This window comes from Massilia sp. WG5, assembly GCF_001412595.2.
Classification (GTDB): Bacteria; Pseudomonadota; Gammaproteobacteria; order Burkholderiales; family Burkholderiaceae_D; genus Telluria.
The window spans coordinates 3,762,207-3,987,683 of the sequence record NZ_CP012640.2; the positions used below are offsets into that span (position 1 = coordinate 3,762,207).

Annotated in this window: 213 protein-coding genes, 2 tRNA genes and 1 riboswitch (2 of these 216 running past the window's edge); of the genes, 151 read left to right on the forward strand and 64 right to left on the reverse strand. The window is 66.0% G+C overall.

The features are described 5' to 3' along the window. Positions 1-170, reverse strand: the 5' end (the start) of a protein-coding gene (locus AM586_RS16775; protein WP_052234114.1) for an ABC transporter ATP-binding protein. Its footprint begins 544 nt before the window's first position; the window shows 170 of its 714 coding nt (coding positions 1-170); it begins with the start codon at positions 168-170; its stop codon lies beyond the left edge, outside the window. A gap of 19 nt (positions 171-189) precedes the next feature. Further along, positions 190-1,458: an efflux RND transporter periplasmic adaptor subunit gene (locus tag AM586_RS16780; protein WP_052234113.1), complete on the reverse strand. Its 1,269-nt coding sequence runs from the start codon at positions 1,456-1,458 to the stop codon at positions 190-192. 190 nt (positions 1,459-1,648) lie between these two features. Between AM586_RS16780 and AM586_RS16785 the strand changes: the two genes are divergently transcribed. After that, positions 1,649-3,280 (forward strand): hypothetical protein, encoded by a 1,632-nt coding sequence (locus tag AM586_RS16785; RefSeq protein ID WP_229411239.1) that lies wholly within the window; start codon positions 1,649-1,651, stop codon positions 3,278-3,280. Here the strand turns inward: AM586_RS16785 and AM586_RS16790 are convergent. Next, positions 3,238-5,097, reverse strand: coding sequence for a phosphoethanolamine transferase (locus tag AM586_RS16790; protein ID WP_052234370.1), 1,860 nt, complete (start codon positions 5,095-5,097; stop codon positions 3,238-3,240). The genes AM586_RS16785 and AM586_RS16790 overlap by 43 nt on opposite strands. Positions 5,098-5,452: 355 nt before the next feature. Here AM586_RS16790 and rpsL point away from each other — a divergent pair, with 355 nt between their 5' ends. The 8 genes from rpsL to AM586_RS16825 all read left to right on the forward strand — a co-directional run bounded on the left by rpsL (position 5,453) and on the right by AM586_RS16825 (position 13,072). After that, positions 5,453-5,839 carry a 30S ribosomal protein S12 gene (rpsL, locus tag AM586_RS16795; RefSeq protein WP_027867278.1) on the forward strand — a complete coding sequence of 129 codons (387 nt, stop codon included), beginning with the start codon at positions 5,453-5,455 and terminating at the stop codon, positions 5,837-5,839. A 135-nt stretch (positions 5,840-5,974) separates the two neighbouring features. Then, positions 5,975-6,445: a 30S ribosomal protein S7 gene (gene rpsG, locus AM586_RS16800; RefSeq protein WP_047826132.1), complete on the forward strand. Its 471-nt coding sequence runs from the start codon at positions 5,975-5,977 to the stop codon at positions 6,443-6,445. Between the two features lie 117 nt (positions 6,446-6,562). Next, a complete protein-coding gene (fusA, locus tag AM586_RS16805; protein WP_060566618.1) occupies positions 6,563-8,668 on the forward strand; it encodes an elongation factor G in 2,106 nt (701 codons plus the stop codon). Positions 8,669-8,748: 80 nt separating this feature from the next. Then, positions 8,749-9,939, forward strand: a complete 1,191-nt coding sequence (gene tuf / locus AM586_RS16810; protein ID WP_047826130.1) for an elongation factor Tu — start codon at positions 8,749-8,751, stop codon at positions 9,937-9,939. A gap of 188 nt (positions 9,940-10,127) precedes the next feature. Then, entirely contained in the window at positions 10,128-10,439 is a 312-nt protein-coding gene (rpsJ, locus tag AM586_RS16815; protein ID WP_047826129.1) for a 30S ribosomal protein S10, read from the forward strand. Positions 10,440-10,628: 189 nt separating this feature from the next. Continuing rightward, complete coding sequence (locus AM586_RS28170) at positions 10,629-10,826, forward strand: hypothetical protein (protein WP_156328251.1); 198 nt, start codon at positions 10,629-10,631, stop codon at positions 10,824-10,826. Positions 10,827-10,837: 11 nt separating this feature from the next. After that, on the forward strand, positions 10,838-11,611 hold the full coding sequence (locus AM586_RS16820) for a hypothetical protein (RefSeq protein WP_052234111.1): 774 nt from the start codon (positions 10,838-10,840) through the stop codon (positions 11,609-11,611). Positions 11,612-12,070: 459 nt separating this feature from the next. Continuing rightward, positions 12,071-13,072, forward strand: a complete 1,002-nt coding sequence (locus AM586_RS16825; protein ID WP_047826128.1) for a LacI family DNA-binding transcriptional regulator — start codon at positions 12,071-12,073, stop codon at positions 13,070-13,072. A gap of 15 nt (positions 13,073-13,087) precedes the next feature. Here AM586_RS16825 and AM586_RS16830 read toward each other — a convergent pair whose 3' ends face one another. Together AM586_RS16830 and ggpS are read right to left on the reverse strand one after the other, a co-directional pair. Further along, positions 13,088-14,203, reverse strand: a complete 1,116-nt coding sequence (locus tag AM586_RS16830; protein ID WP_047826137.1) for a mechanosensitive ion channel family protein — start codon at positions 14,201-14,203, stop codon at positions 13,088-13,090. A 34-nt stretch (positions 14,204-14,237) separates the two neighbouring features. Next, positions 14,238-16,544, reverse strand: coding sequence for a glucosylglycerol-phosphate synthase (ggpS, locus tag AM586_RS16835; protein ID WP_047826127.1), 2,307 nt, complete (start codon positions 16,542-16,544; stop codon positions 14,238-14,240). 335 nt (positions 16,545-16,879) lie between these two features. Between ggpS and AM586_RS16840 the strand changes: the two genes are divergently transcribed. The 30 genes from AM586_RS16840 (at position 16,880) to dsbD (ending at position 33,453) form a co-directional block, all read left to right on the forward strand. After that, a tRNA-Val gene (locus AM586_RS16840) sits at positions 16,880-16,956 on the forward strand. A 267-nt stretch (positions 16,957-17,223) separates the two neighbouring features. Next, positions 17,224-17,880, forward strand: coding sequence for a 50S ribosomal protein L3 (gene rplC / locus AM586_RS16845; protein WP_047826126.1), 657 nt, complete (start codon positions 17,224-17,226; stop codon positions 17,878-17,880). 3 nt (positions 17,881-17,883) lie between these two features. After that, positions 17,884-18,504, forward strand: coding sequence for a 50S ribosomal protein L4 (gene rplD / locus AM586_RS16850; RefSeq protein WP_047826125.1), 621 nt, complete (start codon positions 17,884-17,886; stop codon positions 18,502-18,504). Beyond that, positions 18,501-18,818, forward strand: a complete 318-nt coding sequence (gene rplW / locus AM586_RS16855) for a 50S ribosomal protein L23 (protein WP_047826124.1) — start codon at positions 18,501-18,503, stop codon at positions 18,816-18,818. The genes rplD and rplW overlap by 4 nt, the downstream gene beginning before the upstream one ends. After that, positions 18,818-19,648 (forward strand): 50S ribosomal protein L2, encoded by an 831-nt coding sequence (rplB, locus tag AM586_RS16860; RefSeq protein ID WP_047826123.1) that lies wholly within the window; start codon positions 18,818-18,820, stop codon positions 19,646-19,648. Before rplW ends, rplB begins: the two co-directional genes overlap by 1 nt. Positions 19,649-19,658: 10 nt before the next feature. Further along, the gene (rpsS, locus tag AM586_RS16865; protein WP_047826122.1) at positions 19,659-19,934 is read left to right on the forward strand and encodes a 30S ribosomal protein S19; all 276 of its coding nucleotides are present in this window, start codon (positions 19,659-19,661) and stop codon (positions 19,932-19,934) included. Continuing rightward, positions 19,931-20,263, forward strand: coding sequence for a 50S ribosomal protein L22 (gene rplV / locus AM586_RS16870; protein WP_170976705.1), 333 nt, complete (start codon positions 19,931-19,933; stop codon positions 20,261-20,263). The genes rpsS and rplV overlap by 4 nt, the downstream gene beginning before the upstream one ends. Positions 20,264-20,273: 10 nt before the next feature. Further along, positions 20,274-21,068: a 30S ribosomal protein S3 gene (gene rpsC / locus AM586_RS16875; RefSeq protein ID WP_036240339.1), complete on the forward strand. Its 795-nt coding sequence runs from the start codon at positions 20,274-20,276 to the stop codon at positions 21,066-21,068. Positions 21,069-21,070: 2 nt separating this feature from the next. Next, on the forward strand, positions 21,071-21,490 hold the full coding sequence (gene rplP / locus AM586_RS16880) for a 50S ribosomal protein L16 (protein ID WP_005663456.1): 420 nt from the start codon (positions 21,071-21,073) through the stop codon (positions 21,488-21,490). A gap of 12 nt (positions 21,491-21,502) precedes the next feature. Further along, complete coding sequence (rpmC, locus tag AM586_RS16885; protein WP_047826120.1) at positions 21,503-21,694, forward strand: 50S ribosomal protein L29; 192 nt, start codon at positions 21,503-21,505, stop codon at positions 21,692-21,694. Beyond that, a complete protein-coding gene (gene rpsQ, locus AM586_RS16890; RefSeq protein WP_047826119.1) occupies positions 21,691-21,963 on the forward strand; it encodes a 30S ribosomal protein S17 in 273 nt (90 codons plus the stop codon). The genes rpmC and rpsQ overlap by 4 nt, the downstream gene beginning before the upstream one ends. 233 nt (positions 21,964-22,196) lie before the next feature. Beyond that, positions 22,197-22,565 carry a 50S ribosomal protein L14 gene (rplN, locus tag AM586_RS16895; RefSeq protein ID WP_036172202.1) on the forward strand — a complete coding sequence of 123 codons (369 nt, stop codon included), beginning with the start codon at positions 22,197-22,199 and terminating at the stop codon, positions 22,563-22,565. 10 nt (positions 22,566-22,575) lie between these two features. Then, a complete protein-coding gene (gene rplX, locus AM586_RS16900; RefSeq protein WP_047826118.1) occupies positions 22,576-22,890 on the forward strand; it encodes a 50S ribosomal protein L24 in 315 nt (104 codons plus the stop codon). A gap of 6 nt (positions 22,891-22,896) precedes the next feature. Continuing rightward, a complete protein-coding gene (gene rplE / locus AM586_RS16905; protein WP_047826117.1) occupies positions 22,897-23,436 on the forward strand; it encodes a 50S ribosomal protein L5 in 540 nt (179 codons plus the stop codon). Positions 23,437-23,440: 4 nt separating this feature from the next. Further along, positions 23,441-23,746 carry a 30S ribosomal protein S14 gene (gene rpsN / locus AM586_RS16910; RefSeq protein ID WP_047826116.1) on the forward strand — a complete coding sequence of 102 codons (306 nt, stop codon included), beginning with the start codon at positions 23,441-23,443 and terminating at the stop codon, positions 23,744-23,746. A gap of 14 nt (positions 23,747-23,760) precedes the next feature. Next, positions 23,761-24,156 (forward strand): 30S ribosomal protein S8, encoded by a 396-nt coding sequence (gene rpsH, locus AM586_RS16915; RefSeq protein ID WP_047826115.1) that lies wholly within the window; start codon positions 23,761-23,763, stop codon positions 24,154-24,156. A 10-nt stretch (positions 24,157-24,166) separates the two neighbouring features. Beyond that, the gene (gene rplF / locus AM586_RS16920) at positions 24,167-24,700 is read left to right on the forward strand and encodes a 50S ribosomal protein L6 (RefSeq protein ID WP_047826114.1); all 534 of its coding nucleotides are present in this window, start codon (positions 24,167-24,169) and stop codon (positions 24,698-24,700) included. 12 nt (positions 24,701-24,712) lie between these two features. Next, positions 24,713-25,075 (forward strand): 50S ribosomal protein L18, encoded by a 363-nt coding sequence (gene rplR, locus AM586_RS16925; RefSeq protein WP_047826113.1) that lies wholly within the window; start codon positions 24,713-24,715, stop codon positions 25,073-25,075. 12 nt (positions 25,076-25,087) lie between these two features. Then, complete coding sequence (gene rpsE, locus AM586_RS16930; protein ID WP_047826112.1) at positions 25,088-25,606, forward strand: 30S ribosomal protein S5; 519 nt, start codon at positions 25,088-25,090, stop codon at positions 25,604-25,606. A gap of 11 nt (positions 25,607-25,617) precedes the next feature. After that, complete coding sequence (gene rpmD / locus AM586_RS16935) at positions 25,618-25,797, forward strand: 50S ribosomal protein L30 (protein ID WP_036240361.1); 180 nt, start codon at positions 25,618-25,620, stop codon at positions 25,795-25,797. A gap of 27 nt (positions 25,798-25,824) precedes the next feature. Next, positions 25,825-26,256 carry a 50S ribosomal protein L15 gene (gene rplO / locus AM586_RS16940; RefSeq protein ID WP_047826111.1) on the forward strand — a complete coding sequence of 144 codons (432 nt, stop codon included), beginning with the start codon at positions 25,825-25,827 and terminating at the stop codon, positions 26,254-26,256. Between the two features lie 29 nt (positions 26,257-26,285). Then, positions 26,286-27,620 carry a preprotein translocase subunit SecY gene (gene secY / locus AM586_RS16945; protein ID WP_047826110.1) on the forward strand — a complete coding sequence of 445 codons (1,335 nt, stop codon included), beginning with the start codon at positions 26,286-26,288 and terminating at the stop codon, positions 27,618-27,620. A gap of 34 nt (positions 27,621-27,654) precedes the next feature. Next, positions 27,655-27,873, forward strand: a complete 219-nt coding sequence (gene infA, locus AM586_RS16950; protein ID WP_005663428.1) for a translation initiation factor IF-1 — start codon at positions 27,655-27,657, stop codon at positions 27,871-27,873. A 35-nt stretch (positions 27,874-27,908) separates the two neighbouring features. Beyond that, the gene (rpmJ, locus tag AM586_RS16955) at positions 27,909-28,022 is read left to right on the forward strand and encodes a 50S ribosomal protein L36 (RefSeq protein ID WP_005663407.1); all 114 of its coding nucleotides are present in this window, start codon (positions 27,909-27,911) and stop codon (positions 28,020-28,022) included. Positions 28,023-28,037: 15 nt separating this feature from the next. Beyond that, the gene (gene rpsM, locus AM586_RS16960) at positions 28,038-28,403 is read left to right on the forward strand and encodes a 30S ribosomal protein S13 (RefSeq protein ID WP_047826109.1); all 366 of its coding nucleotides are present in this window, start codon (positions 28,038-28,040) and stop codon (positions 28,401-28,403) included. Between the two features lie 15 nt (positions 28,404-28,418). Then, on the forward strand, positions 28,419-28,823 hold the full coding sequence (gene rpsK, locus AM586_RS16965; protein ID WP_036172227.1) for a 30S ribosomal protein S11: 405 nt from the start codon (positions 28,419-28,421) through the stop codon (positions 28,821-28,823). Positions 28,824-29,081: 258 nt separating this feature from the next. Continuing rightward, positions 29,082-29,705 carry a 30S ribosomal protein S4 gene (gene rpsD / locus AM586_RS16970; RefSeq protein WP_047826108.1) on the forward strand — a complete coding sequence of 208 codons (624 nt, stop codon included), beginning with the start codon at positions 29,082-29,084 and terminating at the stop codon, positions 29,703-29,705. Positions 29,706-29,859: 154 nt separating this feature from the next. Beyond that, entirely contained in the window at positions 29,860-30,837 is a 978-nt protein-coding gene (locus AM586_RS16975; RefSeq protein WP_036240374.1) for a DNA-directed RNA polymerase subunit alpha, read from the forward strand. Between the two features lie 268 nt (positions 30,838-31,105). Beyond that, positions 31,106-31,501: a 50S ribosomal protein L17 gene (rplQ, locus tag AM586_RS16980; protein WP_047826107.1), complete on the forward strand. Its 396-nt coding sequence runs from the start codon at positions 31,106-31,108 to the stop codon at positions 31,499-31,501. 119 nt (positions 31,502-31,620) lie between these two features. Next, on the forward strand, positions 31,621-33,453 hold the full coding sequence (gene dsbD, locus AM586_RS16985; RefSeq protein WP_047826106.1) for a protein-disulfide reductase DsbD: 1,833 nt from the start codon (positions 31,621-31,623) through the stop codon (positions 33,451-33,453). Between the two features lie 47 nt (positions 33,454-33,500). On the opposite strand, the gene AM586_RS16990 is transcribed toward dsbD, so the two are convergent. Beyond that, on the reverse strand, positions 33,501-34,061 hold the full coding sequence (locus AM586_RS16990) for a Spy/CpxP family protein refolding chaperone (RefSeq protein ID WP_047826105.1): 561 nt from the start codon (positions 34,059-34,061) through the stop codon (positions 33,501-33,503). 225 nt (positions 34,062-34,286) lie between these two features. Here AM586_RS16990 and AM586_RS16995 point away from each other — a divergent pair, with 225 nt between their 5' ends. The 5 genes from AM586_RS16995 to AM586_RS17015 all read left to right on the forward strand — a co-directional run bounded on the left by AM586_RS16995 (position 34,287) and on the right by AM586_RS17015 (position 41,911). Further along, positions 34,287-35,015, forward strand: a complete 729-nt coding sequence (locus tag AM586_RS16995; protein ID WP_047826104.1) for a response regulator — start codon at positions 34,287-34,289, stop codon at positions 35,013-35,015. Further along, positions 35,012-36,394 (forward strand): ATP-binding protein, encoded by a 1,383-nt coding sequence (locus AM586_RS17000; protein ID WP_047826103.1) that lies wholly within the window; start codon positions 35,012-35,014, stop codon positions 36,392-36,394. Before AM586_RS16995 ends, AM586_RS17000 begins: the two co-directional genes overlap by 4 nt. Positions 36,395-36,500: 106 nt before the next feature. Continuing rightward, complete coding sequence (locus AM586_RS17005) at positions 36,501-37,697, forward strand: efflux RND transporter periplasmic adaptor subunit (protein WP_047826102.1); 1,197 nt, start codon at positions 36,501-36,503, stop codon at positions 37,695-37,697. Further along, complete coding sequence (locus tag AM586_RS17010; RefSeq protein ID WP_047826101.1) at positions 37,694-40,819, forward strand: efflux RND transporter permease subunit; 3,126 nt, start codon at positions 37,694-37,696, stop codon at positions 40,817-40,819. Before AM586_RS17005 ends, AM586_RS17010 begins: the two co-directional genes overlap by 4 nt. Positions 40,820-41,074: 255 nt before the next feature. Beyond that, a complete protein-coding gene (locus AM586_RS17015) occupies positions 41,075-41,911 on the forward strand; it encodes a hypothetical protein (RefSeq protein ID WP_229411238.1) in 837 nt (278 codons plus the stop codon). 63 nt (positions 41,912-41,974) lie between these two features. Here the strand turns inward: AM586_RS17015 and hemB are convergent, their stop codons facing one another. Both hemB and yihA read right to left on the reverse strand, forming a co-directional pair. Further along, positions 41,975-42,988 carry a porphobilinogen synthase gene (gene hemB, locus AM586_RS17020; protein ID WP_047826100.1) on the reverse strand — a complete coding sequence of 338 codons (1,014 nt, stop codon included), beginning with the start codon at positions 42,986-42,988 and terminating at the stop codon, positions 41,975-41,977. Between the two features lie 33 nt (positions 42,989-43,021). Further along, entirely contained in the window at positions 43,022-43,723 is a 702-nt protein-coding gene (gene yihA, locus AM586_RS17025) for a ribosome biogenesis GTP-binding protein YihA/YsxC (protein WP_047826099.1), read from the reverse strand. 185 nt (positions 43,724-43,908) lie between these two features. On the opposite strand from yihA, the gene AM586_RS17030 reads away from it, so the two are divergent. The 7 genes from AM586_RS17030 to AM586_RS17060 all read left to right on the forward strand — a co-directional run bounded on the left by AM586_RS17030 (position 43,909) and on the right by AM586_RS17060 (position 50,428). Next, on the forward strand, positions 43,909-44,589 hold the full coding sequence (locus tag AM586_RS17030) for a cytochrome c (protein WP_047826098.1): 681 nt from the start codon (positions 43,909-43,911) through the stop codon (positions 44,587-44,589). A 29-nt stretch (positions 44,590-44,618) separates the two neighbouring features. Then, positions 44,619-46,757, forward strand: a complete 2,139-nt coding sequence (locus AM586_RS17035; protein ID WP_047826097.1) for a cytochrome c biogenesis protein ResB — start codon at positions 44,619-44,621, stop codon at positions 46,755-46,757. A gap of 23 nt (positions 46,758-46,780) precedes the next feature. Then, positions 46,781-47,965 carry a c-type cytochrome biogenesis protein CcsB gene (gene ccsB, locus AM586_RS17040; protein WP_047826096.1) on the forward strand — a complete coding sequence of 395 codons (1,185 nt, stop codon included), beginning with the start codon at positions 46,781-46,783 and terminating at the stop codon, positions 47,963-47,965. 121 nt (positions 47,966-48,086) lie between these two features. Further along, positions 48,087-49,067: a protein-methionine-sulfoxide reductase catalytic subunit MsrP gene (gene msrP, locus AM586_RS17045; RefSeq protein WP_047826095.1), complete on the forward strand. Its 981-nt coding sequence runs from the start codon at positions 48,087-48,089 to the stop codon at positions 49,065-49,067. A 9-nt stretch (positions 49,068-49,076) separates the two neighbouring features. After that, on the forward strand, positions 49,077-49,736 hold the full coding sequence (locus AM586_RS17050; RefSeq protein WP_047826094.1) for a sulfite oxidase heme-binding subunit YedZ: 660 nt from the start codon (positions 49,077-49,079) through the stop codon (positions 49,734-49,736). 4 nt (positions 49,737-49,740) lie between these two features. Continuing rightward, positions 49,741-49,926: a hypothetical protein gene (locus tag AM586_RS17055; RefSeq protein ID WP_047826093.1), complete on the forward strand. Its 186-nt coding sequence runs from the start codon at positions 49,741-49,743 to the stop codon at positions 49,924-49,926. 67 nt (positions 49,927-49,993) lie between these two features. Then, positions 49,994-50,428, forward strand: coding sequence for a hypothetical protein (locus AM586_RS17060; protein WP_047826092.1), 435 nt, complete (start codon positions 49,994-49,996; stop codon positions 50,426-50,428). 54 nt (positions 50,429-50,482) lie between these two features. On the opposite strand, the gene AM586_RS17065 is transcribed toward AM586_RS17060, so the two are convergent. Beyond that, positions 50,483-51,106, reverse strand: coding sequence for a LysE family translocator (locus tag AM586_RS17065; protein ID WP_229411236.1), 624 nt, complete (start codon positions 51,104-51,106; stop codon positions 50,483-50,485). A 57-nt stretch (positions 51,107-51,163) separates the two neighbouring features. Here AM586_RS17065 and AM586_RS17070 point away from each other — a divergent pair, with 57 nt between their 5' ends. Both AM586_RS17070 and AM586_RS17075 read left to right on the forward strand, forming a co-directional pair. Beyond that, entirely contained in the window at positions 51,164-52,129 is a 966-nt protein-coding gene (locus AM586_RS17070) for a YafY family protein (RefSeq protein WP_047826090.1), read from the forward strand. 90 nt (positions 52,130-52,219) lie between these two features. Further along, the gene (locus AM586_RS17075; protein WP_047826089.1) at positions 52,220-52,501 is read left to right on the forward strand and encodes a hypothetical protein; all 282 of its coding nucleotides are present in this window, start codon (positions 52,220-52,222) and stop codon (positions 52,499-52,501) included. A 24-nt stretch (positions 52,502-52,525) separates the two neighbouring features. Here AM586_RS17075 and lysA read toward each other — a convergent pair whose 3' ends face one another. Both lysA and AM586_RS29285 read right to left on the reverse strand, forming a co-directional pair. Beyond that, positions 52,526-53,800, reverse strand: coding sequence for a diaminopimelate decarboxylase (lysA, locus tag AM586_RS17080; RefSeq protein WP_047826088.1), 1,275 nt, complete (start codon positions 53,798-53,800; stop codon positions 52,526-52,528). A 2-nt stretch (positions 53,801-53,802) separates the two neighbouring features. Next, entirely contained in the window at positions 53,803-54,090 is a 288-nt protein-coding gene (locus tag AM586_RS29285) for a lipoprotein (protein WP_373995236.1), read from the reverse strand. Between the two features lie 29 nt (positions 54,091-54,119). Between AM586_RS29285 and cyaY the strand changes: the two genes are divergently transcribed. After that, complete coding sequence (gene cyaY / locus AM586_RS17090) at positions 54,120-54,449, forward strand: iron donor protein CyaY (RefSeq protein WP_047826087.1); 330 nt, start codon at positions 54,120-54,122, stop codon at positions 54,447-54,449. Here cyaY and AM586_RS17095 read toward each other — a convergent pair. Genes AM586_RS17095 through AM586_RS17105 form a run of 3 tightly spaced genes read right to left on the reverse strand, consistent with a single transcriptional unit; the run spans position 54,436 to position 59,856 of the window. Further along, the gene (locus AM586_RS17095) at positions 54,436-55,950 is read right to left on the reverse strand and encodes an ATP-binding protein (RefSeq protein WP_047826086.1); all 1,515 of its coding nucleotides are present in this window, start codon (positions 55,948-55,950) and stop codon (positions 54,436-54,438) included. The two genes, cyaY and AM586_RS17095, sit on opposite strands and share 14 nt — an antisense overlap. Then, positions 55,950-57,452: an ATPase domain-containing protein gene (locus AM586_RS17100; protein ID WP_060566620.1), complete on the reverse strand. Its 1,503-nt coding sequence runs from the start codon at positions 57,450-57,452 to the stop codon at positions 55,950-55,952. The genes AM586_RS17095 and AM586_RS17100 overlap by 1 nt, the downstream gene beginning before the upstream one ends. Positions 57,453-57,483: 31 nt before the next feature. Further along, positions 57,484-59,856 carry a penicillin-binding protein 1A gene (locus AM586_RS17105; RefSeq protein WP_047826135.1) on the reverse strand — a complete coding sequence of 791 codons (2,373 nt, stop codon included), beginning with the start codon at positions 59,854-59,856 and terminating at the stop codon, positions 57,484-57,486. Between the two features lie 338 nt (positions 59,857-60,194). Between AM586_RS17105 and AM586_RS17110 the strand changes: the two genes are divergently transcribed. From AM586_RS17110 to AM586_RS17145, 8 genes are all read left to right on the forward strand, one after another. After that, positions 60,195-61,280, forward strand: coding sequence for a pilus assembly protein PilM (locus tag AM586_RS17110; protein ID WP_060566622.1), 1,086 nt, complete (start codon positions 60,195-60,197; stop codon positions 61,278-61,280). Further along, the gene (locus tag AM586_RS17115) at positions 61,280-61,876 is read left to right on the forward strand and encodes a PilN domain-containing protein (RefSeq protein ID WP_047826083.1); all 597 of its coding nucleotides are present in this window, start codon (positions 61,280-61,282) and stop codon (positions 61,874-61,876) included. The genes AM586_RS17110 and AM586_RS17115 overlap by 1 nt, the downstream gene beginning before the upstream one ends. Continuing rightward, positions 61,873-62,538 carry a type 4a pilus biogenesis protein PilO gene (locus AM586_RS17120; protein WP_047826082.1) on the forward strand — a complete coding sequence of 222 codons (666 nt, stop codon included), beginning with the start codon at positions 61,873-61,875 and terminating at the stop codon, positions 62,536-62,538. Before AM586_RS17115 ends, AM586_RS17120 begins: the two co-directional genes overlap by 4 nt. Next, complete coding sequence (locus tag AM586_RS17125) at positions 62,535-63,080, forward strand: pilus assembly protein PilP (RefSeq protein WP_307164947.1); 546 nt, start codon at positions 62,535-62,537, stop codon at positions 63,078-63,080. The genes AM586_RS17120 and AM586_RS17125 overlap by 4 nt, the downstream gene beginning before the upstream one ends. Next, complete coding sequence (gene pilQ, locus AM586_RS17130) at positions 63,077-65,206, forward strand: type IV pilus secretin PilQ (RefSeq protein WP_047826081.1); 2,130 nt, start codon at positions 63,077-63,079, stop codon at positions 65,204-65,206. Before AM586_RS17125 ends, pilQ begins: the two co-directional genes overlap by 4 nt. Before the next feature lie 34 nt (positions 65,207-65,240). Continuing rightward, positions 65,241-67,199 (forward strand): Ig-like domain-containing protein, encoded by a 1,959-nt coding sequence (locus AM586_RS17135; protein WP_047826080.1) that lies wholly within the window; start codon positions 65,241-65,243, stop codon positions 67,197-67,199. A 66-nt stretch (positions 67,200-67,265) separates the two neighbouring features. Further along, positions 67,266-68,948, forward strand: coding sequence for a bifunctional shikimate kinase/3-dehydroquinate synthase AroKB (gene aroKB, locus AM586_RS17140; RefSeq protein ID WP_257791521.1), 1,683 nt, complete (start codon positions 67,266-67,268; stop codon positions 68,946-68,948). After that, the gene (locus AM586_RS17145) at positions 68,945-70,084 is read left to right on the forward strand and encodes a deoxyguanosinetriphosphate triphosphohydrolase (protein ID WP_047826079.1); all 1,140 of its coding nucleotides are present in this window, start codon (positions 68,945-68,947) and stop codon (positions 70,082-70,084) included. The genes aroKB and AM586_RS17145 overlap by 4 nt, the downstream gene beginning before the upstream one ends. Positions 70,085-70,168: 84 nt before the next feature. Here AM586_RS17145 and mutY read toward each other — a convergent pair whose 3' ends face one another. The 3 genes from mutY to mutM are packed head-to-tail and all read right to left on the reverse strand — an operon-like array spanning position 70,169 to position 74,091. Further along, entirely contained in the window at positions 70,169-71,284 is a 1,116-nt protein-coding gene (gene mutY / locus AM586_RS17150) for an A/G-specific adenine glycosylase (RefSeq protein WP_047826078.1), read from the reverse strand. Further along, positions 71,281-73,236 (reverse strand): dynamin family protein, encoded by a 1,956-nt coding sequence (locus AM586_RS17155; protein WP_047826077.1) that lies wholly within the window; start codon positions 73,234-73,236, stop codon positions 71,281-71,283. Before AM586_RS17155 ends, mutY begins: the two co-directional genes overlap by 4 nt. A gap of 21 nt (positions 73,237-73,257) precedes the next feature. Beyond that, the gene (mutM, locus tag AM586_RS17160; RefSeq protein WP_047826076.1) at positions 73,258-74,091 is read right to left on the reverse strand and encodes a bifunctional DNA-formamidopyrimidine glycosylase/DNA-(apurinic or apyrimidinic site) lyase; all 834 of its coding nucleotides are present in this window, start codon (positions 74,089-74,091) and stop codon (positions 73,258-73,260) included. A 174-nt stretch (positions 74,092-74,265) separates the two neighbouring features. On the opposite strand from mutM, the gene AM586_RS17165 reads away from it, so the two are divergent. The 7 genes from AM586_RS17165 (at position 74,266) to pth (ending at position 80,380) form a co-directional block, all read left to right on the forward strand. Beyond that, the gene (locus tag AM586_RS17165) at positions 74,266-76,032 is read left to right on the forward strand and encodes a tetratricopeptide repeat protein (RefSeq protein WP_229411235.1); all 1,767 of its coding nucleotides are present in this window, start codon (positions 74,266-74,268) and stop codon (positions 76,030-76,032) included. A gap of 93 nt (positions 76,033-76,125) precedes the next feature. Beyond that, positions 76,126-76,740, forward strand: a complete 615-nt coding sequence (locus AM586_RS17170) for an outer membrane lipoprotein LolB (RefSeq protein ID WP_047826074.1) — start codon at positions 76,126-76,128, stop codon at positions 76,738-76,740. A gap of 1 nt (position 76,741) precedes the next feature. Continuing rightward, complete coding sequence (ispE, locus tag AM586_RS17175) at positions 76,742-77,617, forward strand: 4-(cytidine 5'-diphospho)-2-C-methyl-D-erythritol kinase (protein ID WP_060566624.1); 876 nt, start codon at positions 76,742-76,744, stop codon at positions 77,615-77,617. Between the two features lie 77 nt (positions 77,618-77,694). After that, a tRNA-Gln gene (locus tag AM586_RS17180) sits at positions 77,695-77,771 on the forward strand. 155 nt (positions 77,772-77,926) lie between these two features. Then, complete coding sequence (locus tag AM586_RS17185) at positions 77,927-78,877, forward strand: ribose-phosphate pyrophosphokinase (RefSeq protein ID WP_047826072.1); 951 nt, start codon at positions 77,927-77,929, stop codon at positions 78,875-78,877. 195 nt (positions 78,878-79,072) lie between these two features. Further along, entirely contained in the window at positions 79,073-79,660 is a 588-nt protein-coding gene (locus AM586_RS17190) for a 50S ribosomal protein L25/general stress protein Ctc (protein ID WP_047826071.1), read from the forward strand. 135 nt (positions 79,661-79,795) lie between these two features. Continuing rightward, positions 79,796-80,380 carry an aminoacyl-tRNA hydrolase gene (gene pth / locus AM586_RS17195; protein ID WP_047826070.1) on the forward strand — a complete coding sequence of 195 codons (585 nt, stop codon included), beginning with the start codon at positions 79,796-79,798 and terminating at the stop codon, positions 80,378-80,380. Between the two features lie 75 nt (positions 80,381-80,455). On the opposite strand, the gene AM586_RS17200 is transcribed toward pth, so the two are convergent. Next, on the reverse strand, positions 80,456-81,901 hold the full coding sequence (locus AM586_RS17200; RefSeq protein ID WP_229412934.1) for an HD domain-containing phosphohydrolase: 1,446 nt from the start codon (positions 81,899-81,901) through the stop codon (positions 80,456-80,458). Positions 81,902-81,945: 44 nt separating this feature from the next. Here AM586_RS17200 and AM586_RS17205 point away from each other — a divergent pair, with 44 nt between their 5' ends. Further along, positions 81,946-82,428: a GNAT family N-acetyltransferase gene (locus AM586_RS17205; protein ID WP_060566628.1), complete on the forward strand. Its 483-nt coding sequence runs from the start codon at positions 81,946-81,948 to the stop codon at positions 82,426-82,428. On the opposite strand, the gene AM586_RS17210 is transcribed toward AM586_RS17205, so the two are convergent. Continuing rightward, complete coding sequence (locus AM586_RS17210) at positions 82,425-84,290, reverse strand: DUF3857 domain-containing transglutaminase family protein (protein WP_060567149.1); 1,866 nt, start codon at positions 84,288-84,290, stop codon at positions 82,425-82,427. The two genes, AM586_RS17205 and AM586_RS17210, sit on opposite strands and share 4 nt — an antisense overlap. Positions 84,291-84,397: 107 nt before the next feature. Here AM586_RS17210 and AM586_RS17215 point away from each other — a divergent pair, with 107 nt between their 5' ends. The 3 genes from AM586_RS17215 (at position 84,398) to AM586_RS28175 (ending at position 87,012) form a co-directional block, all read left to right on the forward strand. Continuing rightward, a complete protein-coding gene (locus tag AM586_RS17215) occupies positions 84,398-85,498 on the forward strand; it encodes a hypothetical protein (protein ID WP_060566630.1) in 1,101 nt (366 codons plus the stop codon). A gap of 71 nt (positions 85,499-85,569) precedes the next feature. Further along, entirely contained in the window at positions 85,570-86,661 is a 1,092-nt protein-coding gene (ychF, locus tag AM586_RS17220; RefSeq protein ID WP_060566631.1) for a redox-regulated ATPase YchF, read from the forward strand. A 186-nt stretch (positions 86,662-86,847) separates the two neighbouring features. After that, on the forward strand, positions 86,848-87,012 hold the full coding sequence (locus tag AM586_RS28175; RefSeq protein ID WP_162600556.1) for a hypothetical protein: 165 nt from the start codon (positions 86,848-86,850) through the stop codon (positions 87,010-87,012). A 12-nt stretch (positions 87,013-87,024) separates the two neighbouring features. On the opposite strand, the gene AM586_RS17225 is transcribed toward AM586_RS28175, so the two are convergent. Beyond that, on the reverse strand, positions 87,025-87,927 hold the full coding sequence (locus AM586_RS17225; protein WP_060566633.1) for a LysR family transcriptional regulator: 903 nt from the start codon (positions 87,925-87,927) through the stop codon (positions 87,025-87,027). A gap of 127 nt (positions 87,928-88,054) precedes the next feature. On the opposite strand from AM586_RS17225, the gene AM586_RS17230 reads away from it, so the two are divergent. From AM586_RS17230 to AM586_RS17260, 7 genes are read left to right on the forward strand one after another with little or no spacing between them, the layout of a single operon-like run. Then, positions 88,055-89,431 carry an MFS transporter gene (locus AM586_RS17230; protein WP_052234511.1) on the forward strand — a complete coding sequence of 459 codons (1,377 nt, stop codon included), beginning with the start codon at positions 88,055-88,057 and terminating at the stop codon, positions 89,429-89,431. Positions 89,432-89,448: 17 nt separating this feature from the next. Next, positions 89,449-89,895, forward strand: coding sequence for a heme-binding protein (locus AM586_RS17235; protein WP_052234510.1), 447 nt, complete (start codon positions 89,449-89,451; stop codon positions 89,893-89,895). Continuing rightward, positions 89,892-90,944: an amidohydrolase family protein gene (locus AM586_RS17240; RefSeq protein WP_052234509.1), complete on the forward strand. Its 1,053-nt coding sequence runs from the start codon at positions 89,892-89,894 to the stop codon at positions 90,942-90,944. The genes AM586_RS17235 and AM586_RS17240 overlap by 4 nt, the downstream gene beginning before the upstream one ends. Before the next feature lie 9 nt (positions 90,945-90,953). Next, positions 90,954-91,847 carry a VOC family protein gene (locus AM586_RS17245; RefSeq protein ID WP_052234508.1) on the forward strand — a complete coding sequence of 298 codons (894 nt, stop codon included), beginning with the start codon at positions 90,954-90,956 and terminating at the stop codon, positions 91,845-91,847. 19 nt (positions 91,848-91,866) lie between these two features. Continuing rightward, positions 91,867-92,736: a fumarylacetoacetate hydrolase family protein gene (locus AM586_RS17250; protein ID WP_052234507.1), complete on the forward strand. Its 870-nt coding sequence runs from the start codon at positions 91,867-91,869 to the stop codon at positions 92,734-92,736. Beyond that, positions 92,733-94,328, forward strand: coding sequence for a bifunctional 3-(3-hydroxy-phenyl)propionate/3-hydroxycinnamic acid hydroxylase (locus AM586_RS17255; protein ID WP_052234506.1), 1,596 nt, complete (start codon positions 92,733-92,735; stop codon positions 94,326-94,328). The genes AM586_RS17250 and AM586_RS17255 overlap by 4 nt, the downstream gene beginning before the upstream one ends. A gap of 28 nt (positions 94,329-94,356) precedes the next feature. Beyond that, complete coding sequence (locus tag AM586_RS17260; RefSeq protein WP_052234505.1) at positions 94,357-95,442, forward strand: porin; 1,086 nt, start codon at positions 94,357-94,359, stop codon at positions 95,440-95,442. 18 nt (positions 95,443-95,460) lie between these two features. Here AM586_RS17260 and galK read toward each other — a convergent pair whose 3' ends face one another. The 6 genes from galK to AM586_RS17290 form a co-directional block, all read right to left on the reverse strand. Next, positions 95,461-96,624, reverse strand: coding sequence for a galactokinase (gene galK, locus AM586_RS17265; protein WP_052234504.1), 1,164 nt, complete (start codon positions 96,622-96,624; stop codon positions 95,461-95,463). A gap of 7 nt (positions 96,625-96,631) precedes the next feature. Then, positions 96,632-97,678 (reverse strand): UDP-glucose--hexose-1-phosphate uridylyltransferase, encoded by a 1,047-nt coding sequence (locus tag AM586_RS17270; RefSeq protein ID WP_060566635.1) that lies wholly within the window; start codon positions 97,676-97,678, stop codon positions 96,632-96,634. Positions 97,679-97,702: 24 nt separating this feature from the next. Further along, entirely contained in the window at positions 97,703-99,376 is a 1,674-nt protein-coding gene (locus AM586_RS17275; RefSeq protein ID WP_047826978.1) for a sodium/solute symporter, read from the reverse strand. A 6-nt stretch (positions 99,377-99,382) separates the two neighbouring features. Continuing rightward, entirely contained in the window at positions 99,383-100,366 is a 984-nt protein-coding gene (locus tag AM586_RS17280) for a nucleoside hydrolase (protein ID WP_052234503.1), read from the reverse strand. 1 nt (position 100,367) lies between these two features. After that, a complete protein-coding gene (locus tag AM586_RS17285) occupies positions 100,368-103,739 on the reverse strand; it encodes a glycosyl hydrolase (protein WP_047826977.1) in 3,372 nt (1,123 codons plus the stop codon). Between the two features lie 84 nt (positions 103,740-103,823). Further along, entirely contained in the window at positions 103,824-106,133 is a 2,310-nt protein-coding gene (locus AM586_RS17290) for a TonB-dependent receptor (protein ID WP_060566637.1), read from the reverse strand. Positions 106,134-106,385: 252 nt separating this feature from the next. On the opposite strand from AM586_RS17290, the gene AM586_RS17295 reads away from it, so the two are divergent. The 7 genes from AM586_RS17295 to AM586_RS17325 all read left to right on the forward strand — a co-directional run bounded on the left by AM586_RS17295 (position 106,386) and on the right by AM586_RS17325 (position 116,591). Beyond that, on the forward strand, positions 106,386-107,555 hold the full coding sequence (locus tag AM586_RS17295) for an MFS transporter (protein ID WP_047826975.1): 1,170 nt from the start codon (positions 106,386-106,388) through the stop codon (positions 107,553-107,555). 28 nt (positions 107,556-107,583) lie between these two features. Beyond that, positions 107,584-108,942, forward strand: a complete 1,359-nt coding sequence (locus tag AM586_RS17300) for a glycoside hydrolase family 1 protein (RefSeq protein ID WP_082439381.1) — start codon at positions 107,584-107,586, stop codon at positions 108,940-108,942. A 101-nt stretch (positions 108,943-109,043) separates the two neighbouring features. After that, on the forward strand, positions 109,044-110,297 hold the full coding sequence (locus AM586_RS17305) for an amidohydrolase family protein (RefSeq protein ID WP_197416523.1): 1,254 nt from the start codon (positions 109,044-109,046) through the stop codon (positions 110,295-110,297). Further along, a complete protein-coding gene (locus AM586_RS17310) occupies positions 110,294-111,190 on the forward strand; it encodes an alpha/beta hydrolase (protein ID WP_047826973.1) in 897 nt (298 codons plus the stop codon). The genes AM586_RS17305 and AM586_RS17310 overlap by 4 nt, the downstream gene beginning before the upstream one ends. A 135-nt stretch (positions 111,191-111,325) precedes the next feature. After that, positions 111,326-112,315 (forward strand): LysR family transcriptional regulator, encoded by a 990-nt coding sequence (locus AM586_RS17315; protein WP_047826972.1) that lies wholly within the window; start codon positions 111,326-111,328, stop codon positions 112,313-112,315. Between the two features lie 881 nt (positions 112,316-113,196). After that, on the forward strand, positions 113,197-115,911 hold the full coding sequence (locus tag AM586_RS17320) for a glycoside hydrolase family 2 (protein WP_047826971.1): 2,715 nt from the start codon (positions 113,197-113,199) through the stop codon (positions 115,909-115,911). 149 nt (positions 115,912-116,060) lie between these two features. Beyond that, on the forward strand, positions 116,061-116,591 hold the full coding sequence (locus AM586_RS17325) for an MFS transporter (RefSeq protein ID WP_052234501.1): 531 nt from the start codon (positions 116,061-116,063) through the stop codon (positions 116,589-116,591). Here AM586_RS17325 and AM586_RS17330 read toward each other — a convergent pair. From AM586_RS17330 to AM586_RS17355, 6 genes are read right to left on the reverse strand one after another with little or no spacing between them, the layout of a single operon-like run. Further along, positions 116,588-117,955, reverse strand: coding sequence for an FGGY-family carbohydrate kinase (locus AM586_RS17330; protein WP_047826970.1), 1,368 nt, complete (start codon positions 117,953-117,955; stop codon positions 116,588-116,590). The two genes, AM586_RS17325 and AM586_RS17330, sit on opposite strands and share 4 nt — an antisense overlap. Before the next feature lie 13 nt (positions 117,956-117,968). After that, the gene (locus tag AM586_RS17335; RefSeq protein WP_047826969.1) at positions 117,969-118,985 is read right to left on the reverse strand and encodes an ABC transporter permease; all 1,017 of its coding nucleotides are present in this window, start codon (positions 118,983-118,985) and stop codon (positions 117,969-117,971) included. Continuing rightward, on the reverse strand, positions 118,982-119,971 hold the full coding sequence (locus tag AM586_RS17340; protein WP_047826968.1) for an ABC transporter permease: 990 nt from the start codon (positions 119,969-119,971) through the stop codon (positions 118,982-118,984). The genes AM586_RS17335 and AM586_RS17340 overlap by 4 nt, the downstream gene beginning before the upstream one ends. A gap of 11 nt (positions 119,972-119,982) precedes the next feature. After that, positions 119,983-121,530 carry a sugar ABC transporter ATP-binding protein gene (locus AM586_RS17345; RefSeq protein ID WP_047826967.1) on the reverse strand — a complete coding sequence of 516 codons (1,548 nt, stop codon included), beginning with the start codon at positions 121,528-121,530 and terminating at the stop codon, positions 119,983-119,985. Positions 121,531-121,564: 34 nt separating this feature from the next. Beyond that, positions 121,565-122,569 (reverse strand): rhamnose ABC transporter substrate-binding protein, encoded by a 1,005-nt coding sequence (rhaS, locus tag AM586_RS17350; RefSeq protein ID WP_229411299.1) that lies wholly within the window; start codon positions 122,567-122,569, stop codon positions 121,565-121,567. After that, a complete protein-coding gene (locus AM586_RS17355) occupies positions 122,566-123,432 on the reverse strand; it encodes a DeoR/GlpR family DNA-binding transcription regulator (protein WP_047826966.1) in 867 nt (288 codons plus the stop codon). Before AM586_RS17355 ends, rhaS begins: the two co-directional genes overlap by 4 nt. 292 nt (positions 123,433-123,724) lie before the next feature. Between AM586_RS17355 and AM586_RS17360 the strand changes: the two genes are divergently transcribed. The 12 genes from AM586_RS17360 (at position 123,725) to AM586_RS17410 (ending at position 136,416) form a co-directional block, all read left to right on the forward strand. Beyond that, positions 123,725-125,833 (forward strand): bifunctional rhamnulose-1-phosphate aldolase/short-chain dehydrogenase, encoded by a 2,109-nt coding sequence (locus AM586_RS17360; RefSeq protein ID WP_047826965.1) that lies wholly within the window; start codon positions 123,725-123,727, stop codon positions 125,831-125,833. 31 nt (positions 125,834-125,864) lie between these two features. Beyond that, a complete protein-coding gene (rhaI, locus tag AM586_RS17365; RefSeq protein WP_047826964.1) occupies positions 125,865-127,160 on the forward strand; it encodes an L-rhamnose catabolism isomerase in 1,296 nt (431 codons plus the stop codon). A 184-nt stretch (positions 127,161-127,344) separates the two neighbouring features. Continuing rightward, entirely contained in the window at positions 127,345-128,439 is a 1,095-nt protein-coding gene (locus tag AM586_RS17370; RefSeq protein WP_047826963.1) for an LLM class flavin-dependent oxidoreductase, read from the forward strand. Between the two features lie 28 nt (positions 128,440-128,467). After that, positions 128,468-130,873: a glycoside hydrolase family 3 C-terminal domain-containing protein gene (locus AM586_RS17375; RefSeq protein WP_229411298.1), complete on the forward strand. Its 2,406-nt coding sequence runs from the start codon at positions 128,468-128,470 to the stop codon at positions 130,871-130,873. 25 nt (positions 130,874-130,898) lie between these two features. Next, on the forward strand, positions 130,899-131,528 hold the full coding sequence (locus AM586_RS17380) for an NADPH-dependent FMN reductase (protein ID WP_047826962.1): 630 nt from the start codon (positions 130,899-130,901) through the stop codon (positions 131,526-131,528). A 20-nt stretch (positions 131,529-131,548) separates the two neighbouring features. After that, complete coding sequence (locus AM586_RS17385) at positions 131,549-132,214, forward strand: TetR/AcrR family transcriptional regulator (RefSeq protein WP_052234500.1); 666 nt, start codon at positions 131,549-131,551, stop codon at positions 132,212-132,214. 178 nt (positions 132,215-132,392) lie between these two features. Further along, on the forward strand, positions 132,393-133,601 hold the full coding sequence (locus AM586_RS17390; RefSeq protein WP_047826961.1) for an MFS transporter: 1,209 nt from the start codon (positions 132,393-132,395) through the stop codon (positions 133,599-133,601). A 17-nt stretch (positions 133,602-133,618) separates the two neighbouring features. Then, positions 133,619-133,783 carry a hypothetical protein gene (locus AM586_RS28180; protein WP_156328282.1) on the forward strand — a complete coding sequence of 55 codons (165 nt, stop codon included), beginning with the start codon at positions 133,619-133,621 and terminating at the stop codon, positions 133,781-133,783. Positions 133,784-133,801: 18 nt separating this feature from the next. After that, positions 133,802-134,281: a nuclear transport factor 2 family protein gene (locus tag AM586_RS17395; protein WP_052234499.1), complete on the forward strand. Its 480-nt coding sequence runs from the start codon at positions 133,802-133,804 to the stop codon at positions 134,279-134,281. 87 nt (positions 134,282-134,368) lie between these two features. Then, positions 134,369-135,124: a ThuA domain-containing protein gene (locus tag AM586_RS17400; RefSeq protein ID WP_229411297.1), complete on the forward strand. Its 756-nt coding sequence runs from the start codon at positions 134,369-134,371 to the stop codon at positions 135,122-135,124. 81 nt (positions 135,125-135,205) lie between these two features. After that, positions 135,206-135,397: a hypothetical protein gene (locus tag AM586_RS17405; RefSeq protein ID WP_047826959.1), complete on the forward strand. Its 192-nt coding sequence runs from the start codon at positions 135,206-135,208 to the stop codon at positions 135,395-135,397. A gap of 11 nt (positions 135,398-135,408) precedes the next feature. Beyond that, positions 135,409-136,416 (forward strand): LysR family transcriptional regulator, encoded by a 1,008-nt coding sequence (locus AM586_RS17410; RefSeq protein ID WP_197416521.1) that lies wholly within the window; start codon positions 135,409-135,411, stop codon positions 136,414-136,416. On the opposite strand, the gene AM586_RS17415 is transcribed toward AM586_RS17410, so the two are convergent. Next, positions 136,317-139,661, reverse strand: coding sequence for a glycosyl hydrolase (locus tag AM586_RS17415; protein WP_047826957.1), 3,345 nt, complete (start codon positions 139,659-139,661; stop codon positions 136,317-136,319). The two genes, AM586_RS17410 and AM586_RS17415, sit on opposite strands and share 100 nt — an antisense overlap. A 403-nt stretch (positions 139,662-140,064) precedes the next feature. On the opposite strand from AM586_RS17415, the gene AM586_RS17420 reads away from it, so the two are divergent. Genes AM586_RS17420 through AM586_RS17430 form a run of 3 tightly spaced genes read left to right on the forward strand, consistent with a single transcriptional unit; the run spans position 140,065 to position 145,234 of the window. Then, positions 140,065-142,287, forward strand: a complete 2,223-nt coding sequence (locus tag AM586_RS17420) for a TonB-dependent receptor (protein ID WP_047826956.1) — start codon at positions 140,065-140,067, stop codon at positions 142,285-142,287. Continuing rightward, a complete protein-coding gene (locus AM586_RS17425) occupies positions 142,287-143,615 on the forward strand; it encodes a glycoside hydrolase family 1 protein (protein WP_047826955.1) in 1,329 nt (442 codons plus the stop codon). The genes AM586_RS17420 and AM586_RS17425 overlap by 1 nt, the downstream gene beginning before the upstream one ends. Before the next feature lie 20 nt (positions 143,616-143,635). After that, on the forward strand, positions 143,636-145,234 hold the full coding sequence (locus tag AM586_RS17430) for a glycoside hydrolase family 43 protein (protein ID WP_082439815.1): 1,599 nt from the start codon (positions 143,636-143,638) through the stop codon (positions 145,232-145,234). On the opposite strand, the gene AM586_RS17435 is transcribed toward AM586_RS17430, so the two are convergent. After that, complete coding sequence (locus AM586_RS17435; RefSeq protein WP_047826954.1) at positions 145,224-146,270, reverse strand: aromatic ring-hydroxylating dioxygenase subunit alpha; 1,047 nt, start codon at positions 146,268-146,270, stop codon at positions 145,224-145,226. The two genes, AM586_RS17430 and AM586_RS17435, sit on opposite strands and share 11 nt — an antisense overlap. Positions 146,271-146,555: 285 nt before the next feature. Between AM586_RS17435 and AM586_RS17440 the strand changes: the two genes are divergently transcribed. Genes AM586_RS17440 through AM586_RS17460 form a run of 5 tightly spaced genes read left to right on the forward strand, consistent with a single transcriptional unit; the run spans position 146,556 to position 150,924 of the window. After that, the gene (locus tag AM586_RS17440; protein WP_047826953.1) at positions 146,556-146,960 is read left to right on the forward strand and encodes a DUF6379 domain-containing protein; all 405 of its coding nucleotides are present in this window, start codon (positions 146,556-146,558) and stop codon (positions 146,958-146,960) included. Then, positions 146,957-147,850 (forward strand): sugar phosphate isomerase/epimerase, encoded by an 894-nt coding sequence (locus AM586_RS17445; RefSeq protein ID WP_047826952.1) that lies wholly within the window; start codon positions 146,957-146,959, stop codon positions 147,848-147,850. Before AM586_RS17440 ends, AM586_RS17445 begins: the two co-directional genes overlap by 4 nt. A gap of 14 nt (positions 147,851-147,864) precedes the next feature. Beyond that, on the forward strand, positions 147,865-149,064 hold the full coding sequence (locus tag AM586_RS17450; RefSeq protein ID WP_047826951.1) for an NAD(P)/FAD-dependent oxidoreductase: 1,200 nt from the start codon (positions 147,865-147,867) through the stop codon (positions 149,062-149,064). Next, positions 149,061-150,239: an MFS transporter gene (locus tag AM586_RS17455; protein ID WP_047826950.1), complete on the forward strand. Its 1,179-nt coding sequence runs from the start codon at positions 149,061-149,063 to the stop codon at positions 150,237-150,239. Before AM586_RS17450 ends, AM586_RS17455 begins: the two co-directional genes overlap by 4 nt. 28 nt (positions 150,240-150,267) lie before the next feature. Continuing rightward, a complete protein-coding gene (locus AM586_RS17460) occupies positions 150,268-150,924 on the forward strand; it encodes a TetR/AcrR family transcriptional regulator (protein WP_052234498.1) in 657 nt (218 codons plus the stop codon). Here the strand turns inward: AM586_RS17460 and AM586_RS17465 are convergent. Genes AM586_RS17465 through AM586_RS17485 form a run of 5 tightly spaced genes read right to left on the reverse strand, consistent with a single transcriptional unit; the run spans position 150,891 to position 157,373 of the window. Next, positions 150,891-151,883, reverse strand: coding sequence for a nucleoside hydrolase (locus AM586_RS17465; protein ID WP_047826949.1), 993 nt, complete (start codon positions 151,881-151,883; stop codon positions 150,891-150,893). The genes AM586_RS17460 and AM586_RS17465 overlap by 34 nt on opposite strands. Positions 151,884-151,902: 19 nt before the next feature. Beyond that, positions 151,903-153,381, reverse strand: coding sequence for an MFS transporter (locus tag AM586_RS17470; RefSeq protein WP_047826948.1), 1,479 nt, complete (start codon positions 153,379-153,381; stop codon positions 151,903-151,905). Between the two features lie 20 nt (positions 153,382-153,401). After that, the gene (locus AM586_RS17475; protein ID WP_082439383.1) at positions 153,402-155,405 is read right to left on the reverse strand and encodes a glycoside hydrolase family 3 protein; all 2,004 of its coding nucleotides are present in this window, start codon (positions 155,403-155,405) and stop codon (positions 153,402-153,404) included. Between the two features lie 16 nt (positions 155,406-155,421). Continuing rightward, positions 155,422-156,330 (reverse strand): LysR family transcriptional regulator, encoded by a 909-nt coding sequence (locus tag AM586_RS17480; protein ID WP_047826947.1) that lies wholly within the window; start codon positions 156,328-156,330, stop codon positions 155,422-155,424. 14 nt (positions 156,331-156,344) lie between these two features. Continuing rightward, positions 156,345-157,373 (reverse strand): LacI family DNA-binding transcriptional regulator, encoded by a 1,029-nt coding sequence (locus tag AM586_RS17485; RefSeq protein WP_047826946.1) that lies wholly within the window; start codon positions 157,371-157,373, stop codon positions 156,345-156,347. 234 nt (positions 157,374-157,607) lie between these two features. Here AM586_RS17485 and AM586_RS17490 point away from each other — a divergent pair, with 234 nt between their 5' ends. From AM586_RS17490 to AM586_RS17560, 15 genes are all read left to right on the forward strand, one after another. After that, positions 157,608-158,807 (forward strand): MFS transporter, encoded by a 1,200-nt coding sequence (locus AM586_RS17490; protein ID WP_047826945.1) that lies wholly within the window; start codon positions 157,608-157,610, stop codon positions 158,805-158,807. 36 nt (positions 158,808-158,843) lie between these two features. After that, positions 158,844-159,833, forward strand: a complete 990-nt coding sequence (locus tag AM586_RS17495) for a sugar phosphate isomerase/epimerase (protein WP_047826944.1) — start codon at positions 158,844-158,846, stop codon at positions 159,831-159,833. Between the two features lie 12 nt (positions 159,834-159,845). Beyond that, a complete protein-coding gene (locus tag AM586_RS17500) occupies positions 159,846-160,229 on the forward strand; it encodes a DUF6379 domain-containing protein (RefSeq protein ID WP_047826943.1) in 384 nt (127 codons plus the stop codon). Between the two features lie 15 nt (positions 160,230-160,244). Further along, positions 160,245-161,306 carry a sugar phosphate isomerase/epimerase gene (locus AM586_RS17505; protein WP_047826942.1) on the forward strand — a complete coding sequence of 354 codons (1,062 nt, stop codon included), beginning with the start codon at positions 160,245-160,247 and terminating at the stop codon, positions 161,304-161,306. An 18-nt stretch (positions 161,307-161,324) separates the two neighbouring features. After that, positions 161,325-161,927, forward strand: a complete 603-nt coding sequence (locus tag AM586_RS17510; RefSeq protein WP_047826941.1) for a gluconate 2-dehydrogenase subunit 3 family protein — start codon at positions 161,325-161,327, stop codon at positions 161,925-161,927. Continuing rightward, complete coding sequence (locus AM586_RS17515; protein WP_047826940.1) at positions 161,924-163,615, forward strand: FAD-dependent oxidoreductase; 1,692 nt, start codon at positions 161,924-161,926, stop codon at positions 163,613-163,615. The genes AM586_RS17510 and AM586_RS17515 overlap by 4 nt, the downstream gene beginning before the upstream one ends. An 8-nt stretch (positions 163,616-163,623) precedes the next feature. Beyond that, positions 163,624-164,784 (forward strand): Gfo/Idh/MocA family protein, encoded by a 1,161-nt coding sequence (locus AM586_RS17520; protein ID WP_082439385.1) that lies wholly within the window; start codon positions 163,624-163,626, stop codon positions 164,782-164,784. 186 nt (positions 164,785-164,970) lie between these two features. Then, complete coding sequence (locus AM586_RS17525; protein ID WP_060566641.1) at positions 164,971-166,131, forward strand: S9 family peptidase; 1,161 nt, start codon at positions 164,971-164,973, stop codon at positions 166,129-166,131. Positions 166,132-166,159: 28 nt separating this feature from the next. Further along, positions 166,160-167,119, forward strand: coding sequence for a VOC family protein (locus AM586_RS17530; RefSeq protein ID WP_047826937.1), 960 nt, complete (start codon positions 166,160-166,162; stop codon positions 167,117-167,119). Between the two features lie 2 nt (positions 167,120-167,121). Beyond that, positions 167,122-167,502, forward strand: coding sequence for a Rieske (2Fe-2S) protein (locus tag AM586_RS17535; protein ID WP_047826936.1), 381 nt, complete (start codon positions 167,122-167,124; stop codon positions 167,500-167,502). Then, a complete protein-coding gene (locus tag AM586_RS17540) occupies positions 167,490-168,620 on the forward strand; it encodes an FAD-dependent oxidoreductase (protein WP_047826935.1) in 1,131 nt (376 codons plus the stop codon). The genes AM586_RS17535 and AM586_RS17540 overlap by 13 nt, the downstream gene beginning before the upstream one ends. Before the next feature lie 9 nt (positions 168,621-168,629). Further along, the gene (locus tag AM586_RS17545) at positions 168,630-169,454 is read left to right on the forward strand and encodes a cyclase family protein (RefSeq protein WP_047826934.1); all 825 of its coding nucleotides are present in this window, start codon (positions 168,630-168,632) and stop codon (positions 169,452-169,454) included. After that, positions 169,451-170,443, forward strand: coding sequence for a fumarylacetoacetate hydrolase family protein (locus AM586_RS17550; protein ID WP_047826933.1), 993 nt, complete (start codon positions 169,451-169,453; stop codon positions 170,441-170,443). Before AM586_RS17545 ends, AM586_RS17550 begins: the two co-directional genes overlap by 4 nt. A 169-nt stretch (positions 170,444-170,612) precedes the next feature. After that, the gene (locus tag AM586_RS17555) at positions 170,613-171,923 is read left to right on the forward strand and encodes a hypothetical protein (protein WP_047826932.1); all 1,311 of its coding nucleotides are present in this window, start codon (positions 170,613-170,615) and stop codon (positions 171,921-171,923) included. A gap of 12 nt (positions 171,924-171,935) precedes the next feature. Continuing rightward, the gene (locus AM586_RS17560) at positions 171,936-172,223 is read left to right on the forward strand and encodes a high-potential iron-sulfur protein (protein ID WP_060566642.1); all 288 of its coding nucleotides are present in this window, start codon (positions 171,936-171,938) and stop codon (positions 172,221-172,223) included. A gap of 1 nt (position 172,224) precedes the next feature. On the opposite strand, the gene AM586_RS17565 is transcribed toward AM586_RS17560, so the two are convergent. The 10 genes from AM586_RS17565 to dctP are packed head-to-tail and all read right to left on the reverse strand — an operon-like array spanning position 172,225 to position 181,202. Continuing rightward, positions 172,225-173,157, reverse strand: coding sequence for an ACP S-malonyltransferase (locus AM586_RS17565; protein WP_047826931.1), 933 nt, complete (start codon positions 173,155-173,157; stop codon positions 172,225-172,227). Continuing rightward, a complete protein-coding gene (gene mdcB / locus AM586_RS17570) occupies positions 173,154-174,026 on the reverse strand; it encodes a triphosphoribosyl-dephospho-CoA synthase MdcB (protein ID WP_047826930.1) in 873 nt (290 codons plus the stop codon). The genes AM586_RS17565 and mdcB overlap by 4 nt, the downstream gene beginning before the upstream one ends. Further along, positions 174,019-174,696 (reverse strand): malonate decarboxylase holo-[acyl-carrier-protein] synthase, encoded by a 678-nt coding sequence (gene mdcG / locus AM586_RS17575; RefSeq protein WP_047826929.1) that lies wholly within the window; start codon positions 174,694-174,696, stop codon positions 174,019-174,021. The genes mdcB and mdcG overlap by 8 nt, the downstream gene beginning before the upstream one ends. Beyond that, positions 174,680-175,396 (reverse strand): biotin-independent malonate decarboxylase subunit gamma, encoded by a 717-nt coding sequence (gene mdcE / locus AM586_RS17580; protein ID WP_047826928.1) that lies wholly within the window; start codon positions 175,394-175,396, stop codon positions 174,680-174,682. Before mdcE ends, mdcG begins: the two co-directional genes overlap by 17 nt. Then, entirely contained in the window at positions 175,393-176,292 is a 900-nt protein-coding gene (locus AM586_RS17585) for a biotin-independent malonate decarboxylase subunit beta (protein ID WP_047826927.1), read from the reverse strand. Before AM586_RS17585 ends, mdcE begins: the two co-directional genes overlap by 4 nt. Further along, complete coding sequence (gene mdcC, locus AM586_RS17590; protein ID WP_047826926.1) at positions 176,289-176,612, reverse strand: malonate decarboxylase acyl carrier protein; 324 nt, start codon at positions 176,610-176,612, stop codon at positions 176,289-176,291. The genes AM586_RS17585 and mdcC overlap by 4 nt, the downstream gene beginning before the upstream one ends. Positions 176,613-176,614: 2 nt before the next feature. Further along, positions 176,615-178,282, reverse strand: coding sequence for a malonate decarboxylase subunit alpha (mdcA, locus tag AM586_RS17595; RefSeq protein WP_047826925.1), 1,668 nt, complete (start codon positions 178,280-178,282; stop codon positions 176,615-176,617). Further along, a complete protein-coding gene (locus AM586_RS17600) occupies positions 178,283-179,632 on the reverse strand; it encodes a TRAP transporter large permease (RefSeq protein ID WP_047826924.1) in 1,350 nt (449 codons plus the stop codon). Continuing rightward, complete coding sequence (locus tag AM586_RS17605) at positions 179,629-180,183, reverse strand: TRAP transporter small permease (protein ID WP_047826923.1); 555 nt, start codon at positions 180,181-180,183, stop codon at positions 179,629-179,631. Before AM586_RS17605 ends, AM586_RS17600 begins: the two co-directional genes overlap by 4 nt. Then, positions 180,183-181,202 carry a TRAP transporter substrate-binding protein DctP gene (dctP, locus tag AM586_RS17610; RefSeq protein ID WP_047826922.1) on the reverse strand — a complete coding sequence of 340 codons (1,020 nt, stop codon included), beginning with the start codon at positions 181,200-181,202 and terminating at the stop codon, positions 180,183-180,185. Before dctP ends, AM586_RS17605 begins: the two co-directional genes overlap by 1 nt. A gap of 135 nt (positions 181,203-181,337) precedes the next feature. On the opposite strand from dctP, the gene AM586_RS17615 reads away from it, so the two are divergent. Next, the gene (locus AM586_RS17615; RefSeq protein ID WP_047826921.1) at positions 181,338-182,000 is read left to right on the forward strand and encodes a GntR family transcriptional regulator; all 663 of its coding nucleotides are present in this window, start codon (positions 181,338-181,340) and stop codon (positions 181,998-182,000) included. A 3-nt stretch (positions 182,001-182,003) separates the two neighbouring features. On the opposite strand, the gene AM586_RS17620 is transcribed toward AM586_RS17615, so the two are convergent. Further along, positions 182,004-182,552, reverse strand: a complete 549-nt coding sequence (locus AM586_RS17620) for a porin family protein (protein ID WP_052234496.1) — start codon at positions 182,550-182,552, stop codon at positions 182,004-182,006. Between the two features lie 386 nt (positions 182,553-182,938). On the opposite strand from AM586_RS17620, the gene AM586_RS17625 reads away from it, so the two are divergent. Beyond that, a complete protein-coding gene (locus tag AM586_RS17625) occupies positions 182,939-184,930 on the forward strand; it encodes a PhoX family phosphatase (RefSeq protein WP_047826920.1) in 1,992 nt (663 codons plus the stop codon). A gap of 143 nt (positions 184,931-185,073) precedes the next feature. On the opposite strand, the gene thiE is transcribed toward AM586_RS17625, so the two are convergent. From thiE to thiC, 5 genes are read right to left on the reverse strand one after another with little or no spacing between them, the layout of a single operon-like run. After that, positions 185,074-185,682, reverse strand: coding sequence for a thiamine phosphate synthase (thiE, locus tag AM586_RS17630; RefSeq protein WP_047826987.1), 609 nt, complete (start codon positions 185,680-185,682; stop codon positions 185,074-185,076). Between the two features lie 3 nt (positions 185,683-185,685). Then, positions 185,686-186,429: a hydroxymethylpyrimidine/phosphomethylpyrimidine kinase gene (locus AM586_RS17635; RefSeq protein WP_047826986.1), complete on the reverse strand. Its 744-nt coding sequence runs from the start codon at positions 186,427-186,429 to the stop codon at positions 185,686-185,688. An 11-nt stretch (positions 186,430-186,440) separates the two neighbouring features. Further along, positions 186,441-187,259, reverse strand: coding sequence for a thiazole synthase (locus AM586_RS17640; protein WP_109370482.1), 819 nt, complete (start codon positions 187,257-187,259; stop codon positions 186,441-186,443). A gap of 16 nt (positions 187,260-187,275) precedes the next feature. Further along, positions 187,276-187,488 (reverse strand): sulfur carrier protein ThiS, encoded by a 213-nt coding sequence (gene thiS, locus AM586_RS17645; protein ID WP_047826984.1) that lies wholly within the window; start codon positions 187,486-187,488, stop codon positions 187,276-187,278. 11 nt (positions 187,489-187,499) lie between these two features. Further along, complete coding sequence (gene thiC, locus AM586_RS17650; RefSeq protein WP_047826919.1) at positions 187,500-189,392, reverse strand: phosphomethylpyrimidine synthase ThiC; 1,893 nt, start codon at positions 189,390-189,392, stop codon at positions 187,500-187,502. 72 nt (positions 189,393-189,464) lie between these two features. Further along, a riboswitch (TPP riboswitch) is annotated at positions 189,465-189,565 on the reverse strand. A 130-nt stretch (positions 189,566-189,695) separates the two neighbouring features. Here thiC and AM586_RS17655 point away from each other — a divergent pair. From AM586_RS17655 to AM586_RS17665, 3 genes are all read left to right on the forward strand, one after another. Next, positions 189,696-190,199, forward strand: coding sequence for a hypothetical protein (locus tag AM586_RS17655; protein ID WP_047826918.1), 504 nt, complete (start codon positions 189,696-189,698; stop codon positions 190,197-190,199). A 55-nt stretch (positions 190,200-190,254) separates the two neighbouring features. Then, on the forward strand, positions 190,255-191,106 hold the full coding sequence (locus AM586_RS17660; protein ID WP_060566644.1) for an MOSC domain-containing protein: 852 nt from the start codon (positions 190,255-190,257) through the stop codon (positions 191,104-191,106). A 79-nt stretch (positions 191,107-191,185) separates the two neighbouring features. Beyond that, a complete protein-coding gene (locus AM586_RS17665; protein WP_229411296.1) occupies positions 191,186-192,307 on the forward strand; it encodes a diguanylate cyclase in 1,122 nt (373 codons plus the stop codon). Here AM586_RS17665 and AM586_RS17670 read toward each other — a convergent pair. Further along, positions 192,299-194,281: a monovalent cation:proton antiporter-2 (CPA2) family protein gene (locus tag AM586_RS17670; protein ID WP_047826915.1), complete on the reverse strand. Its 1,983-nt coding sequence runs from the start codon at positions 194,279-194,281 to the stop codon at positions 192,299-192,301. The genes AM586_RS17665 and AM586_RS17670 overlap by 9 nt on opposite strands. Positions 194,282-194,471: 190 nt before the next feature. Between AM586_RS17670 and AM586_RS17675 the strand changes: the two genes are divergently transcribed. The 10 genes from AM586_RS17675 to AM586_RS17720 all read left to right on the forward strand — a co-directional run bounded on the left by AM586_RS17675 (position 194,472) and on the right by AM586_RS17720 (position 203,654). Continuing rightward, positions 194,472-195,494: an SIS domain-containing protein gene (locus tag AM586_RS17675; protein WP_047826914.1), complete on the forward strand. Its 1,023-nt coding sequence runs from the start codon at positions 194,472-194,474 to the stop codon at positions 195,492-195,494. After that, positions 195,494-196,027, forward strand: a complete 534-nt coding sequence (locus tag AM586_RS17680; protein ID WP_197416519.1) for an HAD family hydrolase — start codon at positions 195,494-195,496, stop codon at positions 196,025-196,027. The genes AM586_RS17675 and AM586_RS17680 overlap by 1 nt, the downstream gene beginning before the upstream one ends. A 13-nt stretch (positions 196,028-196,040) precedes the next feature. Next, on the forward strand, positions 196,041-196,649 hold the full coding sequence (lptC, locus tag AM586_RS17685; protein ID WP_047826913.1) for an LPS export ABC transporter periplasmic protein LptC: 609 nt from the start codon (positions 196,041-196,043) through the stop codon (positions 196,647-196,649). A gap of 28 nt (positions 196,650-196,677) precedes the next feature. After that, on the forward strand, positions 196,678-197,268 hold the full coding sequence (gene lptA / locus AM586_RS17690) for a lipopolysaccharide transport periplasmic protein LptA (protein ID WP_047826912.1): 591 nt from the start codon (positions 196,678-196,680) through the stop codon (positions 197,266-197,268). Beyond that, positions 197,265-198,044: an LPS export ABC transporter ATP-binding protein gene (gene lptB, locus AM586_RS17695; RefSeq protein WP_229411295.1), complete on the forward strand. Its 780-nt coding sequence runs from the start codon at positions 197,265-197,267 to the stop codon at positions 198,042-198,044. The genes lptA and lptB overlap by 4 nt, the downstream gene beginning before the upstream one ends. 2 nt (positions 198,045-198,046) lie before the next feature. Further along, positions 198,047-199,531, forward strand: coding sequence for an RNA polymerase factor sigma-54 (locus AM586_RS17700; protein ID WP_047826910.1), 1,485 nt, complete (start codon positions 198,047-198,049; stop codon positions 199,529-199,531). Positions 199,532-199,593: 62 nt separating this feature from the next. Continuing rightward, positions 199,594-199,971 carry a ribosome hibernation-promoting factor, HPF/YfiA family gene (gene hpf, locus AM586_RS17705; RefSeq protein ID WP_047826909.1) on the forward strand — a complete coding sequence of 126 codons (378 nt, stop codon included), beginning with the start codon at positions 199,594-199,596 and terminating at the stop codon, positions 199,969-199,971. A gap of 99 nt (positions 199,972-200,070) precedes the next feature. After that, positions 200,071-201,156 carry an enoyl-CoA hydratase/isomerase family protein gene (locus AM586_RS17710; protein WP_047826908.1) on the forward strand — a complete coding sequence of 362 codons (1,086 nt, stop codon included), beginning with the start codon at positions 200,071-200,073 and terminating at the stop codon, positions 201,154-201,156. 77 nt (positions 201,157-201,233) lie between these two features. Next, positions 201,234-202,151, forward strand: coding sequence for a 3-hydroxyacyl-CoA dehydrogenase family protein (locus AM586_RS17715; protein ID WP_047826907.1), 918 nt, complete (start codon positions 201,234-201,236; stop codon positions 202,149-202,151). Positions 202,152-202,250: 99 nt separating this feature from the next. Further along, a complete protein-coding gene (locus AM586_RS17720) occupies positions 202,251-203,654 on the forward strand; it encodes a GntP family permease (protein WP_047826906.1) in 1,404 nt (467 codons plus the stop codon). Positions 203,655-203,718: 64 nt separating this feature from the next. Here the strand turns inward: AM586_RS17720 and rapZ are convergent, their stop codons facing one another. The 5 genes from rapZ to ilvA form a co-directional block, all read right to left on the reverse strand. After that, positions 203,719-204,582 (reverse strand): RNase adapter RapZ, encoded by an 864-nt coding sequence (rapZ, locus tag AM586_RS17725; protein ID WP_047826905.1) that lies wholly within the window; start codon positions 204,580-204,582, stop codon positions 203,719-203,721. 25 nt (positions 204,583-204,607) lie between these two features. Then, entirely contained in the window at positions 204,608-205,543 is a 936-nt protein-coding gene (gene hprK / locus AM586_RS17730) for an HPr(Ser) kinase/phosphatase (protein WP_047826904.1), read from the reverse strand. A 15-nt stretch (positions 205,544-205,558) separates the two neighbouring features. Further along, positions 205,559-206,041 (reverse strand): PTS sugar transporter subunit IIA, encoded by a 483-nt coding sequence (locus tag AM586_RS17735; protein WP_047826903.1) that lies wholly within the window; start codon positions 206,039-206,041, stop codon positions 205,559-205,561. 377 nt (positions 206,042-206,418) lie between these two features. After that, complete coding sequence (gene queF, locus AM586_RS17740; RefSeq protein WP_047826902.1) at positions 206,419-207,249, reverse strand: NADPH-dependent 7-cyano-7-deazaguanine reductase QueF; 831 nt, start codon at positions 207,247-207,249, stop codon at positions 206,419-206,421. Positions 207,250-207,374: 125 nt separating this feature from the next. Next, complete coding sequence (gene ilvA, locus AM586_RS17745; protein ID WP_373887960.1) at positions 207,375-208,997, reverse strand: threonine ammonia-lyase, biosynthetic; 1,623 nt, start codon at positions 208,995-208,997, stop codon at positions 207,375-207,377. A gap of 86 nt (positions 208,998-209,083) precedes the next feature. Here ilvA and AM586_RS17750 point away from each other — a divergent pair, with 86 nt between their 5' ends. Beyond that, positions 209,084-209,587 carry a YqaA family protein gene (locus tag AM586_RS17750; protein ID WP_047826900.1) on the forward strand — a complete coding sequence of 168 codons (504 nt, stop codon included), beginning with the start codon at positions 209,084-209,086 and terminating at the stop codon, positions 209,585-209,587. Here AM586_RS17750 and AM586_RS17755 read toward each other — a convergent pair. After that, positions 209,576-209,977, reverse strand: coding sequence for a MerR family transcriptional regulator (locus AM586_RS17755; RefSeq protein WP_229411294.1), 402 nt, complete (start codon positions 209,975-209,977; stop codon positions 209,576-209,578). The genes AM586_RS17750 and AM586_RS17755 overlap by 12 nt on opposite strands. A gap of 66 nt (positions 209,978-210,043) precedes the next feature. Here AM586_RS17755 and AM586_RS17760 point away from each other — a divergent pair, with 66 nt between their 5' ends. The 4 genes from AM586_RS17760 to AM586_RS17775 all read left to right on the forward strand — a co-directional run bounded on the left by AM586_RS17760 (position 210,044) and on the right by AM586_RS17775 (position 216,472). Then, a complete protein-coding gene (locus tag AM586_RS17760) occupies positions 210,044-211,297 on the forward strand; it encodes an NADH:flavin oxidoreductase/NADH oxidase family protein (RefSeq protein WP_047826898.1) in 1,254 nt (417 codons plus the stop codon). Positions 211,298-211,490: 193 nt separating this feature from the next. Further along, positions 211,491-215,501 carry an FAD/FMN-binding oxidoreductase gene (locus AM586_RS17765; protein ID WP_047826897.1) on the forward strand — a complete coding sequence of 1,337 codons (4,011 nt, stop codon included), beginning with the start codon at positions 211,491-211,493 and terminating at the stop codon, positions 215,499-215,501. Further along, entirely contained in the window at positions 215,498-215,932 is a 435-nt protein-coding gene (locus AM586_RS17770; protein ID WP_047826896.1) for an HIT family protein, read from the forward strand. The genes AM586_RS17765 and AM586_RS17770 overlap by 4 nt, the downstream gene beginning before the upstream one ends. 120 nt (positions 215,933-216,052) lie before the next feature. Continuing rightward, positions 216,053-216,472 carry a gamma-butyrobetaine hydroxylase-like domain-containing protein gene (locus AM586_RS17775; protein WP_047826895.1) on the forward strand — a complete coding sequence of 140 codons (420 nt, stop codon included), beginning with the start codon at positions 216,053-216,055 and terminating at the stop codon, positions 216,470-216,472. Here the strand turns inward: AM586_RS17775 and AM586_RS17780 are convergent. Then, positions 216,469-217,197: a hypothetical protein gene (locus AM586_RS17780; RefSeq protein WP_047826894.1), complete on the reverse strand. Its 729-nt coding sequence runs from the start codon at positions 217,195-217,197 to the stop codon at positions 216,469-216,471. The genes AM586_RS17775 and AM586_RS17780 overlap by 4 nt on opposite strands. Before the next feature lie 130 nt (positions 217,198-217,327). Next, entirely contained in the window at positions 217,328-217,531 is a 204-nt protein-coding gene (locus AM586_RS17785; RefSeq protein WP_047826893.1) for a cold-shock protein, read from the reverse strand. 261 nt (positions 217,532-217,792) lie between these two features. On the opposite strand from AM586_RS17785, the gene ubiE reads away from it, so the two are divergent. From ubiE to aspS, 9 genes are all read left to right on the forward strand, one after another. Continuing rightward, on the forward strand, positions 217,793-218,527 hold the full coding sequence (gene ubiE, locus AM586_RS17790) for a bifunctional demethylmenaquinone methyltransferase/2-methoxy-6-polyprenyl-1,4-benzoquinol methylase UbiE (protein WP_047826892.1): 735 nt from the start codon (positions 217,793-217,795) through the stop codon (positions 218,525-218,527). Positions 218,528-218,537: 10 nt separating this feature from the next. Further along, positions 218,538-219,494, forward strand: coding sequence for a Tim44 domain-containing protein (locus AM586_RS17795; RefSeq protein WP_047826891.1), 957 nt, complete (start codon positions 218,538-218,540; stop codon positions 219,492-219,494). Positions 219,495-219,748: 254 nt separating this feature from the next. After that, positions 219,749-220,411, forward strand: a complete 663-nt coding sequence (locus AM586_RS17800) for an SCP2 domain-containing protein (protein WP_047826890.1) — start codon at positions 219,749-219,751, stop codon at positions 220,409-220,411. Then, positions 220,411-221,958, forward strand: a complete 1,548-nt coding sequence (gene ubiB, locus AM586_RS17805) for a ubiquinone biosynthesis regulatory protein kinase UbiB (RefSeq protein ID WP_047826889.1) — start codon at positions 220,411-220,413, stop codon at positions 221,956-221,958. Before AM586_RS17800 ends, ubiB begins: the two co-directional genes overlap by 1 nt. An 11-nt stretch (positions 221,959-221,969) precedes the next feature. After that, positions 221,970-222,566 carry a methyltransferase domain-containing protein gene (locus AM586_RS17810; protein WP_047826888.1) on the forward strand — a complete coding sequence of 199 codons (597 nt, stop codon included), beginning with the start codon at positions 221,970-221,972 and terminating at the stop codon, positions 222,564-222,566. A 51-nt stretch (positions 222,567-222,617) separates the two neighbouring features. Next, positions 222,618-223,361, forward strand: a complete 744-nt coding sequence (gene fabG, locus AM586_RS17815; RefSeq protein ID WP_047826887.1) for a 3-oxoacyl-ACP reductase FabG — start codon at positions 222,618-222,620, stop codon at positions 223,359-223,361. A 302-nt stretch (positions 223,362-223,663) separates the two neighbouring features. Next, entirely contained in the window at positions 223,664-223,975 is a 312-nt protein-coding gene (locus AM586_RS17820; protein ID WP_047826886.1) for an FmdB family zinc ribbon protein, read from the forward strand. 15 nt (positions 223,976-223,990) lie between these two features. Continuing rightward, entirely contained in the window at positions 223,991-224,611 is a 621-nt protein-coding gene (locus tag AM586_RS17825) for a DUF502 domain-containing protein (RefSeq protein WP_047826885.1), read from the forward strand. Positions 224,612-224,676: 65 nt separating this feature from the next. Beyond that, positions 224,677-225,477, forward strand: the 5' portion of a protein-coding gene (gene aspS, locus AM586_RS17830) for an aspartate--tRNA ligase (protein ID WP_047826884.1). It continues 1,005 nt past the right edge of the window; only the first 801 of its 1,806 coding nucleotides appear in the window; its start codon is at positions 224,677-224,679; its stop codon lies beyond the right edge, outside the window.

A 225,477-nucleotide genomic window follows, 5' to 3' on the forward strand; every position in this document is an offset into this window, starting at 1 on the left:
AATTCCTCCAGCAGGCCGGCGATGTTCAGGAAGCTGGTCTTGCCGGAGCCGGACGGGCCGGTCACGGTGACGAATTCGCCTTCCTTGACGTCGATCTCGAAGCCGCGCAGGGCGTGCGTCTCGATCATGTGGGTGCGGTACACCTTGGAGAGGTTGGTCATGCGCAGCATGGTCTTTTCCTTTGGATGATTATTGGTTGATCGAGATGCGGTTCGCGTTCGCAAACGCGTCGGTCCCTGCCACTACGACTTTGTCGCCCTGCTTCAGTCCGGAGACGATTTCGACCGCCGAGATGCTGGTCGCGCCCATCGTGATCGGGGTGCGCACGGCGATGCCGTCGTGGACCACGTAGGCATAGCGTCCGCCTTCGCTTTCGACGAAGGGACCGCGCGCCACCATCAGCACGTTCGGCTTTTCTTCGATCAGCAGGCGGGCGGTCACGCGCTGGCTCTGGCGCAGGCCTTTCGGCTGCTCGCCGTCGAAGCGCACCCGCGCCAGCACCATGTTCTTCACCACTTCCGGCGACAGCGCCGACAGCTTGCCGGTGGCCGTGCCCGAGGGCAGCTGGATCTCGGCGTTCATGCCCAGGCCGAGGTCGGCCACGTAGGTCTCCGGTACCTCGACCTCGATCTCGAGCTTGGACAGGTCGACCAGCGTCATCAGGGGCGCGTTGGCCGCCACCACCATGCGGTTCTGCACGTTCAGGGTGCCGATGAAGCCGTCCACCGGCGCGCGCACCGTCAGTTCGTCGACGCGGCGCTGCGCTTCTTCCATCGACAGCTTCGCGCGTTCCAGCTCGTTCACCTTGGTCTTCAGGGCCAGCTGGACGTCGTCGCCTTCCAGCGCGGCGGCTTGCGAAGCGTGCCTGGCGCGGATTTGCGCCGACTGCAGCGCGTCCTTGGCCTTCTGGTAGTCGATCTTGGCGATCACGCCGACCTGGGCCACGCTGTCGTAGCGCTCCAGGGTGCGCTGGGCCGACAGGCGCTCGATCTCGGCGGTGTCGGCTTCCTTCTGCGCCAGCAGCTTCTGCTTGCGGGCCAGGATGTGCTGGCGCGCCACCTCGGCCTTCAGGCCTTCGTAGGCGGAAGTCTCGCGCTTCAGCACGTCGGCCAGGTCGGGCGACTCCAGCACGGCCAGCACCTGGCCCTTCTTGACGGTGTCGCCGGCAGCGACCTTCAGGTTGACGGTGGAGGAGGCCTTGGCATACAGGGTCGGACTGACGGCGGCGACCACCCGGCCGTTGACCGAGGCATCGCGCACCAGGGTGCCGCGGGTGACTTCGGCGATGCGCAGGCGCGAGGCGCTGACCGAGGCTTCGCTGCTGCGCCAGGTCGAGAACAGGCCGACGCACAGCGCGGCGACGCCGACGGCGCCGGCGATCCAGAGGGCGCGGCGCTTGATGGCGTGTCCCGCCGGCGGGGCGATGACGGCGTCTTGGTGTGAGGTATCGCGAATCATGGTGTGGACAGTCAGGTTGTGGACAGTGCTTTATTTGCACGAAACATGCCAACCCTGCGCCATCTGCCAAGTCATTGATTCTTAAGGCGTGTCCGGCAGCGGACGCGCTGTCCGCCGTGTCCGCGCAGGCGGTGGTACGGACAGGGCCGGACAGGCTTGAGATTTTGCCAACAGTCACTATTTTCTATGCATGAGCCCGACACTCTTCCGCATGTTCTCCGCCTGGCGTCCCGCGTTGACGCAGTTCCTGGGCGGTCTCGCGCCGTCCGAGACCGAGCCGCCCGCGTATCCCTTCGCGCCGGCCGACCTCATCCAGCTGCACCGCTTCACGGCATCCGACCCGGCCGCGGCGCTCGACGAGCCGACCTGGCGCGACCTGCTGCTCGAGCGCTATGCGGACAGCCTGTCCGGGGAGCTCAGCATTGTCGGCCGCCAGGAGCTGCACCGCCGCCTGCGCGCCGGCGCCAACGACGTCGAATGCGCGCGGCGGCGCGAGCGCATCGAGTGCCTGCAGCGGGAGCCGGCGCAGCTCGACGGGCTGCACCGGACGCTCCGGTCGCTGCGCCGTTCCGAGGTCGAGGTGGCGGAAGTGCTTTTCGATCCGCAGTGGCAGGCGCCGCCGCGCCCGGGCTGGCTACGTCATGCGCTGCTGCTGCCGGCCGGCCTGGTCGCTTCGCTGGCGGCGGTGCTGCTGTGGAGCGCCTGGGCCTGGATTCCCTTCGGCGTCGTGATGTACTGGCTGATGACGCTGCAGATGCGCTACAGCGACCGGGTCGGCGCCTGGACGCGGACGACGCGGGCGCTGCAGATGCTGCTGCGGGTGGTCGCCCTGCTGGACGGCAGCGGCCAGCCGCTGTGCGAGGACTTTGCGGGACGCGGCGCGCCGGCCGGACGGCTCAGCCGCAGCCTGTCGCGCTCCATCGTGGCGGAAGCCATCCCCGACGCCGCCGGCTACGGCGACTGGTTCATGCTGGCCAACGTCCGGCATTACTTCAAGACCCTTGAAATCGTGGCGCGCGAGCGAACTTTGCTGCGCGCGTGCTACCGGCTGTGCGCCGAGCTCGAGGCCGATGTCGCCCTGGCGCGCCACCTGCGCGGCGTATCGAGCTGGTGCTGGGCGAGCCGCGGCAACGACCATGCGCTCGAACTGGAAGAGGGCGTGCATCCGCTGCTCGACGGGGCGTCCGTACTGTCGCTCGGGCTGGCGGGGAAGGGCGCTTTCGTCTCGGGCCAGAACGGGGTCGGCAAGAGCACCTTCTTGCGCATGCTGGGCCTGAACCTGGCGGCGGCGCGCGCCTTCGGCTTCTGCTATGCGCGCCGGGCGCTGCTGCCGGCGCTGCCGGTGGTCGCCAGCATGCAAAACGAGGATTCACTGCTGGAAGGGCACAGCCTGTACATCGCAGAGCTGGCGCGCGCCCGCGAACTGCTGGCGGCGAGCGAGGGCCGGCCGGTGGTCTGCCTGGTCGACGAGATCTTCCGCGGTACCAATCACGAGGAATCGGTGGCCGCCGCGGCGGCCGTGCTGGACGAGCTGGCGGAACGCGCGCTGGTGGTAGTCTCGTCGCACAATCTGGTGCTCGGCCCTCTGCTGGCGCACCGCCTCGACCCCTGGCGCATCGTGCGCACGGACGGGCAGGGCCTGCGCGTGGAGCCGGGCGTACTGGGACAGACGAATGGCGTGGCCCTGCTGGCGCAGCGCGGCTTCGGTGACCGCATCCAGCGCAAGGCGGAGCGGGTGGCTGCGTGGCTGGCGCGCCAGCGGCACGAGGAAATGCCGGATCAGCTGCGCGGCACCGGCTTGCCCTTGGCGATCACTTCGTGACAATCGCCCTGGATGGTGGCGCGGTCGTAGTCGGTCCAGCCGTAGCTGTCGACGTAGCGCCGGTGCTGCTTGAAGCCGGAATTCACGAAGCTCCATTCGAGCCGCTCGCCGGGATAGCGCACCTCGGCCATGTCGAGCAGGGTGTGGAACATGTTTTCGGTTGCTAGCTTGGCCTTGCTGTGCTTCAGCAGTTGTTCGACCTTGTCCGGATAGCGCTCGCGGTAGGCATCCGAATACCAGGCGAGAGCCGGGATATGGAATTCGTATTGGGTATTGTGGCCGTGGAAGGCCAGGCGGCAGCTGTTGTCGTACAGGGTCTGGCCGTGGTCCGCCACGTACAGCATCGAGGCCGGCAGCCCGGTGTCGCGCAGCGAGTCGATCACGTGGGCCAGGAACCAGTCGGTGTACAGGATCGAGCTGTCGTAGCTGTTGTTCAGCTGGGCCTTGATGCGCAGGTCGGTGTAGGCCGGCTTGTCGACGCCGTACAGCGAGGGCAGCCATTTGTCGAACTGCTTCGGATAGCGGTGGCTGTAGTTCCAGTGGCTGCCCAGGGTGTGCAGCACGATCAGTTTCTTGGGCGCCGGGTCGGCCATCGCATGTTTCAAGGGCCCGAACAGCACTTCGTCGTAGTTCGAATTGTTGGTATAGCCGCCCAGGTTCAGGAAATCGACCACGTCGGCCTCCTTGGCGAACACTGAGACCGGGGTATCGAACTTGCCGAACGACATCTGGTTCGACAGCCAGAAGGTCTTGAAGCCGGCTTCCTTGAAGGCGGTCAGGAAGGATTTTTCCGAGAATCCATCGTGCAGGCTCTGCATGGCGGGCTTGCGCGAAATGATCACCGGCACCGACAGCCGGGTCGCCGAGACCGAGGTGATCATGTCGGGCAGCGTCACCAGGTTGGTTTCCTGCGACAGCAGCGGATTGGTGTCGCGCGCATAGCCGTTCAGGCTCCAGCGGTCGTAGCGCGAGGATTCGCCGATCACCATCACCACCAGCTGCGGCTCGCTGCGCGGCCGGGCCGCATGGGCGCCGAAGTGGAAATGGGCGCTGCGCTCGTTCAGGTCGGCCAGGTAGACCCGCTCCTGGTAGAAGTCGAAGCCGCGCGCCAGCAGGCCGAAAGGCCAGGAGCGTGAAAAGGCGTCGAGGTCGAGCGGCAGCTTGGCCCAGTGTGCCAGCGGCGGCAGGCGGCCGGCAGGCGGCAGGCTGCCCGGGCGCGGCGCGGCGGTCTGCTCGGCGGCGCTGGCCGACGGACTGGCAACGCCGCCGGTCTTGATCGGCACGACCTTGGCCGCACTCGCCAGGGCCGGCGGCGGCGGTGCGATGCCGTAGTGGTGGCCGTAGCCGAACACCGCCACACCCAGGCCCAGCACGCCCATCACCACGGTACGCGAAACGTCGTCCCAGTCGAGGTCGCGGGTGCGCCAGGCGGCGATCCAGGTGGTGATAAACCAGACGACGACGCCGATGAAGGCGCCGGCCAGCAGCCAGACTTTGCTGCCCAGGAACTCCATCGCCTCGGCCGGACTGGTCTCCGCAATGATGCCGAGATGGTGGGTCGAGATGCCCTGGCCGTAGAACGCATATAAATAGAGCTCCATCGGCACGCCCAGGAAAGCAGGCAGCAGCAGCCAGTGGAAGCAGGCCGGGCGCTTGCAGAAGGCCCAGATGCCGATCCAGCAGATCAGTTCGACGCCCAGCAGCTGGCTCGGATGCGCGACCGGGTGGCCGAACAGCCAGGGCGCGAACGGCAGGCTCGACAGTACGAGGTAGCTCAGCAGCACGTACAGGTTACGGGGACGCAGCAGGGATCGCATCGAAGCCAGGAGTGGAAACACTTGGGAAGAAAATCCGCTCATTATCTCGCCTTTGCTACCGGGAAACCAGCGTACAATGCTTGTGTCGCAGGCGCGACATTCTTCTGGCGATTTCGCCATCAATCGCCATCCGCACGGCCCCCAGGCCGCAAGCTGGTTGACCTTGCCCTCCTTCGGGTCTATACTCGCGAGTTCTCGAATTAATCTGCACATCGTATACGCATTGAAGCCGCTCCCATTGGTGAGTGGCTTTCGTCGCCTGTACAGCGAGCAATCCGGGACTAGGTTTCAGTCCCCGGACAGCAAGACGGTCCGGGTCATCAACGTAGTAGCAAATTTTGTTGGATTAAGAACGATGCCAACCATCAATCAACTGATTCGCAAGCCGCGTGAAGCCGCGGTTGTGAAGAGCAAGTCCCCGGCACTGGAAAACTGCCCGCAGAAGCGCGGCGTTTGCACCCGTGTCTACACCACGACCCCGAAGAAGCCGAACTCGGCACTGCGTAAGGTCGCCAAGGTGCGCCTGACCAACGGTTTCGAAGTCATTTCGTACATCGGCGGTGAAGGCCACAACCTGCAAGAGCACAGCGTCGTCCTGATCCGCGGCGGCCGTGTGAAAGACTTGCCGGGTGTGCGTTACCACATGGTTCGCGGCGCACTGGATACCCAGGGCGTGAAAGACCGTAAGCAAGCTCGCTCGAAGTACGGTGCGAAGCGTGCCAAGGCCGGCGCCAAGAAGTAATTCTGCGGTCTCGTCATATCGAGGTCACATTTAAAAGTTAAGTTGAGCCGGCCGGAAGGCCGAGTAAGTGAAGGGTCATGAGGGCCTTTCGCGAGTGCGGAATAAGCACTCAACTGAAGACAGGAAGGAATTGAAATGCCACGTCGTCGTGAAGTACCCAAGCGCGAGATTCTGCCGGATCCGAAATTCGGCAATACCGATGTCGCCAAGTTCGTCAACGTTCTGATGCTGTCCGGCAAGAAGTCGGTCGCAGAAAACATCATCTACGGTGCGTTCGAATACATCCAGACCAAATCGGGCAAGGACCCGCTGGAAGTGTTCGTGGCCGCGATCAACAACGCCAAGCCGATGGTCGAGGTGAAGTCCCGCCGCGTCGGCGGTGCCAACTACCAGGTGCCAGTGGAAGTTCGTCCGGTTCGTCGTATGGCTCTGTCTATGCGTTGGTTGCGCGAAGCCGCAAACAAGCGTAGCGAGAAATCCATGCCGCAACGTCTGGGTGGTGAGCTGATGGAAGCCGCGGAAGGCCGTGGCGGCGCGATGAAGCGTCGTGACGAAGTCCACCGTATGGCTGAAGCGAACAAAGCGTTCTCGCACTTCCGCTTCTAAGCAAGTGGCCAAACCTCGAAAGGGGTGCGGCCATGCAGTATCCGTTGTTCAGGCCGGGCGCATTTTGATCACCAGAATGCTGCTCGGTTTTGTCCATTCAAAGATTTAGGAAAAATTATGGCACGCACTACCCCTATTGAGCGCTACCGTAACATCGGTATCTCCGCTCACATTGACGCCGGTAAGACGACTACCACCGAGCGCATCCTGTTCTACACCGGCGTGAACCACAAGATCGGTGAAGTGCACGACGGTGCAGCAACCATGGACTGGATGGAGCAGGAGCAAGAGCGCGGCATCACCATTACCTCGGCAGCGACGACCTGCTTCTGGAAGGGTATGGCCAACAACTTCGAGCCGCACCGCTTCAACATCATCGATACCCCGGGCCACGTCGACTTCACCATCGAAGTGGAACGTTCGATGCGCGTCCTGGACGGCGCCTGCATGGTTTACTGTGCAGTCGGCGGCGTGCAGCCGCAGTCGGAAACCGTGTGGCGTCAGGCTAACAAGTACAAAGTCCCGCGTCTGGCATTCGTCAACAAGATGGACCGTACCGGCGCGAACTTCTTCAAGGTGTACGAGCAGATGCGCGCCCGCCTGAAGGCCAACCCGATCCCGCTGCAGATCCCGATCGGCGCCGAAGACAACTTCAAGGGCGTGGTCGACCTGGTCAAGATGCAGGCGATCTACTGGGACGACGCGTCGCAGGGCATGAAGTTCGACTACCGCGAAATCCCGGCCGAACTGCTGGACACCGCCAACGAATGGCGCGAGAAGCTGGTCGAGACCGCCGCTGAAGCGAACGAAGACCTGATGAACAAGTACCTCGAAGAGGGCGACCTGTCCGAAGACGAGATCAAGAAGGCACTGCGTCAGCGTACCATCGCGTCGGAAATCGTCCCGATGATGTGCGGCACCGCCTTCAAGAACAAGGGCGTGCAGGCCATGCTGGACGCGGTCATCGAATACCTGCCGTCGCCGGTCGACATCCCGCCAGTCAAGGGTACCGACGAGGACGACCAGCCGGTCACCCGTCAGGCATCGGACGAAGAGAAGTTCGCAGCGCTGGCATTCAAGATCATGACCGACCCGTTCGTCGGCCAGCTGATCTTCTTCCGCGTGTACTCGGGCGTCATCAAGTCGGGCGACACCGTCTTCAACCCGATCAAGGGCAAGAAGGAACGCGTCGGCCGTATTCTGCAGATGCACGCGAACCAGCGTGAAGAGATCAAGGAAGTCCGCGCAGGCGACATCGCTGCTGCAGTCGGCCTGAAGGAAGCGACCACCGGCGAAACCCTGTGCGATCCGTCGGCACCGATCATCCTCGAAAAGATGGTGTTCCCGGAGCCGGTCATCCAGCAGGCCGTCGAGCCGAAGACCAAGGCCGACCAGGAAAAGATGGGCCTGGCGCTGAACCGTCTGGCGCAGGAAGACCCGTCGTTCCGCGTGCGTACCGACGAAGAATCGGGCCAGACCATCATCGGTGGTATGGGCGAGCTGCACCTGGAAATTATCGTCGACCGCATGAAGCGTGAATTCGGCGTGGAAGCGACCGTCGGCAAGCCGCAGGTGGCATACCGCGAAACCATCCGCAAGGGTGTGAGCGACGTCGAAGGCAAGTTCGTCAAGCAGTCGGGCGGCCGCGGCCAGTACGGTCACGCTGTCCTGAACGTCGAACCGCAAGAGCCGGGCAAGGGCTTCGAGTTCATCGACGCCATCAAGGGCGGCGTGATTCCTCGCGAATACATCCCGGCAGTCGAGAAGGGTGTGCGCGAGACCCTGACCACCGGCGTGCTGGCTGGCTACCCGGTCGTCGACGTCAAGGTCACCCTGGTCTTCGGTTCGTACCACGACGTGGACTCGAACGAAAACGCGTTCCGCATGGCCGGTTCGATGGCATTCAAGGACGCTTGCCGTAAAGCGAACCCGGTCATCCTCGAGCCGATGATGTCGGTGGAAGTGGAAACGCCGGAAGACTACGCCGGTACCGTGATGGGCGACCTGTCGTCCCGCCGCGGTATGGTGCAGGGCATGGACGAAATCCCGGGCGGCGGCGGCAAGATCATCAAGGCCGAAGTCCCGCTGTCGGAAATGTTCGGTTACTCGACCGTGCTGCGTTCGGCAACCCAGGGCCGTGCGACCTACACGATGGAATTCAAGCACTATGCTGAAGCTCCGAAGCACGTGATGGACGCGATCGTGACCGCGAAGTCCAAGTAATAAAAAAATGGGGGCAGGACACAATCCTGCCTCCGACCTAACAAAAATTAAGTAAATTGTTCTTTTAAAGGAAGATCAAAATGGCAAAGGAAAAATTCGAACGGACCAAGCCGCACGTGAACGTCGGCACCATCGGTCACGTTGACCACGGCAAAACCACCCTGACGGCTGCAATCGCAACCGTCCTGTCGAAGAAATTCGGCGGCGAAGCCAAGGCCTACGATCAGATCGACGCGGCTCCGGAAGAGAAGGCACGCGGCATCACCATCAACACCGCGCACGTCGAGTACGAGACCGCAAACCGTCACTACGCTCACGTTGACTGCCCGGGCCACGCCGACTACATCAAGAACATGATTACCGGTGCTGCCCAGATGGACGGCGCGATCCTGGTGTGCTCGGCCGCTGACGGCCCGATGCCGCAGACCCGCGAGCACATCCTGCTGGCGCGTCAGGTTGGCGTTCCGTACATCATCGTGTTCCTGAACAAGTGCGACCTGGTCGACGACGCAGAACTGCTGGAACTGGTCGAAATGGAAGTGCGCGAGCTGCTGTCGAAGTACGAGTTCCCGGGCGACGATCTGCCGATCATCAAGGGTTCGGCTCGTATGGCACTGGAAGGTGCTGCCGGCGAAATGGGCGAAGACTGCATCATCCGTCTGGCCGAAGCGCTGGACACCTACATCCCGACCCCGGAACGTGCCGTTGACGGCGCCTTCCTGATGCCGGTGGAAGACGTGTTCTCGATCTCGGGCCGCGGTACCGTGGTGACCGGTCGTGTCGAGCGCGGCATCATCAAGGTCGGCGAAGAGATCGAAATCATCGGTATCGTCGACACCGTGAAGACCACCTGCACCGGCGTGGAAATGTTCCGCAAGCTGCTGGACCAGGGTCAAGCTGGCGACAACGTCGGCCTGCTGCTGCGCGGCACCAAGCGTGAAGACGTCCAGCGTGGCCAGGTTCTGGCCAAGCCGGGCTCGATCAAGCCGCACACCGACTTCACCGGCGAAGTGTACGTGCTGTCGAAGGACGAAGGTGGTCGTCACACCCCGTTCTTCAACAACTACCGTCCGCAGTTCTACTTCCGCACCACCGACGTGACCGGCTCGATCGTTCTGCCGGCCGACAAAGAAATGGTGATGCCGGGCGATAACGTGTCGATCACCGTCAAGCTGATCGCCCCGATCGCGATGGAAGAAGGTCTGCGCTTCGCAATCCGCGAAGGCGGCCGTACCGTCGGCGCCGGCGTGGTTGCCAAGATCATCGCCTAATTTCGGTTAGCGATTCGCCGGCGGCCTGTGCTGCCGGCACAACGGATGGGGACAGACTTTTGGGTCTGTCCCCATCTGTTCAAGTGAGAACGGTGATATACTCCCGCCTCTTGAGCAGTACTGAATCACCTGAAGCACCTTTTACACATTGCCGGCGCAAGCCGGAACGTTCTTTTAAAGGAAATAGCATGTCCAATCAGAAAATCCGCATCCGCCTGAAAGCGTTTGACTACAAACTGATCGACCAGTCCGCTCTGGAAATCGTCGACACCGCCAAGCGCACCGGCGCTGTGGTCAAGGGCCCGGTCCCGCTGCCGACCCGCATCCAGCGTTTCGACGTGCTGCGTTCCCCGCACGTGAACAAGACCTCGCGCGACCAGTTCGAAATCCGTACGCACCAGCGTCTGATGGACATCGTGGACCCGACCGACAAGACCGTCGACGCACTGATGAAGCTGGACCTGCCGGCTGGCGTCGACGTCGAAATCAAGCTGCAGTAATTCGGTTTTAGCCTGGCGGATCACGGTCCGCCGGCGAACAAACGGGGCTGGCCTTCACTTTGTGAGCCAGCCCCGTTTCTTTTGGTGAAAGGGAACAGTGCGCATGATGACTTTGCCAATGCGCCACATCCGCACAGCGACGCCTATTCGCCCACTGCATTTGTTCGATACTTGTGGCATAGTGAAGACATGAAAGCACTGAAAAGCCAGCTGGCGACGGAACTTCTTGCCGATCCAAAAGCAAGAGACCAGCTTCGTCAATTTATGACGAGTAAGCATCCTCAGGCCCAGGCCGCACCTCAGTCCGTCGCGGGAGAGTTTCATATTCGCCGTGCCGGTGGCCAGGCAGTGCGTGCTACGATCGTGCCTAAAGCAAAAGCCGCCTAACTGACACGTCGATGAATGTAGCGCTGCCTGCACTCATCGTCTTCTTCCTGCTCCTGCCCGGCTTTATCTTCCGTACGAACCTCAAACGGGCCGAGCGAACTTCTCTCGACTTTTCACCTTTCGGACAGGTCGCTGCGGAAGCCATCTTGTGGGCTCTCGCGCTACATTCGCTCTGGCTTTACGTTTCCCATCTTGTCTTCAAACACGACTTTGAACCGGTCGTGCTGATGAAGCTTTTGTCCTCCGCCTCGACCATTCAGGCCGAGGCGACCGACATCGTAGGGCGCCAGTTCAACTGGATCGCCGCCTATTTTGCAACACTCATCAGTGTTGCGTTCGCGTTGCCCAAGCTCATACGCTATGTCATCTCCCGGTACCGGCTCGATCGCGCTGGCGCACCATTAAGCGAGATTTTTCGCTTTCATCAAGCGCCATGGTATTACCTGCTTACCGGAGCAGATTTCGAGCGCGATGAAGCACCTGACTTCATCGTCGTGTCGGCCATCGTGGAAATAGGTAAGGAGGCGGTGCTCTACGTCGGTGTATTGGATGAGTTCTATGTCGACGCTGAGGGACAGCTCGACCGGCTCGTCTTGCAGAGTGTCGTACGCCGCCCGATCAGCAAGGACAAGTCTGATGCGTCTATTGCGAGTAGCGCTGAAACGCGCTTTTATGCCGTCGATGGCGACTCCTTTGTACTTCGTTATAGCGAAGCGATCACGCTGAATATCCAATATGTGCGCCTGACTCCCGAAGACACGGAGCTTGACGCCGCAGCTTCTTGAGCGACCGTTCCTAAAGTTGCTGTTGGCAATATTCTGAGGATCGGCATGACAACTATTTCCGCTTCTCTCCCTGCGCGCAAAGCGCTTGCACCACATCCCGTGGCTGGACGTGATCGGCGCCGCCTGACTGGTCTTCGTTGGCATATGGCCGTCAGGCTCATCCTGCCGCCCGCGCTGCGCGATCGTGCTGATCGCCGCCTGCCAGCGTATCGACGAGCCCGCCGACCGCTGGCTGCGCCGCCACGGCATCGAGCGTCCCATGCCGTGCGCGCTTCTGCTCTTGATAAGCCGAACACCGTCCTGATCTTGAAGCCAGACAGCCCAGTGCGCCTGACGCGCCTGGGCGTCGAGCGGTCCGGCCTGCGTTGCGTGTTCCTGTACCTGGACCGCCCGCAAGAGCTCATTGATGTTGCAACTTTTGAAACACATCGGTGATAATCGCGCTTCAGGAGGAACGCGATGGCAACAATGAAGCAGGTGGCGCAACGTGCGGGGGTCTCGATCTCGACGGTTTCGCATGTGATCAACAATACGCGCGCCGTCAGCGATGAGGTGCGGTGCAGGGTGCTGGGCATCATCGACGAGATGCGCTACGTTCCCAGCGCCGTCGCCCGCAGCCTCAAGAACGACAAGACCAACATTATCGGCGTGCTGGTGCCGAACAGTTCGAATCCCTATTTTGCCGAACTGCTCCGCTGGATCGAGGACGCCGCTTTCGAGTCGGGCTACCACATCATCCTCTGCAACGCCCACGGCGACGCGCGCAAGCAGACCGCATACCTGCGCCTGCTGATGGAGCGGCGCATCGACGGCCTGGTCCTGGTCGCCAGCGGCGCCGACGAAGAACACGATTTGCTGCTGCGCCACGAATCCGTGCCCGTCATCCAGCTCGAGCGCGCCCTGCCGGGGTTGGACGCCGACCTGGTCCTGGCCGGCCAGGAGGAGGGCGCCTGCCAGGCCACGCGCCACCTGATCGAGCTGGGCCACCGCGCCATCGCCTGCGTGTCGGGCCCGGTCGACCTGCCGCGCAGCCGCGAACGGGTCGGCGGTTTCCTACGTGCGATGCGTGAAGCGGGGATCGAGGTGCCTGATGACAACGTGGTTCACGTGGAATTCACCAGCGCCGGCGGCTACGCGGCTTTTGCCAGGCTGCTGGCGCGGCCCCAACGCCCGAGCGCCGTGTTCGTCACCAGCGACCTGATGGCGATCGGCGGCCTGTGCGCAGCCGGCAGCGCCGGGATCCAGGTGCCCGGCGAGCTGTCGGTGGTCGGCTACGACGACATCTGCGCCGCCAGCTATGCGACGCCGCCGCTGACCACCATCGCGCCGCCGAAGCGCGAGATGGCGCGGCTGGCGATCAAGCGGCTGATCGAGCGCATCCGCGGCGTGCGTGAGCCGCTGCGCAATATCGCCTTGGCCAGCTCGCTGGTGGTGCGGGCCTCGACCGCGCCCGCACACTGATCCATTCCCTGAACGCTAGCTTGCCGCCGGCGGCAAGGGCACCGGGCCGCGCTCGACCGGCACGATGCCGTCGCGGGCCTGCGCCGCCAGGTCGCGCGCATCGCGCACATGCAGGGTCTGGGCAGGGAAGGCCAGCTCGATGTCCATCTCGGCGAAGCGGTCCAGCATCTGCAGGTAGATCTCCTGCTGGATGTCCATGAAGCGCAGGTAATCCGGTGTCTCGACCCAGTACACGACTTCGAAGTTGTACGAGGACGGGCCGATCCCGCTGAAGTGGGCGCGGTCGAAGCTGACCGTTTCCCGCGCCTTGACGAGCTCGGTCAGCAGCGGTGGAATTGCGCGCAGCTTCGAGGTCGGGGTGTCGTAGGTGACGCTGACCCCGAACACCACCCGGCGCCGGTTCATGCGCGTCATGTTCTGTAGCCGGCTCCTGAGCAGGTCGGCGTTCGAGAACACCAGCTGCTCGCCGCTCAGGCTGCGGATACGGGTGGTCTTCAGGCCGACGTACTCGATCGTGCCCAGGAACTTGTCGACGATGACGAAGTCGCCGATCACGAAGGGCTTGTCGAGCACGATGGAGAGCGAAGCGAACAGGTCTCCGAGGATATTCTGCACCGCCAGCGCCACCGCGATACCGCCGATGCCCAGCGAGGCCACCAGGGTGGTGATGTTCACGCCCAGGTTATCCAGGATCATCAGGAGGATCACGATCCACAGCACCATGCGCGCAATGAAACCGACTGCCGCGGCCGAGGTCGCGCGGGCCGGGTCGGTGTTCGTGTTGCCGTAGTACTCGGCCAGCCAGGCGCGCAGCGCGGTATTGCCCCAGATTGCCGCCTGGATCAGTCCGCTCACGATGGCGAAGCGCGTCGCGAACAGCTTCACCGACAGCGGCAGGGCCAGCACCGTGCTGCCTGCGTACAGGCCCATGATCAGGATCACCGAGGTCCTGGTGGCCAGCAGCGCGGCCACGGCGATGTCGTCGAGTTTGGTGTCCGTGCGCGCCGCGATGATGCCCAGCCGGTGCACCACCACATTCTTCACCAGGTGCAGGGCGAGCGCGACGCCGACCGCGATGCCCAGCGCGGTCAGCCAGCTCAGCACCGTGTTATTCAGGAACATCACTTCCATGCAGCATCCTTTCGAGGTCGATTGCAGGGTTTGCTCATGCGGCTTGCGCGAGGGCATCGCCTTCCAGGGCGGCGCGCTCGACCGCGTCCAGGAAGTCCGCGCCCCAGCGCGCCACGTCGTGCTCGGCCACGATGGCCGCCAGGCGCTCGGTGCGATAGACGGCCTCGTCCTGCCTCATTGTAATGGCGCGGTACAGGGTGCTCGTCATCGAATGCGTATCGTAGGGGTTGGTCAGCAATGCGCCGTGCAGTTCGACCGCGGCGCCGGCGAATTCCGACAGGATCAGCACGCCCGCCTTGCCGGCTGCCTTGCGCGCGGCAATGTATTCCTTGGCGACCAGGTTGAGGCCGTCGCGCAGCGGCGTGATCCAGGCGATGCCGCAGGCCGCGTAGTGCGCCAGCACCGCTTCGAACGGCAGCGAACGGTAGAAATAGCGCACCGGCACCCAGTCCAGCGTCGAGAAGCGGCCGTTGATCCGGCCTACCGTGCGGTCCAGTTCCTCGCGCAGGGCTTCGTAGACTTCCATGCCCGGTGCTGCCGGCGTGATGATGTTCAGCAGCGTCACCTTGCCGGCCAGCTCCGGATGCAGCTCCAGCAGGCGCTCGAAGGCCTGCAGCTTTTCCAGCGAGCCCTTGACGTAGTCGAGGCGCTCGATCGAGACGATGCCGGTGCGGCCGTCCAGGTAGGCGTCGATCTCGGCCAGGCTGCTCGCCACCGCTTCGGTGCCGAGCAGGCGCTCGATCGAGCCGACGTCGGTGCCGACCGGATGCGCGCCGAGCGCGATCCTGCGGCCGCCGGCTTCGATGGTGGTGGCGACGGTATCGACCCCGAGCGCGCAGCCGTAGGTGAGGAAGCGCGGCGCGCACTGGGCGCGTTCGAGGACCTCGAGCGGCGCGAAGGCGCGTGCGGCGTCGACGAAGTTCTCGGCGTAGCGCGGGATATGGAAGCCGATGTAGTCGCACTGCAGCAGGCTGGCCAGGATCTCGCGCCGCCATGGCAGGATGTTGAACACGTCGCTCGACGGGAAAGCCGTGTGGTGGAAGAAGGCGATCTTCAGGTCCGGGCGCAGCGGACGCAGGAAGGCCGGCACCATCCACAGGTTGTAGTCGTGGATCCAGGCGGTGGCGCCGTCCTGCGCTTCGCGCGCGGTCTGCTCGGCGAACAGGCGGTTCACCTCGAGGAAGCGCTCCCAATGGTCCTGGCGGAACTCGGCCTTGTCCGGGAAGGAGAAGATGATCGGCCAGAACGCCTCTTTCGAGAATTTTTTGTAGAACAGGTCGACGTCCTCGCCAGTGAGGGCGATGCGCGCCGCTTCCAGGTTCGGGTAGCGTTCGGCGTCGACCGCTTCGTGCGTGACGAAGCCTGCCGGCGTACGGGAGTCCTGCTGCGACCAGGCGACCCAGGAGCCGGTGCGGCCGTCGGCGAACAGGCTGAGCAGGGTCGGCATGATGCCGTTCGGGCTCTTCGGGCGGCGGCGCACGCTGACGCCGTTCTCGACCGCCTCGTCGTAGGGCAGGCGGTGGTAGACCATCACCAGTCCGGCTTTTCCGCGCGTGGGCTCGGCGGCGGCGTCCGTATCGGCAAGCGTCAGCCCGTGGTGCGCCAGCCCTTCGAGAATGCCGTCGCAACCCTCGCCGTCGGCGATATACGCGTGCTTCATGCGCCGCACCCGCGCCACCAGCGCCGGCTCGGAACCGCCGACGGCGATGCCCTTGAAGCCGGCCTCGAACAGCGAAAGGTCGTTCAGGGTATCGCCCGCCACCACCACCTGCGAGTGGTCGAAGCCGGCGGCGTCCGCCAGCCGGCGCAGCGCCGAGCCCTTGCAGACGCCGCGCGGCAGCACGTCCAGGTAGCGGCCCGCCGAGAACAGCAGGTCGCAGCCGAGGCTTTCGACGGCGGCGCGCAGCGCGGGCGTCACGCCGGCTTCGCTGGAGAGGAAGGAGCAGCGGCGCTCCTGCGGCACGCTCTGGCGCTGCAGCCCGGGAAAGCCGGCCAGGGCCTTCACGACCGCGTGGCTGCCGGGCCAGTTGGCGGCGGTCTCGTGATGCAGGGGCTCGACCGGGCGCAGGTCGCGGCCGCGGACGATCGTCGAGCCGACGTCGGCGATGATGTAATGCGGGGTCGGGATGGTCGGATCGGACAGCAGCGGCATCACCGATTCGAGGCCGCGGCCGGTCACGAATACCAGCGTCGCGCCTTCCAGTCCTCCGCTGAACAGTTCGCGCACCTGGCGCCGGGCGTCGCCGGAGCCGGCCAGCAGCGTGCCGTCGAGGTCGGTGGCGAGGACGAGCTTGCGGGGATCGAGGACGGGGGAGGGGAAGCGGGAAATGGTAGCGGACATGCGATCATCCTTTTTTCTGGGCGTGGGCGTGCAGGTACGCGGCCGTGGGCCGGTGCACGCTTGGGAAATGGCGAGGCCGTACGCGCGATGGCGGGCCTGCCGGCGAGGAGGGAAAAGACAGCGGCTGGCTTGATTTGCAGCCGTGCGCCAGCGTGAGGAGTTATAAGTATTTTAGGGGTGAGACTGCGCTTGTCCCTCGATGGAGCATTACAAGGATAACATTGTGAAACTGCATCGACAACCCGTGTCACGATAGCATCATGCCGGGCGGATAAAGAATTTCACGGATGGGTATTGCACTTTCCTGATTGCGGCCCTTATAATGCGGCCTCCCCGGGCGGTTAGTTCAGCTGGTTAGAATACTTGGTCGACATCCAAGGGGTCGCAGGTTCGAATCCTGCACCGCCCACCAGAATTCCTCCATATCGCAGGCCTCGAGCCTGCAGAGAAAAGGTAGCCGTGCTGCCTTTTCTGTGCTGATCGACAAGATCAGATTTCTTTCTTCTCCACGACTACAGCGTAAAACGCAACAGACCGCGTCAGCTTCCGCATTCTTCTGTTGCGCCTACTCGACGCGCGCGCTATACTAGCCGGCTTCGGTATGGGCTAGTCTTTTTTTGCCCATGCGTTTTTGTAGTTCAATTAGCCCCGCCCAATCGTAGGTGGGAATGGAGAAAAAATGAGCCTGGGCCTCCTCGGTCGCAAGGTTGGCATGATGCGCATCTTCACGGACGACGGCGATTCGATTCCCGTCACCGTGCTGGACGTGTCGAACAACCGTGTTGCGCAAGTCAAAACTCCTGAAACTGACGGTTACTCCGCTGTTCAGGTCGTATTCGGTCAACGTCGCGCCTCGCGCGTGAACAAGGCCAGTGCGGGTCACTACGCCAAAGCTGGTGTCGAAGCCGGTACGCTGCTGAAGGAATTCCGCATCGACGCCGCTCAAGCCGCTGGTTTCAAAGCTGGCGACGCAGTCAATGTCTCGATGTTCGAAGTGGGTCAGAAAATCGACGTGCAAGGCACCTCGATCGGTAAGGGCTACGCCGGTACCATCAAGCGTTACAACTTCTCGTCTGGCCGTGCTACCCACGGTAACTCGCGTTCGCACAACGTGCCGGGTTCCATCGGTATGGCACAGGATCCGGGTCGCGTGTTCCCTGGTAAGCGCATGACCGGTCACATGGGTGATGTCACTGTCACCACCCAGAACCTGGAAATCGCCCGTATCGACGCCGAGCGTCAACTGCTGCTGGTCAAGGGTGCCGTTCCTGGCGCCAAGAACGGCCAAGTGGTTGTCAAGCCGGCTGTCAAAGTCAAAGCAAAGAAGGGAGCTTAAACGATGGAACTGAAGCTCCTGAATGAGCAAGGCCAAGCCGGCTCGAACGTGAGCGCCACCGACGAAGTCTTCGGTCGCGATTACAACGAAGCACTGATCCACCAGATCGTGGTCGCCTACGCCGCTAACGCGCGCTCGGGTAACCGCAAGCAGAAGGATCGTGAAGAAGTCAGCCACACCACCAAGAAGCCGTGGCGTCAAAAAGGTACGGGCCGTGCTCGTGCCGGTATGTCGTCCTCGCCGCTGTGGCGTGGTGGTGGTCGTATCTTCCCGAACTCGCCTGACGAGAACTTCTCGCACAAAGTCAACAAGAAGATGTATCGCGCCGGTATGTGCTCGATCCTGTCGCAGCTGGCCCGCGAAGAGCGTCTGAACGTCGTCGAGAACCTGTCGATCGAAGCCCCGAAGACCAAGCTGCTGTCGCAGAAGCTGCAGAGCATGGGCCTGGAATCGGTCCTGGTGATCACCGACACCATCGACGAAAACCTGCTGCTGGCATCGCGCAACCTGCCGAACGTGCTGGTTGTCGAGCCGAAGCATGCTGACCCGATGTCGCTGGTGTTCTACAAGAAAGTCCTGGTCACCAAAGCTGCTCTGGCCAAGATCGAGGAGATGTACGCATGAGCGCCGCAATCAAATTCAGCGAAGAGCGCCTGATGAAGGTGCTGCTGGCTCCGGTCATTTCCGAAAAGGCGACCTTCGTCGCTGAAAAGAACGAACAGATCGTGTTCAAGGTTCTGCCGGATGCGACCAAGCCGGAAATCAAGGCTGCCGTCGAGCTGCTGTTCAAAGTCGAAGTGGAATCAGTGCAGACCGTGAACCGCGAAGGCAAGCAGAAGCGCTCGGGCCGTTTCATCGGTCGCCGCAACCACACCAAGCGTGCTTTCGTGTGCCTGAAGCCAGGCCAGGAAATCAATTTTGTCGAGGAGGCTAAATAATGGCACTCGTTAAGATGAAGCCAACCTCCCCAGGCCGCCGCGGCATGGTGAAGGTTGTGAACAGCGACCTGTACAAGGGTCGTCCGTTCGCAGCCCTGGTTGAAAAGAAATCGAAGACTGCTGGCCGTAACAACAACGGTCACATCACGACCCGTCACATCGGCGGTGGTCACAAGCACCACTACCGTGTCGTGGACTTCAAGCGCAACAGCAAGGATGGCATCCCGGCAAAGGTCGAGCGTATCGAATACGACCCGAACCGTACCGCGCACATCGCGCTGCTGTGCTACGCCGACGGCGCACGTGCTTACATCATCGCCCCGAAGGGCGTTGCTGTCGGCGACACGCTGATGAACGGTTCGGAAGCACCGATCAAGGCCGGTAACTGCCTGCCGATCCGCAACATCCCGGTTGGTACCGTGATGCACTGCGTCGAAATGCTGCCGGGTAAAGGCGCACAGATGGCCCGCACCGCCGGTGCCGCTGTCGTGCTGATGGCCCGTGAAGGCACCTACGCCCAGGTTCGCCTGCGCTCGGGTGAAGTGCGCCGCGTGCACATCGAGTGCCGCGCCACCGTGGGTGAAGTCGGCAATGCCGAGCACAGCCTGCGCAAGATCGGTAAAGCCGGTGCGATGCGTTGGCGCGGTGTCCGCCCGACCGTCCGCGGTGTCGTCATGAACCCGATCGACCACCCGCACGGTGGTGGTGAAGGTCGTACGGCAGCCGGTCGTCATCCGGTGTCGCCATGGGGCCAGCAGACCAAGGGCAAGAAGACGCGTTCGAACAAGCGCACTTCGTCGATGATCGTCTCGCGCCGCGGCAAGAAATAAGGGATAAAACATGACTCGTTCATTGAAAAAAGGGCCGTTCATCGACGCCCACCTGGTGAAGAAAGTCGAAGCCGCGCAAGCAGCCAAAGACAAGAAGCCAGTCAAAACCTGGTCGCGCCGCTCGACGATCACTCCGGACTTCATCGGTCTGACCATTGCCGTGCACAACGGTAAGGTCCACGTGCCTGTGTACGTGTCGGAGAACATGGTCGGCCACAAGCTCGGCGAATTCGCGCTGACCCGTACGTTCAAGGGCCACGCTGCTGACAAGAAGGCGAAACGATAATGGAAACTAAAGCAATCCTCAAAGGCGTTCGCCTGTCCGAGCAGAAGGGCCGCCTGGTTGCGGACCTGATCCGCGGCAAGAAGGTCGACGCCGCGCTGAACATCCTGCAGTTCAGCCCGAAAAAAGGCGCCACCATCATCAAGAAGGTGCTGGAGTCCGCAATCGCGAACGCCGAGCACAACGATGGTGCCGACATCGACGAACTGAAGGTCGTTCAGATCTATGTCGAAAAGGGTCCGATCCTGAAGCGCTTTACGGCTCGCGCCAAAGGCCGCGGTGATCGCATTTCGAAACAATCCTGTCACGTCTACGTGACTGTCGGTAACTAAGGAGCATACGATGGGTCAGAAAATCCACCCAACCGGCTTCCGCCTGGCGGTCACCCGTAACTGGGCGTCGCGCTGGTACGCGGGCAACGGCAATTTCGCCGACATGCTGAAGGAAGACCTGGAAGCACGCGCTTTCCTGAAGAAGAAGCTGAAGAACGCTTCCGTCGGCCGCATCGTGATCGAGCGTCCGGCCAAGAACGCACGCTTCACCATCTACTCGTCGCGTCCGGGCGTGGTCATCGGCAAGAAAGGCGAAGACATCGAAGTTCTGAAGTCGTCGCTGACCAAGATCATGGGCGTGCCGGTGCACGTCAATATCGAAGAGATCCGCAAGCCGGAAATCGACTCGCAGCTGATCGCCGATTCGATCGCCCAGCAGCTCGAAAAGCGCATCATGTTCCGTCGCGCCATGAAGCGCGCGATGCAGAACGCCATGCGCCTGGGCGCTGTCGGCATCAAGATCATGTCGTCGGGCCGTCTGAACGGCATCGAGATCGCACGTACCGAATGGTACCGCGAAGGCCGTGTGCCGCTGCACACCCTGCGCGCCGACATCGACTACGGCACCAGCGAAGCCTCGACCACCTACGGCATCATCGGTGTCAAGGTCTGGGTCTACAAGGGTGACCGTTCGCCGACCGGCGAAGCACCGGTGATCGACGTGCCGGCCGACGAGAAAAAGCCGCGCGGTCCGCGTCGTGACGACGGCAAACCGGCTGGCCGTGGCCGTCCGGGCGCCAAGCCAGGTACCGCACCAGCAGGCCGCCGCGCTGCCAAGCCGGCTGCTGAGAAAGCAGGAGAATAAGCATGCTGCAGCCATCCCGCAGAAAGTATCGTAAAGAGCAGAAAGGCCGTAACACCGGCATTTCGCACACCCGCGGCACCGCTGTGTCGTTCGGTGAGTTCGGCCTGAAGGCCGTTGCCCGCGGCCGTATCACGGCTCGCCAGATCGAAGCGGCACGTCGTGCCATGACCCGTCACATCAAGCGTGGCGGCCGTATCTGGATCCGTATCTTCCCGGACAAGCCGATCTCGAACAAGCCGGCTGAAGTCCGTATGGGTAACGGTAAGGGTAATCCGGAGTACTACGTCGCTGAAATCCAGCCGGGCAAGGTCCTGTATGAGATGGACGGCGTCGCAGAAGAACTGGCGCGCGAAGCATTCCGCCTGGCCGCTGCCAAACTGCCGCTGGCAACCACTTTCGTGGTGCGCCAAGTCGGCCAATAACAGGAGTTAAGAATGAAAGCAACGGAACTCCGCGGCAAGGACCAGGCAGCTCTGCAGCAAGAGCTGAATGAGCTGCTGAAGGCACAGTTCGGTCTGCGCATGCAAGTCGCAACGCAGCAGCTGACCAACACCGCTCAGCTCAAGAAGGTGCGCCGCGATATCGCACGCGTCAAAACCGTGATGACCCAGAAGGAAGCCAAATGAACGACACCACTAAAACGGCGCTGAAGCGTACGCTGGTCGGCAAGGTCGTGTCCGACAAGATGGACAAGACGGTAACCGTGCTGGTCGAGCGTCACGTCAAGCACCCGCTGTACGGCAAGATCATCGTGCGCTCGAACAAGTATCACGCGCACGACGAGACCAACCAGGCCAAGACCGGCGACACGGTCGAGATCCAGGAAGGTCGTCCGATCTCGAAGACGAAGGCTTGGACCCTGACCAAAGTTGTACAGGTCGCACAGGTTCTGTAACGCCTGAAAATTTGTCTTGCGAGGCCCGCTGGTATCTGAGATACTAGCGGGCTTCGTTCATGTGTTGCCGCAGTTGTCCCCGCGATGTCTGCGGCCTGCAATGAAGTAATTGGAAAGTCCAATCACCCAAACGTAATGCTCCAGCAGGGGCGCTACGGCGGGACCAAGACTGACCGCAGGCCCACAGATTATCTGTGGGATTTTCTACGGCTTAAGTTGGGAAAGAAAATATCATGATTCAAACCGAAAGCCGGCTCGAAGTAGCCGACAATACCGGTGCCAAAGAAGTTCTGTGCATCAAGGTATTGGGCGGCTCCAAACGCCGTTACGCCAGCATTGGCGACGTGATCAAGGTCACCGTGAAGCAGGCTGCTCCGCGCGGCCGCGTCAAGAAAGGTGAAATCTACAATGCCGTGGTTGTGCGTACCGCTAAAGGTGTGCGCCGCCAGGACGGTTCCCTGGTGAAGTTCGACGGCAATGCCGCCGTGCTGCTGAACGCCAAGCTGGAGCCGATCGGCACCCGTATCTTCGGACCGGTGACCCGCGAACTGCGCACCGAAAAGTTCATGAAGATCGTGTCCCTGGCACCTGAAGTTCTGTAAGGGAGTCGTAATGGATAAGATTCGTAAAAACGACGAAGTCATCGTTCTGGCCGGTAAAGACAAGGGCAAGCGCGGTGTCGTTCAGCAGCGAGTAGATGCTGAGCACGTCATCGTTGAAGGCGTGAACGTGGCCAAGAAGGCCGTCAAGCCGAACCCGATGACCGGCGTAACTGGTGGTATCGTCGACAAGACCATGCCGATTCACGTGTCGAATGTCGCGCTGTTCAATGCAGCGTCCGGCAAGGCTGATCGCGTTGGCTTCAAAGAAGTGGATGGCAAAAAAGTCCGCGTCTTCAAGTCGAACGGCGAAGTAGTGAAGGGGTAATAAGAAATGGCCCGTCTGCAACAACTGTATAAAGACAAAGTCGTCTCCGAACTGACCGAAAAATTCGGTTACAAGTCGGTGATGGAAGTGCCGCGCCTGACCAAGATCACCCTGAACATGGGTCTGTCGGAAGCTGTCGCCGACAAGAAGATCATCGAGCACGCCACTGGCGACCTGACCAAGATCGCCGGCCAGAAGCCGGTCGTGACCAAGGCTCGCAAGGCAATCGCAGGTTTCAAGATCCGCGAAGGCTACCCGATCGGCACGATGGTGACCCTGCGCGGCGCCCGCATGTACGAATTCCTGGACCGTTTCATCACCGTGGCCCTGCCGCGCGTGCGTGACTTCCGTGGCGTCAGCGGCAAGTCGTTCGATGGTCGCGGTAACTACAACATCGGCGTCAAAGAGCAGATCATCTTCCCGGAAATCGATTACGACAAGATCGATGCGCTGCGTGGCATGAACATCTCGATCACCACGACCGCTAAGACCGACGAAGAAGCCAAAGCGCTGCTCGCCGCCTTCAAATTCCCGTTCCGGAACTAAGAACATGGCAAAACTTGCACTGATCAACCGCGAACAGAAGCGTGCAGACCTGGTGGAGAAATTCGCCGCAAAGCGTGCCGCTCTGAAAGCAATCATCGACGACCAGTCGAAGACCGAAGAAGAGCGTTACGAAGCTCGCCTGAAACTGCAGGCCCTGCCGCGTAACTCGGCGCCGACCCGCCAGCGTAACCGCTGCGCCATCACCGGCCGTCCGCGTGGCACTTTCCGTAAATTCGGTCTGGCCCGTATTAAACTCCGCGAATTCGCCATGAAAGGCGAAATCCCGGGTATGACCAAAGCTAGCTGGTAATAGGAGAATAAGCAATGAGTATGAGCGATCCTATCGCCGATATGCTGACCCGCATCCGCAACGCACAAGGCGTGCAAAAGACCAACGTGTCGATGCCGTCGTCGAAAGTGAAAGTTGCGATCGCCAACGTCCTGAAGGACGAGGGTTACATCGAAGATTTCGCCGTGTCCACCGAAGGTGGCAAGGCTGAACTGAACATCGGTTTGAAGTATTACGTTGGCCGTCCGGTTATCGAGCGCATCGAGCGCGTATCCCGTCCTGGCCTGCGCATCTACAAGGGCAAGGACGAAATCCCTCAGGTCATGAACGGCCTGGGTGTGGCAATCGTCTCGACCCCGAAGGGTGTGATGACCGACCGCAAAGCACGCGCAACCGGTGTCGGTGGCGAAGTGCTGTGCTACGTGGCTTAAGGAGTAGACGATGTCTCGAGTAGCTAAGATGCCGATCGCCGTTCCGGCCGGCACTGACGTCCAGATCTCCGCTTCGGCGATCACGGTCAAGGGCCCGCTGGGCTCGCTGACCCAGCCGCTGAACGGTCTGGTCAAAGTAGAAAACAACAATGGCTCGCTGACCTTCGACGTCGTGAACGATTCCCGTGAATCGAACGCCATGTCGGGTACCCTGCGCGCCCTGGTCAACAACATGGTTACCGGCGTGACCAAGGGCTTCGAGCGCAAGCTGACCCTGGTCGGCGTGGGCTACAAGGCAGCTGTGCAGGGCAACGCCCTGAACCTGTCGCTGGGCTTCTCGCACCCGGTTCTGCACGCGATGCCGGAAGGTATCACTGCAGCAACCCCGACCCCGACCGAAATCCTGATCAAGGGTATCGATCGCCAAAAGGTCGGCCAGGTTGCCGCTGAAGTGCGCGCTTACCGCTCGCCTGAGCCTTACAAAGGCAAGGGTGTCCGTTATTCGGACGAAGTGGTGAAGCTTAAAGAAACCAAGAAGAAATAATCGGAGCTGACGATGGACAAGAAAGAATCGCGTCTGCGTCGTGGACGCCAAACCCGCATCAAGATCGCGCAGCTGGGCGTGAACCGCCTGTCGGTGCACCGCACCAACCTGCACATCTATGCGAACCTGATCAGCCCGGATGCGAAAGTCCTGGTTTCGGCTTCGTCGCTGGAAGCAGAAGTGCGCGCCGAGCTGGGCGGCAAGTCGGGTGCGGGCGGCAACGCCGCTGCAGCCGCACTGGTCGGCAAGCGCGTCGCAGAGAAAGCACTGAAAGCAGGGATCACCGAAGTCGCATTCGACCGTTCGGGTTTCCGTTACCACGGCCGTGTGAAGGCGCTGGCTGAGGCCGCGCGTGAAGCCGGTCTGAAGTTCTAAGGAAGAATCGTCATGGCAAAAATGCAAGCGAAAATGGCAAGCGACAAGCCGGATGATGGCATGCGCGAGAAAATGATCGCGATCAACCGCGTGACCAAAGTGGTCAAGGGTGGTCGTATCATGGGTTTTGCAGCGCTGACCGTTGTCGGTGACGGCGATGGCCGCATCGGCATGGGTAAAGGCAAGTCGAAGGAAGTTCCGGTCGGCGTGCAGAAGGCAATGGAAGAAGCCCGCCGCAACCTGATCAAGGTGCCCCTCAAGAACGGTACCCTGCAGCACACCGTTACCGGTCGTCACGGCGCCTCGCGCGTCCTGATGGCTCCGGCCAAGCCGGGTACCGGCGTGATCGCCGGCGGCGCAATGCGCGCAATCTTCGAGGTGATGGGCGTGACCGACGTGGTCGCCAAGTCGACCGGTTCGTCGAACCCGTACAACCTGGTTCGTGCGACCCTCGACGGTCTGGCGAAGATGAGCACTCCGGCTGACATCGCTGCCAAGCGCGGCAAGTCGGTCGAAGAGATCCTGGGTTAAGGGGAATTACCATGGCAAACACCATCAAAGTCAAGCTGGTCAAAGGCCTGATCGGTACCCGTCAGGATCACCGCGCCACCGTGCGCGGTCTGGGTCTGCGTCGTGTCAACTCGGTTTCCGAGCTGCAGGACACCCCGGCGATCCGCGGCATGATCAACAAGGTCAACTACCTCGTGAAAATTGTCGACTAAGCCGCGGCTTGGTTAACGGAGAAAACAATGCAACTCAATACCATTCAACCTGCTGACGGCGCCAAGCACGCTAAGCGTCGCGTCGGTCGCGGTATCGGCTCGGGCCTGGGCAAGACTGCCGGCCGCGGTCACAAAGGTCAGAAATCGCGTTCGGGCGGCTTCCACAAAGTCGGCTTCGAAGGCGGTCAGATGCCTCTGCAGCGCCGTCTGCCGAAGCGCGGCTTCAAGTCCCTGAACGCCACGTTCAAGGCTGAAGTCCGTCTGTCGGACCTGAACAACCTGGCCGTCGGCGATGTCGACATCCTGGTGCTGAAGCAAGCCGGTGTGCTGTCGGTCGTCGCTCGCGATGTGCGCGTGATCCTGTCGGGTGAAATCACCAAAGCGGTGAACCTGAAAGGCATCAAAGCCACCGCTGGCGCGAAGGCAGCGATCGAAGCAGCTGGCGGTTCGGTCGCCTAAAAGCGACCGCTGCCTGATCGGAGCAAAAATTGGCGACTAATTCACAACTTGGTAAAAGTGCCGCATCCGGTTTCCCCTGGGGCCGGTTGTGGTTCCTGCTTGGGGCATTGGTCGTGTACCGCATCGGAGCTCACATCCCGGTCCCCGGGATTGATCCGGTCGCCATGGCCCAGCTGTTCAAGCAGAACGAAGGCGGCATCCTGGGCATGTTCAACATGTTCTCGGGCGGCGCCTTGTCCCGCTTTGCCGTGTTCGCTCTCGGTATCACGCCTTATATTTCGGCTTCGATCATCATGCAGCTGGTGTCGATCGTCTCGCCGCAGATGGAGGCACTGAAGAAGGAAGGCGAGGCCGGCCGCCGCAAGATCACCCAGTACACCCGGTATTTCACGGTGGTGCTGGCTCTGTTCCAGGCGTTCGGCATCGCGGTCGCGCTGGAAGCCCAGCAAGGCCTCGTGCTCGATCCGGGCATGGCGTTCCGCTTCGTGACCGTCGTGACGCTTCTCACTGGCACCATGTTCCTCATGTGGCTGGGTGAGCAGATCACGGAACGTGGTCTTGGCAACGGTATCTCGATCATCATCTTTGCCGGTATTGCAGCCGGTCTGCCGAGCGCACTGGGTAATCTGTTCACCCTGGTGTCGCAAGGTTCGATCAGCAGCATTTCCGCAATCTTCATCGTGATTCTGGTGGCCCTGGTGACCTACGCGGTCGTGTTCGTAGAACGCGGCCAGCGCAAGATCCTGGTGAATTACGCGAAACGCCAGGTCGGTAACAAGATCTACGGTGGCCAAACCAGCCACCTGCCGCTGAAGCTGAACATGGCTGGTGTGATCCCGCCGATCTTCGCTTCGTCGATCATCCTGTTCCCGGCCACGATCGTTGACTGGTTCACGCGCGGCAAGGACGCCTCCAGCCCCTTCATCGGGTTCCTGAAGGATCTGGCAGCGTCGCTGAGCGCAGGTCAGCCGATCCATGCGTTGCTGTATGCGGTGGCGATCGTGTTCTTCTGCTTCTTCTATACGGCGCTGGTATTCAACAGCAAGGAAACGGCGGACAACTTGAAGAAGAGCGGCGCATTTGTTCCGGGCATCCGTCCGGGCGAGCAGACTGCGCGCTACATCGACAAGATCCTGATGCGCCTGACCCTCGCCGGTGCGGTCTACATCACCCTGGTGTGCCTGCTGCCGGAGTTCATGACGTCGTACTGGAAAGTTCCAGTGTATTTCGGCGGTACCTCACTGCTGATCGTAGTGGTGGTAACCATGGACTTCATGGCTCAAGTTCAGAACTACGTCATGTCGCAGCAATACGAATCACTGCTGCGCAAGGCGAATTTCAAGGGCGGTATCCCGTCGCGTTAAGCGGCGCGTGATACCCAGGAGTGGAATAGACCGAATGGCAAAAGACGACGTCATCCAAATGCAAGGGGAGATTCTCGAGAATCTCCCGAACGCGACCTTTCGCGTGAAGCTGGAAAACGGGCACGTGGTGTTGGGACATATCTCGGGTAAAATGCGGATGAATTACATTCGCATCCTTCCGGGCGACAAGGTGACGGTGGAACTGACCCCGTACGACCTGTCCCGGGCCCGCATCGTGTTCCGCACCAAGTAAAACATTTAGTAATCGAATCTGGAAGAGAGTGCAAAATGAAAGTTAACGCTTCAGTCAAGCGGATCTGCCGCAACTGCAAGATCATCAAGCGCAAGGGCGTGGTCCGTGTGATCTGCGTCGAGCCGCGTCACAAGCAGCGTCAAGGTTAATACGAGGAATAACGAATGGCACGTATTGCAGGGGTCAATGTCCCCAATCATCAGCACACCGTCATCGGCCTGACGGCGATCTACGGCATTGGCCGTACCCGTTCGCAGCAGATCTGCGCAGCGACCGGCGTTGCTACCAACAAGAAGGTCAAGGACCTGGACGACAACGAACTGGAAAAGCTGCGTGAGCAGGTTGGCAAGTTCGTGGTTGAAGGCGATCTGCGTCGCGAACTGTCCATGAACATCAAGCGTTTGATGGACCTGGGTTGCTACCGCGGCATGCGTCACCGTAAGGGCCTGCCGGTCCGCGGTCAGCGTACCCGTACCAATGCACGTACCCGCAAGGGCCCGCGCAAGGCCGCTCAATCGCTGAAGAAATAATCTAGGAACCTGATAATGGCTAAGCAACAAAGCAGCGCGGCAGCAGCACGCATCCGCAAGAAGGTCAAGAAGAACGTCGCCGAAGGCATCGCACACGTCCACGCATCGTTCAACAACACCATCATCACGATCACCGATCGTCAGGGCAACGCCCTGTCGTGGGCAACTTCCGGCGGTGCTGGTTTCAAGGGTTCGCGTAAATCGACCCCGTTCGCGGCGCAGGTCGCAGCTGAAGCAGCAGGCAAGGTCGCTCAGGAATACGGCGTGAAGAACCTGGAAGTGCGCATCAAGGGCCCGGGCCCGGGCCGTGAGTCGGCTGTGCGCGCGCTGAACAACCTGGGTATCAAGATCACCGAGATCCAGGACGTGACGCCGGTGCCGCACAACGGCTGCCGTCCGCCGAAGCGTCGTCGTATCTGATCGATGAGCGGGTTCGCCCGCTTGTTGTAAGTGCGCGACGCGCACTTACGCGACACTTTCGTCGTCAAAGAATCGCCGGTGCAGTGAACCCAGAAATGGGTTATACTGCCCGGCTATTGTCGCCTTGCGTCGTCCCGATGCAGGGTTTTTGTAAGCCACGTCCGGTCTCTCCGCAGAACCGGACTAGCGCCTGTTGCGAACCTGTTATTTACCGAGATCGCATCCGGGGCGTGATCATTCAAACAAAGGAAGTTTAACGTGGCACGTTATATCGGACCAAAAGCAAAACTGTCGCGCCGTGAAGGCACCGACCTGTTCCTGAAGAGCGCACGTCGCTCGCTCGACTCCAAGTGCAAACTGGACGTCAAGCCTGGCCAGCACGGCGTCAAGTCGGGCCAGCGTACCTCGGACTACGGCAACCAGCTGCGTGAAAAGCAGAAGGTCAAGCGCATGTACGGCATCCTCGAGCGCCAGTTCCGCCGCTACTTCGCAGAAGCGTCGCGCCGCAAGGGCAACACCGGCGAAACCCTGCTGAAGCTGCTGGAAGCCCGCCTCGACAACGTCGCTTACCGCATGGGCTTCGGCTCGACCCGCGCCGAAGCGCGCCAGCTGGTCAGCCACAAAGCGTTCACCGTGAACGGCAACGTCGTGAACATCGCTTCGTACCAGGTCAAGACCGGCGACGTCGTCGCTGTCCGTGAAAAGGCCAAGAAGCAGACCCGTATCGTCGAAGCGCTGTCGCTGGCCGAACAAGTCGGCATGCCGAGCTGGGTGTCGGTCGATTCGAAGAAAATGGAAGGCACCTTCCGCGCCTTCCCGGAGCGTAACGAGATCGCTGCCGACGTCAACGAAGCACTGATCGTCGAACTGTACTCGCGTTAATGCAGAAAACGACGGCACAGGTGCGGCTCAGCCGGCCTGTGCCGTCGTGTAATACCGAATTCGTTCTACCCGCCCGCCACCGTAGCGGGCGTTTCTACTGATGCCATCAGCCTTATCGGTGTAACGAGCCGAGGGTATTGATAAAGGACCTTTCATGCAAAATAGTCTGTTGAAGCCACGTATTATCGATGTCGAGACGCTCGGCGCCGGCCACGCAAAAGTCGTGATGGAGCCGTTCGAACGTGGTTATGGCCATACGCTGGGCAACGCGCTGCGTCGCGTGCTGCTGTCGTCGATGATCGGCTACGCGCCGACCGAAGTGACGATCGCCGGTGTCGTGCACGAGTACTCGTCGCTGGACGGCGTGCAGGAAGACGTGGTCGACCTGCTGCTGAACCTGAAGGGTGTCGTGTTCAAGGTCCACAACCGCGACTCCGTGACGCTGACCCTGAAAAAGGAAGGCGAAGGCCCCGTCCTGGCATCGGACATCGACCTGCCGCATGACGTCGAACTGATCAATCCGGAACACGTGATCGCCCACCTGACCGCCGGCGGCAAGCTGGACATGCAGATCAAGGTCGAGAAGGGCCGTGGCTATGTGCCGGGTAACGTGCGCCGCCTGTCGGAAGACACCAACAAGACCATCGGCCGCATCATCCTGGACGCTTCGTTCTCGCCGGTGCGTCGCGTGTCCTACGCCGTGGAATCGGCCCGTGTCGAACAGCGTACCGACCTGGACAAGCTGATCATCAACATCGAGACCAACGGCGTCATCACCCCGGAAGAAGCGATCCGCCAGTCGGCACGCGTGCTGGTCGACCAGCTGAACGTGTTCGCCGCCCTGGAAGGCACCGAAGCCGCCGCCGAAGCACCGTCGCGTGCTCCGCTGGTCGATCCGATCCTGCTGCGTCCGGTGGACGACCTGGAACTGACCGTCCGTTCGGCAAACTGCCTGAAGGCCGAGAACATCTACTACATCGGCGACCTGATCCAGCGTTCGGAAAACGAACTGCTGAAGACCCCGAACCTGGGCCGCAAGTCGCTGAACGAGATCAAGGAAGTCCTGGCTTCCCGTGGTCTGACCCTCGGCATGAAACTCGAGAACTGGCCGCCGGCTGGCCTCGAGAAATAAGCTCGATAAACCTACTGCGCAGGCACATTTCGAGTCTGCGATGCTCGCCGTACCGTAAGTACGGCTGCGCTTCTCGACTCGAACTGAGCCCGCTCGCTACGGTTTCTCGAGCTTACGAGAGTGTAGTGGTTCGCCAAGATACAAATCGTTGTAATTGCAGTACCGTTATCGGCATACCGCCGAAGCGTTTTAACTTTAACCGGCCCGCGCTGCGTCATGCGTAGCGATCGAAGAGCTGGATTTAAACTCAAACTCGAAAGGATTTACCATGCGTCACCGTCACGGCCTCCGTAAACTGAACCGTACTTCGTCCCACCGCCTGGCCATGCTGCGCAACATGACCGTTTCGCTGCTGCGTCACGAAGCGATCAAGACCACCGTGCCGAAAGCCAAGGAACTGCGCAAAGTCGTTGAGCCGATCATCACCCTGGGCAAGAAAGACACCCTGGCAAACAAGCGCCTGGCATTCGCCCGCCTGCGCGACCGTGAAATCGTTCAGAAGCTGTTTGCCGACATCGGCCCGCGCTTCGCGAACCGCAACGGCGGCTACACCCGCATCCTGAAGATGGGCTTCCGCGTTGGCGACAATGCACCGATGGCCTACGTCGAGCTGACCGACCGTCCGGAAGTCGGCGTCGACGAAAACGCACCGACCGCCGAGTAATCGTCAGTCCGCGTATGAAGAAACCAGGCCTCGTGCCTGGTTTTTTTTCGCCCGTGCATCGCTTGAGCGCCGGGTGTACCATTCCGCAGGCCAAACCGATACTGTTCAACTCCTTGCCCATGCTCCGATTCCTGCTCTCCCTGATCGCCTGCGCCGTCCTGCTCGCTCCCGCGCATGCGGACGACGACTTCCTGCCGCCCGACCAGGCCTTCAAGTTCTCCGCCCGCATGCTCGATCCGCACACGGCCGAGGTCAGCTATGCGATCGCCGACGGCTACTACATGTACCGCGAGCGCTTCAAGTTTGCCGCCAGCGGCGCCCGGCTCGGCGAGCCGCAGGTCCCGCCCGGCAAGGTCAAGTTCGACGAGACCTTCAACAAGGACGTCGAAACCTATCACCACGGCGTCGCGATCCGCATTCCCGTGCAGGGCGAGGGGCCGTTCACGCTGACCGCCACCGGCCAGGGCTGCGCCGACAAGGGCCTGTGCTATCCGCCGCAGGACGCCACGATCCGCCTGGTGGCCGGCGGCGGCGGGGCAGGGCAGTCGCAGCCGCAGATCAGTCTGCCCGCCGCCGAGGGCGGCTCCCCGTTCGCGCTGCCGGGACAGTCGCTGCCGCCGGCTGCGCCCGCCGCGCAGCCGGCGCCGTCGAGCGCCCCCGCCAGCGCCCCGGCAGCCGCACCTTCCGAACTCACCGGCATCGCCGCCCTGCTGCAGGGCGGCCGCCTGCTCGCCATCGTCCCCGCCTTCATCCTGCTCGGTCTCGGCCTGGCCTTCACGCCCTGCGTGCTGCCGATGGTGCCGATCCTCTCGTCCATCATCGTCGGCGAAGGCAAGCAGACCGGGCGTGGGCGCGGCTTCGTGCTGTCGCTGTCGTATTCGCTCGGCATGGCGATCGTCTACACGCTGCTGGGCGTGGCCGCCGGCCTGCTTGGCGAAGGCCTCGCCGCCGCCCTGCAGAACCCGTGGGTGCTGGGCGCGTTCGCCCTGCTGATCGCAGCGATGTCGCTGTCGATGTTCGGGGTGTTCCAGCTGCAGGTGCCGGCGGCGCTGCAGACCCGCCTGGCCGACGCCTCCGGCCGCCAGGCGTCCGGCAAGCTGGCCGGCGTATTCGTCATGGGCGCGATCTCGGCCCTGATCGTCGGTCCCTGCGTGGCGGCGCCGCTGGCCGGCGCCCTGGTCTACATCAGCCAGACCCGCAACGTGCTGGTCGGCGGCGCAGCGCTGTTCGCGATGGCGGTCGGGATGAGCATCCCGCTGCTGCTGGTGGGTATCTCGGCCGGCTCGCTGTTGCCGCGCGCCGGCCTGTGGATGGAGTCGGTCAAGCGCTTCTTTGGCGTGCTGATGCTGGCGATGGCCTTGTGGATGGTGGCGCCGGTGCTGCCCGGCTTCGTCCAGATGCTGTTGTGGGCGGCGCTGCTGCTGGGCTATGGCTTCTACCTGTTGCGCAGCACCGGCAAGCCGCGCCACTGGGCCGGCATGGCCTTCGGCGCGGCCCTGGCGGTGCTGGGCGCGACCCAGCTGCTCGGCCTGGCCAGCGGCGCACGGGATCCGCTGGCGCCGCTGGCGCGCTTCACCGGCGAGGCGCAGGCGCCGTCGCTGGCCTTCACCCGCATCAAGACCGTCGCCCAGCTCGACGCCGCGCTGGCGGCCACCAACGGCAAGACCGCCATGCTCGACTTCTATGCCGACTGGTGCGTGTCATGCAAGGAGATGGAAAAGCTGACCTTCGTCGACCCTGCAGTCAGGGCGCGCCTGGCGAACACGGTGCTGCTGCAGGTCGACGTGACCGCCAACGATGCCGACGACCGCGCGATGCTGAAGCGCTTCGGCCTGTTCGGGCCGCCGGGGATCATCCTGTTCGACCGGGGCGGGAAGGAGATCCAGGATGGGCGGGTGATCGGCTACCAGGACAGCGCGAAATTCCTGGCTTCGCTGGCCAGGCTGCAATAAAGAAAAAAGGGATGCCGAGGCATCCCTTTTTTACGCCGGCGTGCCGATCAGCCGCGTGCGGACTCGCCGCGCTGCTGGCCGCCATGCTGCTGGCCGTCATGCTGCCAGCCATGCATGCCGCCATGGCGTCCGTAGTGCGCCTGCATCTGCGCGGCCTTCTCGTCGAAGACCTTCTTCTGGTCCGGCGACAGCACCGAATAGAAGGTGTTCAGGGCGGCCAGGCGCTGTTCCATGGAGGCCACGCGCTGCTTCTGGCGCTCGATCATCTTCTCGGCGCGCTGCGGGGCGCTCAGGCCGGCCCAGGAGGCGCGGTCGTCGTGCTCCGCGCCGGCGCGCTTTGCCGGCTTCATCGAGGCCACGAAGGTGTTCCAGGCGCTTTCCTGGGCCGGCGTGATCTTCAGCTCGTCGTGCAGCTTGGCGATGCGCTGGGCGCGCATCTGCTCGCGCTTGGCCGAGAACTCGGCGTGCCTGGCCTGGCGCTCCTGCTTGCTCAGCTGCGCTTTCGGATGGGCGTCGGGCGCCTGGGTTTGCGCCTGGACGCCGATCATCGCGCCGCCCAGAGACAGCGCGGCCAGTCCGGTCAAGAGGGTTTTGCGTAAGGTGTTCATCTCTTTTTTCCTAGTCATGTTAGAGGTGGCGGCTGCCACGGCTGCGTGCATCGGGATCGAAGAACATCTCATCTTGCTGCACGGTGAGTCCATCATCGGTGAAAAGTGTAAGCGCAGCGTGTCCGCTGTCGCGCCCTTTGTATCAATTTGTTTCCTTGCACCATCCATATACAAGCCGATACAAAGTGACTGTTCAGGGCCAGCTGAAGTCGGGATAATGATGTCATGGACACTCCATCTACCATTCTGATTGTCGACGACGACCGCGACATCCGCTCGCTCCTGGCCGATTACCTCGAGGCGAACGGCTATCGCGCGCTGGCTGCCGCCGACGGCAATGCGATGTGGAAGACGCTGGACGAGGCGCGTCCCGACCTGATCGTGCTCGACCTGAACCTGCCCGGCGACGACGGCCTGACCCTGTGCCGCAAGCTGCGCGCGAGTTCGACCCTGCCGGTCATCATGCTCACCGCGCGCAATGAGCCGCTCGACCGCATCCTCGGCCTCGAAATGGGCGCCGACGACTACCTGCCAAAACCCTTCGAGCCGCGCGAACTGCTGGCGCGCATCCGCAGCGTGCTGCGCCGCAGCCACGCGATGCCGCCGAATTCCCAGACCGAGAACGTGCAGCAGATGAAGTTCTCCGGCTGGACCCTCGACCTGACCGCGCGCCACCTGGTCAATCCGCAGGGTGTGGTCATCATGCTGTCGGGCGCCGAGTTCCGCCTGCTGCGCGTATTCCTCGAGCATCCGAACCGCGTGCTGAACCGCGACCAGCTGCTGAACCTGACCCAGGGCCGCGACGCCGACCCCTTCGACCGCTCGATCGACATCCAGATCAGCCGCCTGCGCCAGAAGCTCGGGGAGGACGCGCGCATGCCCCAGATTATCAAGACGGTACGCAACGGCGGCTACGTGCTGGCCGGCCAGGTGAGCGTGGAGCCCGGCGCGTGAAGGCATTCTTCGGCTCGATGACGGGCCGCGTGTTCATCACACTGCTGCTGGGCGTCCTCCTGACCGCTGCGCTGAGCCAGCTGGTGGCGGACGCCGAGCGCGCCCGCGTGATCGACGAATACCGCGACATGCATTCGCTGGACCGCGCCGAGCAGCTGATCATGGCCACCGAAATCGTCCCCGAATCGGCGCGCAGCGCCTATCTCGAAGTCGCGAACCGCCCCGGCATGCTGCTCGAAGCGGCGGGGCCGAAGCTGCCGGCCCTGGCGCCGGCGCCCACCGAATTCACCGAACTGCTGGCGGCGCGCATGAACAAGACCCCGGGCAAGCGGCTCTACCGCCTGCAGTCGGTGGCTGCGCGCCCGGAAACCTGCGAATTCGCGCGCGAGCAGTCGGTGCTGTTCGGCCTGCTGCGCATGAAGTGGCGCGGCACCTGCGAAAGCATCCTGATCGGCCTGCGCGACGGCACGCCCCTGATCCTGTCGGTGCTGCCGCCGCGCTACGCCACCACGCCGGAGCGCACCGACTACCGCGGCACGATTTCGCTGTTCCTGGTCAGCATCGCCTTCCTGGCCTACCTGGTGGCGCGCATGACCACCCGCCCGCTCAAGCAGCTGGCCCAGGCCGCGAAAGACCTCGGCAACGACATCAACCACCCGCCGCTGGACCTGACCGGCGCCGACGAGATCCGCCAGGCCAGCGCCGCCTTCAATGCGATGCAGGCGCGGATCCGCCAGTACATCTTCCAGCGCACCCAGATGCTGGCCGCGATCACCCACGACCTGCAAACCCCGCTCACGCGGATGCGCCTGCGCCTGGAGAAGGTCAGCGACAGCGACCTGCAGCAGCGCCTGATCGGCGACCTCTCGGCAATGCAGGCGATGGTGCGCGAAGGCCTGGACCTGGCGCGCAGCATGGACACCACCGAGACCATGCAGATGCTGGACCTGGATTCGCTGCTGGATTCGGTGTGCGCCGACGCCGCCGACGCCAGCCAGCGCGTGAGCCTGAGCGGCACCGCCAACATGGCGCTGCTGGGCCGTCCGATGGACCTGCGCCGCGGCCTGGTCAACCTGATCGACAACGCGGTCAAGTACGGCCAGTCGGCCAAGGTGACGGTCGACCGCATCAACGGCGCCGCAAGGATCCGCATCCGCGACGCCGGCCCGGGCATCCCGGACGCCGAACTGGCGCGCGTGTTCGACCCGTTCTACCGCGTCGAGAGCTCGCGCTCGCGCGAGTCGGGCGGCACCGGCCTGGGACTGACGATCGCCCGCAACATCGCCGAGCAGCACGGCGGCAGCATCGCGCTGGCGAATCATCCGGAGGGCGGGCTCGAAGTAACGCTCATGCTGCCGGAGTATTACCCAGGGAAGTAATGGCAGGGCCTCGCCAATGTGCGAAAATCGCCGGCGGAGACCCACGTCTCGTCCTCATCGAATAGATAAAAACGAAGCCGCCGGCACTGGCGGCACAGGGAGTGGAATGAAAAAGCACCATCTCGGCCCTATCGTGGCCGCCGTCATCATCCTGGCCGGCGCCAGCGGCTGCAGCCAGGAAAAGGAAGCCGCCGGCGCGGGCGCCAAAGGCAAGGGCGGCCCGCCGCCTGCGGTCGTGAATGTGGTGGCGCCGCAACGCCGCGACGTTCCGGTGGTGCAGCTGGCCAACGGCACGGTGACCCCGATCCGCACCGTCGACCTGCACCCGCAAACCACCGCCACGATCCGCCAGGTCCACATCAAGGAAGGCCAGTTCGTGAAGGCCGGCGAGCTGCTGTTCTCGCTCGACGACCGCGCCGACCGCGCCAACCAGGACAAGGCCCAGGCCCAGGTCGAACGCGACCGCGCCCAGCTGGGCGACCTCGAACGCCAGTTCAAGCGCAGCCAGGACCTGTTCGCGCAGAAGTTCATCGCCCAGAGCGCGGTCGACACCCTGCGCGCCCAGGTCGACCAGGCCAAGGCGACCCTGCAGTCCGACACCGCCGCGGTGCGCGCCGCCGGCGTGAGCACCAGCTATACCGCGATCCGCGCGCCGATGTCCGGCCGCGTCGGCGGCATCGCCGTCTATCCGGGCAGCCTGGTGCAGCCGGCGACTTCGCTCACCACGATCACCCAGCTCGATCCGATCACGATCGCCTTCACGCTGCCGGAATCAAGCCTCCCAGGCCTGCTGGCGGCGCAAAAGCGCGGCAAGGTCGAGGTCGAGGCCCTGCCTTCCGCCGGCATGGCGCCGGTCACCGGCACCCTGAGCTTCATCGACAACACGGTCGACCCGACCGCCGGCACCATCAAGGTCAAGGCCGAATTCGCCAACCGCGACACCACCCTGTGGCCGGGCCAGTACGTGAACACCAAGGTCACCGTGCAGACCATCAAGGATGCCGTGGTGGTGCCGCAGAGCGCGATCATCACCAACGCCAACGGCACCTACGTCTACGTGCTGGAGAAGGATCCGCATCAAGGTTATTCAGCGCGTCAGCTGCCGGTGCAGCGCCTGTACGGGGCCGGCGTGGACGCCGCCGTCAGCGGCCTGACCGGCGACGAGCAGGTCATCACCGAGGGCAAGCAGAACGTGCGCCCGGGCGGCAAGGTGCGCCTGGCTTCGGAAATGGCCAAGGGCGGCAAGGGCGGCGCCGAAGGCGCGAAGAACGCCGGCGAAGGCAGGAAGGGCGGCGCCGCATGAGCCTCTCCGAACTGTGTATCCGCCGGCCGGTCATGGTCGTGCTGCTGTCGATCAGCCTGATCCTGGTCGGCGTGCTGGCCTACCTGCACATCCCGGTCGCGGCGCTGCCCAGCTATAACACCCCGGTCATCAACGTCAACGCCAACCTGTCGGGCGCGAGCCCGGAGATCATGGCGTCCTCGGTCGCGCTGCCGCTCGAGAAGCAGTTCTCGACCATCGCCGGCATCAACCTGATCACCTCGACCAGCACCCAGGGCAATACCTCGCTGACGCTGGAATTCGACAACTCGATCGACGTGAACCGCGCCGCGGTCGACGTCCAGGCCGCGCTGCTGGCGGCCCAGCGCCAGCTGCCGCAGGAAATGACGGACCTGCCGTCCTACCGCAAGGTCAACCCGGCCGACGCGCCGGTGCTGTTCATGACCATGACCTCGCCGTCGATGAACCTGTCGGAGCTGAACGACTACGCCGAGAACCTGATATCGCCGGCGATTTCGACCCTGCCGGGCGTGGCCCAGGTGTCGGTCAACGGCGGCAAGAAGTTCGCCGTGCGCGTGCGCGCCAAGACCGACCTGATGAACGCACGTAACCTGACGATGGACGAGCTGGCGACCTCGCTGCGCACCGCCAACTCGAACGCGGCCCTCGGTATCCTGGACGGCCCGCAGCAGACCCTGACCATCCAGGGCCCGCCGCAGATGATGAAGGCGGCCGACTTCGCCGAGCTGATCGTCGCCATCCGCGACGGCCAGCCGGTGCGCCTGAAGGACGTCGCCACCGTCGAGGACAGCTACCAGTCGACCAAGGCCTACGGCGCCTACAACGGCGAACGCTCGATCGTGCTGCTGGTGCAGCGCCAGCCGGACGCCAACACGGTCGAGGTGGTCGACCACGTGCGTGCGCTGCTGCCGCGCTTCCAGTCGCAGCTGCCGGCCTCCATCAAGATCAACCTGGTGAACGACCGCTCGGTCTCGATCCGCGAAGCGATCCACGACGTGAACTTCACGCTGGCGCTGACGGTCGGCCTGGTGGTGCTGGTGATCTTCCTGTTCCTGCACCGCGTCTCGGCGACCTTCATCCCGGCGATCACGATGCCGATCTCGCTGCTGGGCGCCCTGAGCCTGCTGTACGCGCTCGGGTATAGCCTCGACAACATCTCGCTGCTCGGCATCACGCTGGCGGTCGGCCTGGTGGTCGACGATGCGATCGTGGTGCTGGAGAACATCGTGCGCCACATGGAGATGGGCAAGAAGCCGCTGCGCGCCGCGCTCGAGGGCTCGAGCGAAATGGGCTTCACCATCATCTCGATCTCGGTCTCGCTGGTGGCGGTGTTCATCCCGATCTTCTTCATGCCGGGCGTGATCGGCCTGCTGTTCCACGAATTCGCCGTGATCGTCGGCCTGGCGATCCTGGTGTCGGCGGCGGTGTCGCTGACCCTGGTGCCGATGCTGGCCTCGCGCCTGCTGCCCGAGCATCGCCATGGCGAGGAAGAAAAGAGCTTCATCGGCCGCCACTTCGAAGCCGGCTTCGCCAAGGTGCGCGACGCCTACGCGAAGACCCTCGACCTGGCGCTGAGATTCCGCTTCGTGGTGCTGCTGATCGCCTTCGGCACCTTCGCGCTGACGGTGCTGCTGTACACGACCATCCCGAAAGGCTTCTTCCCGGAAGAGGATATCGGCCAGCTGCGCATCAGCACCGAAGCCGCGGAAGACATTTCGTCCTCGGCCATGGTCAAGCTGCAGACCCAGGTCGCGGCCCTGATCCAGGCCGATCCGGCGGTGCAGGACACGACTTCGTTCTCGGGCGGCGGCAACAACGGCCGCATGTTCGTGGTGCTCAAGCCGCGCGACCAGCGCGACAGGATGCCGCAGGTGATGGAGCGCCTGCGCACGGCGACCCGCAAGATCGCCGGCGTCAACGTCTACATGGCGCCGGTGCAGAACCTGCAGCTCGGCGGCCGCCAGTCGAAGAGCCGCTACCAGTACACGCTGCAGAGCGTGTCCGGCGCCGACATCGGCCAGTGGGCCAACGAGTACATGGAACGCATGCGCAACAACCCGCTGTTCCGCGACGTCACCAGCGACACCCAGGAAAAGGGCCTGCAGGCGACCCTCGACATCGATCGCGACAAGGCCAACCTGCTGGGCGTGCAGCTGGGCGACGTGCGCACCGCGCTGTACGCGGCCTTCGGCGAACGCCAGGTCTCGACCATCTACTCGACCGCTGCCAGCTACTACGTGATCTTGGAGACGGCCAACGAAGACCGCCAGTTCGAGGACGCGCTGTCGCGCCTGTCGGTGCGCAGCAAGACCGGCCAGCTGGTGCAGCTGTCGAGCCTGGCGAGCGTCAAGCGCACGGTCGGCCCGATCGCGGTCAACCACCAGGGCCAGCTGCAGGCGATCACGCTGTCCTTCAACCTGGCGCCGGACGCCGCACTGGGCGACGCCACCGCGGCGATCGAACAGATGGGCCGCGACATGAAGCTGCCGGCCTCGATCATCACGAAGTACGGCGGCGACGCGGCGGTGTTCCAGAGCTCGCAGTCGAGCCAGCTGATCCTGATCATCGCGGCGGTGGGCGTGATCTACGTCCTGCTGGGCGTGCTGTACGAGAGCTTCATCCACCCGATCACGATCCTGGCCGGCCTGCCGTCGGCGGCCGTCGGCGCGCTGCTGACCCTGCGGCTGTTCAACATGGACCTGACGATGATCGCCATGATCGGCATCCTGATGCTGATCGGTATCGTCAAGAAGAACGCGATCATGATGATCGACTTCGCCTTGGACGCCCAGCGCAACCAGGGAATGACGCCGGAAAAGGCGATCCGCGAAGCCTGCATCCTGCGCTTCCGTCCGATCCTGATGACGACCCTGGCCGCGCTGATGGGCGCGCTGCCGATCGCCCTCGGCCTGGGCGCCGGCGCCGAGCTGCGCCAGCCGCTCGGCCTGGCGGTGTGCGGCGGCCTGATCTTCTCGCAGGTCATCACGCTCTACATCACCCCGGTGATCTACCTCTACCTCGACCGCTACAGCGGCAAGGGTCCGATGACCGACGAGCATCTGGCCGCGCTGGAAACGCATCACCACGAGGCGCCGAAGGTCGTCCTGACCAAGGCTGCCTGATGAAGCACCCGCGTTGCTTACCTTTTGGTAATCAACGCGGTGTCGCGTCTTTGATACACTCTGTAACAACCATCAATTTCGGCAGCTTGTAAGCTGTTAGTAAAGGTCCAACAAACATGTGCGGTCTACCCAAAACAGGTTAGACTGCGGCCCTCGGACCATTCTTTGCTACTTCCCGGAAAGTTGTACAAAATCTTGCGTGACCATGCCCATATCCCTCTGGAGGACAGCGATGTCTGCGCACATTGCGGTCAGGTGCTGCCTGGGCGGAAAGTAGCAACTTACGGTAAAAGCGGGCCGAACCGTACCGGCCTGATCGTCACCGTCGCCCTGCACCTGCTGATGGTCGGGATCTGGCTGTTCCAGCCGAAGGCCGAGCACCATGCGCCGCCCAAGCGCGGCGAAGCCGTCGTCTGGCTGCCGCCGCTGAAACCGAGCAAACCGACCCCGCAGGCCGCGCAGGCGGCGCCGAAGCAGAGCGCGAGCACCCCGCCACCGATGCCGAAGTTCACGCAGCCGCGCATCGTGGTGCCGCGCCTGCCGAACACGATCACCTTGCCGAACGAAAAGCCGGTCGAGCAGCCCAAACCGCAGCCGAAGGAAGAAACCAAGCTGCAGCCGGACGAAACCGACATGGCCGCCTTCATCGAAAAGCGCCGTCAGGCGCGCGGCGCCCGCAGCGAGCAACCGGCCGAGGAAAGCGACGCCCAGCGCGGCATGCGTAACGCGATGGCCAACATCGCCGCCATCAACGGCCGCGGCGGCCAGGATCCGAACGAGACCGGCGGCGTGTTCAGCGTCACCAACAAGACCTTCAGCCATGCCGACCTGAAATTCCGCGGCTGGAACCCGAACTTCAAGCGCCGCTGGCTGACCGCCGTGACGGTCGAGCGCGGCAGCGATCCGGACATCGAAACGGCGATCGTCAAGAAGATGATCGAGCTGATCCGCAAGGAAAAGAACGGCGACTTCGAGTGGGATTCGCACCGCCTGAACAAGGTGGTGACCCTGTCGGCAAGGCCGCAGGACACGCAGGAACTGACCGCCTTCCTGTACAAGGAAATGTTCCCGGATTACAAACCACCGAAGTAATCCAGGGCAGGCAAGAAAAAACCGCGCCGAGGCGCGGTTTTTCATTGCCGAAGCAGAAGCCGATCAGGCCATCGCCTTCAGCCTGCGCGCCACGTCCAGCGCAAAATACGTCAGCACGCCATCGGCGCCGGCGCGCTTGAAGGACATCATGGTTTCCAGGACGATCTTGTCCGGATCCAGCCAGCCATTCTGGAAAGCCGCCTGCAGCATCGCATATTCGCCGCTGACCTGGTAGGCGAAGGTCGGCACCTTGAACTCGTCCTTCACGCGGCGCACCACGTCCAGGTAGGGCATGCCGGGCTTGACCATCACCATGTCGGCGCCTTCGGCGATGTCCAGCGCCACTTCGCGCAGGGCTTCGTCGCTGTTGGCGGGGTCCATCTGGTAGGTGTTCTTGTCGGCCTTGCCCAGGTTCGCGGCCGAGCCCACCGCATCGCGGAAGGGACCGTAGTAGCCCGAGGCGTACTTGGCCGAATAGGCCATGATGCGGGTGTGGATGAATTCCTTTTCTTCCAGCGCCATGCGGATCGCGCCGATGCGGCCGTCCATCATGTCCGAGGGCGCGATGATGTCGACGCCGGCTTCGGCCTGGGCCATGGCCTGGCGGGTCAGCATGGCGATCGTCTTTTCGTTGACGATGTAGCCGTTCTCGTCCGGCAGGCCGTCCTGGCCGTGGGTCGTGTAGGGGTCGAGCGCGACGTCGGTCATGATGCCCAGCTGCGGGAAGTTGCGCTTGAGTTCACGGACGGCACGCGGGATCAGGCCTTCCGGATTGGTCGCTTCCACGCCGTCGTAGGTCTTCAGCGAGGCGTCCACCATCGGGAACAGGGCCAGCACCGGAATGCCGAGGCTGACGCATTCTTCCGCGACCTTCATCAGCAGGTCGACCGAGACGCGTTCCACGCCCGGCATCGAGGCCACCTGCTGGCGCTGGTTCTGCCCGTCGAGGATGAACACGGGGTAGATCAGGTCGGAGGCGGTGACGGTGTTTTCGCGCATCAGGGCGCGCGAGAACGGGTCGCGGCGCATGCGGCGCATGCGCACGGCAGGGTACTGGCTAGGCGTAATGATCGGCATATCTTGCCCTCGGAAATAGTTAAGAACAGAGGTTCAGAGCGGAGCGTCCTGCGGGGCCTCGTCCTCTTCGTCGTCTTGCAGGCCCAGCAGTTCGATGATCTTGTCGTTCGCTTCTTCGATGCCGACGCGCTTCAGGGCCGAGAACAGCTGCACGGTGAAGGGGAAGCCATTGCCATCCTCGTCCACGTAGCTGTCGAGCACCTGACGGGCCTGGCGCAGCGCATTGGTCGATTCGTTGCGGTTCAGCTTGTCGACCTTGGTCAGGATACAGTGGATCGGCTTGCCGGTCGGGGCGAACCATTCCAGCATCTGGATGTCCAGCTCGGTGAACGGACGGCGCGAATCCATGATCAGGACCAGGGCCGCCAGCTGTTCGCGGCGCTGCACGTAGTCGCCCAGCAGGCGCTGCCAGTGCAGCTTGGCGTCGCCCGACACTTCCGCATAGCCGTAGCCGGGCAGGTCGACCAGCAGGGCCTGGATCTCGTCGACCTTGGTCGGGTCCTTGCGGTGCATGGCCACGTGGGCGCCGCCGATCGAGAAGAAGTTGATGTGCTGGGTGCGACCCGGCGTCTTGGAGGCGAAGGCGAGACCCTTCTGGTTGGTCAGGATGTTGATCGCCGTGGATTTACCCGCGTTGGAGCGTCCGGCGAAGGCGATTTCCGGCACCTGCGTGCGCGGCAGGTCGCGCAGCTGGTTGACGGTCGAGAAGAAGCGGGCTTGCCAGAGTTTGGACATGGGTGGGGGCGCTTGCTTGAAGCGAAAAAGACAACAAAAGAGGCGGTTCGGAAACAAAGCTATTGTACAATAGGGAGTTACCTGTCGTTGGCGCTAACAGCGCTCGAGGCGCTTCGATGGCAGGACACGAGCATGGCCGCTGCACTGTACGCAAGAATTATTGTTAATTTTTTCAGGGTGCTTGAATGAATCGTGTGTTTCCCCCGGCCGCCGGCGCGGCAATCGTAAAGTCCTTGCTGCTCGCGACCCTGGCATTCGCCGGTAGCGCCTCGGCAGCCGACGCGGCCCATGGCGCCGCAGTAAAAGCCGATCCTGCCAAGGGCGGTTCCCTGTACGACACCGGCGACAACGCACGCGGCATCCCGGCCTGCGCCTCCTGCCATGGCGCCAACGGCAACTCCACCATCGTCGCCAATCCCAAGCTCGCCGGCCAGGCCGAAGCCTACATCCACAAGCAACTGGTCGACTTCACGACCCCGAACCGCCAGCAGCCGGTGATGACCACCTACGCCAAGATGCTGAGCGACGAAGAGAAAACGAATATCGCCGCCTGGCTCTCGACCCAGCAGCCCAAGCAGGGCGCGGCGCGCAACAAGGACACCATCGAACTGGGCCGCAAGATCTATCGCGGCGGCATCGCCGACCGCGGCGTGGCCGCCTGCGCCAGCTGCCACGGCGCCACCGGTTCCGGCATCCCGGCCCAGTATCCGCGCCTGGCAGGCCAGCACCAGGATTACACCTTCACCCAGCTGCAGGCCTTCAAGACCGGTGCGCGCAACAACAGCCCGCAGATGGGCGCACTGGCCAAGCGCATGTCGGACGAGGAAATGAAAGCCGTTGCCGACTACATCGCCGGCCTGAAGTAAAATCGGGCCTTTGTGCCCGCCAGGAATCGATGAGCACCACCGGAATTGAACTGAAAACGCGCCGCCGCGGCCTCGCCGAGGCGGTCGAGCTGGTGTCGTCGATGCGCTTCGCCATCGCCCTGCTGGTGATGCTGGCGATCGCCGCCATCATCGGCACGGTCATGCAGCAGAACAAGGCGGCGCCGGACTACGTCAACCAGTTCGGCCCGTTCTGGTTCGAGATCTTCCGCAAGCTGGGCCTGTACACCGTCTACAGCGCCTGGTGGTTCCTGCTGATGCTGGCGATCCTGATCCTCTCCACCAGCCTGTGCATCGCGCGCAATGCGCCTAAGATGCTGCGCGACATGCGCAGCTGGAGGGAAAGCGTGCGCGAGGAATCGCTGCGCAACTTCCACCACAAGAGCGCCTGGACCACGCCGGGCAGCGCGGTGGCGCTGGCCAGCCGGACCGCCCAGCGCCTCGGCAATGCCGGCTACCGCGTCAAGCTGGTCGACAAGCCGAACGGCGTGCTGGTGGCGGCCAAGAAGGGCGCCGCCAACAAGTTCGGCTATATCTTCGCGCACTCGGCGATCGTCATCATCCTGCTGGGCGGCCTGCTCGATTCCGACCTGCCCATCCGCTTTCAGCAATGGTTCATGGGCAAGACACCGTATACGGGCGGCGGTCTGATCGCGCAGATTCCGCCCCAGCATCGCCTCGGTCTCGGCAATCCCAGCTTCCGCGGCAACACCATGATCCCGGAAGGGCAGAGCAGCGCGACTGCCATCCTGCCGCAGTCGGAGGGCGTGCTGATCCAGGAACTGCCGTTCACGATCCACCTGAACAAGTTCATCGTCGACTTCTACTCGACCGGCATGCCCAAGCTGTTCGCCAGCGAGGTCACGATCCGCGATCACGAGACCGGCAAGACCTTCCCGGCCAGTATCAAGGTGAACCAGCCGCTGATCTACCGCGGCGTGGCCATCTACCAGTCCGGCATCGAGGATGGCGGCAGCAAACTGAAGCTCACCGGCTACCCGATGACGGGCGCGTCCGACAAGGCCTTCCCGCTCGATGGCGAAGTCGGCAACGCGACCGAGCTGAAACAGGGGAGCGAGCCCTACACCGTCGAGTGGTCGGGCTTCCGCGCCTTCAACGTCGAGAACACCACCGCCAACCAGAAGGAAGGCCAGGACACGCGCGACGTCAAGAAGGGCGAGTCGCTCGAGCAGCAGTTCGCGCGAACGCTGTCCCAACATACGGGCTCGGCCGCCAAGAACGCCAACAACAAGGACCTGAAAAACGTCGGCCCCAGCGTGCAGTACAAGCTGCGCGACCGCACCGGCCAGGCGCGCGAGTTCATGAACTACATGCAGCCGGTGACGCTCGAAGGGGCCGAGGTCTACCTGGCCGGCGTGCGCGCCAATCCGAGCGACCCCTTCAGCTACCTGCGCATTCCGTCGGACGACCAGCACAGCGTGCGCGAATGGATGCGCCTGCGCGCCGCGCTGGAAGACGCTTCCCTGCGCGAAGAAGCCGCGCGCCGCTATGCCGAGCGCGCCATGCCGCAGACGAAAGACGATCCTGCGCTGGCGCGCCAGCTGCAGGAATCGGCCGCCAAGACCCTGGCGATCTTTGCCGGCGACGGCGAAGGCCGGCACGCCGGAAACAGCAATGGCGGCTACCTGGCGGTCTCGCAATTCCTGGAGCGCATTCCGGCCGCCGAGCAGGAAAAGGCCGCCAATGTGTTCATGAAGATGCTCAACGGCGCCATGTGGGAGCTGTGGCAGGCTGCCCATGCGCGCGCCGGCGAGCCGCCGGTGGCGCCGACCGAGGCCCACGGCCGCTTCCTGCAACTGGCGACGAATGCCTTGTCGGACAGTTTCTTCTACGGGGCGCCGGTCTACCTGTCGCTCGAGGATTTCACCGAAGTGAAGGCCTCGGTGCTGCAGGTGACGCGTTCGCCGGGCAAGAAAGTGGTCTACCTGGGCTGCCTGCTGCTGGTGCTGGGCATCTTCTCGATGTTCTACATCCGCGAGCGCCGCATCTGGGTCTGGGTGAAGGAGCAGGATGGCGATGCGCACGCCCTGATGGCGATGAGCACCCAGCGCAAGACGCTCGACTTCGAGCGCGAGTTCGATGATTTGAAGACCAGGTTGCCGCAAGCGCCGGAAATCGGCGTAAGCTAGGGCTGGAATCGGAGAGAGAACCCATGTCGCAAGCAACCCAACCCCGCAGCACCCCGTCGTCGCCGGCCTCGCAGGCGGCTTATACGCAACCGCCGGGCTTCTTCAAGCGCCTGGGCGCGATCGACTGGCTGTACGGCGCCGGCCTGCTGGCGGCCGCGCTGTTCGCGCTGCAGCGCTTCGGCAGCTTCATGGACGTCTACGAACAGGCGATCCTGGTGCTGGCCGCGCCCACCTTCGCCCTGCTGGGCTGGCACTGGAAGCCGGTGCGCTGGCTGATCCCCCTGATCGCCGTGCTGTCGCTGTGGGGCGTGTCGCTGTACGGCGGCGCGCTCGATGCCGCCAACCAGAAATTCTTCCTCAAGTACATGCTGTCGAGCCAGTCCGCGATCCTGTGGATGAGCGCGCTGTTCGTGTTCTCGACCGTGTTCTACTGGATCGGCCTGGCGGCCAGGTCGCCGTTCGGCGCCAGCGTCGGCTCCAAGCTGTGCTGGGCCGCCGTGGTGCTGGGCTTTACCGGCATGATGGTGCGCTGGTACGAGTCCTACCTGATCGGCAGCGACGTCGGCCACATCCCGGTGTCGAACCTGTACGAAGTCTTCATCCTGTTCTCGATGATCACGGCGCTGTTCTACCTGTACTACGAACAGCGCTACGCCACCCGCCAGCTCGGCCCCTTCGTGCTGCTGGTGATCTCGGCCGCGGTCGGCTTCCTGCTGTGGTACACGGTGGCGCGCGACGCCGCCGAGATCCAGCCGCTGGTGCCGGCCCTGCAGAGCTGGTGGATGAAGATCCACGTGCCCGCCAACTTCATCGGCTACGGCACCTTCGCGCTGGCGGCCATGGTCGGCAGCGCCTATCTGCTGAAGTCGCACGGCATCCTGGCCGACCGCCTGCCCTCGCTCGAAGTGCTGGACGACGTGATGTACAAGTCGATCTCGGTCGGCTTCGCCTTCTTCACGGTGGCGACCATCCTCGGCGCACTGTGGGCGGCCGAGGCCTGGGGTGGCTACTGGTCCTGGGACCCGAAAGAAACCTGGGCCCTGATCGTCTGGCTGAACTACGCGGCCTGGCTGCACATGCGCCTGATGTCCGGCCTGCGCGGCCGCGCCGCCGCCTGGTGGGCGCTGATCGGCCTGGTGGTGACCACCTTCGCCTTCCTGGGCGTGAACATGTTCCTGTCCGGTCTCCACTCGTACGGCAAGCTTTGACATGACAGCCCGATTACAAATTTGTCAGAAGGCTCTACGGTAACAGCCTGCCGGGAACAGATGGTGTAAGGTTGCTATGTGCGGCGCATTTCGTGGCCGCACATGCCCAGTGGAGCCAGCCATGCTGATCAAACGAAACCCGAACGGTATCGACTTGCCGTTCCCATCTGAAATTACGCCGCGCGAAGTCTATGAAGGCAGGCGCAAGTTCATCGCGCAGATTGCCGCCACCGCCGCGCTGGGCTCCTCGCTGTGGGAACTCGCCAATCGCGAAGCCTTCGCGCAAGGGAGCCCCGCGCAAAAACTGGCCGCCGCCCGCAACGCCGCCTTCTCGACCACGGAAAAGCAGACCTCCTTCGAGGACGCGACCCACTACAACAACTACTACGAATTCGGCACCGACAAGTCCGACCCGGCGCAGAACGCGCATACCCTGCGCACGCGGCCGTGGACGGTGCAGATCGATGGCGAAGTCAAAAAGCCGCTGACCCTCGACATCGACCGCCTCACCAAGCTGGCGCCGCTGGAAGAACGCATCTACCGGCTGCGCTGCGTCGAAGGCTGGTCGATGGTGATCCCCTGGGTCGGCTATTCGCTGGCGAACCTGATCAGGCAGGTCGAGCCGACCGGAAATGCCAAGTACGTCGAATTCACGACCCTGGCCGACAAGCGCCAGATGCCGGGCGTCGGCAGCCGGGTGCTGGAATGGCCCTACGTCGAAGGCCTGCGCATGGACGAAGCCATGCACCCGCTGACCCTGCTCACGGTGGGCATGTACGGCCAGGTGCTGCCGAACCAGAACGGCGCGCCGGTGCGCGTGATCGTGCCCTGGAAGTACGGCTTCAAGTCGGCCAAGTCGATCGTCCGCATCCGCTTCGTGCGCGACCAGCCGCGCACCGCCTGGAACACGGTCGCGCCCGAGGAGTACGGCTTCTATTCGAACGTGAACCCGAACGTCGACCACCCGCGCTGGTCGCAGGCCAGCGAGCGCCGCATCGGCGAGGGCGGCTTCTTTGCGCCGAAGCGCAAGACCCTGATGTTCAACGGCTATGACCAGGTGGCGTCCCTGTATAGTGGGATGGACCTGAAGAAGTACTTCTGACGAGGCCCGATGACCAAGAACGCGCCCCCACGACCCGCCGTCGGCCCAGCGCCCAAGCAGCTCGCCGCGATCAAGAGCGCGGTGTTCGTGCTGGCGCTGCTGCCGTTCGCGCGTATCGTCTGGCTGACCGTCCAGCAGGTGCCGGTCGACCCGGTCGAGTTCGTCACCCACGGCACCGGCGACTGGGCCCTGTACCTGCTGTGCGCGACCCTGGCCATCACGCCGCTGCGCCGCTTCACCGGCTGGAACTGGCTGGTCCGCCTGCGGCGCATGCTGGGCCTCTACACCTTCTTCTATGCCCTGATGCACTTCCTGACCTTCCTGTGGGCCGACCACCGCTTCGACTTCGGCGCGATGTGGAAGGACGTGCTGAAGCGCCCCTTCATCACGGTCGGCTTCATCGCCTTCGTCCTGCTGCTGCCGCTGGCCGCGACCAGCACCAATGCCATGATCAAGCGCCTCGGCCGGCGCTGGTCCCAATTGCACCGCCTGATCTACCTGATCGCGCCGCTGGCGATCCTGCATTACTGGTGGATGAAGGCCGGCAAGCACAACTTCGAGCAGCCCATCGTCTGGGGCACGGTCGTCGCCGTGCTGCTCGGCCTGCGTGCGTACTGGAGCTGGAGCCGTACGCGTCAACTCACCTCAACCGGATCCGTCCGTTCCTGACGTGATGAAGGGACCTACCGCCCTCGGCCTGCTGCTGGCACTGGTTCTCGTGCTGGTGCTGGCGGTGTCGCGCTTCCACACTGGCTCCTCGGTCGACCGCTGCCTGGTGCTGGACGGCCGCTGGAACGAGCAGGCCGTCGCCTGCGCGCGGCAGGCCTGGCCCGAAGACCGTTCGCGCGGGCGGGATTGACAGGCACACCATTGCAAACGGCTCCCCGTGGCCTAGAATCAAATGAGGATGGCACACGGGGGCTGGCATGGATACCCACGAAAAAGGAATGGCGAAACGCCTGATGCTTGCGCTGGGCGCCGCAGCCCTGTCGGGCTGCTATTACTACCCGCCGCCGCCGTATGCGATCTACCGCGCCGCGCCGGGCGACACGTCCGAGGCCACGTCGGCCACCGCGAGCAGCACGGGCAGCACGGGCAGCACGGGCACCTCCACGGCCACGCCGAGCTATTCCTACTACCCCGGCTATTACCCTTACTACTATCCGTATTACTACCCGTATTACTACCCCTATTATTACGGCTACCCGACCTATGTCGGGCCGCCGATCTCCTTCAGCTTCGGCTACTACGGCTACCACGGCGGCCATGGATGGGGCGGACACGGCTGGGGAGGACACGGCTGGGGCGGTCACGGCAGCGCTCATGGTGGAGGCCATGGCGGCGGTCATGGCGGGCATTGAGGCCTGGCGCACCCGTGAACGCGCCGTCGGCCGCCGCGCCGGAAACAAGGTGGTTCATGCCTGCCACCCTTGCAGCACGGTGACGATGCCGGTGCCGACCAGCAGCACGCCGACCGCACGCGTGGCGAGTCCGCTGGCGCCGAGCGAGCCGCCGGCCCTGTGCGCCAGCAGGGCGACGCCGCCATACACGCCGGCCTGGGTGCCGGCCGTGATCAGGCCGAGTGCGGCAGCCTGCGGCCAGATCGGTCCCTGGGCCGGCTTGAGGAATTGCGGGAAGACCGCCAGCATGAACACATAGGCTTTCGGATTCAGCAGGCAGGTCACCATCCCTTTCAGGAACACGGACGAGGCAGGCCGTCGCGGCGTATCCGTACGCAGCTCCAGCGTGGTCGCGCCGGCGCGCATCAGCTGCCAGCCGATCCAGCCGATATAGGCGGCGCCCGCGACCAGCAGCAGGTTGAACAGCGCCGGCCACAGTCGCACGATGGCGGCCACGCCGAGCGCACCCATCGCGATATGGCAGACCCCACCGGCGACGATGCCCGCCACCGCGGCCAGTCCGGCGCCGCGGCCCCCTAGCAGTGCGTTGGCCAGCACATAGGCCATGTCGAGCCCGGGCAGGGCGATGATGCCAAGCACCAGCACAAAATACAGCCACAGCGTCGTCGTCGCGTTCACGTTTGCCTCCATGCTCAAAATGGCAGCGTAAGCGCCATATAGGTCATAATCGGTCCTATGTACCGTCCGACCACACGCGTTCTCGCCCTGCTGGAGCTGCTGCAGACCCATGGCCGCATGAGCGGGGCCGAGCTGGCGCCGCGGCTCGGCGTGGACCGCCGCACCTTGCGCCGCTATGTGGGCAAGCTGGAGGACATCGGCATCCCGATTACCGCGGAACGCGGCCGCGCAGGTGGCTATGCGCTGATGCCCGGCTTCAAGCTGCCGCCGATGATGTTCACGGAGGACGAGACGCTGGCGCTGTCGCTGGGCCTGCTCGCTGCACGCGGGCTCGGCCTGGCCGAAGCGGCGCCCGCGGTGGCCAGCGCACAGGCCAAGCTGGAGCGCGTCATGCCGGACCAGCTGAAGCAACGCGTGCGCGCCGTCGACGAAACGGTGAGGCTGGAGGCGGGGAGTGCGGCGGCGGCGGGATCCAGCAACCGCGCACTGGTGGCGCTGACCGGCGCCGCCCAGGCCTGCCGGCGGGTGGTGCTGCATTACCGGAACCAGGACGGCGCGGCATCGGTGCGCCGCTTCGACCCCTTCGGCGTGGCCTTCCGCCATGGGCGCTGGTACGCGGCCGGGATGTGCCACCTGCGGCGCGAACTGCGCAGCTTCCGGCTGGACCGCGTGGCGGCGGTCGAGCCGCTCGACGAGCATTTCGAGCGCCCGGCAGGCTTCGATCCGATGGCCCACCTGGTGCAGTCGCTGGCCACCTTGCCGCGTGCCTTCACGATCGAGGTGCTGCTGAAGACCGACCTCGTCTCGGCGCGTGCGCACCTGTTCGCCGAAGCCGGGGTGCTGGTCGACACCGCCGAGGGCGTGGTGGTCCACAACCAGTCCGACGAACTGGACTGGTTCGCCCGCCAGCTGGCCGGCATGCCCTTCGATTTCGAGATCCGCCACCCTCCCGAGCTGCACGCGGCGGTGGGGGACTGCGTGCGGCGCCTGCTGCGCTGCAGTGCTGCAAGCTCATCCGGCTAGCTCGGCCGGTATGTAACGCGCATGTAACACCAGTTGTAAAGAGCGTCCTCTAGCCTAGAATCAAGTAAGACGACACATGAGGGCGTCAAGATGGAAACCCGAAAACAAGGCGCGGCGAAACGCCTGATTCTTTCGCTGGCGGCAGGCGTCGGCCTGTCGGGGTGCGTGTATGCACCGCCCTATGCAGCGCCGTATTCGGCCTACGGGTATTCGGCCTACGACACGGCGCCTGGGTATTACCAACCCTATTCCTACGGCTACCCGACCTATGTCGGTCCGCCGCTATCGCTCAGTTTCGGCTTCTACGAGCATGACTACCACGGCGGGCGTGGCTGGGGCGGCTACCGCGGCGGCTGGAGGGGCCGGCACTGAAGCAGTCCGGCCCGCGCGTGCTGCTTACCTGACGATGGTTTCCAGCGCGAACAGCTCGGCCGGGGTCTCGCGGCGGCGGATCAGGTGGACCCGGTCGCCGTCGACCAGCACCTCGGCCGCGCGGCCGCGGGTGTTGTAGTTCGAGGCCATGGTGAAGCCGTAGGCGCCGGCGGCCATCATGGCCAGCACGTCGCCCGGCTCGACCGCCAGTTCGCGGTCACGCGCCAGCCAGTCGCCCGATTCGCAGACCGGACCCACCAGGTCGTATTTCACGGCGGCGCCGTCGCGCGGGCTGACGGGCTTGACGTCCATCCAGGCCTGGTACAGTGCCGGGCGCGCCATGTCGTTCATGGCGGCGTCGATCACGCAGAAGTTCTTTTCTTCGCCCGGCTTCAGGAATTCGACCGACATCAGCAGCACGCCGGTATTGCCGACGATCGAGCGGCCCGGTTCGAAGATGACCTTGATCGGCTTGCCATCGTGCTTCTCGGCGCGCCAGGCATCCACGCGCGCGAACACGCGCGAGACGTAGTCGCCGATCGCCACCGGGGCGTTGTCGCCGGTGCCGTAGTCGATGCCCAGGCCGCCGCCCACGTCCAGGTGGTGCAGGTGGATGCCCTCGAGGGCCAGGGTGTCGATCAGTTCGATCAGCTTGTCCAGCGCTTCCAGCAGCGGCGCGTCGTCCAGCAGCTGCGAGCCGATGTGGCAGTCGATGCCGACCACTTCCAGGTGCGGCAGGGCGGCCGCGGTACGGTAGGTCTGCAGCGCATCCGAGAAGGCCACGCCGAACTTGCTGGCCTTCAGGCCGGTGGCGATGTAGGGATGGGTCTTCGGATCGACGTTCGGGTTCACGCGCAGCGACACCGGCGCGCGCTTGCCGAGGCGGCCGGCGACTTCGTTGATCCGGTCCAGTTCGGGAATCGACTCGACGTTGAAGCACAGGATGCCCTTTTCCAGCGCCAGTTCGATCTCGGCCACGGTCTTGCCCACGCCCGAGAAGATCACCTTGCCCGGATCGCCGCCGGCGGCGATCACGCGCAGCAGTTCGCCGCCCGAGACGATGTCGAAGCCGGCGCCTTCGCGCGCCAGGATGTCGAGGATGGCCAGGTTCGAATTCGCCTTCATCGCGTAGCAGACCAGGGCGTCACGTCCCTGGCTGGGCGCCGCATAACCGCGGAAGTTCTGCAGCAGCTGGGCTTTCGAATAGACGTAGGTCGGGGTGCCGAACTGCTGGGCGATTGCGGACAAGGGGGCGCTTTCGGCGTGCAGGACGCCGTCTTGGTACGAGAAGTGCGACATGATTACTGTTGGGGAACCGGTGAAGTAGGAGAGGGAGCTTGCGTATTGTTGGAATTCGATCCTGCGGGCGGCTGGCTCATGCCCGCGGCGGGTGCCGGCGGGCTGACCGTGGTGGCCGGTACCGGGGCGGTTTGCGCGGGGACGGCCGGGCTTGCCGGAGCCGTTGCGGCGCCACGCACGGGCGGCTTGGGCATGTAGAGCGGGCCGGGCTGGCCGCAGGCGGACAGCAGCAGCAGCGAGGCGGCGGCAAAAGCCGGGAGCGCAAATGGGGACTTCACGATTAGAATCACGGTTTGATTAGCAGACCTTGGAGTGTAGCATGACCGAAACCGAATTTTTGGACCTCGCCGAAGCCACCCTGAACGAGATCGAACAAGCCTTCGATCGCCTGTTCGAGCAGGACGTGGTCGACGTCGAATGCAAGCGCAGCGGCAACGTGCTGGAGATCGAATTCGTCGACAACGGTTCGAAAATCATCGTCAACAGCCAGGCCCCGCTGCAGGAGATGTGGGTCGCGGCCCGCGCCGGCGGCTTCCACTACAAGCGCGTCGGCGACGAGTGGCGCAATACGCGCGACGACAGCGAGCTGTTTGCCTCGCTGTCGGATTACGCCACGCAGCAGGGCGGGGCGCCGGTCAAGCTGCGCTGAGTACGCCCAGCAGGGCTTCCATGTCGACCGGCTTGACGAAATGCCGGTCGAAGCCCGCCGCGGCGGTCCTGGCCCGGTCCGCCTCCTGCCCGTAGCCGGTAATCGCGACCAGGGTGGCGGGCGCCATGTGCGGCAGCTGCCGCAGTTGCCGCGCCAGCTCGTTGCCGTCCATGTCCGGCAGGCCGATATCGAGCAGGCAGGCGTCGTAGGCTTGCGTGCGCGCGCTGTCCAGCGCCGCGCGCGCGCTCTGCACCACCGTCACCCGGTAGCCAGCGCTTTCCAGGTAGAGTCCGAGCATCTGGCCGGCGTCGTCGTTGTCGTCGACCACCAGCAGGCGCAGTCCATGCGATTGCGCCGGCGCCGCGCCATGTCCCGCGGGCGCGTTTTCGTGGCCGGGCGCCGCCACCCGCGGCAGGGTCACCGTGAAGCTGCTGCCTTTCCCCATGCCCTCGCTGTACGCCGATACCTGGCCGCCGTGCAGGACCACCAGGTTCTTCACCAGCGCCAGGCCGATCCCGAGCCCGCCCTGGGAACGGTCGGAGCTGCGCTCGGCTTGCGCGAACATGTCGAACACATGGTCGATCACCTGCTGCGCCATGCCGATGCCGTTGTCGCTGACGGTATAGCTCACGGTGTCGCTATCGGTATGCAGGGCCACGGCGATCTCGCCGCCCTCGGGCGTGTATTTGGCGGCGTTGTTCAGGACGTTGGCGAGGATCTGCACCAGGCGCTTCTGGTCGCCGTGCACGAAGGCGGCGCCGGGCGGCATGCCGATGCTCACGCGGTGATGGCGTGCGTCGAGCAGGGGCCGCACCTGCTCGACGGCGCTGGTGACGATCTGGCGGGCGTCGAGCAGCGTTTCGTCGAGCGAGACCAGGCCGCGCGAGACCCGCGCCAGGTCCAGCAGGTCGTCGATCAGCCCGGTCATGTGCTTGACCTGGCGTGAAATGATCTCGCTGGTCTGGCGGATCCTGTCCGGACCCAGCGACGGCAGGCGCAACAGGTCGGACGCGGCCCGGATCGGCGCCAGCGGGTTGCGCAGCTCGTGCCCCAGCATGGCCAGGAACTCGTCCTTGCGCTGGTCGACTTCACGCATCGCGTATTGCCGGCGCCGCGCGCGCAGGGCCGACTGCGCCGCGCTGACCAGGGTCACGCCCTGCGCCGGCCGCTCGATCAGCGAGACGTTGCCGAGTTCCAGGTAGCGGTGCTGCAGCCCGGAGGACATGGCCTCGCGCCGGCTCATGACCAGGACCGGCAGGTCGGACCAGCCCTGCTGGTGCTCGATGAAGTGGCCCATGGCGAGCAGGAATTCGGGCGTGATCGCCTCGTCGCCGACCAGCACCGCCCCGGCCCCGCGCCGGAGCTCCCCGACCAGCTGGCCGGAGTCGGCGCATACGCTGCAGTCGATGCCGGCGCGGCCGAACAGTTCGGCGATCAGCCTTGCGTCCTTTCCTACCGGCGCATGAATCAGGATGCGGTATTCCGGGCCGCCGTCGAGCATCACGGCGCCGGGAAGGGATTGCCCCGGGCCTGGTCGGCTTCCAGGATCGTCGGCACGCCGGTCAGGATGCCCTGGAAGTTGCTGAGCACCGGACCGACCGTGAGGCCCTTGTGCGTGATCTCGAACCGGCGGAGGGTGGTCTCGTGGAGGCTGCCGCGCTTCTTGAGCACGGAAATCGCCTTCTGCACCGCGCCCTGCGCCTCGAAATAGCGCAGGATCAGGACATTGTCCGCCAGGTAGCTGACGTCCATCCCGGTCGACATGGTGCTGCCGACGATGCCCTGCTGGACGCCGACCAGGAAGGTCAGCACGCCGCGCTGGCCCAGGTAGGTGAGGATTTCGTGCAGGTGGGTGGCCAGGAAGCCGGCTTCGGGCATCGCGTTCATGTAGCCGTTCAGGCTGTCGATGATGATGACGCGCGCGCCCTGGTCGGCCGCGCCGCACACGGCATGGCTGAATTCGCCCGGCGACATTTCCGCCGGATCGATCTGGTGCACCGTCAGCAGCCCGGCTTCATAGGGCGCGTGCAGGTCGACCCCGATGCCTTCGCTGCGGTTCAGCAGGGTATTGAAGGATTCCTCGAACAGGAACATGGCGGCGCGCTGGCCGCGGTCCGTCATCGCCTTCACGAACTGCACCGCGACGCTGGACTTGCCGGTGCCCGGCGGTCCGGAGATCAGGGTGCTGGAGCCTTCCTCGATGCCGCCGCCCAGCAGCATGTCCAGCGCCGCGAGGCCGCTGCCGACCTGGGCGCGCCGGCCCAGTTCGCGGCTTTCGGCCGCCACGATGCGCGGATAGACGACCAGGCCGCCGGTGACGATCGAGTAATCGTGCGGGCCGCGGCGGAACGCCACCCCGCGGTATTTCAGGATCCGCACCAGGCGCCGTTCGGCGCCGTACTCGGAATCCGTATGCTGGAGCGAAATCACGCAGTGGGCGACGCTGCGCACCTGCTGGTCGCCTTGCACCGACGTCTTGTCGTCGAGCAAGATGGCGGTGCAGGAGCGTTTCGCGAAATACTGCTTGAGCGCCAGCACGTGGCGCCGGTAGCGCAGCGGGCTGCCCGACAGCAGCTGCAGTTCGGACAGCGAATCGAGCACCACCCGGGACGGATTGAGTTCCTCGACCAGCCTGAGGATCATGTTGTTGGTTTCGCCCAGCTCGACCTCGGACGGATGCAGCACCGTGTACTGTTCGCCCGGATCGAGCAGGCTTTCGTCCGGGATCACTTCCTGCACCGTGACGCCGTCCAGCGTCATGCCATGCGCCTCGGCGACCGCGCGCAGTTCGACTTCGGTCTCGGCCAGGGTGATGTACAGCACGGTTTCGCCGCGCGCCGCGCCCTCGGCCAGGAACTGCAGCGCCAGCGTGGTCTTGCCGGCGCCGGGGTCGCCCTCGACCAGGTACAGCCGGTCCCTGGTGAGGCCTCCGCCGAGGACATTGTCGAGCCCGGGAATGCCTGTCGAGATGAACGCCGTGCTGGAGGTATTCTGGATGCTCATGGTACTTTTCCGCTCAATCCACTCAATTTCGTCAGAATAACTCGTTTCGGACCGCGTCGCGCGTCTTCTGCTGGTCCGCGGGCGGCGGCGCCCCGACGTCCAGCGACTGCACCCCGGTGCCCGGCGGGTTTTCGGCGTAGTAGTACTCGTCGCCGTACTGCACCAGGCCGGCCGGCACCTGGCGTTCGGCGACCGGCACGTCCTTCAGCGCCTTCTGCATGAAGCCGATCCAGATCGGCAGCGCCAGGCCGCCGCCGGTCTCGCGGTTGCCCAGGTTGCGCGGCTGGTCGTAGCCGATCCAGGCGATCCCGACCAGGTGCGGCTGGTAGCCGGCGAACCAGGCGTCGATCGAGTCGTTGGTGGTGCCGGTCTTGCCCGCCAGGTCGGGACGCTTCAGCATCTGCTGCGCCTTGGCGGCGGTGCCGGAGCGGGCCACGTCCCGCAGCATGCTGTCCATCAGCCAGGCGTTGCGCTCGTCGATCACGCGGTTGGCGTCGACCCCGGCGCGTTCCGGACGCGCTTCCGACAGCACCTTGCCGTCGGCGTCCGTCACCTTCGAGATCAGGTAAGGCATGACGCGGTAGCCGCCGTTCGCGAACACGGAATAGGCGCCGGCCATCTGCAGCGGCGTGGTCGCGCCCGCGCCCAGCGCCAGCGTCAGGTAGGGCGGGTTCTTGTCGGCGTCGAAGCCGAAGCGGGTCGCGTATTCCTGGCCGTAGCGCGCGCCGATCTTGTTCAGGATGCGGATCGAGATCATGTTCTTCGACTTCATCAGGCCGCGCCGCATGGTCATCGGCCCTTCGTACTTGCCGTCGTAGTTCTTCGGCTCCCAGGCCTGGCCGCCGGTCGAGCCGGCATCGAAGGAAATCGGGGCGTCGTTGATCAGGGTCGCCGGCGAAAAGCCGCGCTCCAGCGAGGCCGAATAGATGAAGGGCTTGAACGAGGAGCCCGGCTGGCGCCAGGCCTGGGTCACGTGGTTGAACTTGCTGCGGTTGAAGTCGAAGCCGCCGATCAGGGCCTTGATTGCGCCATCGTCCGGGCTCACCGCGACGAAGGCCGATTCCACTTCCGGCATCTGGGTGATGCTCCAGCTCGAGCCGCCGTCCTGGGTCACGCGGATCACCGCGCCGCGGCGCAGGCGGCGGGTTTCGGCCGCCTTCGGCGACAGCCATTCGCGTGCGAACGCCAGGCCCGGACCGCTGACCTTGATCTCTTCGCCGGAGGCTAGCACCGCCGTCACCTGCGAAGGCGAGGCCTGCAGCACGATGGCGGCGACGATGTCGTCCGAATCCGGATGCTCGGCCAGCTCGGCCTCGATGGCTTCGTCGGCTTCGCCCTTGGCTTGCGGGATCTCGATGTATTTTTCCGGACCGCGGTAGGTGTGGCGGCGTTCGTAGTCCATCACGCCGCGGCGCAGCGCCAGGTAGGCGGCGTCCTGGTCGGCCTTGGTGATGGTGGTGAACACGTTCAGGCCGCGCGTGTAGGTGTCTTCCTTGAACTGCTCGTAGACCAGCTGGCGCGCCATCTCGGCCACGTACTCGGCATGCACGCCGAAGGCCGTGCTGTCGGTCTTGATCTTCAGTTCCTCGTTCTTCGCGGTCTCATATTGTGCGTCGCTGATGTAGCCGAGCTGGTGCATGCGCAGCAGGATGTACTGCTGGCGCAGGCGCGCGCGCTTCGGGTTCACCACCGGGTTGTAGGCCGACGGCGCCTTCGGCAGGCCGGCCAGCATCGCCGCCTCGGCCACGCTGATGTCCTTCAGGTCCTTGCCGAAGTAGATCTGGGCCGCCGACGAGAAGCCGAACGCGCGCTGGCCCAGGTAGATCTGGTTCATGTAGACCTCGAGGATCTGGTCCTTGCTGAGGTTCTTCTCGATCTTCCAGGCCAGCAGCGCTTCATAGGCCTTGCGTTTCAGGGTCTGTTCCGAGGACAGGAAGAAGTTGCGCGCGACCTGCTGGGTAATGGTCGAGGCGCCCTGGCGCGCGCCGCCGGTGGCGTTGTGCAGCGCCGCCCGCAGGATGCCCCAGTAGTCGATGCCGCCGTGTTCGTAGAAGCGGTCGTCCTCGATCGCCAGCACCGCCTTCTTCATCACATCCGGGATGTCCTTGAAGTGCACCAGGGTGCGGCGCTCCTCGCCGAATTCGCCGATCAGGACGTTGTCCGCGGTGAAGATCCGCAGCGGCATCTTCGGCCGGTAGTCGGTCAGGGTGTCGAGGGCGGGCAGGTTGGGGTAGGCCATCGCCAGCGCGAACACCACCACCAGCACGCCGCATACGGCCAGGCCGAACAGGCTGGCAAGCAGGGTGAGGAGGATGCGTTTGGGGCTCTTGCCCGTGCTGTGCTTGTTGGAATTCGGTGCTGGCGGAGACGGCGGGGTAGGCGCCCCGTTCGAAGATGCTTTCATGCGCATGAATGGTTCGCTGTGTTGATCTGATTCATTATAAGGCAGGGTCGCTATAGAAACACGACTGGTCAAGCCGATAACAGGTGTGTAGACGGTGACAATGTTGATCTATCACAGCAGAAAACCAAGTGTCGCATTCATGCTTCGGATCAAGATGTTCCCGTGTAGAAATATCTTGTCTGTACTCATCCTTATTGCTACGATTTAACGCAGTGCCTTAAACATCTACATAAACAAGGCACTTTACACCGCTGGTTTTTCTAAATAAATAATCCCCGCCCGGGCGTTCAATTAGTCGTTCTTCAGGAACGCGCAGCAGCAAAGAGGGAGCAACGCTCGTGATCAGTCTAGGTTCCTTGTTCGGACAGTCCAACCCGCCCTTGATCGGGATCGACATCAGTACGTCCGGCGTGCGCCTGGTCGAGCTGGCCGACGCCGGCAAAGGCGAACTGCGCCTCGAGCGTTATGCCTCCGAGCCGCTGGCGCGCGGCATCGTGGTCGACGGCAACATCGAAAACATCGAAGCGGTGTCGGAAGCGCTGCTGCGGGTCTGGAAAAAGAGCGGCACCAAAATCAGGCACGTCGCGCTCGGCATGCCGCCGGCCGCCGTCATCACCAAGAAAATCATCCTGCCCGCGGGCCTGGCCGAAGACCAGCTCGAAGTGCAGGTCGAATCCGAAGCCAGCCAATATATCCCGTTCGCACTGGACGAAGTCAGCCTGGACTTCGACGTCATCGGTGCGGCGCCGAATTCGCCGGACGACATGGAAGTGGTGCTGGCGGCGGCGCGCCGCGAGAAGGTCGAGGACCGGGTCGCGATCGCCGAGGCGGCCGGCCTTACCGCCACCGTGATGGACATCGAATCGTATGCGGCGCGCAGCGCGGCGCAGCGGGTGTTCGATGAACTGGGCGCCGTATCGGGCAGCGCAGAAGGGCAGATCGTGGCCCTGTTCCAGATCGGCGCCCAGGCCACCCACATCTCGGTGCTGCAGAACGGCGAGACCATCTACGAACGCGAGCAGCCCTTCGGCGGCATCCAGCTGACCCAGGACATCGTGCGCGCCTACGGCCTGTCCTTCGAGGAGGCGGAAGCGCGCAAGAAGGCCGGCGACCTGCCGGACAACTACGGCGCCGACCTGCTCGCGCCCTTCCTGGAAAACGCCGCGCTGGAAGTCACGCGCGCGATCCAGTTCTTCTTCACCTCGACCCCGTACACCCGCATCGACCAGATCTGCCTGGCCGGCGGCTGCGCCCTGGTGCCGGGCCTGCTCGACATCATCGCCAGCCGCACCAGGATCAGCAGCAGCGTGATCTCACCGTTCAAGGGCATGCAGCTGGGCCCGTCGGTGCGCGAACAGCAGCTGCGTAACGAAGCGCCGGCCTACCTGGTCGCCTGCGGCCTGGCAATGCGGAGGTTTGGCTGATGATCCGGATTAACCTGCTCCCTCACCGGGAAGCGAAACGCAAGCAGAAGCAGGCCGCCTTCGCCGCGCTGCTGGCCTTCGGCGGCCTGTTCGGCGTGGCCCTGGTGCTGATGGTGGGCGGCTACAACGCCAGCCGCATCGCAACCCAGAACCAGCGCAACCAGGTCCTGAAGAACGCCAACGCGGAACTCGATACCAGGATCAAGAAGATCGCCAACCTGAAGGCCGAGATCGAGGCGCTGAAGGCGCGCCAGCAGGCGGTCGAAGACCTGCAGGGCGACCGCAACCAGCCGGTCTACCTGCTCGACGAACTGGTGCGCCAGACGCCGGAAGGGGTCTACCTGAAGAGCTTCAAGCAGGACGGGCAGAAGGTGCTGCTGGTCGGCGTGGCCCAGTCGCAGGAACGGGTCGCCGAACTGCTGCGCAACCTGTCGGGCAATTCGCCCTGGCTGGAGCGCCCGGACCTGACCGAGGTACGCGCCGCCACCCTGGCCCAGAGCAAGACCGGACGCAAGGTCGTCGAATTCACGCTGAACGTGCTGATCAAGCGTGCGCGTGAGAAGGAAGAAACCGCGAAGCCGGGACCGAAATCATGAACATCGATCTGAAACAGCTGGGCGCCGACATCGCGGCCCAGTTCGAAGGCCTGCAGGGCCGCCATCCCGGCCTGTGGCCGCTGGCGCCGCGCGTGTTGTGCGCGGCCGGCGTGATGGCGGCCGTGGTCGGCCTCGGCTACTTCTTCTACTGGAGCGGCCAGTTCGAGGAACAGGAAACCCTGGCCGCGCAGGAGCAGTCCCTGCGCAATGATTACAAGGCCAAGATGGCGCAGGCGATCAACCTGGAAGCGCTGGAAGCCCAGCAGCAGCAGGTCAACCGCTACGTCGAACGGCTCGAGAAGCAGTTGCCGAGCAAGGCCGAAATGGCGGCCCTGCTGTCGGACATCAACCAGGCGGGCCTCGGCCGCGGCCTGCAGTTCGAGCTGTTCAAGCCGGGCCAGGTGGTGGTCAAGGATTACTACGCCGAGCTGCCGATCGACATCAAGGTCACCGGCAACTACCACGACATCGGCGAATTCGCCGCCGACATGGCGAAGATGCCGCGCATCGTCACCCTGAACAACCTGTCGCTCAATACCGGCAAGGACGGCACGCTGTCGCTCGACGCGGTCGCCAAGACCTTCCGCTACCTCGACCAGGACGAGCTGGACGCGCAGTCGCAGGCGCGGAAGAAAAAGAAGAAGAAGGGAGCCAAGGCGTGATCAAGCAACTGAGGCAAGCGGGCGCCTGCGTGGCGGTCGCGCTGCTGCTGGCCGGCTGCGGCGACAGCGACGTCAAGGAAGTGCGCGACTGGATGGACCAGGTCAAGCACGATACCCGCCCGGCGGTCAAGCCGCTGGCCGAGCCGAAGGACTTCATCCCCTACGCCTACGGCGCCAAGGAAGCCGTGGATCCGTTCAGTTCGAGCAAGCTGCTGAACCAGCTGGCCAAGGCGGCCGAGACCACGCAGGACCCCAACAAACCCGACCTGCAGCGTCCGCGCGAGGCCCTGGAAGCCTACCCGCTCGACACCATGCGCATGGTGGGCACGCTGCAGAAGGCCGGCGCGAACTATGCGCTGCTGCAGATCGACCGTTCGGTCTACCAGGTCCGTGCCGGCCAGCGCATCGGCCAGAACTTCGGCATCGTCACCCGCGTGGGCGACGATGCCATCACAATCCGCGAAGTAGTGCAGGACGCCGCCGGCGAGTGGGTCGAGCGCATGGCGAAGCTGGAGCTGCAAAGCAAGGAGAACCGGAAATGACCCGACTTGGAAGCATCGCCCTCGGCCTGGTGCTGGCGTTCGGCGCCAGCAGCGCCTTCGCGCAGAACGCGATCGAATCGATCAGCGCCAACCAGCAAGGCAATAACGTCGTCATCAATGTGGCGATGAAGGATGCCCCGGCCAGGTTGCCGATCGGCTTTTCGATCACCAACCCGGCGCGCATCGCGCTCGACTTCGGCGCCACCCAGAACGGCACCGGCAAGAGCGCCCAGGACATCAACCTGGGCGACGTGCGCGGCGTGAACGTGGTGCAGGCCGGCGAGCGCACCCGCCTGGTGCTGAACCTGAAGCGTCCGCTGAACTACGCCGCCGCGATCGACGGCAAGTCGGTGATCCTGACCGTGGAAGGGTCGGGCGGCGCGGCCCAGGCGGTGAACGCGTCCGGCCTGCCGGTCCATGCCGCGGCGCCCGCCGGTCCGCAGACCCTGCGCGACCTCGATTTCCGCCGCGGCGCCAACGGCGAAGGCCGGATCGTGGTCGACCTGCCGAACAGCCAGGTGCCGGTCGACGTGCGCCAGGCCGGCAACCAGATCCAGGTCGAATTCCAGAAGACCGGCCTGCCGCCCACGCTGCGCCGGCGCCTGGACGTGACCGATTTCGGCACCCCGGTGACCCGCATCACCACCACGCCTTCGGGCGAGAACGTGCGCATGACCATCGACGCCCAGGGCAACTGGGAACAGAGCGTGTATCAGAGCGACACCCAGCTGGTCATCGACGTCAAGCCGGTCAAGGAAGACCCGAACCGCCTGGCCCAGGGCCCGCAGGGCTACCGCGGCGAGAAGATCTCGTTCAACTTCCAGAACGTCGAGACGCGCGCCGCGCTGCAGGCGGTGGCCGACATTTCGGGCCTGAACATCATCGCCAGCGATTCCGTCGGCGGCAACCTGACCCTGCAGCTGAAGCAGGTGCCGTGGGACCAGGCGCTCGACGTGATCCTGCAGGCCAAGGGCCTCGACATGCGCAAGAACGGCAACGTGCTGTGGATCGCGCCGAAGGAAGAACTGCTGACCAAGGAAAAGCTGGAGCTCGAACAGAAGGCCCAGATTTCCGACCTCGAGCCGCTGCGCTCCGAGATCTTCCAGCTGAACTACCAGAAGGCCGAAGCCTTCCGCACCGTGTTCGGGCTCGACGCGGGCGGCGGCAGCGGCAGCGGCAACCGCGTGCTGTCCAAGCGCGGCAGCGCCACCATCGATCCGCGCACCAACCAGGTGTTCGTGACCGACATCCCGTCGAAACTGGAGGATGTGCGCAAGCTGATCCAGAAGGTCGACATCGCGACCAAGCAGGTGCTGGTCGAGGCGCGCCTGGTCGAGGCCAACGACGGCTTCTCGCGCAACCTCGGCGCCAAGCTGGGTTTCGCCGACATGCGCACCATCCGCGGCGGCGACGCCGGCTACCAGGTCAACGGCGACCAGCGCGTGGCGATCGGCGGCAACCTGAACGGCATCGGCCAGACCACCGGCCAGCTGGCGCTGAGCAACGACTCCTACAACAACACCCAGCTGATCAACCTGCCGGCGGCGCCGATCAACGGCGTGAATGCGCCGACCATCGCCTTCTCGCTGTTCTCGTCGGCGGCGAACCGCTTCCTGAACCTGGAACTGTCGGCGCTGGAAGCGGACGGCAAGGGAAAGATCATCTCCAGCCCGCGCGTGGTCACCGAGGACAACGTGCCGGCCGTGATCGAACAGGGCGTCGAGCTGCCGTACCAGCAGGCCACCAGCAGCGGCGCGACCTCGGTCACCTTCAAGAAGGCCAACCTGCGCCTGGAAGTCACGCCGCAGGTCACGCCGGACGGCAACGTGGTGCTGGACGTCGACGTGGCCAAGGATTCGAAGGGCGAGAGCACCTCGTCCGGCTTCGCCATCAACACCCAGCACGTGAAGACCAAGGTGATGGTCGAGAACGGCGGCACCGTGGTGCTGGGCGGTATCTACCAGCAGAGCGAGAGCACCAACGACTCCAAGGTACCGCTGTTCGGCGACCTGCCGGTGGTGGGCCACCTGTTCAAGACCACGGCGCGCTCGACCTCGAAGACCGAGCTGCTGGTGTTCATCACCCCGAAGATCGTGACCGACCGCGTGCAGAACGCGGGGCAGTGATCCGACCGATACAATCAACAAGAAGAAGGCAGACATGAGCAATACCAACATCACGCGCCGCGGCGCGCCCGTGGCCACCGCGCTCCTGATGGCGCTGGTGCTGGCCGCGTGCGGCGGCGGCGGCGGCAATCCGGGCACCACCGGCGGTTCCGGCAGCGGCAGCACCGGCAGCGGCGGCAGCGGCGGGACCACCGTTACCGCGGCCCCGGCCGTCACCCTGGGCTTCGTCAACGCCAGCGGCGCCAGCACCAATGCGCTCACCGGCGCGACCCCGCTGACCGTCAAGGCGACCGTGCTCGACGCGAGCAAGAAGCCGGTGCCGAACGCGATCGTCAGCTTCGCGACCGACAATACCCTGGCGGTATTCTCGCCCTCGGCCGGCACCGCGCTGACCGACGTCAACGGCGTCGCCACCGTCACCATGCGCGTGGCCAGCCTGGCTGCCGGCGGCGCCGCCAAGGTCACCGCCACCAGCACAGTGGGCGGCACCACCGTCACCGGCGAATCGAACTACTCGGTCGGCGCCACCACGCTCGGCTTCGGCGCCCTGAGCGCTTCGCCGAACAGCATCCAGGCCTACGGCTCGACCGTGCTGTCGGTCGACGTGCTGGCCGGCTCGGGCAAATACACCGAGCAGCAGGTCAACGTCACCTTCAGCTCGGCCTGCGTGGCCGCCGGCAAGGCCACCCTGGCCACCACCGTCGCCACCAACAACGGCAGCGCGCAGACGGTCTACCGCGACAAGGGCTGCGCCAACAACGACGTGATCACCGTCTCCGCCGACGGCATCGCCAAGTCGGCCACCACCCAGCTGCAGATCGCCGCCCCGGCCGCCGCCTCGGTGCAGTTCGTGCAGGCGTCGCCGACCAACCAGTCGATCGTGATCGCGGGCCAGGGCGGCAACGGCCGCACCGAGACCGCGACCCTGACCTTCAAGGTGGTCGACATCTTCGGCAACCCGCTGGCCGGCAAGCAGGTCAACTTCTCGACCACCACCTCGAGCGTCCACGTCAACAAGAGTACCGACACCACCGACGCCAACGGCAACGTGGTCACCACGGTCAACTCGGGCACCGTGGCGACCACCTTCCGCGTGCAGGCGACCCTGCCGGGCACCGCCGCCAACGGCAACCCGGACATCTCGACCATGTCCGACTCGATCGTGGTCACCACCGGCCTGCCGGTGCAGCGCTCGTTCTCGATCAGCTCCGGCTCCTTCAACGTCGAAGGCCTGAACATCGACAGCACCCCGACGACCCCGGCCACCCACATCCAGGTGCTGCTGGCCGATACCTTCGGCAATCCGGTCCCGGACGGCACCCCGATCGTATTCCAGACCAACGTCGGCTCGGTGGGATCGTCGGACAAGGGCGGCTGCAACACCGTCAACGGCGGCTGCTCGGTCGACTTCCGTGCGCAGGAGCCGCGCACGCCGCTGCCGAACACCCCGGTCACGCCTTGCAATACCGGTCCCGGCGCCAGCCCGGACAGCACGCGCCCCGGCCTGGCGACCATTTGCGCCAGCTCGACCGACGGCACCAACACCGTGTTCGGCAAGACCGCCGTGTTCCTGAGCGGCAGCCGCGCCGACCATACCTACCTGAATGGCGCGCAAGTGTCCTTCGGCACCCCGAACGACCTGGGCTCGATCAGCTCGAGCGAGACCAAGGTCTTCCAGCTGCAGCTCAACGACATCAACGACAACCCGATGCCGGTCAACACCAAGGTCGAGCTGACCAGTGTCCTGAACGCCGTCGCGGCCGCCGTCTCGCCGGCGACCGTGCCGAACATCGCGCCGCACGGCGTCAAGGGCGACGACAACACCGGCAACACGGTCAGCGGTGCGCAGGGTTCGAGCCACACGTTCAGCATCTCCAGCACTGCCCCGACCGGCTGCAAGGGGCCGGCGCAAGCATCGTTCAACGTGGCCATCACCACGCCGGGGGGGACGGTAACCAATATTCCGTTTAAACTGTTGTTCACCTGCCCGTAAATCGGCGAATAGACCATGCGGCGGCCAGGTTATCCTGGCCGTTTGCATTTTGAGCGATCGACAATAGTGCCTCACTGCAAGAACAACAACATCTTCCTGGTCGGCCTGATGGGCGCCGGCAAGACCACCATCGGACGCCTGCTGGCGCGCCGGCTGGGCATGCACTTCGTGGATTCCGACCATGAGATCGAAGCGCGCACCGGCGCCTCGGTACCGTGGATCTTCGAGATCGAAGGCGAGCCCAGCTTCCGCCGGCGCGAGGCCGACATGATCCGCGAGCTGACGGCCGCCAGCGGCCTGGTGCTGGCCACCGGCGGCGGCGCCGTCCTCAACCCCGAAAGCCGGCGCCTGCTGGCCGAGCGCGGCACCGTGATCTACCTGCGCGCCAGCGTGAACAGCATCCTGCAGCGGACGTCGCACGACAAGAACCGCCCACTGCTGCAGACCGCCGATCCGCGCAAGAAGCTCGAAGACCTGACCGCGCAGCGCGAGCCCCTGTATCGCGAGATCGCCGACCTCGTCATCGATACCGGCCGGCCTAACGTACAATCGATGGTTCAGACAATCCTGGACCAGCTGGCCGCGATCGATGCGGCGCGCCAGCGCACCAAGCCACGCACAAACATGAACGAACAAGCCTGTATCTCTCTTAACGTCGACCTGGGCGAACGCAGCTATCCGATCCTGATCGGACGCGGCCTGCTGGACGACGGCGCGCTGCTGACCCGGCACATCGGCGCCGGCGGCGGCAAGATCGCGATCGTCACCAACACCACGGTCGCACCGCTCTACCTGGAAAAGGTGGCGGCGCCGCTGCGCGCCAGCGGGCGCGAGGTCGTCAACATCGTGCTGCCGGACGGCGAAGAACATAAAAACTGGCACAGCCTGAACCTGGTGTTCGACGCCCTGCTGGAACACAAGTGCGACCGCAAGACCACCCTGGTGGCGCTGGGTGGCGGCGTGATCGGCGACCTGACCGGCTATGCGGCCGCCAGCTACATGCGCGGCGTGCCCTTCGTGCAGATCCCGACGACCCTGCTGTCCCAGGTCGATTCCTCGGTAGGCGGCAAGACCGGCATCAACCACCCGCTCGGGAAGAACATGATCGGCGCCTTCTACCAGCCGCGCGCCGTGATCGCCGACACCGCGACCCTCGACACGCTGCCGGACCGCGAACTGTCGGCCGGCCTGGCCGAGGTGATCAAGCATGGCGCGATCCTCGACTTGTCCTTCTTCGACTGGATCGAGGAGAACATCGGCAAGCTGGTCGCGCGCGACCACGCCGCGCTGGCGCACGCGATCCTGCGCTCCTGCGAGATCAAGTCCGACGTGGTGCGGCGCGACGAACGCGAAGGCGGCCTGCGCGCGGTGCTGAACTTCGGCCACACCTTCGGCCACGCGATCGAGAATGGCCTGGGCTACGGCGAATGGCTGCACGGCGAAGCGGTCGGCTGCGGCATGGTCATGGCGGCCGACCTGTCGCATCGACTCGGCCTGCTCGACGCCGCCAGCGCGCTGCGCGTGCGCCGGCTGGTGAAGGCGGCCGGGCTGCCGGTGGTCGCGCCGGACCTCGGCGCCCAGCGCTGGATCGAGCTGATGGAAGTCGACAAGAAGAACGAGGGCGGGGCGATCAAGTTCATCCTGCTGAAACCGCTGGGCAGCCCGAGCATCACCGGTGCGCCGCAGGAGCAACTGCTGGCGACATTGGCGGCCTGTGTCGGCGCCCCCATGGAGAAAAACTCACGATGATCGATTTCGACGCCCACCTGGCACCTTATGCGGCGCACTCGTCGAAGTCCCGTGGGCGTCGTCATCCGGAACCGGCCGCGGGCTCGCGCAGCGAGTTCCAGCGCGACCGCGACCGCATCATCCACTCCACGGCCTTCCGCCGGCTCGAATACAAGACCCAGGTCTTCCTGAACCACGAGGGCGACCTGTTCCGCACGCGCCTGACGCACTCGATCGAAGTGGCCCAGATCGCGCGCACGCTGGCGCGCAGCCTGCGCCTGAACGAAGACCTGGTCGAAGCCACCGCGCTGGCGCACGACCTCGGTCACACGCCCTTCGGCCACGTCGGCCAGGACGTGCTGAACGAATCCATGAAGGACTACGGCGGCTTCGAGCATAACCTGCAGAGCCTGCGCGTGGTCGACCAGCTCGAAGAGCACTACGGCGCCTTCGACGGCCTGAACCTGACGTTCGAAACGCGCGAAGGCATCCTGAAGCACTGCTCGCTGACGAATGCGCGCCAGCTCGGCGAGCTTGGCCAGCGCTTCATCGACAAGCAGCAGCCCAGCCTGGAAGCCCAGCTGACCAACCTGGCCGACGAGATCGCGTACAACAACCACGACATCGACGACGGCCTGCGCTCCGGCCTGCTGACCATGAAGCAGATGGAGGAGGTCGAGCTGTTCGCCCGCCTGCACCATCAGGTGGTGCAGCAGTATCCGGGCCTGCCGGGCCGGCGCGAGCTGTACGAGACGATCCGCCTGATGATCACGGCCATGACGGCCGACCTGGTCGAGGAATCGTGCCGGCTGCTGAAGGAAGCGGACCCGAAGGACATCGACGCGGTGCGCACCAGCCCGCCCTTGATCCGCTTCTCGCCGAAGATGCGCGAAGAGACCACCGCCCTGAAACGCTTCCTGTACGCGAACCTGTACCGCCACTACAAGGTCAACCGCATGCGGGTGAAGGCCAGCCGCATCGTGCGCGAGCTGTTCGACGCCTTCATGACGGATCCGGTGCTGCTGCCCTTCGACTACCAGGTGGCGGGCGGCGACACTCTGAAGCAGGCGCGCAAGATCGCAGACTATATTGCGGGGATGACGGATCGGTATGCGATCCGGGAGCACAAGCGGATCTTCTCACTGGATGAACTGTAATCAAACCGGGGTCAGACTCCGATTTTTGGAAATATCCCAAGGGATTTTGCCAAAATCGGGAGTCTGACCCCGGTTTGTTTTAAGTCAAGCGAATAGCGACGGCTGCCCGAGCTGCCCCAGCAGTTTCTTGACCGGCGCCGGCAGTGCGGCGGCCTCGATGTCGGCCAGGTTCCACCATACATAGCCGGCCGGGATCTCGCCGCGCGATTCCAGCCCGATCCGGTAGGGATGGATGTGCAGCTTGTAGTGCGTGAACCCGTGCTCCAACGGCAGCAGCGCTTCCGTCTCCGCGACCGCGCCGAACTTTTCCCCGGCTTCGGCAGCGGCGCCCAGCTCGAGTTCTTCTTCGTCCAGCGCCACGTGCCCGTCCACCTCCGGCAGCGACAACAAGCCTCCCCAGATCCCGCTGCCGGGCCGCTGCTCGAGCAGCACTTGGCCCTGGTCGATCACGACCAGCATCTGCGCGCGCTTTTCCGGCGTCGCCTTCTTCGGTTTGCGCACCGGCAGCTCGGCGGTGCGGCCGGTGGCGCGGGCCACGCAGCGGTCCTGCAGCGGGCAGCGGCCACAGTCGGGTTTCGAACGCGTGCACAGGGTCGCGCCCAGGTCCATCAGGCCCTGGGTATAGGATTCGATGCCGTCGCCGCCTGCCGGCAGCAGCGCCTCGGCGCGGCGCCACAGCGCATCCTCGACCGGTTTCAGGCCCGGGTACTGGTCGATGCCGAACACGCGCGCAAACACGCGCTTGACGTTCCCATCCAGGATCGCGGCCCGGGCGCCGCTCGAAAACGCGGCGATGGCGGCCGCGGTCGAGCGGCCGATGCCGGGCAGCTCGGCCAGCAGCGCCGGATCGCTCGGGAACACGCCGCCATATTCGGCGACCACGCGCCGCGCGCAGGCGTGCAGGTTGCGCGCGCGGGTGTAGTAGCCGAGGCCTGCCCAGTACGTCATCACGTCTTCCACCGGCGCCTCGGCCAGTGCGGCCACGGTGGGGAAGCGCTCCAGGAAGCGCGCGTAATAGCCCAGCACCGCGGTGACCTGGGTCTGCTGCAGCATGATCTCCGACAGCCAGATCCGGTAGGCATCGCGCGTGTTCTGCCACGGCAGGGCGTGGCGGCCGTGCTGGCGCTGCCAGTCGATCACGGCGCGCGAGAAGCCCGGGTCGGCCAGCTCGCTCACATCAAATTCAGTCAATCTCTTCATGCTACTTCCAATGTATGGGGTGACCCCGCCTGCGCTGCCGGCGCCGCGTCCAGCGCCGCATCGAGCACCCGCGTCACCGCACCCGACAGCAGCGCCAGTTTCGCCTTGACCTGCTCGAGCTCGCGCTGGGCCAATTCGAAGGCGGCGATTTTCTGTTCCAGGCTCTCGGTGGCGTCGTGGATGCGCTGGATCGAGGACTGGCGATGGCGCAGCTGCTCGCGGTGCTGGCGGATCTGCGCTTCCAGCGGCGCCATGATCACCTTCAGCCAGGCTTCGACGTCCGCATTCGCGGCGCGGAAAGTGTGCTTGATGCGCGCGGCGATGGTGTCGACGAAGCGCTCGAGCAGGGCGCCGCGGCTGGTGATCAGGAGGGTCGCGGTGCCGGACTGCTTCTGCCAGATCGCTTCGATGGCATCGATCTCGCTGCGGTAGCGCGCCAGCGACAAGGCCATCGGCATGGCCAGCGCCAGGCCGTGCTCGGCCGAGAACCGGCGGTACATGGTGTCCATCATCGCGCCGATCTCGCCGATCTTCGCGCTCGATGCGTCGAGCCTGGCGCGCGCCTGCTCGAAGAACTCACGCACCGGCGCGCGCATGCCGGTGGCGAAGCGCACGCCTTCCATCGCCGCGCGCACGGTCTCGACCTGTTGCTGCACCAGGTCCATGCCGATGCTGCTGTACAGCTCCGTCGAGAGCGTGGCGAACACGGCGCGCGTGCCCTGCAGCTTGAACAGGCTGGCGTCGAATTCCTTCTTCTCCATCTCGACGCGGCGCATCATGTGGGCGATCACGCCCTGGTTCTTGCCGCGCAGGCTTTGCAGCTCCTGCAGCTGCTCGACCAGGTCGCGGATGCGCGTGCCCAGCAGCGCCTGCTGGCCGGCGGTGATGGCTTCCATGTCTTCGCGCAGCTGGCGGCGCAGGATGTCCTGGCGCGCCGGGATCAGTTCGTTGAACAGGGCCGATTCGAGCAGCTTGACGCGGCTCTTCTCGAACAGCGCCATGTCGCCGGTCACGCGCCCGACCAGGCCTTTCTGGGCCGAGACCGGGAACACCTGCGATTCCTCCAGGCCGAGCAGCTGGGCCGCATTCGCCTGCTGGCGCGCGATCGCGGCCTCGTTCTCCTGCGGCGTGCGCAGCTCGTCCCACAGGGCGTCGATCTTGTTGAGCACCACGATCCGGCCCGGACCGGCGCCGATGTGGGTGCGCCAGACTTCGATGTCGCTCTTCGTCACGCCGGTCTCGGCGGCCAGGATGAACAGCACCGCGTGCGCATTCGGGATCAGGTTCAGGGTCAGTTCCGGCTCGGTGCCGATCGCGTTCAGGCCCGGGGTGTCGAGGATCACCAGGCCCTGCTTCAGCAGCGGATGCGGGAAGTTGATCAGGGCATGCCGCCATTGCGGAATCTCGACCAGGCCGTCATCGCCGACCGTGCCCGCCAGGTCCGGATCTTCCGGATCGTACAGGCCGTAGCTGCGCGCCTCGCCGGCGTCGACGCGGCGTGTCAGGCTGACCTGGCGGAAGGTCTCGATCATGCGCTCGGGCGAATCGAGGTCGAGCGGCAGCGCGGTCCAGGCCGCCGGATCCTCGCGGTAGTCGCTGGTGGCCAGGCGCTGGGCGCGGGTCTCGATCGGCAGCAGGCGGATGCAGGGCGGCAGCAGCGGATCCCAGGCCAGCTCGGTCGGGCACATGGTGGTGCGGCCCGGGCTGGACGGCACGATGCGCTGGCCGTAATCGGCAAAGAAGATTGCGTTGATCAGCTCGGATTTCCCGCGCGAGAACTCGGCCACGAAGGCGACCGACAGGCGGTCGTCGCGTACGCGGGCGAGGGCGCGCGCGAGGCGCTGCTCGGCGGCCGCGTCGAGCAGCTCGGCGGCCTGGACCCAGCCGCGGTATTGTTCGAGCGTCTCGGCGACGCTGGCGCGCCAGGCGCCGTACTGTTGAATATCTTGCATGTTGTGCCGCCTTTCTTGGCCTTACCGCTGGCAGGTTGCACAGTAGAACGTGGAGCGCTGGCCCTGGGTGATCTGGCGGACCGGCGCGCCACAGTTGCGGCAAGGCACTCCTGCACGATCATAGACGAAATATGTCTGCTGGAAATATCCGGATTGACCATTTACCGCAATAAAGTCACGCAAGGTGCTGCCGCCCTGCACGATGGCGGCGGCCAGGATCTCGCGGATGGCCTCGGCCAGCTTGTCGTAGCGCGCGCGGCTGATGCGCGAAGCGGCTGTCTTCGGGTTGATGCCGGCGCGGAACAGACTCTCGCAGGCGTAGATATTGCCGACCCCGACCACGATGTCGCCGGCAAGCAGCACCTGCTTGATGGGCGCGTTGCGGCGCCTGGTTTCCCGATGCAGCAGGGCGCCCGAGAAGCCGTCCTCGAGCGGCTCGACGCCCAGGCCGCGCAGCAGCAGGTGCTGTTCGAGTTCGCCGTCGTCGTTGCCATGCCAGAGCACGGCGCCGAAGCGGCGCGGATCGTGCAGGCGCAGCACGCGCCGGCCTTCGGGGCCGCGCACCACCAGGTCGAAGTGGTCGTGTTTCTTCAGCTCGACGCCTTCCGGCAGCACCCGCAGGTGGCCGGACATGCCGAGGTGGACGATCAGCGTGCCGTGCTCGAAATGGATCAGCAAATACTTGCCGCGCCGGCTGGTCGACAGGATCTGGCGGCCGGCCAGCAGCTCGCTCAGGTTCGGCGGGAAAGGCCAGCGCAAACCCTCGCGCCGCAGCACGACCTGTTCGACGACGCGGCCTTCCAGGTGCGGCGCGACGCCGCGCCTTGTCACTTCTACTTCTGGGAGTTCAGGCATAGATCAGCTGAAATGAGCAATGAAGAACAGAGGAAAAGTATGTAAATTCGTGTTGCAACGGCGCACGCGAGGAGGGCGTTAAGCGTAGAATCGGTCAATCTTGTCAATGCGGGATCGACCTTGAAAAACACTTTCGCCATTGTAACTCTCTCGGCCTTGTTATCTGCATGCGCTGTGGCGCCCAAACAGCAGCCGCCCCAGGCCGCCGCCGACAAGGCCGACCGGCCGCTCCTCGCCGCCGAGGCCCAGCGCGGATCGGGCGCCGATCGTGCCGCCGGCGAAGCTGCCCAGGACAACGCGAAGCAGGGCGAAGAGCAACTGCCGAACGTGAAAATGACACCCCAGATGATGACCCAGCTCATGAATGCCGAGCTGGCCTTCAAGAAGGGCGACTGGCAGGGCCCCTACCTTACGCTGATGAGCCTGGCCCAGCAGACCAGGGATCCGCGCCTGGCCAAGCGCGCCGCCGAGATGGCGCTGTCGGCCAAACAGGCCGACGACGCGCTCGCCGCGGTGAAGCTGTGGCGCCAGTACGCGCCCAACTCCGACGAGGCCAACCAGTACTATCTGGGGTTGGTGGTCCTCTCTGACAACCTCACCGAAGCAGAAAGTGCGCTGAAGCAGCGCCTGGCCGATGCGACGCCGGGCGCGCGCGGCCTGGTGATGTTCCAGATACAGCAGCTGGTGATGCGCGCCAAGGACAAGGAAGCGGGCCTGGCCATGCTCGACCGCCTGGTGGCGCCCTACGGCAACATGATGGAAACCCATGTGGTGCTGGCCCAGTCCGCCCTCGCACGCGGCGCCAAGGAAGACGCCGTGCGCGAAGCCCGCGCCGCGCTGCAGATCAAGCCCGATTCCGAGATCGCCATCCTGACCCTGGCCCAGGTGACGGAAGGCGACGAGCAGTCCGCCAAGGTGCTGTCCGACTTCCTGGCCGCCCATCCGGACGCGAAGGAAGTACGCACGGCCTATGCCCGCATGCTGGTCAACGCCAAGCAGTACGACGCGGCGCGCCGCGAATTCCTGGCGCTCGATAAGGCCCAGCCGAACAACCCGGGCACCCTGTACGCGCTCGGCATCCTGTCGATGCAGACCAACGACAACAAGAGCGCCGAGCAGTATTTCACCCATTTCGTCGAGGTCATGGAAAAGGCCTCGGACGAGGAGCGCGATCCGTCCAAGGCGGTGCTGATCCTGTCCCAGCTGGCCGAGGAGCGCGGCGACATTCCCGCCGCGCTGTCCTGGCTCGACCGCCTCGACACGCCCGATCCGAAGATCCAGTTCGGCGCCGACCTGCGCCGCGCCCAGCTGACCGCCCGGCAGGGCGACCTGCCGGGGGCCCGCAAGCTGCTGGGCACGCTCAAGCCCGAGGATCCGGCCGAACAGGCCCAGGTGGTGCTGGTCGAGGCCCAGCTGCTGCGCGACGCCGGCAAGAACCAGGACGCCTACAAGCTGATGGAGCAGGGCCTGAAGCGCTTCCCGGACAACACGGACTTCCTGTACGACTTCGCGCTGATGGCCGAAAAGATGGGCAAGACCAGCGTGATGGAAAAATCGCTGCGCAAGGTGATCGCCAAGGCGCCCGACAACCAGCACGCCTATAATGCCCTCGGCTATTCGCTGGCGGACCGCAACGTGCGCCTGAAGGAAGCCTATGCGCTGATCGAGAAGGCCCAGAAGATGGCGCCGCTTGACCCCTTCATCATGGACAGTATGGGCTGGGTGCAATATCGCATGGGCAAGCTCAACGAAGCCGAAGCCCAGCTGCGCAAGGCTTACGAGATCCGCAGCGACCCGGAAATCGCCGTCCACCTGGGCGAAGTGCTGTGGAAAAAGGGCCAGCACGACGACGCCCGCAAGCTGTGGCGCGAAGCGCGGGCCAAGGATCCGAAGAACGATGCGCTGAAGAGCACGCTGACGCGGCTGCGCGCTTCGCTCTGAACCCGCTTAACCCAGGTCGCTCCCCCTTAACCAAGGTCGCCCCCGCTTAACCAACGTCGCCCCCGCGAAGGCGGGGGCCCAAGTTTCTCACCGATGCCGATTCCTCATTCCATCCGCCTGCTCGCAGCCGCCACCGTCGCCTTTGCCCTGGTCGGCTGCGCCACCCCCACCGCCAACCTGTCGACCGCCCCGGTCGGCGCCTACCGCGACACGATTGACCTGAACGGCAGCATCGCGGTGAGCTACCAGAAGGCCGATGGCCAGCCGGACAGGCTGACCGGACGCTATACCTGGACCCAGCGTCCGGGCCGCGTCGATGTGTCGCTCGCCAGCCCCTTCGGCACGACCGTGGCCGAGATCAGCGTTACGCCGGACTCGGCCACGCTGACCCAGCCCAACCGCGCGCCGCGCACGGCGCAGGATATCGACGCGCTCACCCGGCAAACGCTTGGCTGGCCGCTGCCGGTGGCCGGCCTGCGCGACTGGCTGCAGGGCTACGCGACCGATGCCCAGGGCAAGCGCTTTGCCGCTTCGCCCGCGAATAACACCGTGTTCACGCGCGACGGCTGGAACCTGCGCTTCAAGGAGTGGCAGGACAAGCCGGGGCCGGGCGGGGCGCCGATGCCGAAGGCCATCCAGGCCGGACGCGGCGCCACCGCGAACAGCGGCGAGCTGTCGATCAGCATCTCGATCCTGCCGGAAAGCTGAGATGGCCCTGACTTCGCTGCATGGCTGCCCGGCGCCGGCCAAGCTCAACCTGTTCCTGCACGTCACCGGCCGCCGTCCGGACGGCTACCACCTGCTGCAATCGGTGTTCCAGCTGATCGACCACGGCGACACCCTCGACTTCGACTTGCGCAGCGACGAACGCATCGTGCGCGTCAGCGATGTGCCCGGCGTGCCGGAAGAGCAGGACCTGATCGTGCGCGCCCTGCGTGCGCTGCAGGCCGAATACCGGCGTCGCCATGGCCGGCTGCCGCCCGGCATCGACGTGCGCATCGACAAGCGCTTGCCGATGGGCGGCGGCCTGGGGGGCGGCTCGTCCGACGCCGCCACCGCCTTGATGGCCGCGAATGCCCTTTGGCAAGCCGGTCTGAGGGATGCCGAGCTGATGGCGATCGGTCTGCCGCTGGGCGCCGACATCCCGTTCTTCCTGTTTGGCGAGACCGCCTTCGCCGAGGGCGTGGGCGAAGCGCTGCAGGCGGTGCCGGGTCCGGATTGCTGGTATGTGGTGATCGAGCCGGGCGTCACGGTGCCGACCGCTGCAATTTTCACGGCGCCCGATTTGACAAGAAACACGAAACCCATTACAGTAGCGGACTTCCTAGGGCGCCAAGCCTTAAGAAATGATTTGCAGGACGTGGCCACCCGCCTGTTCCCGCCGGTAGCAGAGGCGGTCGAATGGTTGAGCGGCCATGGAGCGGCCAGGATGACTGGCTCCGGAGCGTGTGTGTTCAGCGCGTTTTCCAGCGAGCAAGAAGCAGAGCAGGTACTGAAGAAGGTGCCGGCGAAGTGGATAGCGTGGAAAGCAAAGTCGCTAACGAAACATCCGATGAAATCGCTCTTGCAAATCAACGAGTTGTAGAATAAAATTTTGCCTGTCAGCGCAACGGCAACATAGTCGAAGCGTAGATCAGCAAGATGCAGTACAAGTTTCAGTGTAGGGGAATCGCCAAGCTGGTTAAGGCACCGGATTTTGATTCCGGCATACCAAGGTTCGAATCCTTGTTCCCCTGCCAAAGTTTTTGCCTGAGCTGCGGATGACTAGTGCTCCAGCAGGCAAGTGAAGTGGAGCCGCCTAGAGCGGCCCATTTTTTTTGTAGTCCAAGCGTTAATCTTCTTGTATTAACGGCTTTTCAGTTCTTTCAACGCTCTTACTCTTCTGGGACTCCCCATGGCTTACGAAAACCTGATGGTTTTTACCGGCAATGCCAATCCGGCGCTAGCAGAAGGGGTCGCAAAAAACCTCGGCATTCCTCTTGGCAAGGCCGTGGTCTCGAAGTTCTCCGACGGCGAAGTAATGGTCGAAATCAATGAGAACGTTCGTGGCAAGGACGTCTTCGTTCTGCAATCGACCTGCGCTCCCACCAACGACAGTCTGATGGAAATCATGCTGATGGTCGACGCTCTCAAGCGCGCATCGGCAGGCCGCATCACTGCGGCGATTCCTTACTTCGGCTATGCCCGCCAGGACCGCCGTCCGCGCTCTGCGCGTGTCGCGATCTCGGCCAAGGTCGTTGCCAACATGCTGCAGGAAGCCGGCGTGGAACGTGTGCTGATCATGGATCTGCACGCCGACCAGATCCAGGGCTTCTTCGACATTCCGGTCGACAATATCTACGCATCGCCGATCCTGCTGGGCGACCTGCAGAAGCGCAACTACGACGACCTGCTGGTCGTGTCGCCGGACGTCGGCGGCGTGGTGCGCGCCCGTGCGCTGGCCAAGCGCCTCGGCTGCGACCTCGCGATCATCGACAAGCGCCGTCCGAAGGCGAACGTGTCGGAAGTCATGAACATCATCGGTGAAGTCGAAGGCCGCAACTGCGTGATCATGGACGACATGGTCGACACCGCAGGCACCTTGACCAAGGCCGCTGAAGTCCTGAAAGAGCGTGGCGCCAAGAAAGTCGTGGCGTACTGCACGCACCCGGTCCTGTCCGGCCCGGCAATCGAGCGCATCACGAATTCGCCGCTGGACGAGCTGGTCGTTACCGACACCATCCCGCTGAGCGAAGCCGGCCGTGCCTGCGGCAAGATCCGCCAGCTGACCAGCGCACCGCTGCTGGCCGAAACCTTCAAGCGTATCGTGAAGGGCGACTCGGTCATCTCGCTGTTCGTCGACTAAGCTGCACCGTTTCAAACGCGGCGCGCCTGGCTGAAAAAGCCGGCGCGCCGTTGACACATCAGGCATCACAGAATTTCTTGAGTGCGTAGCAATGCGCTCAATCCATGGAAGCCCCTGGTCGCGGGGGCGTCCACCACCCGGGTAAGCGGGCCGGAACTGTCCGGCATTCGAACCCACTTTATTTTGGAGTTTCACATGAAAGTAGTCGCATTCAAACGCGAACAGCAAGGTACCGGAGCGAGCCGCCGCCTGCGCAACGCTGGCCAGACCCCTGGCATCATCTACGGTGGCGCCGCTGCCCCGGAACTGATCGCCGTCGACGGCAACGCGTTGTACCACGCGCTCAAGAAAGAAGCATTCCACGGCGCCGTCCTGGATCTGGAACTGGATGGTCAGCCTCAGCAAGTCCTGCTGCGTGACTTCCAGATGCACGCATACAAGCAGCTGGTCCTGCACGTCGACTTCCAACGCGTCGATGCATCGCAAAAGATCCACACCAAGGTCGCCCTGCACTTCGTCAACGCCGACGTCTCGCCGGCAGTCAAGCTGAGCGGCGCCATCGTGTCGCACGTGCTGAACGAGCTGGACGTGACCTGCCTGCCGGGCCAACTGCCGGAATTCATCACCGTCGACCTGAGCAAGCTGGAAGCCGGTCAATCGGTGCACGTGTCCGACCTGACCCTGCCGGAAGGCGTGAGCATCGTCGCCCACGGCAAGGACCAGACCGTCGCCACCTCGTCGATCCCGCGCGGTGCTGCTACTGCTGAAGCTGCTGCTGAGTAATTCGGCTGCGCTGCCGCTCTTCGCGAGTGGTTGATGAAAAACCCGCCCGACCCTGGTCCGGCGGGTTTTTTGTTTCTTGCTCAGGTATGCGCGGTTTTCCGCGATAATCGAGCTTTACGATTTGATTGACGCTTTATGCACATCCGCCTGATCGTCGGCCTCGGCAACCCCGGCCCGGAATATGAACAAACCCGCCACAACGCCGGCTTCTGGCTGGTCGACAACCTGGCCAACACCTTGCCGAGCTGCCGCCTGCAGCGCGAATCGCGCTTCAACGCGATGGTCGCCAAGACCTCGATCGCGGGCAAGGAGGTCTGGCTGCTGGAACCGCTGACCTTCATGAACCGCTCCGGCCAGTCGGTGGGCGCGCTGGCGCGCTTCTTCAAGATCGCGCCGGAAGAGATCCTGGTCGTGCACGACGAACTCGACCTGCCGCCCGGCGCGGCCAAGCTCAAGCGCGGCGGCTCCTCGGGCGGCCACAACGGCCTGAAAGACATCACCTCGGCGCTCGGCACCCAGGACTACTGGCGCCTGCGCCTCGGCATCGGCCACCCGCGCACCCTCAACCTGCAGCAGAACGTGGCCGATTTCGTCCTGCACCGCCCGCGCCGCGAGGAGCAGAGCCTGATCGAGGAAGCGATCGACAAGTCGCTGCGCATCATCCCGATGGCCTGCGAGGGCAAGATGAACCAGGCCACGATGCAGCTGCACACCGATTAATGTAGGGTGGGCACTCCCGTGCCCACGCGGAAGCCAGCGGGTTACTTGCGTCACGCGTGGGCTCGGGGAGTCCACCTACGAAATCAGGCCGCGGCTCAAGGCCTTCAAGGTTGCCGCCGGGCGCGAACCCGCATCGAGCTTCTGGAAGATATTGTCGACGTGGGTCCGTACGCTGGCCGGGCTGATCTTCATGGCGCGCGCCGCTTCGCGGCTCGTCTCTCCCAGGCTGATGTGGCGCAGCACCTCGATCTCGCGGGCCGACAGCAGGGCGTCGCGCACTTCGCGGCCCTGGCCGCGCTTCGGCGCCATCGCGCGCGCGGCCTCGAGGACGGCGGCCACCGCCTGGCGGTCGAAGCGTCCCGCGCCGGCCTGCGCGACCAGCAAGGTCCCGGCGGCCGCTTCGCCATGGGGCGGACGCCAGGGCCGCGGCGAGCACATCGCCGTGTAGGCGGCGGCCACCGCCAGCACCCGTTCCTGCATGCCGATCGCCTCGCCACGCGCCTTGCGGAAGTAACCGCTGCCGTCCAGGCGTTCGTAGACGAAGGAAGCCAGGGTCGCATCCTGGGCGATGGCGGGCACCTGGGCGCCGGCGCGCGCCGTCCAGAACGGCACCTTTCTCACCTGGTCCCAGTCGAGGACGCCCAGCTTGCCGGGCCGCTGCCAGACCGCGTTCGGCACCGCCACCCGCCCGATCCCGTGCAGCAGGGCAGCCCGCACCAGCGGCTTTTCCTCGAGCGCGATCAGGCCGGCCGGGACCGCGCTGCGCCGGGCCAGCTCCGCCACCCGGCGCGAATAGCCGGCCAGCCAGGGCAGCTTCAGCTCGATCACGTCGGCGACGATGGTGAGCGGGACGCGGCGGTCGTGCCCCGCATAGTTGGCGGCGCAGGAGGGTTCGTCGAGCGCATCGAGCCAGTCCTTGGCGTGCGGCAGGAGGCGCTGCACCAGGGTTGCCGGATACTTGACGCCGGCCCGCTCGCCGATCAGCCGCAGCGCGCCGTCCGTGCCATGGGCCGGCGCCAGCACCTCGAGGTCGCCGGCCAGGCGTACGTAGAACACGGCGCGCGGGATGTTCGGCGCGAACAGTGCATCCTGCATGTCGCCGCGGTGGTGGCTGCCGAACAGCTGGCGCAGCGCTTCCTCGACCTCGCTGGACAGGCGGAGCAGGGCGGCGATGTCGCCCGCGACCTCGCACTGCATCTGGGCCAGCGGCAGCACGTTGGGTAGAGTCAGGTTGGGATTGCCGGACAGGGTGCGCGTTACCATCGCATGGCGGCCGAGGACGTCGTCGCCCAGCAGGTTGGCAAAGCCGGCCGCGGTCGCCGTGCTGCCCGACCAGCGCAGCAAGCCGACCAGGCGGGTGCTGGTGCAGGCATCCGCGGCATCGCCGTTTTCTTCCGCCAGGCGCGCAGCCAGGCGCGCCGTCCGCACCGAATGGTCGGACGGCAGGCCCATGCTCAGGTCGCCGACCATGGCCAGCACCTGCACCGCATCTTCCACGCTGATGGTTTCGTCGAGTTGCATGGTCATAATGTAACGGCCAACAAGAGAGTCAACAAGGAGCACGCATGAAGAGAAGCATCAGGCGTTACCGCCCGGACGACCGCAAGGCGGTGCTGGCGGCCTTCCGCAGCAATGTGCCGGACCATTTTCCGGCCTCCGAAGAGGCCTGGCTGCGTTCGGCGCTGGACGAGCCGGACGGTCCGTTCTTCGTCGTGGTCGAGGGGAAGGAGGTGGTGGCCTTCGGCGGCTACGAACTGTCGGATTTCTACGACCTGGGCACGCTGGTGTTCGGCCTGGTGCGCGCCGACCGCCACGGCACGGGCATCGGCCGCATGCTGCTGGCGTACCGCCTGCTGCACATGGCGGGCCGCAAGCTGAGGCCGCGCTGGGTGACGGTCGACACGCACGCGCACACGGCCGGCTTCTTTCAGCGCTGCGGCTTCGAGATCCTGGCGCGCTGGCCCGGCGGCTACCGCTCGGGGCGGGAGCGGGTCGACTTGCGTTTCGAGCTGACCGACGAGGCGGTCGACCGGCTGCGCGCCGGCTAGCTGCCCGACACCACGATCTGGCTGCGCAGGTCGCGCACGATACGCTCGAGCGCGGGCTGCATGGCGCGGAAATCGTCCGGGGTGCAGGTGGCGCGGCCGTGGCGGAAGCTCAGGCGGCGCCTGACCACGACCTGGTTGCCGCGCCGCGTGTAGCTGGCGCGGTAGACGATGCCGCCGTCCATCAGGCTTACGGGACGCGGCAGGGCGAGGATGCGCACCTCTTTCGGGAAGCGGAATCCGGTCTCGTCATCGATGTCGATGGCGGGACAGACGAACTCCTGGCGCCGCTCGCTTTCCTGGCTCAGGTTGAGGACGGCTTCGCCGAGTCCGCCCCAGAAGTCGTAGGTGGTGGCCAGGGCGCTCGGCCCGGGCAGGTCGAGGAAGCCTTCGCTGGTGCCGGAAAAGGAGATCCGCACCTCGTCGCCATTGCCGCCGCCATCGCCTGGGACGGCATCGAACACGCCGCGGCTCTTGCGGCCCACGGCCTGCAGCATGCGCAGGGCGAACGCGTCGCGTTCGGCCTGGCGCGAGTCGCGCAGCGCGGTGCGGTAGGGCTCGGCCATCACGCCGCTGGCCGTCTTGCTGAGCCGGAAGCTGCTGCGGCCATCGCGGCGGATGTCGAACCAGGTCGTGGTGCGGTTGCGCTCCGGCTGCAGGATAGGCGTCATCGCGAAGCCGCCGGTCTTCAGCAGCAGCACCGGCTTGCCGAGCAGATTGGCGGACAGGTAACCCGCGCCCACCGTTTCCGCGGTCGGGTCGAGGTAGAGGTCGAGGCCGGGTACCCAGGTGATCATGTGGTTGAGCACGCCCAGCGTCGGCGTCTCCGGCAGGCGGTAGGCGTTGCCGCTGTTGACCAGCGCGCCCGTACTGTCGATGCCGACCGCGGCCAGCAGGGCTTCGAGCAGCACCGCGTGGTCCTTGCAGTCGCCGTAGCGGTTCTCCAGCACGGTCGATGCCGCATGCGGGACCACGCCGCCGGTGCCCATGTACAGGCCGGCATAGCGGATGTTGTGCCGGACCCAGTCCGACAGCGCCAGCGCGCGGGCGCGCGTGTCCGGCAGTCCGGCCGTGAGCTGGCGCGCCAGGGCGGTGATCGCCGGCGACGGATTCGCCTTGCCGGCGGCGCCGGTGCGGAAGGCGCGGGCGAAGGCGGCGTAGTCGGGGAAGGTCGATACCGCCAGCCGCTTGCCGTAATCGAGGTAGCTGACCGAGCCGGCTTCGAGGCGCTCGTTGTCGCCGTTCACGTAGCGCCACTGGTAGCGCCGGCGTCCGGGCGGACTCTCTCCCGGCACCGGCACGAAGCCGACCGCATCCGCATGCAGCGGCATCGAGGCCGGCATGTCGTAGATCAGCAGGAAGTTCCGGTTGAAGTAGAAGGGCGAGGTCGACAGGTCTTCGAAATGGCCGGGAAACAATGCCGCCCTGCGCCGCAGCACATAGCGCACCACCAGCTGGTCGCCCACCGCCGCCTCGGGAAACACGACGACCTTCAGGCGCGTGTCCTGGAACATTGGCGCCTCGCCGGACGCGGCGGCGGCTTCCTGCTGGTCCTGGACCTGGCCCGGCTGCACCGGCACGCGGCGCCCGTCCGGCTTCTGCGTCCAGGCCTCGAGACTCAGTACCTCGTCCAGTGTGCGGTTGTAGCTGATCGTGTACTGGCCATGGGCGCGCAGGGCGCGCGGCTGGACGATGGTCTTGGCATGGTCGACGCTGAGCTGGTAGCTGCCGTCGGGCTCGACCACGTAATGCTGGATGCTGCGGTCGACCACGACGCCCGGATCGGTGCCGGTATCGCGCGCCAGGACCTGTCCACACGTGAACAGGATCCACAGGCATAGCAAGGCGCAATATCGACGAGGCATGCGGGTCTCGGAGGCATCCAATGAAAACGCGATCGGACCATGTTACGCAGGCCTACCTTGTGATCCTTGAGCCAACACAAGCACGCTCTTCCTGCGATAATTTCGGGATGAGTGCACTCACTTTCCACGCCGGGCCGCTGGCCCTGGCGCAGATCCGCGCGCATGGCCTGCGCGCCCGGGACGTCGCCGTCGTGCCCGCCGCGGCCGGCGGTCCCAAGGGACTGGTCTTCCGTTCGCTCGACCAGTGGGTGTTCGGCGAATGGTTCCCACCCGCGCCGCGCGAGCGCACCCTGATCGGTTCCTCGATCGGCGCCTGGCGCATGGCTGCCGCCTGCCAGCGCGACCCGGTGAAAGCCTTCGCGCGCCTGGGCGAGCTGTACAGCGGCCAGCGCTACACCAGTACCAAACCGTCGCCGGAACAGATCGACGAGGTCGTGCAGGGGCTGTTGAACGAACTGGTGCGCGGCCACGAGGACGACATCGTCGGCCATCCCTGGTACCGCCTGCACCTGCTGACCGTGCGCGGCAAGCGGGCGCTGGAGGCGCCTGGGCACCGGTATGCGGAAATGAAGGGATTCGCGGCGGCGGCCCTGCACAACCTGGCCTCGCGCGACCGCCTGGCCCAGCTGATGGACCGGGTGGTGATCGGCGACGTGCGCAGCGCCGCCCCCTGGCTGCGCGAACCGTTCGACAGCTTTGCCACCCATTTCTCGCCCCTCACGCGCGACAACCTGGCGGCCGGCCTGCTGGCTTCCGGCACGCTGCCGATGCTGATGAAGCCGGTACGCGACATTCCAGGGGCGCCGCCGGGACATTACTGGGACGGCGGCATCATCGACTACAACCTGGCGCTGCCTTATGCCCGCCTGGCGGCGCAGGACGCCGGCTCGATCGTGTTCTACCCCCACTTTTCCGAACACATCGTGCCGGGCTGGCTGGACAAGGCGCTGCCCTGGCGCCGCGCCGCGCGTGGACCGAACCGCGGCTGGCTCGACAATGTGCTGATCGTGGCGCCGAGTCTTGAATTCCTTGGCAAGCTGCCGCGCGGGAAACTGATCGACCGGAGCGACTTCAAGTACTACGGGCTGAACCACGATGCGCGGATCCTGGCCTGGAAGCAGGCGATGGATGAGGGCGAACGGCTGCGCGACGAGTTTGCGGCGTTTGTGAACAAGCCGGATTTGTCGCGGATTCGTCCGCTTTCATGAGGCATTTGCGGTCTTCGAGGGCCAGCAGAGGTACAATACGAGGTTTCGTAATTCGACCCTGAAAGCTTCCCATGAGTCTCAAATGCGGCATCGTCGGCCTGCCCAACGTCGGCAAGTCCACCCTGTTCAACGCCCTGACCAAGGCCGGCATCCCGGCTGAAAACTATCCGTTCTGCACCATCGAGCCGAACGTCGGCGTGGTCGAGGTGCCGGATCCGCGCATCGACCAGCTCGCAAGCATCGTCAAGCCGGAGCGCATCGTCAAGGCCATCGTCGAGTTCGTCGACATCGCGGGCCTGGTGGCCGGCGCCTCGAAAGGCGAGGGCCTGGGCAACCAGTTCCTGTCGCACATCCGCGAAACCGACGCCATCGTCAACGTCGTGCGCTGCTTCGAAGACCCGAACGTCATCCACGTGGCCGGCAAGGTCAGCCCGATCGACGACATCGAAGTGATCCAGACCGAGCTGGCGCTGGCCGACATGGGCACCGCCGAGAAAGTCCTGCACCGCGAGCAGAAGAAGGCGCGCGCCGGCGACAAGGACGCGATCAAGCTGTGCGCGATCATCGAAAGGCTGCTGCCGCACCTGAACGAAGGCCAGCCGGTCCGCACCCTGGGACTGGACGCCGACGAGATGGAACTGATCAAGCCGCTGTGCCTGATCACCTCCAAGCCGGCCATGTTCGTCGCCAACGTCTCGGAAAGCGGCTTCAAGGACAATCCGCTGCTCGACCAGCTGACCGAGTTCGCGAACAAGCAGAACGCCCCGATCGTCGCCATCTCGGCCGCCATCGAAGCGGAAATCGCCAACCTCGACGACGAAGACAAGAAGGCCTTCCTGGACGACATGGGCATGGAAGAGCCGGGCCTGGACCGCCTGATCCGCGCCGCCTTCAAGCTGCTGGGCCTGCAGACCTACTTCACCGCCGGCGTGAAGGAAGTACGCGCCTGGACCGTGCCGATCGGCGCTACCGCCCCGCAGGCGGCCGGCGTGATCCACACCGACTTCGAACGCGGCTTCATCCGCGCCCAGACCATCTCCTTCGACGACTACGTGGCGCTGAAGGGCGAGGCGGGCGCCAAGGAAGCGGGCAAGATGCGCGCCGAAGGCAAGGAATACATCGTCAAGGATGGGGATGTGCTGAACTTCCTGTTCAACGTCTAAGCATGCTGTCGGAATCCCGCTGATTCCGATAAACAACAAACGCCCCGGTCTCCTCTGGAACCGGGGCGTTGTCTTATCCGCGATTGGCCGGCTGAGAAGCGTGATACCGGGCCCATCAATCGTGTGCCGATGGATTCTTTTTCCGTCCTGGATTAGATTAAGAAAAAATTGTGCCGAGGTGATGCCATGCTGAACCTGCTCAACGATTTCGAACCCAGGCTCGTTTTGCATGCGGGGGTACTGATATTGGGATTGGCCACCTTCGTCGGCCTGATCCTGTACACGCAGTGTCCGCGCTGCGGCTGGCTCGAGTGGATCAGCGATCGCTCGGCGTCCGACGACGCGGAATGAGGCCGGGCCCTTTCAGTCCTCGAACAGGGTCTTGACCATCTGCCGGAACCAGATGTTTGCCGGATCCGTGTGCGCCACGGTATGCCAGTGCTGCATCAGGTGGAAGGAGGGCGGCTGCAGCGGCAGGTCGAGCAGCTGCACCTTGGCCAGGCTGGCGAACACGTGGCCGATGTCGCGCGGGACGGTGGCGATCAGGTCTGAACTGGAAATGATCGTCAGCAGGCTGGCGAAGTGCGAGAGTTCGGCGCGCACGTCGAGCTTGATGTTCTTCGAATGCAGGAACTGCTCGAACAGGTGGGTCCGCCCCGCCGGACGCACGAGCGCATGCGACTCGCGCAGGAACTCGTCGCTCGTCAGGCTGCCCCGGATGCGCGGGTGGTCGGCGCGCACCATGCAGACGAATGAATTCTTGAACAGGCGCTGCTGGTAAAAGCCCGGCTTCGCCAGGTCCGGAAAGTAGCCGATCGCCAGGTCGGCCAGGCCAAGCTCCAGCGCCTCGCCCGCGCCTTCCGAGGAAATCGCCATCGAGCGGATCGCGATCCGCGGCGCATGCGTCTGGGCGTAGGCCAGGATCTTCGGGACGAACACGGTTTCCCCGATGTCCGGCGTAATCACCGTGAATGTGCGGCTGGCCGTCGCCGGATCGAAGGCCGGCTGTTGCAGCACGTCCAGGCGCACCATCTCCAGAATCCTCTTCACCGGCTCCGCCAGTTGCAGGGCGCGCGGCGTCGGCCGCATGCCATGACCGGTGCGGACGAACAGCGGGTCGCCCAGCTGGGCGCGCATCTTCGCCAGGGCCGCGCTCATGGCCGGCTGGCTCAGGTCCAGCGCATGGCCGGCGCGCGTCACGCTCTGGTGCTGCAGCATCGCATCGAACACCACCAGCACGTTCAAATCCAGGTCTGCGATATTCAAATTTTGGATTCCTAAAATCGAGAAAAGCGGCTTTTCCGATTATTGGCGCGAACGTACCATAAGTCAATCGATGCAAAAAATAGATGGGCCTGCGACACGAGCGCTGCGCCCGCAAAGGAGACTATCAATGGCAGCAAGCTTCGACGTGCGCGAAGAAATCGAAGGGGCCGAGATCAGCAGCTTTCACTGGAAGCTGGGAGCACTGATCGGCGTCATCATGTTCTTCGACGGCTATGAACTCTTCAACGCAGCCTATGCGATTCCGCTGATCCTGAAATCCTGGCGCCCGCTGCCCTCGCAGATCGGCATGATGTTGTCGAGCGGGATCGTGGGGCTGTCGATCGGCTCGGTGCTGCAAGGCCTGCTGGCCGACCGGCTGGGGCGGCGCAAGGTCATGCTGTGGGCCCTGTATGGCCTGGGCCTGGCCAGCCTGCTGCTGGCGGCCGTCGCCGGCAATCCTCTGCAATTCGCCGGCTTCCGCCTGTGCCTGGGCACGGCCCTGGGCATGATCACGCCGCTGACCATCTCCTACATCAATGAATGGGCGCCGCGCCGTACCGCCAACGTCTACACCATCTGGGTGTTCCAGCTGGGTTTCAGCCTGGGCGGCATCATGGCCGGTTTCGCCGGCGCCTTCCTGGCCACGCGCTTCGGCTGGCCGGCGATCTATTACGCCGGCGCGGCCTCGCTGCTGGTCGCCGTCGCCGCCCAGTTCCTGTTGCCGGAATCGGCCCAGTACCTGGCGACCAGGCGCGACTTCGACGGCATCGGCCGCGTCCTCGGCCGCCTGCGCCCTGAACGCAAGCAGCTGTACGAAGGCGCCGTGTTCACGACCACCGCGACCCGCCATGCGGCGCCGGTCAGGGTCCTGCTGCAGGCGCCTTACCGGACCCGCACCATCGTGGCCTGGCTGTCGGGCGCCCTCAGCCTGTTCTGCGTCCACGGCCTGACCGGCTGGCTGCCGACGCTGCTGGTGCAGCGTGGCGAAGCGCTGTCCTCGGCCGCGACCTACGGCGCCCTGATCATGAGCGCGGCCCTGTTCGGCGGGATCGGCAGCGGCTGGCTGGCCGACCGGACCCGCAGCCGGGTCACCGCCATGGTCGTGTGGTGGTTCATGGCGGCCCTGGCCATGCTGGCCCTCAGCCATGCGCACGGCACCCTGATGATGATGGTGCTGGTGGCCGCCGCGGGCTTTTTCGTGTTCGGCGGCCAGTCGGTGCAGAACAACTATATCGCGATGATCTACCCGACCGAGGTGCGCAGCACCGGGGTCGGACTCGCGGTCGGCATCAATCGCGTGGGCGGCATGCTGGGCCCCGTCGTCATCGGCCTGGTCAAGTCCTACGACCCCGATCCGACCTACACCTTCTACGTGCTGGCCGCGGCCCTGCTGCTCGCCTGTACCTCCTTCCTGCTGGTGCGGGGCGAGCGCCGCGATGGAGACGAGCCGGCCGCGCGTCCCATCGACCCGGCCGCCGCCCAGGCCTCGCTGGCAAACGACTGACTATTCGGAGATCAAGAATGAGCGAAGCTCACAACAACGCGTCAGGCCTGAGCCTGGCCGAAGCCAACGCGATCGTGGCCGCTGCGCTGGCGGCCGCACGTGCCGACGGCCTGCCGCCGATGGCCGTGGTGGTGCTGGACGCTGCCGGCCATCCGGTGGCGCTGCAGCGCGAAGACGGCGCGACGATGCTGCGCACCGATATCGCCCTCGGCAAGGCCTATGCCGCCGCCGGCATGGGCGTCGCCACCCGCGTGCTGCATCAGCGCGCCCAGGACAATCCCGTGTTCTTCAATGCGCTTGCCTCGTCCAGCCAGGGCAGGTTCATTCCACAGACCGGGGCGGTGGCGATCCGGCGCGCCGACGGCACGCTGGTCGGGGCAGTCGGCGCCAGCGGCGGCACCGGCGCCCAGGACGAGGCGATCTGCGCGGCCGGCGTACGAGCGGCCGGGCTGGAGCAGGCATGAGCACCGCGCACCAGCATACGCCCGGCTGCGGCTGCGGCATCGACGTCCATGCGCACGTGATTCCCCATGACCTGCCGCGCCATATCGGCAATGCACTGCCGGCCGGCTGGCCCTCGATGGCGCCGGCCCATGCCTGCCACCGCCACGTGATGATCGCCGGGAAGGTGTACCGCACCGTATCCGAGCGGGCCTGGAGTCCGAGCCGCCGCATCGAAGACATGGCGACCATGGACCTGGCGGTCCAGGCGATCTCGCCGATGCCCGAACTGCTGTCGTACTGGATGGAAGCGGAGGCGGCAAGCCAGCTGCTGCGCTACATGAACGAGCAGATCGCGGAGATGGCCGCGCTGTCCGGCGGACGCCTGGTCGGCATGGGCGCGGTGCCGCTGCAGGACCTCGACCTGGCGCTCGGGGAACTCGACTACGTGGTCGACAGGCTGGGCTTCAGGTCCATCGAAGTGGGCAGCAATATCAACGGCAAGGCGCCCGGTTCGCCCGAGTTCATTCCCTTTTTCGAGGCCTGCGCGGAGAAAGGCGTCGCCGTGTTCGTGCACGCGCTCAAGCCGGCCGGTACCGAGCGCCTGGTCGGACCGGAAAAACTGCTGCCGGCGCTGGCGTATCCGACCGACGTCGGCCTCGCCGCAGCTTCCGTGTTGAGCTCGAACCTGGTAGGCCGCCTGCCGGCGCTGAAGATGGCGTTCAGCCATGGCGGCGGCACCCTGGCCTCGCTGCTGCCGCGCCTGGAGCAGGCGCGCAAGGTGTTCCCGGCGCTGCTGGACGCCATGCCCGCCAGCCCGTCGGAACAGGCGCGCCGGCTGTTCTACGACACCCTGGTGTTCGACGCGCCGACCCTGCGGCACTTGATCGATCGCTTCGGCGACACCCAGCTGATGATCGGTACCGACTACCCGTTCGCTTTCCACGACGCGCGCCCCGTCGCCAGCATCGCCGAGGCGGTGAGCGACGCGCAGGTGCGCGAGCGGCTCGTGACCCATAACGCGGCGCGCTTCCTCGGCCTCGAAGCCGGCGCCGCCGTTCCCAACGCTTAAGGAGTTCCCATGACCACATCCCCAGCCGGGCAGCTGCGCAGCATCGCGATCGGCGTCACCGATCTCGAGGCGGCCGAGCGCTTCTATAACGACACCTGGCACCTCGCTACGGTGGCGAAGACCGATGACGCGGTCTACCTGCGCGGCGCCGGCAGCTTCCATCACATCCTGGCTTTGCACCGCAGCGCACGGCCCGAGGTCCGCAACGTGAGCTTCAGCGTCGCAAACCGCGCCGACCTGGATGCGATCGCAGGGCGCGCCGCGGCCGCCGGCGGGCGTGTCCTGTCCGGTCCCGCGCCGCTCGATGAACCCGGTGGCGGCACCGCCGTTACGATCGCCGATCCGCAGGGGCGCATCCTGCGCTTCGTGCACGGCGACGAGCGCCACACCGAGCAGGCCCACCGCGATGCGCCGAGCCGCATTACCCACGTCGTGTTCAACAGCGCCGACGTCACGGTGGCGCAGCGCTTCTTCGAGGAGGCGCTTGGCTTCCGCCTGTCGGACCGGACCAAGGTCATGGCCTTCATGCGCTGCAACAGCGACCACCACAGCATCGCGCTGGCCGACAGCGACGCCGACACGCTCAACCACATCGCCTTCGTGATGCCGGACCTGGACGCGGTGATGCGCGGCGCCGGCCGCATGAGCGACGCCGGCTGGCCGATCGAATGGGGCGTCGGCCGCCACGGCCCCGGCAACAACGTGTTCTCGTACTTCGTCGGCCCCGACGATTTCGTCATCGAATACACCGCCGACGTGCTGCAGGTCGACGACAGCTACCGGACCGGCGGGCCGTCGGACTGGACCTGGCCGCCGGGGCGCTTCGACCAGTGGGGCGTGTCGAAACCGCCGTCCGAGCGCATCAAGCAGGCACAGAAAAAAATCCGTTTCACCCAAAACTAGGCACCACCAAGGAACCCACATGAAATTCACCAGCTACCGCAAGGGCAACGAAGCCCGCCTGGCCGTCGTCGACGGCGACACCCTCGTCGACCTGAATCGCGTCCTGCCGGAGGTGCCATCCGATGCGCGCGCAGCGCTGCTGGCGGGCGTCGACCTGGTCGCCGCCGGCCGCCGCGCACTCGAACTGGCGGGGCCGGGCGAACGCCTGTCCCTGGCCGGCGCCGCGCTCGCGCCGGTCGTGCCGGAACCGGGCAAGACGGTCTGCCTGGGCCTGAACTACTACGACCACGCGGCCGAAAGCGGCCGCGACAAGCCGGTCTATCCGTGGTTCTTCCTGCGCTCGACAACCTCGCTGCTGGCGCATGGCGAAGCGTCGCCGCGCCCGCGCGTCTCGGAAAAATTCGACTACGAGGCCGAGCTGGCCGTCGTGATCGGCAAGCGGGCGCGCCACGTCAAGCGCGAGGATGCCCTCGACTACGTGTTCGGCTACGCCTGCTTCAACGACATCTCGGTGCGCGACTACCAGAAGCGCACCCCGCAGTGGACCATCGGTAAGAATTTCGACCGCACCGGCGCATTCGGCCCGGTCCTGGTCAGCGCCGACGAGCTGCCGCCGGGCGGCGCCGGCCTCGCCATCCAGTCGCGCCTGAACGGCGAGGTCATGCAGGACGCGAACACCAGGGACATGATCTGGGACGTGGCCGAGACGATCGCCCTGCTGACGGAATGCCTGACGCTGGAGCCGGGCGACGTGATCGCGATGGGCACGCCGGCCGGCGTCGGCCAGTCGCGCACGCCCCCCGTGTGGATGAAGCCTGGCGACACGATCGAGGTCGAGATCGAGGGCGTCGGCCTGCTGGTCAACAAGATCGAAGACGAACAGCCATGAAGCCGTTTGCCGACAATGCCGCGTATGACGTCGTCGTGATCGGCTTCGGCCCATCCGGCGCCGTCGCTGCCGCGCTGCTCGGCCAGGCCGGGCTGCGCACCCTCGTGGTGGATCGCACGCACGAGGTCTATCCGAAGCCGCGCGCCATCGCACTCGACCACGAGATCATGCGGGTGTTCCAGAACCTGGGCCTGGCCAATGCGATCGCGCCGCACTGCGAGCCGTTCACGCCCTCCGAGTACTATGGCGCCGACGGCCGCCTCATCAAGCGCCTGGCCACGGTGGCGCCGCCGTATCCGCTCGGGCACACGCCATCGATGGTGTTCACCCAGCCGCCGGTGGAGGCCGCGCTGCGCCGGCACGTCCAGGAACTGGCCTCGGTCGAGGTGGCGCTGGGCTGGCGCTTCACCGGCGTCGCGCAGGACGATGACGGTGCGACGGTCGGCCTCGAGGACGCCGAGGGCAAGGCCGCCACCGTGCGCGCCCGTTATGTCATCGGCTGCGACGGCGCATCCAGCTCGGTGCGCGAGGCCGTCGGGATCACGCTGGAAGATCTCGAGTTCGACGAACCGTGGCTGGTGGTCGATGTGCAGGTCAACGAGCAGGGCCTGGCCAAATTGCCGAAGACCAGCGTCCAGTACTGCGAGCCCGCGCGTCCGTGCACCTATGTGATCGGGCCGGGCATGCATCGCCGCTGGGAGATCTCGCTGCTGTCGGGCGAGGATCCGGCCTACATGGCAAGCGAGGAGGGCGCCTGGAGCGTGCTGAAACGCTGGATCGGGCCGGACGACGCGACACTGTGGCGCCAGGCCAGCTACCGCTTCCACGCCCTGGTGGCGCGCGAATGGCGCCGCGGACGCGTGTTCATCGCGGGCGACGCCGCCCACCAGCAGCCGCCCTTCCTGGGCCAGGGCATGTGCCAGGGCGTGCGCGACGTGGTGAACCTGAGCTGGAAGCTGCGCGCCGTGCTGGCGGGCGAGGTGGCGGGCGAAGCCGCCGAGGCCCTGCTCGACACCTACACGCTCGAGCGGCGCGAACACGTGCGCATGCTGACCACGCGCATCAAGGAAATCGGCGCCGTCATCTGCGAGCGCGACACGCAGGCCGCCAGGGCGCGCGATGCGGCCCTGATCGAGGCCGCCGGCGGCGAGATCAAGACGGTGCCGCGCCAGGAGATCATTCCGCCCCTGGTGGGCGGCCTGCTGGCGCCGGGTCATGCGCACGGCGCCGGCACGCTGTTCCCGCAACCGCGCGTAGCGGGACCGGTCGCGCCGGCCTTGCTGGACGACGTGCTCGATCCGGGCTGGTGCATCGTCACCGACCTGCCTGCCGACGCACTGCCGCCGGACCTGGCCGAACGGGCAAGGGCGCTGGGCACGCTGGTCTGCGTGGCGCCGGAAGAGCGGGCGTTCAGCGGGACGGCCGGAAGCGTCCGCACCGGGGAGCTCGACGGCGTGCTGGCGCACTGGTTCGAACGGCACACTTGCCGCGCCGCCATCGTACGCCCCGACCACTACGTCTATGGCGGCGCGCGCGACGCGGCCGGCCTGTCGGACCTGCTGGCGGCACTGGCACAGCGCCTGGCCGCTTGAGCCAATTAATAAGAAAACTAGGAGACACATGAAGACACGCAGCATGGCGGCGCTTGCCGCCGCTATCCTCTCGCCCGCGGCCATGGCACAGTCGAACGTGACCGTGTACGGCGTGCTCGACCTGGCCGTCGAGTCGGGGCGCACCGGCGGCGTCACCACGACCCGCATCGATTCCAGCGCGGTGGCCCCGGTCCGCCTGGGCTTCCAGGGCACGGAAGACCTGGGCGGCGGTACCCAGGCGATCTTCCGTCTCGAAAGCGGCTTCAATGCGGACACCGGCACGCTTGCCAATGGCGGCGCCCTGTTCGGACGCGAAGCCTGGGTCGGCATGAAGGGGGACCTCGGCCAGGTCCAGGTCGGCGTCAACTACACGCCGCTGTTCCTCAGCTACGTGACCTATTCGATGGGCGAGCTGAATACCCTGGGGTGGGGCAATGCGACGAATAACTTCGTGTTCGTGCCGGCGGCACGCACCTCGAATTCGATCCGCTATACCTCCCCGACTTATCAGGGCTTTACGCTGCGGGCCTTCCACGGCGTCGGCAACGAGAACGCCGACGGCCAGCCGCATGGCCTGGGCCGGACCAGCGGCGCGGCCCTGATCTACAGGAAGGGCAAGCTGTCGGTCGACCTCGACTACATGCAGCAGAATTACGCGGCCGGCAGTACTTTAAGTCCGCTGGTGCCGGCGCAGACCGGACGCTATTACCTGTTCGGCGCGTCCTACGACTTCGGCCTGGTCAAGCCGGCCTTCCTGTACCAGGCGCATCGCGGCAGTGCGGATATCACGGCCGCCAACAACGCGAGCTTTGCGAATCCGGACAACCATTTCTTCGAACTGGATGCGCTGGTCCGGGTGAGCACGAACGGGACGCTGCTGCTGAGTTATGGGCAGTACAGCAAAAGCCGGAACAGCGCCGGCAACGCGAAGTCCTACGCCGTGCGCCACGACTATTCGCTGTCCAGGCGCAGCGGCCTGTACGCCGGCGTGACCCGCGTCGAAAACGGCAGCGCGGCCAGCTTCACGGCCGCTCCCGCCGCCGGTCCCGGCATCCCCGTCGCCCCTGGGCATGGCATCAACAGCGCGATCGTCGGGATCATCCATCGCTTTTGACGATCCCGTTCCGCTGGTTCAGCCCCCAGCGGAACTGGCACCAGCGGCGGCGCAGGCGACGTGGATCGCCGCCTGCTGGCCCGCCGGCCCGCGGTAGGACTGCGCCACCGCTTCCCGCACGCGCCCGACCAGCCGGTGCGGCACCAGCGCCACCACGCAGCCGCCGAAGCCGCCGCCGGTCATGCGCACGCCGCCGGCCGGGCTGATGACGGCCTTGACGATGTCGACCAGATGGTCGATCGGCGGCACGGTGATCTCGAAGTCGTCACGCATCGACGCGTGCGAGACCGCCATCAGCTCGCCCATGCGCGCCAGGTCGCCTGCCGCCAGTGCATCCGCCGCCGCACGCACCCGGTCGTTTTCGGTGACCACGTGGCGCGCGCGGCGCAGGGTCAGCGGGTCGAGCTCGGCGCCGCGCGCCGCCAGCAGGCCCGGGTCGAGGTCGCGCAGGGCGCGCAGGCCGAAGTGCCGCGCCGCCGCCTCGCATTGCGCGCGGCGCGTGTTGTACTCGCTCTCGACCAGTCCGCGCCGCACCATCGAATCGACGATCACGATGGCGGCATCGTGCGGCACCGGCACCGGCCGCACCGCCAGCGAGCGGCAATCGATCAGGAGCGCATGGCCGTCGACGCCGCAGGCGGAACTGATCTGGTCCATGTTGCCGCATCGGGTGCCGACGAAGTCGTTTTCCGAGGCCTGGGCAATGAGCGCCATGTCCACCGGTTCCAGGTGCTCGAAGCCGGGCAGGGTGGCGAACAGCCTGCACACCGCAACCGACAGCGAAGCGGACGACGACAGGCCGGCGCCCTGCGGGATGTCGCCGGCAATCGCCATGTCCATCCCGCGCACGGGCAGGCCGAGCAGCACCAGCTGCCGGATCACGCCGCGCACGTAGTTGGCCCACATCGGCCTGGCCAGGCGCGTGATCGGCGCGTCGAGATCGATCCGGTCGGCCGCGTCGTCGTAGTCGGCGGCCACGAGCTTGACCTGGCGGTCGTCGCGCGGGCGCGCGACGATCACGGTGCGGTAGTCGATCGCGCAGGGCAGCACCAGGCCCTCGTTGTAGTCGGTGTGTTCGCCGATCAGGTTGACCCGGCCGGGGGCCTGGACCAGGATCGTGGCGGGCGTGCCGAAGGCGGCCTGGAAAACGGTGTAGGCGCGCTGCGCCAGGGTTGCGTTCATTGGATTTTCAGGACGGGGTTTCAGGATCGAGATAATGCACGTCGGACTGCTCGCGCAGGCGCGCGGCGGCCTGTTCCGGGGTCAGGTCGCGCTGGGCTTCGGCCAGCATCTCGAAACCGACCATGAACTTGCGTACCGAGGCCGAGCGCAGCAGGGGCGGGTAGAAGTGCGCGTGCAGTTGCCAGGCCGCGGTGTCGCCGCCGTCGTGAGGGGCGCCGTGCCAGCCCATCGAATACGGGAAGGAGGTCTGGAACAGGTTGTCGTAGCGGGTGGTCAGGCGTTTGAGTACGAGCGCCAAGTCGGCGCGCTGCTCGGCATCCAGGTCTTCCAAGCGCGCGGCCTTGAACTTGGGCAGCAGCAGGGTTTCGAAGGGCCAGGCGGCCCAGTAGGGCACGATCGCCAGCCAGTGTCCGGTCTCGACCACCACGCGCTCGGCCAGGGCGGCTTCGCGCGCGGCCGCGTCGAGCAGCATCGGCCGCCCGTGCGCGGCAAGGTAATCGCGCTGGCACTGGTCTTCCCGCGACGGCAGGTCGGGCAGGAAGCCGGTCGCCCAGACTTGTCCGTGCGGATGCGGGTTCGAGCAGCCCATGGCGGCGCCCTTGTTTTCGAAGACCTGCACCCAGCGGTAGGCCGCTCCCAGCTCTGCGGATTGCGCGCACCAGGTGTCGACCACCTGTTCGATGGCGCGCAGCGAGAGTTGGGGCAGCGACTTTGCGTGGTCGGGCGAGAAGCAGATGACCCGGCTGGTGCCGCGCGCGCTCATGGCCTGGAACAAGGGATCGTCGCCTCGCGCCGCCTTGGAGGTCGCCGGCATCAGGGCGGCGAAGTCGTTCTCGAAGACGTAGGTGCCGGCGTAGTCGGGATTGCGCTCGCCGGTGACCCGCGGGTTGCCAGGGCACAGGTAGCAGTCCGGATCGTGCGCGGGCCTGGCGCCGCGCTCGGCGGCTTCCTGCTGGCCCTGCCACGGACGCTTCGCGCGGTGCGGAGACACCAGCACCCACTCGCCGGTCAGCGGATTCAGGCGGCGATGCGGATGGTCGGATGGATCGAACATGGTTTTCCTTTCAATGCAGGTGGCTTACCACCAGGCGCCATACACCGCTGCAAGCATCACGCAGATCAGCATGGAGCCGAGCGCGAAGGCGCCGTCCACCCGGAACAGGCTGCGGCTGATGTGCATGTTCCTGGCGGCCGGGTCCCGTCCGCCCAGTTTGCTGATCAGGACCATGCCGGCGACCACCACGAGGAAGACGATCAGCATGCGGTCGATGAAGGGGATGTCATAGTCGCCGGCAGCGTTGCGCACGGCAAAGCCGATCGGCTCCAGGAAGCGCAAATCCATCATCTGCGGCAGGAACTTCAGGACGATCGACAGCACCAGACCACCGAGCGTGGCAAACATCGCCGCCGCCGTGCTGGTCTTGCGCCAGAAGAAACCCAGCAGGAACATGGCAAGGATGCCCGGCGAGACGAAGCCCGTGTACTCCTGGATGTACTGGAAGCCGCCTTTCTTGTCGATGCCCATCCGCGGCGCGATCAATACCGCGATCGCCATCGCGGCGACCACGCACAGCCGCCCGATCCATACCATCCGAAGCTCGCTCGCCGCCGGATGGAAGCGCTTCTTGTAGATGTCGAGCGTGAAGATGGTGGCGATGCTGTTGGCCTTGCCGGCCAGCGAAGCGACGACGGCGGCGGTCAGTGCGGCGAAGGCCACGCCTTTCAGTCCCGCCGGCAGCAGCGCCAGCAAGGTGGGGTAGGCGCGGTCGGGATTGAGCTCGCCGCCCTGGCGCATGGCGTCGCCCAGCGCCCCGGATTTGTCCAGTGCATAGGCGGCGATGCCTGGCAGGACAATCACCACCGGCATCAACAGCTTGAGGAAGGCGGCGAACAGCAGGCCCTTGCGGGCGGTCGGCAGGTCGGCGCCGAGCGCACGCTGCACGATGTACTGGTTGCAGCCCCAATAGTTCAGGTTGATGATCCACATGCCGCCGATCAGGGTGGACAGCCCCGGCAGGTCGATGTAATTCGGGTTGCCGCGCGTGAGCACCATGTCGAAGTGGTCGCGCGCACTGTGGAACAGCGCGTTCGCGCCCGCCAGCGCACCATGGCCGCCGCCGAGCGCCGCCACCAGGTCGAGGGCGATCCAGGTCGTGACCAGACCGCCGCCGACCAGGCACAGGACCTGGATCACGTCGGTGTAGCCGATCACCTTCATGCCGCCCAGCGTGATCATGGCGGCAAACGCGGCCAGGAATACCATGCAGGCAAACAGGTTCAGCCCGGCGATGCTCGAAATCGCCAGCGCGCCAAGGTAGAGAATGGAGGTCAGGTTGACCACCACGTACAGGCCGAGCCAGAAAACCGCCATGGTGGTGGCGACCGCCTTGCCGTAGCGCTGCTCGAGGAACTGGGGCATCGTGTAGATGTGGTTCTTCAGGTACACCGGCATGAAGAACACCGCCACGATGATCAGGGTCGCGGCCGCCATCAGTTCGTACACGCCGATCGCCATCCCGATCCGGAAGCCCGAGCCGCTCATCCCGATGAACTGCTCGGCCGAGATGTTGGAGGCGATCAGGGATGCGCCGATGGCCCACCAGGACAGCGAGCCTTCGGCCAGAAAGTAGTCGTGCGAGGCCGAGGAACCGGCCGCGCTCTTCTTTCGGCGGTAGACCCACAGGCCATAGCCGGCGACCACCACGAAGTAGACGATGAAGACCAGGGCATCCAAGGAAGAGAAAAGCTTCATGAGGTCCTAAAGTGTGTCGTGTCGTACCTTGTGTGCGCGTAGCAGCGCCACCAGGTCGCTCAGGTTGAGGCGGACGTCGAAGCCATGAACCATGCGGATGGACGACCCGTCGATCTCCGCGCCATAACGGCCGTCGTCGAGGATTTTCCTGGCGCGGCGCAGCGTATGGGGCGTGGCATCGAAGCCGAAGGCCGTCAGCGATACCATCGCGCTGTCGCCAAAGCCGATCGATCCGCCAAGTTCGACAAATGGCGGGAGATGCAGGTATTGGCTGTAAAGCCATTCGGCGACCGGAGAAATCGTGCGGAACCCGCCGGTCAGTTCGGCAACCGAAAGCTGGAAGCGCATGTATTCTTCCTGCGCTACCTGCCACACCTCCACCTTCGATTCTTCCAGCACATACCTGGCTGCGGCGATATCGGTGGCCAGGTTGTATTCCACGGGGGCGTCGGTGGCCGCCGTGCCGCCGATCCAGACCAGCTTCAGCCGCTTGGCGATCCGGGGCTCGAGACGCAGGGCCGCGGCGACGTTGGTCAAGGGGCCGCCGCAGGTGAGCACCAGGGGCAGCGGATCGTCGCGCAAGGCTTCTGCAACGATCGCGCGCGCGGCGGCATTGTCGCTGTCCTTTCCTGCGCCGAAGGCTTGTCTGCCGCCGACCAGGGCCGGCCTGTGCGCCAGGCGAAGGCGATCCATCAACTCGCTCACCAGCCGCGTGGCCGCCATCGGCGACTGGCCGGCATCAAGGCCCGCCATGCTGGCAAGGCCCGGCGCCACGGCCGAGGTCGTGACCAGTACGGTGCGCGCCTTCGGCGTCAGCAGTTGATGCGTCAGCGCGATGAGGCTGTCCGGATCGCCGGAAAAGTCGTTGTCGACGATGACCCGGCTGGAGGGCCGCTGGACGATACTGCCGATTGTCTGGCCGAACGTCTGGCCGAGCGCCGCCGAAGCCGGCAGGGCGGCGATCCCGCTCAAAAAAGTTCGCCGCTTCATGCTATCGCTCGCTTTTCGAATTGCGTTGGACCTGCAGGGTGACCGGTCCGATCAGGCCCGCTGGCCGTAGCGGCGCATCGGCCGTGTAGGTCGGCATGGTGGTAAAGCTCACCTTCGCCGCGCCCGGCTGGGCATCGCCGATGAGGCGGTTGACCCAGAGGTTGGCAACCCGGATTTCCACCGTGTTGGCGCCAGGTTTCACCAGCTGGCCGACCTCGACCCGATACGGCTTCTTCCAGGCGATGCCGGCGGGCTTGCCATTCACAAGGACCTCGGCCACGTCGCCGACCTGGCCGAGATCGAGCTGCATCGGCGCGTCCGGCCTGGCCCCGCCCGGCAAGGTGAAGCTGCTCCGGTAGGTGGTCGTACCCGAGAAGTACTTCACGCGGGGATCGGCGTTCTGGGTGAGCGAGCCCAGGGCGCCACGCGCGATCGGGTCCGGCGCGGCCAGGCCGTCGAAGCTTACAGCCCAGGCGCCGTCCAGCGTGGCGGCCGGCGACCAGCTGGGCAAGGGCACCGTCCTGGCGGCTGCCGTGGCCGGGCGCCGGAACACGACGAAGACCGACTCGTGCGCGCCCAGCGCCAGCGGCACCACGGTCCCGGCCTGGCCGCTGCGGTAGCTTGCGGCTTCGCCGCGTCCGGTGTCCGCATGCCAGAACTCGGCCGCCTTGCCACGGACGTTGAAATGCGCGGCCGTGTTCAGCGCCGCATCGCTCCGGTTGCTCACGAAATAGATGTCGCCATCGCGCAGGCGCCGGTGCACGAACAGGACCGGCGTGCCGACTTCGGTCCCGAAGTCGACATCGGGCGCCTGCCCGAGCTGCGCCAGGGCGGCCTCCACGTCGCGGCCATCGATGACGCGTCCCTTGCCGATGGCGGTGACGGGCGCGCCGCTCCACATCCGCTTGACCAGGGCGGCGAAGGCGTCCGCATCGTCGGCCAGGCCGGGTGTCGCGCTTGGCGCCGGTCCGACGATGGTCGCGCCTTGCCCTGCCAGCGCCTGCAGGCGGCGCAGCACGGCGAGCGTCATGCGCTGGCTGGAGCCGCCCAGGTACAGCACCCGGTAGCGCGCGCCGCTGGCCGCCACCACGTCGCCATCCTTGACCGCGAGCTTGTGCAGCAGCGCGTCCGCGTTCACGAAGTCGTAGGCGTAGCGGCGCGGCGCGTCGGGCGGCGGCCCCTTCTTGTACAGCGCGACCAGCGGCGCTTCCTCGCCATAGAAATAGCCGACGTCGGCGTAGAAACGGCCCTGCTGCAGGAGATAGCTGCTCCTCGCCATGTAGTCGACCCAGGGGCGGGCCATGCCGGCCCAGGTCTCGTTGCGGTTGAAGTACTGGCCGAAGATTGCCAGCGACAGGCCGGGCTTCTTGTCGTCGCCCAGCGGCTGGTGCACCGAGGTATGGATGACCGGCAGGTTGACCCCGCTGGCGAATTCCATGTCGATCATCGGACGCAGGTCGGAGGGGGCGAAGGCCCAGGGCGCCATCGCGCTGGTCATGGATTCGGCGGCGACCAGGTTCTGGCCGTACAGGTGGGCCACGGAAGCGGCGCCGCGCATGTCGGCGATGGCGGTCGGGTTGGGGCCGAATTCCGGGCGGTAGGTCCACATCGCCGCCATCGGGATATCGGTGTGGCTGCGCATTGCCATGTCGTCGCCGAGGGTGACGCGGGCGCTTTCCAGCGCCTCGCCGTACACGCGCATGCCATGCGCGCGCGCGACCTCGGCCACCGTGCCGTAATGTTCGCTGGCCATCAGCTCGGCCAGCGTGCGGCGGTAGTCGTACAGGAAGGCATCGCTGCGGGCGCGGTCCTTGACGATGACGCCGGCGAGCGCCGGCAGCCAGGGCCGGGCGTCGTAGCCGCGCAGGCGCCTGAACTGCTCCAGCAGGCGCGGGGTCCAGTTGGAGGCCCCGACCTCGATGCTGTCCGTGACCAGCGCGCGCACGCCGCGGGCGCCGACCAGCTCCTTGCCGGCCGCGTGTTCGTATTTCGACAGATAGGTCTCGAGGTAGTTGCGGACCGCCTTGCCGTCGTACTTGTCGACCTCCAGCCCGGTGGCCTCCGGGGTCGCCGGGTGGTTTTCGGTGCCGGTCAGCGACCAGCCGAGGCGCAGGATTTTCCACCTGCCGTTCGGCGGAGTCCAGTCCAGCGTGCCGTCGGGGCGCACCTTGCCGCTCAGGTCGACGATGGCGGACGGGGCGACGCCGGCCTCGCCGGCATCGACGCCGGTGTCGAGCGCATAGTAATCGTCGGCGGTGGCGAAGCCGGCCTTGGTCTCGAACTGGTTGACCTTCGGCTCGCCCGACAGGCGCAAGTGGGCGAGGCGCAGGCCTTTCGCCTGGCCGAGCGCGCCGAACGGGCCGGTGTCGGCGCCCGGCACCGGCATGAAGGCGGGGTTCGGCGCGGCGGGCTTGGCCGCGATGACGACACGGAAATGGGCCGCCGTGACCGGGGCGAAGCCGGCGCTGGCCGGCACCAGGGCCGGCGGCAGGTCGGCGACCTTGCGCCAGTGGGCGCCATCAATGCTGGCTTCGAGCATCGGCTGCACGCCGGCGCCGTCGAACAGCGTGGCCACGCCCGGGAAGAAGATGGTCGCCGAGCGTACCGTCTGCGGGGAGGCGTAATCGAGGGTGATGATGGCCGGCTTGTCGCTTGAGGGCAGGGCGATCTCGGCGACGGCGGCCTCGCCGAGCTGCGCCAGCCTGGCGGCGTCCAGGTCCTTGCCGGCCACGCGTATGGCCGGCAAGGGCAGGGGGGCGGTGTCCACGGGATAGGCATACACGGCGATGTCGGCGCCGCAGCGCGCCAGCTTGTCCGCGGCCGGGCGCTGGCCCATGATGTCGGGCTGGACGAACAGGTCCTGGAAGGGGCCGGTGGTGCGCGGTGCGGCGGGCAGCTTCAGTTCCAGCGGCTTGCCGCCTTCGACGATGGTCTCGCTCCACACCAGCTTCTTCATGCCGTCTTCGGGGCGCACCCATGGGCCGCCGGTCTCGCTCCAGCCGGCCGAGGCGGCGATGCCGAACTCCAGCTTGTGCTGCTCGGCCTGCTGGACGGCGAACCTGAAGGCGTCATCCCATTCGGGGCTCATGTAGGGCAGGCGCCTGGCGACCACCTGCGGGGTCATCATCTCGGCATCGAAGTTCTGCAGGCCGCCCAGGCCCGAGCGCGCCATCCAGTCGAGATCCCGGCGGATGCCTTCCTTCGTGACGTTCCCGTTCAGCCAGTGCCACCACACGCGGGGACGGGCGCTCTGGGGCGGATTGTCGAAACCGGCGGCGAGCGGGTCGCCGGGGGCCGCCGGTACCGGCGTAGCGAGGCAGGCGATGGCGGCCGCCAGGGCGATCTGGCGAAGAGGGGAAGCGTGTCCTGACATTGCGTTGGTTTCCTTGTGCTGTCCATCAAACGGCGGCGCGGCCGGACGTTCGAACGTCGCGGCCGCGCATGAGCTCAATGCGGATCAGAAGCGGTAGTCGACCGTCACGCCGATGCGGCGGAAGGAGTTCTCGCCCAGGCTGTAGGCGAAGCCCGAACCGGCGCCCTTGCCCGGCAGCGGGTAGATGATCGCGTTCGGCACACGCTTGTCGGCGAGGTTGCGGTCGTAGACTGCGACGCCCCACTTGTCATCCGGCGAACGCAGCGCCACGCGCAGCGAGGCCACCGAATGGCCGCCGAAGCCGCACTCCGGGTCGAGCGTGTTGCAGTAGCGGACGCGGCTCTTGTAGACCAGGTCGCCGCCGAACTTCAGCTGGTAGTCCCCCGGCAGGTCCCAGTTGTAGTCGCCGTTCAGCGTGACCTTGCTGCGCGGCGAGTACATCAGGCGCTGGCCGCCGACGTTCACGTTGTCGAAGCTGAAGCCGGCCGGATAGGCGGTGTCGAGGATGAGCGCCAGGCTCATGCCGAGCTGCAGCTGCGGCAGGGGACGGGCGCGGATGTCGGCTTCGAGACCTTTGGTGGTCACGTTCGGCACGTTCAGCGGGATGCAGGAGAGCGCGCCGACCGGGGTCAGCGTGCAGTTCTGCTCCTGGAAGTCCTTGATCTTGGTATGGAGGGCCGCCAGGTCGACGTCCAGGCGGCGCTGCAGGAAGGACAGCTTGGTGCCCAGTTCCAGGCTGGTCGGCAGCTCGGGCTTGACCGTGTAGCCGGGATAGCTGCCGGCGTCCGCGGCGACGTTGATCGGGGTGCTGGTGTCGATCTGCGGGCCCTTGTAGCCGCGGCTGAGCGTGGCGTAGACGTTGGCGGTTTTCGAGATCGTATGCTGCAGGCCCAGCTTGCCGGACAGGTTCGACTGGTCGGCGTGGCCGCTGGAGCTCTTGACGCTGGCCGGCAGCGTGAAGGGCGCGAAGGCGACCACGCTGGACTGGGTCTGGTCGGCCGAGACGCTGTCGCGGGTGTAGCGCAGGCCGCCGATCAGGCCCGTATCCTCGGTCAGGTGCCAGGTCGCCTGGCCGAATACGGCCTTGGTGCTCAGCTTGGCGTGCTGGATGGCGTCGGTCGCGATCGAGCGCGGCACCGGGGGCGAGGGCGCGAAGGGGCTGGGCAGGATGGTGGTGGTCGAATCCTTGTAGTTGGCGGAGTCCGCGTAGAACAGGCCGGCCACGTATTCCAGGGGCTGCTTGATGGGCGAAGCAATGCGCAGCTCCTGCGAGAACTGGCGCGCATCCTGGTGAGGAACATAGTTGTCGACCTTGTCGTAGGTGTTCGACATGCCGATGTTGACGCTGTCCGGACCCTGCTTGCGGGTGCGGTAGCCGGTGATCGAGGTCAGCGAGCTCCCGTTCGGCATGGTCCAGTCGACCTGGGCGGACAGGCCACGCACCTGGGTGTGCCGCAGTTCTGGACCGTCCGAGCAGACCTCGTTGTTGGTCTTGGAGACCGTCACGCCGCAGGACGCGAACTCCGCCGCCGGATGGTGATTGCCCGCCGTGTTGGTCGCATAGGCCACCGAGGGCGCGAAGAACACCGCATTTTCGCTGAAGCTGTTCGAGGCTTCGCCGATCAGGTTGACGCTCAGGTCATTGTTCGGCTTGAGCAGGTAGCGCAGGCGCGCGCCGCCATTGTCGGTGACGCTGTCCTCGCCGGTCAGCGTGTTGTGGTAGACACCCTTGTTGCGCTCGGCGATGCCGGAGATGCGCAGCGCCGAGATGTCGTTCAGCGGCACGTTGCCGGTGGCGCGCACCGCGTCGCCATGCTTGCCCTTGAATTCCAGCGACACGCTGCCGCCGGCGTCGCCGATGATCGGTTCCTGGGTCGCCATGTTCAGTACGCCGGCCGAGGCATTCTTGCCGAACAGCGTACCCTGCGGGCCGCGCAGTACCTCGACGCGCGCCAGGTCCAGCATCAGGCCGCTGGCGGTGGCGCCCTGGGGCACGCCGTCGACGACCACGCCGACCGAGCTTTCGGCCGAAACCGTGAAGACGGCCGTGCCGACGCCGCGGATCGAGGCGCTGCCGCCCGGGCCGCCGGCGGACTGGTCGCCGAATTCGAGCGAGGCGGCGGTCTTGGACAGGTCACCGATGTCCTTGACGCCGGCGCGCTCGAGCTGGGCGGCGCTGACGGCCGTGATCGCGACCGGGACTTCCTTGATGCTCTGGGCGCGCTTCTGCGCGGTGACGACGACCGTCTGGATCCCGTTGTCGGCTTTCCTGACCGCTTCCGGGCTGGCGCCGCTGCCGTCGGCCTGGGCCTGGGCCGGGCTCCAGATCGCGGCGAGGCTCATCGAAAGGACGGTCAGCGAACCGATCGCCGACGGGGTACGTGGTGCGGCCATATAAGTCTCCTTGTGCGCCGGTCCCTGCGGCCGGCTTGTTATGTAGATGAGTCGAATCGAGTATAGGCACGCATCGCATCCATCATGAAGTCGTAATTCCCGATACCTGCTATCGGCTTGCGAGGGTAATGATCAAACGCGTGAGCGATCGGAAAACCTGATAGCTCCTATCGCAACTCTGGTCTTCGGCCGCACACGCCGCGCTGCTATCGTTGCCGGGCAAGGACAACAACACCGACAACGGAGACACCCATGCACACCATTTCACCGGGCCGCGTCCCGGAACGTGGCCGCGGCCGCGCCACACTCATGCTGTGCCACTTCGCCGGCATGGTCGACCTGGTCGCGCTGCCGGTCTGGGTCGGCACGCTGGTCCAGCATTACGGCTTCGACCTGGAGCACGCGGGCATGATCGTCACCGCCTTCCTGCTCGGGGCCGTGGGCGCCAGCATGCTCGCTGCGCCGCTGTACAACCGGCTGCCGCGCGGCGCCTGCACCGCCGCCGGCTACGGCATCGCCGCGCTGGCCTTCCTCGGCGCGTCGCGGGTGAACGCATTCGCCGGGCTGGCGGCGCTGCACCTGGTGGCCGGCGTCGCCACCGGCGCCGCACTGTCGCTTGCCCACGGCACGATCGGCAGGAGCGCCAATCCGCACCGGCTGTTCGCGCTGGCCGGCACGGCGCTGGGTATCGGCGCCGTCATCTTTTACGCGGCGGTGCCGGCAGCGGTGGCGGCGCATGGCGGAGCCATGCTCTTTATGGTGTTCGCGGGCCTGATGGCGCTGGCGGCACTGGCCTGCGCGATCGGCTTTCCGCAGGTGGCGGCGCAGGTCCGGGAACGCGGCCTTGCCGGTCCGCTGCCGCGCGCGGCCTGGTTCGCGATCCTCGGCGTGGCCTGCATGGCGCTGAACCAGGCGCTGACCTTCAGCATGCTGGACCGGATCGGCGTGGCGCGCGGCTTCGGCCAGGACCGGGTGAATGGCCTGCTGGTCGTGGTCGGCCTGCTCAACCTGTTTCCGGCCGCCGTCGCCGCGCTGTTGCAGAAACGCCTGGACCCGGTGCGCGTGGCCCTGGTGGCGGCGCCGCTGCAGGCCGCGCTGGCGCTGACCGTCACGCTCTCCAGCGACTTCCTGCCCTATGCGCTGGCGGGCGCCGTGTACCCGGCGGTGCTGATCTTCACCCACACCTTCCTGTTCGGACTGATTGCGCGCCTGGACCCGAGCGGCCGCGCGCTGGCCTCGACACCCGCGATGATGATGACCGGCTCGGCGATCGGCCCGGCGCTGGCGGGTGCGGTGGCGATGCGCGCCGGCTTCGCGGGGCAGGCCGCGCTGGCCGTCGCGGTGGGCCTGAGCGCCACGCTGCTGTTCGCCATGCTGGCGCGCCGCGCCGGCGCCCGGCCGCTGGCCACCGGAATCCATTAACGATCACATAAGAACACTGGAGATAAACATGACACGACAAGATGACCGACACGATGCCCGCCGCCGCAGCCTGCTGGGCCTGGGCACCGTGCTGACCGGCGCCGCGCTGCTGCCGGCGGCGGCCCGCGCAGCCGCCGGCAGCCATGCGGGCGCCTTCCCAAAGGGATTCCTGTGGGGCGCGGCGATCGCCGGCCACCAGGCCGAGGGCGACAACGTGGCCAGCGACGCCTGGCTGCTCGAAAACATCAAGCCGACCGAGTTCAGGGAGCCGTCCGGCGCGGCGGTCGACCACTATCGCCTGTACGACCAGGACATCGCGACCCTGGCCTCGCTCGGCCTGAACACCTTCCGCTTCTCGATCGAGTGGGCGCGCGTCGAGCCGGTCGAGGGCATGTTCTCGATCGCCGCGCTGGAACACTACCGCGACGTGCTGCTGTCCTGCCGCAAGCACGGCGTCAAGGCCATGGTCAGCTTCAACCACTTCGTCACCCCGGCCTGGTTCGCGGCGCGGGGCGGCTGGGAAGACCCGGGCTCCACCCAGCTGTATGTGCGCTACTGCGACAGGGTGGCGCGCCACCTGGGCGAACTGATCGACTACGCGACCACCTTCAACGAGCCGAACCTCCCGCGCCTGCTGTTCGGCATCCCGGGCCCGCTTGCAGGCATGGCCGACAACCCGAACATGCGCGCCATGCTCGCCAGGGCGGGGCAGGTGGCCGGCACCGGCAAGTGGTCATCGTGGATCTTCGGCGACTTCGCCAGGATCGAGGCCGGCCTGCTGCGGGCCCATGCCGCCGGCTACCAGGCGATCAAGGCCGTCCATCCGAACCTGCCGGTCGGCTTCTCGATCGCGATCGCGGACGACCAGGCGGTCGACGGCGGCGAGGCGATGGTCGCGAAGAAGCGCGCGATCGCCTACGAGCCCTGGTTCCGGGCCATCGGCGAGCACGGCGACTTCATCGGCGTGCAGACCTATACGCGCGAACTGATCGGTCCGGACGGCGTGCGCCCGCCACCGAAGGACGCGAAGTTCACCTCGAGCCACATGGAGTTTTACCCACAGGCGCTGGAGGCGACCATCCGCTACACGGCGAAGAACGTCAGGGTGCCGATCTACGTCACCGAGAACGGGGTCTCGACCGACGACGACGCCATGCGCGTTGCCTACATCCGCACGGCGGTGGGCGGTGTCGCCCAATGTCTGAGGGACGGCATCGACGTCAAGGGCTACATCCATTGGTCGCTGCTGGACAACTTCGAATGGATCTTCGGCTTCGGCCCGCACTTCGGCCTGATCGCGGTCGACCGCACGACCATGAAGCGCAGCGTCAGGCCGAGCGCGCGCCTGCTTGGGCAGATCGCAAGGAACAACGGCGTCGCCGCATGAGCGTCCGCCGGCGATAGCAGGTATCGCCAAAATAGGCTTCGGTCAGGCCGGCCGGATCGATAAGCTGAGCAAATTCGATGTGAATAACAGGGAGACTCAACGTGGGCGGTATTATTTTTGAAAACGTACGCATTTTCGACGGCGCCCAGATGCGCCAGGGGATCGGTGCGGTACGCGTGGAGGGCAATCGCATCGCCGAGGTGGCTGACGGCGAGCGCCGCATCGCACGCCAGGACGGCGACCGGGTCATCGACGGCGAGGGCGCGACCCTGATGCCGGGCCTGATCGAGGCGCATGCCCATCTATCCTGGCCCAGTTCGGTCGAGCGTTTCGTACCGGGCATGGCCCTGCCGCCGGAAGACCTGGTCCTGACGACGGCGCGCAATGCCCGTATCCTGCTCGACCACGGGTTTACCGGCGCCTACTCGGCCGGCTCGCTGAGCAAGTCGGTCGAGGTCGTGCTGAACACCTTCATTACCAGCGGCGGCATGCCGGGCCCGCGCCTGGTCGCCTCGTCGATCGAGCGCGAGCCGCCGACCGTCGAGGAACTCGACCCGGGCAAGGTGGCCGAGCATGGCCGCGGCCCGGAGGCGGTGCGCGCGTTCGTGAAAGAGTGTGCGTCGATCGGCGCCAAGTCGGTCAAGTTCCTGCTGTCGGGCGAGGACGCCCTGAAGCCGGGGGCGTCGCAGCAGCTGATGTACACGCAGGAGGAAGCCGACGCCGCCGGCGCGCAGGCGCGCGAGTCGGGCGTGTGGCTGGCCTGCCACGCCCAGGCCTCCGATGCCGTCAAGATGGGGCTGCGGGCGGGCTTCCGGGTGCTGTACCACTGCACCTATGCAGACGAGGAAGCGCTCGACATGCTGGAAGCCAAGCGCGACGAGGTGTTCATCGCGCCGGCGATCGGCATCATCCAGGCCACGCTGGACGCGGCCCCGCCGCCGCACTTCGACATGAGCCACATGAAGAGGAGCGCCGCCGAGGTGCTGGAACTGCAGAAGAAACTGGTGCCGGAACTGCGCCGGCGCGGCCTGCGCGTGCTGCCGGGCGGCGACTACGGTTTTCCGTTCAATCCGAACGGCCGCAATGCACGCGACCTGGAACTGTTCGTCGACCTCCTCGGCTTCACGCCGGAGGAAGCGCTGTCGGCCGCGACGCTGCTCGGCGGCGAGCTGATGGGCATGGGCGACGAGCTGGGCCAGGTCAAGCCCGGCTTCCTGGCCGATCTGCTGCTGGTCGATGGCGACCCGACCGCCGACGTGCGGATCCTGCAGGACCGCAAGCGCCTGCGCGGCATCATGAAGGACGGCCGCTTCCACAAGGATCCGGCGCTGGCGGCCTTCCAGGAGGGACGATGACGAGCAAGCCGTCCTTGCGCGAACTCGAGCAGATCATACGCGCGGCCGGCCCGGTGATCGACCCGCCGGCCGCCAAGGCCTTGTACGCGCCGCTGCTGGCCGACATGCCGCTGGGCGGCGAGGTCCTGCGTGACATCGTCTACGGGCAGGACGAACGGCAGCGCCTGGACGTCTATCTGCCGCTGGGCGAAGAGAAAGCGGCGCCGGTCGTCGTGTTCTTGCACGGCGGCGGCTTCATCCGCGGCGACAAGGCCGACCGCGCGGCCGTCGGCCACTATTTCTCGCGCCATGGCGTGCTGGCGATCCTGCCGAACTACCGCCTGGGACCGCGCCACCGCTGGCCGGCCGGGGCGCAGGACGCGTCGGCGGTACTGGAGTGGGCCCGCGCGAATGTGGCGCAGCATGGCGGCAACCCCGATCACATCGTGCTGGCCGGCGAATCCGCGGGGGCGGCGCACGTGGCGGCGGCGACGCTGATCAAGCGCTTTCACCCCGACGAAGGCCTGAAGATCGCCGGAGCGTTCCTGGCCTCCGGCGTGTACAACGCCGAGCTGGAACTGCTGGCGCGCGAGCAGTTGGGGATCGCCACGCCGGACCCGCGCAACGAGGCCTACTTCGGTACCGACTTCGCCCGCTATCGGGCCATGTCGACGGTGGAGCTGGTGAATGCCGATCCCTTCCCGCTGGCGATCACGTATGCGGAACTGGACCCGATCCAGATGCAGGCGCAGGCAGGAGAGCTGTTTTCCCGGCTGGTCACCCGGCACGGCTTCGCGCCGCGCGTCGCCGTGATCCGTAATCACAATCACCTGAGCCAGGTGTACTCGATCAACAGCGGCGACGAGGCGCTGGCCGGCCCGCTGCTGGCTTTCGTGCGTGATCCGACAGCCTGAGTCCCTTGCACGGCCGGCGGCCCCTTCCGCGCTGCGCGTGGCGCGGGCCGCTTTTTTTAATGACAGGCAGGCCAAAAATAAATACAGTGAGGGTAGAACTGCGACCCGGTCGCGAGGATAACAAGGAGACAAGCAATGCGTTTCAACCGCCTCGATCTGAACCTGCTGCTGGCGCTCGATGCGCTGCTGGAGGAGCAGAACATCACCCGCGCGGCGGCACGCGTGAACGTCAGCCAGTCCGCCATGAGCGGCATGCTGGCGCGCCTGCGCGAGTTTTTCGAGGACGACCTGCTGGCCGCCGTGGGCCGCAACATGGAATTGACGGTGCTGGGACGCCAGCTGGTGGGACCGGTGCGCGACCTGATCCTGCACGTGCACGCCACGGTCGGCATCCGCGTCAGTTTCGATCCCGCACGCGAGACGCGCACGATGAAGATCATGGTGTCGGACTACGCGACCGAGGTCTTCCTGAACCGGGTGATCGCGCGCGTGCTGCGCGACGCCCCCAACATGACGCTGGACCTGGTGCCGCTGGCGGATGACGCCAACGAAAAACTGCGCCGTGGCGAGAACGATTTCCTCATCATCCCGCGCAACTTCCTGGATCCCGAACACCCGCAGCGCCTGCTGTTCGAAGACCATTATTGCGTGGTGATCTGGGAGGGCAATACCCAGGTCGGCGACCAGCTCGACGCCGCCACCTACGAGCGCCTCTCGCATATCGCGCCCATGCTGGGCCGCCCGCGCTCGCCGACGATGGAAGAGCGGATGCTGCAGGCCCTCGACGTCAGACGGCGCATCCGTGTCACCACCTCCGATTTTTCCAGCATGGCCACCGCACTGGTCGGCACCGACCTGGTCGCCACCATGCACACGCGCCTTGCGCTCGGGTGCGCACGCCGCCTGCCGATCCGCGTGCTGCCGCTGCCTTACCAACTGCCGGTGCTGGCCGAATGCCTGCAATGGCACCGCTTCCAGGAAAACGATCCGTGCCATATCTGGCTGCGCGGCGTCATGCTGGACGTCGCGCGCGGCATGACCTCGAACCGCGACCTGCCGATGGCGCCGCTCTCCGCCAACGCCATCGAGACGGGACGCGGAATGGCAAGTTTGATGACGGCGTGATCGAAGTACGTATGCAACAGGCGGCAAGCCTGGCGCTATGACTGCCCATCCGAGTGGCCATTCGGCGGCCTCTGGCAGCGTTGTGGCGGCGTAGAGCGTGACGTCGCGTGGGGAATGTCACCAGGAACGATGAAGGCCGGTGATGCCGAACGGGGGCTTGCTCGCTTGCCGGACTAGCCGAGCAGCTTCGTTTTGTCCCAAGGCCGGCTCACCGCCGATAGCAGGTATCGGGAATCGCGTCTTTCAAGATGGTCAGCGCCGGCCCTATACTCGTTGCGCCAACCTGGAGCAGGCTGGCGTGGCAGAGTCCGATCCGGACCGACGGACGCACTTTCGCTTACGCCCGGATACAGCCAATGTGCAACAGTTCCTCAATTCGTTGACGGACAGTTCCCGTCCGCAGCGCCTTGCCCTGCGCAGCAGTCCATCGCGTCACTGCGTAAACCCTGGGCGACAATTCCTGCATGTGCTGGCTGACGACGTCAACTTTCCTTTAGTGGTGCATCACTATCCAGCCCGACGCGACCCCCTGGTCGCCGCATTTTTTGGAACAGTCAGTTCCAGCTAGGTCGCCTCTCGCACCCCGCAGCCGGGCCGGCAGCTGACTCGTTTCGGATGCCAGATTTTCGATAGCAGGTATCGGAAATATCGACTTTAAGGTCGGAGAGCAACGGTCCTATACTCGGAACACCTCCCGACTGCGTGCGTTCCCGCATCGGCTGCCAAGGAGCTGCAAACAAAAGGCCGGCCAAACGGACCGGCGCAAACGGAGACGGCATGCCTGTAGTACACCCCTCGTCAGCGATCGTTTCGCTGGCCGACCCTTCCACGAGCCTGGCGACGGGTCCTGGTGTCAAAACCGATGCAGCAATGAGGCGCCCATGACACGAGCTTTTACTCTGCGCGGTCTGAGACTCGCCGCCCTGCTGGCGTGCTCCAGCATTTCATTCACCAGCAGCGCAGCAACGGGCGACACCGTGCGCCGGGAAACGCCTTTGCTTGAACACTGGCGTTTTGTACAGAACGATACGCTGGCGGATTCTGCTGCCCTCGCGTCGAGCGGCACCGACTGGCAAGCCGTCAGCGTGCCGCACACCTGGAACATGACTGACGCCGCCAGCACCGCGCAGACCAGCCCGGACAGCAAACCATACAAACGTGGACGCGGCTGGTACCGGCTCGAGTTCGACCATGGCGCGCTACCGGCCAACGCCTGGTTACAGTTCGATGGCGCCAGCATCGTCGCCGACGTCTGGCTGAATGGCAAATACCTGGGCCGGCATCGTGGCGCGTTCACCGCCTTTCGCTTCGACGTCACCGACAAGCTCGCGGCTGGCAAGAACGTCCTGCTGGTCAAGGTCGACAACAGTGCGCCTGTCCACGGCGACGATCTGACCGCCATCGCGCCCTTGGGCGGCGATTTCAACATGTCGGGTGGCTTGTATCGCAGTGTGTCGCTGATCGAGACGCCGGCGCGTGCACACCTTGCACTGGGCGATTACGGCAGCAGCGGTGTATACGCCGATACTGTCTCCGTCGACCGTGACCGCGCCAACGTGCGTGTGCGCGCGCTGGTCGAGAACGAAAAGGCGACTGACGCCGGCCTGACGCTGCGCACGCACCTGATCGATGCCACGGGAAAAACGGTGTCGTCCAGCGTACGGAGGCTGCGGGTCGGCGCCGGCGCAAAGGCGCAGGGCGAACTGGTCCTGTCCGTCCCCCGTCCACACCTGTGGCAAGGCGTAGCCAATCCCTACCTGTACCGCCTGCAGGTCGAACTGGCCGACGGGGCCGGCCGCGTGATCGACCGTGTCGAGCAGCCATTCGGTATCCGCCAATTCCGCTTTGATCCCCAGGCCGGCCTGTTCCTGAACGGCCAGCACCTGCGCCTGCACGGCGTGAACCTGCACCAGGACTGGCAGGACAAGGCCTGGGCCATCGGACCGCGCGAGATCGACGCCTCGCTGGCAATGGTGCGCGAGATGGGCGCCAACGCGGTGCGGCTGGCGCACTATCCACATGCGGCCCACACCTACCAGCAGGCCGGCCGGCTCGGCCTGGTCGTGTGGGCCGAACTGCCCTTCGTCGAGCGCAGCCTGACACCGGCCGACTGCAAGGCCGGCGCGGCGATCCCGCCGGCCTTCCTCGACAACCTGGACGATCAACTGCGCGAGATGATCCGGCAGCACTACAATGATCCCGGCATCGCCATGTGGTCGGTCGCCAACGAGGTGGCGATGGGCGGAACCTGCCACGGCGTTGACACTGTCACGCCAGCCGTGCGGCGACTGCATGCGCTGGCAAAGCAGGAAGACCCCACACGTCCGACCACGCTTGCCGATTTCAATGAGGATTACCCGATCGTCGGACCGATGTTCCCCGTGCTGCCGACCGGTGGCATCACCGACATCTGGGCGGTCAACCGTTACCACCTCTGGTACTACCCAGGCGGTGGCGATGCCTTCGGTGCGGCCCTCGACCGCTTTCACGCCAAGTATCCGACGCACCCGCTCGGCGTGTCCGAGTACGGGGCCGGCGCTGCGCTATCCCAGCAGACCGACAACCCGCTCGGCGGCCTGGTCGGCGCCATGGACATGCACGGCCGCAGCCGCGTCGTGTATCAGCCCGAAGGCTACGCGAACTACGTGCACGAGCAAATCTATGCGGCACTGGCCCGGCGGGATTACCTGTGGGGCAGCTTCATCTGGTCGATGTTCGATTTCGGCTCCGGCACGCGTCATGAAGGAGACATCGGCGGGACTAACACAAAAGGCCTGGTTACCTTCGACCGTGCCACGCGCAAGGATCCGTTCTACTTCTACAAGGCGAACTGGAGCGAGGCGCCGGTCACGTGGATCACCGGTCGGCGCTACCGCGATCGCGCCTATCGGGTGACGGACGTGCGCGTGTATTCAAATGCGGACATGGTGACGCTGTCTCTCAACGGCCGCGAAATCGGTGTGCGCAAGGCCGACGAGTGCCCGCTGCGCACCTGCGTATTCGAGCATGTGCGTCTGGACGAAGGCAGCAACCAGCTGCAAGCGCAAGGCATGCATGGAACCGCAAGGACGAGCGATGCGGTGGCATGGACCCTGGCGCCCGACAACGCGCGCAATGTCTACCTGGCCGCTGGGCAGATCGCAACCGGCCAGGTCTCGAGCGACGGTCACCGCTACGGCTCCGACAACTTCTTCGTCGGCGGCCAGGGCACGCCGCTAGAACTGGACTCACCCTACGGTAGCCGTTTCGGCACCCATGTCCGCAACGTCACCGACGTGCGTGACGCCGCACTGTGGGCAGCCGTGCGCCATGGGAGCTTCGGTTACCGCATCGCGCTCGAGAATGGACGCTACCGCGTGCGCCTGGGTTTCCTGGATCCTGTCAAGGATGCGCAACCGGGCACGCGCCGTTTCAGCGTGACCGCCAACGGCGGCGTGGTGCTTCCCAGCCTGGATATCGTGGCCGTCGCGGGCGCGCCAGCCACGGCCATCACGCGTAATTTCGACGTCGAGGTTCGTGATGGCATCCTGCGGCTGGACTTGGTGCCGGAGGTCGGGGAAGCGGTGCTATCGAACCTCGTCGTCGAACGCCTGTAAGCGGATGTGCTTGGTGGCGGTCGCAAGGCATTGTCCCGAAGCGGCTGCGCGCCGGGCCCGCATTGGTCAGGCATCGCATCGCGGCGGCCTCGTCATCACGTCCAAACAACCGATCTTAATTCGTCCTGGCGACGAGAAAGACCTCGACCATGCACCCGAGCGCTATCGGCAATTACAGGTGGGCCATTTGTGGTCTGCTGTTCTTTGCAACCACGATTAATTACCTCGACCGCCAAGTCCTGAGCCTGCTTGCCCCCTCTTTGTCCAAGCAATTCGGGTGGTCGAACAACGATTACGCGAATATCGCCGCTGCGTTCCAGTTCGTGTACGCGGTGGCACTGCTGTTCGCAGGCCGCATCGTCGACCGTCTCGGCACCAAACGTGCCTATCAGCTCGCGATCCTGGTTTGGTCGATCGGGGCGATTGTCCACGCGTTCTCGCTCTCCTTAGGTTACGCAATCAACAGCGTGCTCACAATGCTGGGCTTTGCAGCAGTGCCGGCGTCGATCGCTGGCTTCATCGTTGCGCGCGCAATCCTGGCGCTTGGCGAAGCGGGCAACTTCCCGGCTGCGATCCTGGCCCCGTTGACGGTGCCAATCATTGCCGAAATCTGGGGCTGGGAGACTGCCTTCATCTGGATCGGAAATGATCACCGGACAGTGAAAGAAGGGGCTGCTTAAGCTGAATTCAGTGCATCCAGCCAGCGCGCGCGATAGGCTTCAAGTCCGGCCAGGGACAGCGGCGCCACCGCCGCGCCCGCGCCGGGCGGCGTGCCGTCGCGGTAGCGCAGCAGCCAGGCGCCGCAGGTCGTGCCGCTGCCGTCGTCCGAATAGCTCACCGCCTGCTGCGGACGCAGGGCCGCCAGCAGCCGGCCGAACCAGGGGTTGGCGGTAAAGCTGCCCTCCACCGACAGCGGGCCGGCGGCGCCGAGCATCTCCAGGCAGTAATCCGTCATCAGCACCACGTACAGCGTGGCCAGCGCATAGCGTTCCGCAGCGTCTTGCGGCGCGGGGCCGGCGATGCGTCCGGCACGGCCCGCGAACGGTCCGCCGGTGGCCGCAAAGCAGGGGAGGGCGCACGTGCCTTGTCCGATCATGCGCGCCAGGTCGGCCGGCGAACAGGCTTGCCCATGTTCCTGGACGCCGGCCAGTTCGCCGAACTCCCGGCCGCCCATGAAGCGCATGCACGCTACCGGCTGGCCGAGCGCACTGGTATTGGCCAGCATGTCGGCGTCCTCGCGCAGGCCGGCCAGGTCGGCGCCAAAGGCCGCGGCGATCAGCCAGGTGCCGGTGGAGAGCACCGTGCGCGGGGTGGCCTTGCCCGACTTGTCCAGGTAGCGCAGCAGCGACGCATTGCTGTCGTGGATGCCGCTCAGGACCTCGCAGGCGGGCGGCAGTCCGGTAGCCGCCGCCACCTTCGGGCGCAGCGTGCCGAGGACGGCCGAGGCAGGCCGCAGCGGCGGCATCAGGGCCTGCCAGCCCATGCGTTCGACCAGGCTGGAATACTGCTGGCGCAGCGGATCCCAGAGGTCGGTATGGCATCCCAGCGAGGTCGCTTCGCCGGCAGCCACCCCGCACAGGCGCCAGGCCCAATATTGCGGGTACATCAGGATGCGATGCGCGCGCCCGAACCCGGCGGGGTAGCGCTGCTGCAGCCAGGCCAGCTGGCGGCCCAGGTTCAGGCCGGCCGGCAGGCCGGGCGAACGGGTCTCGGCATAGGGCGGGCGTACGGTGTCGTAGTCGACGCCGGGCAGTTCCGCCTCGTAGTCGAGCACGGGCAGTACCAGGCCGTCGCTGTCAACGAGGGCGGCGGTGGCGCCGTGGGTCACCGGGACGATGGCCGCGACCTCGGCCTGCGCGGCGAAGGCGCGGCAGGTGGCCAGCAGCCATTCCCAGATGCCGTCGGTGTCGTGGTGCGGGTAGGGCCCGTCCGCCAGCACCGTATTCGGCCGGCGCTGCTCGGCGAGCGTCCGGCCGCCGGCGTCGATCAGGGTCAGCTTGGCGTTGGTCTTGCCGATGTCGAGGACGATCAGTGCGCCGCTCATGGATGCGCCGCCCTCATTGCCGCGTCGGGCGCCCGCGCAGCAGGCGCGGCATGGCAATGGTCACCAGCAGCAGCACCCCGATCGTGATGGTCATGTAGATGCCGGGGATGTTGGCCAGCGACAGGCCATAGGTCAGCGTGCCGATCGTGAGCACGGCCAGCAGCACGCCGCCGATGCTGCCGACGCCGCCGGCGATGCTCACGCCGCCCAGGATCACCATGGTGATGATCTCGAGTTCCCAGCCGGTGGCGATGTTGGGACGGGTGCTGCCGATCCGTCCGGTCAGCAGGAAGGCGGCCAGGCCGGCCATGGCGCCGGTCAGCACGAACAGGGCCAGGCGGTAGCGGTCGACCGCGATGCCGGAGAAGCGCGCGGCGTCGGGATTGCTGCCGATCGCATAGATGCGGCGGCCCCAGGCCGTGGCGTGCAGCAGCACCGCGAACAGCACCGCGAAGGCCAGCAGCACCACGAACTCGCGCGGCACGATGTCGAAGAAGTAGCCCTGGCCCCAGTCGGCCATCAGCTGCGGGTAGCCGGTGTAGGCCTTGTCGCCCAGTACGACGCTGGCGAGGCCGCGGTACAGCGAGACGGTGCCGATGGTGACCACGATCGACGGCAGGGCGAAGCGTGTGACCAGCAAGCCGTTCAGGAACCCGCAGGCGCCGCCGGTGGCCAGCGCGACCGGGAGCAGTGATGCGGGCGGCAGCCCGGCGGCCTTGGCGAGACCCATCGCCACCGAGGATAGCGCCAGCGTGCCGGCCACCGAGATGTCGATCTCGCGGCAGATGATCAGCAGGGCCATCGGCAGGGCGATCAAGGCCTTCTCGCTGAAGTTGGAAGTGCCGTCCAGAAGGTTTTCGAGGTCCAGGAAGTGTGGCAGGGCGATGCTGTCGGCGACGAACACCGCCACCAGCAGCACGGCCAGCAGGCTCTCCCAGCGGCCCAGGACGGTTTTCAGCCGCGGGGCCTCGCGGTCGAGGATGGCGTAGCGCGAGGTTTTCTCGTGCGGCGTCAGGAGGATCGGATTCATGCCGCGCTCTTCATGTCGGATGTATGGAGGGGAAGGATCTGGCGGCTGCGATGCCGGTTGCCGCGGGCGTTGATCAGCACGGCCGCAAGGATCACCAGGCCGGTGAGGGCGCTCTGCCAGAAGGGCGAGACCTGCAGCACCGGCAGCGCGTTGCCGATCACGGACAGGAACAGCGCGCCCAGCACCGCGCCCGCGACCGAGCCGATGCCGCCGGCGATGCTGACGCCCCCGATCACGCAGGCGGCGATCACGGTGAATTCGAAGCCGTAGGCGATCTCGGTATACGCCACCGCATAGCGCGCCACCCACAGGTAGCCGCACAGGCCGGCGACCAGGCCGGACAGGCCGTAGGTCCACAGCAGGCGGCGCGCGCTCGGGATGCCGATGTAGGCGGCGCACTGGGGCGCGTTGCCGATCGCGTACAGGTCGCGGCCGAAGCGGGTGTAGCGCGCCAGCCAGGCCGTCAGCGCCAGCGTCGCCGCGGCGATCCATACCAGGTGCGGCAGGCCGAGCAGGCGCGTCAGCGGGAAGGCGATGAAATCCTGGGGCATCTGGTGCGCCGACACCCAGGCGCCGCCCGAGAGCACGAACACCAGGCCGCGGTAGACGCTCATGGTGCCCAGCGTGATGACGATCGGCGGCAGTTGCAGGTAGCCGATCAGCCAGCCGTTGACCAGGCCGAGGGCCAGGCCGACCAGCACCGCCGCCAGCATCGCCAGCACCAGCGGCAGGCCGGGGTTGCGCGAGGCCAGCATCGCCGCCACCATGCCCGACAGCGCCAGGTTGGACGCCACCGAGAGGTCGACGCCGCGGGTGACGATCACCAGCATCTGGGTGAGCGCGAGCATCACCAGCAGGGTGCTGTCGGTGACCAGGTTGGCCAGCGAGGCCGGGGCCAGGAAGACCGGCGCGCGCAGGCCGACCAGGCCGACCAGCGCGACGATCATGAGGGCGAGCAGGGGCTCGCGTTGCTTCAGCAGCTTCATCGGTCCTCCGCTCATTGCTCGGTTGCCTCTTCGACCAGTTCGATACCGGACGCCGCCGCCACCACCCGCTCCGGGCTGGCCTCGTCGCGTTCGAACACGCGCTGTACACGGCCGTGGTGCATGACCACGATCCGGTCGGCCATGCCGAGCACCTCGGGCAGCTCCGAGGACACCAGGATCACCGACAGCCCGCGGGTGACCAGCTGGCCGATGAAGCGGTGCACGGCGGCCTTGGAGCCGATGTCGATGCCTTTGGTCGGTTCGTCGAGGATGATCACTTTCGGCTCGGTGGCAAGCCATTTGCCGAGCACGACCTTCTGCTGGTTGCCGCCCGAGAGTTCGGCCACCTGCTGGGTCAGGTGGCTGGCCTTCAGCTCGAGCTGTTCGGAAAAATGACGGGCGATCGCGGCCTCGCTTGCCTGCCTGCCGCCACGCAGGAAGAAGCCGATGCGCGACAGGATGGGCAGCGTGATGTTGTGCATGATCGGCATCGACAGGTGCGCGCCGTGGTGCTGGCGGTCTTCCGGCACGTAGGCGATGCCCTGGGCGATCGCGTCCGCGGGGCTGGCGATCCGCATCTCCCGGCCTTCCAGGCGCACTTTGCCGCGCACGTCGGCGGTCATGCCGAACAGGGCCTGCATCACTTCGGAGCGCCCGGCGCCGACCAGGCCATAGAAGCCCAGGATCTCGCCGCGGCGCAGGGTGAAACCGACGCCGTCGAACTCGGTCGGGTGGCACAGGTTCTCGACTTCCAGCAGCGGGCCGCCGATCTCGGCCGCCTCCTTCGGATAGGCCTGGTGCACGGCGCGGCCGACCATCAGGGCGACCAGTTCGGACTCGGTGATCTCGCCGAGCAGCCCCTCGGCCACGAAGTTCCCGTCGCGCAGTACCGTATAGCGGTCGGCGACCTCGAAGATCTCGTCGAACTTGTGCGAGATGAAGATGACCGCCGTCCCCCTGGCCTTGAGCTGTCCGATGATGCGGTACAGTTCGCGGATCTCGCGCTGCGACAGGGCGGCGGTCGGCTCGTCCATGATGACTACCCGTGCGTCCTGCGACAGGGCGCGCGCGATCTCCACGAAGTGGCGCTGGGCCACCGACAGGTCTTTCACGCGGGCGCGCACCGGCAAGTCGACTTCCAGGCGCGCGAACAGGGCCTCGGCCTCGGCTTCCATGCGCTGCCAGTCGACCCGCTGCGCCATTCCCCGGATGAAGGGGCTGCACGGCTGGCGTCCCACGTAGATGTTCTCGGCGACCGACAGCTCGTCGAACATCACGGTCTCCTGGTGCACGGCGGTGATCCCGGCGGCCATCGCCTCTTGCGGGCTGGCGAAGGAGACCGGTGCGCCGTCCAGCGCGATGATGCCGGCGTCCGGCTGGTGGATGCCCGTCAGCGTCTTGACCAGGGTCGATTTGCCGGCCCCGTTCTCGCCGATCAGGGCCATGACTTCGCCGGCGCGGACGTTGAGGTTCATGCCGTTCAGGGCATGGATGCCGTTGAAGCGCTTGCTGATCCCTGTGAGCTGCAGCACCGGCGTTTGACTGTGTTTGACTTGCATACGATTGGCTGGACCGATTGTGAGGATGCTGTCGTCAGAACAGCTTCGCGAACTTCTCGACGTTTTCCGCGTTGTAGGTGAACGGCGGCGCGAGCGCCGCTTCGCCCTTGCCGTCGAGCGTGAGCTTGCCCAGGCGCCCGACCGGGACGCTGGCGCCTGGCTTGGCCTCGGCCTGGCCCTTGACGAATTCCGCGGCCGCATAGGTGGCGGCATAGCCCAGGTCGATCGGGTTCCAGATCGCGAACTCCTTCACCGCGCCGCTCCTGACGTGGCCCGCCATCTCGGACGGCAGGCCCAGCCCGGTCACGTAGACCTTGCCGACCATCTTCTCGTCGACCACGGCCTTGGCCGCGGCGACGATGCCGACGGTGGTCGGGGCGATGATCGCCTTCAGCCGCGGATGGCTGCGCAGCAGGCCGATCGCCTCGCGGTAGCTCTTGTCGGACTGGTCGTCGCCGTACACCGTGGCCACCAGCTTGAGCCTGTCGTATTCGGGACGTGCGAGCACCTGCTTCATCACGCCGATCCAGAGGTTCTGGTTGGTGGCCTGGGCCGATGCCGACAGGATGGCAATCTCGCCTTCGCCGCCCGCCTGCCCGGCGGCCATCTGGATCAGCTTCTCGCCGATCAACTCGGCGTTGGAAGGGTTCAGCTGCATCAGGCGGCCTTCGGGCGCCAGGCCGCTGTCGAAGGACAGCACCTTGATCCCGCGCCGCATCGCCTTTTTCGCGATCGGCACCAGGGCGTTCGGATCGTTCGCGGAGATCACGATGGCGTCGACCTTCTGGCTGATCAGGGAATTGACGATCTCGATCTGGCCTTCGGCGCTCGGCGTGGTCGGGCCGGTGTAGATCACTTCCACGCCGCCGATCTGCCTGGCCGCCTCGTCGGCGCCCGTGTGGGCGGCGTCGAAGAAACCGTTGCCAAGGCTTTTTACCACCATGGCGATGCGGGTCTTCTCGGGCTTTTTCTCGCAAGCGGCAAGGCTGGACAGGACGCCGAAGGCTGCCATCGCGAGCAGGATGCGTGTGATCTTCAAAGTAAGGCCTCGCTGTCGAAAAACTCAGTGGATGCGCGTTCGTATTCCCGGTCCAGCGATTGGCCTTCGCCGTCCGCCGCCATCTGGTCCGGCGCTACCGTGACGACCTTGACGCCCACCTGTTCGAGCATCTGCACCGCCTTGTCGGGCGCGCCGGTGTCGGTGATGACGCACGAGACCTTGTCCAGGCCGCACAGGATCAGGCCGGCGGTGCGCTTGAACTTGGAGCTGTCGGCCAGGACCACCAGCTCTTCGGTCTGGCTGATGAGGCGTTTTTCGGCCTGGATCAGCACCGGATCCGCTTCCATCAGGCCAAGCAGGGACAGTCCATGCACGCTCATGAACATCTTGCTGGCGTAGTGATGCTGGGTGATGTCGTTGTCGAAGGGGGAGAGGATGACGTTCTGTTCGCGATAGATCGTACCGCCGGGCACGATGATTTCGTTCTGGCTCGACACCAGCAGGCGCTCGGCCATCATGAAGGAATTGGTCAGGATCTTGAGGCGCTTTTCGGCGAGGAACTCGGCCATCATGAAGGTGGTGGTGCCGCCATTGATGATGATCGTTTCCCCGTCCTCGCACATCGCGGCCGCATGCCGCGCGATGGCGCGCTTGTCGGCGGTGCGGCAGAGTATGTTGTGCTGAAATGTCTCGCTCGACAGCGGATACGCTTCCGTCTTCGGCGTCACGTGCTGCGCGCCGCCCCGCGTGCGCGCCAGCAGCTTGCGGTCCGCCAGCCAGTTGATGTCCCGCCGCACGGTTGCCGGCGAGGCGCCGAGCCAGCCGACGAACTGGGCGACCGTGACGGACTGGTGCTCAGCAAGCAACTTCAGCAAACGCTTGCGGCGGTTGTGATTCACCATCGTGTCTCCTCCGAATGCCGCTTTTCTTTTTGCACGGCCTGTATTTCCTGAAGAGATTAGTGACACATTCGCTCAGGGTCAATCGCCAAACGAATCATTCAGATGATTATTTCGCGCCCTCGGCCTGCACATCCCGTCGAACCAATCATTTGGATGATTATTTCCTGATTGCCGACGTTTTGACCGCTCGAGCCGTTGACACGGTTTGCCCCGCTGCTTTCTACTATTTTTAGGCAGCACTTCGGTATCAACCTTGCTATAGAGCGATAGCAGACAACACGTGGAGACTTTGATGGGCGCAATGAGCGAAACGAAGCAGAAGGAACCGATCACGTCGCGCTGGGACGATCAGCTTGCGTCAACCTTGAGCGAACCGGAACTCCTGCTGTACCGTTCCAACCTGCTGGGCGCCGATCTGCGCATTACCAACTTCGGTGGCGGCAATACCTCCGCCAAGGTCATGATGGCCGATCCGCTGAGCGGCGAGCAGGTCGAGGTCCTGTGGGTCAAGGGCTCGGGCGGGGACCTGGGCAGCATCAAGCTGGACGGCTTCTCGACCCTGTACATGGACAAGCTGAATGCGCTGAAAGGCAAATACCACGGTCTCGAGCGCGAAGACGAGATGGTCGCCTACCTGCCGCACTGCACCTTCAACCTGAACCCGCGCGCCGCCAGCATCGATACGCCGCTGCACGCCTACATCGCCAGGAAGCATGTCGACCACATGCACCCGGATTCGGTGATCGCGATTGCCGCCTGCAAGAACAGCCGCGCGCTGACCGAGCAGATCTTCGAAGGGGAGCTCGGCTGGCTGCCGTGGCAGCGCCCGGGCTACGACCTGGGCCTGAAGCTGGAAAAGCTGTCGAGCGAACAGCCGCAGCTGAAGGGCATCATCCTGGAAGGCCACGGCCTGTTCACCTGGGGCGACTCTGCCCGCGCATGCTACGAAACGACGCTGGCGATCATCAAGCGCGCCGAAGACTGGCTGAGCGCGAATATCAAGGGCGAGCATTTCGGCGGCGCCAGGCACCAGGCCCTGCCGGCCGAGCAGCGCCAGGCCATCGCCGCCGCGTTGATGCCTCTGCTGCGCGGGAAGATCTCGAAGGACGAGCTGAAGCTCGGCCACTTCGACGATTCCGACACCGTACTGGAGTTCGTCAATTCGCAGCAGCTCGCGCCGCTGGCCGCGCTGGGCACCTCCTGCCCCGACCACTTCCTGCGCACCAAGATCCGTCCGCTGGTCGTCGATTTCGATCCGGCCAAGCCGGACCTGGACGCGACCATCGCCGGCCTGGACGCCGCCCTGGAGGCTTATCGCGCCGACTACACCGCGTACTACGAGCGCTGCAAGCGTGCCACCAGCCCGGCCGTCCGTGACGCCAACCCGGTCATTTACCTGATCCCGGGCGTGGGCATGCTGTCCTTCGCAAAGGACAAGGCCACCGCACGCATCGCCGGCGAGTTCTACGTCAACGCCATCAACGTCATGCGCGGCGCCAACGGCGTCGATACCTACGTCGGGCTGCCGGAACAGGAAGCCTTCGACATCGAATACTGGCTGCTCGAGGAAGCCAAGCTGCAGCGCATGCCCAAGCCGAAGAGCCTGGCCGGCAAGATCGCCCTGGTGACCGGCGGCGCCGGCGGCATCGGCCAGGCTTGCGCGCGCCAGCTGCTGCAGGAAGGCGCCTGCGTGATGCTGACCGATATCGATGCCGAAGCGCTCGAGCAGGCCAGGGAAAACCTGGCCAAGGCCGGCGGCAAGGATGCCGTCGCTGCCGTGCAGGCCAACATCACCAGCGAAGAGCAGGTGGCCGGAATCCTGGCGGCGACCGCGCTGCGCTTCGGCGGCATCGACCTGCTGGTGTCGAACGCCGGCATCGCCTCGGCTGCGCCGCTGGACGAGACTTCGCTGGACGTCTGGAAGCGCAACCAGGACATCCTGGTGACGGGTTACTTCCTGGTCAGCCGCGACAGCTTCCGGATCATGAAGCAGCAGAAGCTGGGCGGCAGCATCGTCTTCGTGGGCTCGAAGAACGGCCTGGTGGCGTCCGCCGGCGCCTCGGCCTATTGCACCGCCAAGGCCGCGGAACTGCACCTGGCCCGCTGCATCGCGCTGGAAGGCGCCGAACACGGCATCCGCGTCAATACGGTCAACCCGGACGCCGTGATCCGCGGGTCGCGCATCTGGGACGGCAAATGGAAGGAAGAGCGCGCCGCTTCCAACAAGATCGACGCCGACGACGTCGAGGAGTTCTACCGCAAGCGCAGCATGCTGAAGCTGGGCGTCCTGCCGGAAGATATCGCCGAAGCCGTGTACTTCTTCGCCAGCAGCAAGTCGGCCAAGAGCACCGGCAATGTGCTGAATGTCGATGCGGGCAACGCGGCCGCCTTCACCCGCTGACAGCAGCGCGAACAAGAACAAGGAGACATGAATGACGACCCTCATCGACACCGGCCTGGTGGCCGACCACAACGCCAGGCTGCAATCGCAACTGCAAGCCGACTACGATGCCCTGGGCGGCATGTTGGCGCGCCGCGGCACGGATATCGAGACATTGACGGCGCAGGCGCAGCGCTTCGCCGTGGCCGTGCCCAGCTGGGGCGTGGGCACCGGCGGCACCCGCTTCGCGCGCTTCCCGGGCCGTGGCGAGCCGCGCAACGTGTTCGAGAAGATGGACGACTGCGGCGTGATCCACCAGCTGACCGCCGCCACCCCGGCCGTGTCGCTGCACTTCCCCTGGGACCGGCCGACCGACGCCGCCGAGCTGCGCCAGGCCGCCGGGGCGTTGGGCCTGGGCTTCGACGCCGTCAACTCGAACACCTTCCAGGACCAGCCCGGGCAGGAGCAGAGCTACAAGTTCGGCAGCCTGACCAACGGCAGCGCCGCCGTCCGCGCCCAGGCCGTGGCCCACAACATCGAATGCATCGAACTGGGCAAGGCCCTGGGCTCGACCTCGCTGACGGTCTGGGTCGGCGATGGCGCCAATTTCCCGGGCCAGCACAACCTGCGCGGCGCGCTCGAGCGCTACCTGGACAGCATGCGCCAGATCTACGCCGCGCTGCCGGAAGACTGGACCGTGATGATCGAGCACAAGCTGTTCGAACCGGCCTTCTATGCCACCACCATCGCCGACTGGGGCACCAGCTTCGCCTGCGCCACTGCGCTGGGGCCGAAAGCCAAATGCCTGGTCGACCTCGGCCACCATGCGCCGAACACCAACATCGAGATGATCGTCGCGCGCCTGGCCCAGTTCGGCAAGCTGGGCGGCTTCCACTTCAACGACAGCAAGTACGGCGACGACGACCTCGACTCCGGCTCGATCAACCCCTTCCAGCTGTTCCTGGTCTTTAACGAATTGGCCGATGCGGCCCGCCGCGAGGGCGCCGCCTTCAAGCCGAGCTACATGCTGGACCAGTCGCACAATGTGACGGACCCGATCGAAAGCCTCATGAGCAGCGCGGTCGAAGTGCAGCGCGCCTACGTGCAGGCAGCCCTGGTCGACCGCGTCGCCCTGGCCGGCTTCCAGGAAGCCAATGACGCCTTGCAGGCGGCCCAGACCCTGAAGCAGGCCTTCCGCACCGACGTCGGCCCGATCCTGGCGATGGCGCGCGTGCGCGCCGGCGCCGCGACCGATCCGGTGGCCTGCTACCGCGCGAGCGGCTACCGTGGCCGCGTCGCCGAGGCGCGTCCGGCCAGGGCAGGGGCGAGCAGCAGCGGTATCGTCTGATCCGGCCCTGAAAGAAAACGCGCCCATCGGCCCGCTGTCTCTTTGAGGCAGCGGGTTTTTTGTTGCCGCTAAAAAGAGTTGACCGACCCAAAAAGCAGCACTAATATAATCGTAATTATGATTATGATTTGACCCGCCGGCCTGCATTTACCGGTCTTTCCAGAACTTTCCTGAAGGAACTAGCATGCGCTTCTCCGTATTCCTCAATGCCCGCACCATGACGCCGGACGCCGACCGCCAGCTGATCGTCGACCTCGAGCAGCACGCGCTGCTGGCGGGCAAGCTCGGCTTCGATGCGATCTTCCTGCCGGACCACCATTTCAACGGCTACATGCCGGTCGCCAGCGACAGCTTCATGTTCGCGTCCTATCTGGCGGCCAAGCTGCCGGACATGCACTTCGGCTTTTCCGTCACCACCGTGCCGCTGCACCACCCGATCCGCTTCGTCGAGCGCATCAACATCCTCGACCACCTGACCAAGGGCAAGCTGCTGGTGGGCGTCGGCTCGGGTACGACGCCGGAAGAGATGATCGGCTTCGGCGTCAACTACAAGGATGCGGGCCGCATCGCCGAGGAAAACCTGGCGGCGGCGGAAGCGCTGTGGAACAAGCGCATGGAAGACGATGCGATCGAGCTGGACGGCTTCCACAAGGGCCGCGTGCTGCAGCGCATCGCGCCCAGCCCCTATGGCCAGAAGCATGCACGCCTGATGCCGGTGGCGATGAAGGAGGCGAGCGCCACCCGCGCCGCCGTGAACGGCTGGCCGGCCTTCATTCCGGCCTTCACCCCGCCGCAGATCGGCGGCCTGGAACCGCTCACGCACGTGAAGAAGTATTTCTCGAAGTACCACGAGCAACTGCTGGCCGCCGGCCATTCCGACGAGACCGTGGCCGATGCGCTGTCCTGGACCACCCACAGCTACCAGTGCGTGCACCTGGCCGAAACCGACGAGCAGGCGCGCGCGGAAGTGCTGGAGATCCTCACCTCCTACCAGGAAGCGGTGGACCGCGAAGCCGCCTTCAACGCCAAGGCCGAAGCCGACGAGGCGAACAAGAAGACCGACCGCACCAACAGCGCGCTGACCGAGGAGTGGATGGCCACCTGGTGCCTGTACGGCAGCCCGGACACCGTGATCGACAAGCTGCGCGCCTACCAGCAGCTCGGCATCGGCAACATCCTGTGCGGCACCGTCACCGGACCCTTGACCGAACAGCGCCTGGCCTATGCCAACCAGACCCTGCGACTGCTTGCCGAGCGCGTGATGCCGGCCTTCAAATAAGCATGAAGAGCCACGGAGGAGACGCGCAGTGACGATTGAATTGAACGCGAACGAGATGGCGACGCTGACGGCGGGCGCCTCGATGTGGTCGACGGCGGCGATGCCGGACGCCGGCATTCCCGCGCTGGCGATGGCGGATGGGCCGATGGGCGTGGCCGGACCGCGCATCGACGAGCGCGATATCTCGCTGCTGACGCCGGCCCCCGTTGCGCTGGGCGCGAGCTGGGACAAGGCGCTGCTGCAAAGGGTAGGGCGCCTGGTCGGTGGCGAAGCGATCCGCCGCAAGGTGGACCTGATGCTGGCGCCGAACCTGAACCTCGCGCGCAGCCCGCTGGCCGGACGCGCGTTCGAGTACTTTTCCGAAGATCCGCTGCTGTGCGGCGTCCTCGGCGCAGCCTGGATCCAGGGCTGCCAGTCGGTTGGCACGGGCGCCGTGGCCAAGCACCTGGTCTGCAACGACAGCGAGACGGCGCGCGACCGGATGAATGCGGTGGTGGATGCGCGCACCCTGCGCGAAGTCTACCTGCAGCCCTTCGAGATGGCGGCGCAGGCCGGCTGCGCCGGCATGCTGACCGCCTATAACAAGGTCAATGGGGCGTGGTGCGCCGAAGCCGGCAAGATCATCCAGGACGTCGCCAAGGCCGAGTGGAAGTTCCAGGGCGTGTTCATGAGCGACTGGTTCGGCACCCACTCGACGCTCGGTTCGCTGAATGGCGGCCTGGACCTCGAAATGCCGGGCCCCGCGCGCTACCTGGGCGCGCACAGCGCCGCCGCGGTCGCCGAAGGGCAAGTGGACATCGCGCGCCTGCACGATGCGGCCGGCCGCGTCGCCGCGACCGCGCGCCGCTTCGGCGTGGACAAGGGCGAGCCGCTGCCTGCCGCCGAGGCCAGCGCGCTGCTGGTCGAAGCCGCCGCCGCCGGGTTCACGCTGGTGCGCAACGAAGATGCGCTCCTGCCGCTGGACCCGCTGCGCTTCGGGCGCATCGCCGTCATCGGTCCGAACGCCAGCGCACCCTGTTTCCAGGGCGGGACCTTCGCCAAGATCGCCGTGCGTCCCGACGCCGTCCTGCCGATCGACGCGCTGCGCGAACGCTTCGGCGACACCATCGTCGCCTACGAGCCGGGCGTCGATCCGCAGCCGAAACTGCCGCGCATGGCTGCGCGTCCCGCACGCGCGCTGGACGATGGCTGCACCCGCGGCATGACGCTCGACTATTTCGACAACCCGGCCTGCGCGGGCGCACCGCTGCTGAGCGAAACCCGCGATACGAATTCTCTGACCTGGTTCCACGGCGTGCATCCGGCCGGCGCCCTCCAGAAGGATGCGGCGACGCGCGCCAGCGGCGTCTACACCGCGCAAGCCAGCGGCCCGCATCGCTTCTATGTCGGCGGCACCGGCGCGCTGCGCCTGCTGGTGGGCGGCGCTGAAGTGTTCCGGCGCGACGAGCAGCTCGCGCCCGGCGACGTCATGGGCCGTTTGAAGAGCGGCGACGCCGACAGCGTGCTGGTGGCGCTGCGCGCCGGCCAGGAAGTCGAGGTCGTGGTCGAGCTGCGCTACACGGCCGCGCGCTGCCAGGGCCTGTGGTACGGCGTGCGCGGCCCGGACAGCAATGAAGCGATGCTGGAGCGCGCCGTCGCTGCCGCGCGCGCGGCCGACGCCGTCGTGCTGGTGGTCGGCGAGACCTCGGACGCCAGCGTCGAGAGCAAGGACCGGATCGATACCCGCCTGCCGGAAGAGCAGCTCGCACTGATCGAACAGGTGTGCGCGGCGAATCCGAATACCGTCATCGTGACCAACGTCGGCCATGCCTTCGACACGCGCTGGGACAGCCTGGCCCGGGCCGTCCTGCATTGCTGGTATCCGGGCGAGGAGTTCGGCCCCGCGCTGGCCCAGGTGCTGGCCGGCGACCGCGAGCCGGGCGGACGGATGCCGGTCACGATCGCGCGCGAGGATGCCGACTACCCGGCGCTTTCGCTGCAGCCCGACGCCAACGGCGACCTGCGCTATGCCGAGGGCACCCGGGTCGGCTACCGCGGCCTGGCGGTGAACGGTGTCGCCCCGCGCCAGGCTTTCGGCAGCGGCTTCGGCTACACCGGCTTCGCGCTGGAAGCTGCGACGGTCGAACCGGATGGCGCGGACGGCTGGACCGTCACGGTCCTGGTCCGCAATACCGGCCGCAGGCCCGGCGCCGAGGTCGTGCAGGTCTATCGCGCCGAACCCGAGCTGACGCTGGTCGGCTTCGACAAGGCCTGGCTGGCGCCCGGCGAGCAGCGCGCGCTCCGCATTCCCGTCGCGCGCCGGCGCCTGCAGGTGTGGGACGGCGGCTGGACCGATCCGGCAGGCAGCGTCAGCCTGCTGATCGGCCGCGCCAGCGACGACCTGCCGCTCGCCGTACACCTGATTCCCGGCGGCCCCGCAGCCGCTTCCAACTGATACGAGCTTTCGAATGGAGAACCTCATGAACGCCATGGACACCAACTTCGCCGCCGACCGTGCGCGCCCCTTCATCGTCGGCATCGGCGGGACCACCCGCCCCGGATCGAGCACCGAAAGCGCGCTGCGCACGGCGCTGCGCTTCGCCGAGGAGATGGGCGCCCGCACCCAGCTGTTCGGCGGCGAAGCCCTCAGCACCCTCGACGTGTATTCGCCCGAGCAGCGCGAGCGCAGCCCGGCCCAGCAGGCCATCGTCGAGGCCGTGCGCCAGGCCGATGCCGTGATCTTCGCGTCGCCCGGCTACCACGGCGGCGTGTCGGGTCTCGTGAAAAACGCGATCGACCTGCTGGAAGACACCCGCGGCGACGAGCGCGTCTACCTGGACGGCATGCCGGTCGGCTGCATCGTGACGGCGGCCGGCTGGCAGGGCTGCAATACGACGCTGGGCGCGCTGCGCTCGATCGTGCACGCGCTGCGCGGCTGGCCGACGCCACTGGGCGTGACCCTAAACACGGCCGGCGTGAAGCTGTTCGATGCGCAGGGCGCCTGCCTGGATGCCCAGGTCGAGGCCAGCCTCAGGCTGCTGGCCGAGCAGGTGGTGAAGCCGGCGGCGGCCTTCGCGCGCAGCCATAAGCAATCGGAAGTTTCCGTATAATCGGCGCTTTCGATCACTTCATGTCCCTGACGACCTTCATGCAGAGCGCTACTGCCCATGTCCGGGCGCCCAAACAGGGACGCAGCCGGCAATCGTTCGAACGCATCATCGAGGCGACCATCGAGTTGTGCCGCGAACGTCCTTATGACCAGATCACGCTGGCGGAAATCTGCAACCGCGCCGGCGTCTCCACGGGCGCGCTGTACGGCCGCGTGACCGGCAAGGACGAGTTGCTGCGCGCCGTGCAGGTACAGTTCCTGGAACGCCTGGGCGAGCAGTTCGCCGACGAGGCGCAGCGCATCGCCGAACGGGCGCATGGACTGGCCGAGGTCGTTCCCGCCGTGGTGGCAGGGCTCGGCCGGCTGCTCATGGAAAACGCCAGCGTGCTGCGTTCCTTCATGCTGCGCAGTTCGGCCGACGAGGCGATCGCCGCCGCCGGACGCAAGTCGGCGCAGGAGAACCATGCCAAGTTCAGCCGCCTGGTCGAGGCCTGCCGCAGCGAGATCCTGCATCCGAACCCGGAGCGGGCGATCTCGGCGAGCATGCAGCTCATCTATGCTTCCCAGGCCCGCTTCCTTGGCCTGGACAGTGTCGGCGGCATGGGCGAAGCCAGCAGCTGGACCGACCTGCTGGAAGACCTGGGCGACATGATGCTGGCCTATCTCCGCTTCGTACCCGCGCGCTGAGCCCGGAACGCCACGACCGCCTATTCATCCGGTGGATGGCAGCTATCCACCGAATCAGCCACAAGGCATGATTTTTCGCTTTGGAAAACCGCAAGACGACATTATCATAATTCTGGTTCTAGTTCCTGCGTAAGACAGGATGCGGCGCCACGCCGCGGCCACGACAAGGAGACATGCAATGCGCAGCACCCCCGAACAACGCAAGGCGGACTGGCGCCAGGGCTGGATCCTGGTGATTTCCGGCTTCCTGCCGGTGATGGCGATCATTGCCCTCGCGCCGACCCTGCCGACCCTGCTGGGCCACTTCCGCGACGTACCGAATCCGGCCTTGATGGTGCCGCTCCTGATCACCGCCCCCAGCGCCTGCATCGCCTTGCTGGCGCCGAGCGCCGGAGCGATCGCGGACCGTTTCGGGCGCCGTCCCTTGCTGTTGTGGGCCATGGCCTTCTACGGCGCCGGTGGCCTGGTCCCCTTTGCCATCGATAACTTCTGGGCGGTGGTGGCGGGACGCGTCGTGATCGGCATCGGCGAGGCCGGCGTGCTGACCGTGGTGAACACGCTGCTGGCCGACTACTTCGAAGAAAAGGAACGCCACCGCTGGCTGATGCTGCAGGGCGTGGTCGGCTCGGTGCTGGGCACCCTGACCATGGCCAGTTCCGGCTTCCTGGCCGCGCAGGGCTGGCAGTGGCCCTTCCTCGTGTACGCCGTCGCGATCCCGATCCTGCTGGCCAGCCTGGCCTTCCTGTTCGAGCCGGCGCCGCGCCAGAAGGGCAGCCTCGCGAGCCAGGCGGCCGCGGCGACGCCGTTTCCCTATACGATCGCCTTCATGGTGGCCGGCGTGACCGTGCTGCTGTCGACGATCTACTATGTCCAGGTCATCAATTTCTCGGTGCTGCTGAAGGAACTCGGGGTGAGCGATCCGGAAAAGATCGGCCTGTCGATGGCCCTGCCGAGCATCGGCGTGCCGCTGGGCGCGATCCTGTTCAAGCTGACCACGCGCTTCGGCGCCGGCGCCCAGATCTTCCTGGTCTTCCTCGGCTACGCGATCGGCCTGTCCGGCATCGGCCTGGCGCCCGACTACAAGGTGGCGCTCGGCTTCGCCTTCGTCCAGCAGCTGGCCAACGGGATCATCGTGCCGGCCCTGATCGCCTGGGCCCAGAGCAAATTCTCGTTCGAGCACCGCGGCCGCGGCATGGGCTGGTGGGCGAGCTCCTTCTTCGTGGCCCAGTTCCTGTCGCCGGCGGTGGTCAACCTGATGCGCAGCTCGGTCGGCAACCTGCAGGGCGCCTTCCTGGCCTTCGGCCTGATCTCGGCCGCCTGCGCGGTCGGGGCCTGCCTGCTGCACGTCCGCGCCGGGCGCATGGCGCGTCCGCAACCGGGGGTATGACAGCCATGCCGGCGCTCATGACCATCGTTGGCTCGACCACGGCGCTTCAAATCACTGTCTTGCTCGGCGGCGTCGCCACCTTCTGCGGCGTCGTGCTGTCCCGCGCCAATCCGCTGTGCACCTGGCTCGAGTGGGCCGGCGTCTGTTGCGACGACGGCGAGGACACGCAGCGCCATTCCTGAACACGAAGGGGAACAAGCATGCCATACCAAAACAAGCTCGCGGGCCTGCTGCCCGGCGCCGCACTGCTGGCTGCACTGCTGGCCGCACCGACGGCTGCCGGCGCCGCCCATGCCGCCGATCCGGACGACACCAACCGCGCCGCCATGCGCGCCTTCGTCGATACGGCCTACGGACAGAAACAGGTGCGCAAGGCCTACGAGGCCTACGCTGCTGCGGACCTGGTCCAGCACAATCCGAACATCGCCGACGGCAGGGAGGCGGCGATCGCCGAAATCGAAGGCCTGCTGAAGAACCCCGCGGCGCACTTCGAGGTCAAGCACATCCTCGTCGACGGCGACATGGCGGCGGTCCATTTCCGCGGCAGCCTGGGCCCGGGCATGGGCGCCGCCGTGGTCGAAGTGTTCCGCCTGAAGGATGGCAAGATCGTCGAGCACTGGGATGCCTTCCAGGTGATGGATCCGAAGGTGAACGCGCGCAATCCGCATCCGTATTTCTGAGGCCGGCCGGGACCGGCGCCGGGCGAATCGATCGAGCACTATTTCGCACACCTGAAGACCGGCCCGCGCTCTCCATCGAAGAAGCAGGTGCTGGTGCTCGGCGGCGCCAGGAAGTTCCAGCACGATTCGATTTCGACGGCCATGGCCAGCGTCTTCGCCTGGGGTGAAGGCACCGGCCTGTGGGATGCCGAACTGCGCACCGACTTCGCGCTGGTGCGCGACCGCGGCGGCGAGCCGATGAATGCAGGTTTCCAGCCGAAAGGATTGCGCGACTTCGACGCCATCGTGATCGCCAGCGCGGATGGGGAATGGGAACTGGCGCCCGACCAGAAGCGCGCCTTGCTCGACTTCGTCCGTTCGGGCAAAGGGCTGGTCGTCATGCATGCGGGGATCGATGCGAATCACGGCTGGCGCGACTATATCGACATGATCGGCGCGGAACAGGTCGGGCATCCGTACAACACGGTGGAGCAGCCGATTCACCCCTTCACTCTGCTGAACGAACAGCGCGGGTTTCCGGCAACGGCCTTCCTGCCGGGCCGTTTCGTCAAGCAGGACGAACTGTACACGCTGCGTAACTGGTCGCGGTCGGATATCGATGTCCTGCTGCGCATCGACGAAACGACGGTGCAGGATGTCGGCGACGAAGCGCCGCCGGACCGCGATCTCCCGGTCGCATGGATCAAATCCTATGGAAAGGGGCGGGTATTCGCCTCGACCCTGGGCCACACCCGCGAAGCGTTCAGGGATCCGGATATCGCGCGCATGTACACGCAGGCCATCGAATGGTCGCTCGGTCTGGTCGATGGTCCGCCGCCGCGGCCGCATTCGAACGGTGAATAGCAGGTATCGATAAAATCATGAGCCGGCGGGCGCGGTCGGCGGCTATGCTTGTCCATACAAAACCGACAAAGCGGAGACAACATGAAATCCCGACTGGCCCCAGCGAGCCTGGCGCACCACTTTCATCGTCCTTTCAGCCTTGGCAGCGCCTTTCGCGGCTATGAACCGCTCCTGCGCATTGGCCAGTTGATCCTGCTGTTCTGGCTTGCGATGGCCGGCGCGAAGGTGCTGGCCCAGGCCCTGGTGCATGGCGCCGGGATGCTGTTGTCCTGAGCGTCGACGGCATGAACGTCCAAAGCATGCGGTTCAACCGCCTCGACCTGAATCTGCTGATCGGCTTGGACGTGCTGCTGGCCGAATGCAGCATCACCCGCGCGGCGCGGCGCCTGTGCCTGAGCCAGTCGGCCGCGAGCGGGATCCTGGCGCGGCTGCGCGAGTATTTCGGCGACGAGCTGCTGGTGCAGTCCGGCCGCCAGATGGTGCCGACGCCGCTGGCGCTGTCGCTGATGGAGCCGGTGCGCGACATTCTCCTGCGGATCAAGCAGACCGTGGAAACGGCGGTGGAATTCCAGCCCGAGGCAAGCGGCCGGCATTTCCGCATCGTCGCCTCGGACTTCGTCAGCTCGGTGGTGTTGACCCAGCTGGCGGCGCAGGTGAGCCAGGCGGCGCCCTTCGTGACGCTGGAATTCCTGCAGCCGAACGAGCGCTCCCTGGCCCAGATGGAGCGTGGCGAGATCGACATCCTGCTGATGCCGGAGCGTTACCTGTCGCGCAGCTACCCGTCCGAAGTGCTGTTCTCGGACGACTTCAGCTGCATCGTCTGGGACCGCAACACCGAAGTCGGTGCAACGCTGAGCCAGGATGACTACCTGCGTCTCGGCCACGTCGCCACGTCCTTCGGTTCGCACCAGCAGCTCGCCGCCGAAGAAGTGTTCTTCAAGAGCATAGGCCTGAACCGGCGCATCGAAGTCGTGTGCGCCACCTTCAACCTGCTGCCCCAGTTCGTGATCGGCACCCGGCGCGTCGCCACGCTGCAGCACCAGCTGGCGCTGCAGCTGGCGCGCTACTATCCGGTGCGCCTGCTCGATGCGCCGGTGGCCATCCCGAGGATCGTCGAGTGCATGCAGTGGCACCCGTCCAACCAGCACGATCCGGCCCATGTCTGGTTGCGCTCGATGCTGCGCCACGCCGTCTACCGCGCGATACCCTCCACGCAGCCCGACGCCGGCGCGGACAGCAGCTGGACCGGGCCCAGCATCCCTGAATCGCGCAAGGGCGCATTCGCGGCGTAGATCCCGCCGGCCCCGCTCACCTTCACGGCGCCCGGCTGGGCGTCGCCGACCAGGCGGTTGACCCACAGGTTGGTGACCTCGACCTCGAGCCGGTTTTCGCCTGGCCGCAGCAGGCCGGGCAGGGCGCCCAGGTCGAACCGGTAGGGTGGCTTCCAGGCGATGCCGAGTTCCCGGCCATTCAACCGGACCCGGGCCAGGTCACGCACCTCGCCCAGGTCGAGGATCGCCCGCGCCGGCAAGGCGCCGTCCACGCTGAAGGTCTTGCGGTAGGTCGCCGTGCCCGAAAAATAGCGCACGCCCGGGATCTCGCTCTGGTTCCAAGGGGTGAGCCGTTCCATGGCCAGCGCCTGTTCCGGCGCGCCGCGGCCCGCTTCGAAGGCCAGCTGCCAGGCGCCGTCCAGCGGCTTCCAGGGCTGCGCTGGCGCGGTGCCGCTTTGCAGGCCCGGCGTGGCGCCGCCGCGCGGGAAGACCACGAACAGCGATTCGTCGGGCGCCAGGCGCAAGGGCACGCGAACGCCGTCGCGCCCGCGCGTGTGGACGGCGCTGGCGGCGCAGGCGCTGTCCGGATGCCAGATCTCGGGCGCGCCGCGCGCGTCGCGGAACAGCGCGGCGAGCTCGCGCGTTTCCTTGCCGGTGTTGGCGACGAAGTACAGCTCGTGGGTCGGCGTGTGGCGCTGGATCGCCATCACCCCGTCGGCAGGGCCGTCCAGGCGCAGCGCCGGCCGTACCTGCATGCGCGCCAGCGCGGCGGCGAGATCGCCCATGCCGTCCACGCTGCCGAGACCGACGCGGCGCAGGCCCGGCGTACCGCCTGCCGGGCCCCACAACTGGTCGGCAAGGCGCGTGAATTCGGCGGGCGCATCGGCCAGGCTGGGCGAGCCGGCCGGCCGCCGGCCGACCACGGCCGCGCCGGCCCGCGCCAGCTCGGCGATGCGGCGCAGGCTCGCCAGCGTCATGCGGCTGCTCGACCCGCCCAGGTAGAGCACGCGGTAGCGCGCGCCGCTGCGGCTGGCGAGCTGGCCGCCGGCCACCGAGAACTGGCGCAGCAGCGCCTCGGGGTTGACGTAGTCGAAGCCGTAGCCGGCCGGGACGTCGCCGTTCGGCCTGGTGCCGAACAGGCCGGTGATCGGAGCGTCCTCGCCGTAGAAGTAGGCGACGTCGGCCACGCCGCGGCCCTGCTGCAGCATGAAGGAGGTGCGCGCCAGGTAGTCGATCCAGGGCCTGGCCTGGCCGGCCCAGGTCTCGTGGCGCGAGAAATACTGGCCGAGGAAGGGGGCCAGCGACATGCCCGGCGTGATGCCGTCGAGCGGCTGGTGCGCCGAGGTGTGGATGACGATCCGGTTGACGCCCAGGGCGAATTCGATGTCGGCCGTCTTCTTCAGGTCGCGCGGAGCGTAGGCCCAGGGCTGGCCGAAGGCCGTCATCGATTCCGCCGCCACCAGGTTCTGTCCCCAGACGTGGGCCACCGAGGCGGCGCCCTGGAGGTCGGCGACGAAAGTCGGACGCGGCTGCCCGGACGGCGGCACGGTCCACATCGCGCCCATCGGGATGTCGGCGTGGCGCCGCATGTCCATGTCGTCGCCCAGCTGCGGGCGATTGTCCTCGAGCGCTTCGCCGTAGACCGTGAGCCCGGCCGCGTGGCTGCGCCGCGCCACGGTCGCATAATGGCCGTCCGCATACAGCTCGGCGATCGTGCGGCGCAGGTCCCACAGGAAGCGGTCGCTGGCCGCGGCGTCGTCGACGATCCGGCCGGTCACCGCCGGCAGCCAGCGCAGCGGCGAGTAGCCGCGCCGCTCGGCGAAGGCCGCCTGCATGCCGTCGGTCCAGTTCTGGAAGCCGGACTCGATGCTGTCGTTCAGCAGCGCGCGCACGCCATGCCGTCCCAGCAGCCCGGGGCCGACCGCCTCGCGCAGCTTGCCCAGATAGGTGTCCATGTAACGCGCCACGTGGCCGGCGTTCAGCTTGTCCACTTCGAGACCGGTGCCCTCGACGGGCGCAGGGCCGTTTTCCTTGCCGGTCAGGCTGTAGCCGAAGCGCAGCACGGTCCAGCGCCCGGGCGGTGCGATCCAGTCCAGGCTGCCGTCGGGACGCAGGCGCGCGCTCAGGTCGACGATGTCGCGAACGGGCACGCCGGGCGCGCCCGGCGCCGTGTCGAGCGCGTAGTAATCGCCGCTTGCCGCGAAGCCGGCCTTTTCCTCGACCCGGTGCACGCGCGCCTGCGTGTGCAGCGCGACTTCCGACAGCGGAAAGGCGCGCGCCGGCTGGCCGAAGGGCGGCAGCAGCACGCCCGGCGCCGCCGGCGGCGCGCCGCCTTCCGGGCCGGTCTTGAGCAGCACGCGCCACCAGCGTGCCGTGTGCGGCGCGAAGCCGACCGTCTGTTGCGGGGCAGTGGACAGCGGGATGGGGGCGACATCGGTGTAGTGCTCGCCGTCCGCGCTGGCCTGCAGCATCACCTCGGGCAAGGGCGGGGCGCCGAAGCCGTGCGGCGCCGGCAGCGCCAGGGTGAGGGCGCGGAAGCTTTCGGCCTGCCCGACATCGAGGTCGATCCAGGTCGCGCCGTCGGCGCCGAGGGCCAGCTGCACCGGGTCGGCGAGCCGGCCGTCGGAGAGGGATTGAGTGACATCCTCGCCCCCGCGCGTGCGGATGCTGCGCGCGCGCGGCGCCGGCGCCTCGGCCGGCAGGGCCAGCACGGCGATGTCGCGGTACCAGCCCGGCGCCGGATGCGGACCGGCCGCGGGCGCGGCGGCCAGGTCCTGGAACGGGCCGGCCACCGCGGGCGGCGCCGGCAGCCTGGGCGTCGCGCCGCCTTCGACCGTGGTCTCGCTCCAGACGAGCTTTTTCATCGCCTGTTCCGGCCGCACCCAGGGGCCGCCGGTCAGGCTCCAGCCGGGCGAACTGGCGATGGCGAATTCCAGTCCCAGGCGCTCGGCCTCGCTTGCGGCCAGGCGCAGGTCGGCCTGCCAGGCCGGGCTGCCGTACACCACGCGTTCCGGAACGATCCGCGGCGTCTGCAGGCTGGCGTCGATCTGCTGCACGCCACCCAGCCCGATGCGCTTCATCCATGCGAGGTCGCTGCGGATGCCGGTTGCGCTCACGTTCCCGTCCATCCAGTGCCACCAGGTGCGAGGGCGGGCGCTGTCCGGCGGATTGGCGAAACCGGCATACAGGGGCGTGGCATGGGCGGGGAGGGCGGATAGCGGCGCGAACAGGGAAGCGAGCAACAGGCCAATGGCGTTCAGGCGCATGTGAGGAGAGGCGAGTGTTGTAGGAATTCCATTATAGGCAGGCGGCCAGGCCATTACTCAACGCGTATTCCCGATACCTACCCATTCGCCCAACCGATAGCTCGCTCCATCCGGCAAACGAATAGGTATGCATCGAAAACGGTCGCTTACTGACCGTGCGGTACTGGCGTAGTCGCTGGCGTGCGCCAGCTTCGCTGCGAACGGGGGGCTTCGATGCGTGTCGATCCATTCACAGCATGGATAGCAACTATCGATAAAATCACGAGCCAAGGGACTTGCCCACGGATATGCTTATCCATACAAATTTTTCGCCGCCGGATTCCAATCAGCCCGGGCGCAAGGCTGACGAACCGGTGACAAACAACGAGAGACACCGTCCCGCTGGGACGACATTGGAGATGACATGCAATACAAACGAATCCTGGAGTGCCTGCTGACCAGCGGCGCCTTGCTGCTGTCCGCCCAAACCGCCTTCGCCCAGCTGGCGCCGCAGCCGGCCGATGGCGCTGCCGCCGATGGCCAGAAAGCCGCCGCCAAGCAGGATCCCAACGTGGTGGTGGTGACGGCTAACCGTGTGCGTTCCAACGCCCAGACCACGGCCGTGGCGCTGAACGTCTATAACGGCGCAGCGCTGGCCGATGCCGGCGTCAGCAACGTACAGGCGCTGCAGGCCATCGACCCCAGTGTCAACGTCACCAGCTCGAACGGTGCGGCCTACGTCGCCGTGCGCGGCATTGCCTCGACCGATACCACCGAAACCGGCGATCCGGCGGTGCCGATCGCGCGTGACGGCTTCTTCACCAACCGCTCGTTCGGCATCGCCTCGTCGATGTACGACATCGAGCGCGTCGAAGTGCTGAAAGGCCCGCAGGGCACGCTGTTCGGACGAAACTCGACCGGTGGCCTGATCAACGTCATCACCGCCAAGCCGCGCGACGAATTCGGCGGCTACCTGAGCGCCGACTTCGGCAACTACAGCACCGTCAACCTGGAAGGCGCGGTCAACGTGCCGATCAACGACAAGGTGCAGATGCGCTTCTCGGCCGTGGAGCGCCATCACACCGGCTATCGCGAGCTCACCGGCATCAACATGCGCGGCGACGACGAGGGCAGCAAATCGGGCCGCCTGCAGGTGGCCTTCCAGCCGATTCCCGGCTTCCAGGGCCTGCTGTCCTACCAGAAGGACAAGATCGACGACATCGGCGACGTCGCTTTCATCGGCAAGCTGGGCGTCGTGAACGACATCGGCGACGGCAAGTCCTTCCCCGGCTACGCCCCGACCATGACGAAGCTCGATGGCCACCGTACGCGCTGGGAGTTCAGCTACGACCGCCTGCCCTGGGGCCTGACCCTGACCTATGCCGGCGGCATCGATTCGCAGGAATACCACCACAAGACCGACGCCACGGGCCCGGCCTACCCGGCCACGCGCCAGTTCATCCAGAGCGAGCAGCCCGACACGCGCAACCACGAGGTCCGCATCTCCACGCCGCTGAAGGCCGCCGTGACCGCGCAGGCCGGCTACTTCTACTACACCGAACGTAACGTCGTCGACAGCGGCGTGTACAACCTGGCGATGAATGCCGGTATCCCGATCGACTTCTCGAACACCTACGGCATCAAGTTCGACTACGTCCTCCGGACCAAGACCCAGGGCCTGTTCTCGCAGGTCGGCTGGAGCCTGACCGATGCCCTGAAGCTGACCGTCGGCGCGCGCTATTCGCGCGACGAAAAAGAGCGCGAGGGACAGGCGCGCCTGCTGCTGGGGGCCCTGGTCAGCCCGTTCATCCCGGTGCCGGCTTTCACCACGCCGGGCGACGGTCACGTGAAGGAATCGAAGCCGACCTGGCAGGTGGGCCTGGACTACACGCTCACGCCGCAGAACTTCCTGTACACGAAGTACGCCACCGGCTACAAGTCGGGCGGTTTCAACTCGAACGGCAGCGCGGCCTCGGTGCCGTATGCAGCGGAGACGGTGAAGTCGTTTGAACTCGGCAGCAAGAACATGCTCTGGAACCGCCAGCTCAAGCTGAACGCGTCCCTGTTCTACATGGACTACCAGAACTACCAGGCCTCGCAATCCTCCGATTCGCTGAGCAGCGGCACCGGTGTGTTCAACGTCGGCAAGGCGACCATCAAGGGCCTCGAAACGGAACTGATCGCGACCGTGCCGGACGTCGCGCGCTTCGACCTCAACGCCACCCTGCTGAATACCCGCTTCGGCGACGGCATCGTCGTCAACGACGGCGCCAGCCCGTCGGTTGCGCACGACATTGGCGGCCACCAGCTCCCGAACGCGCCGAAATTCGTGATGACGGCCGGCGTGCAACGCGCCTTCGGTGTCGCCGGCGGCGAGCTGACGGCGCGCCTGTCGGCCAAGTATTCGGCCGAATATTACTACTCGGTGTTCAATAACGTGGATGAGCGCTCGCCGTCGTACACCACCCTGAACGCGCTGCTGAAATACCGTCGCGAAGGCGGCAACTGGGAATTCCAGGCCTACGCCAACAACCTGACCGACAGGGTCGTGCTGGCGAACGCCCAGCACAATTACACGGGCCAGATCAACACGATCCAGTTCCAGCCGCCGCGTACCTTCGGCGTGCGTGCGCGCTACGACTTCTGATGACGACGCGCCGTACTTTCCTGGGGGCGGCCGTGGCCGCCGCCGGCGCAGCCGCGCTGCCCGGCGCGGCGCGCGCCGCCAGCGTCTTCAACCCCGCCTTCCCGAAAGGCTTCCTGTGGGGCGCCGCGACCGCCGCCTACCAGGTCGAGGGCAACAACGTCAACAGCGACGTCTGGGCGATGGAGCATGCGCACCCGACGGTCTACATGGAGCCCTCGGGGGACGCGGCCAACAGCTTCGCGCTGTGGCCCACGGACCTCGACCTGGTGAAAAGCCTGGGCCTGAACAGCTACCGCTTCAGCCTGGAATGGGGGCGCATCGAACCGGCCAAGGGCCAGTTCTCGATCGCGATGCTGGATCACTACAAGGCGATGATCGAAGGCTGCCGTGCGCGCGGCCTGGCGCCGGTGGTGACCTTCAACCACTTCACTACGCCGGTCTGGTTCGCCGCGCAGGGCGGCTGGTCGAACCCGGAAGCGCCGGCGCTGTTCGCGCGCTACTGCGAGCGCGCCGCGCGCCACCTGGCCGCCGGGATCGCCTACGCGACCACGCTCAACGAGCCGAACCTGAGCGGCGTGCTCGACCTCGTACTGCCCGGCGACATCGGCAAGCGCCTTCTTGGCGATGACAGGGCGATGCAGGAGGCGGCCGCGCGCGAGCACGGCGTCGCGCGTTTCCTGCCGGGCAATCCGCTGTATGTCGCCGATCCGCAGGCGGTGCAGGCACACCTGCTCGCCGGCCACAAGGCGGGGCGCGATGCGATCAAGTCGGTGCGGCCAAGCTTGCCGGTCGGCGTCAGCCTCGCCATCATCGACGACCAGGCCGCGGGCCAGCACAGCCTGCGCGACGCGATGCGCGACAAGCTGTATCGTCCATGGCTGGAAGCGGCGCGCGGCGACGACTTCGTCGGCGTGCAGAACTACGAGCGCACGGTCTGGGACGACAAGGGACGCCTGCCGCCACCGAAGGGCGCCGAGACCAACGACGCCGGCGCCGAGGTGTATCCGGCCTCGCTGGCCGGCGCGGTCCGCTATGCGCATGCCGTCAGCGGCGTGCCGGTCATGGTCACCGAACACGGCATCAACGCGGCCGACGACGCCAAGCGTGCGCGCCTGATCCCGGCGGCCCTGAAGGAACTCAAGCGCGCCATCGACGACGGCGTGCCGGTGCTGGGCTATATGCACTGGTCGCTGATCGACAACTACGAGTGGGTGTTCGGTTACGGTCCGCAGTTCGGCCTGTGCACGCTCGACCGCCAGACCTTCAAGCGCACGCCCAAACCGAGCGCCGCCCTGCTGGGATCGATTGCGAGCAAGAATACGCTGTGAGCTATAAAGGCCATTTGACCGTGAAATCCTTCGTTGCATATTTCGCCGCCTTCGCTTCCCTGTGTGCGGCCAGCGCGGCCGGCGCACAGGTGAGCTACCAGAACCCCGTGCTGCCCGGTTTCTATTCCGACCCCAGCGTCTGCCGGGTCGGCAGCGACTACTACATGGTGCACAGCAGCTTCGGCTACTTCCCCGGCGTGCCTATCTTCCATAGCAAGAACCTGGTGAACTGGGAACAGATCGGCCATGTGCTGACCCGCCCCAGCCAGGTGCCGCTGCAGAAGGCCGGCGTCACGCTCGGCATCTTCGCGCCGACGCTGCGTTGCCACGCCGGCGTGTACTACATGATCACGACCAACATCACGGACAAGGGCACGTTCTACGTGACCGCGACCGATCCGCGCGGACCCTGGTCCGATCCGGTATGGGTCGACATGCCCGGCATCGACCCGAGCCTGTTTTTCGATGACGATGGCAAGGTGTGGGTGACCTCGACCGTGAACTGGGGCCCGAACATCCACGAGGGCATCCACCTGGCGCAGATCGATATCCGCACCGGCAAGCTGCTCGGCGCACCGAAGAACGTCTGGGCCGGTACCGGTGGCCGCTATCCCGAGGGGCCGCACCTGTACAAGAAGGACGGCTGGTACTACCTGATGATCGCGGAGGGCGGCACCCAGTTCGGCCACAAGGAAACCATCGCCAGGAGCCGCCGCATCGACGGCCCGTATACCGGCGACCCGGCCAATCCGATCATGACGCATGCCGACATGAATGCCGAAACCAGCGAGATCCAGGGGCTGGGGCACGGCGACCTGGTGCAGACCCAGGATGGCGCCTGGTTCATGGTGGCGCACGCTTTCCGCCAGCACCACGACCACCAGATCCTCGGCCGCGAAACCTTCCTGGCACCGGTGCAATGGGACAGGAACGCCTGGCCGGTGGTGAACGGCGACGGCACGGTGAGCGAAAGGATGCAGGCGGCTTCGCTGCCGGGGCCCGTGGCGAAGCAGGACCTGGGGCAAAAAGCCGACTTCGGCGCGGCGCCGCTTGGCCTCGAATGGAACTACCTGCACAACCCGCGCACCGACCGCTATACGCTGGCCGAGCGGCCCGGCTACCTGCGCCTGCATGGCACGGCCGCCACGCTGGGGGATGTCGACGGCGTGACGTTCGTCGGGCGGCGCCAGCAGCACTTCGGCTTCGAGGCCGGCACGGCGCTCGACTATACCCCCAAGGCCGAAGGCGAAGAAGCCGGCCTGACCCTGTTCAAGGACGACCAGCACCACTATGTGCTGGCCGTGATGCGCCGGGGGCAGGAACGGGTCGCGGTCCTGCGCATCCGCCTCGGGCTGATCGCGTCCGACCTGCGCAGCGTCGCGCTGGCGCCGGGACCGGTCACCCTGCGCGCCAGCGGCACCGCTGACCGCTACGCCTTCTCGATCCGCCAGGGCGAGGGCGCATGGACCAGCATGGGCGAACTGGACACCCGTTACCTCAGTTCCGTCACCGCCGGCGGATTCACCGGCGTCTACATCGGCCTGTACGCCAGCGGCAACGGCAAGCCTGCCACCGCGCCGGCCGACTTCGACTGGTTCTCCTACCAGCCTAATCCCTGAGACAGGCCTGCTCCTCGGCGATCAATTTGTCGAGTACCCGGCGGGCCTTGATCGCACCGGCGTCGGTTGCGAGCAGGACCGGATGCATCGCCCAGAAATCGCGCGCGCCGATCGCCGCTTGCTGGGCCTCGAGCATCGGCAGGTCTTCCTGCTCGAAAGGCTGTCTGCCGCCGGCGACGATGCTTTCGACGATCGCCTCGGCCTGCGGACCGGCCGAGCGGGCCATCGTGGTCGCATACCAGTAATGCGTCGAACTGTCGGTTTCGGGGCTGAACAGGTGAGGGAACATCGGTGCTTCAGGATTGTGTTCGCGCGGCTTGCCGCTTGGGGTGGCGCCGGCGTCGAGCAGCATGCATGCCGGTGGATTCCAGCGGACGTCGAACCAGCGGTCGACCGCGATACCTTGCGGTAGTCCCATGGCGTCGTAGAGGAAGGGCGACATCCGGTCATTGCGCGTGCTGCGGTAGATCGTGACCTGCTTGCCCTGCTGCTCGACCCTGGTGAGGGCCTGCTTGACGCCGGGGCTCCCCAGCGTGCCCGGATGCAGGAACTCGATGTGGGACAGGTCGAGGATATTGTCCGTTTCCAGGACATAGTTGGCACGCGCATGCAGGTAGCGCTTGCCGACATAATTCGTCGCCGGATCCATGCAGGAAAAGTCGGGGATCAGCGCCGGGTCGGCCTTGTTCCTGTCACCCATCCATACCCAGATCACGCTGTAGCGTTCGACCACCGGATAGGCCCGGACCACGGCTGCCTTGGGAATGACGCCATTGCCGTGCGGGTTGTGGACGCAGGCGCCGCTGGCATCGAACTCGAGCCCGTGATACGGACAGCGGACACAGTCGCCCTTGTGGGTACCTTTCGACAGCGGCGCGAAGCGGTGCGGGCAGCGGTCGAGCAGGGCGTGGGGAACGCCTGCGCTGTCGCGGAAGAACATGAGCGCTTCGTTCAACAGGGTGCGGCGGAACAGATCACCCTTGCCAAGCTCGTGATCCCACGCCGCCACATACCAGCAGTTCCTCAAAAATGCCATGCCTCGTCTCCATGCTTCAAATAAGTTCGAGAGCAAGTGTATTGGCCGCCTTGTTCGTGTGCCAATCGCGATTCTCGATACAACAAAATCGATATTCCGCGTTGGCGGAATCCTTGTTCTTGTGACTTAATTAGCGTCGGGGTCATCCTCCGCGCCCCGCTTGCCGCAGCGTCCCCTCCGAAAAAAAACCGTTGCCGAACGCCCGGAGCATGGCATAATCAAAAACACGAATACGAATTCGCATTCGCATTCGCTTTAAAAATTCACCAGGAGGAGACCACAGACATGCTCGAACGCACCCTTGTACAAAGTACCGGGTTCCGCAATACAGGCGAGGAGGGGGCCCGCAGCGGCTTCGAATTCCGCCTGCGCCTGCCGTCCTATCGCGGGCTGCGCGCCAGCCTGGTCGACGGCGTCGACGTCGTGGTCGACGGCGAGGAATTCGGCCACCAGGCGAATCGCTACCTGATCGGCGGTAGCGAATTCACCCTCGACCAACTACGCGAAGCGGCCGAGGTCCGCTGGCCGATGGATGAAGCGGGGGTCATCCGTGTCGCCAGGCCCGGCGGACTCGCCGCGGGCGTGCATGAGGTGACGGTGCGCGTACGCATCCGCCAGTCGTATATCCCGATCGAATTCCAGCCCTCGGTGTTCGTCGAATCGCGTCACGCGACCGTGGTGCAGCCATGAACGGCGCCTTCAAATACGGCGTCTCGCTGTACAGCTTCACGGACGACTTCGGCACCGTGATGAGCCTGGAAGACGCCTTCGATGCGATTGCCGACCTCGGTGCGACCGGCATCGAGATCCTCGGCGAAGGCCATGTCGCCGGCTATCCGGAGCCGGCGGTTGCCTGGATCGACAAATGGTTTGCGCTGCTCGACGAATACAAGCTCGAGCCGACCAACTACGGATGCTGGATCGACACCCGCCTGCACCACTCGCGTAAGATGACGGTGCAGCAGGGCGCCGCCAGCCTGGCCCGCGACCTGCGGCTGGCGGCGCGCCTGGGCTTTCGCTACGTGCGCCCGAAGATCGGCGTCGTGTCCTTCGACCTGGTGCCGGATCCGATCTGGGAGGAGACCGTCGAACGCTGCCTCGAGCTCGCGCACGAACTCGACATCGTCATCTGCCCGGAGATCCATGCGCCCACGCCGATCAGGCATCCGGTCGTCGAGGCCTACATCGAATTCATCGAGCGCACGAAAACGAAGAACTTCGGCCTGCTGATCGACACCGGCATCTTCCAGGACCGGCCGCTGCCCTACTTTCCGGGCGAGACGCCGGAGATGCGCCGCGACTTCCTGAACGGGATCAAGGTGCCGCCCGCGGACTTCCTCGCGATCGCACAGTACGTGGTGTTCATCCAGGCGAAGTTCCACGCGATCGACGAGACCCTCGCCGACGCCAACATTCCATGGGAAGCGATCGTCCCCATGCTCAAGAAGGCCGGATACAGCGGCTACCTGTCGTCCGAATACGAGGGCGAGCGCTCGCCCTGGCGCGCGCTCGAGCAGGTGCGGCGCCAGCATGCGCTGATCCGCGGGCTCGAACGCGCCCACGACGCCAATCACGAATAAGGAGGAGACGGGACATGGCAAGCAAAGGCAGGATCGCCATCGTCGGGGCAGGGCCCGGCGGCATGGCGGCGGCGCTGGCCGCGCACAAGAAGGGCTTCGAGGTCCAGTTGTTCGAACGCTATCCGGAAGTCAAACCGGCAGGGAATATCCTGAACCTGTGGCCGCCGCCACAGCAGATCCTCAAGCTGATCGGCGTCGACACCGACAAGCTCGGGGCGCCGTGCTCGATCCGCTTCGAGCGCCACGACGGCCGCAAGCGCGCCGACGTGGTGCTGCCCGACGAGGTGGTGCGCGAATACGGCGGCGGCTTCATCGGCCTGATCCGCTGGGGACTGTACAAGCGCATGCTGGCGGCGATGCCGGCCGGGATGCTCCAGCTGGACCACGATTGCCAGGCGATCGAAGACCGCGGGCGCGACGTGCGGCTGCAGTTCAGGAACGGACGCGAGTACGTCGCCGACGTCGTCATCGGCGCCGATGGCCTGCATTCCTTCGTGCGCCGGCACCTGTGGGGCGAGGAGCCGATCCGCCACCAGCGCCTGCACCTGGTCGGCGGCTACCTGCTGTGGGATGGCGAGGCGCCGCTTGAGGGCGTGATCGCGCACGATCGCACCACCCAGTGCAGCTACACCCCGATCCGCCACGACGACAAGGTCGGCTACGAATGGTGGGTGCTGGAAGCCTGCGATCCGGACGCGCCGCCGCCGCCGGACCTGCTGGCCTGGGCGGCCGAGCGCGCCCGCCGTTTTTCGCCCATGGTGCGCGACCTGATCGCGCGTACGCCGCCCGAGCATGTGCAGCGCTGGCCGATTCGCGACCGGGTGCCGCGCGGCCAGTGGTCGAAGGGGCGGATCACGCTGGTCGGCGACGCCGCCCACCCGACCTCGCCCTACGCGGCGTATGGCGCCGGCATGTCGATCGAGGATGGCTATTTCCTCGCCAACGAGCTGGCGGCAAGCGACCTGGCCGATACGGCCGCGATGCGCCGCGCGCTGCAGGCCTACGAGGAGCGGCGCAAGCCGCACACGGCGCGCGTCGTGCAGGAAGCCTACATGACGGGCAAGGCCTTCCACCACATGCCTGCGCTGTTGCGGCCGTTGCGCGACCTGGTGTACGACCACACGCCCCTGCTGCAGAAGGTGGTCGGCAACGAGACGCCGCGGCACATCTGCGCACAGCTGGACGAGATCAAAGCCACGCTGGAGCAGCCATGAACCGCGTGCCCGGTGTGTCGCAAGGCCTGGCGCTGATCTGCGCCGCCGGCCTGCCGACGATGGCCATCGTGTCGCTGGTTCCCAACCTGCCGCAGCTGTTCGCCCATTTCGGCGCGGTGCCGCATGCGCAGTGGCTGGTGCCGATGATCCTGACCCTGCCGTCGCTGTGCCTGGCCCTGTTTTCGCCTTTCATCGGCACCCTGATCGACAGGGTCGGACGGCGGCCGGTCCTGCTGGCATCGCTGGCGCTGTTCACGGCCGTCGGCGTGCTGCCGTATGCGATGGACGACCTTGTCCTGGTGCTCGCGACGCGCTTTTTCGTCGGGATCGCCGAGGCGGGCATCCTGGCGGCGCAGAACGCACTGATGGGCGATTACTTCGCGGGAGAGCGGCGCCAGCGCTGGCTGGGGCTGCTGAGCGTCATCAGCCCGCTGCTGGCGGCCGGCTTCGTGCTTGCCGGCGGCGGGCTCGGCGCCATCGACTGGCATGCGCCATTCCTGCTGTACCTCGTCGGCGCGCCGATGCTGGCCTGGTGCTTCTTCAGCATCCACGAACCGGCGCGGACGCGCAGCGCCGCCAGCGGGCATGGGGCCGTGGCAGAGCCCTTCCCCTGGGCTGCCGCGCGCGGCGTGGCCCTGGTGACGGTGGGCGTCTCGATCCTGTACTTCGTCCAGGCCGTGCAACTGGGACGGGTATTCCATGAGCACGGCGTCGGCTCGCCGGCGGCGATCGGCCTGCATGTCACGCTCGCCAGCGCGGGCGTGGTCGTGGGCGGCATCGTCTTCGCGCGCCTGGCCGGCGTATCGATGCAGACGCGCTTCGCACTGATGTTTGCCTGCCTCGGGATCGGCTATGCGGGACTGGGACTGGCGCAGGGCGCGGCGATGGTGCTCGCATCCGCCCTGGTCGCGCAGTTCGGCAACGGGCTCGCCATCCCGATGCTGATCGGCTGGGCGCTGGAAAAGTTCGGCGCGGCGCACCGCGGGCGCGGCATGGGCATCTGGGGTTCCTGCTTCTTCGCCGGCACCTTCCTCAGCCCGCCGCTCCTGACGGCGGTGACCGGCATCGCAGGCTCCTTCCTCGGCGCGGTGGCCGGCATCGGGGTGTTCTGCCTGTTCCTGGCCGGTGTCCTGATGCTGCTGCGCGGGCGTCGCATTCCGGCGCCGATCCGGTAAACTGCCGGGACCAGTCACAGGAGCATCGATGAGCACAGCAAAACCGGCCCGGCAATCGGCCGCCCCGAAGCAGCAGCGCAGCCGCGAATCCTACGAGCGCGTGCTCGCGGCGACCCGGCGCCTGCTGACCGAGGAAAAGGGCGCGGATTTTACCCTGGCTGACGTCAGTCGCGAATCCGGTGTCTCGATCGGCGGCATCTATGGGCGCTTCGAGAACCGCATGGCGCTCATCCTGGAAGTGCAGCTGCGCACCAACGAGTTGATGCTCGAGGAGTGCGCGGCCGGTATCGCCCAGGCCAGCGCCGCGGCGCGCGACGGCCGCGACCTGATGCGTCGCCTGGTGGTCGAGATTGCCGAGTCGCTGCGCCGGCACCGCGACATCATCAAGGCCATCGTCGACGCTTCGCTGGCCGATGCGCAGATCGCGCAGGAAGGCTTGCACATCTATGGACGCCAGCTCGAGCTGTTCCAGGCGGCGCTGCTCGCCAGGCGCGACGAGATCGCCCATCCTCAGCCGGAGCAGGCGATCGAGTTCTGTTTCCTGAGCATTTACGAGATCGTCGCCAGCCATTTCGGCTTCGGCCGCCGCAAGAGCGCGGAGGATGCGCAGTGGGCGCAGCTGCTGGCCCGGCTGCAGCACCTCTGCGTGGCTTACCTGACCACGCCGCCGGAGCCTGCCGCCTGACGCTTCAGCAGTGCCAGGAAATCACCGAAGGTCAGGCGCGCATCGAGCTGTTCATAGACGCGGATGGACCGTCCCGGCATTGCCGCGCCATAACGGCCGTCGCGCAGGATGCGCCGTGCCGGCAGCTCGCGATAGCGGCTGCTCTCGGCCGAGATGGCGCTGAGCAGCACCAGCGGGCTGTCGCCCAGCGGCCACGCGCCGCCGATATCGATCCAGTCCGGCGGCGTCGTGAAGCGGTCGTACAGCCATTCGGTCAGCGGCGAGATCGGCCGCATATCGACATCCATCTCGGCGATCGAATACTGCATCTGCCGATACGCCGCTTGTGGCACGACCCACAGCGGCACGCGGCTGCCTTCGATGACCAGTCGCGCGGCCTCGATGTCCGTCATCAGGTTGTATTCCCAGCCGCCCGCGGGAAAAGCGCCGCCGCCGATCCAGATGACGGTCATTTTCTTGGCGATCGCCGGTTCCAGGCGCAGGGCCGCGGCGATGTTCGTGAGCGGGCCGCCGCAGGTCACGATCAGCGGCAGCGGGTCGTCGCGCAGCGCCTCGGCGACGATGGCCCTGGCCGCATCCGACGGCCCCGGCGAGAAGTCTTCCGCGCCGGCCGCGATGGCGGGACGGCTTTCCAGGCCGATACGCCCGAGCAGCTCCTGCGCCAGTTCGACGCCGGCGCGTACCGTCTGGCCCTTGCCGGCGTCGCCGGCGAATTTGGGATCGAGTGCCGACACGGTGATCAAGGGAACGCGCGTCTTCGGCGACAGCAACTGGTGCGCGAGCGCCGCAAGACCATCCGGGTCGCCGCCGAAATCGTTGTCGACGATGACGCGGGCGGATGCCCGCTGGGGGATCTTGCGGGGCGCAGCCGCCAGCGCCGGGCCGAGCGCCAAGCTGCCCAGTGCGGCCGTCAAGCCTGCGCAAAAGGCGCGGCGCCCACTCTTGTATGTCTGCTGCATCGGGATCCCCTGATCGTTGTTATTCGTGAGCCTGGGTTGGGGGCGCCGCCGGACTCCTGGCGAGACTGAAGCACACCACCGCCCCGCCCAGCAGCAGCCCCGCGAACAGCGGCAGCACCTGGCGGTAGGCGCTCACGTAGTCGTAGGCCTGGCCGATATCGATCGCCGGGCCGCCATGAAAGAACAGCAGGCCCGCGAGCGCCACGCCAAGCGCGCCCGCCAGCTGCTGGACGGCGCTCAGCAGGCCGGACGCGGCGCCGGCTTCGGCCAGGGGAACGTCGGCGAGGGTCGCGTTCGACAGCGGCGGCCCGACCAGGCCGAGGCCGATGCCCATGCCGAGCTGGCCCAGCGCCAGGGCCCACAGCGGCATCGCCGGCAGGCCGATCGCCCAGCCGACCAGCAGCAGGCTGGCCAGCTGCGCGCCGGCGCCGGCCAGCAAGGTGTGGGTGCCGAGCCGGCGATGCAGGCGCGGCCCGAGCAGGCTGATGCCGAGCATGGCGCCGAGCGCGATCGGCGCGCAGGCATAGGCCATCTGCGAAGCCGACAGACCCTGACCGCCTTGCAGCACGAAGGTCATCACCAGCAGGTAGCCCGGAATGACCGGTTGCAGGCACAGGCCGCACAGCAGGCCGAGCGCCACCCGCCGCCGCTTGAGCAGGGCGGGCGGCACCAGCGCATGCCCGCCGCGCGCATCGCGCCAGCCCAGGTAGCGCCAAGTGAGCCAGGCCAGCGGCAGGGCGGCGGCCAGGATCGCGCTGGTCCACAGCGGCCAGCCGCGCGCCGGGCCTTCGATCAGCGGCAGCAGGATGGAGAACAGCAGCAGCACCGACAGCAGCGCGCCCTTGATGTCGAGCGAGACCGCCTCGACCCCGCGGCCCTTCGGCAGCAGCAGCATGCCGGCCGCCAGGCTGGCGGCGCCGACCGGCAGGTTGATCAGGAAGGCCAGGCGCCAGCCCAGGCCGAACCAGTTGGCGTCGATCAGCAGCCCGCCGACGATGGGCCCGAGCGCGGCCGACACGCCGCCCAGGAAGCCGAACACCGCATACACCCGGTAACGCAGTTCGGGCGGGTACATCACCTGCACCAGGGCCATCACCTGCGGCACCATCAGCGCCGCGCTGGCGCCTTGCAGCAGGCGTCCCGCTTCGAGCATGCCCACGCTCGGCGCCAGGCCGCACATCAGCGAGGTCAGGGTGAACAGGGCGACGCCGATCAGGAACATGCGCCGGTAGCCATGGCTGTCGCCCAGGCGCCCGCCGAGGATCAGCAGCACGGCGAAGGCAACCGCGTAGCCGGCGATGATCCATTCCAGCGAGGAGGTAGTGGCCTGCAGGCTGTGGCCGATCGAGGGCACGGCGACGTTGACGATGGTGGTGTCCAGCAGGTCCATGACGAACGCGCAGGCGACGGCGATCAGGGCGGCGGTGCGGCGGCGCGGGCTGAAGCCGGCGGCGGCCTCGAAGGCGGACTCATGGGTGGCGGAAGGGGAAACGTTCATCGATGGCGCAAAGGTCTGGTTTAGTAAGAGAGGCCGAAGCCGAACGGGAACAGCGGGTTCTCGCTGTCGTGCGGCAGGTCGGGACGCTGGCGCGCCGCCGCCGCCATCGAGGACGGCAGTTCCACCGGCAGGCGGCCTTCCGGCCTGGCCTTGCCGGTCAGGACGTCGAACAGCGCCTCGTCGCTCACGCCGAAGTTGGCCAGCACCGCGCCGGCCTTGTCGACCACGTTGGTGAGGATGGCCGCTCGCTCGAGGTTGACAGTGACGATGGTCGGCACGTGGCTGCTTGCGCGCTTGATCGCTTCGTAGTCGGGATTGCCGTCGACGAAGGCCAGCGAACCTTCGTGCGCGAGCAGGCCGAAGATATGGCGCGGGTGCAGCACTTCGAACGGCGTGGCGGCGCGGACGATGGCCAGCTCGGCCTGCGCCGGGTCGGCCACGGGCGTGAAGCCGTAGCGCGCCGCGACCGCGGCGTCGACGCCGTGCAGCCAGACCTTGCGTCCCGCATTCGTACCCGCAGCTGTCAGCGGCAGCAGCCCGCCCTTGTTCTGCAACAGGACCAGGGAACGGCGCTGCGCCTCGAGACCCTCGGCGCGGAAGGCCGGCTTGCCGACCGTCGCAAGGGCCCGGGCCTCGTCCACGTAGGGGTTCTCGAACAGGCCCTGCTGGAATTTCTGCAGCAGGATGCGGGTGGCCGAGGCGTCGATCCGGGCGACCGGAAGTTCACCGGCGCGCACCGCCTCGACCAGGTAGGACGCCTCCTCGGTGCCGCCGAACTGGTCCAGGCCGGCGTTCACGCCCTTGACGAAGCGTGCGCGCTTGCCCAGCTGTTCCACGCCCCACGGCGTGCCGAATTGCGGGAAGAAGGCCAGCGGCGTGACGCCTTCGGGCGCACCATGCAGGCACGGTCCGGCGCAGTCGTTGGTGATGGCCCAGTCGCTCAGGACCACCCCGTCAAAACCTTTTTTCCCGCGCAGCAGCTCGGTCAGCAGGGCATGGCTGTAGCCGCCGCCGACCGGGTCGAGCACCACGCCATCCAGTTCGACCCGGCCGTCCGGCTCGGAATAGGTCGGCATCACGCTCGCCACCTTCGCCGCGAACGCGCCGTCGAAGGGCAGCAGGTGGTAGGCGAAGTGGTCGGCGGAATTCGGGCCCGGGAAGCTCATGAACCTGCCCCAGGGGTTGTGGCTGTCCCAGCCGTCCTTGGCGGCGCCGTAGCCGGCCCAGTGCTTGACCACCGCGACCACGCTGCCGGGATGGAGACCGCGGTCGCCGTCCTGCAGGCCTTCGACCCAGGCCTGTACCTGCCGGCGCGCGCTGGCCGCATCCTCGCCGAAGGTCGAGAACACGCGCGGCCAGCGCGGCTCGGTCGCCAGGTCGGCCTGCGGCGACAGCGACTGCGTGAAGCCGGTCGCCAGGTATTCCTGCCGCACGATGTCGGCGAAGCGGCGCGTCAGAGCCGGGTCGCCGATCGCGGCAAGGCCCAGCGGTTCCGGCCACTGCGAGAAGCCGCCGCCGGCGACGGTTTGCCCGACCGTGTACTGGAAGTGATTGCGCGGATCGGTGCTGAGCGACACCGGGATCGCGAAGCGCGACTGTTCGGCCAGTTCCTGCAGCCGGTTGTGGACCGCCGCGAGCTGGCCGGCGTCGCCCTGCTGGCGGCTGACGAAGGTGCTGACATGCCGCTCCAGCAGCAGCGGGCGCATCGCGGCCAGGTCGGGCTGGCTGCCGTCCGCGCGCATGGCCAGGTTCCCGTGCATCATGAGGCCGGCCTTTTCCTCCAGGCGCATCGCGGCGACCAGGCTGGCGGCCCGCACCCGGGCCGGCAGGCGCCAGTCTTCGTAGGCGTCGAGCTTGCCGTTGCGGTTCAGGTCGCGGAAGCGCAGGCCGTCCACCTCGATCAGCGGCACCGTGCGGGTAGACAGTTGCGGCTGGGCCGGCGCCGGCGCGCGCATGGCGCAGCCCGCGAGCAGGGCGCACGCGGCGGCGCCGGCCGCGAGCGGCCGGAAAAGCGGGTAGTGCATGGTTTCTCCCGAAGGGCTAGATGCGCGACGCGACCTCGATCAGCCGCTGGCGCAACCAGAGGGTGGCGGCGTCGTTGCTCTTGTATTTGTGCCACTGCAGCGACTGCACCAGCCGCGGGATCTTCAGCGGCGGCTCCCACAGCCGCACCGGCAGGTAGGCCTGGGCGCTTTCGGCGATCCGGCGGTGCACGGTGGCGATGCGGTCGGTGCCGATCACCATCGCGGGCAGGGCGGCCATCGAGGGCGCCGTCACTTCCACGCGCCGGCTCACCTCGAAACTGTCCATGAACCAGCCGTCGAAGGTGGTTCCCTGGCGCTCGCCGGAGAAATTCGCGGTCACGTGGCCGCAGCTCAGGTAATCGTTCAGGGTCAGGCGCTCCTGCACGCGGGTATTGCCGGCCCAGGTGACGCACACGTACTCTTCCTCGAACAGGGCGACCGAAGGATGGCTCTTCGACAGGAATTGCGAGGGAATGATGAGGAAGTCGGCCTTGCCCTGTTCCAGCACTTCGTCCGGCCGGTCGCTCTGGCCGCGGATGTGGATGCGGATGCCCGGCGCTTCCTTGAACAGCGACTCCAGCAGCTGCGGAATCAGCACGGTCATGGTGAAGTCCGATGCCAGCAGGGTGAAGTCGCGGCTCTCGCTGCCGGGATCGAATTCCGGCTGGGCGGCGATGGTCGAGTCGATCCGCATCAGCACTTCGCGCACCGGTTCGATCAGCGCTTCGGCGCGCGGGGTGAGCAGCAGCTGGCGGCCGGAACTGACCAGCAGCTCGTCTTCGAAGTAATCGCGCAGGCGCGACAGCGCATTGCTGGTGGCGGGCTGGCTCAGGTGGATCTTTTCGGCGGCGCGGCTGATGCTGCGTTCGGTGAGCAGGGCATTCAGGACGACCAGCAGGTTCAGGTCCAGTTTATTGAATCGCATCGCTTCCTTTCGTATCAGGCCGACTCGCGCACCACCAGCGCATGCTGGAGCGTACGCGATTCCGGGTGGCCGCCGGCCAGGCGTTCCAGCAGCATCTTGGCGGCAGCGGCGCCCAGCTCGAACATCGGCTGCGCGATCGTGGTCAGGGCCGGCTCGAACATCTGGGACAGGGGAATGTTGTCGAAGCCGACCACCGCGATATCTTCCGGCACCCGGCGCCCGGCGCGGCGAAAGGCCTTGATCGCGCCGATCGCCAGCGTGTCCGAGACCGCAAACACGGCGCTGGGCGGCGCTTCCAGGGCCAGCAGGGCGCCGGCCGCCTCCATCCCGAAACTGTAGTCGGTGCCGCGCGCGATGCGCACCAGCTGCGGATCGAGCTGGAGGCCGGCGCGCTTGAGGGCGGCTTCGTAGCCGGCATGGCGCTGGCGCGCCCACAGGTAAGTCTCGTCCGCGCCCAGCAGGGCGATGCGGCGATGGCCGCGGTTGATCAGGTATTGCACGGCGTCGAGCGCGGCCTGGCCGTGGTCGATGCTGGCATGCGGGAGACCGCTGTCTTCGATGAATTCCGAGCAGGCCACCCAGGGCAGGTTCGGCAGCTCCTCGATGAGCGGCTGCAGGTCCTGGAAGTTGGCCAGGCTGATGACGCCGTCGACCAGGCGGTTGTACACGGTGTCCAGCGAAGCCTGCTCCGCTCCGCGCGCATCCGGGGCGCCGCCCAGCACGATGCTGTAGCCATGCCGGCGCACCACCGATTCGATCCCTTTCACCGTCTCCGAGTAAAACGGATTGGCGAAATCCGGCACCAGCACCAGCAGCAGCCGGCTTTCGCCGCGCATCAGGCTGCGCGCGAAGGGATTGGTGCGGTAGCCGAGCGCCGCCACCGCCGCCTCGACCCGTCCGCGCGTATCGGCGCTGACCGGCTTGCTCGCATTGATCACGCGCGACACCGTGGCGATCGATACGCCGGCCTGCTCGGCGACCGCGCTGATGGAAATCGCTCTGCCGGGAAGGGCGGGCGAGGGCAGGGAAGATTTCTCGGACATGGGTGGTTTTCGTAAGGATGGATCTTTTGGGAAAACGTTTTCCTACTATAGCGAAAAACCCGCTGCCATAGCGGCAAGTCATCTATTCAAGTTTTGGATACTTGCTATTCATAAAAAGAAAGGATGGGCGGCGGGGAAAAGGCCGGGAAAACCCCTATCATGAGCCGGTCAGATTTTTTCCCAAATGAAAACGAAGCGGCGCCCACGCCGCACGGAAGAATCAAGGAGACACATATGCATTACACCGCACGCCAGGCCGACTGGCGCCAGGGCTGGATCCTGGTCATGGCCGGTTTCCTGCCGGTGATGGCGATCATCGCGCTGTCGCCGACGCTGCCGACCCTGCTGGCCCACTTCCACGATGTCGGCAATCCGCAGCTGATGGTGCCGCTCCTGATCACGGCGCCCAGCGCCTGCATCGCCCTGTTCGCGCCGGCCGCCGGCGTCGTCGTCGACCGTTTCGGCCGGCGCAAGCTGATGCTGTGGGCGATGGCCGTGTACGGGATCGGCGGCTTCATCCCCTTCTTCATCGATAACTTCTGGGCAGTGGTCGCCGGGCGGGTCGTGATCGGCCTGGGCGAGGCGGCCGTGCTCACCATCGTCAACACGCTGCTGGCCGACTATTTCGAGGAAAAGGCTTGCCACCGCTGGCTGATGATCCAGGGTGTGACGGGCTCCGTCCTCGGTTCCGTCACCATCGCCTGCTCGGGCTTCCTGGCCGCCAGGGGCTGGCAATGGCCGTTCGCGGTCTACGGCGTCGCCTTCCCGATCCTGCTGGCCAGTGTCTTCTTCCTGTTCGAGCCGCAGCCGCGCGGCCGTGCGCAGCAGGAGGCGGCGGCGCCGGCAAGCTCGCCCTTTCCCTACATGGTCGCGCTGGGCGTGTGCGGCGTGACCGTCCTGCTGTCGACGATCTACTATGTCCAGGTGATCCATTTCTCGGTGCTGCTGAAGGAACTGGGCGTGGCCGATCCGCAATCGATCGGCCTGGCGATGGCGATCCCGAGCCTCGGGGTGCCGATCGGCGCGGTCCTGTTCAAGCTGACCACCCGCTTCGGCGTGCGCAGCCAGATCGCCCTGGTCTTCGCCGGCTACTGCATCGGCCTGGCCGGGATCGGCCTGGCGCCCGACTACAAGGTGGCGCTGGCCTTCGCCTTCGTGCAGCAGCTGGCCAACGGCATCATCGTGCCGGCCCTGATCGCCTTCGCCCAGAGCCGGTTCTCGTTCGAGCACCGCGGCCGCGGCATGGGCTGGTGGGCGAGCGCCTTCTTCGCCGCCCAGTTCCTGTCGCCGGCCGTCGTCAACATGGTCCGCAGCCTGTTCGGCGGCCTGCAGCCCGCTTTCGTCGTGTTCGGCGTCGTCGCCGGCATCGGCGCCGCCGTCACCGTGCTGGTGCGCAGCCGCGCCGGCGCCCCGGCGGTCTCCGCACGCATCTGATTTCCATTGATCGTTCCCACCACAACAAGGTCCAGCATGAACCCAACACACAGCATCAAGCGCGGCGTGTCGCTGTACTCGTACCAGTACGAGACCTTCCTGCGCAAGATGAGCCTCGACGATTGCATCGCCCACGCGGCCGGCCTCGGCGCGCGCGGCATCGAGGTCGTCAGCGAGCAGTCCTTCACGCACTTCCCGGACGTGCCGCAGGCGGAAATCGACGGCTTCTTCGCCTCCCTCGAGAAGCATGGCGCCTACGCGCAATGCCACGACATGTTCCTCGACACCAAGCTGTACAAGCACCGCAAGCTGAACTTCGACGAGATGGTCGCGTCGATGCAGCGCGACCTGCGCTTTGCCCACCGCCTGGGCTGCAAGACCATGCGCATCATCGTCAACACGCCGCCCGAGGTGGTGGTGGCCTGCGTGCCGCTGGCGGAGGAGCTGGACATCCGCATGGGCATCGAGGTGCATTCGCCCTTCCACTTCGACCACCCGTGGATCCTGCGCTATACCGAACTGACCCGCGCCACCGGTTCCGACCACGTCGGCTACGTCCCGGACATGGGCATGTACATCAAGGACTACCCGCCGGTCTTCCGCGACCGCTTCCTGCGCATGGGCGCGACGCCGAAGATCGTCGAGTTCATCCTCGAAGCGCACAAGGCGCGCGTGCTGCCCGACTACGTGCTCATGGACATCCGCAAGATGGGCGCCAACCAGGTCGACCTGGGAATGGCCGAGACCCTGCGCCACAACATCTGGAGCAATCCGCGCCGCATGCTCGAGTTCATGCCCTGGATCTTCCACATCCACGCCAAGTTCTACGAGATCGACGACACCGGCAAGGAACCGTCGATTCCCTACGACGAGATCATCCCGGTCCTGATCGAGGGCGGCTACACCGGCCACCTGTCCAGCGAATACGAAGGGCAGCGCCATATCGAGGACGCGTTCGAGGTCGACGGCCGCGAGCAGGTGCGTCGCCAGCAAGAGATGTTCAAACGCCTGTTGGGCGAAGCATAAAGGAGCCGCGCCATGTACGACAAACACATCATTTATCCGGACAGCCTGCGCAACCTGGCGGACGGCAAGGGCTTTGCCCTCGGCGTGCGCCTGCCTTACTACCGCGGCCAGCCGCTGTCGGTGGTCGAGGACATCGCGGTCAAGGTCGACGGCGTGGCGGTGCCGCGCGAGCAGGTGCGCTTTTCGGTGCGCGGCAAATCCTGGACCCTGGACCAGCTGGAAGAGAACACCGCCGAGCGCTGGGAATTCGGCGAAGTGGCCGAGGTGTCGGTGCTGCAGGCGCAGGGCCTGGCGGCGGGCAAACATGAAGTCGCGGTCGGTGTCCAGCTGCGCATCTCCTACCTGCCGTGGAGCCCGGTCACGAACTGCACGCGCACCGAGACCATCGGCGCCTGAGGTGAGCGAGAGGCCATGACCACCACTATCAAGGGACCGGCGATCTTCCTGGCGCAGTTTGCCGGCGACGAGGCGCCGTTCAATTCCTGGGATGCGATCACGAAGTGGGCCGCCTCGCTCGGCTACCGCGGCGTGCAGCTGCCGTCCAACGACACGCGCCTGTTCGACCTGGCGCGCGCCGCCGAAAGCCGCGACTACTGCGACGAGATCAAGGGTATCGCGGCTGCCAACGGCGTCGAGATCACGGAGCTCAGCACCCACCTGCAGGGCCAGCTGGTGGCCGTGCACCCGGTCTACGACGAGGCCTTCGACGTGTTCGCACCGGCGGCGCTGCGCGGCAAGCCGGCCGCGCGCCAGCAGTGGGCGGTCGAGCAGGTGCTGCTGGCGGCCAGGGCCTCGCGCAACCTGGGCCTGGATGCGAGCATCAGCTTTCCCGGCGCCCTGGCATGGCCCTTCCTGTATCCGTGGCCGCAGCGCCCGGCCGGCCTGATCGAGACCGCCTTCGACGAGCTGGCGCGGCGCTGGCGCCCGATCCTGGACGCCTACGACGAGCAGGGGGTGGACATCGCCTTCGAACTGCATCCGGGCGAGGACCTGTTCGACGGCGCCACCTTCGAGATGCTGCTCGAGCGCGTCGATCACCATCCGCGCCTGAACATCGCCTACGACCCCTCGCACTTCCTGCTGCAGCAGCTCGACTACCTGGAGTTCATCGACCTGTATCACGAGCGCATCAAGGTGATGCACGTGAAGGACGCGGAATTCCGCCCCAGCGGCAGGCAAGGCGTGTATTCGGGCTACCAGCCCTGGATCGACCGTGCGGGACGCTTCCGCTCGCTGGGCGACGGCCAGATCGACTTCAAGGCCATCTTTTCCAAGTTCGCCCAGTACGGCTTCAAGGGCTGGGCGGTGCTGGAATGGGAATGCTGCCTGAAGCACCCGGAACAGGGCGCGCTCGAAGGCGCCTCCTTCATCCGCGACCACATCATCCGGGTGACCGAGAAGGCCTTCGACGATTTCGCCGGCGGCGCGACGGATCCGCAGCAGATCCGCAAGATGCTCGGCATCAGTCAATAGAATAAAACGAGGAGACACATGGACCGAAGAACCCTGCTCAAGCGGATCGCCCTGGCGGCCGGCGCCGCTTACTGGAGCGGCGAAACGCTGGCGATGCAGCTGGCCAAGTCGGCAGGCAGCCGTCCGATTGATGACGGCAAGCCGGAGCCGTTCCCGGCGGCGCACAAGGCAAGCCTGGCCGCACTGTGCGAACTGATCATCCCGAAGACCGACACGCCGGGCGCGATCGAAGCCGGGGTGCCGGCCTTCGTGGCCGACATGTACGCGCACTGGATGGTGCCGGCCGAGCGCAAGCTTGTGCTCGAGGGCCTCGCGCAACTGGACAGCGCGGCGCAGGCCGGGCATGGACGCGGCTTCGCGGCCTGCACCCCTGCCGAGCAGGCGGCGCTGCTGGCGCCCGCGCGCAAGGAGGCGGGCAGCTACCGGTCGCAGTCGCACGGCCTCGACGGCCGCCTCGCCGATCCGGCCGCGCCCTTCTTCTTCAAGATGCGCGACCTGGTCACGCTCGGCTACTTCACCTCGGAGGCCGGCGTGAACGGCGAACTGGCCTACGTGCCGGTGCCGGGCCGCTGGGACGGCGACGTCGACACCAAAACCTGGAACAGGCAGATTCAGATATGAGCTACGAATTCGATGCGATCGTGATCGGCTCCGGCATCACGGGCGGCATGGCGGCGAAGGAGCTGACGCAGCACGGCATGAAGGTGCTGGTGCTCGAGCGCGGCCGTCCGCTGGAACACCAGAAGGACTACAAGACCGAGTTCGTGACCCCGTGGGACGCGCCCGGGCGCGGCGCGCTCGACCGCGACGCGATCGCGCGCGACTACCCGATCCAGTCCAACCAGCCCTTCGGCCAGTTCAACTGGGCCAACAAGGACTACTGGGTCAAGGACAGCGAACATCCCTACGTGCAGGCCAAGCCCTATGCCTGGATCCGGTCCAGCATCCTGGGCGGCCGGTCGACGCTGTGGGGGCGCCAGGTGTACCGCTGGTCGGACCTCGACTTCGAGGCCAACAAGCGCGACGGCCATGGCAGCGACTGGCCGATCCGCTACAAGGACATCGCTCCCTGGTACAGCAAGGTCGAGAAATACATCGGCGCCTCGGGCGAAAACCTCGGCCTGGCGCACTTCCCGGACATGGAGCTGCTGCCGCCGATGGAGATGACGGCGCCCGAGAAGCACCTGCGCGAAGCCATCCGCGCCAAGTGGCCGGAGCGCTACCTGACCATCGGCCGCACCGTCAACCTGACGCAGGAGCACAACGGCCGCGGGCCCTGCAATTACCGCAACATCTGCTCGCGCGGCTGCTCGTTCGGCGCCTATTTCTCCTCGCTGTCGGCGACCCTGCCCGACGCGCAGAAGACCGGCCTGCTGACCGTGAAGACCAACAGCGTGGTCCACCGCATCGTCACCGACCCGAAGACCGGCAAGGCCAGCGGGGTCGAGGTGATCGACGCCCTGACCGGCAAGCGCAAGGTCTACACCTCGCGCATCGTGTTCCTGAACGCAGGCACCGAGGCCAGCGTGCAGATCCTGCTGCAGTCGACCGATGCGCGGAACCCGAACGGCCTGGGCAACAAGGGCGACGTACTGGGCCGCTACATCTGCGACCACGACAATGCCGCCGCATTCGGCGTCATTCCCGGGATGATGGACCGCTATTACTATGGGCGGCGCGCCAACGGCATCTACATGCCGCGCTTCCGCAACCTGAAGGGCGTGCGCGACGAGGGCATCGACTTCGACCGCGGCTACATCATGCAGGGCGGCTCGATGCGGATGGGCTGGGCCGACATGGCCGGCGACGGCGACGATTTCGGCGCCGACTACAAGAAGCGCCTCGCCAATCCGGGCCCATGGGTCGTGTTCCTTGGCGGCTTCATCGAAACGCTGCCGCGGCGCGAGAACCGCATCACGCTCGACCCGCAGGCGCGCGACCGCTTCGGACTGCCGCTGTTGCGCTTCGACGTGGCGCGCGGCGAGAACGAGGAGAAGATGGCGCGTGACGCGATGCAGGAAGCGAAAAAGATGCTGGAGGCGGGCGGCGCCCAGGGCGTGATGTCGATGCGCGTCGGCGCAACGCCGGGCGTCACCGTGCATGTGCAGGGCGGCGCGCGCATGGGCAAGGACCCGATGGACTCGGTGCTGAACGCCCACAACCAGGTGCATGGCGTGCCCAACCTGTTCGTCACCGACGGCGCGGCGATGGCATCGAGCAGCAACGTGAATCCCTCGTTGACCTTCATGGCGCTGACCGTGCGCGCGGTCGACTACGCCGTGGCCCAGCTCAAGGCCGGCAATCTATGAGCGCGCAAATGAACGATCCCGCCTTCCCGGGCCGGATCCGGCTCGGCATGGTCGGCGGCGGCGAGGGCGCCTTCATCGGCGCCGTGCACCGCATCGCGGCCCGCCTGGACGACCGCTACCAACTGGTGGCCGGCGCGCTGTCGTCGCGGGCCGACGCGGCGCGCCGCTCGGGCCTGGCCCTGGGACTGGACCCGGAGCGCATCTACGCCGACTATGCCGAGATGGCCCGGTGCGAGGCCGCGCGGCCGGACGGCATCGAGGCGGTCAGCATCGTCACCCCGAACCACCTGCATGCGCCGGTGGCGCGCGCCTTCCTGGAAGCCGGCATCCACGTCATCTGCGACAAGCCGGTGACCACCAACAGCCTCGATGCGCGCATGCTGCGCGACCTGGCGCAGGAGCGCGGCCTGGTCTTTGCAGTCACCCACAACTATTCCGCCTATCCGATGGTCCGCCATGCGCGCCAGATGGTGCGCGACGGGCTGCTCGGCGAGATTCGCGTGGTGAATGTGCAGTACGCCCAGGATTGGCTGGCCGAGCCGATCGAGCACGATGGCCAGAAGCAGGCCGCCTGGCGCACCGACCCGGCGCGCGCGGGCGGCGGTGCGATCGGCGACATCGGCACCCATGCCTGGCAGCTGGCCGACACCATCGTCGGCCGGCCGCTGGAAGCCCTGGCTGCCCAGCTGAACAGCTTCGTGCCGGGACGCGCGGTCGATGACGACGTGCAGGTGCTGTTGCGCTACCAGGGCGGGGCGCGCGGCATGTTATGGGCGAGCCAGGTGGCGACCGGCCACGGCAACGACCTGCGGATCGGCGTGTACGGCAGCCGCGCCGGCATCCAGTGGGCCCAGGAGCGGCCGGACGAGCTGCTGTGGACCCCGCTGGGCGAGCCGACCCGCATCGTCAAGCGCGGCACCCCGGCCGCCAACGCGGCGGCGGCGCGCGTCAGCCGGATCCCGGGCGGCCATCCGGAGGGCTACCTGGAAGCCTTCGCTTCATTGTATGGCGAGGTGGCGGCCCACCTGCTGGCCGCGCGCGATGGCCTGCCGGCGCCGCAGGATGCCGAATTCCCGACCATCAGCGACGGCTTGCGCGCCGTCGAATTCATCGAAGCCGTCCAGGCCTCGGGCTGCGCCGGCGGCGGCTGGACGCCGCTGCCCGCATAAGCGCTTTCCCTAGCACCGAATGTCTCCTCTTCGACGGGCGCGGCCATCCGCGGCCGTCTTTTTTTTCGCGATCCGCCCGCGAAATCGTATTCACGGCATGGATAGCTCGTATGGGAAAAATCCATTTTACTCATCCATCCGCTAATCCTTACAGTAGCCCATCGCCACACCTGAGAAGCAAACACCATGTTCAAGTATTTCCCCACCAATTACGTCTGGAATCTCTCGGTCGACCTGGCCATCGAGATGGGCGCACGCATCGGCGAGATCGAAGCCATGTGCGCCCCGCTGCAGGAAGCGGCGAAGCAGCCCGACGCCGCCGGCACCAAGGCCTTCCGCGAAACCTGGGCCGCCATGGCCGACAAGCTGTGCGCCCTGGCCGAGGAAGACGAGGCGCGCGGCCGCCTGATCTCGGCCGGCGACAAGTACAACCGCGCCGCGACCTACCTGCTGACCGCCGAGCGGCTGCAGGCCCACGGTGCGCCCGGCCGCCTGGCACTTTACAGCCGATTTCTCGACGTGTTCGCGCGCGGCGTGAAGCTGTCCGGCGAGAACTGCGAACGGGTCGAGATCCCGTATGGCGATGCGCATATCTCGGGCCTCTACGTGCGTGCCGAAGGCGTCCAGGGGCGGGCGCCGATCCTGGTGCAGGTGAATGGCCTCGACTCGACCAAGGAAATGAAATACCGCGTCGGCCTGCCGGCCTGGCTCGCGAAGCGCGGCGTGTCCTCGCTCGTGATCGACCAGCCCGGCACCGGCGAAGCGCTGCGCCTGCACGGCATGCATGCGGTGTATGACAGCGAGCGCTGGGCCAGCAAGGTGGTCGACTGGCTCGAGACCCGCGCCGACGTCGATGCGAAGCGCATCGGCCTGGAAGGCGTGTCCCTGGGCGGCTACTACTGCCCGCGCGCGGTGGCCTTCGAGCCGCGCTTCGCGATGGGTGTGGTGTGGGGCGCCAACCATGACTGGCGCGACGTGCAGAAGAAGTGCCTGCAAAAGGAAGGCAGCTTCCCGGTCCCGCACTACTGGGAGCACGTGCGCTGGGTGTGGGGTGCGAAAGACCAGGACGAGTTCATGGCGATTGCGGAAAACGTCCACCTGGACGGCGTACTGGACCGCATCAAGGTGCCGTTCCTGGTCACGCACGGACAAAAGGATTCGCAGATCCCGCTGCACTGGGCGGAGCGCACCTACGAACAGCTGGTCAACAGCCCGAAGCGCGAGCTGAAGATCTTCACCGAACGCGAGGGCGGCGTGCAGCACTCGAGCTTCGACAATTCGGCCAATGCCGGCGCCTTCATCGCCGACTGGGTGGCCGAAACCCTCGGCGGCCGCACCGCCCTCTGAACCGACGACCCATATTAGAGAGAGACACATGAATATCATCGGACCCGACGCACTGGTCTTCGGCGTCGACGACGTCGCCGCCTGCAGCCAGTACCTGAGCGACTACGGCCTCAAGCCGGTCGATGCCGGCCCGGCCGGCGGACGCTTCGAAGCGCTGGACGGCACCGCCATCGTGCTGGCCCGCATGGACGACCCAACGCTGCCGGCGTCGATCGGCACGGCAAGCATGCTGCGCAAGACCATCTATGGCGTGGCCGACGAGCAGACGCTCGCCGCCATCGCCGCGGAGCTGGGCCGCGACCGCGAGGTCAAGCGCCTGCCCGACGGCAGCATTGAGGCCGTCGACGACATGGGCTTCGTGCTCGGCTTCCAGGTGACGGTACGCCGTGCGCTTGCGCTGCCGGCGGAAGCCATCAATGCGCCGTATGCACCGGCCGGGCGTCCGGCGAACGTGGTCGGCGTCGACGAAAACGCCGCGGCGCTGCCGCGCACGCTGTCGCACGTGGTGTACTTCGTGCCCGACGCGGCAAAGGCCGAAGCCTTCTATGTCGAGCGGCTCGGCTTCGCCTGCACCGACCGCCTGCTGGGCGCCGGACCCTTCCTGAAACCGGCCGGGACCGACGACCACCACACGCTGTTCATGATCCAGACCCCGCCCTTCATGAAGGGCTGCGAACACTTCACCTTCCACATGGGCGGACCGACCGAGGTCCTGCAGGCCGGCACCCGCTTCGTGAACAAGGGCTACCAGTCGTTCTGGGGGCCGGGGCGCCACAAGATGGGCTCGAACTGGTTCTGGTACTTCAATAGCCCGCTCGGCTGCCACGTCGAGTACGACGCCGACATGGACCTGCACGACCAGAGCTGGCAGGCGCGCGCGGTGCCGATGAGCGCCGATGCGTCCCAGCTGTTCCTGTTCCAGCAGCGCGACAAGTGGGCGCCGGGCGGTCCGCCGCCAGGCGCGGCAGGCGCCGCCGAGAGACATTAAGCATGAGCACGAGGGCCGCGCCGGTATTCCTGTGCCGCGACGACGAACTGGCGGAACGCGAATCGCGTGGCTTCGATCCCTGGAACGAGGGTCACGATACGGTCCTGCTGGTGCGCCATGGCGGCAAGGTCTATGGCTGGCGCGATGCGTGCCCTCACCACGGCGGCACGCCGATGGCCTGGCGCAAGGACGCGTATCTGAATTACGATCGGAACCGTATCGTGTGCGCCGCGCATGGGGCGCAGTTCGACATCGAGAGCGGCTCCTGCGTCCTCGGGCCCTGCCTGGGCCAGTCGCTGCAGCGCGTGGCGCTCACGGTGTCACACGAAGGACATATTTACATTCGTCCACAAGGCGAAGAGGAGACATCATGGCAGGAGTAGTGAACAAGGTACTCATCATCGGCGGCGGGTTTTCCGGAATGGCCGCCGCCATCGAATTGCGCAAGCGCGACATCGCCGTCGACCTGGTCGAGATCGATCCGGGCTGGCGCTCGTACGGCGCCGGCATCAGCCTGGGCGGCGCCACCATGCGCGCGCTGGTCCAGCTTGGCGTGATCGATGCGTTCCTGGCCGAGGGCGACGCATCCGACGGCGTCGAGCTGCATATCCCGACCGGTCAAAAGGTCGCCGAACTGCCGACCCCGCGCCTGGCCGGGCCGGAAGTGCCGGGCAACGGCGCCATCATGCGTCCGGTGCTCGCGCGCATCCTGGCCGAGGCCACGCGCAAGGCGGGCGCCAAGGTGCGCCTGGGCTGCACCTTCACCTCGATCGTGCAGGACGCCGGTGGCGTCGACGTCGCGTTCTCGGACGGCAGCAGCGGCCGCTACGACCTGGTGATCGGCGCCGACGGCCTGTATTCGAAGGTGCGCGAAGCCGTGTTCCCGGACGCGCCGAAGCCGCAGTACAGCGGCCAGGGCGTGTGGCGCGCCGTGCTGCCGCGCGACCCGGAGGTCAATGGCACCATGATGTGGATGGGGCCGAAGATCAAGCCGGGCCTGAATCCGGTATCGCGCGACGAGATGTACCTGTTCGTGACGGAAGACCGCGCCGCCAACGACTTCATCGATCCGGCCGAATTCCTGACGCGCCTGAAAGCCCTGCTGGCGCCGTTCCCGGCGCCGCTGTTGCAGCGCGTACGCGAGCGGCTGGACGAGCATTCGCAGATCATCTACCGCCCGCTCGAAAGCCTGCTGATGCCCAGTCCCTGGTACAAGGGCAGGGTGGTGCTGATCGGCGATACCGTGCATGCCACGACGCCGCACATGGCTTCCGGCGCCTGCATCGGCATCGAGGATGCGCTGGTGCTGGCCGAAGAGCTGGGCCGGGCCGGCAGCATCGACCAGGCGCTGGACCGCTACCTGGCGCGGCGCTGGAGCCGCTGCCGCCTGGTGGTGCAGAACTCCGGCCGCCTGGGCGAGATCGAGATCGCCGGCGGCGACAAGGAAGAACATGCCCGCATCATGCGCGAAACCCTGACGGCGCTCGCGGCGCCGATCTGAGGAGACAATATGACCCGCCAATTCATCGACCTGTCGATCTACCTGGAAAACGAAGTGCTGTCCGATCCGCCGCCGCTGGCGCCGAAGATCACCTACCAGAAGCATACGGACACGCTGCACGAATTCATGGCCATGATCCCGGGCACCACGCCTGCCGACTACCCGGATGGCGAAGCCGCCGCCGCCGAGTGGGTGACCATGACCACCCACAGCGGGACCCACCTCGACGCGCCTTACCACTTCCATTCGACGATGGATGCGAAGAACGGCGAGAAGAAGCCGTCGATCACCATCGACGAGGTGCCGCTCGAATGGTGCTTCCAGCCCGGCGTCAAGCTGGACTTCCGCCATTTCCCGGACGGCTACGTCGCCACGGCGGCGGACGTGGAAGCGGAACTGAAGCGCATCGGCCACGAACTGCAGCCGCTCGAGATCGTGGTGGTCAACACGCGGGCCGGCAGCCGTTACGGCCACAACGATTTCGTGTCGGCAGGCTGCGGCATGGGCTACGAGGCGACCATGTATCTGCTCGAACGCGGCGTGCGCCTCACCGGCACCGATGCCTGGAGCTGGGATGCGCCGTTCTCGTACACCGCGAAGAAGATCGCCGAGACCGGTGATACCTCCCTGATCTGGGAAGGCCACAAGGCAGGGCGCGACATCGGCTACTGCCACCTCGAGAAGCTGCACAACCTCGAGGCGCTGCCGGCCCACGGCTTCTACATCAGCTGCTTCCCGCACAAGGTCCGGCGCGGTTCGGCCGGCTGGACGCGCGCCGTGGCGATCGTCGACGACGCGCTGCTGGCGCTGCCGCGCAGCGGAGGCCAGCGATGAAACTGGCCACCTACCGCAACGGCCAGCCCGACGGCTGCCTGATGGTCGTGTCGTCCGACCTGTCGCGGGCGGTCGACGTGTCGGCGCTGGCGCCCAACCTGCTGCAGGCGATGCAGGATTGGGAAACGGTGGCGCCGCAGCTGCAGCAGGTTGCGAACCTGTTGAATGCGGGCGGTGCGCCGCGCGCCGTGGTGTTCGAGCCGGCGCGCTGCATGGCGCCCCTGCCGCGCTGCTTCCAATGGTGCGACGCCTCGGCGTTCCTGAACCACGGCCGGCTGATGGAGCGCGCCTTCAACACCCCGCCGATTCCCGACTTCGACACGATTCCCGTCATGTACCAGGGCGCCTCGGACGACTTCCTCGGGCCGAACGATCCGGTGCCCTTGCCGGGCGAGGCGCTCGGGATCGACTTCGAGGGCGAGTTCGGCGTGATTGTGGGCCCAGTGCCGATGGGCGCAACCCCGGCGCAGGCGCTGGGCGCGGTGCGCCTGCTGGTCCAGCTGAACGACTGGAGCCTGCGCGCGCTCGGGCCGCGTGAAATGAAGAGCGGCTTCGGCTTCCTGCAAGCCAAACCCTCGACCAGTTTCGCGCCGGTGGCCATCACCCCCGACGAGCTGGGAGACGCCTGGCTCGATGGCCGCGTGCACCTGGATCTCGAGGTCGAGTGGAACGGCGAAGCCTTTGGCCATCCGAATGGCCGCGAGATGAATTTCCACTTCGGCGAACTGGTGGCCCATGCCGCGCGCACGCGCCGGCTCGGCGCCGGCGCCATCGTCGGTTCGGGTACGGTATCGAATGCGGCGCGCGAGGCCGGCTCGGCCTGCATCGCGGAGCGGCGCGTGATCGAGATCATCGACCACGGCGAAGCGCGCACGTCCTTCATGCGCTTCGGCGACCGGGTGCGCATGCGCGCCCGCACGCCCGAGGGGACGCTGCCGTTCGGGACCATCGAGCAGCAGGTGGTGCGCGCACCCGCCCCGAAAACCTGAATGCGCGGCGGTGCGCGAGCACTGACCGCCCTGAACCGTGTAACAAGGTGAAAGTCCCGTGCACTGCCGGTGCCGGGGCTTTTTTCATCATGGCGGCAATGAACCTTGTCCGCCCGGGCCCGTATTCACCGTGGTGCTGTCCTCAGCTAATCCCTGCGAGGAAACCATCATGACCGCCTTCGTTCACAAGATTCCGTGGCGCGCGCTGCTGGCCGGCATCGCGCTCTCCTGGTTCACGATACCGGCGCAGGCGGTACCGAGCTTCGCCCGCCAGACCGGGCTCGATTGCATGACCTGCCACGTCAGCTGGCCGGAACTCACGCCGACCGGACGCCAGTTCAAGCTGAACGGCTATACCTTCGGCAAGCGCATGGACCTGCCGGTCGCCGGCATGCTCCAGGTGTCGCGCTCTTCGACACGCAGCGTCGATCCGAGCCTGACCGACAGCTTCCCCAAGGACCGCGAGACGATCCTGCAGCAGGCGAGCCTGTTTTATTCGGGGAAGCTGAGCGACCACAGCGGGATATTCTCGCAATTCACCTACGACGGTGCCGAGCACCGCACCAGTATCGACAACGTCGACCTGCGCTATGCGAACCACTACAAGTTCGCGGCCGGCGACCTGCTGTACGGCTTCACGCTGCATAACAACCCGATGATGCAGGACGTGTTCAACACCGGCGCGACCTGGGGCTTTCCCTATTCTTCGTCGCCGGTGGCCGTCACGCCGGCCGCGGCGCCGGCCATCGAAGGCCTGGGGCAGCAGGTGGCGGGCTTCGGCGCATATGGCCTGTGGCGCAACACCGCGTACGGCGAGTTCTCGCTGTACCGTACCAGCAACCGCTTGTTCTCGCCGCTGCGGCTCGGCATCGACCGCAGCGATGCCGCCGCGCTCAAGGGCTACAACCCCTACTGGCGATTCGCGCTCCAGCATGACTGGGACAGCGGGCGCCAGTCGGCCATGGTCGGCACCTACGGGCTCGTGGTCGACCGCTATCCGGACAACCAGCTGCAGTCCGGCCCGACCGACCGCTTCCGCGACATCGGCATCGACGCCCAGTACCAGTACATCACCGACCGCCACCGGATCAGCGGGCAGATGAACTACGTCCGGGAGCACCAGACCTGGAACCCGGGGGCGCAGGCGAATCCCACCGACAAGCTGGATTCGTTCAAGGCCAAGCTGACCTATTACTACGAGAAGAAATATGGCATCAACCTCGGCTACTTCTCGATCCACGGCACTCCCGACAGCGGCTTGTACAGCACGGGCGAGGCAGTCACCGGCAGCACCGGCGGCAGCCCGGACAGCGCAGGCTATATCGTCGAATTGAATTATCTGCCGCGCCGGGACATACGGCTGATGCTGCAGTACACCGGCTACAGCAAGTTCAATGGCGCCGGGCGCAACTACGACGGTTTCGGCCGCAACGCGAAGGACAACAACACCTTGTACCTGCTGGCGTGGCTGATGTTTTGAACGGAGGACGACATGCAGCGAGACGACATGGACCGGCACCAACGGGCGCGCCGCCGCTTGTTGAAACAGGCGCTGTGCTTTCCGGTGGCCGTCATGGTGCTGGGAAGCCGCGGCGCAGCGCAGGCAGGAACGGCGTCGAAAGAGGACTTCCACTACCAGGATCATCCGAACGAGGGAAAACGCTGCGCGATGTGCACGGCCTTCAATCCCCCGCCACAGGGGCAGGCGCTCGGCACCTGCAACGTGGTGGCCGGTCCGGTCAGCGCGGACGGATGGTGCATGGCGTTCAATCCGAAATAGCTCAGGCTTGCGCCTCGACCCAGGAAACGATGCCCTTCACGCTGCGGAAATCCGCCACCGAGCGGCAGGCGATCTGCGGATGCCGCTCGCGCAGCATGCGCGCCAGCGCATTGCCGGGCCCCAGTTCCAGGGCCACGTCGATCCGTGCCTCGGCAATCGCATCCAGGCACTCGGTCCAGCGGATCGTATTCGCCGTCTGCCGGGCCAGCAGCTCGGCCGCCTCGGCTCCGTCATGCAAGGTCGTGGCGCTGACACCCGCCAGCAGGGGCAGGGTCGGCGACGCGGCATGTGCCTGCAGCAGCTTGCGCAGCGGATCGACCGCCGACGCCAGCAGGCTGGTGTGCGAAGCAACCGTGATCGGCAAGGGCTTGTAGCCGGCGCCGGCTTGCGGCGCCAGTAAGGCCAGCTTGTCCAGCCGGGCGCGCAGGCCGCCGGCTACCAGGGCGCCCGGCGTATCGATGGCCGCTTCGCAGCCGGCTTGCGCGACGAGCTCGTACGCAAGCGGGGAGGCAATGCCGGACACCGCCGCCATCCCCTGTTCGCCGCCATGTGCGGCGGCTTCGCTCATGATCGCGGCGCGTTGCGAAGCGAGGGTGACCGCCCGATCCACCGGCAGGGCGCCGGCCACCGCATAAGCGCTGACTTCGCCGACACTGTAGCCGGCGACCATGGCGGGCCGCGGCAGGCGCCCGGCCAGCAGGCGCCAGACCATCAGGGTGGAGGCGACCACCAGCGGCTGCGCGCAGCGGTTGTCGAACATGGCCGAGGGGTGGGCGAGCAGCGCATGCAGCGCCGACCGCGCCACCGGACCTTGCGCATCGCGCAGCCAGGCCTCGACGCCGGCGATCGCGGCAGGATCGCCGGCGCCCAGGTCGAACATGCCCGGGCCTTGCGAGCCCTGTCCAGGGCAGAGAATCGCGAGCCGCATCGTCATGGCAGGCCACGCTCCATAGATAAAGCGTGAACGAAGCAGGTCGCCGCCAGCAGGTCGGCGGCGCCGCCCGGCGACAGCCGGTGCGCCACGAAGCGGCGATGCGCAGCGACAGCCGCTTCTTCCCAATCGGAGGCCGCGGTGCCGCCACGCTCGAGGAAACGCAAGGAAGTCGTACGCACGATGCGCGCACCCTCGGGCCCGCCGCGGTGGTACACATTGGTATCGGACAGCGCCGCCATCAGCGTGAACAGCGTATCGATCCGCGCGCAGCGCAAGCCGCGTCCCGCAGCCAGCGTGCGGCGCAGCGTCGGCAGCGCCAGCTCGAAGATGGCGGGGAAGCCCGCCGCCGCCTGCTCGCGCGCGCCCGGCGCCGCATGACGCGCGCGGACGAGGGCGCCGTTCGATACGGCCGCTCCGCGGTGGCCGGCCAGTGCCGCGCCCCAGCCGTCCACCAGCGCCGCGCGCAGCCGATCCGGCTCCCAGGACGAAGCGGAGGCGCGACCGGCCGCCGCACACAGCATCCCGAGCGAAAAGATCGCCCCGCGATGCGTGTTGATGCCCCCGGTCGCCAGCAGCATGCGCCGCTCCGCCTCGATGCCCAGCTCGCGCAGCACGTCGAACGCCGAGCCCTGCGCCCCAGCCAGCGCGATGTCGAGGAAGTAGCGGCGCAGCGAAAACAGGCTGCGGACAAACGTCGTCGCATCCATGTCGTCGTGGCTGCCGGTATCGACCAGCGACACCAGCCCGGGCTTCGGATACAGAGCCAGTTCCTGGTACAGGCTGCGCACCGCATGGCGCGCGACGATGGCGCCGGCCGCCGCCGCGTCGAGTGCGAGCGCATCGCGAACGACGGGACAGGCTTCAGCCATGGCGGGCCCCGTTCGCGCCGAACTGGCCGAGCAGCGCATCGCGCCGCAGCAGCGCCGCGGCGTCCAGGTGCTTGGCCAGCACGCGGTCGGCGCCGTGCTGCGTGCCCGCAATCAGCCACTCTTTCCAGGACACCGCATGCCCCAGCGGGAATTCGATTTCGCCGTCGAGCGGCAGGTGTTGCGCATGACGCGCCACCAGCGCCAGGCCGGCATCGAGCTGCGCTGCACTCGTGGGGCGCAGCAGGATATCGATATCGGAAGCGGCGCTCAGGTAGCGCTCGCCGGTCAGGGTCTGCATCGCGAGGGAGCCGAATACCCGGCAGTCGACGCCCGCCGAGCGCAGCGCGATATCCAGGCTGGCCAGGCCCGGCTGCCAGGCGGCCGGCGCTTCGGCATCGACCAGCGCGATGGCGGAAGTAAGCCGCGCGATGTCGGCGCGCCCGGCGGCAAAGCCGAGCCGCAGCTTTTGGCCGCTGTGCGGGTCGGGCGGTGCGGGGATGCCCAGGCAGACCAGGTCCGGCGGCGTGTCCGGCTCATTCCTGCGCACCACGGCCGGCAGGTCGCGCCTGCACCACGCCAGGGCCAGCTCGCGCGGCGCGCCGTCCAGGCGCTGGATCGCCGCGTCCCAGCCCTGCGGCGTCAGCCAGGCAAGGTCATGCCGCCTGAACATCGGAGCCCGAACGGACCGCCTGCGCCACCGGATAGGCCAGCTTGCGGCCGCCGCGTTCGAGGCCGAGTTCGGCCCGGCGGTCGCTTGGCTCCGCATCGGCCAGGGCCCGCTCCAGCGCTTGCGCCAGGTCGGCGTGCCAGATATCGGCCACGCCGCCCATGCGCCGGTAGTTTTCCGCGCCCGGCGCGAACACCGGATTGTCCTGGGCCAGCTCTTCCAGCCGTTCCAGCGGCACCTTGGTGATGCGCGCCATCGCCGGCAGGCCCATCACGCGGATGGTGGCCTCCGGCAGGGCATAGCAGGCGTCGGCGATCAGGCCGCTGGTGATGAACCCGCCCGACAGCGCCTGGTCATACACCAGCCCGACGACGCGGTGGCCGCGCAGGCGCGCCAGTTCGACGCATTTGCCGAGATGCGCCATGTAGCTGTTAATGCCCAGCATTTCATCGCGCCGGCGCAGGCGCTGGCCCTGGGTGTCGACCAGGATCACGATCGGCCGGCCGGGATGCTGCTTCACGGTGTCGAGGATGACCCTGGCCTGCGCCAGCGCGATCTCGACGCCGATCGGCGTGTGCTCGGTGGTGCCGATCACGGTGACGGTCTTGCCGTCCACCTGCGCTTCGCCGCTGAGGAAGTTGTCGCGTTCGACGATGCGGTGGCCCTGCGGGAACAGGGCGTCCGCCACGGTCTGCCAGTTCATGATGCTGCTCCTTCACGGTGGCCATCGGCCAGTTCGCGGAATGCGTCGATCTCCAGCAGCGGCACCACGTGGGGATCGGCGACCCCGAGCGCCTCCCAGATCTCCAGCGGATCCTCGAGATCGCCGAAGCGTTCGAGGCGCTTGCCGAGCATCTGCTGCTCCGCCTCCAGCGCTTCCAGCGTCAGCCCGGTGCCATGGCCGCGCGCCGCATCCGCCAGCGTCAGCGCGGCGTCGCGGAAGGCGTGGATGTCGTCGGCCACGATGGCTTGCGCATCGCCGATCAGGTAGCGGTGCTTGCCGCCGGTAACGCGCCAGACCAGGGCGCGGTCGCGTGCGTCGAATTCCTCGACCCCGCCGGCGGTCTCGATGACTTCCGGCCCGGACATCGCCAGCCGGCTTTCTTCGGAGATGACGATGCCGTTGGTGCAGCGCGCGACGATGCCCATGCCGCCGAAGCAGCCGTTGGCGCCGCCCACCAGCGCGATCACCGGGATGCCGGCGGCGCGGGTGTCGAGCACGGCGCGCATCACTTCCGACACGGCGATCAGGCCGGCATTCGCTTCGTGCAGGCGCACGCCGCCGGTCTCCAGCAGCAGCAGCACGGCGTCGGCGCGTTCGTCGACGGCGCGGCGCAGCATGCCGACCAGCTTGGCGCCATGGACTTCGCCGACGGCGCCGCCCATGAACGCCCCTTCCTGGGCGGCGATGAAGACCTTGCGTCCGTTGACGGCGCCGCGGCCGACCGTGACGCCGTCGTCGAAGGAGACCGGCGCGTCCAGCTGGGAGAGGTGCGGGCTGGTGATGCGCATCTGCGGCGGCAGGAATTCTTCGAAGCTGCCTGCATCCAGCATGCCGGCGATGCGCTGGCGCGCAGTGGCTTCCTGGTAGCTGCTCATGATGCGTCTCCGCTGATTGAACCAGTGATCGATTCGGCGGCCTGGTCGAGCCGCAGGCTCACCACCGCCGGGGTCGCGCCCATGTCGTTGATCGACACCCGCACGTCGGCCAGCTGCCAGCGCTGGTGGAAGTCGCGCACCACCGCTTCCCAGATCGGGCCGAAGCCGTGGGCGGCGGTGCTGATCTCGACCTCGCACGCGCCGTCCAGGGGCTGCTGCTCGATCATGACTTCCAGGTTGCCCGAGCCGACCACGCCCACCAGGCGCGCGCCGCCGATGCGGCGTTGGCCGCCGCTGAAATTGAATCGTAGGGTTTCCATGCTTACCAGTTCCTGAACTGTTTGGGCGGCTTGTACAGGCCGTGCGAGGCGCGCACCAGGTCCTTCATGTTCCTGGCCGCCAGCAGGTCGCGCGTGGCGAGCCGCTTGTCGATGCCGAGGTCCTCGGGGCGCTTGACGATGCCGCGGTCGCGCAGGTTTTCCACCATGCGGTGGTCGCGCTCCAGGCCGACCGGCGTGTAGCCGGCCACGCCGCGGATTGCCTGTTCGCGTTCTTCGTCGGTGCGGCACAGCAGCAGGTTGGCGATGCCTTCCTCGGTCAGGATGTGGGTCACGTCGTCGCCGTAGATCATCACCGGCGGGATCGCCATCTTCGCCTGCTCGGCCAGCTGCCAGGCGTCGAGGCGCTCGACGAAGGCCGGCTGCATGTGCTCGCGGAAGGTCTCGACCATCTGCACCACCAGCTTCCGGCCGCGCGGGATGGCGGAGGTGCCTTGGCGCGCCTGCTCGCCGGCCTTCAGCCAGGCCGGGCTGGCGTGGCGCCGGCCGCGCGCATCGGCGCCCATGTTCGGGGCGCCGCCGAAGCCGGAGATGCGGCCCAGGGTCGCGGTCGACGAGTTGCCCTGCAGGTCGATCTGCAGGGTCGAGCCGATGAACATGTCGCAGGCGTAGTGGCCGGCCATCTGGGAGAAGGCGCGGTTGCTGCGCATGCTGCCGTCCGGGCCCGTGAAGAACACGTCGGAGCGGGCGCGCACATAGTCCTCCATGCCCAGTTCCGAGCCGAAGGAGTGCACGTTCTCGACAAAGCCGGCTTCGATCGCGGGGATCAGGGCCGGATGCGGATTCAGCGCCCAGTGGCGGCCGATCTTTCCCTTCAGGCCGAGCGAGGCCGCATAGGTCGGCAGCAGCAGCTCGATGGCGGCGGTGTCGAAGCCGATGCCGTGGTTCAGGCGCTCGACCTGGTACTCGGCGTAGATGCCCTTGATGGCCATCATCGCCATCAGCACCTGGATTTCCGAGATCAAGGCCGGATCGCGGGTGAACAGCGGCTCGATGTAGTGCGGAGTCGGCGCCGGCACCGCGAAGTCGACCCAGTCGGCCGGGATGTCGATGCGCGGCAGCACGTCGACGATCTCGTTGACCTGGGCAATCACGATGCCGCTCTTGAAGGCGGTGGCTTCGACGATCGCCGGGGTGTCCTCGGTGTTCGGGCCGGTGTACAGGTTGCCATGGCGGTCGGCCGCCTGGGCCGCCACCAGCGCCACCTTCGGCGTCAGGTCGATGAAGTAGCGGCCGAACAGCTCCAGGTAGGTGTGGATCGCGCCGATGTTGATCTTGCCGCCGGCGACCAGCTTGGCCAGCCGGCCTGCCTGCGGCCCGGAGAACGAGAAGTCGACGCGCGAGGCGATGCCCTTGTCGAACACGTCCAGGTGTTCGGGCAGGGCCAGCACCGACTGCAGCATGTGCAGGTCATTGACCCGGCCAGGGTCGAGCGAGGCCAGGGTCCTGGCCAGGAAGTCGGCCTGCTTCTGGTTGTTGCCTTCGAGGCAGACGCGGTCGCCGGACTCGATTACCTGGTGCAGCAGTTCGCGGGCCTGGGCCGCATCGATGATTTTCCCGCGCAGGCCGGCGCCCAGGTGTTCGCGCGCCCGCGCCAGGCGCTGCTCGCGGTTGAGGCGCTGGCGGTCCCAGACTTTTTCGTTGGCGCCCATCTAGCGGCCTCCCATGATCATGTCGGGCAGGGCGGTCGAGATCTGCGGGAACACACACAGCAGGATCACCGCCACGAACATCAGCACCACGAAGGGCATCACGCCCCAGATCACGTCGGACAGGGGGATGTCCGGGGCGATGTTCTTGATCACGAAGATGTTCAGGCCCACCGGCGGGTGGATCAGGCCCATCTCCATCACGATCGTCATCACCACGCCGAACCAGATCAGGTCGAAGCCGGCTTCGCGCAGCGGCGGCAGGATGATCGGGGCGGTCATCAGGATGATCGAGACCGGCGGCAGGAAGAAGCCGAACACGATCACCATCAGCAGGATCACGGACAGCAGCACCCATTTCGACAGGTGCAGTCCCACCACCCACTGCGCCGCCGACTGGCTGATGTGCAGGTAGCTCATCACGTAGGAGTAGAGCAGGGACATGCCGATGATCATCAGGAGCATGGTCGACTCCTTGATCGTCGAGCTCAGGATCGGACCGATTTCCTTCGGCCGCCAGATGCCGTACACGACGGCCATCAGCACGATCGCCAGCAGCGCGCCGAGGCCGGCGGTTTCCGACGGGGTGGCATAGCCGCCATACAGCGCGATCATCACGCCGGTCAGCAGGACCAGGAAGGGCAGCACGCGCGGCAGCATCTCGACCTTCTCCGCCAGCGTGTAGTTGTGCGCATCAAGGTAGGCGGATTTCTCGCCGCCGCGCTGGTAGGCTTCATGGGCCAGGCGATATTCCTTGCGCGCCCGGTGCACCGCATAGCCGGCGAACAGCAGCACCAGCATCAGGCCGGGGCCGATACCGGCCAGGAACAGGCGGCCCAGCGACTGCTCGGCGGCCACCGCGTACAGGATCATCGTGATCGACGGCGGCAGCAGGATGCCGAGCGTACCGCCGGCGGCGATGATGCCGGCCGCGAAGCCGGGCGAGTAGCCGCGCTTGCGCATCTCGGGGATGCCGGCCGAGCCGATCGCCGAGCAGGTCGCCGGCGAGGAGCCGGCCATGGCGGCGAACAGCGCGCAGGCGAACACGTTGGCGATGCCGAGGCCGCCCGGGACCTTGTTCAGCCAGGCGTGGATGGCCGAGTACAGGTCGCGCCCGGCCGGCGACTTGCCGATCGCCGCTCCCTTCATGATGAACAGCGGGATCGACAGCAGGGTGATCGATGCCATTTCCTCGTACACGTTCTGGGTGATCGTGTCGAGCGAGGAGGCCGGCATGAAGAGGTACATGAACACGGTGGCGACCGCGCCCAGTGCGAAGGCGATCGGCATGCCGGAAAACATGACGACGAGCGTGGCGGCGGCATAGCCGACGCCGAGAGACAATGCGCTCATGGATTATCCTTTTCGGTGAGACGGCCGATCAGCTGAACCAGGATCTGCACCGTCAACAGCGTCATCCCGAAGGCCATCAGCGAGTACGGGATCCACAGCGGCGGCGCCAGCGTCGACGAGGTGGTCTGGCCTTCGACCAGGGCTTCGTGGAACAGGGCCCACGATTTCCAGGAGAAGAAGGCGCAGAACAGGAAGGACAGCAGGTCGACCAGGATCAGGCGGATGCGGTTGACCCGGGCCGGCAGCAGCCCGGCCAGCGCTTCGATGCCGATGTGGCCGCGGAAGGACTGGACGTAGGCTGCGCTGAAGAAGGTGGCGCCGACCAGCATGAACACGGCGGCCTCGTCCTGCCAGTCGGTGGCGACCTTGAAGAAGTAGCGCATCACCACCGAGTAGCTCAGCACCAGGGCGGTGACGATCATCCCCGCCATGGAGATCACCAGCAGCAGGTGGTTGATCCTGTTGAGGAATACCGCGAGCGTGGCCACCCCGCGGTGCGAGGGCAGCGCAGGCGCTTGCGGCGCCTGGGCCTCGAAACCGTGGGCACTCATCACTTCACCTGTTCGGCGAGCTGCAGCAGCTTGGCGGTATTGGCGTTCTTGGCCGCGAAGTCCTTCCAGGCGGTGCGGCGGGCGATGTCCTGCCATTTCTTGACGGTGGCGTCGTTCAGGTCGACGGTCTTGGCGCCGGCCTTGGCGAACACCTTGGCCACTTCTTCGTCGTCAGCCTTGGCTTCCTTGACGGCGAAGGCTTCCATCTCGGCGCCGACCTGCAGGATCACGGCCTGCTGTTCCTTGGTGAGGCGGTCGAAGGCGGCCTTCGACATCATCAGCGGCTCTAGCATGAACCAGTAGGACTTGCCGCGGCCGGTGGTGAGGGCCTTCGACACTTCTTCCAGGCGGAAGGAGATCAGCGAGGTCGAGGAAGTCAGGGCGGCGTCCATGGCGCCGGTCTGCATGCCGGCGTAGATCTCGTTCGACGGCAGGGTCACGACGGCGGCGCCGGCTTCCTTCAGGATCAGGTCCATCTCGCGCGAACCGCCGCGGATCTTCATGCCCTTCGCATCTTCCGGCTCGACGATCGGCTTGCCGCGCGAGGCCATGCCGCCCGCCTGCCAGATCCAGCTGACCATCACCACGCCCTTGTCGGCCAGGATCTTGGTCAGTTCCTTGCCGACCGCGGCGTTCTTCCAGGCGGCGCTCTGCTCATACGAGGTCACCAGGCCGGGCATCAGGCCGATATTGGTTTCGGGGACTTCGCCGCCGGCATACGACAGCGGCACCAGCGACATGTCGAGCGCGCCCTTGCGCATGGCGGAGAACTGGGCGTTGGTCTTCATCAGCGAAGAACCGGGGTAGATCTCGAACTTGACGCCGCCCTTGGTGCGCTTTTCGACCTCGGCCGCGAACATGCGGACCAGGCGGTCGCGGAAGTCGCCCTTGTCGATCGTGCCGCCGGGGAACTGGTGCGAAATCTTGATGGTCGTCTGGGCCCAGACCGGGGCCGCCGCAGCCATCGCCATACCGAAGGCCATCACACCCATTACAGCGCGTCGCTTGATTGAAATCATTGTCTATCTCCTCTGTTCTCTTCACGGGAACGCATGCTTGTGCATGCAAATTTTTTGTTTATGTATACAAGATGAACCAGAAAAAATACAATGTCAATCAGGTTACTATGATTTTTTTAAGCGGAAAGCAGTGCCATGAAAAAGCTCTCTGATCGGCTGCGCGAACAGATTGAAGAGAAGATCGCCACCGGACAGTTACTGCCGGGGCAGCATCTCGACGAGACTGAATTGGCCAATGAATTCGGGGCTTCGCGGACCCCGATCCGCGAAGCCCTGATCCAGCTGGCGTCGGCCGGGCTGGTGCAGATCCGTCCGCGGCGCGGGGCGGTGGTGTCGACCGTGTCGCCGCACGAGATCGTGGAAATGTTCGAAGTGATGGCCGAGCTGGAGGCCATGTGTGCGCGCCTGGCGGCGCGGCGCATGTCGGCCGCCGAGCACGCCAAGCTGCTGGAGGCGCACCAGGCATGCAGCAGCGCCTACGAGGCGCGCGACCCGGACGAGTACTACTACCGCAACGAAGTCTTCCACCAGACGATCTTCGCGGGCAGCCATAACCACTTCCTGGCCGAACAGGCGCGCGCCCTGTCGCGCCGGCTCCGTCCCTACCGGCGCCTGCAGCTCAGGGTGCGCGACCGCATGCAGCACTCCTTCAGCGAGCACGATGCGGTGGTGAAGGCCATCATCGACGGCGATGGCCAGAAGGCCTCCGACCTGCTGCGCAGTCACGTGGCCGTGCAGGGTCAGCGTTTTACGGACCTGGTCGCCTCGCTGGAAGCGATCCACGCGGTGGCAGCCTGAAGCTTAGAAGTCGTATTTCAGGCCGAGCGTGAAGACGTCGGCCTTCGCGCCAAAGCTCTTCTTCTTGCCGAAGCGTTCATACTCGCCGGTCAGCGCAAGATTTCCGGCCAGCTTGACCTGCACGCCTGCGCCGGCATATACGCCGGTGTCATGCTCGCCCACCGCCCCGTAGTTGGACACGTAACTGCGTTCGCTGTACGCAAGGCCCAACTTGCCATAGGCCGCGACCTGCTGGTTCAAGGGCATCGTGTATTTGCCGGCGATATAGGAGCTGGAGCCCTTGGTGCGCCCATCGACATTGCCGTCGATGGTCGCAAAGTGGATGCCGACGCGGCCAAAGCGCGTAAAGCCGGCCTCGACCCCCAGGTTCTGGTCGAACTGGTAGCCGGCGAAGAGCTTGGCGTCCGCCTTCCAGGCGTCCACGACCCTGTTCTCGGCAGTCGCCACGCCGATGCCGACATAGGCATGGGGCGTCGCGTCGGCGCTGGTCTGGGCCTGGGCGGTGCTCACGGCAAGCAAGCCGGCAAGCAATGCAAACATCGTCTTTTTCATTCTTTTCTCCTTGGTTCTGGTTTTCAGGGTGGCGCGATGCACCGGCATCGCGACGGGAAAAAGATATCAGCTTGTTTCTTTTTAATAACTGTCTTAATAGTAAGAAACTGTGACCGATGTGCATATAAATGACCGAAAAGTCATATATGCATGCAAACCGGTATTGAAGAAAGAGCGGCGTTGGAGCACGGAAGAAGGAACTTGCCGGGAGATGAAAGAACGCTGCTTGTTACTAATCGTTACAAGTTTCAAAAACCCGATGACGGTACGCGGCAAGTACTCGGCCGGCTTTTTCATGCGGACATTAAATTTCTGTCATGTGCTTGACATATGTCTCAACTAATCTCGTCAGCATTCCCACTGACCTGATCCTGGAGTGTTGACGTATGAATCCGACTACCGACCTGTCCCGCCGCCGTCTGCTGCGCCTGCTGGGCGCGACGCCCATGCTGCCGATCGGCGCCGGTACCGTGGGGGCCATGCTGGCCGGCTGCGGCGGCGGTGACGACAGCCCGGCGAGCACTGCGCCGACCCCGCCGGCCCAGACCACGCCGCCGGTCACCCTGTCGAGCGTGTCCTTCGGTTCGATGAACGCACCGACCCTGAGCGACGCCGCGGCGATGGCCACCACCTCGGTCGGCTCGACCATGAGCGTCAGCTTCAGCGACAGCAGCAAGCTCGATTTCAAGCTGTCCTACAAACCCTTCTTCATCACCGGCGACCTGGTCCCGAACGGCAACGGCGGCACCATCCTGGCCGGCGGCTACTACGACATCAATAACAAGCCGATCATCGACACCACCGTGGCCGGATCGGCGCGCCAGTTCTTCTCGGATTCGCCGGACGGCACTTCACTGCTGACGGTCCCGAACGCGAAAGTGACGGGGGTGAAGGGCAATACCGTGTTCGCCGTGGTCCAGTTCGAGTACACCACCTGGGCCCAGGACGGCAAGACCGACATGTACGGCAAGCTGCCGTCGCCGATCGCCGTGCTGACCCTGGACCAGGATCCCGCCAACGGCAAGCTGAGCCTGGTGAAGTACCACAACGTCGACACCTCCGGCGTGAACGGCCTGTGGATCACCTGCGGCGCCAGCCTGTCGCCGTGGGGCACCCACCTGTCGAGCGAAGAGTACGAACCGAACGCCTTCACCGCGGCGACCGACGCGCAGTTCAAGGGCTTCAGCAAGAACCTGTACGGCGACGAGACCAGGGCGAATCCGTACAACTACGGCCACCTGCCGGAAGTCACCGTCAACGCCGACGGCACCGGCAGCATCAAGAAGCACTACTGCATGGGCCGCATCTCGCACGAACTGGTGCAGGTGCTCGGTGACAACCGCACCGTGATCATGGGCGACGACGCCACCAACAGCGGCTACTTCGTGTTCGTGGCCGACAAGGAGAAGGACCTGTCGAGCGGCACCCTGTACGTGGCCAAGGTCGGCGCCGGCTTCTCGCTGGACCCGGCCGCCGCCGCCGCGCCGCTCACCTGGATCAGGCTGGGCTCCGCCACCAGCGACGAGATCCGCTCGCTGGCCGCTTCGCTCAAAGCCACCGACATCATGGACGTCAAGAGCGCCGATCCGCAGGACGCCACCTACACCAGGGTCGCCGCCAACGGCCGCACCGAGTGGCTGAAGCTCAAGCCGGGCATGGAAAAGGCCGCCGCCTTCCTCGAGACCCACCGCTACGCCGCGCTGGTCGGCGCCTCGATGGGCTTCACCAAGATGGAAGGCACTACCGTCAACCTGAAGGACAAGGTCGCCTACTCGGCGCTGCAGAACTGCCAGAGCTCGATGGTGGCCGGTAACGCCCTGAACGTGCCGGGCAACGGCATCTCGATCCCGAAGGCGATCAACGCCGGCGCGGTCATGATGCTGAGCCTGAAGGGCGGCCAGAAGGACACGGCCGGCAATGCCATCAACAGCGAGTGGATGCCGGCCGATACCAAGGCCCTGTTCGTGGGCGAGGACATCGCCGCCGACGCGCTGGGCAATACCGCCAACCCGAACAAGGTGGGCAACCCGGACAACCTGAAGTTCTCCGAAAAGATGCGCACCCTGTTCATCGGCGAGGACAGCAGCCAGCACGTCAACAACTTCCTGTGGGCCTACAACGTCGACACCAGGCAGCTCTCGCGCCTGCTGTCGGTGCCGGCCGGCGGCGAATCGACCGGCCTGCATGCGGTCGACGACATCAACGGCTGGACCTACATCATGAGCAACTTCCAGCACCCGGGCGACTGGGGAAGCATCCACACCGGCGTGAAGACCACGCTGGATCCGCTGATCCGTGCGAACTACAAGGACAAGTTCGGTGCGGCGGTGGGTTACCTGACGGGTGAGCTGACGCAGTTCAAGCTGGCGAAGGCCTGAGTTTCAGATACGTTGTCCCCGCGCAGGCGGGGATCCAAGTTTGCATGCGCTGTCGAGATGCGGGCAAAACTTGGACCCCCGCCTTCGCGGGGGCGACGGTGTAGAAGGCCGGGGGCGACGGTGTAAAAGCGCGGGAACGACGCTTATCGGAACAGCTGCGTGAACTCACGCGCCGCCTCATACGGCTCCGGCGCCAGGTACACGCTGCTGATCGCCGCCACCATATCCGCTCCCAGGCCCACCAGCGGCTTCGCATTCTCCGCCGTCATCCCGCCGATCGCCACCGCCGGCACCCGCAGCAGCGCTTTCGCCCGGGCGACGATCGCCAGGGGCGTACTCACCTCGTACACCTTTACCTTCGACGGATAGAAGCCGCCGAAGGCCACATAGCTCGCCCCCGCATCCTGGGCCGCCTGCGCCAGCTCGAAGCGGCCGTAGCAGGAGGCGCCGACGATCCTGTCCGGGCCCAGCGCCGCGCGCACCGCGGCCACCGGCGCGTCCAGGCCGCCGACGTGCACGCCGTCCGCGTCCAGCCGCAGGCACAAGTCGACGTGGTCGTTGATGACCAGCGGCGTCCCGTGCCGGCGGCACAGGGCGAGCAGGGCGGCGGCCTGTTCTTCGCGCAGGGCCTCATCGGCCGTCTTGTTGCGGTACTGGACCAGCGCCGCGCCGGCGTCCAGCGCGCGGCCCGTCACGTCCAGCAGGCGCCCGGTGTCGTCCCAGTCGGGCGTTACCAGATACAGTCCTCTCATCATTCATGCTCCCCGATGTTCGATACGGCGCGGAATGCGCTGGCCGGCGGCGATCGCATAGGAATCCGCCAGCGCCTGGTTGCAGCAGCGCTGGGCGCGTTCGAGCGCCTGCTCCATCGCGTCGCCCAGCGCCAGGCGGGCGGCCAGGCTGGACGCCAGCGTGCAGCCGCTGCCGTGGAATTCGCCGGGCAGGCGCGGCCAGCGCCATTCGCGCACACCCTCGCGGCTGTGCCAGCGGTTGACGACTTCGTCGCCATCGCCATGCCCGCCGGTGACCAGCAGGTGCGGGCAGGAGACCGGATCGAGCGCCGCCGCCTCCGGCTGGTTGGGCGTGAGCACCGTCGCCAGCGCCAGCAGCGGCGCCAGTGCCGCCAGCGCATCGCCGCGCGCGAGCGGGTCGCCGTGGCCGCTGGCCAGCACCGGGTCGAGCACCACCGGCAGCGCCGGCCGGCGCTCGCGCAGCGCCAGGACGATGCCGGCGATCGCCCCGGCATTCGCCAGGCTGCCCGGAATGCCCAGCTTGACCGCGCGGATCGGCATGCTGTCGAGCAGCACCGCAGCCTGGCGCACCAGCAGGCCGGCGTCCACCGGCGCCACCTCGTGCACGCGCTCGTTGTCCTGGACCGTCAGCGCGGTCACGATGGGCAGCGCGTGCGCGCCCTGGGCGGCGATCGCCTCGATGTCGGCCTGGATGCCGGCCCCGCCCGAGGGATCGAGGCCGGAAAACACCAGTACGCAAGGGCGCATCGTATGCAGCGTCACTGAGCAGCTCCGCCGAGCCGTCCCGCCATCGGCGACGAGGGCGACGCCGCGAAGCGCCGCGGCATCCGTCCCGCCAGCCAGGCTTCCCGGCCGGATTCCACCGCAAGCCGCATCGCGCGCGCCATGCGCACCGGATCACGCGCGAGTGCGATGGCGCTGTTCATCAGGACGCCGTCGCAGCCCAGCTCCATCGCCACCGCCGCATCCGAGGCCGTGCCGACGCCGGCGTCGACCAGCACCGGCACCCTGGCCTGTTCGATGATCAGCGACAGGTTCCACGGATTCAGGATGCCCATGCCGGAGCCGATCAGGGAGGCCAGCGGCATCACGGCCACGCAGCCGATTTCTTCCAGCATCCTGGCCTGGATCGGATCGTCGCTGCAGTAGACCATCACGTCGAAGCCGTCGCGCACCAGTTCCTCGGCGGCGCGCAGGGTCTCGGGCATGTTCGGGAACAGGGTTTTCTCGTCGCCCAGCACCTCGAGTTTCACCAGTTTGTGCCCGTCCAGCAGCTCGCGCGCCAGCTGCAGGGTATAGACCGCATCCTTCGCGGTGTAGCAGCCGGCCGTGTTGGGCAGGATGGTGTAGCGCGAGGGCGGCACCACGTCGAGCAGGTTCGGCGCGTGCGGATCCTGGCCGATGTTCACGCGGCGGATCGCCACCGTGATGATTTCCGCGCCGGCGGCCACGGTCGCGTCGCGGGTCTGTTCCAGGTCGCGGTACTTGCCGCTGCCGACCAGCAGGCGCGAGCGGTATTCCTTGCCGGCGATGACGAGAGGTTTGTCGCGCATTTCATTCATGTTCAAGTCGTTCATGTCTTTTCCAATGTGTTCAACCGCCGCCGATCGCGCGCACCACGTCGACCCGGTCGCGCGGCGCCAGTACGGTCTCAGGCCAGCGCTCGCGCGGCACCACGCGGCGGTTCACGGCCAGCGCCAGCGCCTGGCCGGCCAGGCCGAGTGCGTCGACCAGCGCGTGCAGGGTGGCTGCCTCGAGCCGCGCCGCATCCAGTACATACGGCGCGCCGTTCAGTTCGAGTTCGATCTGCGGCACGATCACTCCTTGTGCTCATTTTCCCGATTAGGCTCGGCGCTCCAGCGCATGAACTCGACCGCCTTTTCCTGCATGCCGCCGGCCGCGTAGTCGCGCACTTCCTGGGTGATCTTCATCGAGCAGAAGTGCGGCCCGCACATCGAGCAGAAGTGGGCGACCTTGGCGGAGTCCTTCGGCAGCGTCTCGTCGTGGAAAGCGCGCGCCTTGTCCGGATCGAGGCCGAGGTTGAACTGGTCTTCCCAGCGGAATTCGAAGCGCGCTTTCGACAGGGCGTTGTCGCGGATCTGCGCGCCCGGATGGCCCTTGCCCAGGTCCGCCGCATGCGCCGCGATCTTGTAGGTGATGATGCCGTCCTTGACGTCGTCCTTGTCGGGCAGGCCCAGGTGCTCCTTCGGCGTCACATAGCACAGCATGGCGGTGCCGTACCAGCCGATGTTGGCGGCGCCGATGCCGGAGGTGATGTGGTCGTAGCCCGGCGCGATGTCGGTGGTCAGCGGGCCCAGGGTGTAGAAGGGCGCCTCGTGGCATTGCGCGAGCTGCAGGTCCATGTTCTCCTTGATCAGGTGCAGCGGCACGTGGCCCGGGCCCTCGATCATGGTCTGCACGTCGTGCTTCCAGGCGAGCTGCGTGAGTTCGCCGAGGGTGCGCAGCTCGGCCAGCTGAGCTTCGTCGTTGGCGTCGTAGATCGAGCCGGGGCGCAGGCCGTCGCCGAGGCTGAAGGCGACGTCGTAGGCCTTCATGATCTCGCAGATCTCCTCGAAGTGCGTGTACAGGAAGGATTCCTTGTGGTGGGCCAGGCACCACTTGGCCATGATCGAGCCGCCGCGCGAAACGATGCCGGTGAGCCGGTTCGCCGTCATCGGAATGAAGGGCAGGCGCACGCCGGCGTGGATGGTGAAGTAGTCGACACCCTGCTCGGCCTGTTCGATCAGGGTGTCGCGGTAGATCTCCCAGCTCAGTTCTTCGGCCTTGCCGTTGACCTTTTCCAGCGCCTGGTAGAGCGGCACGGTGCCGATCGGGACCGGGCTGTTCCGGATGATCCATTCGCGCGTCTCGTGGATATGCTTGCCGGTCGAGAGGTCCATCACCGTGTCGCCGCCCCAGCGGATGGCCCAGGTCATCTTCTCGACTTCCTCGCCGATGGACGAGGTGACGGCCGAGTTGCCGATGTTGGCGTTGATCTTCACGAGGAAGTTGCGGCCGATGATCATCGGCTCCGATTCCGGGTGGTTGATGTTGGCCGGCAGGATGGCGCGTCCGCGGGCGATTTCGTCACGCACGAATTCAGGCGTGATCTCGGCCGGGATCGCGGCGCCGAAGGACTGGCCCGGATGCTGGCGTCCCAGCAGCGCCGCCATTTTCTTCCCGGTGGGGCCGGCCGCTTCGAGGTTTTGCAGGTATTCCTGGCGCCGCAGGTTTTCGCGGATCGCGACGAATTCCATTTCGGGTGTGACGATACCCTGGCGCGCATAGTGCATCTGCGTGACGTTGCGGCCGGCGGCGGCGCGGCGCGGCTTGCGCTGCAGGTCGAAGCGCAGCTCGGCCAGCTTCGGGTCCTTCAAACGGTCCTGGCCGTAGCTCGAGGAAGGGCCGGCCAGTTCGACGGTGTCGCCGCGCTCGCGGATCCAGGCGCTGCGCGGGCAGGGCAGGCCGGAGCGGATGTCGATGCGCACGTCCGGGTCGGTGTACGGCCCGGAGGTATCGTAGACCCAGACCGGCGGATTCGGCTCGGCGCCGAACGAGGCCGGCGTGGGGGACTGGTGGATTTCGCGCATCGGCACCCGGATGTCGGGACGCGAGCCGGCCACATGGACCTTGCGTGAATTGGGAAGCGGCGTCACGGCCGCGGCATCGACCGTGGCGCTGGCGGACAGGAATTTTGGATCGGCGTTCAAGTGCACTCCTTGTTGGCGACTGAAGATCGATCCAGCTCGGAGGAGTGCAAAGATACGTAGGCACGAGGGCATACGCGGACTCTGTAGCTTCCCTTCGCTGGCATTATCCAGATCAGGTTCGGAGGGTATTTCTCACCCGCGCGTTTGATGGCGCAGGACCCCTAGCGTTGTTGCCGGCTCATGAAGAGACGACGGGCGGAAGTGTACGTGGGTTTTGAAGCGATGGCAATCCGTGCGCTTCGTCCGTGACAAGGCAGGCATGTTGCCGGCGGTCGATCTGCTAAGCTTCCCGTAATGAGAAAGATGACGACCATTCGCGGCCTTGCGTTCGCCCTGCTGGCCCTGCATGCGGCGGTGTCGCAGGCCTGCTATTCGCCGCCCGCCGCCCAACTGATCGGTGTTGACGAACAACTCGCGCAGGCGAAAGACATCGCGCTCGCCCAGGTCATCGGCGCCACGCCCCTCGGCGGGAGGACGGTCGAATACCGGTTCCTGGTGCTGGAGCAGCTGGCCGGGCCGGCGCAAAACGTGTTCACGATGGTGGGCCGCGCCGCGACCCCTGCCGATCAGGACGGCAGCTTCGACAGTCACCGCGCCCCGGCCTTCTGGGCGCGTGGCGGCGGCCGCACGATGAACGAGGGCGACTGCGAAATCCACCCCGGTTTCGTTGTCGGCAATACCTACCTCGTGTTCCGCGGGTCGGCGCCGACCTGGCGCAGTTTCGAAAAAATCGACATGGCCGGCAGCATCGTCGACCACGACGACAAGTGGCTGGCCTACGTAATGGCCTACTTGCGAAAGTCCTGAAACTGCGGGAGTTTGGTGCGATACTATCCGGCCCGAAGTCGAAACAAGCCCGGCAATGCCCACCCTGTCCCAACTCTTCCTGTACCCGATCAAATCCTGCGCCGGCATCGCCGTCCAGGAAGCCACGCTGCTCGAATCCGGCCTGAGCGCGCAGGGCGTGCACGACCGCGAATGGATGCTGGTCACGGAAGCCGGCCAGTTCCTGACCCAGCGCGAGTTCCCGCGCATGGCGCTGATCCGGCCCACTCCCAGCGGCGACCAGCTGCGCGTGAGCAGCCCGGGCATGGCCGACCTGCTGCTGCCGCTCGCCTGGCAGGACGAGGCGCCGGCCTGCCGCGTGCAGATCTGGGACGACGTCGTCGGCGCGGCCGATTGCGGCGAGCAGGCGGCCGGCTGGTTCACCGAGGCGCTCGACACCCGCGAGCGGGTGCGCCTGGTGCGCTTCCGCCGCGACGTGGTGCGCCCGACCAGCGTCAAGTGGACCGGCGGCATACCCTCGCAGACGCGCTTCGCCGACGGCTACCCGCTGCTGCTGATCGGCCAGTCCTCGCTCGACGACCTGAGCCGCCGCCTGCGCGCGGCCGGCCGCGCGGCGCTGCCGATGGACCGCTTCCGGCCCAACCTGGTGGTAGCAAGCCTCGAAGCCTTCGAGGAGGACTACACGGCCTCGCTCAGCACCGGCGCGGCCGAGATCCGCCCCGTCAAACCCTGCGCACGCTGTCCGATTCCCGCCATCGACCAGGCCACCGGCGTGTCCGGCCCGGACCCGCTCGACATCCTGCAGACCTACCGCGCCAACCCGAAACTCGACGGCGCGGTCTGCATGGGCATGAACTGCATCGTCTCGGCGGGCGCCGGCAGCACCCTGCGCGTCGGCCAGGCGCTGGCGGCCGAACTGGCATTCTGACAACAGTTTCGTACAGTTTTCGATTTGCAACGCGGCCGAGTTGGCGTAATGTATGGACTAATTGCTGAAAGGAATGTCCATGCACGAGCAGCAGGGCGCCAGTGTGCGCGAACTGATGGCCGAGAACGCCGCGCTGCGCAGGCAGCTCGCCAGCCTGATCGACCAGGCGGAGAGCAACCACGCGATCATGATGCGCCACCAGGCCTTCGATCTCGATATCGTGAGTGCGGGCAGTTTCCAGGAACTGGTCGCCACCATCTTCCGCCAGCTGCCGATCGTCTCGAATCTCGACATCGTGACCCTGTCGCTGGTCGACACGGATGCCGACATCTTTACGGTGATGCACAAGCTGGGCGTGGACTTCGACGCCCTGCCCAACCTGCTGTTCCATGAACATGCCGGGGAGCTGGGTTTCGACCTCGCGCGCGGCCACCCGCCCAAGCCGCGCTTGCAGCCGTATCACCCGGTCAGCCATGCGGTGGCCTTCCCGCATCCGCCCGCCGGCCTGGCCAGCGTCGCGCTGGTGCCGCTGCTGCGCAACCGGCGCCTGCTCGGCAGCCTGAACCTGGGCAGCCGCGACTTCAGCCGTTTCACGCCGCTGCTGGGCACGGATTTCGTCGAGCACATGGGTTCGATCATCGCGATCTGCCTCGAGAACGTGATCAGCAACGAGATGCTGAAGTACATCGGCCTGACCGATGCGCTGACCGGCGTCTACAACCGCCGCTACATGGACCGCCGCCTGGCCGAGGAGATCGCCAGGGCCCGCCGCCAGTCCTACCAGATCGCCTGCCTGTACATCGATATCGACCACTTCAAGCAGGTCAACGACACCCACGGCCACCAGGCCGGCGACGACGTGCTGCGCGAAGTGGCCGCGCGCATCAAGGCCGAGCTGCGCATGTCGGACGCGCTGGGCCGCTTCGGCGGCGAGGAATTCGTGGCGCTGCTGATCGATGCCGAGCTGGAAAGCGCCAGTGTGGTGGCGCAGCGCATCCGCGCCAGCGTGGCCGACCAGCCTTTCCTGCTGGGGGACGGGCAGGGGCTGCCGGTGACGGTGTCGATCGGGGTGGCGGCGCTCGGCGGCGTCGAGCGCGAGCAGGCGGTCGAGGAAGTGGCCCAGGCGCTGGTGGCGCAGGCCGACCAGGCGCTGTATCAGGCCAAGCAGAACGGGCGGAATCAGGTCGTGGCGTCAGCGTAAAAGACGTCCTTCCGCGCGGGTAACGGCCGTCCCGGTCCCGCGCAGCACCACCACGTCGCCGGCGCGCAGCTCGGTGTCCTCCTCCGGCTCGATGCGCTGGTTGCCGCGCCGGACCGCGGTCACCTCGGCGCCGACATCGTCCAGTTCCAGGTCGCCCAGGCAGCGGCCGACCGCGCCGGCATCCTCGTTCAGCACCACCGAATGCAGGCGCACGTAGCTGTGTTCGGGGTCTTCGCTGATGTCGCTGGCGCCGTGGAAGAAGCCGCGCAGCGAGGCGTAGCGCTCGTCGCGCGCGGCCTGCACCCGGTGCACCACCCGCCGCAGCGGCACCCCCATCACCACCAGCGCGTGCGAGGCCAGCATCAGGCTCGATTCCAGCGCTTCCGGCACCACTTCGGTGGCGCCGGCCTTTTTCAGGACGTCGAGCTCGGTGTCGTCGTGGGCGCGCACGATCACCGGCAGCGCCGGCGCCAGCTCGTGCACCAGGTGCAGCACCTTCAGCGCCAGGCGAGTATCGGCGAAGGTGATCACCAGCGCGCTGGCGCGGTTGATGCCGGCCGCGATCAGGGATTCGCGGCGCGAGCAGTCGCCATAGGAGACGTTGGCGCCGGCCGCGCGCGCTTCCTGGACCCGTTCGGGATCGAGGTCGAGCGCATACCAGGGCAGCTTTTCTTCCGACAGCAGGGTGGCCAGGCTCTGGCCGCTGCGCCCGAAGCCGGCGATGATCACGTGCTTCTGGGCCGCCATCGTGCGGCTCGCGATCTGGGTCAGCTGCAGCGATTGCAGCATCCATTCGTTGGACGCCATCTTCATCACGATCCGGTCGCTGTTGGCGATCGCGAAGGGTGCGACCAGCATCGACAGCACCATCGAGGCCAGCACCAGCTGGATCAGGAAGGGATCGATCAGCTTCGAGCCGGAGGCCAGGTTCAGCAGCACGAAGCCGAACTCGCCGGCCTGCGCCAGCGCCAGGCCGGTGCGCATCGCCACGCCGTCGGACGAACCGAAGGCCTTCGCCAGCGCCGCGATCAGGGCGAACTTGAGCAGCACCGGCGCTACCAGCAGCAGCAGCACCAGCCACCAGTGGCGCGCCACCAGCTCCAGGTTGAGCAGCATGCCGATGCTGATGAAGAACAGGCCGAGCAGCACGTCGCGGAAGGGCTTGATGTCTTCTTCCACCTGGTGCTTGTACTGGGTCTCGGAGATCAGCATGCCTGCCACGAAGGCGCCCAGCGCCATCGACAGGCCGGCGCGCTCGGTGATCCAGGCCGCGCCCAGGGTCACCAGCAGCAGGTTCAGCATGAACAATTCCTGCGAGCGGCGCTTGGCGACGATGGTGAACCACTTGCGCATCAGCTTCTGGCCGAAGAACAGCAGCAGCGCCAGCACGCCGGCGGCCTTGACGGCGGCCCAGCCCAGGTTCATCGCCAGCTCCTCGGCCGGCCGCGCCAGCGAGGGGATCAGGATCAGCAGCGGCACTACCGCCAGGTCCTGGAACAGCAGGATCCCGATGATGCGCCGTCCGTGCTCGCTTTCCAGCTCGAGGCGCTCGGTGAGCAGCTTGGAGACGATCGCGGTGGAGGACATCGCCAGGGCCCCGCCCAGCGCCAGCGCGGCCTGCCAGCCGATGTTCAGCGGCGCCGGCAGGCGCGGGCTCAGGAAGGCGATCAGCATGGTGACGAGGATGGTCAGCGCCACCTGCGCCAGCCCGAGCCCGAACACGATGCGCCGCATCGCCTTGAGCTGGGCCAGCGAGAATTCGAGACCGATCGAAAACATCAGGAACACCACGCCGAATTCGGCCAGGCCGTGGGTGGTGGGGCCATTGTCGGCCAGCTGCAGGGCATGCGGGCCGATCAGCACGCCGACCGCCAGGTAACCCAGCATCGGGGGCAGGTGGAGCATCCGGAACGCGACCACGCCGAGGACCGCGCTGCCTAGGAGTAATAGGGTTAATTCAAGGCCTGATGTCATGGAATCCCGATAAACCTACTGCGCGTTGCATTTTTGGACTGCGATGCTCGCTGTCCTTCCGTACAGCTGCGCTTCTCCTCCAAAACTGCCGCCGCTCGCGACGGTTTCTCGGGACCCCGGTAGTGTAAATATCTGCATTCGGTTACATCTGGCAAGTTTTTTGCTTTCCCAATTCGGCTATACTTCTACCATGAGTGTAACCGATGAAAAAATAATGCTGACAAGTTTTAACGAGACCCAGGCGAGGCGCGCACTGGAGCTGGCCCGCGAGACCCTGGACGTCGAGGGCGAGGCGATCCGCAAGCTGAGCGCGCGCCTCGACCAGGACGACAGCGTGCCGCGCGCGGTGGCGCTGATGATGGCCTGCAAGGGTCGCGTGGTCGTCTCGGGCATCGGAAAATCGGGTCACATCGGGCGCAAGATCGCCGCCACCCTGGCCTCGACCGGCACCCCGGCCCTGTTCCTGCATCCGGCGGAAGCCGCGCACGGCGACCTCGGCATGGTCACGCCGCAGGACGTCTTGATCGCGATCTCGTATTCCGGCGAGAGCGCCGAGCTGGCGGTCGTGATTCCTGCCGTCAAGCGCATGGGCGTGCCCGTGATCGCCATGACCGGCAAGCCGGGCTCGCGCCTGGCCGAGGTAGCCGACGTCCACCTCGACGTCTCGGTCGAGAAGGAAGCCTGCCCGCTGAACCTGGCGCCGACCGCCTCTACCACCGTCACCCTGGCGCTGGGCGATGCCCTCGCCGTGGCGCTGCTGGAGCTGCGCGGCTTCAAGTCGGAAGACTTCGCGCTGTCGCATCCGGGCGGCGCGCTCGGCCGCCGCCTGCTGACCCACGTGCGCGACGTGATGCGCAGCGGCGACGCGGTGCCGAAGGTCAAGCCGGAAGCGCCGCTGACCGAAGCCCTGCTGGAAATCTCGCAGAAGGGCATGGGCATGACCGCGATCGTCGACGATGCCGGCCGCCCGCTCGGCGTGTTCACCGACGGCGACCTGCGCCGCCTGATCGAGAAGACCCACGACTTCAGCAATGTGACGATCCGCGACGTCATGCACGCGAACCCGCGCCGCGTCCATCCGGAACAGCTGGCGGTCGACGCCGTTGCCGTGATGGAGGAATTCCGCATCAACCAGATGCTGGTAACCGACGCCGACGACGTGCTGGTCGGCGCCCTGCACATCCACGACCTGACCCGTGCCAAGGTGATCTGATGGTGACGCAACTGGAACACATGCAGCGTGCGGCGCGCGTGAAGGTCATGATCTTCGACGTCGACGGCGTCCTCACCGACGGCAGCCTGACCTATGGCCCGGACGGCGAAGTCACCAAGACCTTCTATGTGCTGGACGGCCTCGGCATCCAGCTGCTGAACCGCACCGGCGTGCAGACCGCGATCATCAGCGCGCGCAATTCGCCGATCGTGGTGAAGCGTGCGGCCGACCTGGGCATCACCCACGTGTTCCAGGGCCAGCACGACAAGCGCCTCGCCTTCGCCGACCTGCTCGCCAGGACCGGCGTGACGGCTGAGCAGTGCGGCTACATCGGCGACGACGTGATCGACCTGCCGCTGTTCACCCGGGTCGGTTTTGCGGTGACGGTGCCGAGCGGCCATCCGGAAGTGCAGTACCGCGCCCACTACGTCACGAAGAACCCGGGCGGCCGCGGCGCCGTGCGCGAAGTCTGCGACATGCTGATGCGCGCCCAGGGCAGCTACGAACAGGCAATGGCGCCGTATTTTGGATAATCCCACGCAAGCCATGGCGACCACCACCTACGTCAACAAGCGTACCGCGCACCGCTGGCGCCTGCTGGCCCTGATGCTGGCGGCGCTGTTCTTCGCCTTCGGCAGCTTCTGGCTGGTGCAGGTGATGCGCGGTGGCGACGATGTGCACAACGTCAACGTGGGCAACGATCCCGACTACATCATCGACAACTTCAGCTTCGTGCGCATGTCGGAAACCGGCCAGCCGCGCTACGTGATCTCGGGCGAGCGCCTGACCCACCGACCGGCCAACAACACCTCGGTGATCGACAAGCCGGTGGTGCAGAGCCTGAGCGTGGACCATCCGCACATGACCATGACGGCGGACACCGCGCACGTCAACCAGGACCAGAACCAGATCGACCTGGTCGGCAACGTCGACATCACCCGTCCGGGCAGCGCGACCACGCAGCCCATGCGCATCCGCACCGAGGCGCTGACCGTGCTGCCGGACGAGGAGATCTCGAAGACCGACAAGCCGATCCAGATGACGCTCGGCGCCGCTTCCGCGACCGGCGTCGGCATGGTGGCCAACAACGCCACGCAGCAGCTGGACCTGGGCGGGCGCGGCCGCATTATTTATCCGCCGCGTAGCGCACGCTGACAGGACAACCTGAAAGGATTCGCATCCAATGAAAAAAATATTCGCCGTCGCCGCTCTCTCGCTGGCAAGCCTTACCGCCAGCGCGGAGCGCGCTGATTCGCTCAAGCAGGCCCAGGTCGACTTCGACAACGGCCACCTCGACGAGGTCACCCAGACCCGCACCCTGACCGGCAATGTCGTGCTGACGCGCGGCACGCTGCTGATCAAGTCGGACAAGGCCGTGATGAAGGAATCGCCGGAAGGCTACATGATCCTGGTGCTGACCGCCGCGCCAGGAAAAATCGCGAGCTTCCGCCAGAAGCGCGACGGCGGGCCCGACCTGTGGACCGAGGGCCAGGCCCAGCGTATCGAATACGACGAGCGCACCGAAGTGGTCAAGCTGTTCTCGAACGCCGTCGTCAAGCAGCTCGAAGGCAAGCGCATGACGAGCGAAGTGAACGGCCCCTTCATCTCCTACGACAACCGCACCGAGCAGGCGAACGTGCACAACGACGCCAGCGGCGACAGCAAGCCGGGCGGCGGGCGCAGCACCATCATCATCGCACCGCGCCGTAGTCCGCCCGCTGCGGCACCCGCTGCGGCGCCGGCCGCAGCACCGTCGGGAGCAGCCAAGCAATGATGGATGTCCACGCAGACGCCGCCGCCGTCACCGGCGCCGGCAGCACCCTGGTCGTCAAGGGGCTGCAGAAAAGCTACGGCAAGCGCCTGGTGGTGCGCGACGTCTCGCTGCAGGTCGCCTGCGGCGAGGTGGTCGGCCTGCTCGGCCCGAACGGCGCCGGCAAGACCACCTCGTTCTACATGATCGTGGGCCTGGTGCCGGCCGACGCCGGTTCCATCGTCATCAACGGCACCGACATCACGAGCCTGCCGATCCACCGGCGCGCCATGCTGGGCCTGTCCTACCTGCCGCAGGAAGCCTCGGTGTTCCGCAAGCTGACGGTGGAGGAGAACATCCGCGCCGTGCTGGAACTGCAGCGCGAGAACGGCAAGCCGCTGGGCAAGGCGCGCATCCAGGAACGCCTGGACGAGCTGCTGGCCGACCTGCAGATCGAGAAGCTGCGCGAGAACCCGGCGCTGTCGCTGTCGGGCGGCGAGCGGCGCCGCGTGGAGATCGCGCGCGCGCTGGCGACCGACCCGCGCTTCGTGCTGCTGGACGAACCCTTCGCCGGCGTCGATCCGATCGCGGTGATCGAGATCCAGCGCATCGTGCGCTTCCTGAAGGAGCGCGGGATCGGCGTGCTGATTACCGACCACAATGTGCGCGAGACGCTTGGCATCTGCGATCGCGCGTATATCATCAACCAGGGCGCGGTGCTGGCTTCCGGACGTCCTGACGATATCATCGCCAACGAATCGGTCCGCCGCGTCTACCTGGGTGAACACTTCCGGATGTAGCCATGAAACAGACGCTGCAACTCAAGACATCACAGCACCTTGCGCTGACGCCGCAACTCCAGCAGTCGATCCGGCTGCTGCAGCTGTCCACTCTCGAGCTGCACCAGGAGATCGAGCAGGTACTGAGCGACAATCCGCTGCTCGAGCGCCTCGACGATCCGCTCGACCGCTCCGTGCGCCTGCTGGCGGACGGCGCCATCAACAACGGCGCCTCGACCTCCACCACGCCTGACGCGCCGCCCGCCCAGAGCCAGGGCGAGGAGGGCAAGGACAACGCCGGCGGCGAGGGCGAGGGCGGCGACAGCGGCGAGGCCGGCGGCGCCGAGCACGACATGGAATGGGGCGAGCCGGGCCGCTCCGGCAACGGCGGCGAGGACGAAGACGGCCGCCCGCAGCTGGAAGCCAGCCCGGTCTCGCTGCGTGAACACCTGATGGAACAGGTGCGCCTGACCTGCATCTCGCCGCGCGACTGCGCGCTGGTCGAGATCGTCGTCGATACCCTCGACGACAACGGCTACCTCGAGGAATCGCTGGACGAGCTGCATGCGCGCATGCCGCCCGAACTGGAGATCGAGTTCGACGAACTGCGCACGGCCCTGTCGCTGGTGCAGAGCATGGACCCGCCCGGCGTCGGCGCCCGCAGCGCCGCCGAATGCCTGGCGCTGCAGATCCGCCGCATGCCCGGCGTGCCGATGGTGACGCGGCGCATGGCGCTGACCATCGTCGAACGCTACCTGACCTGGTTCGCGCAGCGCGAATTCAACAAGCTCAAGAAGGCCCTCGACTGCGACGACGAAGACCTGCGCGAAGCCCAGGCCGTGATCCGCCAGTGCAATCCGCATCCGGGCGCGGCCTTCGCTTCCGACGTCTCCGACTTCGTGGTGCCGGACGTGATCGTGCGCCGCGCGAAGGACGGCTGGAGCGTGCAGCTGAATCCGGAAGTGATGCCGCGCCTGCGCGTGAACAGCATCTACGCTGCCTTGATGAAGCAGGGAAAATCGGAGTCGCAGCTGAATGCACAATTGCAAGAAGCGAAGTGGCTCATCAAGAACATGCGCCAGCGCTTCGACACGATCCTGCGTGTAGCGCAAGCAATCGTCGAGCGCCAGCGGAACTTTTTCTCCCACGGCGCAGTTGCCATGCGGCCCCTTGTTTTACGTGAGATAGCTGATACACTAGGTCTACACGAGAGCACAATTTCTCGCGTCACAACGCAGAAATACATGCTGACGCCGCACGGCATGTTTGAGCTGAAGTACTTTTTCGGGAGTCACGTCGCGACCGAGGCAGGAGGCGAAGCATCCTCGACCGCGATCCGGGCTCTTATCGTACAACTCACAGGAGCAGAAGACCCCAAGAACCCTTTATCCGACAGCAAGATCGCGGAGATGCTAGGGGAACAGGGAATGGTTATCGCACGCCGCACGGTCGCGAAATACCGTGAGGCGCTGAAGATCCCGCCCGTTAGCCTTCGCAAATCCTTGTAACAAGCTGCCCAGCTGCGCAAGATGCGCGCATGTCCTGGCAGCGCATCTTCAAAGGAGTGTGTATGAATCTCACTATCAGCGGACATCATCTCGATGTAACCCCAGCAATCCGAGAATACGTACAGAACAAGCTTGAACGCATCACCCGCCATTTCGATCAAGTGATCGACTCCCACGTCATCCTCTGCATAGACAATCTCACCGAGAAAGAAAAACGCCAGAAGGCCGAGATCAACTTGCGCGTTGCTGGGAAGATCGTTCACGTTGCGAGCGCCGCACACGACCTCTACGCCGCGATCGACATGCTGATGGACCGCCTCGACAGGCAAGTCCAGAAGTACAAGCAGATGCTTCAGAATCACAGTAACACTCCGCTGAAACGCATGAGCAACGAATCCAACGAGTCCATTGAGGGAGGAGAAGCTGCCGCCGCAGCGTGATCATTCCGCAGGCACAGCAAGGACTAAGGGCGCATTGGCGCCCTTTTCGTTTGTTGGGCGCTAGAATGCCGTTTTCCATTTCATGAATAACAAAGAGACATGAGCGAATACGTGCAGACCCGCGTCGCCAACGGCACCGGCATCATTACCCTGGACCGGCCCAAGGCCCTGAACTCGCTGTCGCTGGACATGGTGCGCGCGCTGACGGCAGCCCTGCTGGCCTGGCGCGACGAGGCCGGCGTCGACGCCGTCATTATCAAGAGCACCAGCGAAAAAGCCCTGTGCGCGGGCGGCGACATCCGCTTCTTCCACCAGGCCGGGCATGCCACGCCGACGGGCGGGAGTGCGCTGCTGGAAGACTTCTTTACCGAAGAATACGCGCTGAACCACCTGATCCATTTCTATCCGAAACCGTATATTGCGCTGATGGACGGGGTGGTTATGGGCGGCGGCATGGGCATCGCCCAAGGCGGCCCGGACAGCGGCCTGCGCGTCGTGACCGAACGCACGAAGATGGCGATGCCCGAGGTGAACATCGGCCTGTTCCCGGACGTCGGCGGCAGCCATTTCCTGTCGCATGCGCCGGGCGCGCTCGGCATGTACCTGGGCCTGACCGGCAACACCATCGGCGCCGCCGATGCCCTCTACGTCGGCCTGGCCGACGTGTTTGTCCCCGCTGCGCAATTGCCTGCGCTGCAGGACCTGATCGCCGCCACGCCGGGCGCACAATTGCCGGCCGCGATCCGCGCCTTCGCGGCGCCGTTCGCAGCGCAGGCAGGCGACAGCCAGCTGCAGCAACAGCGTGCGCTGATCGATCGCCATTTCGCGGCATCCTCGGTGCAGGCCGTGATGGAGTCGCTGGCCGGCGACGCCAGCCCCTTCGCGCAGAAAGCCCTGGCCGCCATGCGCCAGCGCTCGCCGCTGATGATGTCCGTGACGCGCGAGATGCTGGTGCGCGGCGCCAGCATGGACGTGGCCGGCTGCCTGCGCATGGAGCGCTCCCTGGTGCGCCGCAACTTCGAGCACGGCGAGGTGCTGGAAGGCGTGCGCGCCCTGGTGATCGACAAGGACAATGCGCCGGCATGGAACCCGCCGACGCTCGAGGCCGTCACACCGGAGATGGTGGCGCGCTTCTTCGAGCCGGTGTGGCCGGCGCATGCGCATCCGCTGCGGGACCTAGTATAAATACTGTAGTGCCCCGCTTTCCGATGACGCAATGCATCATCCCTGCTATCGTTGCGCCATTCGCATAAGGAGACAACATGACAGATATTCACGTCATCGGTGTCGTCGGAGGCGGCCTGATGGGCGTTGGCATCGCGACGCAGTTCGCGCTGGCCGGCCACGCCACGCTGGTAGTGGAAGCCGACCCCGAACGCGCGGCCGGGATTCCTGTCCGCGCGGCCGACATCCTGTCGCAGCTGATGGCGGCGGGCCTGGTCGACGCGCCGCAACGCGACGCCGCGCTCGCGCGCCTGCGCGTGAGCGGCGGCCTGGACGAACTGGCCGGCGCCGCCATGGCCATCGAAGCGATTCCCGAAGTCCTCGGGGCCAAGCACACGCTGTATGCCCAGCTCGAAGACATCATGGCGCCGGATGCCATCATCGCCAGCAATACCAGCGGTTTTCCGCCGGACGCGCTGTCCGAACACATGCGGAAACCGGCCCGGTTCCTGGTCGCGCATTTCTGGAACCCGCCGCACCTGATTCCGCTGGTGGAAGTGGTGCCGGGCAGCGCGACGGCGCCCGACGCGGTCGAGCGCAGCGTGCGCCTGCTGGCCGGCATCGGCATGGAGCCGGTGGTGCTGAAGGCGGCGATTCCCGGCTTCATCGGCAACCGGCTGCAGTTCGCGGTGCTGCGCGAAGCGCTCCACATCGTGCGTTCCGGCGCGGCCACGCCCGAGACCGTGGACGCCGTGATGAAAGCCTGCCTGGGGCGGCGCTACAGCATCATGGGGCCCTTCGAGAGCGCCGACCTCGGCGGCCTGCATACCCTGATGGGGATCGGCGCCAACCTGATGCCGGCGCTGGCCAAGGACGAGGAGGTGCTCGAGCTGATGCGCGCCCACGTCGACAAGGGCGAACTCGGCGCAAGCACGGGGCAGGGCTTCTATACCTGGGACGAAGACCGGATCGCAGACCTGAAGGCGCGCCGCTTGCGCCAGCTTTCAGGCAAATGAATCATCGCCGCCACGCGCGGCATGACACAAGGTGTGCCTTCACTGCCCGACGCGGCAGGGGACACCGCAATACCAAGTAAAACAATAGAGGAGTCTGTTTTGTCGTTTCTGATTGTCCTGGCCGCACTGGCCTTCCTGATGGTTGCCGCCTACCGCGGCTACAGCGTCATCCTGTTCGCCCCGATCGCCGCGCTGGGCGCGGTCCTGTTCACCGACCCTTCCGCCGTGGCCCCGGTCTTCACCGGCATCTTCATGGAAAAGATGGTCGGCTTCGTCAAGCTCTACTTCCCCGTGTTCATGCTCGGCGCCGTGTTCGGCAAGGTGATCGAGATGTCCGGCTTCTCGAAAGCCATCGTGCAGGCCGCGATCCGCTACATCGGCCGCTCGCGCGCGAACGCCGTGATCGTGGCCGTGTGCGCGCTGCTGACCTATGGCGGCGTGTCGCTGTTCGTGGTGGTGTTCGCGGTCTATCCCTTCGCAGCCGAGCTCTACCGTCAAAGCAATATCCCGAAGCGCCTGATGCCGGGCGCGATCGCGCTGGGCGCCTTCTCGTTCACGATGGATTCGCTGCCGGGCACCCCGCAGATCCAGAACATCATCCCGACCACCTTCTTCAAGACCACGGGCTGGGCCGCGCCGGTGCTCGGCACGATCGGCTCGCTGTTCATCATCGTGGTCGGCCTGGGCTACCTGGAATGGCGTCGCCGCGCCGCGATGGCCAAGGGTGAGGGCTATGGCGCCTCGCTCGTCAACGAACCGCAGGAGGCGTCCAGCGAAGCGCTGCCGAACCCGGTCATCGCGGTCCTGCCGCTGGTGCTGGTGGGCGTGGCCAACTTCGTGTTCACCAAGATGATCCCGGTCTGGTACGGCGCCGGCGCCTACACCGTGCCGGCTGAGGTGCTGCCCGGCGTGCACACCCCGGTGACCGCGACGATCAAGACCGTGCTGGGGATCTGGTCGGTCGAAGCCGCGCTGCTGCTCGGCATCCTGCTGGTGCTTGCGACCGCCTTCCGCCGCGTCAGCCAGCGCTTTGCGGCGGGCTCGAAGGAAGCCGTCGGCGGCGCCCTGCTGGCGGCGATGAACACCGCGTCGGAATACGGCTTCGGCGGCGTGATCGCCGCGCTGCCGGGCTTCATCGTCGTGAGCGATGCGCTGAAGGGGATTCCGAATCCGCTGGTGAATGCCGCGGTCTCGGTGAGCTCGCTGGCCGGCATCACCGGTTCGGCTTCGGGCGGCATGAGCATCGCGCTGGCCGCCATGTCCGACCTGTTCATCCAGGGCGCGCAAGCGGCCCACATCCCGCTGGAAGTGCTGCACCGCGTGGTCGCGATGGCCAGCGGCGGCATGGACACCCTGCCGCACAACGGCGCCGTGATCACCCTGCTGGCGGTGACCGGCCTGACCCACCGCGAATCCTATCGCGAGATCTTTGCCGTCACGATCATCAAGACGTTGGCGGTGTTCTTCGTGATCGGCGTGTATTACGCGACCGGGCTGGTGTAAGAAAACCGTCGTGCCGGGCATTGCCCGGCCCGACTCCCCGCGCAGGCGGGAGCGACGTGGCAGGCTAGTGCTGTTCGCGATGCCGCACGACCACCCGTTCGGTATCGCTGAAATATGCGCCCAGCCGCTCCGCCATGTAGACGGAGCGGTGCTGGCCGCCCGTGCAGCCGACCGCCACCGTCAGGTAGCTGCGGTTGTCGGTCTTGAACGAGGGCAGCCATTTCGCCACGAAGGCGCGGATGTCGGCCAGCATCTCGACGGCCTGGGGCTGGGCGTCGAGGAAGGCGATGACGGGCGCGTCCTTGCCGGTCAGCGGGCGCAGCGTCAGGTCGTAATAGGGATTCGGCACGGCGCGCACGTCGAACACGAAGTCGGCGTCCAGCGGCACGCCGCGCTTGAAGGCGAAGGATTCGAAGAACAGGGTCAGCTTCGCGTATTCGATCTCGGCCAGTTCCTTGACCCAGGCGCGCAGCTTGTTGGCCGACATCTCCGAGGTGTCGATCACGTGGCCCAGCTTCTCGATCGGGCCCAGGCGCTCGCGCTCCTCCAGGATGCATTCGATCAGGGTGCGGCGCGCGGCCGGGTTTTCGCCCGGCCGCAGCTCGTGCGACAGCGGATGGCTGCGGCGGGTTTCGGAAAAGCGCGCCACCAGCGAGTGGGTGCTGGCGGTCAGGTACATCACCTTGACGTCGTGCCCCTTGTCGCGCAGCATGCGCACCGTGGCCGGCAGTTCCACCAGCGACTCGGCGCTGCGGGCGTCGACCGCGATGGCGACGCACTTGCTGTCGGCGCCGTTCACCGTCTCTACCAGCGAGGGCAGCAGGGCGGGAGGCAGGTTGTCGACACAGTAATAACCTGCGTCTTCGAGGACGTTGAGGGCAACCGATTTGCCGGAGCCCGAGATACCGGTAATGAGGACGATGTGCATACGGTGATGATACCGTATCAGCGCCTTAATCGCTGCTCATGGCTTGCCTTTGCCGCTCCATGAATTCCTGCAGCGTATCGATGCCGCGCAGCTGCAGGATGGTGTTGCGCACCGCGGCTTCCAGCAGCACCGCGATGTTGCGGCCGGCCGCGACCGGGATCACGACCTTGCGGATCGGCAGGCCGAGCACGTCTTCGGTCGGGAAATGGAAGGGCAGGCGCTCGACTTCCTCGTCCAGCGCGCCGCGCTTGACGAGGTGGACGATCAGCTTCAGCCGCATCTTGCGGCGCACGGCGGTCTCGCCGAAGATCGCCTTGATGTCGAGCAGGCCCAGGCCGCGCACTTCGAGCAGGTTCTGCAGCAGCGGCGGGCAGCGGCCTTCGATCATGTTCGGGGCGATGCGCGAGAACTCCACCGCATCGTCGGCCACCAGGCCGTGCGAGCGCGAGATCAGTTCCAGGCCCAGCTCGCTCTTGCCGAGACCGGAATCGCCGGTGATCAGCACGCCCACGCCCAGCACGTCCATGAACACGCCGTGCATGATGACGCGTTGCGCCAGTTTCTTGGATAAATAGACCCGCAGGAAATCGATCACCTGGGCCGCCGGCAGCGGCGTCGAGAACAAGGGGATGTTCTGCTCGTCGCAGATAGCGAGGATGTCCGGCGGGGTGTCCAGGCCCTGGGCGATGATCAGGGCCGGCGGACCGCCCGCGATCATTTCGCCGATCATGTGGCTGCGGGAGCCGGTCTTGAGGCGCTGGTAGTAATTCAGTTCCTGGTGCCCGAACACCTGGATGCGGCCCGGGTGGATCAGGTTCAGGTGGCCGACCTGGTCGGCGGCCGAGACGGCGTCGCCCGAGATCAGGCGCTCGCCGCCAGGGAAACCTGCAAACCAGCCGAGTTGCAGGCTGTCGCGATTGTCGTCGTACAGCCTTTGGATGGTCAGCGGTGTCTGGAGCATGGAATGTTCGGTAAATTAACCCAGGGCCTGCAGGCTCGGTTGCCAGTTGATGATGCGTTCGTGCACCGAGCGCGGATCCATATCGGTCGCCAGCGCGGTACGCACGGATTCGTCCGAGAACAGTTCGGCGATCTCGGACAGGATTTCCAGGTGCTGCTGGGTCACATGGTCCGGGATCAGCAGGAAGAACAGCAGGCTCACCGGCAGGCCGTCCGGCGATTCGAAGGGGATCGGCTCGGCCAGGCGCACGAAGGCGGCCAGCGGCGACTTCAGGCTCTTGCTGCCCTTGATCCGGCCATGCGGCACGGCCACACCATGGCCGAGACCGGTAGAGCCGAGGCGTTCGCGTGCGAACAGGTTGTCCGAGACCGTCGAGCGGGCGATGCCGCAGTTGTTCTCGAAAATCAGGCCGGCCTGTTCAAAGGCGCGCTTCTTGCTCGACACTTCTAGATCCAGCTGAACGTTCTCGAGCGAGAGGATTTTGCTTAAATTAGTCATAACACGCTTCGTATTGCAGTGCACCCTGATGCTTGCGAGCGGGAATTATAGGCCTGTTTTATGGCCGTGTAATTCGATTTCGCGTCTGTCCGGCAGGCTGTTTTATCCCTACAGTGAAACGTCAATTTGAGGGAGCGCAACCGTTTTGCATCCAGACGCAATTTCCGCTACGAAATTCTAATTTCGGCGCACAGAAAGGGTTGTTTCAAGCCCATCTTTCGTATTTTCTAGCCGAATCCTGCCGACCTGCCCAGTGTGGACCTTGGCGCGGCAAAGCAATTGACGTCGCTTTGCTGCCACGTTCTGTCGTGGGAAACGGACACTAGATGGGGGCGATGCGCAGGTTTTCTATACAAGCTGCGCATTGCGCAGCGGCCTTACTGGCGGGCGGTGCGCAAATTCGGCGGTTTTCCCGTGCTGAAATTGGCGCGCCAGGGATTGATGTCGAGCCCGCCACGCCGGGTGTAGCGGGCGTACACCGCCAGCTTGTTCGGTTTGCAGTGGCGCAGGATGTCGGTAAAGATGCGCTCGACACATTGCTCGTGAAATTCGTTGTGCTCACGGAAACCGATCAGGTAGCGCAGCAGGCTTTCCTGGTCGATTTGCGGACCGACGTAATGGATCTGCACGCTGGCCCAGTCCGGCTGGCCCGTCACCAGGCAATTCGATTTCAGCAGGTGCGACACCAGGGTCTCCTCGACCGCCGCTTCCTCATGCTTGGCGCTGAGCAATTCCGGGGCCGGCGCATAGTTGTCGACCTCGATGTCGAGGCGGTCCAGCAGCAGGCCGTCCAGTTCGCCCATCTTCAGCTTGCCGAAGTCGTCCGGCATGCTCAGCGTCACATGCACCGGTGCGCCGAAGGCGTTCGACAGGTCTTCGCGCAGCAGGGCCAGTAGGGCGTCCGTGTTCGCCAGGCGGGTCTGGTTGAAGGAGTTCAGGTAGAGCTTGAACGATTTCGATTCGACGATGTTCGGCGAGTCGGCCGGGGCCGTGATGGTCGCGATCGCCACTTGCGGCTTGCCGCGCATGTTCAGCCACGACAGTTCGTAGGCATTCCAGATGTCGACGCCGAAGAAGGGCAGGGTGCCCGTCAGGGCGAGTTCGTCGCGCTTTTGCTGGCGCGAAATGGGAAACAGCAGCTCGGGCGCGTACTGGGTCTGGTAGGCCGAGGTCTTACCGAGCGGCGATTGATCAGGGGTATTGGTCATTTTTCAGTCTCGAAAGCCGGACTTGACGCGGGATCGCCGCGTCGGCAAAGCCGCGTATCCTACACCTTTATGCCAATCGATGCGTGCGCGGATGGCAGGCACGGGCGTGCCTGCCACACAAGGCCTTACAGGAACAGCTTGTAGACCGGATTCTGGGTCTCGTCCCAGTTCCGATACCCCAGTGTCGCCAGGAATTGCCTGAACTCGTCCATCTCCCCGCCCGGCACCTGCAGCCCGACCAGGATGCGCCCGACGTCGCCGCCCTGGTTGCGGTAGTGGAACAGCGAGATATTCCAGTTCGGCGCCATGCTGTCGAGGAAGCGCATCAGCGCGCCCGGGCGTTCCGGGAATTCGAAGCGGTACAGCAGCTCGTCGTGCGCCTTGGCGCTCTTGCCGCCGACCAGGTGGCGGACGTGCAGCTTGGCCAGCTCGTCGTGCGTCAGGTCGAGGGTGCGGAAACCGTGTTCCTCGAAGGTGCGCGCCAGCATGCCCGATTCGCTGCGGCTGCCGATCTGCACGCCGACGAAGATGTGGGCTTCGTCTTCGCCGCTGATGCGGTAGTTGAATTCGGTGACGTTGCGCGGGCCGACCAGCGAGCAGAAACGCTTGAAGCTGCCGCGCTGTTCGGGAATGGTGACGGCGAACAGGGCTTCGCGGTCTTCGCCGAGCTCGGCGCGCTCGGCCACGAAGCGCAGGCGGTCGAAGTTCATGTTGGCGCCGCAGGCCACCGCCACCAGGCTCTCGTTCTTCACCGGATTGCGAGTGAGTTGCGAACGCTCGACATAGGCCTTGGCGCCGGCCACGGCCAGCGCGCCGGCCGGCTCGAGGATGCTGCGGGTGTCCTGGAACACGTCCTGGATCGCGGCGCAGATCGCGTCGGTGTCGACAATCACGATCTCGTCGACCACTTCCTTGGCGATGCGGAAGGTTTCCTCGCCCACCAGCTTGACCGCGGTGCCGTCCGAGAACAGGCCGACATCGGGCAGCGTGACGCGCTCGCCCGCCTTCAGGCTCTTCGCCATCGCATCGGAATCCACGGTCTGCACGCCGATGATCTTGATGTCCGGGCGCACCGCTTTCACATAGGCGCCCACGCCGGCGATCAGGCCGCCGCCGCCGATCGCGAGGAAGATCGCGTGGATCGGGCCGGAATGCTGGCGCAGGATCTCCATGCCGATCGTGCCCTGGCCGGCGATCACGTCCGGATCGTCGAAGGGGTGGACGAAGGTCAGTTGCTGCTCGCGCTCGAGCAGCAGGGCGTGGTTGTAGGCGTCGGTATAGGAATCGCCGTGCAGCACGACTTCGACGTTGGCGCCGCCGCGCGCCTTGACCGCATTGATCTTCACCGGTGGCGTGGTGGTCGGCATCACGACCAGCGCACGGCAGCCGAGCCGGCTCGCCGACAGGGCGACACCCTGCGCATGGTTGCCGGCCGAGGCGCAGATCACGCCGCGCTTGAGCTGCTCGGGCGGCAGGTGCGCCATCTTGTTGTAGGCGCCGCGCAGCTTGAAGCTGAACACGCTCTGCATGTCCTCGCGCTTGAAATAAATGCGGTTGCCCATGCGCTGGGACAGCGTCGGCGCGAGTTCGAGCGGGGTTTCTTGGGCCACGTCGTAGACGCGCGCGGTCAGGATTTTCTTGAGGTAGTCGGTAGTCATGGCGGATGCGATCTGTGGATTCCGGGGCGACGCGAGACTGTCCTGCTTGGCGGATAAGCGATGAGGAGTCCTGGGTGGCGGGCGGCGCAGGGTGGAGCGGAGCCTGCCGTGTCGTGATGCTGGTTTTTCCTCATTATAATGGACCACTCACCTCCACCACGTCCACCACTTCTTCGATGATCGAGTCCGCCGTCCTCTGGCTGCTGAAACTTCTTGCCGCACCGGCTGTCGGACTGGCCTCCGTTTTCCTGATCGCTTTTGTGTCGGCCACCCTGCTGCCGCTGGGCTCGGAACCGGCCGTGTTCGCCGTCGTGAAAGCGAATCCGGCCATGTTCTGGCCGGCGATCCTGGTCGCCACCCTCGGCAACACGCTGGGCGGGGTGGTCGACTACTGGATCGGCTACCGCGCCAAGGTCGCCTTCGCCAAGGAGCGCAAGTCGCGCTGGTTCCACTGGCTGGCGCGCTACGGCTCGAAGACCATGCTGCTGTCCTGGGTGCCGGGCATCGGCGACCCGCTGTGCACCCTGGCCGGCTGGCTGCACCTGCCGTTCTGGCCCAGCGTGATGTACATGGCGATCGGCAAGTTCGGCCGCTACATCTTCATGACCGCGACCCTGCTGTATGTGCCGGACGGGTGGTGGAAGTGGCTCGGCGACACCACCAGCCGCCTATTCGGCTGAGCGGCACTCCGTCATGCCCTGCACCCGGCACTCGCCGCTGGCGATGGCCGTCTGCACGCGCGCCTTCGCCTCGACCACCGCGCTGCGCTGGGCGTCCAGGATCGCGCGCAGGCGGTCGATTTCTTCCAGCCGCGCCTCCAGCTTGCCGAGCAGCGTGTCCTTCAGCGCATCGCCCTGCAGCGCCGTCACCGTCCGGATCGCCTCCAGCGAAAAGCCGAGCTTCTGGCCGAGCTGGATCAGGTCGAGTCGCTCCAGCGCGCCGTCCTGGTAGGCCCGGTAGCCGTTCGCACCGCGCTGCGCCTTCGGCAGCAGGCCTTCCTTCTCGTAGTAGCGGATGGTCGATGCCGGAATGCCGCTGCGGTCCGCCAGTTCGCCGATTTTCATATTCATGCTTGACCTTGAAGTTGACTTTAAGCTTAGGATAGCGTATCGACCCCGTTTTTAGAAGGAAATGCCATGCTGTTCACCCCCCTGACCCTGCCGAACGGCGCCGTCGTCCCGAACCGCCTGGCCAAGGCCGCCATGGAGGAAACCCTGGCCGAGGCCGGCCAGTTGCCGGGGCCGGCCATCCAGCGCCTGTACCGCCGCTGGGCCGAGGGCGGTACCGGACTCATCATCACCGGCAACGTGATGGTCGACCGGCGCGCGCTGACCGGCCCGGGCACCATCGCGCTGGAGGCGGACACGCCGCTCGCGCCCTTCGAGGCCTGGGCGCGGGCGGTGCGGGCGCAGGGCGCCCAGGCATGGATGCAGATCAGCCACCCGGGGCGCCAGGTGATGGCGAACATGGGTGGCCTGGCGTGGGCGCCGTCGGCGGTGGCGCTGGATCTGGGCAAGCACAGCAAGATGTTCGCGCAACCGGTCGCGATGAGCCAGGCCGACATCGCGGAAGTCGTCGAGCGCTTCGCCGCCACCGCCCATGCGGCCGAGCGGGCGGGTTTTACGGGCGTGCAGATCCATGCGGCGCATGGCTACCTGATCTCGCAATTCCTGTCGCCGCTGACCAACCGCCGGGATGACGCCTGGGGCGGCAGCCTCGCCAACCGGGCGCGCCTGCTGCTGGAGGTCGTGCGCAGCGTGCGCGCCCGCGTGTCGGCGGGATTCTGCGTCGCGGTCAAGCTGAACTCGGCCGATTTCCAGCGCGGCGGCTTTTCCGAGACTGAAGCGCGCCAGGTGCTGGCGATGCTGAACGCCGAGCGGGTCGACCTGGTCGAGCTGTCGGGCGGCAGTTACGAGAGCCCGGCCATGCAGGGCCGCACCGCGGACGGGCGCACGCTCGCGCGCGAAGCCTACTTCCTCGAATTCGCCCGCGACCTGGCAAAGGTGGCCGGCATGCCCCTGATGACCACCGGCGGCATTGCGCGCCGCGCGGTCGCCGAACGGGTCCTGGCCGATGGGGTCGCCATCGTCGGCATCGCGACGGCGCTGGCCGCCGTGCCCGACCTGCCGCGCCAGTGGCAGGCGGGACGCGAGCCGGCCGCCAGCATGCCCGCGGTCGACTGGAAGGACAAGGCGCTCGTCAGCCTGGCGCGGATGGCGCTGGTGCGCCGCCGCCTGCATGCGCTGGGCCGGGGCGGCGGGGCGCTGTCGGCCTACAGCCCGGCGGTCACGCTGGTGCTGGACCAGGTGCGCAGCCTGCGGCTGACGCGGCGCTACAGGGCGTGGAGCAAAGGAGCCTGGAGCAAAGGAATGTCCACCCAACGTGGATAAGATGCCTCGTGCATGATATGGCCGAGTTTTCGGTGCAAAAATACGTTTTTATGCACCGAAAATTTGCACGGAAAACCATTTTTCCGATGTTTGTGCTAAACCCGGTGTATCAAAAACGATCACTAAGCCAGCATGGTGCATCGCAATAAGCTAGAATGACTGTCCACTACGCGTCAGTTCGTCAGCCGATTCCATGAACGCACCAGCCAATATCCACGCCCTCCTCGAAGAGAACGCGCCCGCACGCTTGCGCGAAATTCCGTACAACTACACCTCGTTTTCCGATCGCGAAATCGTGATCCGGCTGCTGGGCGAATCCTCGTGGCGTCTGCTGGACGAACTGCGCGGCGCACGCCAGACCGGACGCTCGGCGCGCATGCTGTACGAGGTGCTCGGCGACATCTGGGTGGTGCGCCGCAATCCGTATCTGCAGGACGACATGCTGGACAACCCGAAGCGGCGCGCCAAGCTGATCGAGGCCCTGCATCACCGCCTGGCCGAAGTCGACAAGCGCCGCCTGAGCGTCGACGCCGGCGACAACGGCGATCCGGCCGCCTCCGCCGCGCGCAGCAACGCGGTCGAGCAGCTGCTGGCCGCGGCCCGCAAGGCAGTCGACGACTTCGGTAACGAGTTCCGCGCGATGTACGACCTGCGCAAGCGCGCGAAAGCCGTGCTGGGCCGCTACACCGACAAGCGCAACATCCGCTTCGACGGCATGCACCGCACCTCGCACGTGACCGACGCCACCGACTGGCGTGTCGAATATCCCTTCCTGGTCCTGATCCCGGACAGCGAGGACGAGATGGCCGGCCTGGTCAAGGGCTGTATCGAACTCGGCCTGACCATCATCCCGCGCGGCGGCGGCACCGGCTACACCGGCGGCGCGATTCCGCTGACGCCGATGTCGGCCGTGATCAACACCGAAAAGCTGATCGCGCTGGGCGAGGTCGACATTCGCCGCCTGCCGGGCGTGGACCGCGACTACGCGACCATCTACACCGGCGCCGGCGTGGTCACCCAGCGCGTCTCGCAGGCGGCCGAGAAGGCCGGCTTCGTGTTCGCGGTCGACCCGACCTCGGCCCACGCCTCCTGCATCGGCGGGAACATCGCCATGAACGCGGGCGGCAAGAAGGCCGTGCTGTGGGGCACCGCGCTCGACAACCTGGCGTCCTGGCGCATGGTCGATCCGAACGGCGACTGGCTGGACGTGACCCGCGTCGACCACAACCTCGGCAAGATCCACGACGCCCCGGTCGCGACCTTCAAGCTCGAATGGACCCATCCGTCGGAGAAGGGCGCTCCCAAGGGCGCGCCGTTCCGCACCGAGACGCTGGCGATCGAGGGCCGCCGCTTCCGCAAGGAAGGCCTGGGCAAGGACGTGACCGACAAATTCCTGGCCGGCCTGCCGGGCATCCAGAAGGAGGGCACCGACGGCCTGATCACCTCGGGCCGCTGGATCCTGCACAAGATGCCGAAGTTCACGCGCACCGTGGCGCTCGAATTCTTCGGCCAGGCGCGCGATGCGATCCCCTCGATCGTCGAGATCAAGGATTACCTCGACAGCCTGCCGAAGAACGGCAAGCCGGAGTTCGAGAGCCTGCGCCTGGCGGGCCTGGAGCACCTGGACGAGCGCTACCTGCGCGCGGTCGGTTACGCCACCAAGTCCAAGCGCGGCACGCTGCCGAAGATGGCGCTGTTCGGCGACATCGTCGGCGACGACGAGAACGCCGTGGCGCAGGCCGCATCCGAGGTCGTGCGCCTGGCGAACACCCGGGTGGGCGAGGGCTTCGTTGCCGTCAGCCCGGAAGCGCGGAAAAAATTCTGGCTGGACCGCGCCCGCACCGCCGCCATCGCGCGCCACACCAACGCCTTCAAGATCAACGAGGACGTCGTGATTCCCCTGAACCGCATGGGCGAATACACCGACGGCATCGAGCGCATCAACATCGAACTCTCGATCAAGAACAAGCTGCAGCTGGTCGAACAACTGCACGCCCTGTTCGCCTCCGGCCAGCTGGAAGTGAGCAAGGCCGACGACGCCACCGGCGAAGGCGTGTCGAAGGAAGAGATCCTGGGCGACCGTCCGCAGCAGGCCGACGAACTGCTGGCCAGGACCGCGGCGCGCTGGGGCTGGCTGCTGATGAACCTCGACCAGCCGCTGAAGGACGTGCTGCCGAAGCTGGCCGAGTTCGGCCTGGACGGCTTCTACGAAAACTTCGAGCGCCGCATCTCGGCGCAGCCGCAGGCCAGCCTGTTCGACGTGGTGCAGGACCACACCGTGCGCGTCTCGTGGAAGCAGGACATCCGCGCGCCGCTGCGCCAGATCTTCAATGGCGCGGCCTACAAGCCGATCCTCGACGAAGCGACCGCCATCCACCAGCGCGTGCTGCGCTCGCGCGTGTTCGTGGCCCTGCACATGCACGCCGGCGACGGCAACGTGCACACCAACCTGCCGGTCAACTCGGACGATTACGCAATGCTGCAGGACGCGCATAAAGCCGTCGAGCGCATCATGAAGCTGGCCCGTTCGCTGGACGGCGTGATCTCGGGCGAACACGGCATCGGCATCACCAAGCTGGAGTTCCTGACCGACGACGAGATCCGCGATTTCCGCGACTATAAGCAGCGCGTCGACCCGGAAGGCCGCTTCAACAAGGGCAAGCTGCTCAACACCGAGTCCGCCTACGCCGACCTGCGCAACGCCTACACGCCGTCCTTCGGCCTGATGGGCCACGAGTCGCTGATCATGCAGCAGAGCGACATCGGCGAGATCGCCAACAGCATCAAGGACTGCCTGCGCTGCGGGAAGTGCAAGCCGGTCTGCACCACCCACGTGCCGCAGGCGAACCTGCTGTACTCGCCGCGCGACAAGATCCTCGCGACCTCGGCGCTGATCGAAGCCTTCCTGTACGAGGAGCAGACCCGCCGCGGCGTCTCGATCCGGCATTGGGAAGAATTCGAGGACGTGTCCGACCACTGCACCGTGTGCCACAAGTGCGTGACGCCGTGCCCGGTCAACATCGACTTCGGCGACGTCTCGATGAACATGCGTAACCTGCTGCGCAAGATGGACAAGCGCAGCTTCAAGCCGGCCAACCGCGCCGCCATGTTCTTCCTGAACGCGACCGACCCGACCACCATCAACGCCACCCGCAAGGCGATGGTCGACCTGGGCTACAAGGCCCAGCGCCTGGGCGCGAGCGTGCTGAAGGCAGTGGCGAAAGAGCAGACCAAGGCGCCGCCGCCGACCACCGGCAAGGCCCCGATCCGCGAGCAGGTGATCCACTTCGTGAACAAGAAGATGCCGGGCAACCTGCCGAAGAAGACCGCGCGCGCCCTGCTGGACATCGAGGACGACAAGGTCATCCCGATCATCCGCAATCCGAAGCTGACCAACGCCGACACCGAGGCCGTGTTCTACTTCCCGGGTTGCGGCTCCGAGCGCCTGTTCTCGCAGGTCGGCCTGGCGACCCAGGCGATGCTGTGGGACGTCGGCGTGCAGACCGTGCTGCCGCCTGGCTACCTGTGCTGCGGCTACCCGCAGCGCGGCGCCGGCCAGTACGACAAGGCCGACAAGATGATGACGGATAACCGCGTGCTGTTCCACCGCATGGCGAATACCCTGAACTACCTCGACATCAAGACCGTGCTGGTCTCCTGCGGCACCTGCTACGACCAGCTCGCGACCTACGAGTTCGAGAAGATCTTCCCGGGCTGCCGCATCATGGACATCCACGAGTACCTGCTCGAGAAGGGCGTCAGGCTGGAAGGCGTGACCGGTACCCGCTACATGTACCACGACCCCTGCCACACGCCGATGAAGCTGCAGGATTCGATGAAGACCGTGAACGCGCTGGTGCAGACCGCCGACAACGTGAAAATCGAGAAGAACGACCGCTGCTGCGGCGAGTCCGGCACCTTCGCGGTGTCGCGTCCGGATATCGCGACCCAGGTCCGCTTCCGCAAGGAGCAGGAGATGGAGAAGGGCGCCGACAAGCTGCGCGAAGACGGCTTCAAGGGCGACGTCAAGATCCTGACCAGCTGCCCGTCCTGCCTGCAGGGCCTGTCGCGCTACAACGACGACTCGGGCACGACCGCCGACTACATCGTGGTCGAGATGGCGCGCCATCTGCTGGGCGAGAACTGGCTGCCGAACTACGTCGCGAACGCGAACAACGGCGGCATCGAAAGGGTGCTGGTATGACGAAGCTGCCGGGTTGCGAGCTGTGCGAGCTGGCGGCGTCCGCCAAGGTGGTCGCCAACGAGCAGTTTTCGGTGATCCTGGCCGACGAAGCCAACTACCCGGGCTTCGCGCGCGTGGTCTGGAACGACCACGTGCGCGAGATGAGCGACCTGTCCGACGCCGACCGCCTGCTGCTGAACGACGCCGTCTGGAAGCTCGAGCAGGCCGTGCGCGAGGTGATGCAGCCGCTGAAGCTCAACGTCGCCAGCCTCGGCAACGTGGTGCCCCACCTGCACTGGCACGTCATCCCGCGCTACGCCGACGATGCGCACTTCCCGGCGCCGGTGTGGGCGCAGGCGGTGCGCGAGACGCCTGTGGAGGTGCTGGCGCAGAGGCGGGCGCTGCTGCCGCAATTGAAGCAGGCAATCGAGCGGAAGTTCGCGAAGCAGTAAAATCAGCCTGTCCCGTCGTTCCCGCGAAGGCGGGAACCCAAGTTGCGCGCGTAGCGACTGCTCGAGCAGAACTTGGATCCCCGCCTGCGCGGGGACGACGGGTTATCACTTGTAGATACTATGCCCACGCCCACCAGCCTCACCATTCGCCAGCAGTCAAAAATCCTGGAAATCGCCTTCGACGACGGCGCCGCCTTCTCCATCCCTTTCGAGCTGATGCGCGTGTATTCGCCCTCGGCCGAAGTGAAGGGGCACGGCCCCGGCCAGGAAGTACTACAGGTCGGCAAGCGCAATGTCGGCATCGAAGGTGTCGAGCCGGTCGGCAACTATGCCGTGAAGCCGCTGTTCACCGACGGCCACAACTCCGGCATCTTCACCTGGGACTACCTGTACAAGCTGGGCCGTGAACACGACGCGCTGTGGCAGGACTACCTGCAGCGCCTGCAGGCGGCCGGCTTCGCGGGCGACAGCGGGCGCGAGCCGGGCACGGTGCTGCCGGGCGCCAGCGCCAAGCCGCACGCCTGCGGCCACCACCACTAAGAACCGACCAGCCGTTCGCCGAGGGCGCGCAGCAGCTGTGCGCCATCGCCGCGCCAGGCGCTGCCATGCATGCACGCCAGGGTGCCGGGCAATTCGCACGCCAGGTGTTCGATCAATTGCCCGGTATGGGTCGAGTGCGAAAAATAATCCATCGGTTTCCGAAACGCTTCGCTGTTCTCCAGGATGTCATCGCTGGTCAGGGCGGCCGCGCCGACGCCGCCCTGGGTGAACAGGTCGCCGCAAAACAGCGTCCTGGTCCGGGTATCCATCAGGAAGCCCGTTTCCCAGCCGTGAGGCAAGTGGGGCGCATCGAGCCACTTGACCGAGCGTGTCCCCAGGTTCAGCTCGGCGCCGTCGGCCATCGCATGGGCGGGCCGGTCCGCAAAATCATTTACCGAGACCATGGCCGCAACCCGGCCGCACAAGGGCGCCGCCTGCGGTGCAAGGTCCAGCCATTCATTCAGCGAGCCGCATTCATCCGCTTCGAAATGCGACAGGGCAACGAAGCGCAGGCGCTCGACCGGCATGACGCTTTCCATGGCTTCGCGAACCAGCGGGAACAGTTTTCTTGGCCCAGTGTGAAAAAGAAGCGGCTGATCGTCCACGATCAGGTATTGGTTGAACGAGAAGCCGCCCGGTACGACGCTGACCGGCGTATTGATGCGGTAAACGCCGTCAGCGATCTCATGGACATTGGTGCCTGCGGATACATTGGTGATGGCCATATCAACCTCCAGACATAGTCACTTCATGGTCACTTCAGACTAGATGAGACCGGGTCGAAGGTAAACGAAAAAAGCGCCGGCAATGTCGGCGCTTTTCTTGACCGGCTGGCTGGCCGGCGTCCGTGGGGACTTATTGCGGCTGGATGTTAGCCGCTTGCTTGCCCTTGGGCCCGGTGGTGATTTCGAAGCTGACGCGCTGGTTCTCCGCCAGGGATTTGAAGCCGGCCGTGTTGATCGCCGAGAAGTGCGCGAACAGATCATCACCACCGTCATCCGGTTTGATGAAGCCGAAACCCTTGGAATCGTTGAACCATTTCACAGTGCCAGTCGCCATGTTATTTCTCTCTCAAAAGGAATTTTGTATAAACCTTGCCTTGCCTCAGGTCTTCGCCTGGCGGACTCAACAAAGCAGAACCACTATAAGCAAAATTTCAAGAAAGTGCTGCACGATTGGAATGAATTTTTTGCAGTGTTGTTATTTCCGCGACAACGCTGCAAACAAGGCCCTTCGACAGCTCTGCCGTATGCCGGATGGGTGACGCCTGCGCCCGGGATCAGCCTTGTATAATGCAACAAGATCAAACTGGCAAACACTATGACCAACACCACCCATTTCGGCTACAAGACCGTTTCCGAGGACGAGAAGGTCCACGAGGTCGCCAAGGTTTTCCATTCCGTCGCGTCGAAGTACGACGTGATGAACGACCTGATGTCCGGCGGCCTGCACCGCATCTGGAAGACCTTCACGATCGCCCAGGCCGGCGTGCGTCCGGGTTTCAAGGTGCTCGACATCGCCGGCGGCACCGGTGACCTGGCCAAGGCTTTCGCCAAGCAGGCGGGGCCGAGCGGCGAGGTCTGGCTCACCGATATCAACGAATCGATGCTGCGCGTCGGCCGGGACCGTCTATTGAATAAAGGTCTAGTGACCCCCACCTTGCTGTGTGATGCGGAAAGGCTGCCTTTCCCGGACAATTATTTCGACCGGGTCAGCGTGGCCTTCGGCCTGCGCAACATGACGCACAAGGACCACGCGCTGGCGGAAATGCGCCGCGTGCTGAAGCCGGGCGGCAAGCTGCTGGTGCTGGAGTTCTCGAAAGTGGCCGCGCCGCTGCAGAAGCCGTACGATGTCTATTCGTTCTCGGTGCTGCCGTGGCTGGGCCAGCGCATCGCGGGCGATGCCGAGAGCTACCGCTACCTGGCCGAATCGATCCGCATGCACCCGGACCAGGAAACGCTGAAGTCGATGATGGAAGGCGTGGGCCTGGAACGCGTGCAGTACTACAACCTGACCGCTGGTGTGGCTGCACTGCACACCGGCATCAAACTTTGAGGTGTCGACGATGAAGAAATTCTTGGCCAGCACGATGATCGCGATAACGGCACTGTCCTTCGTTGCCGATGCGTTTGCACGCCCGGTGGGCGGCGGCCGTTCCTTCGGCCGCCAGTCGTCGTCGGTCAGCCGGATGCGCGCACCGGCCCCGGCGCCCGCACCGGCGCCCTACCAGCAGCCTGGCTACCAGCAGCGTCCGGCGCCGGCCCCGATGGCGCCGCAGCCGATCCCGCAGAGGCGCCCGAGCATGTGGAAGGGCGTGCTGGGCGGCGCCCTGCTGGGCCTGGGCCTGGGCGCGCTGTTCTCGCACTTCGGCATCGGCGGCGCCATGGCCAGCGCGCTGTCCTCGATCCTGATGATCCTGCTGCTGGTGTTCGCGGTGATGTTCATCGTGCGCATGTTCCGCCGCAAGGACACGCCGGCCAATCCGCAGTTTTCGGGTTTTAACCAGAACCGGGTGCCTGCCGCCGCCACGCCGGAAATCGGTTCGGGCCTGGACCAGGGGTATCAGCCGAATGCCTATTCGGGCGGCTATAACCAGCCGACTTCCAACGTGTCGCTGAACAAGGGAACGTCCCACGAACAATGGGGCGTGCCGGCCGGCTTCGATACCGAGGCCTTCCTGCGCCATGCGAAAGCCTCCTTCATCCGCATGCAGGCCGCCTGGGACCGCGGCGACCTGGCCGACCTGCGCGAGTTCACCGCGCCCGAGGTGTTCGCCGAGCTGCAGCTGCAGATCCAGGAACGCGGCGGTAACCAGGACTATACCGAGGTCGTGTCGATCGACGCCCAGTTGCTGGGCATCGAAACCACCGAGCGCGATTACCTGGCGAGCGTGCAGTTCAACGGCATGATCCGCAATGCCCCGGGCGCCCAGGCCGAGCCGTATGTCGAGGTATGGAACCTGGCGAAACCACTGTCGGGCAATGGCGGATGGGTGCTCGCCGGTATCCAGCAGATTACCTGATGGAAGGCCGATAAACCTACTGCGCGTTGCCCTGTCGGCCTGCGATGCTCCGCTACGGCGGACCGGCTGTACTATTCGTACAGCTGCGCTTCTCGGCCAACAGGGCTTCCGCTCGCTACGGTTTCTCGGCCTTCCAAGATCTTTTTTGCAATATTTTTTGCTCTAACGATCCGTGCCGCCGGGTTTGTGCCCCGGCGAACTGGTAAGATCGAACCGCCCAACACAGGGCGGTTTTTTTTTGAACGCAAGCCTCAATGTCAACGACTCCTTCTTTTCTAAGTGTGGCGACCATCAACCACCTGCTGGCCCAGGAGGCCTGGGCGCGCGATACGCTGATGCGCAAGGCCGGCAAGGTCGCCTGCATCGACATGGGCCACCTGCGCCTGTGCATGCGCGTGGCCCGCGACGGCATGCTCGAAGCCGCCGGCGATGAGGATGTGCCGGACGTCACCATCCACGTCAAGGTCGGCGACCTGCCGCTGATCCTGCAGAACCGCGACCGCGCGTTTTCCTATGTGCGCATCGAGGGCGACGCCGAGTTCGCCAACACCATCTCCCAGCTCGCGAAAGGCCTGCGCTGGGATGCCGAGCACGACCTCGAGCGCCTGTTCGGGCCGATCGCTGCGAATCGCCTGGCCGGCGGCGCGCGCGCGGCCGTTTCGCATGCCGGCGCCGCCGGGCGCCGCCTGGCCGAGAATGTCGCCGAATTCCTGCTGGAAGAGAGAAGGGTGCTGATCCGTCCCACGACCGTGGAGGGCTTCGCGGACGAGGTCAACCGCCTGCGCGACGACGTCGAGCGCAGCGCCAAGCGCATTGCAAAACTGGAGCAGAAGTTGGACCAGCGGATCGAGCAGCTGCGGGCGCAGCGCAGCACCCCGCCAGCTCTGACGAAACCGGACCCCACCACGGATAGCTGATGATTCTGAAATTCCTGCGCCTGCTGAAAATCTTCACGGTTGCCACGCGTTACGGTCTCGACGAGATCGCCATGTCCGGACTGGACGTGCCGCGCACCGCCCGCTTCATCAACACGATGTTCTTCTGGCGCCGCATCACCTCGCCGCGCGCGATCCGCCTGCGCCTGGCGCTGGAAGAGCTGGGCCCGATCTTCGTGAAGTTCGGCCAGGTGCTGTCGACCCGGCCCGACCTGATGCCTCCCGATATCGTGGCCGAGCTGTCGCTGCTGCAGGACCGCGTGCCGCCCTTCGATTCCGACCTGGCCATCGCCCAGATCACGCGCTCCCTCGGCGCCCCGCCGGATGAGCTGTTCGCCACCTTCGAACGCACCCCGGTGGCCTCGGCCTCGATCGCCCAGGTCCACTTCGCGACCCTGAAGAACGGCAAGGAAGTCGCGGTCAAGGTGCTGCGGCCGGGCATGAAATCGACGATCGACGAAGACCTCGCCCTGATGCAGATGGCGGCCGGCCTGATCGAGAAGGTGTGGCCGGACAGCCGTCGCCTGAAGCCGCGCGAAGTGGTCGCCGAGTTCGACAAATACCTGCACGACGAGCTCGACCTGATGCGCGAAGCCGCCCAGGCCAGCCAGCTGCGCCGCAACTTCGCCAACTCGACCCTGCTGATGGTTCCGGAAATGTACTGGGATTACTGCTCCAGCAGCGTGATCGTGATGGAGCGCATGAACGGCATCCCGATTTCGCAGACCGACCGCCTGGTCGCGGCCGGCGTCGACCTGAAAAAACTGTCGCGCGATGGCGTCGAGATCTTCTTCACCCAGGTCTTCCGTGACGGCTTCTTCCATGCGGATATGCACCCCGGGAACATCCTGGTGTCGGTGGAAGAGGCGACCTTCGGGCGCTACATCGCGCTCGACTTCGGCATCGTCGGCACCCTGAACGACTTCGACAAGGATTACCTGTCGCAGAACTTCCTGGCCTTCTTCCGCCGCGACTACAAGCGCGTGGCGGAAGCCCACATCGAATCCGGCTGGGCGCCGCGCGACACCCGCGTCGACGAACTGGAAGCGGCCGTGCGCGCCACCTGCGAGCCGATCTTCGACCGCCCGTTGAAGGACATCTCCTTCGGCCAGGTGCTGCTGCGCCTGTTCCAGACCTCGCGCCGCTTCAACGTCGAGGTCCAGCCGCAGCTGGTGCTGCTGCAGAAGACCATGCTCAACATCGAGGGCCTGGGGCGCCAGCTCGATCCGGACCTCGACCTGTGGAAGACGGCGAAGCCCTACCTGGAGCGCTGGATGGCCGACCAGGTCGGCTGGCGCGGTTTCGTCGAGCGCCTGCGCGACGAAGCGCCGCGCTTCGCCCAGATCTTCCCGCAGATCCCGCGCCTGGCCCACCAGGTGCTGCACAAGCGTGCGCACAGCGACCTCGACATGGGCGACCTGATGTTCAAGCTGGTGGAGAACCAGCGCCGCACCAACCGGCTGCTGGCCGTGCTGGCCTGCGTCACCGGTATCGCGGTGGTGGGCATGGCGGCCATGCATTTCATGTGATGCCTCCTGCCATGCCGGACTTCAGCAGCCGCGATCCGCTCGCCCCCGCGTTCTGGGACGAGCGCTTCGACAGGCAGTTCACGCCCTGGGACCGCGGAGCGGCGCCGGCCGGGCTGCGCGACTTCGTGGCGCAGGCGCCGCGGCCGCTCACCACGCTGGCGCCAGGCTGCGGCTCGGCCTACGAACTGGCGCTGATGCTGGACGCCGGCTGGGACGCCACCGCCATCGACTTTTCGCCGGTCGCGGTGGCGCGCGCGAAAAGCCTGGCGGGGCCGTGGGCGGACCGCATCGTGCAGGCCGACTTCTTCGAGTACACCCCGCCGCGCCCGCTGGACCTGGTCTACGAGCAGGCCTTCCTGTGCGCACTGCCGCGTGCGCGCTGGGACGCGGTGGCGCGCCGTTGGGAGCAGCTGTTGCGGCCGGGCGGATTGCTGGCGGGTTACTTCTTCTTCGACGATGCGCTGAAAGGGCCGCCATTCGGCATCACGCGCGCGCGGCTGGACGAGCTGCTGGCGCCGGGCTTCGACTGCATCGCCGACCAGGCGGTCGACCAATCGATCCCGGTGTTCGCGGGCAAGGAACGCTGGATGGTGTGGCGGCGTCGCTGAGCCCGCACGTGCAAGACCGATGGCGGCACCAATGAACAGGAAGGAAACGAAATGGAACTGAAGGATAAAGTAGTGGTCGTGACCGGCGGCGGGCAGGGCATCGGCCTGGCGATCGCCCGGCGTTGCGCGAAAGCCGGCGCCAGCGTCGCGGTCTGGGACCTGCGTGCGGAAACGGTCGATGCGGCAGCGGCGGCCCTGCAGGCGGAAGCGCCGGCGGCGCAGGTGCTGGGCTGCGTGGTCGACGTGTCGGACATGGCCAGTGTCCAGGCCGCAACGGCGGCGACGCTGGCGCATTTCGGGCGCATCGATGGCCTGGTCAACAATGCCGGTATCGTGGCCGACGCCCAGTTGCGCAAGATGAGCGAGGCGCAGTGGGACAGCGTGATCGACGTCAACCTCAAGGGTGTGTTCAACTGCGGTCGTGCGACGGTCGAAGCGCTGATCGAGAGCCGCGGTGCGATCGTGAATATCTCGTCGATCGTCGGCCTGAGCGGCAACTTCGGCCAGACCAATTATGCGGCGGCCAAGGCCGGGGTGCTGGCGATGACCAAGACCTGGACCCGCGAGCTGGGACGCAAGGGGGTACGCTGCAATGCCGTGTGCCCGGGCTTCGTCGGCACCGCCATCGTCAAGGACATCCCGCAGAACGTGATCGACGAGATGGTCAAGGCGATTCCGCAGGGACGCATGGGCCAGCCGGACGAGGTGGCTTCCTGCGTGGTCTTCCTGTTGTCCGACGATGCCAGTTACGTCAACGGCGCGACGCTGGAAGTGTCGGGCGGATTGACGCTGTAGCCGCAAAAGAAAAGGGCCCGCAATGGGCCCCGATTTGAAGTCGTTCTTTTATGGCTTGGTGGCGAAGGCCAAGGCCTGTCGCGCAAACTTCTGTTTCTTAGCAACTGAGAAGTGCTATTTAAACAGGTATGTTGATGTTCGGCAAACGTAACGCATCGATTGTGCGGAATAAAAACAACACTGTTGCCAGATAGCAGCAACTTGCATGCCTGTCCATCCCACCCGCCAAGCGCTTCAAGGGGCAACTCGGTCCGCAAAAGCTTTATAATTCAGGGTTTTGATGATTTTTGCGGAGTATTCAGATGCCGATTTACGCCTACCGCTGCGATGAATGCGGGTTTGCCAAAGACGTCCTGCAAAAGATTTCCGATCCGGTCCTGACGGTCTGCCCGTCGTGCGGCAAGTCATCGTACAAGAAGCAAGTTACCGCCGCCGGTTTCCAGCTCAAGGGCACCGGATGGTATGTGACCGACTTCCGCGGTGGCAGCGCCCCGGCGACCGGCACCGCGCCGTCGACCGACGGCGGCGGCAGCGCAGGCAGCGATAGTACCGCCAGCGCGGCGCCAGCGCCAACGCCAGCACCGGCCGCGACGCCGGGCGGCAGCGGTACCTGAGCCTATCGGACACCGATGCGTAAATATTTCATTACCGGCGCGCTGGTCCTGGTGCCCCTGGCGATTACCGCCTGGGTGCTCAACTTCGTGATCGGCACGCTGGACCAGTCGCTCATGCTGGTGCCGAGCGAGTGGCAGCCGCGCACCTACATTCCCGGCCTGGGTGCGATCATCACGCTGGCGATCGTGTTCCTGACCGGCGTGCTGACCAATAACCTGGTCGGCAAATGGTTCGTGCGCATGTGGGAGCGCCTGCTGAACCGTATCCCGGTCGTGAACTCGATCTACGGCAGCGTCAAGCAGGTGTCCGATACCCTGTTCTCGTCCTCCGGCAACGCGTTCCGCAAGGCCGTGCTGGTGCCTTACCCGCACGAGAACTCCTGGACGATCGCCTTCCTGACCGGCGTGCCGGGCGGCGACGTGAAGAACCACCTGGTGGGCGACTATGTGAGCGTCTACGTGCCGACCACGCCCAACCCGACCTCGGGCTTCTTCCTGATGATGGAGCGCAGCCGGGTGGTCGAACTGGACATGACGGTCGACGCGGCCCTGAAGTACATCGTGTCGATGGGCGTCGTCGCCCCCGTCACGGCGGATGAGCCCGCGACAGCCGCGGCCGCCGTCGCAGCGGAATAAAACAAGATAGCAAGAATCAAACGCCTGGCAGCAGGCACCGAATAACCAACCTGGATCGAAAAATTATGTCCTCCATGCGTACCAACTACTGCGGCCTCGTGACCGAAGAGCTGCTGGGCCAAACCGTCAGCCTGTGCGGCTGGGTGCACCGCCGCCGCGACCACGGCGGGGTGATCTTCATCGACCTGCGCGACCGCGAAGGCCTGGTGCAGGTCGTCTGCCACCCCGACAATGCGGAAGTCTTCAAGGCCGCCGAGCATGTGCGCAACGAGTACTGCCTGCGCGTCACCGGTACCGTCGTGAATCGCCTGGAAGGCACGGCCAACGCCAACCTGAAGTCGGGCAAGATCGAGATCAACACCACCAAGCTGGAAGTGCTGAACGCCTCGGTCCCGGTGCCGTTCCAGCTGGACGACGACAACCTGTCGGAAACCACCCGCCTGACCCACCGCGTGCTCGACCTGCGCCGCGACCAGATGCAGCACAACCTGCGCCTGCGCTACAAGGTCTCGATGGAAGTGCGCAAGTACCTGGACAACCTGGGCTTCATCGACATCGAAACCCCGATGCTGGGCAAGTCGACCCCGGAAGGCGCCCGCGACTACCTGGTGCCTTCGCGCGTCAACCCGGGTACCTTCTTCGCACTGCCGCAATCGCCGCAGCTGTTCAAGCAGCTGCTGATGGTCGCCAACTTCGACCGCTACTACCAGATCACCAAGTGCTTCCGCGACGAAGACCTGCGTGCCGACCGCCAGCCGGAATTCACCCAGATCGACTGCGAAACCTCGTTCCTGACCGAACAGGAAATCCGTGACCTGTTCGAAGACATGATGCGCGTCGTCTTCAAGAACGCCGCCGGCATCGAC

Excerpts from the sequence above, each read along its gene's own strand:
- AM586_RS16780 (WP_052234113.1), bottom strand. The coding sequence starts at position 1,458 with ATGATTCGCGATACCTCACACCAAGACGCCGTCATCGCCCCGCCGGCG.
- AM586_RS16785 (WP_229411239.1), top strand. The coding sequence starts at position 1,649 with ATGAGCCCGACACTCTTCCGCATGTTCTCCGCCTGGCGTCCCGCGTTG.
- AM586_RS16790 (WP_052234370.1), bottom strand. The coding sequence starts at position 5,097 with ATGCGATCCCTGCTGCGTCCCCGTAACCTGTACGTGCTGCTGAGCTAC.
- rpsL (WP_027867278.1), top strand. The coding sequence starts at position 5,453 with ATGCCAACCATCAATCAACTGATTCGCAAGCCGCGTGAAGCCGCGGTT.
- rpsG (WP_047826132.1), top strand. The coding sequence starts at position 5,975 with ATGCCACGTCGTCGTGAAGTACCCAAGCGCGAGATTCTGCCGGATCCG.
- fusA (WP_060566618.1), top strand. The coding sequence starts at position 6,563 with ATGGCACGCACTACCCCTATTGAGCGCTACCGTAACATCGGTATCTCC.
- tuf (WP_047826130.1), top strand. The coding sequence starts at position 8,749 with ATGGCAAAGGAAAAATTCGAACGGACCAAGCCGCACGTGAACGTCGGC.
- rpsJ (WP_047826129.1), top strand. The coding sequence starts at position 10,128 with ATGTCCAATCAGAAAATCCGCATCCGCCTGAAAGCGTTTGACTACAAA.
- AM586_RS28170 (WP_156328251.1), top strand. The coding sequence starts at position 10,629 with ATGAAAGCACTGAAAAGCCAGCTGGCGACGGAACTTCTTGCCGATCCA.
- AM586_RS16820 (WP_052234111.1), top strand. The coding sequence starts at position 10,838 with ATGAATGTAGCGCTGCCTGCACTCATCGTCTTCTTCCTGCTCCTGCCC.
- AM586_RS16825 (WP_047826128.1), top strand. The coding sequence starts at position 12,071 with ATGGCAACAATGAAGCAGGTGGCGCAACGTGCGGGGGTCTCGATCTCG.
- AM586_RS16830 (WP_047826137.1), bottom strand. The coding sequence starts at position 14,203 with ATGGAAGTGATGTTCCTGAATAACACGGTGCTGAGCTGGCTGACCGCG.
- ggpS (WP_047826127.1), bottom strand. The coding sequence starts at position 16,544 with ATGTCCGCTACCATTTCCCGCTTCCCCTCCCCCGTCCTCGATCCCCGC.
- rplC (WP_047826126.1), top strand. The coding sequence starts at position 17,224 with ATGAGCCTGGGCCTCCTCGGTCGCAAGGTTGGCATGATGCGCATCTTC.
- rplD (WP_047826125.1), top strand. The coding sequence starts at position 17,884 with ATGGAACTGAAGCTCCTGAATGAGCAAGGCCAAGCCGGCTCGAACGTG.
- rplW (WP_047826124.1), top strand. The coding sequence starts at position 18,501 with ATGAGCGCCGCAATCAAATTCAGCGAAGAGCGCCTGATGAAGGTGCTG.
- rplB (WP_047826123.1), top strand. The coding sequence starts at position 18,818 with ATGGCACTCGTTAAGATGAAGCCAACCTCCCCAGGCCGCCGCGGCATG.
- rpsS (WP_047826122.1), top strand. The coding sequence starts at position 19,659 with ATGACTCGTTCATTGAAAAAAGGGCCGTTCATCGACGCCCACCTGGTG.
- rpsC (WP_036240339.1), top strand. The coding sequence starts at position 20,274 with ATGGGTCAGAAAATCCACCCAACCGGCTTCCGCCTGGCGGTCACCCGT.
- rplP (WP_005663456.1), top strand. The coding sequence starts at position 21,071 with ATGCTGCAGCCATCCCGCAGAAAGTATCGTAAAGAGCAGAAAGGCCGT.
- rpmC (WP_047826120.1), top strand. The coding sequence starts at position 21,503 with ATGAAAGCAACGGAACTCCGCGGCAAGGACCAGGCAGCTCTGCAGCAA.
- rpsQ (WP_047826119.1), top strand. The coding sequence starts at position 21,691 with ATGAACGACACCACTAAAACGGCGCTGAAGCGTACGCTGGTCGGCAAG.
- rplN (WP_036172202.1), top strand. The coding sequence starts at position 22,197 with ATGATTCAAACCGAAAGCCGGCTCGAAGTAGCCGACAATACCGGTGCC.
- rplX (WP_047826118.1), top strand. The coding sequence starts at position 22,576 with ATGGATAAGATTCGTAAAAACGACGAAGTCATCGTTCTGGCCGGTAAA.
- rplE (WP_047826117.1), top strand. The coding sequence starts at position 22,897 with ATGGCCCGTCTGCAACAACTGTATAAAGACAAAGTCGTCTCCGAACTG.
- rpsN (WP_047826116.1), top strand. The coding sequence starts at position 23,441 with ATGGCAAAACTTGCACTGATCAACCGCGAACAGAAGCGTGCAGACCTG.
- rpsH (WP_047826115.1), top strand. The coding sequence starts at position 23,761 with ATGAGTATGAGCGATCCTATCGCCGATATGCTGACCCGCATCCGCAAC.
- rplF (WP_047826114.1), top strand. The coding sequence starts at position 24,167 with ATGTCTCGAGTAGCTAAGATGCCGATCGCCGTTCCGGCCGGCACTGAC.
- rplR (WP_047826113.1), top strand. The coding sequence starts at position 24,713 with ATGGACAAGAAAGAATCGCGTCTGCGTCGTGGACGCCAAACCCGCATC.
- rpsE (WP_047826112.1), top strand. The coding sequence starts at position 25,088 with ATGGCAAAAATGCAAGCGAAAATGGCAAGCGACAAGCCGGATGATGGC.
- rpmD (WP_036240361.1), top strand. The coding sequence starts at position 25,618 with ATGGCAAACACCATCAAAGTCAAGCTGGTCAAAGGCCTGATCGGTACC.
- rplO (WP_047826111.1), top strand. The coding sequence starts at position 25,825 with ATGCAACTCAATACCATTCAACCTGCTGACGGCGCCAAGCACGCTAAG.
- infA (WP_005663428.1), top strand. The coding sequence starts at position 27,655 with ATGGCAAAAGACGACGTCATCCAAATGCAAGGGGAGATTCTCGAGAAT.
- rpmJ (WP_005663407.1), top strand. The coding sequence starts at position 27,909 with ATGAAAGTTAACGCTTCAGTCAAGCGGATCTGCCGCAACTGCAAGATC.
- rpsM (WP_047826109.1), top strand. The coding sequence starts at position 28,038 with ATGGCACGTATTGCAGGGGTCAATGTCCCCAATCATCAGCACACCGTC.
- rpsK (WP_036172227.1), top strand. The coding sequence starts at position 28,419 with ATGGCTAAGCAACAAAGCAGCGCGGCAGCAGCACGCATCCGCAAGAAG.
- AM586_RS16975 (WP_036240374.1), top strand. The coding sequence starts at position 29,860 with ATGCAAAATAGTCTGTTGAAGCCACGTATTATCGATGTCGAGACGCTC.
- rplQ (WP_047826107.1), top strand. The coding sequence starts at position 31,106 with ATGCGTCACCGTCACGGCCTCCGTAAACTGAACCGTACTTCGTCCCAC.
- dsbD (WP_047826106.1), top strand. The coding sequence starts at position 31,621 with ATGCTCCGATTCCTGCTCTCCCTGATCGCCTGCGCCGTCCTGCTCGCT.
- AM586_RS16990 (WP_047826105.1), bottom strand. The coding sequence starts at position 34,061 with ATGAACACCTTACGCAAAACCCTCTTGACCGGACTGGCCGCGCTGTCT.
- AM586_RS16995 (WP_047826104.1), top strand. The coding sequence starts at position 34,287 with ATGGACACTCCATCTACCATTCTGATTGTCGACGACGACCGCGACATC.
- AM586_RS17005 (WP_047826102.1), top strand. The coding sequence starts at position 36,501 with ATGAAAAAGCACCATCTCGGCCCTATCGTGGCCGCCGTCATCATCCTG.
- AM586_RS17010 (WP_047826101.1), top strand. The coding sequence starts at position 37,694 with ATGAGCCTCTCCGAACTGTGTATCCGCCGGCCGGTCATGGTCGTGCTG.
- hemB (WP_047826100.1), bottom strand. The coding sequence starts at position 42,988 with ATGCCGATCATTACGCCTAGCCAGTACCCTGCCGTGCGCATGCGCCGC.
- yihA (WP_047826099.1), bottom strand. The coding sequence starts at position 43,723 with ATGTCCAAACTCTGGCAAGCCCGCTTCTTCTCGACCGTCAACCAGCTG.
- AM586_RS17030 (WP_047826098.1), top strand. The coding sequence starts at position 43,909 with ATGAATCGTGTGTTTCCCCCGGCCGCCGGCGCGGCAATCGTAAAGTCC.
- AM586_RS17035 (WP_047826097.1), top strand. The coding sequence starts at position 44,619 with ATGAGCACCACCGGAATTGAACTGAAAACGCGCCGCCGCGGCCTCGCC.
- ccsB (WP_047826096.1), top strand. The coding sequence starts at position 46,781 with ATGTCGCAAGCAACCCAACCCCGCAGCACCCCGTCGTCGCCGGCCTCG.
- msrP (WP_047826095.1), top strand. The coding sequence starts at position 48,087 with ATGCTGATCAAACGAAACCCGAACGGTATCGACTTGCCGTTCCCATCT.
- AM586_RS17050 (WP_047826094.1), top strand. The coding sequence starts at position 49,077 with ATGACCAAGAACGCGCCCCCACGACCCGCCGTCGGCCCAGCGCCCAAG.
- AM586_RS17055 (WP_047826093.1), top strand. The coding sequence starts at position 49,741 with ATGAAGGGACCTACCGCCCTCGGCCTGCTGCTGGCACTGGTTCTCGTG.
- AM586_RS17060 (WP_047826092.1), top strand. The coding sequence starts at position 49,994 with ATGGATACCCACGAAAAAGGAATGGCGAAACGCCTGATGCTTGCGCTG.
- AM586_RS17070 (WP_047826090.1), top strand. The coding sequence starts at position 51,164 with ATGTACCGTCCGACCACACGCGTTCTCGCCCTGCTGGAGCTGCTGCAG.
- AM586_RS17075 (WP_047826089.1), top strand. The coding sequence starts at position 52,220 with ATGGAAACCCGAAAACAAGGCGCGGCGAAACGCCTGATTCTTTCGCTG.
- lysA (WP_047826088.1), bottom strand. The coding sequence starts at position 53,800 with ATGTCGCACTTCTCGTACCAAGACGGCGTCCTGCACGCCGAAAGCGCC.
- cyaY (WP_047826087.1), top strand. The coding sequence starts at position 54,120 with ATGACCGAAACCGAATTTTTGGACCTCGCCGAAGCCACCCTGAACGAG.
- AM586_RS17095 (WP_047826086.1), bottom strand. The coding sequence starts at position 55,950 with ATGCTCGACGGCGGCCCGGAATACCGCATCCTGATTCATGCGCCGGTA.
- AM586_RS17100 (WP_060566620.1), bottom strand. The coding sequence starts at position 57,452 with ATGAGCATCCAGAATACCTCCAGCACGGCGTTCATCTCGACAGGCATT.
- AM586_RS17105 (WP_047826135.1), bottom strand. The coding sequence starts at position 59,856 with ATGAAAGCATCTTCGAACGGGGCGCCTACCCCGCCGTCTCCGCCAGCA.
- AM586_RS17115 (WP_047826083.1), top strand. The coding sequence starts at position 61,280 with ATGATCCGGATTAACCTGCTCCCTCACCGGGAAGCGAAACGCAAGCAG.
- AM586_RS17120 (WP_047826082.1), top strand. The coding sequence starts at position 61,873 with ATGAACATCGATCTGAAACAGCTGGGCGCCGACATCGCGGCCCAGTTC.
- pilQ (WP_047826081.1), top strand. The coding sequence starts at position 63,077 with ATGACCCGACTTGGAAGCATCGCCCTCGGCCTGGTGCTGGCGTTCGGC.
- AM586_RS17135 (WP_047826080.1), top strand. The coding sequence starts at position 65,241 with ATGAGCAATACCAACATCACGCGCCGCGGCGCGCCCGTGGCCACCGCG.
- AM586_RS17145 (WP_047826079.1), top strand. The coding sequence starts at position 68,945 with ATGATCGATTTCGACGCCCACCTGGCACCTTATGCGGCGCACTCGTCG.
- mutY (WP_047826078.1), bottom strand. The coding sequence starts at position 71,284 with ATGAAGAGATTGACTGAATTTGATGTGAGCGAGCTGGCCGACCCGGGC.
- AM586_RS17155 (WP_047826077.1), bottom strand. The coding sequence starts at position 73,236 with ATGCAAGATATTCAACAGTACGGCGCCTGGCGCGCCAGCGTCGCCGAG.
- mutM (WP_047826076.1), bottom strand. The coding sequence starts at position 74,091 with ATGCCTGAACTCCCAGAAGTAGAAGTGACAAGGCGCGGCGTCGCGCCG.
- AM586_RS17170 (WP_047826074.1), top strand. The coding sequence starts at position 76,126 with ATGCCGATTCCTCATTCCATCCGCCTGCTCGCAGCCGCCACCGTCGCC.
- ispE (WP_060566624.1), top strand. The coding sequence starts at position 76,742 with ATGGCCCTGACTTCGCTGCATGGCTGCCCGGCGCCGGCCAAGCTCAAC.
- AM586_RS17185 (WP_047826072.1), top strand. The coding sequence starts at position 77,927 with ATGGCTTACGAAAACCTGATGGTTTTTACCGGCAATGCCAATCCGGCG.
- AM586_RS17190 (WP_047826071.1), top strand. The coding sequence starts at position 79,073 with ATGAAAGTAGTCGCATTCAAACGCGAACAGCAAGGTACCGGAGCGAGC.
- pth (WP_047826070.1), top strand. The coding sequence starts at position 79,796 with ATGCACATCCGCCTGATCGTCGGCCTCGGCAACCCCGGCCCGGAATAT.
- AM586_RS17200 (WP_229412934.1), bottom strand. The coding sequence starts at position 81,901 with ATGCAACTCGACGAAACCATCAGCGTGGAAGATGCGGTGCAGGTGCTG.
- AM586_RS17205 (WP_060566628.1), top strand. The coding sequence starts at position 81,946 with ATGAAGAGAAGCATCAGGCGTTACCGCCCGGACGACCGCAAGGCGGTG.
- AM586_RS17210 (WP_060567149.1), bottom strand. The coding sequence starts at position 84,290 with ATGCCTCGTCGATATTGCGCCTTGCTATGCCTGTGGATCCTGTTCACG.
- AM586_RS17215 (WP_060566630.1), top strand. The coding sequence starts at position 84,398 with ATGAGTGCACTCACTTTCCACGCCGGGCCGCTGGCCCTGGCGCAGATC.
- ychF (WP_060566631.1), top strand. The coding sequence starts at position 85,570 with ATGAGTCTCAAATGCGGCATCGTCGGCCTGCCCAACGTCGGCAAGTCC.
- AM586_RS28175 (WP_162600556.1), top strand. The coding sequence starts at position 86,848 with ATGCTGAACCTGCTCAACGATTTCGAACCCAGGCTCGTTTTGCATGCG.
- AM586_RS17230 (WP_052234511.1), top strand. The coding sequence starts at position 88,055 with ATGGCAGCAAGCTTCGACGTGCGCGAAGAAATCGAAGGGGCCGAGATC.
- AM586_RS17235 (WP_052234510.1), top strand. The coding sequence starts at position 89,449 with ATGAGCGAAGCTCACAACAACGCGTCAGGCCTGAGCCTGGCCGAAGCC.
- AM586_RS17240 (WP_052234509.1), top strand. The coding sequence starts at position 89,892 with ATGAGCACCGCGCACCAGCATACGCCCGGCTGCGGCTGCGGCATCGAC.
- AM586_RS17245 (WP_052234508.1), top strand. The coding sequence starts at position 90,954 with ATGACCACATCCCCAGCCGGGCAGCTGCGCAGCATCGCGATCGGCGTC.
- AM586_RS17250 (WP_052234507.1), top strand. The coding sequence starts at position 91,867 with ATGAAATTCACCAGCTACCGCAAGGGCAACGAAGCCCGCCTGGCCGTC.
- AM586_RS17255 (WP_052234506.1), top strand. The coding sequence starts at position 92,733 with ATGAAGCCGTTTGCCGACAATGCCGCGTATGACGTCGTCGTGATCGGC.
- AM586_RS17260 (WP_052234505.1), top strand. The coding sequence starts at position 94,357 with ATGAAGACACGCAGCATGGCGGCGCTTGCCGCCGCTATCCTCTCGCCC.
- galK (WP_052234504.1), bottom strand. The coding sequence starts at position 96,624 with ATGAACGCAACCCTGGCGCAGCGCGCCTACACCGTTTTCCAGGCCGCC.
- AM586_RS17270 (WP_060566635.1), bottom strand. The coding sequence starts at position 97,678 with ATGTTCGATCCATCCGACCATCCGCATCGCCGCCTGAATCCGCTGACC.
- AM586_RS17275 (WP_047826978.1), bottom strand. The coding sequence starts at position 99,376 with ATGAAGCTTTTCTCTTCCTTGGATGCCCTGGTCTTCATCGTCTACTTC.
- AM586_RS17280 (WP_052234503.1), bottom strand. The coding sequence starts at position 100,366 with ATGAAGCGGCGAACTTTTTTGAGCGGGATCGCCGCCCTGCCGGCTTCG.
- AM586_RS17285 (WP_047826977.1), bottom strand. The coding sequence starts at position 103,739 with ATGTCAGGACACGCTTCCCCTCTTCGCCAGATCGCCCTGGCGGCCGCC.
- AM586_RS17290 (WP_060566637.1), bottom strand. The coding sequence starts at position 106,133 with ATGGCCGCACCACGTACCCCGTCGGCGATCGGTTCGCTGACCGTCCTT.
- AM586_RS17295 (WP_047826975.1), top strand. The coding sequence starts at position 106,386 with ATGCACACCATTTCACCGGGCCGCGTCCCGGAACGTGGCCGCGGCCGC.
- AM586_RS17300 (WP_082439381.1), top strand. The coding sequence starts at position 107,584 with ATGACACGACAAGATGACCGACACGATGCCCGCCGCCGCAGCCTGCTG.
- AM586_RS17310 (WP_047826973.1), top strand. The coding sequence starts at position 110,294 with ATGACGAGCAAGCCGTCCTTGCGCGAACTCGAGCAGATCATACGCGCG.
- AM586_RS17315 (WP_047826972.1), top strand. The coding sequence starts at position 111,326 with ATGCGTTTCAACCGCCTCGATCTGAACCTGCTGCTGGCGCTCGATGCG.
- AM586_RS17320 (WP_047826971.1), top strand. The coding sequence starts at position 113,197 with ATGACACGAGCTTTTACTCTGCGCGGTCTGAGACTCGCCGCCCTGCTG.
- AM586_RS17325 (WP_052234501.1), top strand. The coding sequence starts at position 116,061 with ATGCACCCGAGCGCTATCGGCAATTACAGGTGGGCCATTTGTGGTCTG.
- AM586_RS17330 (WP_047826970.1), bottom strand. The coding sequence starts at position 117,955 with ATGAGCGGCGCACTGATCGTCCTCGACATCGGCAAGACCAACGCCAAG.
- AM586_RS17335 (WP_047826969.1), bottom strand. The coding sequence starts at position 118,985 with ATGAATCCGATCCTCCTGACGCCGCACGAGAAAACCTCGCGCTACGCC.
- AM586_RS17340 (WP_047826968.1), bottom strand. The coding sequence starts at position 119,971 with ATGAAGCTGCTGAAGCAACGCGAGCCCCTGCTCGCCCTCATGATCGTC.
- AM586_RS17345 (WP_047826967.1), bottom strand. The coding sequence starts at position 121,530 with ATGCAAGTCAAACACAGTCAAACGCCGGTGCTGCAGCTCACAGGGATC.
- AM586_RS17355 (WP_047826966.1), bottom strand. The coding sequence starts at position 123,432 with ATGGTGAATCACAACCGCCGCAAGCGTTTGCTGAAGTTGCTTGCTGAG.
- AM586_RS17360 (WP_047826965.1), top strand. The coding sequence starts at position 123,725 with ATGGGCGCAATGAGCGAAACGAAGCAGAAGGAACCGATCACGTCGCGC.
- rhaI (WP_047826964.1), top strand. The coding sequence starts at position 125,865 with ATGACGACCCTCATCGACACCGGCCTGGTGGCCGACCACAACGCCAGG.
- AM586_RS17370 (WP_047826963.1), top strand. The coding sequence starts at position 127,345 with ATGCGCTTCTCCGTATTCCTCAATGCCCGCACCATGACGCCGGACGCC.
- AM586_RS17380 (WP_047826962.1), top strand. The coding sequence starts at position 130,899 with ATGAACGCCATGGACACCAACTTCGCCGCCGACCGTGCGCGCCCCTTC.
- AM586_RS17385 (WP_052234500.1), top strand. The coding sequence starts at position 131,549 with ATGTCCCTGACGACCTTCATGCAGAGCGCTACTGCCCATGTCCGGGCG.
- AM586_RS17390 (WP_047826961.1), top strand. The coding sequence starts at position 132,393 with ATGCGCAGCACCCCCGAACAACGCAAGGCGGACTGGCGCCAGGGCTGG.
- AM586_RS28180 (WP_156328282.1), top strand. The coding sequence starts at position 133,619 with ATGACCATCGTTGGCTCGACCACGGCGCTTCAAATCACTGTCTTGCTC.
- AM586_RS17395 (WP_052234499.1), top strand. The coding sequence starts at position 133,802 with ATGCCATACCAAAACAAGCTCGCGGGCCTGCTGCCCGGCGCCGCACTG.
- AM586_RS17405 (WP_047826959.1), top strand. The coding sequence starts at position 135,206 with ATGAAATCCCGACTGGCCCCAGCGAGCCTGGCGCACCACTTTCATCGT.
- AM586_RS17410 (WP_197416521.1), top strand. The coding sequence starts at position 135,409 with ATGAACGTCCAAAGCATGCGGTTCAACCGCCTCGACCTGAATCTGCTG.
- AM586_RS17415 (WP_047826957.1), bottom strand. The coding sequence starts at position 139,661 with ATGCGCCTGAACGCCATTGGCCTGTTGCTCGCTTCCCTGTTCGCGCCG.
- AM586_RS17420 (WP_047826956.1), top strand. The coding sequence starts at position 140,065 with ATGCAATACAAACGAATCCTGGAGTGCCTGCTGACCAGCGGCGCCTTG.
- AM586_RS17425 (WP_047826955.1), top strand. The coding sequence starts at position 142,287 with ATGACGACGCGCCGTACTTTCCTGGGGGCGGCCGTGGCCGCCGCCGGC.
- AM586_RS17435 (WP_047826954.1), bottom strand. The coding sequence starts at position 146,270 with ATGGCATTTTTGAGGAACTGCTGGTATGTGGCGGCGTGGGATCACGAG.
- AM586_RS17440 (WP_047826953.1), top strand. The coding sequence starts at position 146,556 with ATGCTCGAACGCACCCTTGTACAAAGTACCGGGTTCCGCAATACAGGC.
- AM586_RS17445 (WP_047826952.1), top strand. The coding sequence starts at position 146,957 with ATGAACGGCGCCTTCAAATACGGCGTCTCGCTGTACAGCTTCACGGAC.
- AM586_RS17450 (WP_047826951.1), top strand. The coding sequence starts at position 147,865 with ATGGCAAGCAAAGGCAGGATCGCCATCGTCGGGGCAGGGCCCGGCGGC.
- AM586_RS17455 (WP_047826950.1), top strand. The coding sequence starts at position 149,061 with ATGAACCGCGTGCCCGGTGTGTCGCAAGGCCTGGCGCTGATCTGCGCC.
- AM586_RS17460 (WP_052234498.1), top strand. The coding sequence starts at position 150,268 with ATGAGCACAGCAAAACCGGCCCGGCAATCGGCCGCCCCGAAGCAGCAG.
- AM586_RS17465 (WP_047826949.1), bottom strand. The coding sequence starts at position 151,883 with ATGCAGCAGACATACAAGAGTGGGCGCCGCGCCTTTTGCGCAGGCTTG.
- AM586_RS17470 (WP_047826948.1), bottom strand. The coding sequence starts at position 153,381 with ATGAACGTTTCCCCTTCCGCCACCCATGAGTCCGCCTTCGAGGCCGCC.
- AM586_RS17475 (WP_082439383.1), bottom strand. The coding sequence starts at position 155,405 with ATGCACTACCCGCTTTTCCGGCCGCTCGCGGCCGGCGCCGCCGCGTGC.
- AM586_RS17480 (WP_047826947.1), bottom strand. The coding sequence starts at position 156,330 with ATGCGATTCAATAAACTGGACCTGAACCTGCTGGTCGTCCTGAATGCC.
- AM586_RS17485 (WP_047826946.1), bottom strand. The coding sequence starts at position 157,373 with ATGTCCGAGAAATCTTCCCTGCCCTCGCCCGCCCTTCCCGGCAGAGCG.
- AM586_RS17490 (WP_047826945.1), top strand. The coding sequence starts at position 157,608 with ATGCATTACACCGCACGCCAGGCCGACTGGCGCCAGGGCTGGATCCTG.
- AM586_RS17495 (WP_047826944.1), top strand. The coding sequence starts at position 158,844 with ATGAACCCAACACACAGCATCAAGCGCGGCGTGTCGCTGTACTCGTAC.
- AM586_RS17500 (WP_047826943.1), top strand. The coding sequence starts at position 159,846 with ATGTACGACAAACACATCATTTATCCGGACAGCCTGCGCAACCTGGCG.
- AM586_RS17505 (WP_047826942.1), top strand. The coding sequence starts at position 160,245 with ATGACCACCACTATCAAGGGACCGGCGATCTTCCTGGCGCAGTTTGCC.
- AM586_RS17510 (WP_047826941.1), top strand. The coding sequence starts at position 161,325 with ATGGACCGAAGAACCCTGCTCAAGCGGATCGCCCTGGCGGCCGGCGCC.
- AM586_RS17515 (WP_047826940.1), top strand. The coding sequence starts at position 161,924 with ATGAGCTACGAATTCGATGCGATCGTGATCGGCTCCGGCATCACGGGC.
- AM586_RS17520 (WP_082439385.1), top strand. The coding sequence starts at position 163,624 with ATGAACGATCCCGCCTTCCCGGGCCGGATCCGGCTCGGCATGGTCGGC.
- AM586_RS17525 (WP_060566641.1), top strand. The coding sequence starts at position 164,971 with ATGTTCAAGTATTTCCCCACCAATTACGTCTGGAATCTCTCGGTCGAC.
- AM586_RS17530 (WP_047826937.1), top strand. The coding sequence starts at position 166,160 with ATGAATATCATCGGACCCGACGCACTGGTCTTCGGCGTCGACGACGTC.
- AM586_RS17535 (WP_047826936.1), top strand. The coding sequence starts at position 167,122 with ATGAGCACGAGGGCCGCGCCGGTATTCCTGTGCCGCGACGACGAACTG.
- AM586_RS17540 (WP_047826935.1), top strand. The coding sequence starts at position 167,490 with ATGGCAGGAGTAGTGAACAAGGTACTCATCATCGGCGGCGGGTTTTCC.
- AM586_RS17545 (WP_047826934.1), top strand. The coding sequence starts at position 168,630 with ATGACCCGCCAATTCATCGACCTGTCGATCTACCTGGAAAACGAAGTG.
- AM586_RS17550 (WP_047826933.1), top strand. The coding sequence starts at position 169,451 with ATGAAACTGGCCACCTACCGCAACGGCCAGCCCGACGGCTGCCTGATG.
- AM586_RS17555 (WP_047826932.1), top strand. The coding sequence starts at position 170,613 with ATGACCGCCTTCGTTCACAAGATTCCGTGGCGCGCGCTGCTGGCCGGC.
- AM586_RS17560 (WP_060566642.1), top strand. The coding sequence starts at position 171,936 with ATGCAGCGAGACGACATGGACCGGCACCAACGGGCGCGCCGCCGCTTG.
- AM586_RS17565 (WP_047826931.1), bottom strand. The coding sequence starts at position 173,157 with ATGACGATGCGGCTCGCGATTCTCTGCCCTGGACAGGGCTCGCAAGGC.
- mdcB (WP_047826930.1), bottom strand. The coding sequence starts at position 174,026 with ATGGCTGAAGCCTGTCCCGTCGTTCGCGATGCGCTCGCACTCGACGCG.
- mdcG (WP_047826929.1), bottom strand. The coding sequence starts at position 174,696 with ATGTTCAGGCGGCATGACCTTGCCTGGCTGACGCCGCAGGGCTGGGAC.
- mdcE (WP_047826928.1), bottom strand. The coding sequence starts at position 175,396 with ATGAACTGGCAGACCGTGGCGGACGCCCTGTTCCCGCAGGGCCACCGC.
- AM586_RS17585 (WP_047826927.1), bottom strand. The coding sequence starts at position 176,292 with ATGAGCAGCTACCAGGAAGCCACTGCGCGCCAGCGCATCGCCGGCATG.
- mdcC (WP_047826926.1), bottom strand. The coding sequence starts at position 176,612 with ATGGAAACCCTACGATTCAATTTCAGCGGCGGCCAACGCCGCATCGGC.
- mdcA (WP_047826925.1), bottom strand. The coding sequence starts at position 178,282 with ATGGGCGCCAACGAAAAAGTCTGGGACCGCCAGCGCCTCAACCGCGAG.
- AM586_RS17600 (WP_047826924.1), bottom strand. The coding sequence starts at position 179,632 with ATGAGCGCATTGTCTCTCGGCGTCGGCTATGCCGCCGCCACGCTCGTC.
- AM586_RS17605 (WP_047826923.1), bottom strand. The coding sequence starts at position 180,183 with ATGAGTGCCCACGGTTTCGAGGCCCAGGCGCCGCAAGCGCCTGCGCTG.
- dctP (WP_047826922.1), bottom strand. The coding sequence starts at position 181,202 with ATGATTTCAATCAAGCGACGCGCTGTAATGGGTGTGATGGCCTTCGGT.
- AM586_RS17615 (WP_047826921.1), top strand. The coding sequence starts at position 181,338 with ATGAAAAAGCTCTCTGATCGGCTGCGCGAACAGATTGAAGAGAAGATC.
- AM586_RS17620 (WP_052234496.1), bottom strand. The coding sequence starts at position 182,552 with ATGAAAAAGACGATGTTTGCATTGCTTGCCGGCTTGCTTGCCGTGAGC.
- AM586_RS17625 (WP_047826920.1), top strand. The coding sequence starts at position 182,939 with ATGAATCCGACTACCGACCTGTCCCGCCGCCGTCTGCTGCGCCTGCTG.
- thiE (WP_047826987.1), bottom strand. The coding sequence starts at position 185,682 with ATGAGAGGACTGTATCTGGTAACGCCCGACTGGGACGACACCGGGCGC.
- AM586_RS17635 (WP_047826986.1), bottom strand. The coding sequence starts at position 186,429 with ATGCGCCCTTGCGTACTGGTGTTTTCCGGCCTCGATCCCTCGGGCGGG.
- AM586_RS17640 (WP_109370482.1), bottom strand. The coding sequence starts at position 187,259 with ATGAACGACTTGAACATGAATGAAATGCGCGACAAACCTCTCGTCATC.
- AM586_RS17655 (WP_047826918.1), top strand. The coding sequence starts at position 189,696 with ATGACGACCATTCGCGGCCTTGCGTTCGCCCTGCTGGCCCTGCATGCG.
- AM586_RS17660 (WP_060566644.1), top strand. The coding sequence starts at position 190,255 with ATGCCCACCCTGTCCCAACTCTTCCTGTACCCGATCAAATCCTGCGCC.
- AM586_RS17665 (WP_229411296.1), top strand. The coding sequence starts at position 191,186 with ATGCACGAGCAGCAGGGCGCCAGTGTGCGCGAACTGATGGCCGAGAAC.
- AM586_RS17670 (WP_047826915.1), bottom strand. The coding sequence starts at position 194,281 with ATGACATCAGGCCTTGAATTAACCCTATTACTCCTAGGCAGCGCGGTC.
- AM586_RS17675 (WP_047826914.1), top strand. The coding sequence starts at position 194,472 with ATGAGTGTAACCGATGAAAAAATAATGCTGACAAGTTTTAACGAGACC.
- AM586_RS17680 (WP_197416519.1), top strand. The coding sequence starts at position 195,494 with ATGGTGACGCAACTGGAACACATGCAGCGTGCGGCGCGCGTGAAGGTC.
- lptC (WP_047826913.1), top strand. The coding sequence starts at position 196,041 with ATGGCGACCACCACCTACGTCAACAAGCGTACCGCGCACCGCTGGCGC.
- lptA (WP_047826912.1), top strand. The coding sequence starts at position 196,678 with ATGAAAAAAATATTCGCCGTCGCCGCTCTCTCGCTGGCAAGCCTTACC.
- lptB (WP_229411295.1), top strand. The coding sequence starts at position 197,265 with ATGATGGATGTCCACGCAGACGCCGCCGCCGTCACCGGCGCCGGCAGC.
- AM586_RS17700 (WP_047826910.1), top strand. The coding sequence starts at position 198,047 with ATGAAACAGACGCTGCAACTCAAGACATCACAGCACCTTGCGCTGACG.
- hpf (WP_047826909.1), top strand. The coding sequence starts at position 199,594 with ATGAATCTCACTATCAGCGGACATCATCTCGATGTAACCCCAGCAATC.
- AM586_RS17710 (WP_047826908.1), top strand. The coding sequence starts at position 200,071 with ATGAGCGAATACGTGCAGACCCGCGTCGCCAACGGCACCGGCATCATT.
- AM586_RS17715 (WP_047826907.1), top strand. The coding sequence starts at position 201,234 with ATGACAGATATTCACGTCATCGGTGTCGTCGGAGGCGGCCTGATGGGC.
- rapZ (WP_047826905.1), bottom strand. The coding sequence starts at position 204,582 with ATGCACATCGTCCTCATTACCGGTATCTCGGGCTCCGGCAAATCGGTT.
- hprK (WP_047826904.1), bottom strand. The coding sequence starts at position 205,543 with ATGCTCCAGACACCGCTGACCATCCAAAGGCTGTACGACGACAATCGC.
- AM586_RS17735 (WP_047826903.1), bottom strand. The coding sequence starts at position 206,041 with ATGACTAATTTAAGCAAAATCCTCTCGCTCGAGAACGTTCAGCTGGAT.
- queF (WP_047826902.1), bottom strand. The coding sequence starts at position 207,249 with ATGACCAATACCCCTGATCAATCGCCGCTCGGTAAGACCTCGGCCTAC.
- AM586_RS17750 (WP_047826900.1), top strand. The coding sequence starts at position 209,084 with ATGATCGAGTCCGCCGTCCTCTGGCTGCTGAAACTTCTTGCCGCACCG.
- AM586_RS17755 (WP_229411294.1), bottom strand. The coding sequence starts at position 209,977 with ATGAATATGAAAATCGGCGAACTGGCGGACCGCAGCGGCATTCCGGCA.
- AM586_RS17760 (WP_047826898.1), top strand. The coding sequence starts at position 210,044 with ATGCTGTTCACCCCCCTGACCCTGCCGAACGGCGCCGTCGTCCCGAAC.
- AM586_RS17765 (WP_047826897.1), top strand. The coding sequence starts at position 211,491 with ATGAACGCACCAGCCAATATCCACGCCCTCCTCGAAGAGAACGCGCCC.
- AM586_RS17770 (WP_047826896.1), top strand. The coding sequence starts at position 215,498 with ATGACGAAGCTGCCGGGTTGCGAGCTGTGCGAGCTGGCGGCGTCCGCC.
- AM586_RS17775 (WP_047826895.1), top strand. The coding sequence starts at position 216,053 with ATGCCCACGCCCACCAGCCTCACCATTCGCCAGCAGTCAAAAATCCTG.
- AM586_RS17780 (WP_047826894.1), bottom strand. The coding sequence starts at position 217,197 with ATGGCCATCACCAATGTATCCGCAGGCACCAATGTCCATGAGATCGCT.
- AM586_RS17785 (WP_047826893.1), bottom strand. The coding sequence starts at position 217,531 with ATGGCGACTGGCACTGTGAAATGGTTCAACGATTCCAAGGGTTTCGGC.
- ubiE (WP_047826892.1), top strand. The coding sequence starts at position 217,793 with ATGACCAACACCACCCATTTCGGCTACAAGACCGTTTCCGAGGACGAG.
- AM586_RS17795 (WP_047826891.1), top strand. The coding sequence starts at position 218,538 with ATGAAGAAATTCTTGGCCAGCACGATGATCGCGATAACGGCACTGTCC.
- AM586_RS17800 (WP_047826890.1), top strand. The coding sequence starts at position 219,749 with ATGTCAACGACTCCTTCTTTTCTAAGTGTGGCGACCATCAACCACCTG.
- ubiB (WP_047826889.1), top strand. The coding sequence starts at position 220,411 with ATGATTCTGAAATTCCTGCGCCTGCTGAAAATCTTCACGGTTGCCACG.
- AM586_RS17810 (WP_047826888.1), top strand. The coding sequence starts at position 221,970 with ATGCCGGACTTCAGCAGCCGCGATCCGCTCGCCCCCGCGTTCTGGGAC.
- fabG (WP_047826887.1), top strand. The coding sequence starts at position 222,618 with ATGGAACTGAAGGATAAAGTAGTGGTCGTGACCGGCGGCGGGCAGGGC.
- AM586_RS17820 (WP_047826886.1), top strand. The coding sequence starts at position 223,664 with ATGCCGATTTACGCCTACCGCTGCGATGAATGCGGGTTTGCCAAAGAC.
- AM586_RS17825 (WP_047826885.1), top strand. The coding sequence starts at position 223,991 with ATGCGTAAATATTTCATTACCGGCGCGCTGGTCCTGGTGCCCCTGGCG.